Genomic DNA, 222,128 nt, shown 5'->3' on the forward strand with positions numbered 1-222,128 from the left:
ATTTCTTGCGCTTTCGGTTCTTCTTTAACTTTTACTTCTTCTTTAGGCTTTACTATTTCTTGTGCTTTCGTTGTTTCTTTCACTTTTGCTACTTTCTGCGTCTTTACTTCTTTCTTTTCTTTAACTGATTTTTGTACTTTCGTTACTTGCTTTGCTTTCTCTTCAGTTTTCTTTTCAGTTGGTGCTGTACTTGATAGGAAAGAAACGTTGGCATAAGCAGTTTTTCCTTTATACTCAAATTGCAGCCATCCGTCTTTTACTTGATGCGTTGATTCAATTACATCATCTTTTTTTAGTCTGCCAAGAATTTCTGAATCTGTGTTTGCTTCGGTACGTACATTTAACAAATTCGCAGTTACATGATACACATCTTTTGTAAACTCCGAACTTACAAACACTTCTTTACCGTTCAATTCAATTTTTGACCAGCCATCTTCGGTATTTATGACTTTTAACTCTTGCCCATTCTTTACTTTTTCGACCACTTTTGATTCTGTAGTCGGTTTTTCACGTACGTTAAGTACATCTGCTGTTACGATTGTTTCTGCGGTAGCGGTTGTGGTAAACGCCCCCAATCCAAAAATAGTTGCTGTTGCTGCGCCAATTACTTTTTTCATATTAGCCTCCATTATATTTTTTTGAATTTTATCAAATGTCTCTGTAAAATTGTATAATTTTACATAATATCAAAACATTTGCAACAGTATATTAATACGGCTTAATATACTGTTATTAAAACTCCTCACTTCAATACTAACAAATTCTTATTTCTAATTCTATATATTATAAATCTCCTTATCTTTTATAAAAGCCTCAGGCCCTTCTTCACACTAAATAGTTGTTGCAATTCCCGCCAAAAATAAACTTACGATTGCTAAAATTTGAGTAGCGACTATAGCCCCTCTTAAATGAAACTTATAATCTTTATATCCTTTCATACCTGCCGTACTAGGAATCACAACAAACCTTGGAGTAATCCAGCAAAAAATTAGCCAATCAATTATAAGTAAATCTACTAAATTGAAAATCATTAAAATACCAAAAGTGTGTAAATAAGCATCCATATACATTAATTTTTCATGCTTATGTAATATATATGTAGAAACGAAAGGACAACCGAAAAGAATAGCATTGTATACAATATTAAAGTAAATGGTTTGCTTTTTTTCATGAATCGATTTTGGAAAAACTACTTTTTGAATATCTTTCGGATAATCAGTTAATGAAAGTCGAGGATTATAATATAAGGACCCTAAAATCATTACGGATAGTACAATAGACATGATGACACCAACGTACATCATTTGCTCAAATTGATTCATATGCTTCATTCACCCTTTTCTGTAATTACTATGTTAATCATTCACTTAATTACACATTGTATGTACGTACATAATCAAAAATTAACATCTAGCTTTAATAGTGAAGCAAACAGATGCAAACGTACTAAAAGCAATGATCGATCCAAATAATATCCCTTCTCGCAAAATTTTACTAAGCGTAGGTTTTACATTGGAGAAAGTTTGTGAGATTGATGGATTACCTGGGGAAATTTTGAGCACATACATATAATTACAAAAAGGCAGTGCTACTTATGTAGCACTGCCTTTTTCTTTATTGGAATAATCCTTTTCCTTTATTCATTTACTTATAAAGTATTGTCAGTTCTTCTTTATGTTCTGTATTTCCACATTATAAATATTTCACGTCAAGGAGAGATGACTGAAATGAATAATCAAAAAATTGAACTTACTGGTCGTATCGTTACACCTAATGATCCTGATTATAATTCAGCGCGTGAAGAATTCAATACATTCTTCAACAAATTTCCGTTAATCATTATTTTTGCTCAAAATACGCAGGATGTAGTAAACGCTGTTCGCTGGTCAAGGCTACATAACGTTCCTATACGCATGCGCTCTGGACGTCATAATTATGAGGCATTATCCGTCAGTAATGCTGGTCTTGTAATTGATGTAAGTGAAATGAAGCAATTAGAAATAGATCACAATAATGGAACTGTAACTATCGGGACTGGATGGAGAAATATTTCTTTAATTGAAACACTTGCAGCTGAAGGATTAGTTGTGCCGAGTGGTGTTTGTCCTACTCCCGGGATTGCAGGTGTTACTTTAGGTGGCGGACATAGTATTCTCTCTCGTCCGTTTGGATTAACTCTCGATCATTTACTTGAATTAGAAATGGTAGACGCGAATGGTTGTATAATACGCGCTAACGCCAAGTGTAACTCCGATCTCTATTGGGCTTCGCGCGGTGCTGGTGGTGGTAACTTTGGAATATGTACTTCGTTTAAGTTTCGAACACATAAAATTAATACGGTAGGATTTGCAGAAATAAGCTGGGGGATATCAGATTTAAAACCTGTATTAACCTCTTGGCAAGAATATACGCTACCTTGCGCTAATAAACGACTTACAACTACTCTTTTTATGTCTGCAGGATTAGAACCATCATTATTAATGCAAGGTGTATTTCTCGGTTCTGTACAAGAATTGCAGTCGCTACTACAGCCATTACTAGAAGCCGGTTCACCACTGCAAGTAACTATCGAAGAAATACCATGGGCAGAAGCAGCAGCGAAAATAGCTGAGAAGCAACCTGCAACACCTTTACCATTTAAAAGTGTTGGTCCATATGTATATGAACTATTACCAGAAGAAGGACTATCCATTATCGATCACTTTATTAATAATGCACCTCCCTTTTCCACCACCTCCGTATTTTTCCACGGATTAGGCGGTGCTGTTGCTGAGGTGCCAAATGAGGCGACTGCTTACTTTTACCGAAAAGCACTATCAAACATGTCAATATTCGCTACTTGGGGGCAACCAGAAGGTGCTGGTGGAAGTATTCGATGGGTTGAAGATTTCCGTTTGGCAATGCTCCCCTTTACAAAAGGTGTCTACGTTAATACGCCTGACCTTTCCATTAAAAATTGGCCAGATGCATACTTCAGTTGCAACTTTGACCGATTAATGGAAGTAAAAGCGAAATATGATCCGAAAAATGTCTTTAACTTTCCGCAAAGTATTCCGCTTTTTTAAACTATATACTCCACCTAATCTATCTAAATGCAAAACATCCATTTAAAAAAATGGATGTTTTGTAAAAGTAAATTTACATAATATAATTATCGATCACTTATACCAAATAACTATTCAATCACCGAAAGTAAAACTTTCTCAAGCTCTTTTTTAGACAACATACTATCATTTATATACACTTGATATGCATTTCTTCCTTCCCTTGCTGGCACAACTATTTTCATAGCCCGTACATGCGATTCTTTATACTCACCGAATGTAACGTTATAGCCATTTAATTTATATTTCTTTATATCTCCAGTAAAATTAGGTCCTCTTTCAGATGGTTTATCAAATGGTCTATCAATAAAGTAATCTTTATATTCTTCTTCAACAATTTCTAATTGATGAATTGTAAAACCTAATTCTGCATCTGAAGTATGTGGCTGTTTTTTTACATTTTGATTTTCATATCTCATCGTAATAAGCGGCATAGGTTTTCCTAGTGTTGCTTCAGCTTTTACCTCTTCAAATACTAATTGATGTCCAACCGGAATATATGTTGGATGCTTGATTGGAAAACCAGTTATTTGTCCAGCTTGTTCAAATGTATAGGTAAAATGTTGATCTATTCTTTCTTCATATGTATGTAATTGTTCCATTACCGCTCTTTCTCTCATTTCTTCATCAGCATTTAGACGATTTGTAGCTGTATATTGTCTCTCACCATTCTCTACGACACTTACTTTTTTATAAAAATAGTACGATTCCTGTAATAAAGTTACATACTTATCAAAATCCTTTTCTGTAAATATACTTTTAGCAATTTCTATACGTTCCATTACACCATTATAACCATCCTCAGTCATTCCCATATCTTGTCTTGCTTTTTCTGGTGTCCCTACAATTTTATCCATTAATGTTGTACCTGCAAAAGTACCGGTCGGTATTAAAATTGCCGCAGCTACAAATCCAAGCAATAATTTTTTCTTCATAGAAATCTTCCTTTTTATTTTCGACAGTTGGTATTTATAAAAAGAGTTTTTCACTTGATTATCTAGATTTGGAGACGGGTCTAGACTCTCTGCTTTTCTTTTTAGTTCATTCGTTACATATCTCTCAAAATCCATTTACTTCTTCCTCCCTTTCGTTTGGCATTTGTTCCATTTCCATTCTTAATCGTTTTAGTGCTGTGTGTAGTCGAGATTTCACTGTACCAATAGGGATTTGAAGAAGTGTAGCAATTTCATCCAAGCTATATTCATGGAAGTAACGCATAATGACTACTTCACGATGTTTATAAGATAAATTTTGTACAACTTCTACTAATTCACTTCGTGTTTCTTTATGTAAAATAGCTTCATCCATTATGTAAGGCCGATCTTGTTCATACATTTTCTTCTTTTCAAAGATTCGAAATCGTCGCCACGATTTACGACGCCAATCCTGTACTTCCTTGACAACTAGTCCATGTAACCAAAAACGAAATGAACGATTTATATCATAGTTTGTTATGGACTTCCACATATTGATGTACACTTCATTAACTATATCGTCTACATCTTGGTTTTGACTTCCTACTAAAAATACTACTGTTCTATAAATATCTTTACATGTATATTCATAAATAATCTGAAAGGCTTCTTGGTCCCCAGACCCCATTTTATATAGCCATTCCTTTAATTGTACTTCATCCAAAGCTCCATTCCCCTCTCATGATCTTTCACACTATATTCGCTCGTTTTTCACAAAAGGTTCATTTTACATGAAAATTTATTTATTACAATAAAAATATAAGGTATATTTTTATGAAAAGGAGGAATTCAAGAATGAATACAGAGGATAAAATTTACGCTGAAAAAGTGTTAAAAAATCTCTTTATCGGATCACAAGTTGATGGATTACAATTTGGTATTTCTTCAGGCGCTATAAAGATTCAGTTTACAAACTTTCACGACTCCGTTGATTATGACGAGCAATTATATATCAATATCGAATCAAAATGGTGTTTATTTAATAAACCTCAAAAAAGATACCCATTAAATGAAGATGAATTTGAAGATTCTTCTGTGGAAGAAGAATATGAGAGAATATTTAAGATAAGAAGACAAAAAGTTACCGATATACAACTCGGCTTAGAAAGCCCTCATTTAATTATTAATTTGGAGAGCGGACAAATTATTTTTGTAAATGGTTTTCATGATTATTATGAATGTTGGCAAGCTGGTGTCCTATGTGAGCAATGGCTTGTAGTCGCTGCACCTGGGAATGAAATCGTCACTTGGACTCCTGATGAGTTTATCGATAAATAAACTGTTTTCACGAAGAAAAACCGAAAATATTTTATGAACTACATAACTATTTCTATTACACTTAAACGAATAGACATTTTACTTTAATAGAAATCATTTTATTAAATTTGAAAGGATAATAATGATGGCATGTGTCCATGATTTTGGAATAATTGACGAATTTAATTCTCAAAAAAGTTACAATGATTATACACCAGAGAAATATCATTGTATTTCTGTTAATGATGATATTATCAGTAGTTTAAATCAAAATTTATCAATTATGAAAACTTACTTTCATACAGTCAAAAATCAGGAATACGGTTTAGCTTATTGTGGTATTACAATTATCCCTCCTGAATCTTTAGCAATTTTCTATGAAACAGTTACATCTTCAAAGTTCCTCAGAAAATCTGATGAGCTGAATGAGTTAGCTTCAAAAATTGTACAAGCTGCAGCAGAACAGAAGTACATGATCCATTATGGGGTTTAAATGTAATTCAAAAAATGCTTAGGATTTCTCCGAAGCATTTTTTGTATGTTACTAATACATTTATTCCTTAACCATTTAGTCAATGCTTGAGCCTATGGTCCCTTCTTTTACAAGTGAGGGCGCCCCTATTAATCTAAATAAGCGTCTCATTTCCAATCTTCCAGCTAAACCATTTCCCGTGTCCTTCTGTTTCTCCAACCGTTTCACGATATTCGTTTCCGTTAATATAATAATCAATATGAAGGTCACGATCCCACATGTTGTTATACAGGTGGAATACATCACGTTTTGCGCCGATTTCTTGTATTTGTTTTTCTAATTTATGTTTAACTTGTTCTGGTATTTGATTTGCGACGTGTGTATGGAAAATACAAATAACAGCTTCTTCACTTATTTGTTCAATAATAGATGATAATAGCTCTACACCGTCTCCTTCTATTAATTGGACAGATTCATTTTTCACTAAAGATGCAGCTTGATCAAACATCTCAAGCCTTTCTTTATGTTCTGGCCAAATTAAAGCACGTAACCATAAATAATCTTCCTCATTATGTAAATCATTCACATGTAAGTCCAGTCCGATTCTTTCTACGACAGATGGGCTTTCTTTTAGAAAATGCGGTACATTCTCCCCTCTTATTTCAGAAGTTACATGCACATTTGAATTTATATTTCCGTACATTTCATCCGTCCCGTACGAATAACGATATTGGTCCCAGAACAGTTGCAACCCAGAACTTGTCCCAATTTCAATTAACGCTAACGGCTTCTTCACTTTGTTAAATATGTAGCAGAAACTTGGGTATAAGTATGCGCACCGTCTTACTTCATTTGTTTGAACGAGTTTCGTTTGTAACAAAGTAATGATTTCTTCTCGGTACTCTTTACAGAAATCTTTAAAATGATTAAAAGCTTTATCTAAATTTGTATCAGCATTTTCAACTAAACTACTATAATACGTTTTTAAATGATGTTCTTTCCCTGCTAGCAATAAATAATGTACTGCACCTAATAGTAAGTTTGGGACTGGTTGACCTACCTGAGCATAGGACGATAGTGTAAGTACTTCCTCATTTTCAGCAATTTTCATTGATAAATATTCATATAAATCACTTGACCCTTTACATTCCTTTATTGAAAAGTTTCGAAATAAGTTTGAAATTTGTTCTTTTGTACACATTAGAGTCCCTCCTTTTTATTTTTCAGAATAATCTTACCATTACAGAAAGAATAATCCCATAAAAAGGTACTCGATTTAGTCACTTAAGGATACGTAAGCTTTTTCGAGATAATTTCAAACTGTAATTTTTTTCTATTTACCACCTTAAAAGAGCTTGTTAAATAAGATTTTTAGCGAATAAAACGTTAAATAGTTTAAAATTATCAGATAACACTAGATATTTTAGTCTATTAATTATTATAATAGAGTATGAGATGGTTATATAATTGAGACAAAAAAGGTATACACCTAGGTGGGGCCTAGGCGGTGTTTCTCTTTTACGGCTTAGACATAGAAAACACCTACACTTTTTTGCCAATATAGGGGATGGAGAGATTATCATGAGCAACATGCAGCAAAAAACAGACGTTATCTTAATTGGTGCAGGAATTATGAGTGCAACGTTAGGCTCATTACTAAAAGAATTAGCACCAGAATGGGAAATTAAAGTTTTTGAAAAACTCGCAAGTGCCGGGGAAGAAAGCTCTAACGAATGGAATAATGCAGGTACAGGGCATTCTGCGCTATGCGAACTGAACTATACTTCCGAAAAAGCTGACGGATCTATAGATATTAGTAAGGCTGTAAAAGTGAATGAGCAATTCCAGCTTTCAAGACAATTTTGGGCATATCTTGTAAAGAGCAAATTAATTCGTAATCCACAAGATTTTATTATGCCACTACCTCATATGAGTTTAGTACAAGGGGAAAAAAATGTTGAGTTTCTAAAAAACCGTTTTGAAGCGCTTTCAAAAAATCCACTGTTTCAAGGAATGGAATTTTCTGATGCTCCTGAAACATTAAAAAAATGGCTTCCACTCATTATGGAAGGCCGCACATCTAATGAACCGATGGCGGCAACGAAGATTGACTCTGGAACAGATGTTAACTTCGGTGCATTAACACGTATGTTGTTTGATTACTTAAAAACAAAAAATGTCGAGCTAAACTACAAGCATAGTGTCGAAAATATTAAGCGCACGAAAAATGGTTTGTGGGAAGTAAAAGTACACGATATGAATAGTGGTAAAATTGAGCATCATACTGCTAAATTCGTCTTTATTGGCGGCGGTGGCGGTAGTCTACCTCTACTTCAAAAGACTGGTATCCCTGAATCAAAGCATATCGGAGGATTCCCGGTAAGTGGACTATTTATGGTATGTAAAAACCAAAAAGTTGTAGAGCAACATCATGCGAAAGTATACGGTAAAGCTAAAGTTGGCGCTCCGCCAATGTCTGTACCTCATCTAGATACGAGATATATAGACAATAAAAAAGCTTTACTGTTTGGACCATTCGCAGGCTTCTCACCTAAATTCTTAAAAACTGGTTCCAATCTTGACTTAATCGGTTCTGTAAAACCGAATAACGTCTTAACGATGTTAGCCGCTGGTGTAAAAGAAATGGGACTTACAAAATACTTAATTCAGCAAGTTATGTTATCACATGAAAAACGTATGGAAGAATTACGCGAATTCATTCCGAACGCGAAAAGTGAAGATTGGGATATTGTAGTTGCTGGGCAACGTGTACAAGTAATTAAAGATACTGATGCTGGCGGTAAAGGAACACTTCAATTTGGTACAGAAGTAGTAAGTGCAGCTGACGGCTCAATCGCCGCATTACTAGGTGCATCACCAGGTGCTTCTACTGCTGTTCACGTCATGCTTGAAGTATTAGAAAAATGTTTCCCAAGCCGCATGGTAGAATGGGAAGAAAAAATAAAAGAAATGATTCCTTCATATGGCATTTCACTAACTGAAAATCCAAGATTGTTCCAAGATCTTCACACTTCGACTGGTCGTACACTTGGATTAAACGAAAAAGAAACTGTTCATAATTAATGAAGAAATAAAAAAAACGTCCGATATATTCGGACGTTTTTTTTGTCTACTAAAAATTATACTTATCAATATTATCTTTCGTAAATACAACTCGTTCTGGCAATACGATAATTCCGTTTCCTTCTGCCTCATAATCATATCCTTGAATGGAGTTTGGCTCTACTTTCACTTTTCCGATTCCTTTTACTTCAAAGCTATCCCCTACTTTTAACTTCTTTCCTTTTACAACAATCTCATTTGCTACATAAGTTGCCAACGCACCTTGCTGTTTGACATCCCATAATCCGAATTGTTGTACTGTTCCTCGTTTTACATAATCACGCATAACGTTCGGTGTAGAAAATCCAGTTACCACTACTTTTTTATCCATTTTTAAGTTTTCAGCTGCTTGCGCCATGGCTGGGAGTGCTGTTGCATCTGGACAAATAACTGCGTTAATATCTGGATACGTTTTTAATATGTTCTCCCCTACGGATAAAGATTTTTGTGCATTATTTTCACCGTACTGCGTCGTTACAATTTCCCAGTTCGGATATTTCTTTTTAATAATTTCTTTCGCTTTCGTTACCCATTGGTTTTGATCCGTTACTGTTGGACTAGAATAAAAGAACGCTACTTTCCCTTTATCTCCAATTTGCTTGGAAGTCATTTCAATTAATAAGTTAGCAAGTTGGTCTGGTGTCCCTTGACTTATATAAAAAGAACGGTCTTTCGGATTCACATCAGAATCCCACGTTAAGACAGTCATTCCTTTTTTCTTAGCACGTTGCAATGATTGCGATAAACCATCAACTGATGTAGAGGAAACCATAAGTGCATCATAATTTTGGTTAATAAAATTATTTATATACTTTACTTGCCCTGATACACTCGCTTCAGACGGCCCATCATATTTCACTTGTACGCCTAGCTTATCTCCCATCTCCTTTGCTCCTTCACCGCCCGATGTAAAGAAGCCAACTCCAGTTAATTTCGGGATAAATGCAAATTTCACATCATCCGCTTTTTTCTTATCTGCCGTTTGACTGGAACAAGCGATTAAACCTATTAAACAAATACATACAATCAATACAATCCCTAGTTTTCTCTTCATGACATTTCCCCCTTATGCAAATTCTTTCTTTTCTCCGGTATGAATTGATGTAATTTGAAATGTCTCATAATAACTGAAAGAATTAGAATCATACCAATTACTACGTTGGATTGTTCATTTGTTAAACCCGTCATTTGCAAACCATACTGCATGAGCCCAATAAAAATACTCGCTAGTACAGTACCGAAAATACTTCCTTTTCCGCCTGTAATAAGTGTCCCGCCTAATACGACTGCTGTAATGATTGGTAAAATTGTTTCATTTCCCATATCAGCACGTGCGGAACCAAAATATGCGGTTAAGAAAGCACCTCCTAATCCACCTCCTAACCCAGAAAGTATGTAAGCGATAATGACTACTTTTTTCGTTTTAATCCCGGTGTATTTTGCTGTATTTTCGTTCGCACCTGTTAATTTTACATGGCGCCCGTATATAGTTCGGTGAAATAATACAGTATATAAAACTGTTAATACGATCAGTAGCCATAATAAATTCGGTATTCCTATAAAACTACCGTTTGCCAGTTGTACAAATGTGTCAGGTAAACCGCTTATTCCTTCATACCCAGAAGCACCTGCTCCTCCTGAAATGACGAGTGCAATTCCTCCATATAAAAACATCGTTCCGAGTGTAACGACGAGTGGTTCTACATCTGTCATTTTTATAATGAGTCCGTTTAAAGCGCCTGCTAAACAACTAATTATTAGGGCGATTATGACAGCAAACAAAATAGGTATTCCGTTCATCCAAAGTACACCAATCAAGATCGAAGTGAGCCCCATTATTGATCCGACCGATACATCAATTCCTCCTGTTACAATAACGAAAGTCATTGGTATCGCCGCAATTGCGATAAATAGGAAATCATTTGTACTAAAAAGGAGATTACTAATATTTAAGAAATCACTATTTATAAAACTAAAAAGGATGAATTCTATAAGAAGTAATACAATTAGAACCCCTTCCCATCTATATACATACTTCATAGATTCATCCTCCTTTCTGCCTTCCACTTTTTCATAACACTATCTAATATGATGATAAGTAATAATAAAAAACCTGAAATAGCATTATTCCAAAATGCTGGTATTTTTAAAAAGACGAGTGAGCTACTTATTGTTTCTAAAAATAACGCTCCTAATGCAGCTCCAAATAAAGATCCTGTTCCTCCTTTTAAATGAATTCCTCCTAGTACAGCGGCTGCGATTACTTGTAATTCTAATCCTGTACCTGTTTGATTTGGCACGAACCCGATATCCATAACAAATATGCAACCAGCGAGCGCAGCGCTTATGCCTGAAATCATAAACGCATATATCTTCACTTTATTAACAGGTATACCAATAAGCCTCGCGCCATCTTCATTATCACCTACCGCATAAAAGTATCTTCCCAATGGCACTTTTCTTAAAAAGAAGTATAGTAGTAGTAAAATAATAAGAACGAACCATACAGTTATAGGTAAACCAAGAATGATGATAGATGACAGCTGCTTAAAATCGTTTGGAATATCTTCAATCCACTTCCCGCCTGTGAAAATTAACATTGCACCTCTAATAATTCCTAACATGCCTAATGTCATAATAATGGCTGGTACCCGAAACTTCGCAACTCCAATACCATTTACGAAACCGATAATGGCCCCAAGTATAATAGCTACAAATATCGACAAGAATGCACTATACCCATTCGTTAACATCATTCCGCAAACTGCTGCACTTAACCCCATGCTTGAACCAACTGATACATCTATATTTTTCGTAAATAAGACGAACGATTGGCCAATTGCTAGCACGACTAAAATAACGCTAGATTTCATCATTAAAGATAATGAATTAAATTGAATAAAACTAGGGTTTATCATTCCTACAATAGCTATATGAATTAGTAGTAACAGTATGATAGACGTTTCATGCATTTTTAACATATGTTTCATTCCGCTACACCTCCGTATGCAAGGCGTGTAACTTCATTCACACTCAGTTGTTCTTTTTCCATATGAGAAACAAATCGCCCATTTCTCATTACATATACACGGTTTACTAATTGGACAATTTCTTCAACATCTGAAGAGATTAATAAAATTGCGAGTCCTTCCCTTTTCATTTTTTTTATCGTCTCATACACTTCAAGCCTTGCTTTCGCATCAATTCCGCGAGTCGGCTCATCAAGAATAATAATTTTAGGATTACATGCAAGATACTTCGCAAGCACGACCTTCTGCTGATTACCTCCTGATAAAGATGCCAGTTCTTTATTCATATTCTGTACAACAATTCGGAACTGTTCTATAAACGAATTAACTAAAGCGCTTTCTTTTTCTTGATTTATAAAAAAGCGATTATTTTGATATAAACTTGCTGCTGCAATATTTTCTTTAACAGAAGCAATTGAGAAAATTCCATTCCTCGCCCTATCCTCTGGCACATAAACTAGTCCTTCGTCTAGCCTTTTATGCAAAGAACACGTATCAATTGATTTTCCACCCAATAAGATAGACCCTGATTTTATAGTTTTCAATCCAAATATCGCTTCTGCTAATTCCGTTCTGCCAGATCCTATAATGCCAGCAACACCTACAACCTCACCCGCATGTACAGTGAATGATATATTTTCGAATGCGTGACCATTTATATCAACCACTTCTAATATTTTTTTCGTCTTTGCTGTCTCTTGAACTACTTCTATTTTCTCTTTCTGTTTATATCCTTTTGGCAATAGTCCTTCCATCAGCATGTCATATGTATAGTCACATACATCACCTTGGCTTACAACCATTCCATCACGTAGTATTGCTACTTTGTTTGCAATTTCAAAGATTTCTGGAAAACGATGCGTAATATAAATCATCCCAATTCCTTTTTCTTGCAAGCTTTTCATCAGCACAAAAAGACTCTTAATTTCATGAGTTGTTAATGTCGATGTTGGCTCATCTAAAATAAGAATCTCAGCGTCTCGTATTAATCCTCTAATGATTTCTACTAACTGTTGCTGCGCAATGGATAACGATCCTCCCTGTTCATTAAGATCAATATCCCAACTTAAACTGTTAATTAATTGCTGAACTTTTACTTTTAGTTTCTTTCTATTCCCCTCTAATCCAATACATATATTTTCTTCAATGGTCATATGAGGAAAAATGAGCGGTTCTTGTGGTATTAAATAAATCCCTTCTTGGTGTGCTTCTTTTGGATTTGCAAACTGCTGTCTCTTTCCTTTCACATACATTTCTCCACTATCATACGAATATAACCCCGTTAATATTTTCATTAATGTCGATTTCCCGGCGCCATTTCCACCAACTAAAGCGTATATATCACCATGCTCTACTTGTAAGTTCACTTCCTTTAGCACAAGTTGATTCGAAAACGCCTTACTCATTTTCTTCACTTGTAATAAGGGCACATTCTCCACATGATGTCACCTGCCTTTACCCAGAACATTTTTTGAGAAAATGATTATTTGTTCTACTTGTTTTGTAGCATTGTATATTCCTTTTTTCATATCTAGAACACTTTTTTCAATGTACTATTAATCGTTTCAACTGGAATAAACAAAATATGTGACACATATGTTTAAGCATTGGTCAATTGTTGAAAGGGATGAAGAGTATGTCACAGCTGAACTTTGAAGAAAATTTATTAACTAAAGTAGCCTGGTACTATTATAAAGATCAATTAACACAACAAGAGATTGCTTCACTTCTTCATATTTCAAGAAATAAAGTCGTCCGGTTATTAGATAAGGCACGCAGTGAAGGTATCGTTACATTTCACGTAAAAGGAACCGGTTTGCATTGCTTGAGCATTGAACGTGACTTAATGAAAAAGTTCCACTTAAAAGATGCTTTCATTATCCCTACTCCAATAAACAATTATGCTACTTCTCTCGGAAAAGCCGCTGCACAATATTTAGAGACTCATCTCCAACAAGGTGATTTACTCGGCATCGGCTGGGGTGAAACGATAAGTAAAATGCTAGAAAACATTCATTTTGAAAGTTCTATTAATCTTTCATTCGTAACGCTAACAGGCGGAGTAAACCACTATCTTTCAAGAAAACAAAACTATTTACACTACATGCAAGGTGATCTTCATATTATTCCTACTCCTTTTCTAGCATCTTCTACTGAAATGGCACGAAGTATTTTATCAGAACCAAGTGTGAAAGATATGCTTCATGTCGCTTCACTTGCACATACAGCAGTTGTCGGTATTGGCGGGTTATCTCAAGACGCTACAATTGTAAAAGAAGAAAAATTAACGCTACGTGAAATGACATATATTCGAAGTCAAAACGGGGCGGGCGATATTTTAGGACAGTTTTATAATACGAATGGTGAGTTATTAGAGCTCTCGCATCATAATCGTCTAATTGGCACACCACTTATGATTCTTCGCAACATGAAGCATGTCATTGGTGTGGCTGGAGGTACACAAAAGATAGATGCCATTTATGGGGCTTTAAAAGGGAAATTTATTCATACATTAATTACTGATGAAGAAACTGCGCTCTCCTTATTAAGAAAGGAAGGTGATTCTTAATGTCTACTTTATTAGCTTTCGATGCTGGTACAGGAAGCATTCGAGCTGTTCTTTTTGATTTACATGGCAATCAAATTGCAGTAAGCCAAAAGGAATGGGCTCATAAAACTGATCCTCGTTACCCCGGTTCTATGAATTTTGATGTAAAAGAAAACTGGCAACTTGTACAACAGTGTACGAAAGAAGTTCTGCAAAAAAGTAATATACTTCCCTCTTCTATTCAAGCTATTAGCGCTACAAGTATGCGAGAAGGTTTTGTTTTATATGATAAAAATGGGCAAGAAATATGGGCATGTGCAAATGTTGATGGCCGTGCATCCGCTGAAGTTAGTGAGCTAAAAGAAATCCGCTCACATCTTGAAGAAGATTTATACAGAAAATCTGGGCAAACTTTTTCATTGGGTGCTTTACCACGTCTACTTTGGATTAAAAAACATGAACCAGACGTCTACAACAATATTCACTCCTTTACGATGTTAAATGATTGGATTTTGTATAAATTAAGCGGCGTACTGCAAATCGATCCTTCCAACGGTTGTACGTCTGGAATCTTTGATTTACAAAATAGAAATTGGGATAACAATGTCGCTAAAGAGTGTGGTATATCTTTGCCATTTTCACCAAAAGTAAATGAAGCTGGCACTGTGATTGGTAATGTTACAAAAGAGTGTGCAGCACTAACTGGTTTACTTGAAGGAATTCCTGTCGTCGCTGGCGGCGGTGATGCTCAAATGGCAGCACTCGGGACTGGAGTCGTAAAACCAAATCAAACTTTAATATGCGGCGGCAGCTTTTGGCAACAGGAAGTGAATATTACAGAGTCAACAACGGATCCAAATGCGGCAATTCGAGTAAATTGTCACGTCGTTCCGAACCTTTGGCAATATGAAACGATTGCCTTTTTCCCTGGCCTCGTTATGCGTTGGTTTCGAGACGCTTTTTGCCAAGAAGAAAAAAAGCTCGCTGAAAAACTCGGTTTAGACGCTTATGAATTATTAGAAGAACAAGCGAAAGACGTACCTGTCGGTTCATATGGTATTATCCCTACTTTTTCAAACGTTATGAACTACATTTCTTGGCGTCATGCCGCACCTTCATTCTTAAATTTAAGTTTAGACGCTGACAAATGCGGAAAAAAGGAAATGTTCCGTGCTATTGAAGAAAATACGGCCTTCGTTACACTTGGAAACTTAAAACTAATTGAAAATCTTACTGGTACATTCCCTTCTGAAGTTGTTTTTGCTGGCGGTGCCGCTAAAGGGAAACTATGGCCACAAATTCTATCAGACGTACTCGGCATTCCTGTAAAAGTACCCGTTGTGAAAGAAGCAGCTGCTTTAGGAACTGCAATTGCTGCTGGAGTTGGCGCTGGCATATATTCATCTATGGAAGAGACTGCCGAACAATTTGTACAGTGGGAAAATACATTTGAACCAATCACTGAAAATCACGAACTATATAAAGAGTTCTATGAAACATGGAAAACTGTATATGACAGTCAGCTCGCTTTAGCTGATAAAGGGCTCACCTCACATATGTGGATTGCGCCTGGTGCACTGTAACACATTACATAAAGGAGTGAACTGTATGTTAAAAGCGAATGAAAATGACTTCTCCTATCGCTTCGGTGATAACGGGCCGAAATATTTAATACAAGGTCCAAATATTGATCTTGGCCTTGTTGTCATTCAACCGGGCCAGGAGTTTCAAAACCATTATCATACGACGTGCGAAGAGGTCTTTTATGCATTAGAAGGTGAAATAGATTTCTATGTGAATAATGAAAGAGTTCCAATTAAACAAGGTGATGTCCTGCAAGTTCGTCCTCATGAATCTCACTATCTTATTAACCATTCTGACAAACCTTTTAAAGCTGTTTTTATTAAGTCACCACATTTACCAAATAAAGATACTGTACAAACGGAAAATCCAACATTAACGAAGGAGTGATTTTGAATGACTTGGGGATTTAAAAATCGATTAAATACAATTTTACCTGATGGTAGAGCGGTTATGTTAGCAATAGATCACGGCTACTTTTTAGGGCCAATTCACGGGCTAGAACAACCACTTGAAACAGTTAAAAACTTACTTCCTTATACAGACTCCCTCTTTTTAACACGCGGTGTACTTAGCTCCTGTATTCCTGAAAACTGCAGCACACCGATGGTTATGCGTGTATCCGGTGGCGCTACTGTCGTCGGTAAAGATTTAGCGAATGAAACAATTGTTACACCTGTGAAGGAAGCAGTGAAGCAAAACGCAATTGGCGTTGGCGTTTCTGTTTTTGTCGGATCAGACTATGAAACACAAACTGTTACAAATCTCGCAAATGTAGTTTCTGAAGCTCATGATTACGGCCTACCAGTACTCGGCATTACCGCAGTCGCAAAGGAATTACAAAAACGTGAAGCTCGCTTTCTAGCACTTGCTTCCCGCGTATGTGTTGAAATGGGTGCTGATATTATTAAAACATATTACTGCGAAGGATTCGAAAAAATAACGAGCACATGCCCTGCCCCAGTCGTCATCGCGGGTGGCCCAAAACTAGATTCAATTGAAGACGCATTAAACATTACGTACAATGCATTGCAAGAAGGCGCTATCGGAGTAGACATGGGCCGAAACATATGGCAATCCGAGCACCCAGCTGCGATGATTCAAGCAATACATGGCATTGTGAAAAATGGATTAAATGTGAAAGAGGCACTTGAACTTTATGATGATGTGAAGAATTAATGTGAAAAGACAGACTATTTATTAGTCTGTCTTTTTTGTTAAAATAAAGTAAAGGAGGAATGATTATGCGAAGAATGACTTTCGAACGTCCTACCGATCATTACGATGAACGCTTATACTCTATTGATGAAAAAATTTGCGCCCTATTAAAAGAACGAAAAGAACTTTCAGGTGGTGACCCAGGTTTTCCACATGATGAAGCGATTTATAAATGGGCAAAGCAATACGAATTTTATCCAGACTATCTAAACTCATTATTCTCTTCCATGATGGATGAAGAAGAATTTAAACCTCGCGTTGAACCAACTGAGTTTAAAAAACATGTACCTGTTTTTAAAACTTATGAACATAATGGCGTCATGTATACTGTAACTTTTATTCGGCAATATGCAAATGCTAGTGTAGTTTATTTATATAGCGATTGGGATTCCACGGATGAAGATTTTATTGAAAATAAGCCTCATAGTTTCTTCCAATTATCAATAGATGATACATACGATTGCTGGTCAGAAGGTGGTGGCGGCACCGATGGACATATGAATCATCAATTCGTTGTATCTCCTGTCCTTCCTGATAATTTGTCTGGAATAAGCTTACGATTTAAAGAACTCAGTATGCCGTTTAGGAAAGATCAAGCTGTGCTTGAATTTGAAATTCAGATAGACAAATAAGGTGAGACTATAATCAATCCACAAATAGTAAGATAAATAAGGTAATAAAATAAACAAGCCCCTTTCCAAACTGGATAAGGGGCTAAATATACACCTTCAAATGATTACTCTTGGTGATTACTATTAAGCTTTGAAATTTTCTTACCTTCTCTATAATCAAGACAAGACACTTCAATTAATAAGCCATTAAATACTGTAAAATAAAAACCATAACTACTACCTCGCATCGAATAAGGTTCCTTATCTATTTCAATGCCGCCTGCTACTAAACGATTATACGCTTGATCCACTTCATTTGTAGTTTCCACTAAAAAACCAATATGAAAAGCTTCCGGATACGTAACTTCCTTATTCCCTTTAAATGCTTTTGGATCACTTAGCACAAGTATAAATCCACTCTCATCACTCATAACTACAAGTGCTTTCCCTTTTTGTTCCAAAAATTGAAAATCAAAAAATGTTTCAAAGAAATGTCTCACTTCTGATAAGTCATCAACACATAAATTTAAATGATTCAGCTTCATGTACTCATCTCCTTTTAAACAGAAGGGATATAGACTCATTTTCATAACCCTTAAATATGTAAGGCAAGATATTCAAGCGTTCCATCTAAGACTATGCTTTATAAGTCTAATATTTTTTTCTATATCCTAGAACATTTTTTTAATGAATGAAAGATTTCCTATCATTTACATCCCCCCAGTAATAAAAAAGAGGATACATGATTGCTTCTACAACATGTATCCTCTGCTTGTATATTACGACTGTTGATAAGCCGATTTCGATGATTTCACATAATAAACTGCATGATCCACATTAATAATATGATCTGGCTTTGGTTTACCACGGCCCGCTCTATGTCCAGCTAAGTGTTCTTCACTTGTTTCCCAGTTTTTCCATGCTTCTTCAGATTCCCAGCGAATCATTACGACAACTTCTTCGTCGCCGCGTCTTACTTTTTTCACGAGAACACTTAAATCGATGAAGCCTTCAAATTTTTCAATAATACCTTCTCCAGTGAAACGTTCTACAACTATATTTGATGTACCTTCTTTTACTGTAAATGTTTTCGTTTCGATAAACATATATCCCACTCCCTCTTTGTTATACGAATACTAGTATTCTTCTATTATAATTGATTATGATAATTATTTTCAATTGTAAAGTTTTAATTTTTTGAATTATGCTGATTTCTTTTCTATCGCCTCATCTAAAAATTTGAAATATGGAAGTAACATCCCTATTAAAGATGTAACACATATAATTGCACCGATGATTACAAATAGCACTCTTACTCCCCACATTTCACTCAATATTCCCCCTACTAACACCCCTAATGGCATAGCGGATCGTATAAAAAATAAACGCACTGAAAATACTTGTCCTATCATATTATTTGGGACGGTTTGTTGGCATATTGTCGTGTTATGAACATTGAAAAATGCAATACAAATCCCTGCTATTACTTCAATTAGTATTGCAATGATAATACTATGATTGAATCCTAATGAAATGTATGTGAGTCCCCCTATAAACAATCCTCCAAGCATAAGTATACGCCGGCTTTTATATGTTACTTTTCCGACTAATACTGAGCCAATTACGTAGCCAAGTGGAAAACCTGCCATAAAATAGCCGTACTCTGCATATCCCGCTAACAGCTCGTCTTTTATATAAGGAAGATTTGTGACCATCGTTACCCCTACTCCAAACTGCACGAAAGTAAGAAATATACCGAGCCAAACGATGATTGGTTTTGTAAAAAAATATGTAAAACCTTGAAGAAATTGTTCTAGCCACGTTTTTCGTATATCTGTTGTAGTTCTCTTTTCTTTTATATAAAGTAAGAAAGCACCACTAACAAATAGACAAATACATACGAAAGATAATGTAAGTTCTGTTCCAATGAAATGAATGACTACTCCGCCCAATACTGGCGCAAGAAACATCATGAGACGAGTCATTCCATCAATATACGCATTTGCGTCTTGAAGTTGTCCTTGACTTACAATGCTCGGTGTAATTGCTTGACTTGCAGGTGTATAAAGAGGTGTAATAAGTCCCACTACAATTTGAACAACATAAATGTGCCAAACTTCTATACTACCTGTAACTAGCATCACCAAAGGTAATAAGAATACGGACGCCCGTATCCATTGTGAAAAAATCATAATCCACTTCCGGCTCCATTTATCAATAAATGGGCCACTTATTAATTGCAGTATGAGTGATGGGATGAAATATAATAGCCACATACTACTTAAAGCCATTTCCGATCCTGTTAACTCATATACTAGAATTGAATTACATAACGTTCCGAAAGCCCCTCCTAATTCAGAGATTGCACTACCAATCCACATAAAAAAGAACGAACGATTTTTCAATATATTTTTCAATTTCACACACCAACTTTTCTTTTATATTCCTCCCTTTATGTACATTCTCGTTGTTAATTATCTATTCAAAAACATATCTAATTCTTTCGCTAAAGACTGTACTGCTTTCTTTCTTAATACATATTTTCCGTCATGTATATCAACTAACTTCGCTGCACGTAACAATTTCAAATGATGGTGTACAGTCGATTTACCAAGCTGTAATCTTTCCGTTATTTCCTGTAATGTACGTTCTTTTTCAAATAACATTTTTACAATTCGCAATCTCGCCTCATCCCCAAGAGCCTTATGTTTTTGAACTAAAAAATAATTCGGTTCATACGGATCTTCAGGATGAATGCTTTCATTCGCAACTGGATAATGAAATACTTTCGTATCATCAATATCCGCTTCAATATTCCACGGTCTGTACGTCATTTGCGGAATAAGAAGTACGTGATGAACACTTGGCTCTGGCATATAGTTCACTCCGCCAGTCGCCCACTCGACAAACTCTTCCGGCTTCATCTTTTTATTCATTTCATTTTTCGCTTCATAATCTCGTTTTAATATAGAAAGTATTTGTTCTTCCTCTCTTTTAATAACACTCTCATACCAACCTGTCATAACAGCGATTAAATGCGATTTCAGCACTTGTACATCTACATTACATATAAAGCTAATATAAGTAGAAAAAAACTGATGATTATCTGTTAGTTCCTTTAGTTCGTGTATTGCACATACAACTCCCGTTGCAGCTAAACGTCTTTTCTCTTCATACTTCTCTCCTAAAAACGGTAAACATATAAATTTCAAATCTTCTTCTGAAAATGAATCAATTTTAAAATTAAACTGCGATAAATCTTGAAAATCCTCTTCATACAATAACTGGAGTAATGCTTTCCACGTATTATGTTCTTCTACAAACTGTAAGTGTTCTCTCATTTCTTCTGTTAATGCTTTCTTAATTTCTTCCCATTCACTTTGAGTCTTTTCAAGAGTATCAATTAACCTTTTATGAGTAATCGCTGCAATGCCAAGTGCACATTCGAAAAGTATCGAATATTTCACCTGAACGTTGTATGTTTCCCTTTTTCTGCTCGTTATGTGATAGACCTCCATTTTTATCCCCTCCTTGTTTGCTATATAACATATTCTATTTTTATCGAATTTTACCTTCTATATTTTTAGAACCGTTTTGCAACTTTAAAAAAACTTTAATCAATGAGCAAACAGAAAAAGGTTTATACTCTTTTCATTCTGACTCAATGAAAGCCTTGATTATTAAATATCATATTAAAAATGAGATTTTTTAATGGCTCAATTATACGTTGTATTTCACTCTCTTGTTCAACTATAGAGAAGGTTTATTGAAGAGAAAAGCGAACGCTTCAAGTACATGATGCCTTACAATCTTCATTAACCGCCCTTCAAGAAGCAGAACTAGATCAACTAAGTCCTTCTCTACCAGTTTGGCAACAATATATGAATATCCTTTTGCATGATGCTTATCATACAGGACAAATTATACAGCTTCGGAAACTTCAAGGTTCATGGCCAACTCACCGTTCTTATTTATAAAGTGAAATTTTAATCAGCTCTTACCAATCGGGATTTTGCGGGCAGCCCATCCCCACTTCACTTCTTTGCTTTCCCTGAATTTTGAGGTAAAAGTCTTACTGCCCGTTAATCCGGGATAAACGATGTTTAAAATCGCATACGTTTAATATCCAACAAAACAATTGAAAACAACTAATTGTTCGATAATTACTGCGATTGCTCAAAATAAAGCAAATTAAAATACATTGATTCCTAACATAACTTACATGCTTCATAACTTCTAATCATAATCCAAATTTGGAAGAATAGATGCTTTTTTATATACAAATAATAAGCCTCAAGGAGTTGTTGACATGCATTTCATATTGAATATGTTAGGGATTTTCGTTGTCATATTAATCGTTTTCTTATGTTCGCCTAATAAAAAACATATAAAATGGAGACCAATTGTAATTCTCATCCTATTGGAGCTTTTTATTACATGGTTTATGTTAGGCACAAAGCTCGGCAGTATTATCATTAATAAAATTGCGTCATTTTTCAGTTGGCTACTAGCATGTGCGAATGAAGGTATTCGATTTGCATTTCCTTCAGCTATGGAAAGTCAGCACATTGATTTCTTCTTTAGTGCGTTACTTCCTATCATTTTTGTTATTACTTTTTTCGATATTCTATCTTATTTCGGAATCTTAACTTGGATTATTGATAAAGTAGGTGCAGTTATTTCAAAGATTTCTCGTTTACCAAAGTTAGAAAGTTTCTTTTCGATTCAAATGATGTTTTTAGGAAACACCGAAGCACTTGCGGTTGTTCGTGATCAATTATCTGTGTTAAAAGAAAATCGATTATTAACTTTTGGAATTATGAGTATGAGTAGCGTTAGCGGATCCATTCTTGGCGCTTATTTATCAATGGTGCCAGCAACATATATTTTCAGCGCCATTCCATTAAATTGTATTAACGCATTAATTTTAGCCAATGTATTAAATCCTGTGGAAGTTTCGAAAGAAGAAGACGTTGTTTACACACCTTCAAAACATGAAAAAAAGGATTTCTTTTCTACTATTTCAAACAGTATGTTAGTTGGGATGAATATGGTTATCGTTATTTTAGCTATGGTAATTGGTTATGTAGCTTTAACAGCATGTTTAAATGGGATTTTAGGATTTTTTGTAACGGGGTTAACAATTCAAAAAATCTTCTCCATTATCTTTAGTCCTTTTGCATTTTTACTCGGTTTATCAGGCAGTGATGCTATGTATGTAGCTGAATTAATGGGGATCAAAATAACGACGAATGAATTTGTTGCAATGATGGATTTAAAATCAAACTTAAAGTCGCTACAACCGCATACGGTTGCGGTTGCAACGACATTTCTAGCTTCTTTTGCTAACTTTAGTACAGTAGGTATGATTTACGGAACTTACAATTCATTATTTGGCGGAGAAAAATCATCAGTCATCGGTAAAAATGTTTGGAAGCTTCTTGTTAGCGGGATGGCTGTTTCTTTATTAAGTGCTATGCTCGTTGGGCTATTTGTATGGTAAATAATTTTTATAATAAAAGACACCCAAGCCAATTGAGTGTCTTTTATTATTATTTTCGAATTTGCCCATTTCCACGAATCACATATTTTGTAGAAGTTAATGCTGGAAGCCCCATTGGTCCTCTTACGTGTAACTTTTGTGTACTGATACCAATTTCCGCTCCGAATCCAAATTCGGATCCATCTGTAAAACGAGTCGATGCATTATGATAAAGTGCCGCGGCATCTACAGAAGTAAAAAACTTGCTGACGTTTTCCTCGTTTTCAGTAATAATCGCTTCAGAATGCATAGATCCATACGTATTTATATGATGAATCGCTTCTTCAACAGTGGAAACCACTTTCACTGCTAGTGTGAGAGATAAAAACTCAGTTTCCCAGTCTTCTTCTGTCGCAAGTAAGATAGAAGGATCAATCGCCACTGCTTTATTATCACCACGTAGCTCCACACCTCTACCCTTCAAAGAAGAAAACAACTCGCTACCATATTTCTCTGCCCACTTCTCATGAAGAACAATCGTTTCAATCGCATTACATACAGATGGACGCTGCGTTTTTGCATTTATAATAATATCCAATGCCATTTGTTTATCCGCTGTTTCATCAATGAAAATATGACAATTTCCCGCACCTGTTTCAAGTACTGGAACAGACGCTTCTCTCACAACAGTATCGATTAATTGTTTGCCACCTCTTGGAATAAGAACGTCTAGATAATCCTTCATTGTAAACAACTGCTTTGCGCTATCTCGCGTTGTATCTTCTATAAGCTGGACGCTTTCTTGAGGTAAGCTTGTTTGTTTGAGCGCCCTGTGAATAACGGCAACGATCGCTTTATTAGAATGAATAGCAGAAGAACTACCACGTAATATGACTGCGTTTCCTGTTTTCAAACAAATTGTAGCAGCATCCACTGTTACATTCGGTCTTGCCTCATAAATCATCCCAACAACACCCAGTGGTACGCGCATTTCCTGAATAGATAGTCCATTTGGCCTTTCCCATGCACTTACACATTCTCCTACAGGATCACGTAATTCAATTAGCTGCTTAATCCCTTCTGTCATATCAACAATACGCTGTTCATTCAGCATAAGGCGATCAAGGAGAGAATCAGAAAACCCTTTTGCCTTACCTTCTTCTATATCCCGTTTGTTTTCCTCTAAAATATAAGCTGTTTCACTTATTAATTGATTTGCAATTGCAGCAAGTGCTTCGTTTTTTTGATTTGTAGATTTTAGTACAAGTTCCCTAACAACCTCTTTTGCTTTTATCCCCTTTGCCAACACTTCATTCATTTTTATTTCCTCCTTTTTAAAGTGAAACCCAATGATCCCTATGGATGACTTCATAACTATGTCTCTCGCCTCTTACTTGAATATCTTGGCTTTGCATACCTTTTACATCTCTTAGTTCCTCTGCACTATATGTGCATTGTCCTTTTCCTATTACGCGCCCTTGTTGCGTTACAACCTCTACAACTTCACCCACTTGGAAAAATCCTGATACATTCGTAACACCAGCTGGAAGTAAACTCTTACCATGCTGAATGATGGCAGTAGCTGCCCCAGCATCTACTTCAATTTGTCCGCTAACAAGCGAATGCAAGGCAATCCATTGCTTGTTCATCTTCATTTCTTTTTGAGGAGCATTACCGACATACGTTCCATCACCCTTACCCTTCAAAACATCTACAAACTTTTCCTGTCCACGTCCTGTTCCGATAAATACACTCACACCAAGAGAGAGTGCTGTCTTTGCAGCATCGATTTTTGATTTCATACCGCCAGTCCCAAGTTTTGAGCCAGCATCTCCTGCAAGAGAAGAAATTTCTTCCGTAACTTCAGGAAGAAAATAATATTTTTTTGCATCCGCATTTTTCTGAGGATTTTTGTCATATAACCCGTTCACATCTGTAAAGATCATAAGCATATCCGCCGAAACAAGCCCGCTTACTAAAGCTGACAGCATATCATTATCACCGAACGTCAGCTCCTCTAAAGAGATGGAATCATTTTCATTAATAATTGGAAGAGCGGAACGGTTTAATAATTCTCCTAACGTAGCGTAAGCATTACTATACTGTTCTTTTCTAGAAAAATCACTTCTCGTCAACAAAAGTTGCGCAGTAACGATGCCATATTTACGGAATTCCTCCGTGTACGCCTGCATTAACAAACTTTGTCCGACAGCTGCTGCAGCCTGTTTCCCTTTAATCGTTACAGGTCTGCTAGGATATCCTAGCGCTGAAAAACCTGCAGCGACGGCTCCAGATGTAATTAACACAACCTCGTGCCCATCAGCTTTCAACCGAGCCAATGCGGCAACGTGATCTGAAAGCTGTTCTGTAGAGATGCCTCCGTGACTATCTGCCAAGGAACTACTCCCAATCTTTACAACAACTCGTTGTTTTTTCACTTTTTTATCCCCCAAGTCTAAAATCAAAGTTTTTTATAAATTACACTTCATTCACTTTGTAACTATATCTATTCTCATCAATGCTGCACTGAAGTATTTAAGAGCAAAATAAAAATGACCGCTTCGCCCTTAATAAAATAAAAAGGACGAAACGGTCATTGTTCCGCGGTACCACCTTAATTGATATACATAGATATCCACTTGGTGCCTATAACGCAGGCGAACGCCTAAACTTTCATTTAAGACTCAGGGATAGGTTCGATATATTCTATACGAGGAATCTTTCAGCCGGTGAATTCCACTCTCTTTCGCAAGAAGACATATGTACTAATTCCCTTCAACGATTTTCAATCTAATTTTTTTATATTATGCGATATAGTTCGATTCGGTGTCAAGAGGTATTTTTAAAAATAAATAGAGCCACAAGTTATTTGTATGAAATTATCGCCCTACTGAATGAAAATACAAAATGATATAAGTTTAACTCATATTCATAAACATAAAATCTTAAATTATAGTGTATATATTTACATAATGTCGAATATAATTAATTTTTATCTTTTAGTGTTGCAAAAAGGAATATATTCTCTTAGAATGTTTCTTTATATTGCACAGGGATGTTATTCTTATTCTAAGAAAATAATATCAAACCGATATAATTGATTATAAAAGGAGCAAGATTGAGTTATTATGGATAAACAAATTGGATTCATCGGTTGCGGAAATATGGGAATGGCTATGATTGGCGGAATGATAAACAAAAATATAGTGTCTTCAAATCATATTATTTGTTCAGATTTAAACACTGCTAATTTAAAAAATGCTAGTGAAAAATATGGGCTAACTACAACTACCGACAACAATAAAGTAGCTAAAAATGCTGATATTTTAATTTTATCAATCAAACCAGACCTATACGCATCAATAATTAATGAAATAAAAGAAGTAATCAAAAACGATGCTATCATCATTACGATCGCTGCTGGGAAAAGTATTGAAAGTACTGAAAATGCCTTTAATAAAAAATTAAAGGTTGTAAGAGTAATGCCTAATACTCCTGCTCTTGTTGGAGAAGGAATGTCTGCATTATGCCCTAATGAAATGGTGACAGAAAAAGATTTAGAAGATGTACTAAACATTTTCAATAGTTTTGGTCAAACAGAGATCGTAAGTGAAAAATTAATGGATGTTGTAACATCTGTAAGTGGTTCTTCACCAGCTTATGTATATATGATTATAGAAGCGATGGCAGATGCTGCTGTACTAGATGGTATGCCAAGAAATCAAGCATATAAATTCGCTGCTCAAGCTGTGTTAGGCTCTGCAAAAATGGTACTAGAAACAGGAATACATCCAGGTGAATTGAAAGATATGGTTTGTTCTCCTGGTGGAACGACAATAGAAGCTGTAGCAACATTAGAGGAAAAAGGATTACGAACAGCGATTATTTCAGCTATGCAACGTTGTACGCAAAAGTCTGTTGAACTATCTGGTCAAACTAAAAAATAAAACTATAAAAGAGATTACGTTAGCTATGAATTCACATAATTTTAATTAAAAATTCACTACATGATAAACGGCCAAACTCATATAAAATTTAGCTTGGCCGTTCCGCTTTTTAATTATATTAAAATAATTTCATTCGAATCTTCTTTAAAGGTTCTGTTTTATCCCTTACCTATTCCCTACTATGATTGTGTAATTTTATTAGAAACTAATAATTTTTCAATGCATTTCGGTAACATATCTATTAGTGTTTCAAATGCGTAGTTTACATCTAGACGTTCTGTCCATTGATGTGCATCTTTTCCTACCGGCCCCATATTTAATACTGAAACATCAAACTCTTCTAATTCCTGAAGTGGAATTGAATAACCTTTATCCCATAATGGCATATTGTCTACAAGAGAACTCATTGAATCCAGTGGATACTGCAAGCCTACATAGCTTAAATCTGAAATCCCCCCAAAATAATTTTGGTTTTCAAATGTAATCTTATGATTGTAGTGTGCATACTTTTCCATTTCTACAACTACCTCTTTTATTAAAGGATTGTTGCGCGAACTCACAGCTGGATAGTACGGCGGAGCGAAGAAAAGTACAATCATCGGTGCCTTTTCTTTACATAAAATCGCTAATTTATCTACTAAATCAATCGTTACCGCACGATCATCTTTATCTTCTCTATTTTTTATAATATTAGATTGAATATGATTTATTTTTTCTTGTCCATGTTGCTCAATTGCATATGTGATAAGCTCTTCATAAGTTAATACATTTACTTTAAGATTAGGTGGTATAAATGGATTATATTTAGAAAAACGATATGCATGTTTTTCATACGACTCTTCTATTTTCTCTGCTACTTTCGTTACTTTTTGACGTAACAATGAAACTACATCTGTCATTGATTTTTCTAATAAAAACAAATTAAATAATGTAACTGCACGATGCGGAATTTGTACAGAATAATCCTCCTTTAAGTCCCTTTGAAGTAAGTTAGTTGGCGGAGGACTCGCTTCCCCTTCTACAATATCACAAAGGTCTGTGTTTAACTCTAATTCTGCTGTTATTAATGAAGCCATATAACTCCCATTTAAGCCTGCAAAAGGTTCACCTACATGTGTCTCTTTTCCATAGCAAAGAAAACCAGGTAACACTTTACCAATAGAGCCAGTGTAAATATACTTATTTTGGTCACCAGGATGTCTTGAAAACATAGGCTCTGAGTTTAAGACCGTTTTATAATCTAAGTTATGCTCTCTAGCTAAATCTAACAGTCTTGGAACAGCGGCCCTCATCCCTACAGAATTCACTTCTTCATCTGGTACAGCCAATAAAAGAACATTCCCATCGAATCTTCCTTCACATGCTTGTTCAATCATTGCCATTTGTAATGCTAGACCGCATTTCATATCCATTGTTCCTCTACCAAACAGCCATTCCCCATGTTCTATATCTTCACGTACATGGTCTGGAAGTTCATCTTTATGAGAATAAAACATAGATGTTAACTTTTTAGGATTAAATGCATCTTCTTTCCACACTCCGTAATCTTGTACATCTACAACATCAAAGTGACTTACTAGAATTACAGTATTTTTTATACTATCGCTTTTCTTTACTAGTGCTGTAACAAAATATCGTCCGTCCCCTGTCGGATTTTTTTGTAAATGATGCGGGTTTTCTTTGAAGTACTGTAAATCAGATAACTGTTCCACAACAAAGTCTGGCAATATTACTTCAGCTTCTGAACCGGTAATACTAGGAATTTCAACAAGACCGCTTAATAATTGAATCAATTGTTCTTTTGATTGCCACTTTGACATATAAATCCCCCTATTTTTCCACATTATGAAAACTAATTCCAGTATATGAATAAAAAATGACGACAGCTATCAAAATTATAGTTCTGATGTACTGCCGATTTTTATTGATATTTCATGAGCCGCTTGTTTTACCTTGCTAATAAGAAAAGATAGTCGATCATCATTAATACGATGACTAATTAACCCAACACTTAATGCTCCTACTACTTTATGATTAAATCCGATTATAGGTGCAGCTACTGAAGCTGTCCCTTCTGTTTTTTCACCATAACTGACAGCATATCCTTCATTTTTTATTTGCTTTATTTGATTAAGAAGAATTTGCTTTTGTTCTGGTAATGAAGAAAGTAAATTTTCTACAATATGTTCCATTTCATTCGTTTTCATATTGGCAAGCATCGTTTTATTTGCGGCACCAATTGAAAGTGGAATTTGTTCCCCTAGATTATCGATAACTCGAATTTTTAAAGGACTATCAATTCTTTCAATGATAATAGAATGTGTTCCGTTTGGAATATTTAAATAGACACTTTCCTCCACTTCAGCAGCTAAACGTTTCATCACTTCTCTTGCAACAGATCTGTAGTCTACCTTCTCCAATTGACGTAACCCTATTTCCATCCACATTGGTCCAATTTTGTACTGTTTTGTCTCTGAAATTTGTGTAACTAACCCATGCTCCATTAAAGAGTTAAGTAATCTATGTACTGTACTAACCGGGAGATGTGTTCCATCAGCTATATCAGAAATAGCCCAATACTCTTTTTCATTTGTAGAATTCAATAATTTAATAATACTTATCGCTCGATCAATGGACTGTACCATAACTCGCCTCAACTTTACTCGTAATATGTTAGTATGCTTAATTAACTATCAATTTAGCAAACATTCGAAATGAAATCAATCTATTTATTTAATTTTCTAACAATAAAAACATATCACTAACAAAGAATTGAAAACGCAAACAAAAAAATATTGACTTTTCTTTTTAATTATCTGAAAATTATAACAAGATTTCACATCACGGAATACATTCCATAATACGGAAAAACATCAAACTTTATTCTATCAACTATGAAAGTGAGGAAAACAATGGCGCAAGTAAGCAATACAAACAATGAATTAAAACGGACGATGAAAAGTAGACACTTATTCATGATTGCACTCGGTGGTGTGATTGGAACGGGGTTATTTAACGGATCTGGCTTTATTATAAGTCAAGCTGGACCTGGCGGATCCGTACTTGCCTTTATGGCCGGTGGATTATTAATGTATTTCGTTATGCTATGTCTTGGTGAACTTGCTGTAGCCATGCCTGTTTCAGGTTCTTTCCAAGAATATGCCACTAAGTTCATCAATCCTGCAACTGGCTTTACAATCGGATGGTTGTATTGGTTAAGCTGGGCGAATACGACCGGTCTTGAATTTACAACTGCCGGCATTACAATGCAGCGCTGGTTTCCTGATATTCCTGTTTGGGTTTGGTGTTTAATATTTGGCGTTACAATCTTCACTATTAACGCATTATCTGCTCGTAGTTATGCAGAAACAGAATTTTGGTTTTCAAGTATAAAAGTATCTGCCATTATCGCTTTCATTATTCTTGGCGGCGCCGCTATGTTCGGTTTTATTGATTTAAAAGGTGACGAACCCGCTCCGCTATTATCAAATTTCGTAAATCATGGTGGTTTATTCCCAAATGGACTTGCCGCTATTCTTTTAACAATGGTTACAGTCAACTATTCCTTCCAAGGTACAGAACTTGTTGGAATCGCAGCAGGTGAAAGTGAAGATCCAGCAAAAACTTTACCTCGTTCTATTAGAAATATTATATGGCGCACGATGTTTTTCTTCGTCTTAGCAATCTTTGTTCTTGTTGCTTTAATTCCTTGGGAAGAAGCTGGATTAACAAAGAGCCCATTCGTTGCTGTTTTTGATAATATCGGTATTCCATATGCAGCTGATATTATGAACTTTGTTATTCTTACTGCTGTTCTTTCTGTTGCAAACTCAGGACTATACGCTGCTACTCGAATGCTTTGGTCTTTATCAAAAAACGAAATGGCTCCAGCCTTTTTAAAGAAATTATCATCACGTGGGATTCCTCTCAACGCTTTAATCATGACGATAGCTATTTCTGCTTTTTCTCTTTTGACAAGCGTAGTAGCTGCTGAAACTGTTTACTTGTGGCTCATTTCAATTTCCGGAGTCATTACCATTATTGTTTGGATGTCAATTTGTGTTTCTCAATTCTTTTTCCGCAAACATTATTTAGCAGACGGCGGAAAATTAGAAGACTTAAAATTTAAAACGCCACTTTATCCACTCGTACCAATTCTTGGTTTTGGATTGTATGGCATTATATTAATCAGTCTTATTTTTATCCCAGAACAACGACTTGGAATCTATTGCACTGTCCCATTTATCATCTTTTGCTACACTTACTATCACTTTAAAGTTAAGAAAAGAAATTCTACTAACACTCATAGTGAAACTAAAATTAGCGAGACTTCGTAATATTTGACGATACATAAAAGACCACACATGGCGTTTCACTTCATGTGTGGTCTTTTATCGTTCCTTCTCTCATTTCCCCCTACTATTGAAAGAATTATTTATAACACTTTAAGTTCTGGATTGCTCAGGTGAACTTTGGGTTGAAAAATGAGCATTTCTATACCTTTCCCGAAATTTCAAGTTCTGCTAATGATGTTGTAGAAAGTGTTAATGTAGTAAATACTATAATACTAACAATTACTATTTTTACTATTCATAAGTTGATGATTCTGCTTACTATTACTGTTTTGTTTTGATATATTTAATATATATTTAAAGACAGACAGGAGTTAGATACGATGATAAAAGGTTTTGGAGGAATATTTTGGAGAACTAAGAATCTTGAAGTTATAAAAAAATGGTACAGTGAAGTGTTGAAACTTGATATAGAAGATTGGAATGGAACTGTGATTAAACCCCAGTTAGGAAATGAGACCATCTTTTCTTTCTTTACAGAGAATGACAATTATTTTCCAAAAGAACAACAAGTGATGTTAAATTTCGAAGTACATAATCTAAACGAGACTATAAAGCATCTTGAGAATATTGGTGTACCTCTTGAGAAGAAAGAAGAAATCAGTGAATTTGGACAGTTTATTTGGATTAAGGATCCTGAAGGTCGATTGATCGAACTTTGGGAGAAATAGTGGATTCTACTTATTTACTATTAAGTTAACAGCTGCGTTAATACATCAAGGTAAATAAAAAAGTCGATTCCTTTAACTCCACAGGAAATCGATTTTTTTTTGGAGTTAAACTTCTTAGCTTTGTAAATCCTCATTTTTCAAATTCTACCCTATGGCCACCAACTTAAAAACATAAAAAAACGCTATTCTTACGAAAAGAATAGCGTTTTTCATTATTTAAATATGATTTCATCTGAATTTAATAGATATATCCCCTCTCCTACAAAAGTAGTAGAGTGTTCATTTAAACACTTACTACCTCAGTGGGATTTATCACATTCCAATTTCAATATAATAGTAAATAGGTATATCGGATATAGATGTACATTACTAGGCTTATACATATTTCAACTTTAGAATTACATTCACTATTTAATTGGTAGTTACCAATAAAGAAAGGAATGATCATAATAATACAGAACATATACGAAACTCATTTACATGTAAGAAATTTAGAAAACGCAATAAATTTCTATCAAAACAAGCTAGGATTAACGTTAGCAAGAAAATTCTCCAAAAGAAGAGTGGCTTTCTTTTGGGTCGGAGAAAATAAACAACAAATGCTTGGACTATGGGAAGTACATAACATTGAAGACTTTGAACCGAGACATTTTGCTTTTGTTGTAAATTTAGAGTTTTTAATGACTTCTAAAGCGTGGTTAGAGGAACGTGGAATAGCAGTGATAGGAAGTCAAGGAAAAGGAAATCAAAAGCCAATTGTCCAAAGATGGATGCCTGCTGCAAGTGTATACTTTCTAGATTGTGATGGAAATAAATTAGAATTCATTTCTATGTTACATAAGAATCCAGATGAATTAGAATATGCGTCCTATTTAAGTGTATGGAATGAGGAACACCAAGAAAAATGAATGGAATTTCCGTTCAAGTTTTTTCTTATTTTTGGATATAATGTTGTACGATTCCCCATTTACTATAAATTTGTTAACATAATGCATTTACTGTCATCTTATATTTGTACTTACGTACGAGCTATTCCTAATCTGCTTCAATTACAATTTGAATTATGTAAATTTTCTTCTTATCTGGCATCTACTCTTTAAACACAAACTCCCCTTAAATCGAAAATGATTAAGGGGAGTATTATATACGATGCAATTATAGTTCAGATTTCACTCGAACAGAAACATTATTTTTAATTATATTTTTGACATCTTTAAAGCTAACAAAATTGTTACTTTTCTCATCCCAAAGGCGGAAACGTAGTGATTGTAAGCTTGTAGCAAGCGTAATCGTTGGTACATTTTTTAACGGAAGCGTATTATTGTGTGCCTCTTCTAGTTTATAGTTAGGTACTCTTGGGCTTAAATGGTGAACATGATGGAATCCAATATTACCCGTTAGAAATTGCAAAATTTTAGGAAGCTTATAAAAAGAACTTCCTTCCACTGCCGCTTTCACATATTCCCAATCTTTATCCTCTTCAAAATAAGAATCCTCAAATGTGTGCTGTACGTAAAACAACCAAATCCCTACTGAACCTGCTATTAAAAATATAGAACCATGTACTAAAAGAAACGATTGCCATCCAATTGCCCAGCAAAGCATTCCTATAATAGCAACGATTAAAATATTCGTTAAATAAGTGTTCATACGTTCTTTTTTTCTAGCACCTTTTCGGTTAAATCTATTTTTAAGCAGGAAAACATAAATCGGGCCTAACCCAAACATAACGAATGGATTGCGATATAAACGATATGCTAAACGGAGTCTAAATGGTGCAGCTACATATTCATCAACTGTAAGCGTCCAAATATCCCCTGTACCCCTCTTATCCAAATTACCACTTGTAGCGTGGTGAATAGAATGTTCATGCCCCCACTGATCAAATGGGAATAATGTTAAAACACCCATACACGTTCCAACTATTCTATTTGCACGTCGACTTTTAAAGAACGAATAATGGGTGCAATCATGAAAAATAATGAAAATCCTTGTCATAAATCCAGCGGCTAACAGTGCTGGAACTAATGTTAACCAATAAGAAACTGACAAACTTTTATAAGCAAGGTACCATAAAATAATAAATGGCACGATTGTGTTGATCAGTTGCCAAACACTTTTTTTAATCGTTGATTTTTCAAAAGGAGCAACTTGTTTTTTTAAATTTTTAGTATTTTCTAAGGTCATTGTTCTAATTCCTTTCCTTTTTGTTGCTAATTCATATTATAGCACACTATTAGTATCAGGTGTTAAAAGTAGCTATAATAAATATTTTATACTATGAAAATCTCTTTTTTCTTACTCATTACTTACAAATTTCTTACGTCCAAAATAGCTTCTATAATTGGACAGACGGAGCATTTTATGTATCAAAGAAACTTCGAATTTTTCCAATAAGTACATAAAAAAACAGAGAGTTTTTTCACAAGAAGAAAAGAGCTGTCATAAGTCAGTTTCACCGACTTGTGGCAGCTCCTCTTCGTTTTACCTTATTTTATCGATGAAGCCAAACCGCACCTGCAGACTTGTCTTCAGCTTGGCCTACTACTTCAAACTTCAGTCCTAGTTTCGGCAACTTACGTCCTGCATCAGGAATGATGCTGTTGATATATTGCTTAGAATCATCAAATTTTGCCACTCCTGGTAATCCTTTATAATCAAAGATACCGCGAGTTGGTGAATTTACTTTCCATGCTGGTGTTTGATCAAATGAGAATGCCGCATCGGCAATTTGATAACGCGTACTGCTCTTCACAGTAGGTTGTCCGTTTAATGTCCCTACAATTGCCTCTGGATGGGAATCTACTACTCCTAAGAACCCTTCACCTGGATGAACGCCTACCCAGTTATCTGTAAAGCTTTGATCCGCATACCATACAACCATTCCTGTATTAAATACTGGGCCACGTGCATGTTGTAACGCAGTGTCAGAACCAGCGTAATTTCTCCACTCTACATAGTAATTATGTTTTTTCTGTTCAAATCCGTTAGACACAGTAAAGCCTTTTAACGTCATTGCTGGCTGACCTTCTGCATCATCAGAGAAAACAACTTTTCCATCTACAGTTAATGCTGCATTATCTAACGCAAATCCTTTATAAGCTACTGCAATATCTGTTAAGTACTCAAATTGCAGTTTTACTTTTTTTCCTTTGAATTGGCTTAAATCGTATGATTTATCAACCCACTTACCATCAGTTGTATCCGCGCCGCCTTTTACATCTTTTTCGCCCATTCTATCAATGCGTGTCTTCGTTCCATCTTCTGCAATCGCATATACGTCAAGGAAATCATACTTCGCTTCAAGTTCGTAAAATGCCTTATAATCGAACTTAGCATCCTTTGCATTTGTTAAGTCAAATACTGGTGTCTCAAGTGTTGTATGAATGTCATTTCCTTTTGTACTATAATAGAACTTCTTACCAAACGCCGATTCGATATTTTTTATATCTTTGTCCGGCAAGTTAACACGAACGATTCCAGGTCGTTTAGATTTTGTAGTACTTTGATCTACATATGTCGCAACACCGATGCCTTTGCTAAGTTTGTCATAATCTACTTCAAGGATATTCGCCCAATTCCCCTTCATATTCTTTTGGAAAAACTCTTTATTTTGTGGTGAGAAACTCGTTGGCTCTGTTCCTGCAATTTTTCCAGCCCAGCTACCACCACTCATAATAGACCATGACTCAACAGGTTCACCTTGTCCTGAGTACTTTGTATCATATTCATCTGGTAAGCCTAAATCATGGCCATACTCATGTGCAAACACACCAACCGCTCCGTCTTCAGGCTCGATTGTATAATCGTATGCAGCCATCTTTCCGCCCCAGTTCGAAACAGAAGATTTCGTGCCATCAATTGCATATGGTTTTGAACCTAGTTTTGAACGATGTGACCAAATCGCATCATCTTTCAATTTACCGCCGCCAGCTTCTTGACCAACGCCAGCATGTACAACCATTAAATGATCAATAATTCCATCTGGCTCATTTTTATTTCCATCACCATCTTGATCGTATTGATCAAATTGGTCATAGTCTGCTAAATTGATTCCTTTTGCTACCGCTGCTTTTAATGCTTCTTTCACAAAATCTTTTGGTCCTAAAGGCCCCTTGTTATCATGCCCAGTACCCGCATCAGCACCATAATCTGATGCTTTTCCTGGAACAGTAAGCCATTCTGTTACAGTCCCATCAACTGTATAGCTACCACCAGATTGTTCTTCATAATATTGCTTAAATGTGTTAATCTTCGATCCATCAAATAAAGTGAATGGTTCATCACCAAATAACATTTTTTGATAATGTTCACGATTAAAGTCCTTAGAATACATGTATCCTGGCTCTTGATCAATATTGTTATGCTTAAAATCGCTAAATTCTACAAGTAAAACAAGTACTTTATCTTTTCGAACAGCTCCATTGTATTCTTCTTGCTTCGCTGATGTAGTAGGTACTTTTCCATTTAATTTCCCTGGATTTAATGCTGCACCTTGTCCAGCTACTGGACCTATTTCAGGCTGCTGTGCCTGTTCATTTTCCTTCATTTTTGCATCTTTTACTTTTTTCATAAAATCAGAAGCTTCTTGTGTAAGACTATCTCCTGTTAAGATTTCTTTCCCAGGGTTTTCCCCTTTCTTTTTCTCAACATATTTTTCGACAGCTTTTGACGTCTCAGCTTGTGATGCAGATTGATCAATTACCCCCCGTTGTTTTAGCGCTTCTGCCAAACGCTCCTCCGGTATTAAGTGCTCATCTATTGGTAGAGATGATGTTGGTGTCTCAGCATACGCTGCGTGACCTCCAAAAGCAAACGTACTACTTAGTACCGCTGCTGTTGTTAATACCGCTAATGGTTTTAATTTCTTTTTCTTTTTCAATGTATTTCCTCCCCAGTGTCTGCAAATTATCGTTTTTTGCCGATAACAACATAATATTCGTTATAATACGAATATTCAATCTTTTTCAACAAATAAAATGTTGAGAAATATTTTTTTATGCAGAGTGAAATACAAAAGATAGAAAAACAAACAGGCTCTCCTATAAATAACAGTGAACTTTTATATGTTCTTAGTTACAATCAAAATCCAGTAAATCTGAGATTTATATTTTTTTAATAAAAATAAGAATTAAATATTTTCTATACTATTTAATCTATGGATTACCACATTACTCACTATTCTCATTATTACAAGCTAATAGTGGTTCGTACATCATTATAGCGTGATTCTCCGTTACATATTGATCTTCTATTAACTGTTTCTGTTGATTATATACTTTACGTTGAATCACATTATGTCGTATATAACCGCCCCAGTATGCAGGTTGAATTGAGTGTTCTTTCTCATACACTTCATATTGATAAAGTTGCGGATAGACTGTTCTCCATTCACCAACTAAATATTCATCTGTCATATAAAGGTGAAGTTGATACGGTTGGTCCGTTTCATTTTTAATTTGTAAATCCAAATAGTTATAGGAACAAGTCGCTCCACTCCCAAACGGTTGAGTTCGCCTAGAATCAGGAAAGACATCAAAGCTATGACGATATCGTTCTGTTACTGTCAGTGGTGTATGTAAAGTCATCCAATATATTAAATTCGAAAGCTGACAAAGACCTCCTCCAATACCTGTTTGAAAAGATCCGTAGTGTAATACCATACCTTCTACATACCCTTTTTTCCTCGTAGGCTTACCTATTAAACGCCAGTAAGAAAATGTTTCTCCTGGTCTAATGACGATACCATTTAGTTTTTTAACAGCAATTTTCAAATTAACAACCTTATTCTGTTGATACCACATATCTACATCTTTGAGCTTACGAAGTAATATCGTTCGGTGCTGAATTGCTGTACAAGGTAGCTTTTCTTGTTGGAGCCTTTTTGCATATGTTTTTCCGTCTACTAACCACTGAATGTATCTCTTTGTAGAGTAATACCACGTCCCTAGCATAATGCGATACTTAGACCGCTGTTTAGGACGTAAGTGCACTATATTCATTTTATTCCCTCTCTCTTTCTTCAACTAAATTCTAATATACCTCTAATTCAATGAACTACAGTTTTCTTAGCTGCATAATAATTTTCGTAAATAAAGTGAAACTTTAATCAGCCCTCACCAATCGGGCTTTTACAGGCAGCCCGATCCCCACCTAACTTCTTTGCTTTCGCTGAATTTTGAGGTGGGGGTCTTACTGCCCAGCAAATAGCGGGATAAAAAAGACGCAAAAAAATAATAAATTTACTCTAGTGGAGATTTTATTTTGATGCTTGCTTTATAATTATATGAAACTGCGCTACAATACGATAAATTGAAATAAACATATTATAAATATAACGAATAATATTAAATAAGAAATAATGAAAATTAAAGAAACTCTAAAGTATTAATATATTTTTCATAAATATTAATTGATAATACATTAGACTTTACTATATGTATAAATTCTCTATTCTACAAAACGAAATTTTTTAATGTAAGAAAAAAATATAATTCCCCTTTAACATTTATACAAGTCTCATCTGGAAAACTTTCCAAAACAATCCGAACCCTTATATTTAGAATAAACGCAAAAAATTGCCACCAGTTAGCTTAACTGGTTAGCAATTTTTTAACGAGAATGCTTTACAAATAGTTGAATTGCTTCTTCTGGTACATAGCACTTTCCATTACTCTCTACAATAATACTTCCTAATTCATACCCTTTACCATTGATACGAATTATATTTTTGTTACCAAATAGTTGTGCTTCTACTTTATTATGTTTTACCACGAGTAACGAGTTTGCTCCTTCGGTTTTGTCAGCTGTTACAGTTGCACCGACTTTCTTAAAGGCTTGTTCACTCTCTAAAAATATTTTATTCGTTACTTCTTCTAAGTTAAAGCCCATCGCTTTCGCCATCGTCTTCGCAATGTCTGTATTTTGGATTAAGCCTTCTGGTTTTTGAGGTCCATAAGAATGTAAAAATACATCCTCACCTGTATGTCCTCCTGTCGTAAAGCCGATATTTGCACGATTAGCCAATAATATAGTAAGAATTCGTCCTACATCCATTTTCTTTTTTGCCGCTTTTAATTTTTCTTTTTCATCATGAGTTAGATTATCCAAACCGTATAGTTTAGCTACATCTTCTACATTTGATAAATCAGATTTCAGTTTATTTATAGTTCCTTCAAGTGTCATTTTCGCCTTTTTCAATGAATCAATGTATGCAGAAACCGGTGTAGTATTGTATCCTTTTGTCGTATTTCTATTCCCTATAGAGATACCGCTGTTACCATGATCAGTTAAAGCTATGAGCATCGTATCCCCATCTTTCTTCGCAAATTGTAATGCCTTTGCTACCGCTTCATCAAATGCCAATACATCACTAATCATCCCAATTGGATCATTAGCATGCGCTGCCCAATCAGGCTTACTACCTTCTACGAATAAAAAGAAACCATCTTTGTCTTTTGATAATGTTTGAATTGCTTTTTCTGTCATTTGAGAAAGTGTTGGTTGTTCTGGATTTGTTGCTATACGATCTATATCAAACGCAAGAGCATGATTTGAGAAAGAGCCCCAAATTTTATTAGATTTGGAGTTCAATAACGCATCTTTCGTTTCAACAAAATCGTATCCTTTGTCTTGAATCACCTTTACTAAATTTTCACCATCTTTTCGGATTCCATTACTTTTCATAGGTAGCAGCGCCGCTTTTCCCCCGCCTAATACGACATCTATATTTTGATATACTTGCTGCTTCGCAATTACGTCAAATTGCTTGCGATTGACATGGTGAGCCGAGAATCCCGCCGGAGTAGCATGCTGAATTTCAGATGTAGCAACAATTCCAGTTGCACGGCCAGTACGTTTTGCACCTTCCAATACGTTTGCGACCGGCCGTAACTTGTCCTCTTCTTTTATTGGCTTTAAGTTAGGTGAATTTACAATAGAAGGTAGTACGCCTACATATCCTGAATTCGATTTATTTCCAGTTGCTAATGCTGTTGCTGCTGGCGCTGAGTCTGTAATAGCTGATTCCGCCGAAAACGTACGAACACCTCCTGTTACAATTTGATCTAACGTAAGCGGTGCCCCTTTATACCAGCGAGCCAATGTTGTCGCCGTTGAACTCGTTCCGTCCATAACCATCATAATTATATTTTTAGGCTGGTGTTCTACTTTTTTCACCTTAGCTTTGGCCGCATGATAATTCATCATACTTTCCGTACTTAATACGCTTACTATTATAGCTCCCACTAATAGTAATTTTTTCATCTTCACACCATAATTAACCATGATTGTTCCTCCATAAACTTTGCATTCATTTCAATACACCTTATTTCCTTTTTCATTCCACAACCTACATATGTTTTATTAGTTCCCAATTCTTATAAAGCTAACAATAGTTACTTTCTCTTTCTTTCCTTAATTAAATACCGGTATGTGTCATCTATCTTATAAAAAAGATTTAGCATCCTTTTCATTAATTACTTGTTTAACAATAAATCCTCGATTAAAAGGAATAAAAATTTATTGTTAAACAATAAATTTCATGTTAAATTAATAAGATAATAAATAAATGAGGTGCTTTTTATGAAACAAGGATCCACACTCTTTTTAAAGACCGTTGTGATTCTGATCGGAATCCCCGTTCTTGCTATGTGCATTTTTTTAGTCCCTAAAATAGGAAATTTCGCCGCAGAATTATATCCAGATATTTCATATATTAAATATCTTGTATTTATCAATTTATACGCAACAGCAATACCTTATTACTTCGCACTGTACCAAACATTTAAGCTTTTAAACTATATTGATAAAAACAACGCATTCTCAGAGTTATCTGTTCAAGCTTTAAAAAATATTAAGTACAGCGCATTGGCAATTAGTGTATTATATGTATTAGGTATGCCACTTTTCTATCTCGTGGCAGAGAGAGATGATGCCCCTGGCATTATTATTATCGGAATGATTATGATTTTTGCTTCAATGGTAATCGCGGTCTTTGCTGCCGTTCTCCAAAGACTATTAAAAGATGCTATAGATATAAAATCAGAAAATGATTTAACGGTCTGAGGTGAATAATATGGCAATTATTATTAATATTGATGTAATGTTAGCAAAAAGAAAAATGAGTGTAACAGAACTTTCGGAGAAGGTTGGAATTACAATGGCTAACCTTTCTATCTTGAAAAATGGAAAAGCAAAAGCAGTCCGTTTTTCAACTTTAGAAGCAATATGTAAAGCATTAGAATGCCAACCGGGGGATATTTTAGAATATCAACCTAAAGATACCGAATAAAAAGAGTCCTTCATACGAGTAATGGGTTCAGTTTAGGAAGAGAAAAATGCTAATAAACATTAGAAATAACAAACTAAAACGCTCAGAAAATATTCTGAGCGTTTTTTATTTCCTTCTTCAACTAAAGCACCAGTTAGTGTAAAAAGCTATTTCACCATTTGTATGGCTAACTTATCTTTTAACATTGACCTATATGAGTCAATTTCATATTTTGTATTATTGATTGTTTCTTTTTTCATTTTTAACATATCGAATATTTCTAATTCTAAATTCCTTCTAGCTTCAAGAACTTTTATCGCTCCTTCTACACCTGAATGGTGATGTTCTTTCCCATAGCCTTGGTTAGTGTAATAGTCGATAATTCCTGTGGACCATTCTGGAGTTCTTTCTTTTAACGCCTTCCTAAATGAAAATTCAAGATTATCTTGTTCTACATACAATAACATTGGGTTTAAATTCTCTATGATTTTTGCAACTTTCATTACATAATTTATTATTTTTTCTTTTTGTTCACCATATTTAATCATCCCAATAGTTAATGGATTTTGTATGAAACAACATTCAAAGATATAAACCTTATTGTCTTCTAGAGCGATTTCAGTAAAGTCATTCCATTTGTCAGCAATTAATTCAACATTTTTATCGAATGGTAATTCGTATATATCATTTTTTAAAATAATGTTAAATAATTCGTCCGAAAACTGGTCACCAAACTCATTTTTCATCTTTCTGTATGGTAATAAATAATTGCTTCCTTTTTTTAGAACTTTCTTAAGGAGCACTTCTTTAAAATCTCCACTGTTAGATAATAATCTATTGAACTCAAATTTATTAAAACAAGATACACCATCATAGTCGGCTGGGTGGTTCAAATTTCCCTCTAAAAATAGTTCAACTTCAATTTTATTTTGGCTTAGAATTTCATTTATTAGCTTTGCAGTGGTTGATTTTCCAAATCCAGGTAACCCTTCTATTATTATTAGTTTTGTATTCATAGTTATAAACCCCTATCTTCAAAGTATTTAACCAAGATTAAAAAAATCACTTAATCCACTACAATCACCCCTTCAAAATATGATATTTACCATTTCCTTTGAAAAAACCTTCTTAAAGTAATCTGAACGCTAGTTTAAGAACATTTTTTCACAATCTCTATAATTATTTTAACATAAATTTTCCATTTATCTTATTATTTAGAACGCTATTTAACTATATAAAAGCGCTTAAACACTGAAATAACAATAAAAAAAGGGATGCTAAATCATAAGTGATTTACATCCCTAATTTGTATGTTATTTTATATTTTCACTCCCGTAACTATACCCGTTATCATACGAAAAGGACTCTTTTTATTTCACATTACGGCGCAAAACTAATTTGACCAGTAAACAATAGGATAATCGCTATGATCCAAAATATAAAAAATGATGAGGACAGTATTAATGAAAGGATAGCAATCACCTTCTTCTCTGTTTTTTTCGTCATTGTGATTATTGAAAGCATGATACCTACACCTGTCAGGGCAATTGTAATATAATCTCCAACTATATTACCTGCATTCGCTATCCTTGTTGGCGTTATAAAAACGAATAGAAAACACAAAATGCCGATGAGTAAAGATATATAGCTTATTATACTGTACTTCTTTTTAGGAACTATTTCTGTTTTCATACTAATCCCACCCCTTCTATATAGCTATGAGTTTATATTAGCATGAATAACCATAATTTGGTTATGATAAAAAGCAGATAAAACGGACACTATCACTTTATCTGTCAGTTTATTTCTATCTAACAACTAACCTGACTATTTCTTTACTAAAGATATACAATCATTCTTTAATCCACGGCAATTGGTATATAATAGCTCTAAAAAATAAAGACTGTACCTTTAAAATGAAAGATACAGTCTTTATTAATAACTTTTTTTATAAAGAAAACTCTCTATCACTCACTACCTTAAAAAACTCCGAGTAATGTGATAAAGAATAATCCGCTACATCACAATTACCTTGAAACATACATGTTGAAATACCTAATTCTTTTGCAGGTAATAAATCTAATTCTCTATCTCCAATAGCTAAATCAATATTGTATTTTTTATGCAGATGATTATAAGCTAAAGAGTTTGGCTTTCGAGGAAAGCCATCGTCAATTGTAACCATATCTACGAAGTATTTTTCCCAGCCGTAATAGTTTAAAATGCCCATAACCCCTTCCCTATGTTTATGGGTCATAATCACATTTTTATTTGCAAATTTCAAAACCTCTTCGACACCTACAAAAGGTTTCATATCTTTTGACGTGAATTTTCCCTTCAAAACTTTAATCTTTTCTTCCTGCTCGCATGAAATATTATAATACTGAATTGCATGAGAGTATGATATTTTTAAGTTTTTGTATATTTCTTGTTTTTCTACTGAATCACCTAATATTTCAGAAAGCATCATTGTATATGCAGGATACGTATCAAATAACGTCCCATCAAAATCCCATAAAATATTCATTCTATTCACCTTCTATGTTCAAATCATTTAATGACTAAATCCGCCCTATCCCTCGGTGATTCCATTTCTAAGTAATAATCCTCTGCTTTCCAATACCTATTTTCAAACTTTGAAAGGTTTTTCTGTGTCTCCTCACTCTCACGTAGAAACCTTGTCTCTCTTGGACAGTCCAAATAGACCATATAATGAAAGAAATCTCTCCATTCTTTTCGCTGCAGAAAAACTCCTTCAATAACAATTACGCCTACAATAGGAATCTGTACTTTTTTCATTTCACATGAGTCTGTTTCCTCTTGATAAAAAGGCAAAGTTAATTTTGTCTCATGTTGTAACTTCTGAAAAAACTTCTGCCTCAAGTATGTAATATCCCACTGTAAACAATAATACTCATACCATTCTTCATGGTTTGTATAATAGCGTCGATTACGCTCCACTATATGATCATCAATATGGAAAATATGAAACGGAATGCCTTCTTGTTTCATATTTTCTTTTAAATTTGCTACGAATGTTGTTTTTCCTGAACGACTTAAACCATCTATACCTAAAATGAATCTATTTTCCCTATGATTCTTCATAATCGTTATAAGTTCGTTTGTACTCATTACTTCTTCCACTCTTCTTTTAATAAAGAATATAAAATGGTATCATGAGCAACTCCATTTTGAATCATATGTTTTCGAAGTAATCCTTCTTCTTGAAATCCTGCTTTTATTAACAACTTTTGAGAAGCTTTATTTTCTACATATACAACCGCTGCGATTCTTATCAGTTGCAGCATTTCAAATCCGTAAGCTAAAATCGCTTGTAATGCTTCCGATGCATATCCTTGTCCCCAATATGTATCATCTAATTCATAACCAATTTCAGCTCGTTTATGATTATTATTAATTAAATGAAATCCGCACGTTCCGATTAATTGGCCCGTCCCTTTTTTCTCGATTCCCCAGCGAAATACACTGCCCTCTTCATAACGATTTTTAAACGTTTGAATCGTTGTTTTCGCTTGCTCAATATTTTCAAAAGAATCCATTCCGAAATAACGTATAACTGATTCTTTCGAAAAATATTGGAACATCGTTTCTGCATCTAATAGTGTAAGTTCTCTTAAGAGTAAACGTTCTGTTTCTAGTTTTGGAAATCCCATCTCTCTTTCTCCCTCTATTCTAATGAACTGCAAATTTCAATATAATTTCCATCTGGATCAGCAATGTAGGCAATTGTTTGTCCCCACGGTTTTACAATAGGTTCAACTAAAATCTTGATTCCTTGTTCTCTAAATTGCTCAATCGTTTCTTGTACATTCTCAACAACGAATCCTAATTCGAAATGAGAAGACTTTAATTCACCTTCTGTAAGCGGTAGTCCTGTTAATTCTTTCACATCTTGCCGCGTATTCATCGCTAAAATGGTAGTTCCAGTATTAAATTCAATATATGTACCATGCTCTGCTTTTATAGGTAACTGTAAAATATCTTTATAGAATTTTAAACATTCCTCAAACTTTTCTACATATAAAATGATGTACTTCATTTTCAAATCCATTTTACATCCCCCTTTATATCTATCCCTAAAATTTCGACAAAAGTCTCACAAAAACCTTGTTCCTTGTAGTAATGAGCAAAAAAAATGAGGCCGATTTCTCGGCCCCCCAGCTTATTGGCATAAAACAGGAGATTTGGTTTGGACATAACCAGTTCGTGCTTTTATTATATTTCATTTTTTCTGAATTTTAAATACATTAAACACCTATTTATATTGAGAAAGTTTTTTGCTTGCATAAAATTAAAGATTTTAAGAAATGATACAAATGGAGGTGTATACATATGGAACCAATGCTATGTCCAAGCTGTAAAACGAACCGTACTCGCTTTAATATTCTTGAACAACAAGTAAAACCAGTCAAATTAAATCCACAAACTGGTCAAGTAGAAGAAGAATACACAAATGAAACGATGAATGCTTTTCATATGGCCTATCAAGGACCTACATACCGTGTCCAGTGTGCTGTATGCGGACTTGTTGAAAACCCAGAACAATTTATTAAACCTGCGCAAAATCAGTCTTTCTAATAAAAACATTATTATCCCTTGTAGAAATAGATTTTTCTATAAGGGATTTTTCCATTTAATAAGTTAATTAAAGATGTATTTCTTCCTTATTATATATTAAAACCCATACCCTTTTGGTAATATTTACATAAGGGAGGTAAAACAAATGATTTTAAATAAAAAGATAATGCTTCCATCAACATTTATACTAGTAACTTGCCACATAGTCATCTTTTACTTTTGGATCTTCGATTTTGAAAAAATAACGACTCCTTACGGTCTAACAATATGGATTGTTTCTACTATTTGTGGTCTTTTACTTTATTACCATTTTAAAAATCAAAAATCTAATAAAGTGATATTTATTGCTAATTCTTTATTATTAATTATTTCTTCTTCATTTATGATTTTTTTAGGTATTGTTACTGGTATTATCTTTGTAACTGTTAATTCTATGAATTAAAAAGGTAGTCTTTTATTATGTAAAAAAGAATGAACAAAATAAATATATATAAAGATTAGAGAAGATGATTTCCCAATATATCTTCTCTAAGAATATCACTCTTTGTTAAAATATTTCCTTTTTCATTTTTTTAAGCTTTCTAAATAAATTAATAAACGCATATGAATATATACAAACTAAAAACCCTACCATACCTCTATATAATCCTGATTCTGATACTCCAAGAAAACATAAGTAAAGCACTGGAATTAACGTTACAAACATAATTGCAACGAACTGTATCAATTCAACAAGTTTTTGTATCTTCGTTTCTTTGTCTGAATAAATATCAGGTAACTCATTTTCCTCGTCTACTTCTTTACAGAAATAATTCCATTTCGCAAAACTCGTTACATGTTTCCAGCCACACATTTCATATATATCAATATATTCTAGTTGTTTTTCTTTCGAATCTATATAATCCAGTCTAAAATCCGCTTTATATATTACATCTTTCGGTTCAGTTTTCTTAAACGTATACATTACATTATACTTTTGTAAAGCCCATCCTTTTTGATGCATTTTTCTTAAAAAAGCTTCTTCTTTTTCCAAGCTCCCTATCGCGAAAGGTTTGAATAACTTCTTTGTCTCCATATTCCATTCACTCCCCTAATATACTATTCCCATTCCTTACAGATCTCTGTAACCTGTTATACTCGAGCTCTAACACTTCTCTCCCAAACGTTGTTAACTCATAGCATTTCTTTCTATCTGTAGAGGCAACTTCAACAATTAATTTTTCTTTTAGTAATTTCGTCGTATTCCCGTATAACGTACCAGGACCGAGTTTTACTTCTCCATTTGTCATCTCTTCTACCATTTGCATAATTCCATAACCATGCATTGGCTTTACAAGTGACAATAATATGTAGTATGTCGCCTCAGTTAACGGAATATATTTTTGCGCCTTCGCATTCATTATAACTACCTCCGATACATCGCCTTATGATATATCGACTAACGATACATCGTATACCGATATTGTATAATCATATTCCAAAATATGCAAGCTTAATTTAATAATTAAATATCTATTTCTTTGAATTAAAAAATCATACTAATTTTCTGAATAATTTGTTAAAATATAGAAATATTAGCTCTTTTATACTGAAAGGAATGGTACATATGATAAATAAATTGAAAGAAAACATAGGATCTGTGTTTGTTGGTAAAGAAAATGTTATTGATCTACTGCTTGTTTCACTGCTTGCTGATGGACATGTACTACTCGAAGACGTGCCTGGTACTGGGAAAACGTTACTGGCGAAAACCATGTCAAAAAGTATTGGCGGTAGTTTTTCTCGTGTTCAATTTACCCCTGATGTACTTCCAAGTGATGTAACAGGTATTGAATACTTTAACCCAAAAACAAGTGAATTTGAGTTAAGAATTGGACCCGTTATGACAAACATTTTGCTAGCAGATGAAATTAACCGTGCAATGCCGAGAACACAATCTAGTTTGTTAGAAGCGATGGAAGAGCGACAAGTGACGCTTGAAAAACTGTCTACTCCTCTCCCAAAACCGTTCTTTGTTATTGCAACGCAAAACCCAATTGAATCACAAGGGACTTTCTCTCTTCCAGATGCACAGCTTGATCGCTTTTTAATGACGATTTCAATCGGTTATCCAACTCCTGAAGATGAGTTACAAATGATGCGACGTTTTCGTAACGATATACCGCTAGAACGTGTCACACCTGTTATCTCTTTAGAAGATATATTAGAATCACAGAAACGAATAAAAGAAATTTTCATATCAGAACCGTTAGAACATTACATAATTAAACTTGCACAAGCTACTCGAAATCACGATTACATCGCTAACGGTGTAAGCCCACGTGCCACACTTTCTTTAGTGCGCGCAGTTCAAGCATTAGCCTTCTTACGCGGGAGAGAATATTGCACCCCTGAAGATATACAATTTTTAACTCCTTCTGTTTGGAATCACCGTATTGTCTTATCAATGGAAGGTGCCCTGCGCACGACTAAAAATGATATAATGCAAAGTATTTTAAAAGAAGTTGACGTACCTGTGGAGATTGAGCAAGCATGAATGGACAGCGTGTTGTAACTGTACCTTTATTTTTTCAACTCCATATTATTCAACTAACTGTGCCAGGCGCTATACTATTTACCTTTTTTATGCCGCAACGAATTATAATGTTTCTCTTTTTCTCCTATTATTTATTTGCGATTTTCATTTATAAATATGTCGCTTACATAGAGAAAAAATTTGAAGTTATAAACGAGAGACAAACAACTCGGCTTTTCCCTGATGAATCTGGAAAGTTTTTTATTCATTTGAAAAACGGTGCACATATCCCTCTCGTTAATGGTGTTTGTTATTTTCATTTAGATTCGTCTCTTATACAGCATAAAGATCAAGGAATTGAACGAATATCAAAAACGTTATTCTCTTTTCCATTTTCACAACCTGCACATTCGGCGCAAAAATGGGATTTAACATTAACCGCAACGAAACGTGGTGTGTTTCAAATTGAACAGTTCGAATGCGTTTTAAAAGATCCTTTTCATTTATTAAATGTACACTTACCTGTTTTCGATAAGTTAAAAACTGAAATTATTGTGTATCCTTCTCCTAAAGAAGTAGCAGGTTTGCAAGAACTTCAGCAACTTCTAACTGGTTCTTATCGAACTAATTTTTCTTTTTACAATGATGAAACATCTATTATCGGTGTAAAGCGATATGAGCGTGAGTCTTTCCGCTCTATTCATTGGAAGGCATCTGCTAAAATGCAAGAATTACAAGCGAAGCAATTTGAACCTGTAAAAAATTATAGTTGGACGATTTGTCTTTCTTTAGCTGCCGATCGTGGATTTGGTTGGAAAGATAATGTTGAAGATTTAATTTCATTCACAACATACATTTGCCAATATGCAACGAAGCATCACATACCGTTTGAATTATTTATTAGTGTATTAGCAGAAGGTGGTGCATTACATTTATCGTTACATGAAGGGCAAACACAATATGCAAAAGCTTTAGAAGAATTAGCACGTATTTCAGATGATAGTACGTTACTTCCGAAACAAGGATTCCTTCATTATGTAACGAGAAAGAGAGAACGTTCGTCTACAATGATATACATTGGTTTACAGAAAAATGAACTCCCTCTTCTCTCGCAGCCAACGTTCCTCATTAATAGCGAAGGGATGGTGGAATTGGTTGAAAACTTGGCTCTATCACGTTAATGACTTTATTTTGCTTCTCCTCCTTTCATTATTAACAGAAAGGGATGACCTTGTTGCTATTGCCATATTTTTAGCGACAGGCTATGTAGGCGTATTTCTTATTCATAAATTTATGAATAAAAAAACAACAGGATTTGTCATACTGTTCATTACTCAAATAATTGGTTGTTCTTTCCTTCTCCCATTCTCTCTATTCGGCACAATTATGTTACCGCTTTTCTTCTTTATCGTACATGTAGTCGGACCAGGATATCCAGTTCAAAAATCGTTAGGCGGTATTGTTTGGTTTAGTATTTCAGCCATATTTTATGCGCCCTTTCCACCTTTGTGGAAGCTGTTACTATTAGTTATACACATTATGATTACATTTTGGTTAACTGGGGCAAATCGGAATCAACAGTTATTACGTTTCATTTCTATCATTACGATTGGTGTAATGAGTATAGTACTTGTTTTAGTTTTTCCTTTTATTCGTCTTATTTTTAGCTTTATCACAGAAGTAGTCGCGTTAGGAGTCGGTTATGTTATAAATCCATTTCTCGTAGCAGCTGAATTGAAAGATACTGAAGGGGTTTGGGCAAGTAAAGGGCATCTCTTAAAACCTAAAATTGAAGACAATGGGGAAAAACTTCCTGATTTTGACCCCACACTCATAAATAGCATTACCATAATAGCATGTACAGCTATCGCTATTTACGTCGTTTGGAAAATAGTAAAAAAACGAAAACAATTCAGTTTACCAAATATGCCCGCCTTCGAATCTACTATTATTACTAATAAAGAAGGAACGAACCAAAATCGTTTTAAACGAAATAAACCGCCGCATAACGAAATTCGGAAGGAAATTTTCAAGCTAGAGAGTAAGTTAACCCCTCCTTTAAATAGAAAACGGGGAGAAACTGTTGAGGCTTGGCTAGAAAGAATAAATGATGAAGAAGATGTAAATATTCAAAGTGATATTATTATAGATGCTTATAATACGGTGCGTTATTCAAATGGTAAAAGCATTGTACTTCTGCATGAATTTAAGGAAGAGATTCATAAGCTTTATGCCTATCAGAAAAGTTTGAAGAAACGAAAGAAATAACGTAACAAAAAGACTCCTATATTCATAGGAGTCTTTTTATACTTCTACGTTGCTTTTTAAATGGAAGCATTCTTCCCTGCTTCAATTTCTAATGACTCTTCATGCCACCAAAGTGTTTCTTCAGGGTCTTCTTTAGCGATTAGGTGTGCTTCTTTTTTCGTTTCTACTGTAGGATATGAACCTTTTAGCGCACGCCCTGAAGTCGTAACAAATAATACACTAAATACAACTAATCCAATAATACTTACACCCGTCAAATAAAATGCTGGCGCAAGCGGGTTACCAGTTGCATGAACTAAGTATGAACATACAAGCGGTGTCGTTCCACCGAATATCGATACAGAAATATTAAATGAGATCGAAAGTGCTCGATAACGTACATCAGTGAAAAAGAGTGATGGTAATAATGAAGGTAATGTTCCTTCATATACACTTAAGAAGAAACCTAGTACGAAAATACCTGCAAATATAGCTGCAATATGTCCGTTACCTATTAGTAAAAATGCTGGAATTGCAAATACAGTTAAACCAAGTAAACCAATTTGCACGACGCGTTTATTACCAATTTTATCACTTAATTTACCAAAATATAGTGCTAGTGGAATCATAAGTGCCATCGTAATAGAAATAATTAATAAGCCCGTTGTTTCTTTGACTTTAAGTACTTGAGTTAGATAAGAAGGAATATACGAAAGAATCATATAATTCGTAATATTAAAGAAGGCGACAATTACTGTGCTTAATAAGAAGTCTTTTTTGTGATATTTAATAATATCCATAAATGAAAATTGTTCATTGTCTTCAGATTCCTCTTGTGCTTTTTCCATCTCTTCAAAGATTGGAGATTCATCTAGATGACGGCGTAAGTATAAACCGACCAAACCAATTGGTGCAGCTACTAAGAACGGAATACGCCATCCCCAGCTGAGCATTTGCTCATCTGTTAACAATAACGTCAAAATGGTAACAATTACCGATGCAGCAATGTAACCTGAGAGTGTTCCAATTTCAAGACCACTACCGAGTATACCACGCTTTTTATCTGGAGAAGATTCTGCGATATAAACCATTGCTCCTGAATATTCGCCGCCTGTAGAGAAGCCTTGAATCATTCGGGCAACTAAAAGTAGTATTGGTGCCCATACACCAATTTGTTCATAGGTTGGTAGTAATGCGATGAATAATGTAGAAAGTGCCATTAAAATAATAGTAGTACTTAACACGATTTTTCGGCCGTACTTATCTCCTATTCTACCAAAGAATACACCTCCGATTGGTCGAACGAGAAAGGCTGCTGCAAATGTACCGAATGTAAGTACAAGTTGCAATCCACTATTATCAACACCTGAGAAGAATAATTGACTTAAGATAACCGCTAAATACGCGTATAATCCGAAGTCAAACCACTCCATTGCGTTCCCTATACCAGTAGCAATTACTGCTTTCCTGGCTTGTTTAGGATTGACAATATTAACGTCTTGAGGTTCAAAATTTAAATCATTATTTTGTTGCATATAATAAAACAGCTCCTTATTTAATTTAACTTCTTTAAGCACACCTTCTCTTATTGAATAAAATTAATTCGAAGCACTTAAGGAAAATTAACGTCTCCTTATCTGTTATTATTGTTTCACATAATTAATTATTTGTCCAATGAGATGCTCTCTATGTTAAGTAATTTACTATTTTAAAAAGCTGAAGAAGCCGCTAAAATAGCGGCTTCTTCAGCTTTTTATATTTTTTTATATTTTTTTAAATACTTGCTGTAGCAGCTATGTTATGAACACAGGAAATAAACTCATAAGTGAATGCGTCAATTTCCTCTTTCGTAATAATATACGGCGGAAGTAATCGAATAATATTCCCTTGTGTTACATCGACTAACATCCCTTTATTCATTAACTCAATCTGTAATTTCTTTACATTTTCATTCGTGTCATTCACACTTATCCCAAACATCATCCCCGCATGACGTACTTCCTGAATATAATAAGCATTTTCTTTCTGAATATCTTGCAGTTTGTCATTCAAATATAGTGACGTTTCATAAGCTTCTTGCATTAACCCATCATCAAGTAATGTATTTAATACAGTTAAACCTAAAGCTGTTCCCATTGATGAATGAGCAAATGTTGTCCCGTGATCTCCTGGTGAAAATACATCACATAACCTTTCACCTACAATAATTCCTCCTAGCGGTATCCCGCCTCCTGCTCCTTTACCAATTTGAATAATATCTGGTGTAATATTAAAATTTTGATAAGCAAATAATTTTCCCGTTCGCCCCATACCACTTTGAACTTCATCAACGACAAGAAGTACATTATATTTTTCACATAAATTTTGAACACCATGTAAATATTCACTTGATAAAGGATAAATCCCCCCGCTACCTAAAACAGGCTCTAGCATAATCGCAATTGGATTTTCTTTAATAATGGTTTCTTCTAATTGGTCTATATTCTCGCGCTCTACTTCATATACAGGAATAGATGTTTTAGGGAAATTTTGATATACCTTTTCTTGTCTCGTAAAATGCAGTGCCCCTAACGTCCTCCCGTGAAAACTATCTTTTAACACAACTACTCCATCACGCTCTTCATTCGCAATAAATCTATATTTATCAATTAATTTTAATGTTGTTTCTGTCGCTTCCGTACCAGAGTTTGTAAAAAAGACTTTTCCGCTTTTTAAAGTACAATCTACTAATTTCTTTGCATACTCAATTGCAACTGGGTTTAAAAAATGAAACGGTAAATGCAACGATTTCGCAACTTGCTCCATTGTCATTTGTACAATTTTAGGATGATTGTATCCTAATACATTTACTCCTACGCCAGAAAATAAATCTAAATACTCTTTACCATCTACATCATACAGTTTACACCCTTCTCCTCTTTCCATTGCAACCTCTGTACGACAATATGTTGACATCATATATTCTTTATCTAATTGAAACCAATCCGACATGTTAAATTCCTCCTAGTTATTTTTCCTTTTTTAACGTTCATTCTCTATATAATCGTTTATAAATTAAGTTTTAAGATTGAAATTTTAATAGTGGTTTTCTTCCACATTTTTAGTAAAACGCGTGCTTTCTCTTCCCGATATTCATTTTTCCATAATTTCTTCTATTTCAACAGGTCCACTACATATGTGTTTTTTTCATCTAGCGGTATGTTACTGCTTTGAACTGTGCGTGTCATACATAATTAAGGCTATAGAATCATATTTAGTAACATTGGACAAAAAAGATTTGGAGGCTATATCGATGGATGAAAACTATGATAAACAGGGGCAATCTATACTAGGGAAAGACTTTAATGAAAATGACGAACGTAATGAACAAGCTAAACTTCACTCTCAAACAGTTGGTTCACGTGGACCCGTACTAGAGCAAGATAGTGTACTGCATGAGTCATTACAAGAATTTATTCATGAAAAAATTTTAGAAAGACCTGTTCATGTAAAAGGATTTGGTGCGTTCGGTTATTTTCAAACGATATATTCGATGTCTGAACATACTAAATTAAGTTTTTTACAAAATTCTAATGAGAAAGTTCCTGTTATGGTGCGATTTTCGTTAGCTGTTAGTACGAAAGGAACACCGGATACTGCTAGAAATGTACGCGGTTTTTCTACAAAATTTTATACAAAAGAAGGCATTTTTGACCTTTTATGTAATCATATTCCTGTTTTTTCTGTTCGTGACCCAATGCGTTTCCCTGAAACGATTCAAGCATTATTGCCTTCACCTAAAAATAACTTAATAGATCCTAATAGATTTTGGAGTTTTGTCGCTAAAGCACCTGAATCTATTCATTTTGTTGTCCGTTTATACTCTAATAATGGTACGGCCAAAAGTCTTCGCCACATTCCAGGACATAGTGTTAATACATATGTATGGAGAAATGCGGAAGGTAATCGAAAGTATGTAAAGTATCATTGGTACCCATTTGAAGGTGTACAGTACATTACTAGTAAAGAAGCAATTAAACTAGCTGCTGAAAACCCTGATTATAGCGGGAAAGATTTATATGATGCTATTGAAAATGGTAAACCAGTGGAGTATGGTTTATACGTCCAGCTCATGGATCCGAAAGATGAAGCTTACCTATCTTATGATCCTTTAGATGACACAAAAGTATGGGATGAACAGACGTATCCTCTCATACCAGTCGGGAAAATGGTATTAAATAAAAATCCTGAAAATTTTATGGAACAAGTAGAGAAAGTCGCATTCTCCCCTTCTAATTTACTGGATGGTGCAGAACTATCAGATGATAAAATGTTGCAAGGGCGCGCTAACATTTACAGTGATTCACAAAGAAGAAGAATTGGTCCCGAATTTCGCAAATTAACGATTAACCAACAGCAAGATTGGACACCCGCTAATCAAATTACAAGCGGTGACGGAAGGTACGTTGAAGGTAAACTTGAAAGAACTTCTATAACAAAACAGAATGACTTTACGCAGGCTGGTGAATTTTATACGAAGTTAAAACCGATAGAAAAAGAACATCTCGCTGAGAACTTAGCTAGTGATTTGAAAGTTATATCCGATGATATTAGGGAGATCGTTTTGGGGTATTTCAATCAAGTATCAACTGATTTGAAAACAAGCATTGAGACAAAAATGAAAGAGCATTAAGAAGATTAAAGTATTCTTTACGAATGAGAATTCAAATCTATATTAATTATTTTCTTGTCAAAATCCAATGAGATTATTTAATTTAAAAATATAAAGCCAATATATCCCTGTTCTATAATTAGAACAGGGATATATTGATATAGTTTAATTTTTAACATTACATACTTTATTTTGCTAAAAAATGCAATAAGTTTCCTTTCAAAATAAATTATAGTAAACTATTTTACTTGTACCGTATAATTCCCTGTTTCACCACCATACTTATATACACTTAAGTAATATTTCCCTGGCTTTGCATTATAATTTCCAAGCAATTTGTTTCCATCACGTTTTGTTGCATAAGCTACATAATTATTTAGATCTGATTCAGAATATAATACCCAGTTCAGTCCAAGATTTTGTTCGTTCGTAACAGAAATTTGTAAATCTTTTTGATCCTTTACATCAATAACAAATTTATCCCCCTGATCTTGATCGCTCAAGGTTCCTCTTAACAAAATATTCAAAGATAGTGGGTTTGCTGTTTCAAATGAATTATTTGGTTCTTTTTCTACAGCCGTACCTTCTTCCGTATTCACTCCGCTAAACACAACATCATATTCATATTGCCCAGCATTATTTACACGGTAATTTACAAAATAAGCAGTCAATGTTTTATATCCAGTCCACTCTTTTCCTGAAAGACGTTTCAACATATCATTTGTTGCTTCATTCATCACTTTCCAGTCCTCAACTTCTCCTTTAGCCGCACTTCCTGTATATGTTCCCTGTAGTGTAAATGTATTAAAGAATTGTGATTTATTCTTTGTTACTTTCACATCTTTTAATTTCGCTTCATTCGTAATATCTGAAGTAATGTCCGAAAGCGATTTTGGATCATGCTGAGTTAAATACTCATCTGATACTTGTGGAATTGTATACTTATCGCGATTATCAATAAGCATTTGCATATAAGATTGATATTCTTCATTTAACTTATTATCTTTGCTTAATGTAGCACGGTATGCATCGTAACTTGAAACATCATTTGCGCGAATCAAATCATGCACTTTATCGAACATTTCAGGGCGCTTATTATACATATATGATTGCAGCGCAAACGAATAATTATAAAAATCCCACGTTCCATATTTCGCATTTAATGTTTGTGATGCTGTATAACGTTTTGCAGGATCATTAGATAACCCACCAATTATACTTTTTCGCGGTACTACACTATCTAATCGCGTTGCACCTGCAAAGAACTCTGCGTTTCCTTCTTCAAACCATGTTAAACGTTCATTTTGATACATTTCTCCTTGTCCCCATAATCCCTGAACTTCGTACCTTCCCTGTAAGTAGTGCGTAAATTCATGGCGGAATAATTCTTCCAAACTATAAATACTTTGCTCTGGTGTACGTTCATATGTAAAGAAAGTCCCTGTCCCTTCAATATAAATCCCACCATTATTCGTTTCATATCCGTACAGTTGACGATTAAATTGATACTCATCTGGGCTATTATAAATAACCATCGTTAACACATCATCAGCATGTCCACTTTCAAGTGGTTTATCGCTACCAACTGTACGATAAAATTGAGAACGCACTTCTTTTGCCGCCCAGTATAGACGTTTAATTTTCTCTTCGCTAACTTTATCCCCAGCTTTAAAGACAATTGCTCCATCATCAAACGTATACGTTTTCGGTAAATATTTCTTTTTACCCTCTTCTCGAATTTGATCTAAATTTACAGTTTTTCCGTTCGCATCTATTCCTCCATAATTTGTAGTAATTTGTTCTGCCGCAACAAAGTATTGCTCTCCTAAATATGGATAAATTCGCATTGCATCTGTAACAACTTGTTGTCCTTTTGTCGGCGTGCTATGAAGCTTGCCCAATCGTCCAGCATAGTAAATTCCATTATTAATTAACCATCCGTTTTTATTTGTTACTGTACCAAGTAGTGCAAAACGATTTACTTCATTAATAAAGTTATCAATATTTCGAAACCACATCGTATCTTTTGGCTCTTTTCCAGTCGTGTACATATCCGTCTGAATATCAAAGTCAATTCCCTTCATCAACTCATATATAGCGTCTCCTTTTGTTCGGTCTTCAATGAAAGTTGCAAGATTATCATTATATTGTTTAAAAATTTCACCTGCATATAAAACCGTTTCAACATCTGCTGATGCATTTCCAATTAATTTTCCATATGATGCAATTACTTTATTTTGTTCTGATGTACCAAGTTTGAAATTTGGATTTTTTGCAATTGTTTTTAAAGCTGGTAAACATTTATCATGGTAGCTACGCTCATTTAGTTTGCTTAATTCATCATGGTAAAAACCTAAATAAAATGCTGCACGTAGAGCTTCTACTAATGTTTCAATCCCTTTTGAATCATCTTTCGTATAAGCTTGTCCTTGTTCTGCTAGTTTATTAATAATTGCTTGCATTCGACTATCATCTTGATAGAATTTAAGACTATCACTATTAAACTGAAATAAATCTGGAATTTGATACCATTTAATTGTCACAAGAAGATCAGTTAATTGTTTATTATTTAATTGATTTAACTCAGCCATTGAATACTTTTTTTCTTCAGCTAACGGTTTAATATTATCGTTTGGTGCTAGTGGACGCTGCGATAAATCCGCTAATTTTAACCGTTTTGTAAAAGATGCATTTTCTTGTACTTTTGAAGGGTGCGCCAATTCATCAACAGATTTCTGTATTCCTACCGGCTCCATTTGTAATACGTTCTTCACATTTTTCTCTTTTGTCTCTGCTTGAATTTGCAAACCATTACATGTTATTGTCACTAGTCCAACACCAAGAATCCACTTAGAAATTTTCGAATATTTAACCATACCATTGCCCCCTAATAATTTAAAAGAAAATTCAGAATTTTTAAACCGAAAACCTACTTATTTGTATGTATTTACAGTTCCGCTATAAATACAACTATGATTAATAATGCAATAGTAGCTTGTTTTATACTATTACGAGTACAGATTCCTTACATACAATCTCCCTTCCTTACATTTAATACAAGCAAAAACTGTGCCAATCATATTTCTTATGCATGGCCAATATTCTTTTATAAATACTGTAGAATAAAATATACATAGGTGGTTCGGCAATGTATAAATCATTTGACACAAAATCTAATGTTTATGAAGAACAAATTCATTGAATGTTATAAGTTCATTAGCCAGTACATAATTTCCAACTAAAAACATCCCCAATTTTTAAATCTCTCAAAAAAAGGTAAACAAACATATTCCATAAAGCTAATATGTTCGTTTACCTTTTTCTATTTCAAATCAACAGCAAAATATCATTGAATAAAAACAGCATGAATACGTATTTTGTTATTCATTTCTCTTTTTCATATAATCTTTTTCACATTGCAAAGGCTTGAATTTCACTTTTTTCCCTTTCTTCTTTTTCGTTTTTATAACGAGCCATTCCCCTTTTTCAACGTCTAGTTTTAGGCGTTTCATTACATTGATATTATCTTTTTCTTTATAAAGTAAAAATGCTTCTTGCGCCCTCCCAAATAAGCTGGGCTGTTCGCTAAATCCACCACTATCATAAATTTTAGTTAGCGAATTATAATAAGAATCATTTTCCTTTCCACCATACATCAAATGGGCAGCCTCCAGATCTCTTTTACTTACTTCCCAAAAACTATGTTCATCAATATTTAAATTAAATGTGGATTTAATGTCCTGTATTATATTCTTCACATACTTTTCATCTCGAACTTTTCTTTCTTCGAGACAATCCGAAGATAACCTTGGTGCATCTGATTGGGAATGTACAACGTGTTGTATCGATACACACAGAATAAATATGCTTAAAATGTAAAATATTTTTTTCATATTTACATATCACCTCAAATGATTTAGATACTATATCATTTGAGGCTTACAATATTCTTATACTAATAATGTAAAAGGCCCTATAATTTAGACTATTATAGGGCCTTTCCTTTTAATATTGCTTTATTAAATTTACCGGTGAGTCCAGTACCTTACTATTTTTCACATCATATAGTCCTATAGGTGTTATCCGTATAAAAGGCAAGTGCGTCGCAGAAAAGAACAAAATGGTAAATGCCGGATCGTCATACGCGTAACCACGCTCTTGTAGTAATTTCACCATCTGTTTCTCTTCCTGTATTAATTCATTCATTTTCAAATTAGACATAATCCCAAGCAATGGTAATGCGATTTCGTGTAATACTTCATTCTTTTCAGCTATTACCATTCCCCCGCCAAGCTCTTTTACTCTATGAAAAGCTGTAAGCATCTCTTCTTTATTCTTCCCAATAAGAATGATGTCGCCGGTACCAGAATAAGAGCTAGCAAGCCCACCAAGTTCTTTTGCAAAACCTTTCACAACTGTATTCACTCGCCACGCACCGTCACGAGCAATCATCATTAGAAAACACTCATCATGATCTAGTGAAAGTTCATCACGGTTTAAATCAATTTCAGTCGTGTATGTTTTTGTTATAACATTATTCAATAATTGTATACCCATTTTATGCGGGAAAATCATATCTTCTTTTTCTATGGACCAGTCTAATAATAATGGAGTTACTTTGAATTTACTCCAGTCTATTTGTACTGATTCATTTTTATTTACTCCGTCGCGCTTCACCCATTTCCCCTTTGCAATTACACTTATTGGAACCGGGTTTTCTTTACTTTCTAAAATATTTATATTAGCAATTCTACCTGTCGCAATTGAACCATGTAGATGCTCCATATTATAATAACGGGCGATATTATAGCTTGCCATATGATAAGCATCTATAACTGGCACTCCTTGTTTTATCGCGGTAGATATCATTACGTTTGTCATTCCATTTTCATAAAATGAAGGATGTGAGCCGTCTGTAGTAAGAATGAATCTATCAAACTGTTTTACTCCTAGTTCCAACAATTCTTTCAATAACACTTCTAAATCTGGGCGGATTGAAGAATTTCTTAAGGAAACCGTGTAACCTTGCATAAGACGAGCGAAAGCTTCCTGCCCTGTCATCGCCTCATGATCACAATCTGTACCTAACAGTTTTAACTTTGCTAAAGTCGTTTCAGATGCACCTGGAAAATGTCCTTCTACTTTTTTATGTAATCGTTTCGTTTCCTGCACCCAATGTAACATTTCATCATCGCCATGTAATAACTTTGGCCACGCTGTTAGCTCACCGCCTTGAAGAACTGCTTTATGCTTTAGCCACTCTATTATTTCTTCACGATTAAATAAAGATTCCCCGTTTTGCAATTCAGTCTGTCCATCAAAACGACACCACCAATACATACTTGCTGAAATCTTTTCAAATTCATCTAATAAACGAAATGCTTCTTCACGTTGTAATGTGAAAAATAAAGTTAAATTATCATTAATAAAAGTCGCCGTCCCAAACTGCATCGCATAATTTGCTAACGTTTCAGGATTATATAATTGATATGGATGTGCATGTGGTTCTATGTAGCCAGGAACTACATACTTTTCATCACAATCAATGACTTCGCATTCTTGTAGTTGCGCTGGTAGTTTTTCTCCTACATAAATAATGCGATCATCATAGATCCAAATATTTGCTTGTACCCACTCGCGCATATAGGAATTTAAATACGTTGCATTCTTCAATAAAATGTGCGGACTTCTTTTACCATCTATTACTTCAACATGTTCTCTTAATTGCTTGTTACTCCATCTAAACTGATTTTCTCCCAATGAATTTCACTCCACATCAATTTACTTTTATTTATTAAAATAAAAACAATTAACTAACTAAAGTATTCTCCATTCATAACTCCCCTGTATAACCCCTCTACCCTTCATTATATGGAACAATTGTAAAAATAACAATTTTCAAAATTCAAAACATACTTCTTTGATTCTCAATAAAAAAGGATGTCGTGTAACTGACATCCTTTTTTATTGTTGAATTACTCTTGATGTTCTACTATGAATGTTAATACTGTCCTTTAAAGCAGGATTCCATTCACATTCTTTCCATCTATTTCTGAAATTCAACTTGCATCATTTTATCAAACTGTGTAAGAATATCAACCGGACCTAAAGAATTAACATTGACAGCAAATGTATGCTTGCCTCCCATTACTCCGCCTGCAAAAGTCATAAACCCAGGAATTGATCCTCCGTGACCCCATACTGAGACACCATTTGGAAGTTTAGTCTCATAGATTCCAAGACCATATCCATCACCAACCCCTTTTCCTTCTACAGGAACTGTAGTAAGCATTTCTTTTAGCTCGCGTTCCTTCAATAACTTACCACCGAGTAAAGATGAAAAGAACTTATTTAAATCGTCTGCATCTGAAATCATATCTCCCGCTGAATTAGCTAAACTCGGATTATAATACGTCATGTCTTTCAATTCACTTGTTTCGTCAATTTTCATATACCCTCGAGCATGATTCTTACCTGGAATAACGGGTGAATTCCCTGGTAAAAACGTATTTGATAGATCCAAAGGTTCAATAATGCGCTTTTCGATTTCTTCTGCGTAACTATTACCCGTTATTTTTTCAATAAGCATTCCTAGTATTACGTATCCTGTGTTTGAATACGACCAACCTTTACCTGGCGAAAAATCTGGGGGTAGAGCAAGTCCTATCTTTACTATTTCTTCTGCTGTATACGTTTTTTTCGAATTCATAATATCAGCGTCTTTTGACTTTAAATAATTAGCTATACCACTCGTATGATTCAAAAGTTGACGTATCGTAATTTGATTGCCATCATAACCATTTCCTTGAATGAGGCCGGGCAGCCACTTTTCAATCGAATCGTCAAGCTGCACACGATTTTCTCCTACTAATTGAAGAACAGTCGTAGCAGTAAAAGTCTTCGTCACACTTCCAATCCGAAAACGATAATCCGATTTCATTGGTTTCTTACTATTTAAATCCGCCAAACCAGCATTATAACTACTAATTTTACCGTTATTATACGTCTTAGCTAATACCCCTGGCGCTCCAATTTGGATTGTTTCCTGCATGACTTGTTTCCAACCATTCCGATTCTTTTGGTCATGTGCTTCTGATGAATTAGAAATATTTTGAATAGACTCTGCTTTCACAGTAAAACCGGGTGTGAATAAAGTAGTACCCGCTAATAAAACTGCCAAACTCGCTAACTTAATGGAATAACATTTTTTCATAAGGCTTTCTCTCCTCTATTCATATCGTATTGATTCAAGCTATACTTTCATCCTAAATGATAAAACTCTCTTTTTTCTTATCCATTCCTTACGAAATACTTACTTTCAAAATTAGACGCCCAGATGAGAAAAAGTAATGTATGAAAATAAAAAAAGAACGTGTTTTCAATTTTTGAAAACTCGTTCTTTTACATATTTAAAACCCTATATCAACTTTTTAGTTCATTTACTTTTACCATCCTGCACTAGCGTTCATGCCATTCCCGATAATAGTAAGTATTAATGGCCACAGCACTGGTGCTAACGTAAGAAATAGATTAAGCAGTATAAGTATTCTATATCTCCCAGGAATATTATAATTTTTACGATTAACAAATAATACAAAAACTAATAATATTATGGTCGTTACAAATAAAAGTAACACTAACAACCAATACCAAACCATTAAACTGAGACTCCATGGCTGTAATAGCTCGTGTACAATACCAAAGGTGATTCCCAATACTGCAAAACTAAAGGTAGTAACTGTTGCTTTGATAAACAATTTACTCCATTTTTTATCGTATGTATACTTACAATATAAATCTATTAACGTGTATAAAGATAAAAAGGCCATGAATACACCTACCCAAGACAATAACCAGTCTCCGCCTCCTCTAACTAACATAAACAGAAACCAACACATCCCTGCTGCAGAAAAAATAAAGGAAAGGAGTATGTTTTTCAATACAGGTTTCATTCTATTTTCACACCCTTATAAAAATTTAAAAATAAATTATAATTTTTTATTTACATGCTACCCGTAATCAATTCATCTCTTTTTCATTCTATACTGATGAAGCGAAGATAAACTCATAAAAAATGTAACGAGCAATACTCTACTAAGGCAACTTTTTTCCATTGGTAGAGATATAAAAAAGTAAGTATACATTACCATGTAATTAAATATAAGTAAATGAAATTAATTTACAGTTAATTTCATTTACTTATATTAATGTCACGCTTTCCCGTCTCGCTCTATCCATCGTACAGTCTTCTCTACATCTAACTCCGTATACGTCTTTTCTCCATAACGGACAGACTCATATATCGGAATAATATCTCGCGTTCTACAAATTCTACTTAACCATTGTTGCATCGTTTCATATGACCTTCTCTGTTCGTGAAATGGTAAAGTTCTTTCCCATTCCACTAACGTTTGCCTTATCTTATCTTTAGGTAACGGCTGTTCAAACTGATGCTTCACTTTCTTGTTCTTTTCGGTTCTATCCGTATTTTCTTTTGTTATCGATTGTTTATCCTGTTCTATTTCTGAATTCATTACCTTTTTCCTCATTAATTTATAAAAAGCATATAGAATGACCACTGCAATAATTACATAAAAAACGACACTAATCCATGAATTTGAAAGAACAGAAAACACATCAGTCCATGAATTTTTTCGTACAAAAAGTGGAATTTTCCTATCTATTTTTGTTCTTGTATCTACAACTCCTGTTTCTTCATCTATAATTCTTTCAGGTTCATCAAACTGTTCGTCTAAACTAGTAAAATCATAATTTCTTTCCGATATTGTCTCCGTCTTACTAGAAAAAAGCCCTTTTACTATGTCTTGTACATGCACAACACCTTGTGATAACGTTATCGCACTAACCGTAAAGAAAAGTATCATGAAAACTCTAATACTCCAAATCTTCACCTTCATATGTCGCTCTTTATTAGCCATAACATAAACCCCTTCTTATTCTTTAATTACGACCCATTTATTCGTTCTACTGTATTTCTTTGGGGAAGTACCAAGAATTAAAGGAACTGCATCCAATTCTTTTCGCCGAAAGCCTGCTGTGTAAAAATAAGTAGACGATACAGGAGTATCTTGGTCCGATATTGAGGCAAGTACTTTTAATACATTTTGCAAATGTTTTCGGTTATGACCGTTCTTTATATGTAGCAAACCGTTATCTTTTACGCTATTGATCCATACTTCAAATGAACAGTTTTGCATAAGCAGTTGTTTACATATGCCTGCCGTTAATTCAATGAGTTCCTCTGTATCATTTCGCAAAGAAATACCGCTTTTATTTTGCAAGTTGAGATATATCGCATATTTATCTGATTGTGTTCGCTCGTACTTTTTCGCAGTTATCGTCCCTGTTTTCGCTGTTGCACTCCAGTGGATAGAACGAAAATCTTCATTTTCATACGACTTCACTCCCATTACTTTCGTTTCATCATATAAGGGGGATGACATCGCTTTTCGAAACCCTCGTGACCATTCTTGCAATTCAGGAACTTGGATTTTCGGAACAGCTGGTAAAACTAAATAAGACGGCGTTTCAACTTGTTTATACGTTATATGGTTCGTTATGAATCCAAAGGGATCCGTAATGACAATTTCAACTTCTTCCCATTTCGCAATTCCTCTTTTTACAGCTACAGCTTGCAAATCAAATGAAACTGATTCTCTTCCTTTTATATTAAAATTTATATAATAATTTGAACCTGTACTATGATTTTTATTTATTTCATCATGATTCCAAGTTAACTTATTTTCACATTTAAATCGAAATACGATATTGAAAATAGGGAATAACGACTTGTTTGAAATTTTCATTTTGCACACATTCGCTTCACCTATAAAAACGTTTGAATTCCCTTGACTGTATTCCCATTCAACACGAGATACTTTACGTATGTATACATGCATCGCACCTATTAAAATTACATACAAAAATACGAGAGATAAAAACAATAGATTACTTGAAAATACACATAAAATAACGGCTACACCTGACATAACTCCCATTACTAAAGGCTCCGCTAAAGGTGTATACACAAGTTGTTGATTCATTGTACATTCTCCACTGGCACATTAATCGTATGAAGAATTTCTTTCATGATTTGTTCTCTCGTTGTTTTCATCTCCCCCTCAATCGTTAACGTTAAACGATGAGCGCAAACAGATGCTGCGAGCGTCTTAATATCATCTGGCGTACAATAATCTCTTTCATTTAATATTGCCCTTGCTTGAATCGCTCTCATAAATGCCAACGTCCCCCGCGGGCTTACTCCAATTTCAATTAACTCATGTTTACGCGTTGCCTCAATAATCTCAAGTAGATAATCTTGCACATCATTCCCTACTAACACTTCTCTTGCTCGTTTTTGCACTGTAATAATTTCTTCAGTTGAAATAATTGAATGTAACGTTTCTAACGGATCATTCATTTGAAAACGATTCATCATCTCCTTTTCTGCTTCTCTCGTAGGATAGCCTTGACGTATAGTTAGTAAAAAACGGTCTAGTTGTGCATCAGGTAAAGGAAATGTACCGGCCGATTCAAGAGGATTTTGCGTTGCAATAACTAAAAAAGGTTCTGGTAATGAATGTGTCTGTTTCGCAATCGTAACAGTACGTTCTTCCATCACTTCCAATAACGAAGATTGCGTTCTTGGTACAGCTCGATTAATTTCATCCACTACTACTATATTTGCAAAAATAGGACCTAACCTCGTTTTAAATTCCGATTCCTTCACATCAAAATATTCGAGACCAATAACATCTCCAGGCAAAGTATCCGCTGTGAATTGAATTCTTTGAAATTTAGCATCTATACTTTTAGCCAAACTTTTCGCTAATGTTGTTTTCCCCGTCCCAGGTACATCCTCCAATAAAATATGCCCTCTTGCTATAAGTGCTATAGCTGCAAGTTCAATCGCTTCATCTTTTCCTATAATAACCTTCGAAATATTGTCCGTAATTTTCTTTAATGTACTCATGTATATATCTCCTAACTTTATTTATTCTGAAAATTAAGAATTATTCATTTCCAAATTATAACACATCACAGTAGAAGTAAATATATTCCTATCAAAATAAAAAAAGATACCCATAGCAAACGCTAAGGATATCCTTTTCACCATATTATTTTACTAACGCTCCATTATAAGCTTTTATATCAAGAGGAGCAGTTAAAAACGATTTTACTTTGCTAACGAAAGATGTGAAGTGTTCACTCTTATTATGACTTGCAACTGCTGCTTCATCTTTCCATACTTCTACCATCGTATACACATTTTCTTTTTCCGTATCTTTATAAAGATCATAAGATACATTTCCACTTTCTTCTCTTGAACTATGAATTAGCGGACGAATTTCTTCTAAAAATGATTGTTGTTTTGCTGGATCTACTTGAAATATTGCGTGAATTATAATCATGATGTTTCCCCTCTCATATCTCACTTATTTCTGTATTTATAAAATTACTTCCATTCAGCAACTTTTTCAACTGGAAGGCGTACTGATTGGTAACCACTGTCAGCAGCTTTTCCGATTGAAATTAACATAACTGGTACGTGACGTTCTTTATCTAATCCGAATGCTTCTGCGATTTGGTCTTTTTCAAATCCACCAATTGGACAAGTATCATAACCGTGAGCACGAGCCGCTAACATAAATTGCATTGCTACAAGACCACCGTCAATTAGTACTGTATCTTTCATAACTTGTGGTGTAACCATTGAGAAGTAAGCTGAAAGTTTTTTCATTTGATCTTCTTTTACTTCTGCTGGCATTAAACCGCGCTCTACAGCTGTACCGTAAATTTCTTCCGCGTTATCAAAGTTGTTTAAATCACCAAATACAGCAATCATTGCTGAAGATGTTTCTACTTGAGATTGATTGAATTTCGCAAGTGGTGCAAGTGTCGCTTTCGCTTCGTCACTTTCAATCACTAAAAATCTCCATGGTTGCATGTTTACAGAAGATGGTGCAAGTGTTGCTTCTGTAAGAATTTCTGTCATTTCTTCTTTACTAATTTTCACTGAAGAATCGTATTTACGAATTGAACGGCGTCCTGTTAAAATTTCGTTAAAATTATTTGTTTTTACTGAGTTAGTCATAGTTGAATTCTCCCTTTTTATAGTTCTTTTATATTTTCTTGAATGTGATTTAACATAGTTAAAAGATTATCGCGCTGTTCTTCACTTAACCCTTTAAATGCTGAAGCTGCAAAACGTTCTTTTTCCTCTTGAAACGCCTGAATTTTATTTCGTCCCTCTTCAGTAAGAGAAACTAACGTAATTCTATTATCATCTGGATTTTTACGTCTTGTAATCATTTCATTTGCCTCAAGCTGCTTTAAATGCCTCGTTATCGCAGCATTATCAATATTCACTTCTTGTTGAAGTGCTTTTTGACTAATTTCACCTACTTCATATAACTGAAGTATAAGCTCTAATCGGGACTGGCTCATACCCGTACAACCTTCAAACTTCGAACTTACTTCTTTATTTAGAAAGTGTAATTTATATAAAATAATCGCTTCTTTTGAGCATGAACTTGTCAAACTATCCCTCCTTTATACACAAAATAAAAACGTTTGATGTATCAATAGTTGATATGTCAATTAATATAATCTATATCTATTTAGAATGCAAGCATTTTGTTTTCATTTATATTTTTCCAAATTAAGGCGCTTTGTCGCGTTACAAATAATGTTAATTGCACTATAATAGTACTAATTTAAATGACTGGAGAGTGATTGTAATGCGGCAATACACAAATAGAAATGAGGAATTAAAAATGGAAAATGAAATGAGGATATTCACATATGACAACAATAAATATAGGGATTGTCGCGCACGTAGACGCTGGCAAGACGAGTTTGACTGAGCGTATTCTTTATGAAACAAATGTGATTAAAGAAATTGGCCGAGTAGATAGTGGTAATACGCAAACTGACTCAATGGAATTAGAAAGACAACGCGGAATTACGATTAAAGCATCTGTCGTCTCTTTCTGTATCAATGACATAAAAGTAAATGTCATTGATACACCTGGACACGCTGATTTTATCGCTGAAGTGGAGCGATCATTTCGTGTTCTAGACGGTGCAATTTTAGTTATTTCTGCTGCTGAAGGTGTGCAAGCGCAAACAAAAATTTTAATGCGAACATTACAGAAACTAAACATACCGACTATTTTATTCGTTAATAAAATTGATCGTAGCGGTGCAAATACTGAAAAAGTTATGAAACAAATAAAAGAGGTTCTTTCAAATGAAGCATTCCCTTTCTACTCTGTAGAAAACGAAGGAACGAAAGAAGCCCGAATCATTGAATACAAATCATATGAAAATTGTATGGAACTGTTAGCACCATATAATGAATCATTACTTGAGTCATATGTAAATAATGAAATCGTACCGGGCGCACTATTAAGAGAGGAACTCATTAAACAGATAGCGCAAGCAAATGTGTTCCCTATCTTTTTCGGTTCAGCCATGACAGGTACAGGTGTAACTGAACTGCTCGAAAATATTTCAGACTTAATTCCCGCTAATAAGTCGGCAGAAAATGAAGTATTATCCGGTGTTGTTTTTAAAATTGAACGTGAACCTTCTGGGGAAAAGATTGCATATGTAAGAGTTTTTTCTGGTCGTTTACACGTTAGAAAATATGTTCATATACTGCGTGATGATGCTCTAGCTCATAAAGAAAAGATTAAGAAAATATGTATGTTTCATAACGGAAATGCAGTTCAAGCTTCAATCGTTCCTAGCGGAGAATTTTGCAAAGTGTGGGGACTTAGTGATATTAAAATTGGTGATATTATCGGTGAACGGACTGATTATATAAAAGATATTCACTTTGCCGAACCACAAATGGAAGCTGCTATTGAAGCATTACCAAAAGAACGTATTCATGATCTATACGCTGCACTTATGGAGCTATGTGAAGAAGATCCGCTTATTAAAGTGTGGAAAGATGATATTCATAATGAACTATATATTCGCCTTTTCGGTGAAGTTCAAAAAGAAGTAATTGAAACAACTCTTTATGAGAAATATAATTTGCAAGTTACTTTCTCAAATACGCGTGTCGTATGTATTGAAAAACCCATTGGCATAGGGAAAAGTGTTGAAGTAATGGGCGAAAAAGCGAATCCATTTTACGCAACAATTGGTTTTAAAATCGAACGTGATGAACTTAATTCTGGCGTAACATATAAGTTAGGTGTTGAACTGGGATCACTTCCATTAGCATTTCATAAAGCAATTGAAGATACTGTATTTCAAACGTTAAAACAAGGTTTATACGGATGGGAAGTTACGGACATTATCGTCACGTTAACACATACAGGTTATGCTAGTCCTGTTACAACAGCGAGTGACTTTAGGAACTTAACACCACTCGTTTTAATGGATGCTTTAATTCAAGCTGAAACATATGTATATGAACCAGTAAACGAGTTTGAATTGAATGTACCGGAGTACGCAATTAGTACCGCGATGTATAAATTAGCTGCTATTCCAGCAACTTTTAGCGAGCCTAAATTATACAATGATTCTTACCAGTTAACAGGCTCATTACCTGTTGCGAAAACAGAGAATTTTAAGCGAATACTCCATTCATTCACTGAAGGAGAAGGAATATTTACAATGAAGCCATCTGGTTACAAAGAACTGAAGGCTCCCTTCCCTACTCGAAAACGTGTTGATTATAATCCGCTGAAACGTAAGGATTATTTACTTCATGTTTTGAGGGCTTATTAAGTAAAAAAGAGGTGCAAATTGCACCTCTTTTTGCATGTATTGATAGGTTAGTTTGTCCTAATAACTTCTTTAAGTTTTTCTATTATATTTGCTATCGCCTCAATTGAATTCTCTGTTTCATATTCCCCAACATTTACAGAATGATTTGCATTTTTAACAACATCGATCGTTAGATTCGTTTTATTCAACTGATCAATTTGATCTGCATTATATTGGTGATCTTTATCTCCAATTACTAATATCCCTTCATGATGACTATGTAAAATCGCCTCAAAAATAGAATCAAAAGTTAGTAAAGGTGTAAGTAGTATCATTTTTGACTGTAAAAACTCTTCTCTCTTCATTAAATCATTTGCAATCGGAATTGTTCCAAGTGACTTCCCTAAAAACATAGTATCGTTATATTGCTTACCCTTTAATACTTCCTTCATTATAGGATTAATATCATCCATCATTACTTTCGTTATTTCTTCCATTGATTTATTCATTACTTGTTCGTCATAAGAATAATGAATATGTACTACATCTATTTTATGTTCAAGCATTAACATCGTCGCATAATAAAATAACGGTTTATCGTAATTATATCCTGAACCTGAGAACATAAAGCATATCTTATTTGAACCTTTTTCAATATGTGTATATGGAATTACTTTTCCTTCTATATGAATCTCTTTTTTTGTCCCCTTCACCCTTATCCCCTCCTAATACATTTACTTTTGTAAAACGATATGTGCTGTATGAACTGATACATCCTTTACTTTCTCTTTTATAAACGCTGGCTGTAAGTTATATGTATCTAACTCTTCTACCGGCACCCACTTAAAGAAATATGTTCTACCTTCTTCTTCCAAAATATATTCCTCTGCCCCATTTGCAGGTAACTCATGAAGCTCTACTTCATAATAAAAACTAATTTCATGAAATTTCCTCTCAGAAAGTGTAAAGAAATTTTCTACTGACCATATTAATCTATTTATCTCGATAGGAACTGCTAACTCTTCAGCAAGCTCTCGTTTTAACGCATCTTCACTATTTTCTAGCATTTTCACTCTTCCGCCTGGTACGTACCAAAAATCTTCACCGTCACCTTGTAGAATAAGAATTTTATTATCATGTTTACAAATTGCTCCGACTCGGTAATTAAAACATGTTTCCTCTACTTTAAATGTAAGATCCATCCCTCATTCCCCCTATACTTTATTTAAAAATCACTATAAAACTATTATGTATGTGATGTACAAATAAGATTACTCAATTTTTCTATTCCATTCAATAATTTTTTAACTTTCCAAAAACAATACGCATCATTTGTCATCACAAGTATAAATACATATGTCACGATCATTGCACACACTAGAGCAGCATTATGGGGGACGAATGGAAACATTGTCAATGCACAAAACTGAAAAATCAAATAATTTATAAGAAATCATTATAAAAGATAAAGTAAAACTTCAATAAATGGAGTTTTTATCTTTACCCTGTTGTTTTTAAATATTGTTAAGACATTATAAAAAAACGCAAGGTCAACTTATGTGCTAATTAATTCTTTTTCTAGAAAAAGCGTCTTTTATTGCACTTGTTAATACATTTAGGAATAATAAAATAGCCATAACTAGCGTTAATACGTTAAATTGCTTTGTTTTATAAGGAGCGAACCATTCCGTAAAGAACTCTGAATTAACGAGACGCTCCCCAACTCCTCCTTCCTTGAAATTCGGTATCCACGAAGTCATATCAAGGATGATAAAAATTAGTTGCATAACGAAAAATGCTCCAAGAGTTTTCAGCCAATTTCGTATTCGAATAGGACGCCCTTTTTTTGATGTCATTTAAATGATCCTCCTTTTAGAACTTGCTATTAAAGAGCCTTGTTCTGATAGATACGAATAGATAATATCCATGAAACCCCATAGCACCCCACTGCTATGACAGCAAATATAAGAAATAATTTCAAATTTGAAATCTCTTTTAAAAAGGTCAGTACGCCATTAGCATATTTATTTAATAAATATGGGGTATTTCGCATTAAATATATAACTCCAATAGATAAAAATATAAAAACTGGTACAAGTGTTTTCACTTTAAATGCAACAAAAAATGGGATGTAAAATGCAGTAATCAGCATGACTGCCAAGAAGCCTAGGATGTAACTTTCTAAGGAAAGTTGAAATTCCATGCTGTCTAAAATAAAATATTTTCCAACTAAACAAAATGGGATGATTACTATTGTAAAAAATAAGGTTCCAACATATTTTGAACTTATAATTTCCTTCCTAGTATACGGTAATGAGTTTACTAAAATATTAGCATTATCTTTATCATCAGATTGATATGTGTTAATTACAAAAACGGCACTACAAATGATTATGACATATGCTACATCCATGCCGGCCCACAAATAGGTAACTAGAAATAAGAGATAAGCAGGTAAAAAGGTTTTTTGTAAAATCAAATCCTTTTTAATTAAATTAAGCATCTTGACTCCCCCTTTTTCATGAAATACATAATATCCTCTAAACTTGGTTTTTCAATCACCACTTCTTTATTAAATAAAGTTTCGATAGAATTTACATTTTCAATCAATCCCTCGAAACCTGTATTTGCCTTACATACAGATATAAATTCACGCTCAGTATCAAAATCTAACATATCTAGTGGTCCTTTGACCAAAATATAATCTTCTGCAATGGCATAAATATCTTTTGTAAAAATATGCTTCCCATTTTGAATAAATGTAATATAATCGGCAATGCGGTCTAAATCCGTTGTAATATGAGATGAGAAAAAGATAGTTTTCTCACCATCCTGCATAATATTTTGTAAAACATCCAATAATTCTCTTCTAAATACCGGATCGAGTCCGGAAGTAGGCTCATCCATAATAATTAGTTCAGCATGATGTGAAAGGGCAATTGCAAGAGAGGCTTTCATTTTCATTCCTTTGGAGAATGTTTTCATTTTTTTATTTAATGGTAATTCGAACAGATCTTTATAATATGTAAATTGGTTAAAATCCCATTTTTTATAAGCAGGCGCAATAATTTTAGTAATTTCCTTTAATGTGAGTTCATCATAAAACACATTATCGTCATAAACGAAACCAATTCTTTCTTTAATTCCCTTCGCATCAGTCGAATAGTTCATGCCAAATAAAGAGACATTTCCACTATCCGGGTTCATTAGATTCATAATCATTTTAATCGTTGTAGATTTACCTGATCCATTTCCGCCAATAAAACCCGTAACAAATCCTTTTTTTACTTCCATCGAAAAATTTTTAATTTGAAATCCTTGAAAAGATTTACTGACATTTTGAAGTTCTATTACGTTTTCCAAGAGTTTTCCTCCTCGTATAAAATTGTAAGCATTTCTTTTAGATCATTTAAAGAAACATCCATTTGTTTAGCATTTTGAATCGCTTCACACAACTTTTCTTCAACTGTCTTTAATTTTTTTTCTTTCATAGTTTCAATGTTTTGTTCTGCTACAAAGGACCCCCTTCCGACAATTGAATAAATAAAACCGTCTTTTTCCAGTTCTTCATATGCTCTTTTCGTTGTAATAATACTTACTCTTAAATCTTTTGCTAACTGACGCATTGAAGGAAGAGCATCTCCTTGCTTTAAATCACCTAGTAAAATAAGTTTTTTTATTTGGACACCAATTTGTTCATAAATAGGTTCCTTTGAAGTGTTCGTAATAACGATTTGCATGCAAATACCTCTTTTTAAAAATATTGTATATATACTTTATATACAATATATACTATCGTACATTGTAAATCAACAGAAAATTCCCAAAATATAGTCACGAACACAATCTAATAATAAATGTAATTCATACAATTTATTTATACGGGTCTTCCTCGTATTTGCTCGATTTTGAGGTGGAGGTCTTACTGCTATCTAATGCGGTATAAAGACTACGTTGTGTTTTACGGAGAAATTGGCATAGCTGGTAGTGTGAAAGCAAAAGAGTTTGAAACAGAAGAACAATCTGAGGAAGTTGCTATCAAGTTAGACTGGAATGAAGATGAAGAAGAAGGTTTGAAAAAGATGTTTCCTAAGCTATGGGACATGTATGGGGAAGAACCGATTGAGTGGTAGATTTATTCATTGCCAAAAACGCCTTGTTTCTTTCGTAACAAAGCGTTTTTTCTTGATACTATATTTAAATTGTTATCTTCCCACTTTCCCACCACTCCATAAAAGTTTTTAAAGAAGGAGCAACCCACGTTCTACTATCATTTTCATGGTTCCATACATATATATCATCTCTTTGCACTATCCCATTCAAAATGGAATAACCAAACAAATTACCATTTCCACCATCATCGAAAAACAATAAACAGTCAAAAGGCATATATAAATCTTTAAAATCAACTATATATCTCATATTCATATTTTCTCTTTTTATTTTCGAGGCAGACCAAACAAAGTCCCCGTATTGACCTGCTATACCGTTTGTTTCTTGTAATAGCTGTGATAAGTCATTCGGTAATTCCACAAGTAAACACTTTTGTATTTCAATAAGCTCTTCCTTCATAGCGGGATTTTTTAAGCTTAAGTTTGATGAAATACTATGAATGGTTTCTTTCCACATAACCTTTTCTCCTCCTTATGTGCAATCAACTATATTCAAAGAGCTCCTCTAAATTTATTGATACCATTTTTCTAACAATTCCTTCTCCCTTTCGCCTGAAATCCCTGCTTTTAATTCCCATTCCTCCATACTCTTCATCCACTCATACACATCCGTCACAGTATCTTCTAATCTGCTAAAAGTAAGTCCCGCTTTAACAGCATTCTCGACACTAATAGAAAACCCACCTTTCCATGGCTTCGTTTCGCCTTCTAATGAAAAAGTTTCCGGAAGCCATAAAGGCATCTCCGTCCAAGGCTGCACTTTATGTTCCTTCATAAATGATTCATCTACCCAAACGAATGCAGCATCACTATTCGTAACCTTTTTACACGTATTTAATAGCTCTTCTATCGTCAATTCATCTTTCGGACCTGTTATATTGAATGTACCTGCTTTATTGTTTTCTGCCATGTTTAGTCCCCAGTTTGCGACGTCTTTTATATCAACTATCTGCACTGGACGGCCTTTTCTTCCTGGAACTAACACTTTTCCTCCCTTTGCTACACGTCCAATCCAGTATGGAAGCCGATCTGTATAATCAAACATCCCTGAAAGAAGTCCTGCTCTTACGTGTAAAACACGCCCTGGCCAATACTTCTCTGCTTCTTTTTCACACAATACTTTCAGCGCACCGTAATACTCATAAGGAGAAACTTCACCATTCTCCACAGCCTTTATTTGATCACCCGTAGGTTCGGATTGTAATATATAATCTTCTTTTATATGAGGAGGAATCCAATCTTTATAAACGGACAGACTTGAAATGAATATATAATGCTTTATATTATCGTGTAAGGCTTCTCCAACATTTCTAATGTGATGTGGAGAAAATCCACACGTATCTACGACAACGTCCCATTTTCGATTTTCTAAACTTGAAACATTATTATTTCTGTCACCAATTAACTGCTCTACTTCAGGAAAAATTTCTTTATTCGTTCCGCGATTAAATAATGTAACTTCATGCCCTCTTTTTAATGCCTCTTCTACAAAAGCTCTTCCTAAAAATCGTGTACCACCTAAAATTAGAATCTTCATAGTTCTCCCCCATTCGTGATTGAAAATCCTTACTTGTGTTAAACGATTTTTTGCTGTGAAAAGTTACGGGGTTAGTCTAACTTTTTCTACAAGTTCAACATATGTAATTTCCATTTCATATATAATTAAAATATCGGATATTTGATTAATCACTTATACATGTAAGTAGGTGAACAATATGAATAGAAACATAGTTTATCATTCAACATTATGTATGTATTGCCTCACATCGCTTGTATATATCATCTTACTGAACATAGAAAATGGTCGTAATTATTTAGGGTTTACGATGGTCATTCCGCTTTTAGCTGCTATTTTATATCAGAAATTATATACGAAACAAAAAATAGTTCATACATTTGGAATTTCACGTCCAAAAATAAAAACATTAATTTTCTCCATTTTATCCCCAATACTTCTAGGACTATGTCTCCATTTTTATTTTTATATTTATAATATAAATTTCTTATTTCATCATTGGAATGAATTGGGAGTTCTCTTGCTCATTGGTCTTACAATTGCTGCTTTTTCTGCATTTTTAGAAGAAATCATATGGCGTGGAAATTTTCATTACCATTTACGAAAAAATTTTTCATTAAAACAAACAGCAATCATTACTGCATCACTTTGGTCTTTATGGCATTTACCAGTATCAATCTTTTATAAAAATTATGAGTTTCAGCTTATAGGAATATTAAGCTATCTCTCATTATTATTTATATTATCTATAATTTTGACATATACGAGAGAGTATAGCCGCTCTGTGATAACACCTGCAATTTTACATGGTATGTTTAATGTATTTTATTTAACAGATGGAGTAGAAACAAAATGGGATATTAGCCTAATGGAATTAATTAAATTTATCTTGCTCGTAATTGTGTTTGGCATTATGTATCTAATACATCGAAAAGTTAAAAGTACCTAAACAAATTATAAAGTACTTCAACACCTATTCAATAATCGTATAGGTGTTGAAGTTTTCTAATCTTAGGTGCTCAACTTAGTTAATACATCACTTTTTTCTATCATGAAGAAAAAAACAAGTTTAACTAAACCTTTTATTCTTGTTTTTATAAAAATAACCATATTAATCTTTTAAATAAGGAAGTATGCACTCTTTAATTAACTTCCATCTATCCTCTGCATTCGGTATGACTTCAGAAGCAATCGCCACCACCAGTTCCTTCTCTGGTACGCAGCCAATTACATTCCCACCATCGCCCATTGCACAGTATGAAAAGATTCCATCCTCTTCTCGTAACCACCATAAGTAACCATATTGATTTTGGTTCATTTCTGTCGATTCTTTTATCCATGATTTTGATAGTATTTGCTTTCCATTATGAATACCTTCATTCAAATATAACTGTCCAAACTTAGCCATATCTCTAGCTGTTAACGTAAGTCCCCAGCCGCCTGTTGAAATACCATTTGGATCGTGAACCCATCCTTTCACACTTTTTCCGAATAGGTCATCGAATCCAAATGCCTTCATATTATAGTTTGGAATTTCTCTCATACCGAGTGGTTGAAATAAGTATTCATTCGCAAATTCACGTGCATTTTTTTCTGCTACGCTCATTATGATTGCTGATAATAAATGAGCTCCTGCAGATGAATATTTAAAAATTCCAACTTCTCCGCCTGCTCCTATCCTATTTAACGTATACTGTACCCAATCTCGTTGCGTACATAGCTCTTCTAACGGTTCCTGCCAGTCTACGAAAGGATGTGGAGCTGTCATTGTCAACAGATGTCGTACTGTTATTTCAGGTGAATGAACGTTATATTCCGGGAAAAATTCTATTACTTTTTGATCAACACTTTTTATATACCCTTTATCTACACATAGTCCAATCAACGCAGAAATTATCGTTTTTGTGACTGACGCTATATGAAATGCATCATCTGGACCGTGATCATTATAATAATTTTCAAAAACAACATTACCTCTCTGCACTACTAACATACCATTAATATTTTTGTATTCTTCTTTTATAATCAGATCTAACTTTTCAGCAGTTTTCATTAATCATTCCCCTTTAACCCATGATTAAAAAGGTTCGATAGGTACATATATATCAACTATATGTTTATTTTCCGGGTGCTGCCTTGGGTCATTTTTATACATTTCGAAAGGATACGAATCTCTCGGCTTATATCCGCTATTGGGAAGCCACTCACCGTATAAGAAATCCCATGCTCCTTTATATTCATCTTGGAATATTTCAAAATGACCTACCGCATATCTTCCAGAAGGTATTATCATTATTCCAATGTCGCTCGTTTCTACTGCGGACTCATTCGGAATTGTTATACATAAACTAGTTCTTAAATGATTGTCCTCAGTAAATTCATGATGATCGTGGTAAATGGTTAATACTTTCGTATCCTCAAATACATGATAGTTTTCCTCCACTGCGTAATGAAATAATTTCTCTATCATTTTTGGAAAAGCTACCGTTAACTCTTCATATGTACCGATATGCCTTATGTATGCGACGTGTATATCGTCCGCTGATACAATTTCAACATTTCCTCGAACCTTCTTACACTCATTGTATTGAGAAGTTCCGCTTACGTCTTTGCAATTCTTGCTATTGTCGTTTCGATATTGAGATGGACTTATTCCGTAATAATTTTTAAATGTTCGGGAGAAAACTGCTGAATCTGTGAATCCGAAGTGATACGCAATATGTGTAATCGTCATATCTGTGCGATATGTAAGTAAATGTGTTGCCCTTTCTAATTTCAATCGGTTTACATACCGTGATAATGGCTCGTCTACTATCCCCTTAAAAATCCGATGAAAATGAAACTTTGAAAATCCTGCTACTTCCGCTAGCTCTTCAATTGAAAGTGGATCATCTATGTGTGATTCTATATAATCTTGCACTTTATAAATGCGTCGTAAGTACTCATTTCTACTTTGTTTACTCTCCATACTTTTATCTCCTCACAACAAAAAGGCTAACGTTAAGCTAGCCTACTTTTACACATTTTTCAAAAACAAAACTCTACTACCGCCGTTCCCATCATAATTTGTATGTACCGATACACCCTCTATCTCATCATCCCCGGCATCAATTCGAAAACCGATTTCTTGATGAAACTGTATCGATTTTTTGTTAATTGGTGACGTAATTGCTTTTACAACTTTACGATTATTTGCACGCGCGGCATCAAAGAAATAAGAATACAATGTCGATGCGATTCCTCTTCTTCTATACTTCGGATTTACACCGATAAAATGAACGTATGCTTCATCTTTATATGTTTGTGAAAAAAATCCACATAAGAAACCTAACGTTTCGCCATCTTCTTCAATGATAAAACTCGTTTCTTGAAAGTGGACGAAAAACAATTTTGGCAGCATAGCAGCCATATCTCTCCCGCCCCACCAATCATTTAAAACAGAATGAATCTTTACATAATCTTCCCCTTGGATGTTTCTTACTCGCATATATTTCTCCCTCTCACTCACTTCATTTTTTCATATATTTTAATTACGGTTTCTACTAATAGAATGAATACCCAAATCCCGCAAAATACAAGAACAGACTGGAATAAAGAACCTAGCATAACAATACTTATTAAACCTAATTCTGGGCCTGAAATGGACATTTCGTCAAATCCCATATTATGTATAAATGGACCGGTTGAAAAAGCCATTAAAATTGATCCTATTAAATAAAACACACTCATTATTTTTAATATTTTTATAGAAAGATACGAAGTTTCTTTTTCTTCCACTTGTGATAATTCGATTTCTCCGCTCGCAATTCCTTTTTGTAAACAGTCTTCACATAGAAATTCTTCCTTAATTTTTTTACCCCCGTGCAATGTACCTGTAATTTCTTTACAGCGCGAACACTTTCGATTTATCATTTTGTTATCACTCCAATCTCGTAAGATTATACTTATACAATTCTATTTTTACCTTATTATTCCTTTTGTGTATTTTATAGAGAGGTGACGTGTTTTATGATATCTAAACTTATTTTTGGTTATAAAAAGCCTACTGAGCAATATGTATTACGGCCTAGTTGTTATGCAATTATTTTTAACTCAACTTCTTCAAACATTGCTATTATCCAAAAAGGAGACCGTTATTTTTTACCTGGTGGCGGTATGGAAGGTACCGAAACAAAAGATGAATGCTTACATCGTGAACTACTAGAGGAATTAGGATGGGTAATTGAAATTAATCAATATTTCGGTAATGCAATGCGATATTTTTATGCGGAAAAAGAAGATACTTATTATTTAAACGATGGGTTCTTTTATATTGCGAACATGGTGCAGACACAAACTGAAAACTGTGAGGAAGATCATGTTTTGCGGTGGATGTCTCCTTTACTTGCTGTAGAGCTTCTCATTCATGATCATCAAAAATGGGCTGTTGAACAAGCGCTTTTATTACAAAAACCAAAAGGATCTCCTTCTATATGAAAGAGATCCTTTTTATTGTTAACTTACTTTTTTCAAATTGAGAGCGGGCTTTTGAATTCCACCCTTTTTTACAACATATAAGCCGATAAAGATTATAAGTCCGCCAACGAGTTGCATCATGTTGATTTGCTCTCCGATAGTTACTGCCGCGAAGATAACTGCGAACAATGGTACAAGATACATATAAACCATTACTTTCGTTGAGCCTATTTTACTAATACCGACATACCACATTGCAAGTCCGAAGATTGTCGCGAAGACGATTGAATATGCTAGAGACCCCCAGCTTGGCATGTCTACTGGCCACGTTAATGTATTTACGTTGAATAAACAATATACAACGAGAGGTACAATTCCAATTAAAGTTGACCAAGATGTGACTCTCATTGCGGAATATTTTGTTATAAGAGGTTGCGCTAATATTGGATACCATCCCCACGCAATCGCTGCGACTAATCCAATTATGTTTCCGAGCCACGCATATTCGTAAGTAGCTCCTCCTGTATGTCCTGTTAATAAAACGAATGCTGCACCAATAAATGCTACTATTGAACCAATTTGTACTTTCATCGAAAAACGTTCTTGTTTGTGTAATACTGCTAATATCCCTGTAAATATAGGTGACATCGCAATTAATAATGAGGCGTTCGTTGCTGAAGTATATTTCACAGATAGCATAAACATCGTTTGATACATCGCCGTACCAACGATACCGACTGCTACTAATCGTAACCAATCTTTTCTTTCAATACGTAATGAGCGTTCCATCATAAATGTAATAAGTAATAATACCGGTGATGCTACTAAAAATCGTAAACTATTAAATTGAATGGATGACATATATACCACGCCATACTTTCCTATTGTATAATTTGCTCCCCATACTAATGCAACTGATACTAGGAGCCATTCCATTTGCCATCGTTTCATCCGAATCTCCCCTTCCCTATTTAGCATAGTAAAATTGGCTGGATAAAACACCGTCCAATTGGCTGTTTTTTTACCCAGCCAATTTGCTATACTTGATGTAGTAAAAAGATACGGAGGCGTTTTTTTATGGAATGGAAGCTAGATAGTGACAGTAAAATCCCTATTTATCAGCAAGTGGTTGACTTTATTGAAAAACGTATTACATATGGAGAACTTCCTCCAGGAAGCTTCCTCCCTTCAGAACGGAAATTAGCTACGCAGTTAAATGTAAACAGAAGTACAGTAACGACTGCTTATAATGAACTTCGTGCTATGGGAATTGTAGAAAGTACGACTGGTAAAGGTACACGTGTAAGTACACATATGTGGGGTGTTTCTCCAACATTAACGCCGAACTGGAGAAATTTCGTAGAAGGTGGTACTTTTTTACCAAACTTACCGTTACTTCGTCATATTCGGGCAGAAGTACAACAAAATGAAAATATTATAGATTTCGCTAATGGAGAACTCGGTTGTAATCTTTATCCTCACGATCAACTACAAACGATTTTACGTGAACAACCGTTAACACATTCATTAAGTTACGATCATCCGCAAGGCTATCTCCCGCTAAGACAAGCGGTCGTAAAATATATGAAAGAATATTTAAAAGTTGAGGCGACCGAACAATCCATTATGATTACATCCGGCGCTCAACAAGCACTGCACCTTATCGTGCAATGTTTATTAAATCCCGGTGACGCCGTCGCTTTTGAAAGTCCATCGCACTGTTATTCCCTGCCGCTATTCCAATCAGCAGGTATTCGTATTTTCCCGTTACCTGTCGATGAACACGGCATTAATCCAGACGATGTACAAGAGCTATACAGAAAGCACCGCATTAAAATGATTTTTTTAAATCCAAATTTCCAAAACCCTACGGGAACGATGCTTCATCCAAATCGCCGAAAAAAACTATTATCACTTTGCGCAGACTTACGCATTGCGATTGTTGAAGATGATCCGTCTAGTCTACTTACGCTAGAAAAGAAACAACCTTGCCCTACTTTAAAATCGATTGATGAAAACGGAACAGTCATTTATGTACATTCCTTATCAAAAATGATCGCACCAGGTTTACGAGTCGGCTGGCTTGTCGCCCCGCAGTCTGTCGTAGAGCGATTGTCCGATGCCCGGCACCAAATGGAATTAGGAATGAGCATTTTCCCGCAGTGGCTTATACAACAATTTTTCGAAACTGTACCATTTCAGTCTCATATCGTTCCGTTACGAAAACAATTAGCAGAAAAAAGAGACGTTATCGTCCGTGCCCTAAACGAGCAACTTCACGATAAAATCTCTTTTTCAAACCCGACCGGCGGTATATACATTTGGGGGAAATTAAAAGAACCTATAAACGAAAAACAACTCATTATGCAAAGTTTAAAACAAGAAATTGCTTTTATGCCAGGTAGTATTTTCGGTGCGAAAGATGGTTATATACGTTTATCTTATGGAAAAGTGGATATTAATCAAATTGCGGAAGGTATTTCTCGTTTACGCGAGGCTATTTTGGTATGTGAAAATAACTTTAAATAAAGCTTTCTCGTTTGACAAAACCTAAATCTACCATTATTATCAACTCGAACCTATTTATAGGAGTGATAAAATGAAGATTTACGTTGATGCAGATGCTTGTCCTGTAAAAGATGTGATTATTTTTGAGGCTACGAATGTGGAAATTCCTGTTACCCTCGTTACTAGTTTTTCACATTATTCTAATGCAGAGCAGCCAAAAGGTGTCGAAACAATTTATGTTGATTCTGGAGCAGATGCTGCAGATTACCGAATTATGCAGTTAGCAAAAAAAGAAGATTTAATCGTAACACAAGATTACGGTCTTGCTTCGCTCGCTTTAGCAAAAGGCTGTATCGTTCTTCATCATAAAGGTTACAAGTATACGAATGATAACATTGAACAATTGTTACAAACACGATATTTAAGTGCAATGGTTCGAAAAAGTGGTAAACGTACAAAGGGACCGAAACCATTTACAGCAGAAGATAAAGAGAAATTTAGAGTGCTCTTTAAAAGTATGATTGCACTTCAGAAATAAACCTTCTATTTGTAGAGAAAGAAAAGAAGAGAATATCCAAATGAACATTCTCTTCTTGAGGTTTACCCTTTTAAAATGAAGGTAAATTATCTAAGTTATTTTCCTTTATACCATCCGGTTCACTACGTATAATATCTCTACCATACTTATGAAATACGTCCACATGAGCTAACTTCCCTGATTTTGCTTCATTAAGAGCAGTCATATAATCTAACTCTCTCCCGCTGCTTGTTTTAAAAGCAATTAAATCACCTTCATCATTTTTACGAACGGCAACAATTTGTTCTGCTCCTGAATTGACTTCATGGCCTATTTCAAATTGAGCTCGTTCATCTCCTTGATGTAAGTAATCATTATAAACTTTTTCAAAGTCTTTTTTATCCATAAAACTCACCTCCAACACATTTTATTAGTATGGTTGGGATGTAGTGGTTTTATGTACTTTTCTCTTAGAAAAACGTATTTTTAATACCTACGCAACCCTTTCAAAGTCTCCAATACATCATCTGTAAAGGCTGTACTTCCTTCTGTCTCTAAAACTCTGAAATAAAAACTTCTTAGGAAAGTTCTAATATTTTGTACTAAAATAGCATGCTGCGGATGTCGGATATCTTCAACAGTTGCTATACTATGTAGCCAATTGCTCCACTCTTCTCCAGTTAATAGATTTTGATCGCGTAATGACATAATTGGCTTTACTAATCTCTCATCCTCAAAGTGTATGTACACGTAGTCATTTAAACGAACCTTCTGACGAACAGCAGCTAATATTGCATATGAAAACTCACGATTTTGTATTGTACGTGCTAACGCATCGAGCGCATCCGCTGCGTGTGCTGTAGAATGTGCCCATCCTTTCCCTTCTACGTAACCCCTTACATCTTCTTCTAAATATACATATTCCAGCACTTGTTCTGCTACACTGTACAATTGTTCTTCCGATAACAACGGTTCTCTTTCATGAACAGATAAAATAAGTGGCGGAATTAATACGGAGAACGCACGTTTAAATACAGAGTCTGTTCCCTTTTCACTAATTTTATAAAATAAATAATCAGGACTAATCGCTTGTAACATTAATCCTCGTAACTCTTTTTGTCTAAATACATCATTTGTAATCCATGTGTGAAGCGTACTATAAATTAAATCATCACGTAATTCAGCATCAGGTGATCCGATATAATCTAACATCCACTGCGCATATGGATATGCATCCACATCTTCTGGTACAGCATAATTATTATTTTTAATTTGTAGTAGTTCTTCTTTTAATTCTAGTACTTCATTCATTAAATTTCCTGTCCCCTTTTTGCGTTTTTTATTGTCTTATCCCCTTTTATTTGCTTCATAAAATTAATTTAATTATAACAATAAATAAAAGGCTATACATATATTTCTGATTATGTATTACGCTCTTTCATGAAATATAACTTCTGGATTTTCTAAATCACTATTCTGAAATACAACATCCGCACACTCTATCGGATTATGCTCATCTATATACATCTTACAGGCCGCATGATATCTGTTTAAAAACATCTTCTCTGCTTCTTCATAACTTCCAAAAGCTTCAGTTTCCCGCTTAGCACCACGTTTTATCGCAATCTCAAAATCTGTATCTACAAAGATTTTGTAATCAAATAAATGTGCAACGTCTTTTTTCAATAGAAACGTTCCATCTACTATTAATATCATATTTTGTGTGGCCAATAGCGGCTCATTATGTACAGGCATATCCGTTATTAAGTTATGAGAAATCGTTTCATACTGTAAATTCCCGTTAGGTCCTAAAGGCATTAATAATCTTTCTTTGAAAGCTGTATAATCGTGTGCATCTTCATAATACCCTCTTGCAGATTCTTTACCTTGTGCATAGCGAATCACTCTTGAATTATGAAAATCGTCGATGCTAGCGCGTGTTACTGGTAACCCTCGTTTTTTTATTTCTTCCGCTAGTTCGTTTGTAAATGTTGTTTTTCCTGATGCTGTAATACCACTTACTCCAACTCTTGTTGGATGAGTTAAGTTTAATTTTAAAATATGATCTACAATTTCTTTCATGCGTTGTATTCGGTTCATGATATTTCCTCCTACAATCAGTTTACATAACATAATTACAAGTAACATTTCATATCACTATTTGTCGGTAAATCGATATCCTTTGTCGAATCGTTGATATATTTTAAGTTATGATAGATATATTTGAAAAATCGTTGATATATTATTAGCTTACTTCCCTTTAAATCCTCGATACAGTGCAGTCCGTAACTCTTGTTTGTATTCTGCAATCTCTGGCATTTCGAGTTCTTCTGCTAGTCTGATAGCTAATTCAATATCATACGGTACTCGTACAAGTTGAATAGAAAAGCTCGCTGCTTCTTTTTCATTGTAAGTTCCTTCAAATATTAAATAGGAAGCTTGTGTTATTTCAAGTGGGTTTCCTACGCTACCGGCGTTACATAACGTTTTCCCTCTGAAATTTTGAACGAACGCTTGGTGAACGTCACCGTAACAAACGACATCTGGTTTTCTTTCCCCTTCTATATTTTCCGTCAGATCACTATTTTCGAACATACTAATACGTTCTTCTCTTGAAGCGTGTGGTTGAATTCTTTCATATAAACTTCTCGGTGAGGCGTGGAACATACGAATGAGTTTGCCGCTCATAAAAAATTCGATTGAAAATGGTAAACTTCTTAAATAGTCGTTTTGTTCTTCTGATAATTGTTTTTGATGCCATTTTAATGCTTCAAATTCAGTCGGTTTTGTAATAAAATCATCCCAGTTTCCCATTACGACTACTTCACATTCTTTACGAATGATTTCAATTGCTTCACTGGAATGAGGTCCTTTTCCTACTAAATCTCCAAGACAAATAATGCGCTCGATTCCTCTTAATTTAATATCATTTAACACGGATTCTAATGCTTGAATATTACCGTGAATATCTGAAATTACTGCTATTTTATCCATATAAATTACTCCTTTATTTATTAAATTCACTTGATTGATACCATTTTGGAATATAAGATGAAAAATGATTATGATCTTCTAAAATTCCATTTAATCTTTCCTTCATCTCATCTACTAAATGCGGCGTACTTCGATTCGTCCAAACGATATCCGCTGGGAATGTCATCGCGGCGTACAATGTATACAGTTTCCAAAAATGAAGCGATGGTTCGCCTCCGCAATAACCGTGAAATTGTCCAACCGCAAATGATTTACTTATTCTTGTAGTAAAAATCGCTACGTTATAAAAATCGTGTATTGGATCGCCAAAATCATATCCACCAAAATCAATAACGATAAACTCCTTATTATGAATCATACTATTTGCTGGATGGAAGTCATCATGTAAAAATCTTATTGGACGATTTTTCAATAAATCTTTATGATTTTCTACAAAGGTTAATACTGGCTTCAAATCCAGAAAATTCACCTCGTAATCTGCTAGTGCCTCTATGTATCTTTCGTATTTATTCCATCTAGATGTTTCCCATTTATTACTTGCACTTTCTCTTTCAATTGAGTGAATTCTCTTTAATACTTCCCCTGCTTTTCTTCCTGCATTATACTGTTCTTCCACCGTTAGCTTCGTTAAACCTTCTTCACCATTTATACCTCGGGTCCATTCAAATACTTGAACACATTTATTTAATTTCTCAAGTATTATGAAATGAATTAACTTGGGCGTTGGAATATGTAATGACTCTAATTGTTGCATATACGTATATTCTTCTTGTTTACGTTCAAAATGAACAGCATCACATATTTTTACAAAATAAGTTTCTTGATTCTTTAATTCAATTTTATACTTCTCTTCATGTGAAAACCCTTTTGAAATAGCTGTACACTTTGCAATACGAGGCCATTCTAGTTTTCTCTCTATCTCTCTAAGGATTTCTTCCACAACATTCACCTCTATTAATATATGTACAAACTACCTAGCACTTCATGCTCTCGTTTATTTCCACCTGTAAACTCTACTGCAAATGGATTTTCGCCATTCTTATTCAAATGTTCTAGCACTAGCCCTTCTTCAATCGGTTCACAAAACTGTACATGAATATCTCCAAACACTACACTTTGACACTCAGCATTCCATTTTTCATTTTTCACAACTGAGCTTGTAGATAGTCCCATTACTTCTTTCCATTTCCGCACCGTTTCTCGAACGTTTTTCACTGCATAATGGATCGTTTCAATTTGTTGTACTTTGTTTTTATGTTCCGTAATCGTTCCAATGTTACGTAAATCATTTCTTCTTTCTTCGTCCGTTTCATTCCACTGTATAAAGAAAGGTAATTTCAGTCCGTTCTCTTCTTGCTTAACAAATAACATTTTCCATTCTAAAAGCCGGCCATCTTTTCTCATGCGTTTCCCTTCAAATGGCCCTATCGTATGTAAGCCGTGCTTCTTAAAGTTAACTACTAGCTCCTCAATTGCATCTGTTCGGATTGCGATTTGTAGCATTCCTTCTCCATTTTGTAGTTTCATCACTGTTTCTTGTACTAATGGATTTTCTGCTTCTTTCGCTTTTTCTTCATGTTGAACTGCTAAAAATTCTATATATGATAAATCAAAATAACTTAAACTATTCCAAGTACCCCAATTCGTATGCTCTCCGCCTAGTGCGGTATGAAATCCAAGTTCCTGCATTTGTTTTGCCGCTTCCTCCGGTGTACCATGAACTGCATGAACGAGATGATCAAATCGTAACATGTCTTTCTCCCCTTTCTCTTCATCCTTTTATTCTATATTTTATTTTTCTTTCATTCAATTCAAAAACTTTAAAACCTAGTTGATTTATACGATTAATATGTATTATAATGAAACAAATTTAATTATTGCTGATTGGAAAAACCAAAGGCACTTTTCTCATACGGGAAAAGTGTCTTTTTCATTTATTATTACAGGGGGATTATTTATGCAGAAATTAATTGTCTTTGCTATTATCGGGTTTTTCGCTCAATTGATCGATGGAGCACTTGGAATGGCGTATGGGGTAACGTCTACTTCACTATTATTAATGTTTGGTATTGCACCGGCTGTAGCTTCCGCGTCCGTTCATTTAGCTGAAGTGGTTACAACTGCAGCTTCTGGCGCATCTCATATCAAATTTGGAAACGTTGATAAATATACCGTTTCTAGACTTACATTACCTGGGGCAATCGGCGCATTTGTTGGGGCATGTTTTTTAAGTAATTTGCCTGGCGATGTAATCAAACCGTACATTTCCGTATTTTTATTTACTTTAGGGGTTTATATTTTATTACGATTCATCATTCAAAAACAAATTGTCACTTCAAATAAGCGTATGTCTGCAAAACAACTTGTGCCGCTTGGTTTATTCGCTGGATTCGTTGATTCAACTGGTGGTGGTGGTTGGGGGCCGATTACGACGCCTGTTCTTCTAGCAAGAGGAAATGAAGCTAGAAAAGTTATTGGATCTGTAGATACGAGTGAATTTCCTGTTTCACTCGCTGCAACAATTGGCTTCTTCATCTCACTTGGCTGGGAACAAGTAAGCTGGGTTTGGGTATTTGCCTTAATGCTTGGCGGTATTGTCGCAGCTCCAATTGCTGCATGGTTAGTTCGTATCGTTCCAGCACATTTACTTGGGGTATTAGTTGGCGGTCTTATTATCTTTACGAATATACGTACACTGCTTACTACATTTAAAGTGGATCCAACTATTATTTCACTTTCTTACGTTGCAGTTGGTCTTGTCGTTATTATTTCTATTTTCATTGCTGTTCGAAATCATTCCAATCGTCCTAACGCATCAACGGCTGAGTATCCAAATGATCAGAAGCAAATGCTACCATAACTATAAGAAATACCGCCCAATTTAGAGCGGTATTTTTTATTTTTCTATTTTCCAATTAATCATCGTTTCTGTAGCATTTACTCTCTTCATATGTAACTTTTCTAAAACACGAATCGAACTATAATTATCTAGAAGTGTCTCTGCAATTATTGTTTCTACCTCTCCTGTTTTGAAAGCCCAATCGATTAGTTCTCTTACAGCTTCTGTTGCATAGCCCTTATTCCAATATTTCTCAATAAATCCATAGCCAATTTCCACTGTTTGATTCTCGTTTGGTTTCCCTTTAAACCCAATATCACCTATAACGCTATCATCTTCTTTCCGAAGAACATACCACGCGCCCCATGGTAATATAGCTGCATCTTGTTTTACATTCTTTACATGCCCTACAATATGCGGACCGCTATTGTATCCTTGCTCGTTAGCAATTTGAATTCTCTCTTCTGTACACGGCACTATATAGAGCCTTTCTGTTTCTAATTTCATATTGATTTCCCCTTTTCAATTAAACAATACCCCAATTTTACTAAAAATAAAAAGAATATTCATCCTATTCGTTAAATTTATACTTATTCTTTGAAACGAATTTAAGGAATAATCCTCTTTTGATAGTTATGTCGAATTATATTTTTCTGAATTTTCTTTTAATTTAGAGGGTTTTTCAATATTTTTTGCGAAACATTTGTATAACAATTTTTTCTTTGCTTATTGCTACATAATAGTAGGTTCGGGTGGAGTTTTGCAAGCGTTTCCTATACAATAACCGATATTTTTTGACTTTTCCTAACAAAATATCTTGCAATATATTCAGAAAGTCATTACAATTGCCATATATTAAAAATCTTAGCAATATATAAATCCTCATCAATCCGATGAGGTAGAGGTTGCGACTTTTAATAGTAAAACGGACGAGACACAGAGAATGTCAGCTGACTCCGTTTGAAAGGAAAAGTTGCCGAAGTTTATATTTCTTCTCTGGAAATATGAGCTGGGGCTGTCTCCGAAAGGAACAGAACTGTCACGTTTACAAAATTACCGTGTAAACGTGGGGTGCTATCTTAACGGAAGGGTATGATGGGGTGGTTATTTGTGAAACGTTCCGCCAAATTCCTTTGGCGGTTTTTTGTATTTTTCTCCCCCGCTCCTTCCTAACCTACAAGAAAAGGAGTGTTGAACATGAATAGCGCAACAAATCAATCTACCTCTAAAACGCAAACTACACAAGGACAAGGTGAATTAAAACGCGGATTAAAATCTCGTCACCTTACGATGATTTCTCTCGGTGGTACAATTGGTACCGGACTATTTCTTGCTAGCGGTGGTGTCATCCATACAGCTGGACCTGGTGGCGCATTAATTGCATACGCCGCAATTGGAATTATGGTTTATTTTTTAATGACAAGCTTAGCTGAACTTGCAGCTTACATGCCTGTTACTGGATCTTTTAGCACGTATGCAACAAAATTTGTTGATCCATCACTTGGCTTTGCACTTGGATGGAACTATTGGTATAACTGGGCAATTACGATTGCTGCTGAACTTGCAGCCGTAACATTAATTATGAAATTTTGGTTCCCAGATACCCCTTCTCTTATTTGGAGCGGATTATGTTTAGCTATTATTTTCCTTTTAAACTATTTATCTGTTAAAGGGTTTGGTGAATCTGAATATTGGTTCGCACTTATTAAAGTAGTTACGATTATTATCTTTTTAATTGTTGGTTTCATGATGATTTTTGGAATTATGGGCGGTGAAACGGTTGGATTTAAAAACTTCACTGTTGCAGATGCACCATTTAACGGCGGTATCATGGCAATTATCGGTGTGTTTATGGCAGCTGGTTTCTCATTCCAAGGAACTGAACTATTAGGAGTAGCTGCTGGTGAAACGTCTGATCCAGAACGTAATATCCCAAAAGCAATTCGTTCAATCTTTTGGCGTATTCTTTTATTCTATATCCTTGCGATTCTCGTTATCGGTTTATTAATTCCTTATACAACTGAAAGCCTTGCTGCAAGTGATGTTACAGTAAGTCCGTTTACACTTATTTTTGAAAAAGCGGGCGTTGCCTTTGCTGCTTCTGTTATGAACGCTGTTATTTTAACTGCTGTACTATCTGCTGGTAACTCTGGTATGTATGCATCAACTCGTATGCTTTGGGATTTAGCTCGCCAAGGAAAAGCACCAAAGTTTCTTGGTAAATTAGATAGCCGCGGTGTACCTGTTAACGCGTTAATCGTAACGTCAATTGTTGGGAGTATTGCTTTCATTGCTTCTTTATTCGGTGATGGTGTTGTATACATTTGGTTATTAAACGCATCCGGAATGTCTGGTTTTATCGCATGGGTTGGAATTGCAATTAGTCATTACCGTTTCCGTAAAGCATATATCGCACAAGGAAAAGATTTAAATGACTTACCATATAGAGCAAAATGGTTCCCATTCGGTCCAATCTTCGCATTTACACTTTGTATCATCGTAATTTTGGGACAAAACTACGGCGCATTTATGGGTGAAGCAATTGATTGGAACGGTGTACTCGTTTCTTACATCGGTTTACCACTCTTCTTAGTACTATGGTTAGGTTATAAATTTACGAAAAAAACAAAAGTGATTCCACTTGATAAATGTGAACTAAAATAAAGTGAAACGAGCAAACAAATTTGTTTGCTCGTTTTTTGTTGCAAACCTCTTTACTTCCCTATTGCTCCTGTTTTTGCAATAATAAAGGAAATATAAATAAAGGTTGGGATACAATGAACATTCGCATTACTGATGAAGCGAAAGCAGCTATACATAGATTAGAACTTGAAGATAAAAAGATCGTTCGCATTAGAGGAACAATGACGAACTCTTGTAGTATTTTCGTTGATGTCGATTTAATTTGGGATACATATAACGCAGATGATGTTGTATATGAAGATGCAGAGCTTATCGTACAAATGGATTCATTCACGAAAGACTACACTGGTGATACGGTGAAACTTGATTATAAGACGACAGGTTTTAGTATTACGACTCCGAGTGAGACTTTGGTTTATGGATTGTCGATTAAAAAATAAAAATTGTTTTCATTTGACCACCGAGGTGAAAAAATGGGTAAATATATTCCGTTAAAATTTTTATTTAATGAAGAATTAGCAGAAAAAATAGCTGATTCTATTTGTAAACACGATCCTTGTTTCTCTAAAAGCATCTTTGTAGATTCTGTAGCTTGTAAAGTTGAAAATTTAGAGTTAAAACAGCGTATTGAAGTAATTGCAGATGAATTACACAATGCTTTACAAAAAGATTTTAATGCCGCAATACATATATTACTGAAAACATTAGGACCAGAAAATACAACAGAAGTAGGCACATTTACAAATGGATATATGTACATGCCTGTTGCAAAATACGTTGAAAAATATGGGCTTAACGATTTTAAAATCTCGTTTAATGCAATGTATGAAATAACGAAAAGGAATACTGCTGAATATGCCATTCGGCCCTTTCTTGAAACATACCATCAAGATACACTAAACATATTACAACAGTGGATTCATGATGAAAACAGCCACATTAGGAGATTAGTTTCTGAAGGTACAAGACCAAGGCTTCCTTGGGCTAAAAAAATAGGAGCTCTAAAAGGTGATTTTAAGTACAATTTACAACTTCTTGAACCATTAATGAATGACCCTTCTAAATATGTTCAAAAATCTGTAGCCAATCATATTAACGATATTACGAAAGAAGATAAAGAACTCGTTTTTCAGTGGTTACAGCAATTACGTGATAAACAGCATCCTATTAATCCTTGGATTATAAAACATGGGTTAAGAACAGTTATTAAAAATGGTACTTTACCAAAAGATTTTTGTTTTTGAGTATATTAAACAAAAACGCTATCTTTTCCTATGATTCTAGAAAAAGAATAGCGTTTTTTTACTCGTCCAGTATTTAGTAGGTATAACTTTTTATATTTCAAAAGACTTTTCTCTCTAAAAATATTTTTCATACAAATTTTCACATTCTAAAAAATCTATAAATTTCTTATAATGTGTCACTGTTCTTTCTAAAGCAATCATTAAAACAAAAATAAAATAAATTGCTTGGATTCCATTCATATAATTAAAGAGTGATTCAAATATATATACAATACTTGCAATCATAGAACAAAACCATAAATAAAACTTCATTTTCAGCTTTTTAATTTTTTGCTTAGTTGTCTTACAATACTGGCCATGAACTCTTATAAACAAATAAATTGCTGTATGTAAAATAATAATTGAAAATTGAAAACTTCGATTGTCCTCCGAACTAAATTCAGAAAAATCTATTTCTAATGAATGTAATACTATCCAAATAGAAAATAAAGATAGCAGAAATACATATAAAAAACCAATTAATAATTCAAAAATAAAGAGCCAAGGTTTATTTATGATTGAGTAAAATGGATTTAGATATTTTATGGTTAATAAAAATTTTCTCACTAAATCAGTAATAATAATTGATGTATTAGTTATATTCATATAGAAAAGTAATGTTATTGGAACTAATAACATTATAGTGATGCCCCAAACAGTAATCTTAATGCCTGATAAAAAGAAAACAGCTCCATAAATTATAACTGAAAAAATAAAAGTTGATACTGGAACAAACATTAAAAATGTAAAAGTTCTTATTAAGATTAAATCCCCTAAAAAATCTTTTATTATGGAAACGTGTATTTTTTCCTCCTTGTATTTTTTCACAGTATCAACTATTTCTTTCTCAGATAAAAGAAAACACTTCAATCTATTAAACATAAAAAAACCCCTTTATATTAAAAAGATTAAAATATATACCAAACTGTTATTAAAATTTCATAAAAATAATTGTAAATTTTGTATAAGCATTTTTTTCACTTTCAACTGTAATTAAGGCGTGATGTGCCTCTATAATAGCTTTGACAAGTGCCAATCCAATTCCGGTCGATCCGTGCTTTTTAGAACTACTTGATTTATAGAATCGTTCAAAAATATGAGGTAATTCTTCAGCTGAAATTCCCTCTCCAAAGTCTTGGATTACTAGTTCTGTATAGATTGGAGAATTTTTGGCCTGAATCATTATTTTACCACCGGGTTTAGAATGTTCTATTGCATTCTTCAACAGGTTTAACAAAGCTTCCTGCATCCATAATTTGTCATGAATAACGACTATTTCTCTTGGGGCATTCCAATCAATCAAAATATTTTTATCACTTATCATGCTTTGCAAGCGATTTAGTACTTCCTCAGTCGTATCTACTAAATTCCCTGGCTCTTTATCAAACGAAATCGCTTTTGCATCAATTTTTGCTACTTTTAACAAATTCTGAATTAAGACATTCATTCTAGAAATCTGAATATCATTATTTTGTAGTAATTGAGCTTGTTGCTCTCGGGATAGTTTCTCATTTAACAACATTTCATTATAGATAGAAATAGTTGAAAGCGGCGTTTTTAACTGATGAGATATATCCTGCAACATTTCTCCTAAAAACCGTTTCTCTTCAAGCAAATCATGCATATTTTTTCTAATGATATCCCTCATTGAACGAAATGAAATCGCCAGTTTCGCGAAATCCCCCTCTTTATTTTCATTGATGACAACCGAGTAATCTCCCTCGATTATCTTTTTTGCAGCTCTAGTAAGCTGGCTAATCTTATTGAAAATAATTTTTTGTTGCATGTAGTTTGCAACAAAAAGTAAAAATCCAAAAGCAATCAATCCCCACATCATAAATTGATTGTGATTAATAATTAGATTATTTAAGTGAGGAAAAAATTTTGAATCCAAGTCTTCATATAATCCATATTGCTTTAGGATCTCTGTCCCTTTTTCCTGATATTTACTTGAGTGAGACGAATGACTTGATAAGACTTTCATAATTTCCGCTTCATTTTCTGGATTCTGCTCTACCAACCTAGCTGTAATTTCCCCCCATATTGCAATAGAGTCTCTTTTCAAATGATCATAAAATAATTGTTGAATAATAAATTGGTAAATCACAAATATAGATAAAAGGACGGCTAGTATCGTCATATAGCTTTTTAACTCGGTATTTTTCATTATCTTGCTCACCCAATCACGTCCTTGCTCCAACGATAACCATATCCTCTTTCGGTAACGATAAACTGTGGTTTTTGAGGATTGTCTTCAACTTTAGCTCTTAAACGCTTTATGTATACAGATAACGTGTTTTCATCAAAAAAAACATTTTCTCCTTCTGTTATTTGTTGTAGGAGTTCATCTCTTTTTAATGCTTTGTGAGAATTCTTCATGAAATTCAATAGCAGCTTGTATTCTAAATTCGTCAATGTAATACTTTCACAATTTTTATAAACCTTGACTAGGTTCGTATCGATTCTTATATTCTCAGATCTTAAAATTTGAGATGGCGTTTCTAGCGACGCTTGTTTACGCAATTGTACTTTCACTCTGGCCATGAGTTCCCTAACCCGAAAAGGTTTGGTTATATAATCATCACCGCCTATATCCAGCCCCATTACCACATTTGCTTCTTCATCTAGTGCAGTTAAGAAAATAATAATCGAATTCTCGTTTTTCTTTTTAAAATACAAACATAAGTCATAACCATTACCATCTGGTAGGCCGATATCAAGGATGGACAAATCAAATGTATTGTGAACAAACTGGTGTTTAGCTTCTTTTACACTGGACGCTCTAATCACCTCATAACCTTCATTTCTCAATGAAAATTCGATGGCTATGCCAAGAGCTTCATCATCTTCAACTAGTAATATTTTTTTATTCAAGTATGCCCTCTCCTTTTTTCCCCTAGCTTATACTCCAATTACAATAGCCTGGCTATAATCTAGCCAGGCTTATAATATTATTGTTCTCTGATATTATCAATAATATTATCTTGTTGAATTTTTTTCAATGGATTTAAGACTGATAAATAACTAATTATTAAAGCTGAAACAAACGTAATGATACAAGCCTCATAGGGAATCGTCCATGTCATTTTCAACATATCAGATATAGCTAAATATATAATATAAGACAATATACAGCCAAAAAAGATTCCTTGTAAACTTCCAGAAAAACCGTAAATCAAAGCTTCATAGGTAATCATTTTTTTCAAATCCTTTTGTGACATACCAATGGATTTCAAAGCGGCCAATTCTTTTCGTCTAGTCATGATACTTATAGTTATAGTATTGAGGATATTAACGCTACTAATTAAAGAAATGACTGTGATGAAACCATATGCAAGCACTTGTAAAGTAAGTTTTTCTTCTTTTTTTGTTTTATTTTCTTGATAATTATTTACGATTGTAATGGTATAACTTTTTCCAATCGTGTTTTCTATTTCCTTTACTGTCGCGGAAGATTGAGTTACATCCTTTAATTTAGTTTCAAAGCTATTCTCCTTTTTTTCGTATACTTTAGATATATTTTCAAGTGATTTCAATTGATGCAAAACTTGTTCACTTTCAGCTAAATGATCTGGATTATTACCCACTATCTTAATTGTAATATCCGATTTAACAGATAACTTATCAAAAGATTTAGATGCAAATGCAACACTCATTAAATACGAGAAAGTAATAAATAACACACTACTTATAATAATTGATAAGATTGTAATGGTATAGCGATTTTTATTTCGCTTAACATTTTTCATAGCCATGCTCAAAGGAATAGATAAAGGTTTTTTCACCATGGAATTCTTTTGTTTTTTGATTTGTTCCTTTTTAATTGACAACCTGCTACTAATTGCCAACAAAGGGGAGATTTTCCCTGCAAAATAGGCTGGGTACAAACTTGACGCTATTACAGAAAGCAAGGTAATAATCGAACTGATTAGTAAAATATTCCAATCAACATGAAATATCGAGACCGCTTTACTATTTTCCATTAAAAGTGAAAAAGTGAACTGCAGAGAGGCAAGTGCTATTAGGCTACATATAATTCCAATTGGTATAGCGATAACAGCCAGAAAAGTAGCTTCTCTCAGAACGATTTGTCTAATTTGCTTTCGTGTTGCACCAATGCTTCTCAACAAGCCAAACTGCCTCGTTCGTTCTACGACACTGATTTGAAAAGCGTTGTAAATCACAACAATTGTCGCTATCACAACAATGCTGATTGTAATAATTAGCGTAGCCATAATCGAATTATTGTAACCTGGTTTCTCTAATTGAATTAATTCATTACTTATATTAATATTATTTTCTCCGGAAATGGTCTTGAGTCCCTCTAAAACCTCATTAAAGTTTGCTTTTGAGCTAATTCCAACTAATATTTTTCCTTCACCAGCGCTAAACTTACTCTTATAGGTTAGTAACCGTCCCACCTTATTTTCCTGTGTATATGTACTATCACTTAGAAAACCAACCAATTTGTATTTTTTTTCATTTAATTCGAATGAATCACCTATTTGAATATTTTCTTTTATATAAGGTAATACCCAGGGATCAACAGCAACTTCTTGATCATTAGATGGCAATCTGCCCTTAATAATACTGTATTTTAAAAATTCCAAGGCGTTATCATCAGCAAAATTCATTTGTACAGCAGCCTCTCCAACTTGGACTGTTTCTCCCTGTGACATTAAACCAAATGATTCAATTTGCGGGTTATATTTAATTTTTTTCAATATCGATTCATCGTAATTTAATACAACGGCATGAAAAGAATACCCTTGCCTCTTTTTCGTATTCTCGATTTGAGAAATCTGAGTACCGTTCATAAATAGGCCGATTGTAGAAATTAACGATACAGAGAGTACGATTCCAATCAAAGTTAAAATTGTTCGTTTCTTATTTCCCTTTAAGTATCTCCTGCTTAATTGTTTATAATTACCAATCAAGATTAGTTTCCTCCCGTCTTAGGCTTATTCGTGGATAGCCACTGATCGGAAATGATTTGGCCATCTTCAATTGTAATAATACGGTCAGAAGTTGATGCAATTTTTAAATCGTGAGTAATCAATACAATAGTTTGATTATATTTTTTTGCTGTCAATCTTAATAAATCCATGACTTCTTTTGTATTTTGAGTATCAAGATTTCCTGTAGGTTCATCAGCTAAGATTAAATGTGGGCGATTTATAAGTGCCCTCCCAATCGAAACCCGTTGTTGCTGACCTCCTGATAATTCAGATGGTAAATGATTTCGTCTTTCATGAAGTCCCAGAATTTCAATAATTTCGTCCATATAAGGATTATCTACAGGTTCATTATCTAGTAAAGTGGGCAAAGCTATATTCTCTTGCACATTCAATACAGGAATTAAATTAAAGAACTGAAATATAAAACCAACTTTTCTTCTTCTAAATATCGAAAGTTCATTATCTAAATAATTATAAATATTGTTCTCTCCAATAAATACTTGTCCTGAACTCGGACGGTCCAACCCTCCCAAAATATGTAACAATGTACTTTTACCTGAGTCAGAAGCTCCTACGATTGATACAAATTCCCCTTGCTGTATAGAAAGATTTATGCCCTTCAAAGCATCTACCCTACTATTTCCTTCACCATAACTTTTGACTACATTTTCTATTCTTACGATTTCCATTTATATCACCTTATTTTCATTTTAATTTAGTCTTGTACCTCTACAAAGTTTATTTTATTCTGATTATTCGAAGAGAGCTTATCAATCTGTTGTAAAACTTTGTCTACTTCTTGTTTGTTTTTATAATCAAAATTACGTTTTTGAAATTGAATCAATTTCATTATTGACTCTGATTCAGAAATTGTATTATATTCTTGGTCGTTTAGAATAACAAGGTTCATTGGAACATACCCAATCCAAATTTGCTGTTTAACATACTGAGCAGGTACTATCTTACCGTTCAAATTCAACTGGTTATTTTCAAAATTATCACCCGCATAAGAAAATAATAGATTCTGATCACTAGATACTTTATTTTTATCTTTCACCCTCTCAGAAATAATAGATGCTGAATTTGGATCTTTTCTAGCTCTTAGAAGTCCCTTATTAAATAATTTTACCGCGGTAGAACTATTAATAACTGCATATTCTGTAGTGTTGATTTCAAATTCTTCATTTGTATCATTTTGTTTCTTATCTTCTTCTGATAATGGAATCCTTTTTGTTATTGTGACGTACTTTACCTTATAGTCTATTGATTGTTTAGTGTCATCTTTAAACTCTTGTTTAACTTTTTCTACGTCAGTTGCAGTACCACTAACTAGAATCCCATCGACTGGTTGTCCTGGACCTTGCACATAACGTTTTACTCCTAATCCTATTCCTATAAAAATAGCAATAACAACCGTATAACTTATAATTTTTTTCATTAGAATACTCCTTTAGTAAATGATTTATATCTGGATTATAGATGAGTTTTTTTCATAAGTTAATGACTTCTATCTAACTATGTGACTTCTAATCTTACAATTTTGTAAGATTAGTATTCCCCATGCTCAACAAGCTAAATTTATATAATAATAATCTTATACGTTATTATTCTCTTTTTTATTGAAACGGGTCGAATCACAGGCAATAACCCGACCTATAATGATTAATGTTACAGATAATAACTTAAGGCCCGTCTTATATATAATCTAAATCTTTAAAATAAACATCTTATTCCTCTTTTCGTACAAATAACTTATTCCATATATAACAATACTAAATTATGGAATGTTTCCAAAGAATTAAAACGTTTTTATATTCAGTTTATATGTCTACTTATTTACTTATCCCATAGATAAGTAAATCCAAAGGGATACAAAAACGTCACTTCTTTTATAAACAGTACGACTTTATTGTTACATAATAGTAGTGAGAAATATCACATATCTCATAAAAGGGCTGGGCGGAAATTTAAGTTTACTAAATACCTTTTCTAAAGTTTGAGTGCAACCTTTTTCTGTACACTCCATCCAATCTTTCATCAAACAACTACCTTCTCCCATAATTTTAAAGGATTCCCACTCGATTATCCCGAATATATAAATTACTATTCTCACAAGGAGCGAATTTATATGAATCTATTCGAACACGAAACGTAAAACCGTTCCCCTTTCATAAGAGGTCCTCCTTTTTTCTTTTCTCACCATATCATTTACTTACAAAATAGGAGGATACAATTATGAAACGTGATCCATTATTTTTAACTTTATTAGAAAGTGCTAATACAAATTTTAGCGGTTGGGATTTTTCTTTTATTTCAGAAACGGGTCGAATGAAGAGCGAGCCTTTATCGTGGTCATATGGCAGTACAGCTTTCCAGCTTATGCAGCATGCAGAATCAATGCTCGATATGGGGACTGGCGGCGGAGAGTTTTTATCTATGTTACAACCGTTCCCGTCAACTATTTATGCTACTGAGGGCTACGCTCCAAACGTGCCAATTGCTCGAAAGAAATTAGAGCCTTTAGGGGTTACTGTTGTAGAGGTGAACGATGATACTGCATTGCCATTTCAAGATGGTCAGTTTAATCTAATCCTAAACCAACATGAATCATATGCTGCTTCTGAAGTAAAAAGAATCCTTTCTCCAAATGGAACATTTCTTACACAACAAGTTGGCGGTCTCGATTGCGCGGAACTTAATGACCAATTTGACACACCACTAAATAGTGAATTTGCAAGTTGGTCGCTTGAAGCGGCATGTAATGAACTACAGGAAAACGGATTTACTATCTTAGAAGCAAAAGAAGAATTCCCTTTCCAACGCTTTTATGATATTGGCGCTATCGTCTATTATTTAAAAGCAATTCCGTGGCAAATTCCTGATTTCACTGTCGAAAGGTATTATGAGGAGTTATATCGTATACATGAGATTATCTTGCAAAAAGGATATTTTGATGTGAAGCAACATCGATTTATGATTAAGGCGATTCGTGACTAACGGAAAAGAGGTGGCAAAGCCACCTCCTTTTTTGTTCCTTTTACGTATGTTCTCTATTCTTTCACCATAAGAAAAGTTATATCATACATATTACAATTATGACCAATGAATTGTATTTCTGAAACTTATAATCACCTCGCATATATAACGAGAGCAAAAACGTGATTTTTCACTTTCCTCTTCTATTGAGAAACAAGTTGTTTTTCATATCGCTTGTTCGCATCATCTTCTTTCAAACATGCAGTTGTGTAATTAATAATATTCCGGTTATCGTACGTGAATATATGTTTTAACTTATTTTCTTCTGTTAATACTGTCGGTAAGTATTTTGGTAAATTGCTAACTACTCCTCTATTATCACCATCTAATATCCAATCAATTTCTTTCCATTCTAATAAGCCTTCAGCCGTACGTAATGGTGTATTCATTTGCATTCCATCTGGCAAATCAGCAACGAACACATACATTCCTTCACTAGCCTGGGGCTCACCTTTACCTTTAAAACCAACAGTCCCTTTATACGTTACACTTGAAAGTTCTATGCCCGTTTCCTCAAACGTTTCTCTAATTATTCCTTCGTATGGCGTTTCATTCTCTTCTATTTTTCCTCCAACACCATTCCACATCCCCATATTCGGCTTTTTATTTCTATTTAATAGCAGTATTTTATCGCTTTTTCTAATAAAGCAAATTGTGTATTTGTACATACGATCATTTCCTTTCATTTTCCACATGAGTTATTTGGCTTATTTTCAAGTAAAAACACTCGCCTTACAATTCGTTACTACATAATATATAGTACAACTTTCATGCGTAAACACTTTACGTCAAACGAAAGAATCCTTTTTAGAAAGGAGAATTTAAAATCGATACTATAAGCAATGAATTTCTAAAACAATATTACGACAGCCTTGTGTGGTTAAAAGATACACATTGGTTTGGAGTTCCAATCTGTAAACTTCCCTCTGATCTCTTTTTGTATCAAGAAATCATTTATGAATTAAAGCCCGATTTAATTATTGAATGCGGGACTTTTCACGGTGGTAGTGCACTGTATTTAGCTTCTATGTTAGATTTAATTGGAAAAGGTCACGTACTTACTATCGATATAACTCCGCAGCCAAATCGGCCATCACATAATCGGATTACGTATTTAACAGCATCTTCTGTTTCTGTGCAGGCCATCCAAACAATAGTAAGTATGCGCAAACCTGATGATGTGATTTTAGTTATTTTAGATTCTGATCATAGTAAAGAGCATGTTTCCAAAGAACTCTTGCTATATAAATCTATCGTCACTACTGGCAGTTATATAATTGTAGAAGATACCTCCATTAACGGAAATCCGCTTCTTCCCGATTGGGGTCCTGGCCCGATGGAAGCTGTGGAAGAGTTTTTAACTAAAAACAATAACTTCATAATCGACGAGTCTAAACATAAATTTTTCATATCATTTAATCCAAAAGGTTTTTTAAAGAAAATAAAGTGAAACTTTAATAAGTGGGGTTTTGCTCATCCCCCACTTATTCTATCATTTTCATTTTTGAGAACGGATAATATACAAATTCCACCTTGCCAATTATGTTATCTTCTTTAATATATCCTAAGCCATTGCGACTATCTCTACTTACTTCGCGGTTATCTCCCATTACAAATAACTTATTTGGCGGAATTTTTATCTTTTGAAAGTTATAAAACACTTGTGTGTTGTTAAATAAATCTTTGTTCGTATATGGTTCTTCTTGCTTTTTATCGTTCACATATACCTTTCCGTTCGTTATGTTAATTACATCACCAGGAAGCCCTATTACACGTTTCACATAATATTTCGATTCATCCTCTTCTTTTATAATGACAATTTCTCCGTGTTGTAAATTAGAAAGACGTACTACCGCTTTATTTACAAATACGTAGTCTTCTTCATATAAAGTCGGCTGCATCGATTCCCCTTCCACCTTACATAAAGTAAAAGAATGGTAGCCTATGACTATCACCAATATAAATAGTATGTACTTTCCCCAGCCTCTCTCAATCTCCTTTTTCATATCCATTCCCACCTTATAAAGCGCTTTTTAACTCAAAAAATATATCACTGCACAATATGTTTCCATGCAGTGATACTATTTTTACTGTGCCTTGTTCGGTTGTTCTACTGGAATTGAATTTGTATTTGATCTATTTGTTTTTAATTCAAAATACGCATCCAAAATCTCTTTACCAATCGCAGAATTAATTCCTGATTTATCATCATTCACCCATGGTACAACAACTGAAAAAGCTACTTCCGGATCCGCATCATATGGTGCATAACCGGCAAGAGTTAAATTATAACATTTTTTTCGGTTGTTGTTCTCATCTCTTCCAATATCACTTTCTCCACCATATACTGTCTCAGCTGTTCCTGTTTTTCCCGCTGGTTTATATGGTAGACCTTTAAATGTTCCGGTTCCGGTTCCGTCAGCTTCTTGAAAAACTCTTCTAAATCCTTCTTTTACATGATTAATGTACGAAGTTTCCATATCCACTCTATTTAATACAACTGGTTCAATCGACCGAACGACTTTTCCTGCATCCTCTGGTCTATTCGGTTGCTCTCTAACTTCTTGTACAATTTGTGGTTTCATTCGGTAACCGCCATTTGCAATGGTTGAAATATATTGCGCAAGCTGAAGCGGCGTATATGTATCATACTGTCCAATCGCGTAATCAAGTAAAAATCCGGGTATGTTATCAGTTCTACCTATTTGACCGATCGATTCATTTGGCAGGTCAATACCAGTCGACACACCTAGGCCAAATTGTCTAAAATAGTAGCGCATTTTATTAAATGTTTCTTGTTTAATATCTAATGGATTGTTTGGAACATAATTAATGCCTGCCATTTTTAAAGCTGTATTAAACATATAAACGTTCGATGACACTTGCAAAGCTCTTAAATCATCAATATCCCCAAATTCTTTCCACGATTTCTTCGGCTTAGAACTTCCTTTAAAATACATTGGCGCATCAAAGAAGTGTGTATACGGCTTAATCGCTTCTGTTTGATATCCAGTTAATAAAGTAGCCCCTTTTACAGTTGACCCTAACTCATAAGAACTTGTCATCGTTCCTAATGCATAATCTTCTATTTGCATACCGCCATCTTTATTTACAATTTTCTTTCCTGCCATTGATAAAATTTGACCGTTTTTCGGATTCATCATTACTACGAACGCACGATCCATCATCGGCTCTGCAGCATGAAAGGCTCGTAAATTCTTTTCAAGGCTTCCCTCTACTCTTTTCTGTAAATCCATATCGACTGTTAACATCAAGTTATTTCCACTTTTTCCTTCAGTCACTTTTTCTGTCCGAACAATCTTCCCTGCTTTATCCATAATATTTTTAGACTGTTCTTTCGTTCCATGTAGTGCATCTTCGTATTGTTTTTCGATGTAACTTTTACCAATACGGTCGTTTCGATTATAATCACGAACTAAATAATAATCTAATTGTTCTCTTGGCAACCCTTCATTTTCATTAGAAACGCTACCTAGTATAGAGCGCAGTATTTTATCATTTGGGTATTCACGTTCCCAATCTACTGTTGTATCCACTCCCGGTAAACTTGCCAACCTTTCACTAACGACAGCATATTCATTTTCACTTACATCTTTTTTAACGATTTGCGGCGTCATTTTATATCCCGCATTCATTTTGCTTTTAATTACTAATACTTCTATATCTTCCTTTGAAAGCTCATTTAATTCTTCTTGTGTAATTCTTTCCCGGCGCAGTTCTTCTACTTTTTTATCTAACTCTTTTCCTTCTATTTCTTGCTTTCTAAATTTACTCTCATCTTCTTTCGTTACTTTCGCTGCTGCCCGCTTTTCATTTAACTGCATCCAAAAATCTTTTTTATCTGTCTCTGTTAACTTATCCATGTCCTCTTGCGACATTTCAATTAGCTTAGCTAAATCTCTTGCTACTTGTAAAACTTCTTTCGAGTCCACTCCTCTCATTTTCGTATATGTAACGGTTCGTAATGGTTTATTATTTACAATAACGTGACCTTGTCGATCAAACATTTTCCCTCTAGGAACGGGAGTACTTACCGTTACATCTTCCTTTTTGTTTACTTCATTTCTATACGTTTCTCCATCAATGATTTGTACTTTACCTAATTGAATTATAATAGCTGAAAATAAAAGAAAGACAATAAAAAATAGTACATTTAACCGAAATGGAATATGAGTCTTTTTCTTTTTCGATTGTTTTTTCTGCTCCTTTTTCTGTCTCATTTCGCTCCCTCGCTTCATTCTATTAACATTTCTACGCAAAATCATTATGTATCAAATTTATTTATATGATATATATAGAATTTTATATTAATTACTAAAGAAATAAAAGATTTAATTTTCAGTTTTTTAATTTATTATCCTATTTATTACCATTCCCTTAATGCACAATAACATGAATATTATTCTAAAAGAAAAATGGGCAAATTGATTTTTATACCATTCGTTTACATTTATTTGTATACTAAAGAAATAAATTCATAAAAGACATTACTTAAGGAGAGAACGAAAATGACAGATTCGTTTATCATACATACTAATACGCCACATTGTTTAAACTTTATGATCTATATTCAAAATATTTATCTCAATCAAAAAGGAAAAAAAGAAAATTTTCGTTTTCCTTACATAACAAAAACATTACATTTCTCCACTGACTTTAAAACAAATTTCAAAGAATTATGGCTGACTCTTCGTAAGCAAACTGCTAACGACAGATATGATTTACAGATTTTTCACGAGGAGAATCATATATTTTATGAGAAGCTTTTTGACGCTAATTTATGTGATGAGGAATCATTTATAGAATTGATATGTAGTTTTAAAGTATGGTGGACTAGCATAGCAGGTCAGCTTTCAATAGAATATTCCGTAAGTCATTATAGTGAACAACTCTATAATGACTTAGTTTTATACTTAAAACAAAACGGAATAAAACCTTCACAACAGCTACAAATTAGCTTACTTTATGACGACTGTGTATTCACTAAAGATAATATTACTTCTTACTCTGCCATTTTACCTACGAAACACTTTTTTATAAATTATAGAGATGTGGTTACTACACTATCGACATGTTTTCATGTTGTTTAATATAGCAATTACTCAAATAAAAAACTGAGGTATCCACCTCAGTTTTTTTAATAGTTTATTTCATTGAAGATAATCCCTCAACAAACTCACCAATTTTATTTTGAAAAACATAATCAAAGTTATATTCCTGTCCTGTTAACTCTTCATTTACTAAGATGGTTGTTGCTCCTACTTCCCTCTTTGCAATTTGCGGGAATGAAGCGACAGGCTGTACTTTTAGTGACGTTCCCATAACGATAAGCACATCTGTTTCATATAAACGTTTGATTGCATTTTGATATTGCGGCAATGTATCTCCGTATAAAACAACGTCTGGATTTAAAATGAAATTACACTTCTGACAGCGCGGCACTTCATGATTAATCATATGCTGTAAATCATAGCCTGATTTACATTTTGGACAATGTGCTGTTTGAAGTGTTCCATGTAAATCGATGACATGCTTACTGCCACCTAATTGATGTAAACCGTCAATATTTTGCGTTAAAATCGTAATATCTTTCCCTTGTTCTTCTAGCTCAGCTAAAAAGCGATGGCCACGATTTGGTTTATATTGATGGAACGTATTAATTTGAAAGATTTCTTTATAATGCTTCCAAAATTCTTTCGGACTTCGGTTATAGTACCCTCTTGATAAGTACATCTCCACATTCGCATCAGCATACAATCCATTTGCTGAACGAAAATCTGGAATACCACTTTCCGTACTTGCACCAGCGCCTGTTAATACTGTAATTTTCTTCGCTTTTTCTAAAATTGAACGTACTTCTTCAAATTGTTGCACAAAAATCACCTCTATGTATTTTCCTATTCTTATTATACCAGTTGTTTACAGGAGGTGTTGTACAATTCATTTTACTTAATGCGTTGCGCCCCCAATCTCTACAATATCTACTTCAACTGTCGTCGTTACTTCGATTGCCAATTCTATCCCCTTACGAATAGTAGAAAGTGACATACTCGGTTGCCCTGGATAATTACTCGCTTGTTCTGGTAAGAACGGAATGTGAATGAATCCGCCTTTTATTTTCTTATCATGTTTCTCTAGTTCATGCATAAGTCCATAGAATAAGTGATTACAAACGAATGTACCTGCCGTTTGTGAAATAGATGACGGTATGCCTTCTTCGCGAATTTTTTTTACAATTGCTTTCATCGGGAGTGTGGACCAATACGCAATCGCTCCTTCTTCTACAACCGGTACATCTACCGGCTGATTCCCTTCATTATCAGCAATTCTTGCATCATCAATATTAATTGCGACACGTTCTATCGTAATATCTGTTCTGCCCCCAGCTTGTCCAATGCATATAATAATTTTCGGCGCTAGTTCTTCTATATACTCTTTTAATACGCTTATTGATTTATGAAATACTGTTGGGACTTGTTTGCTTATTATCTTGTATTCTCCAATTGTTTTTTCATGCAAACCTTTTGCTACTTCCCAAGCTGGATTGATATTTTCTCCGCCAAACGGATCAAACCCTGTTAATAATACTGTTTTCATAGTTTTATCCTCCTAATTAGAAACGATATACAAGGCCGTACATAATAAACATATTTATGATAAAAATTGAAAGAGCAATTGGTACTTGCGCTTTAATAACCGCATTTTTATCCTTTAGCTCTAAAAGCATCGCAGGTACGATATTAAAGTTTGCTGCCATTGGAGTAAGTAGCGTTCCGCAATATCCAGCAAACATACCGAGTGCTGCCATAATTGCCGGGTTTCCTCCGTACATTTGAACAATTAAAGGTAAGCCAATTCCGCCAGTAATAACAGCAAACGCTGCGAATGCATTTCCCATTACGACTGTAAATAGCATCATGCCTAAACAGTACGCCATAACAGCAACGAACGGATACTCTGTCGGCAGCACTTGTCCGACTAAATCTGAAACAACTTCCCCAACGCCAGACTTCGCGAATATACCGCCAAGTGCTGCTAACATTTGTGGTAAAATTACAGCCCAGCCGACAGCTTGTAATAGTCTGCTTCCTTCTTGTACAGGCGTTGTTATTTTTGATTTTGTAATACGCATCGCCGCAACAAATGCAAGTAATGCACCAAGCGCTAATGCAACTAACGTTACTTTATCTGGATCAACAAGAGAGACATTTCCCCATTTGATTTTCCCTAACGTCAACGTACCGATAATTGTAAAAATAGGAATTAAAAGTGCAGGCATAAAAATTTTATTTTTTAATTTCTCAGCATGTTTCACACGTTCTTGCACAGGTACTTCTTTCTCCTCTGATTTTGTTACTTTATTCATTGAAGCTAAAACGACCATAGCGAGCACTATACAGCCAACGTAAAACGAAGGAATTACATTTCCGAATAAAAATGTAACTGCAAACAATGCCCAAAATAAACTAGAACCGAATCTGTTTGGATGTTCACGATCGAATGCGATACGAACAGCGATAAAAGCAACGATTATCCCTAATACATAATAGATTGTATCCATTGTTATGATGTTCATATTAGATTGCCTCCTTCTCTTCTTTTCCTTCTGCCTTCATTGTTTTCTCTATATATTTATCAAACCTTCTAAATCTAATCCAGCTTACAATAAGTGCAGATATTGCTGTCGGAATGCCCCAAAGTGCCATATCCCATACTCCGACATGCATACCTACTGAATCGAAGAATCCTTTCATTAATAAAATAGCTCCAGTTGCGATGAAAATATCTTCTCCGAAAAACCAAGCTGTATTTTCAGCAGCTGCTGCGTTTGCTTTAATCTTTTCTCTTAATTTTTCAGGAAGTTTACCGTATTTACCTTGCGCGGCCCCTTCTGCCATCGGTGCAACGAGCGGCCTTACTGTTTGCGCATGCCCACCAATATTAAGCCCTAGTGCTGCTGACGATTCTCTTATCGTAAAATATGACATTAATACTCTTCCAGTTGTTGCTCCTTTTGATTTCGTTATAAGTGCTTCTGCTCTTTCTTTTAAACCGTAACGCTCTAAAATTCCGATTACTGGTAAAGTTAATATAATTGGCATAGACATATATCTATTTTCTATGAAAAATTTACCGAACATGCTGATCACATCATAAAAACTTAACCCTGAAACCATACCAGTAACAATACCTGCAACCATAACTACTAAAAGTGTATTTAATCTAAATAAAAAGCCCACTGCAACAAGTAGTATTCCGATTAATTTAATCATCCCAGCACTTCCCCCTATTTTTTATTTCGGTGCACAAATAGAAACACCGTTAAGTTTGAATGTTCTGTATATTCTTTCTGCAAATTGCACTGCTTTTTCCCCATCACCGTGTAAACAAATCGTTTGCGCCTGAACTGCTACTTTCTTTCCATTGACCGCATATACTTGGCCTTCTTTCACCATTTGAAGTACTTGCTTTATCGCTTCGTCTTCATCTTTTATAAGCGCATTTTCTTCTGTACGGCTCGTTAATGTACCATCTTGCTTATATGTACGATCCGCAAAAGCCTCTTGTACGAGAGTTACTTTGTATTTTTCTGCAGCCTGTATAAACGCCTCGCTATTTGCTAATCCATAAAGTAATAGACTTGGATTTATATGATAAATTGCCTTTGCAATTGCATCTGCAATTTCCGGATTAGACGCCGCCATATTATATAAGGCACCGTGCGGCTTTACATGCTGCATTTTCCCGCCTGCCGCTTTCACAAATGCGTCTAATGCGCCTGTTTGATATAAAACATAATCGTATACTTCACTTGCTGAAACATTCATGTTTCTCCTACCAAATCCAATTAAATCAGGAAATCCAGGATGCGCCCCTATTGCTACGTTATGCTCCAAAGCTTTTTCAACAGTTTGACGCATAATAGACGGATCACCCGCATGAAAACCGCAAGCAACGTTTATAGAGGAAACGAACGGAAGAATCTCATCATCATTCCCCATTTTATAAGCGCCAAAACTTTCTCCTAAATCACAGTTTAAATCGATTGTAGTCATAATGTATTCCTCCTAATTTCAGCTTCGTAAAGCGATGAATTTCTTTAATAGATTCATATTTACTTCTTGTTCTATGTACAATTGTTCCGCTTCTTCAAGCGTAATTTTCTCAAAAGAAACATAGTCCCCCGGCTTTAGCTGGGCAATAAGAGGTAAATCTACTGAAATGATATTTCCCATTCTCGGATAGCCACCTGTCGTTTGCCTATCTGCCATTAATATAATCGGCTGTCCACCATTAGGAACTTGAATGGTTCCAAATGTAACAGGACTCGATAAAATCTCTTTTTCTTCATTCCTATTTAAAACTTCTCCCTCAACCCTATAGCCCATACGGTCAGCATAATTAGATACCTTATACTCTTTCGTAAAAAATGCCTTTCTACTTTCTTCTGTAAATTGATCATATTCAAATTCAGTTATGACACGAAGCTTTGGATGTTTCTTATACTTTGGTAGTACGCTGTTGCTAATTGCCCATTTCGTTTTTATTCTCGCATCTTTTTGTAAGCCTTGAATGAAACGACTCGCCATTTCTGGTTGTGCACCAATTTGGAAGTAGTTACCCTTGTTGAGCATTCTTCCTTCTATACCACCAATCGCAGCACGTATGTACGTACTTTTACTTCCCATTGTACGCTCAATATGTATACCACCCGCAAAAGTTACATACGCTCTGCAACCACTTTTCACTTTCCCAAAACAAAGCATACTACCTTCTTCCGCTAAAATGGGACGCCATAACGGGATACGTTCTCCATTCAATAACGGTTCCATATCTGCTCCGCCAATCGCAAGTAAAGTCGTTTTCTTTATTAACAATTTAGGTCCCATAATCGTCATTTCGAGTCCCGCTTCATTCTCCTCATTACCAACTAACATATTGATCATCCGAAGTGCACTTTGATCCATAGTCCCGCCAACTGGTACACCGTATTGTTGATAATGAGATCGCCCTAAATCTTGGACTGTTGTAAACATTCCCGCATGCAAAACTTCTACATCCATTCTTTAGCCCCCTCAAGTGATACGTACTCTTCCTTCGTTATTGGGATAAATCGTAAATACATACCACTTTGAATATATGTTGGTATTTCTTCTTCCGGATTAAATAATGAAATAGGAGTTCGGCCGATAATATTCCATCCTCCTGGTGTTTCAAGCGGATATATACCTGTTTGATTTCCGCCAATACCTACTGAACCAGGAGAGATTTGTAACCGTGGTGTTTCTTTTCTAGGTGTTTCTAATTCTTTTGATAGTCCTCCTAAATACGGGAACCCTGGTGTAAAACCTAACATATATACAAAATATGTAGTTTCACTATGTATTCGAATCACATCTTCTACTTGTAAACCTTTATAATGTGCAACCTCTTCTAAATCAGGTCCATATTCTCCCCCGTAGCACACTGGTATAGAAATATGTTTCACATCCTGTTTTACTTCTTCTTTATAAGAATCACACAGCTCCTTTATATACTGGCGAACGTAATCATATGACCTTTCACTTCTCTCATTTCTCTTCCATACTTCGTATACATTGTAGTAAACAGCTAATGAAGTAAACGACGGAACGCACTCAATCATTCCTGCAAACGGATGTTGCTGCAGTGCTTGAAATAACCGCTGTACTTTCTCATATATATCCATCTTAATTTCTTCACCAAATGTAACAATAATTGCTTGATCCCCTAACGCAGAAAATTTCATCCTACTCCCTCTTTCTATGCCAAAAAGCCGAGTTCTTTCGAAATGCGATGTGCTGTTTCTTTCACCTTAGCGATAAAATATGAAATGTTACTTTCGCTGTACTCAATTGCTAATCCCGAAATACTCATACCTGCTACAACCGTTCCATCACTTGCGAAAATGGGCGCTGCTATTGCGGCTGTATAATTTTCTAACTCAGAATAACTAATTGTGTAGCCTTCCTTTTTTGCCATTTGCAACACTTCTAGCAATTGTTCCTTATCCACAATTGTTCCATCTGCAAACTGTTTTAAATTCACTTCCTCTATGTATCTCCGTTTCTCTTCCTCAGAAAAATACGATAGTAAAATTCTTGGACATGCACCAGCATAAAGCGGTGCTCTTCTTCCAACCGCCGTATACACGCGTACTGGCTGAACACCTTCCATCTTTTCAACATAAATTGCGTCATTACCATCTTGAATTATTAAATTAACTGCCTGTCCTAAACTATCTCTAAGTTCTTTCATATAAGGAATTGCTATATTTCTTACTGATAATCGGTGTGAAACAAGTTGACCGAACCGTAAAAATACGACCCCTAAACGATATTTCCCCTTTTCGTTTTTTTGTAAAAACTCCATCTCTTCCAACGAACCAATTAAACGATAAACAGATGTTTTCGGCATATTTGTAACCTGAACCATCTCAGTTAAACTTAGCTCTTCATGCTCATAAAACAACTCTAAAATATCCATTGTCTTAACTGCCGTTTTATTTATACTCATTCTATCTCCCTTTCGTTCCGAAAAACGGAACTTAAATTCCGTTTTTCGATACAAACATATAATTTAAAATTATAAAATATTCTTTCAATTCTATCAATATTTTTTTCACGTACATAATCCGATATATTTTGTCCGCTATTAAAAAACAAAAATAATATGTGATTTATATAAAATGAAAGGCTCTTGGATGATTGAAAAAACTTTAACACGTGAAGAATGAACTATTAGTGAATGTAATTTATATTGGAGTGATTCGCTTCCTGACAGTGAATATAAAATTAACCCTAGAAATCACGACGGTTCAATTTCTAACGTTCACATTGCTACAAACCTATTAGAATAAAAGCTGCAATAAAAAAGTAAATATAAAGAGCATGTATTGATCAATACATGCTCTTCTCATAGTTATTCAAATTATTCTTTTTTAACATGATTGAATGTTCCTTCGTACAACTACTGAGTCTATTAGTTATATATTACTTATTTTTCAAAATCGTTCTTTTAGCTTTTTTAATAATTCTACTAGTTGATTTTATGTCAGCATCCTTTTCCCATTCTTTACACAGGTTCATTACCCAATCCGGTTTAGTTTTACTTGCATCATTTAACCAGTTTCCAACCGAATCTTGTACATATTTTGATGGATCTGATTTAAGTAAATTAAGAATAGGAAGTGCTTTTTCAGGTTCTTGTTTTAATATTTCAATATGTTTACTCCATACACCTCGAGGACGAATAGATTCTACAGAGAACCTGCGAATATTCTCATCTTCACTTTTTGCCCATTCTACTAACAATTCCACACTTTCTTCTATATTTTGTGAAAGTTCTTCTCTAATAGACATCCAAGCAATTTCTCGAACACCAAAATGATGATCCGCCGCAAAAGGTCGAATGTATGTTAATGTATCTTTTAATGTGTCATTTGATTTTTTATTCATAAACGCTGCCCAACATCGTACACTATCTGAAATATGATTAGATAATTTTAACAGTACGTCTTCCTTATTTCTATCATTCTCTTTGAGTATAATTTCATCCAATAAAGTCCCTGTTATTCGTATGACTTTCATTCCTGTTTCAACGTTCTGTTTTTCTAATTCAGCTACTATACATTCCAAACTATTCTTGAGTCCTATTGAAGGTAAGACATTTTTAAGTAGTTCAATATGATTTATAGCTAGCCATTCTGTTAGATTAACACTTTCTACTTTCCCTTGCTGTAGTAATTGTAAGACCTCTTTAGGAATTTCGTTTACTTTCCTGGCTCCTTTCCTGTTTAAGATAATTTCTGATTCTTTCTTTATCATTTAAATTCCCTCCTTGCAATACTATCTTCAAATAAACAGAGGCCATTTTGAAAAGTAATAATCAAAATGACCTCTGTCTTTCTTAATTGAACATTCGGTTTTACAAAAAAATGTAATTTAAATCCACCGGAAGAATATTTCTCCCATACTTTTTCTTTATAACGCTCTTACTTGTTCCAACGGCCAGAAAACAGCTTGTCCTTTTCCGACAATTTCATCTTCTGAAATAAAGCCAAACATGCGACCATCCTTAGAAACTTCACGATTATCCCCTAAAACAAATACTTGGCCTTCTGGCACTTTCGTTTTCCCAGTGATTTGTTCTAACGTAAAGTCTGGAGTTAATACACGGCCTACTGCTTTTTCTTTAAACTTTTTTAAATATGGTTCTTCCATCGCTTTTCCGTTTACATATAAAACATCATTTTTATACTCAACTGTGTCGCCTGGCAAACCAATTACTCGTTTTACTAAATCGTATCCTTCTTTTCCGTGGAAGACGATAATATCAAAGCGATCTAATCCACTTATACTATAACCAATCTTATTCACGAGAACTCGTTCGTTATTTTTTAAAGTGGGCATCATTGATTCACCTTGCACTAAAGAAGGTGTAAATAAAACACCGCGAATAATAGCAATTAATACAAGGGTAAAACCTATCGTTTTAGCCCAAGAGAATAATTCTTTCTTCGTATTTTCCTTCATCGTTTCTCCTCTTTCTTAAGCACTTATTTTATGATTTCAACTAATTCTTGTACTAAATTAGGGTCTATTTCAGAAAAACATGATTTTCCTTCTCTTACCGCTGTACCGACATGAGCTTGCGAAATTCCAGTTCCATCTAGCAATCGCTTTATATTTTCTTTCGTCACCCCAGCTCCAGCTACAAGCTGAATTTGACCATCGCTTACCTTTTGCATTTCTGTAAGCACCGGAATATTCTCTACTATATTTCCCTGTCCACCTGAAGTTAAAACGTGAGTCACTTTATGAAACTTCTTTAAAGTGTTCATTGCTTCTACTGGATTTTCTATATCATCTATCGCACGGTGGTACGTTACATTTATTCCATCTACAACAGATAGTAAGTTCGCTAATTTCCCTTCATCCACTTCATTTCGTTCATTTAATACACCTAATACAACACCAGCTACTCCTAATTTCTGAGCAACTACAATATCTTCTTTCATCATTTCAATTTCTTCTTCCGTATATGTAAAAGACTTCGCATGCGGACGAATCATAACATGAATTGGTATACTTACCGCTTCTACCGCTTTCTTTATAAAAGCATAACTCGGTGTTAAACCACCTTCTGTATAAGATGAAATTAATTCAATCCGCTTCCCGCCAGCACTTTCAATTCGTTTTACATCTTCTAAACATGTTGCAATAACCTCTAGCATGAGATGACCTCTTTTCGTGCTTTTTTCTTATTATAACATTAGTAAAAATAAGAAGCCTAGCTTTCTCCTTTAAAACTTAAAAAAGAAGAATGAAAAGAAAGATTTTTTATTAGCAACGATTATTGATAACATCCTATTATTCATGTACACTCCTACCATAATGAAAAAGCCCGTCATTTTGACGGACTTTTCTAATTTCAAGCTTTTCTTTCCTCAGTTTTCATATCAATGCCTAATTGATCTTCTAATAACTTTACACCTTTCTTTGTAAGATGGACAGCTCGGTTCTTATCCGTTTTCGTAATCCATCCCTGTTCAAAAAGCAGTTTTGCAATTGCAGACCCTAACCAACCAGAAATATGGTAGCGTCGTTCACTCCAATCAAGACAAGGTTTTGCAAATACCCTCCTTTTTATATCTGCCTTATCAATATTTATTCCAAAATTCAGAAACCATTTCTTACCTTGTTCCGTTACAATGTATTCTCCATCCTCTAAAATTATAAATTTCCTATCTAGTAATTTTTCAGTTATCTCTACACCGAGTTTGCCTGCAAGATGATCATAACAAGTTCGAGCATAACGAATTTGTTTTAGTTGGCTTGATTGTTTTAAAGAGCGAACTTGAACTGTTGGTGCAATTGTCCCTAACTTTTCAAGCACTTCTGCAACTTCTTGATTAGCAAGTCGATAGTAACGATGTCTACCATGTTGTTCAACTGTAAGTAAATTCCCTTCTACTAATTTAGAAAGATGCGAACTAATTGTTGGATGTGACACTTTTGCCATATAAGCCAATTCACTAGCAGGTAGTGCCTGATTATTCATTAGACACTCTAAGATGATTGCTCTTGTAGGTTCAGCAATTAGTTTAGCTATATATGAGATATTCGGATATACATTCATATTTCGATGATACCCTAACTATTAAATTGATACAATTATTTTAAGTTTAATAGTAAAGGAGAATGTATTATGAATGCAATTGATCTTAGTATATTAAATTTAAAAGAAACGAGAAGGCGCTCAGAAAAATTATGGAATTCTCTTCCCGATAATTTTCTTAATTGGAAGCCTGATCCTGAGGCTATGTCCTTTGGTGAAATGATTCGTCACGTATGGAGCTCAACTTTTTACTATCATATGATTATAAAAAACAACGGTTCAATAAACGACATACGTACCCCGTATGATGACGAGCCAATTACTTGTGTAAAAAAAGAAATTGAATTGGCACAATCATACTTTACTGACTTCATAGAATATGTTCAATCAATAAGCACAGCCGAGCTAGATTCAAGACTTATTGATAGAAGTGATGTTGGCTATCAACGATATTTAGGTGATATGCTATTAAGAATTGCCTATCATGATGCGGTCCATGCAGGTCAATTTTTACAATATTTACGAATGGTAAACTTAGAAAGACCATTAATTTGGGATTAAATACGAAAAATGTTTATACAGCCTCCAAACTGGCATTACAATAAGAATTTTCAACAAGAAACAATCAAAAAACCATGATAATCATTTATATTAAAAACCTACATCTCAACCAAGTACTTCATACACATAAAAAGCACGGGTTTGATTACTAATCAAACCCGTGCTTTCAAAACAACTATAATATCCATAAACAATAAAATGTAAGCTTTAAATACTACGACCGAAACGCCGCATCCGCCAGCATAGACAATGTTGCATCATCCATCGGTGGATTGTGTAATCCTGCTCTGACGTTTAAATAGTAACGATGGAGCGGATTTTTTTCTGATAAACTTTTTGCTCCTACGATGCGCATTGATTTATCCACTATGGATATCGCCGCATTAGTTACGGCGTATTTCACTGCCGCTAATTCTGCTTGCAGTGACAGTTTATCTTCTGCCTCATCGTATTTTTTCGCAATTTGATATAAAAAGACGCGAGCTTGCATAAGCTCGAGTTCTAATTCTCCAACTAATTTTCTAACATTCGGTAATAAACTAATAGAATGGTTTAAACTATTTGGCTTGTATGATCCCGCAAATTGAACTGCATAATTTCTTGCTGATTGTGCAATTCCTAAATAACATGCTGGTATATGTAGCAACCAGCCAATACCCTTTTGTTTCACTTTCCCGCTTTTTACATCCGTAAAAAAGCGGCTTTCTATCTCTACATTTTGTAAGACAAGGTCGTGGCTAGCAGTCCCTCTCATTGCAACGCTATCCCACGTTTCTTCAATAGATACACCGAGTGTATTTCTTGGAATGACAAACTCACCAACTTCTTCTTGGCCTTCCATACTTGCTGAAATAATAAAATAATCAAGTACTGGCGCCATCGTTGTAAAAGTTTTTCTTCCATTTATAACCCACTTCTCGCCTTGTTGAACCGCTATTGTTTCTGGTTTGCCGCCACGCGTCGGACTCCCTGTTTTCGGTTCTGTTGCTGCCCTGTTAAAGAGCGCACCATTACGTACTTCTTCGCAAAACCATTTGAACATCTCATCATTCCAAGAGCGATTTTCCGCTAGCTCCTTCACAATGCCAAGATGCCAGCCAATCGATAATGCAGTAGCTCCACAGCCTTCCGCGATTTTCTCTTGAAATAAAACGAAGTCATATAAAGAAATCGCACTATCACCAAATTCCTTCGGTAACGTTAATTTCGTATATCCAATATCTTTCAAATCATTTATATTTTCATACGGAAATGATCCTAATTCACTTAGCTGATGCTCCCTTTCCATGAACTTCGGAATCAATTTATTTATTTTCTCAATAATTAAAGACTGTTCTTCTGTTTCAACAAATGAGAGTGCCATACTATAATCTCCTTTATGCTCGATTCATAAACCGTTCATTTTGTCATTATGATTATATGAAGCTACCTCTCTATTGTTTCACTATTCCGATAAAAATACAATGTTTTTGACTAATAAGAAAAGTTCCTATTTAAGGATAGATTCTTTTCTTATATTAGTCCCCCTTCAATGCTTTTAACGGCAAAGAGGTTACATATCCAATATACGAGAATAATTCTTTAAAGAAGAATGGTATTTCTGTATCTAACGTTTTATATGCTGATGTCGGCGTTGGTGAAGCATACGCTTCAATATTAATATGTTTTGCGATTCTCATTGCGCGTTTCATATGAAGTGGGTCACTTACAATCGTGTATGTTTGTATACCGTTCTCTATTCCAACTTGCTTCGCATTTTTTAAATTTTCTTCAGTGAAAAGGGATTTAGTTTCAATTAAAATATCTTCCTCTTTTACACCTTGTTTCATTGCATATACTCTTGCAGTACGTGCTTCCTCAAGTTCTGCCTCGAACTTTGTACCACCTGTAAAAATAATCTTTTTAATATTTCCGTTCCTATATAAAGAAATCGCATGATTAATTCTTTCTTTAAATACAGGAGATGGTTTTCCATTCCATGAAGCTGCGCCTAGTACGATACCAGCATCCGTTTTCACGTCATCATTTGCTTTAAAACGATAACTCCAAATATCGTAAGCTGCATAACTTACATATAAAATAGCAGAACAAATCATTAGTAAAAATACTTGAAAGATTCGTCTTTTCTTACTTTTCTTATTTTCTTTCATTTGTAATTGCCTCCGTACATCATCCATACTTCTATAAAAAACATTTATATCAAATCGTTTTGTTTGAGTTTATTTAAAAGAAGGAACTTTACTTGTTATTTATGTATAAAAGGGTTTTCATTTAAAATTGAGGATTATCAATTCATTTTCATTTGCGGTTTTCATTACATTTTTTAAATTCATAAGTTTATTACCATACAACTACATTGTAACGAATTTTTTCTCAGAAGGGAACGATGAAACAAAAGGAATTAAAATAAAGTAGCATTTTGTAAGAAAAAAGGTATATTTTTCATATCTCACGAACAATATACCTTTCAAAACACGAATTATAACTTTTCTTTATACAACTCTAATTTTTCTAACAATTGTTCTTTTACGCCTGGCCATTCACTCGAGATAATACTGTACACCACCGCATCTCTCACATAACCATTCGGTAATTTTCTTTCATTTCTAAGCACACCTTCTTTTACTGCGCCTAATCTTTCAATTGCTCGTTGTGCTTTTTCATTTCTTGTATCCGTCTTAATTTGCACTCTCAGCATATGTAATTTTTCAAAAGCATACTGAAGAAGCATATACTTACACTCTGTATTTATACTCGTACGTTGCACACTCGGATGATACCACGTTTGCCCTAACTCAACTGTCTTATCTTCTACTGAAATATTATATAAACGTGTACTTCCTACAATCTTATTCGACTGTTGATCTACGACTATGAAAGGTATTTGAGTACCTCTTCCGTAACCCTTTATCGCTTTTTGAACGTATTGTTGCATATCTTGCACACTATCCATTTTAGAAATTAAATACGCCCAAATATCCCGATTTCCTTCTACAATCGAAAACAAAGTTTCGACATCAGTATTATCCATTAACCGCAACTTTGCTCTTTCGTGAATAATTTCCATTTTTAAGCCCCCTTTGTTGTTACTATATCATAAGAATCAAAAACGTATTATAAGAATAAAGAAATATAAAGAAAAGAATTCTTTTCAAATATATTCTTCTCGTATAAGGTAGGAAGACTCATCAGTAACCCTTAAAAAAGAATTTTTTTGATAATTTCCAATAAATTCTATATAATGATAAACGGGAGGGGATAATAAATGCTAGATCAAATTACTTGGGGAACGCCAGGCAGCTTATTATGCTTAGGATTCTTTTTTGCGGGACTAGGAATCTTCTTAAGAAGCGTTACCTCATATACGAAAAATAAATAAGAATATCCCGCTTTTAAACAAAAGAAGCCCTCTTTTTTACAGACGGCTTCTTTTGTTTAACTTTATCTTATTAAAACTTCAAAGCAACAAATAAGCAATCGGCGTAATGATAAGCAACGTTAAAATCGTTCTCTGCACATACAGAATAATAAGTTCAGATACTTTTAACGGAATATCTGTTGATAATATACAAGGAATGGAAGCGGAGAAAAACAGTATAGATGATACGGAAACAACTGCAATGACAAACTTTGTCACAAGTGGTGCACTTACTACTAATAATGACGGTAAAAACATTTCTGCAATACCAACTGATGCAGCTTTAGCAGCTAAGTCTGCTTCCGGTAATTGTAATAGCCATGTAAACGGATAGAAAATATAACTGATCCAATCAAATATTGGCGTGAACTTCGCTAAGACGATACCAATTAATCCTACTGACATAATAGATGGTAAAATTCCCATTGTCATAATAAATCCGTCTTTTAAATTCACTGTAATATTTTTCATAATGCTCGGTGCAGACTTTGATACTTCTAACGCATCCTCCCAAGCACGTTCTAGCATTTTTTCTTTATAAACAGGCTCTGGAAATCCTTCTTCTGTTACATATGTATCTGGTTTTCTACTAAGGGGCGGGATTCTTACGGTGATAGCAGTCACGATGAATGTTACAACAAGCGTAGTCCAAAAATAAACATTCCATAAATGCATAATATCTAATGTTTTTGCGATGATGATCATAAATGTAGCGGATACTGTAGAAAATCCTGTAGCGATAATTGCTGCTTCTTTTGTCGTATACTTTCCTTCTTTATACACACGATTCGTAATAAGAAGGGCAAGCGAATAACTTCCAACGAAGGAAGCAACTGCATCAATCGCCGATCTCCCTGGCGTATTCCATAATGGCCTCATAATTGGACGGCAAAATGTACCGATAAATTCAAGCAATCCATATCCAACTAATAACGCTAAAAATGCCGAACCAATTGGAACGAGCAAACTTACTGATATGACTAGCTTCTCATACAAAAACGGCCCAACATCTGGTGCAAAGAACCAAGCTGGCCCTATTTTCAAACAATATAATACTCCAAAAACGACACCAACTACTTTTAAAATAGAAAAACAAACGTCTACGATAGATGCATTCCATTTCTTCGTATAAAATGGATAAATCGCACCAATTGCCATAACAAATAATGCATAATAAGGTACTACACCTGGAACGGAAGCCCTGATCCACGATACGATATGATCAATCATAATAGACGATGCACCGTTTATCGTAACAGGAACGAAAAACATAAACACTCCAACGAGACTAGTAAGTATAAACCGAAGAATAATCCCCTTCTCTCGCCCTGTCTTAATTACATTACTCTTTAATTCAATTTCACTCAAAATTCGACACCTCCTATTATCTAAATATTCTGTATAATTATGTTATATTCCTTCTTTCTATTTCTACTATTTAATCATATGAAAAAGCCTATTTTAAAATAGGCTTTTCTATTACCTCTCATAATCATCCACAATCACTTGCATGATACGATACGATTCTTCTGCTACTTTTTCATTACTACCCCTATTCGCATCATATGTAATTAACGCCTTCCAAAGTGCCCATCCTCTCGCTCTATTCCACGTTTCTTCATCCATGCGTAATACTTCTTTAAATACATTTCTACTATTTTCATCAAAAAACGTCCACGCCATCGCTGCATCACAAGCAGGATCTCCTACTCCTAAAATACCAAAATCAATTACAGCACAAAGCTTTCCACCTTTAACGAGTAAATTACCCGGCGCTACATCTCCATGCACCCAAACTGGTTTACGATCCCACGTTGAGCTAAGTGCTAAATTCCAAAGATGCTTTAATAATGCATCTTCAAAAATATCCTTATTATTTTCGATAGCAACTCTCGCCTCTTCATCATATACCGATATAAGTCCGCCCCGGTAAAAATTATGCGGTCCAGCTAAAGGGCCGTTACTCGCATTAATAGATTGCAATTCTACTAAAAAAGATCCTAAGTCCGCTGCAAATTCATTTAAATCACGAACGTTTTGTTTCGTAACTGTTTCTCCCTCTATCCACTTATTAATAGACCAAGGCAATGGATACGCTTCAGACGGATTTCCTTTCGCAATTGGTGTAGAAATTGGTAAAGAAAGTCCCTTACTTAATATAGGAAGCCAACTATTTTCTTTCTCTACTTGCGGTGCATATGCCACATCACTTGGCAATCTTACACTCATCTCATCCCCTAAGTGAAACGTCCTATTATCATGCCCACTAAACTTTACAGGTTTCACTTCTAAAGGGGCCCATTCGGGAAACTGTTCCTGTATTAACTTTTCAACTAAACTTACGTTAATTGGATGCATTCACATTCTCCTTTTCTTTTGAAACTTACTAAGCCCATCCGTACTTCCAACATATTCAAAACCATTTTTCTTATAAAAATCATTCAACGTACGATTATGCCCCACGCAATCTAACTTCAAATACTCTTTATCACATTGTACATTCTCGTCTATCCACTGTAAAACCCTCTCTCCTATTCCATTCCCCTTATATTTTCGTTTCACCGCAAATCTATGAATATATAATGAATTAGAAACTTCCTCTTTACCAAAAATATGTTCATCCCATTCATTTTGTTTAGGAGAAACTGTAATCGTACCAACTATTTCATCTTCTTTCAGAACAACATACGTATATTTCTCTCTTATACGTTCTAGTATTTCAGCCGTAGCTTCCTCTCCTAAAAGATACTGCCACTGATCCACTTCTTTATGTTGTAGCCATTGTGCTACTTCTTTTAATAGAGTTTTAATACTATCACTCTCATTTTCGGTAGCAATTCGAATTGCATATTCTTTACTTATATTTCTCTCCATATTGCCTTTCCCCTTTCAAATTGCTACCATACTGACAAACGAGTCCTTCCATCATTTTCATCTGTAATATATTCTACATACAATCCTTGATTCCGTGCGTTTTCATACATCATTTCAATCTCTTCTTGGTTTTTCACATAAATTTGTATGTAATCACCATCCGCTACTAATACGACTACTTCACACTTACTCTCCTTAAATTCTTCATATGTTTCAATTTCTCCTAGTACTTCCCCTTTTGGATATGCTTTTAAGTCTACAAATAAAAGATAATATATGTTGTCTTTTATTAGCTTTTTTAAAGCTGAACCTACCATGATCTCGTTATCTTCTGAAAATAATTCTGGACCTAATTCATCCTCTATTATTATATAAGCTTCCTCCCTTCCCATGGCTTGCCAATCAAATGCAGTAATATCAATTGGCTTTAACACTTTCCAAAGTAAATTATCATATCCATCTAGAATATCTACTGTAATCCCTCTTTTCATATGTCTGCTCCTAGCTTATTTATTTTTGTTCCATACATTATATATCAAATTTAATTACTATATTTTGTCGATACCTATGTGCATCATAAAAAACCGCTCCACTACTAGCGAAACGGTTTCCTTCTACTTACATTTACATATCTTATTCAATCGTTGCACTGCGTTTTAAAATAACTTCTAATATATTCACCACATCAGTCATTCTTAATGCTCACTTCGACTTCACAAAATAATATAAAAACCATACCGCATGATTTTGTTCATCCGCAGCTATTCTCCGTAACAAATCTTTCAGATGTGCATCCGATGTCTCATCTGAAATTTCCAAATAAAAATCTACTGTCTTTTGCTCATCCTGTATAGCGAACTCTAATCCTTGTAAGTAGGTATTCGGACAGTCTTCGGTAATCTGTGGTTTCGGCTGCCTGCCAGTTAAATTCGTATAAATTTGTACAAAGTGATGAAAATGTTTTATTTCATCATTACGAATTTCAAGAATTTGTTTTTTCTCTGCTTGACTTGGAGCCATATTCGCTAATTTTGCATAGCAGCTTATAGCGCTATACTCTCCATTTATAGCTTTCTCAATATCACTTATCAACTTATCATTCTGCCTATACCAATCATAATAATTCGAATTATACATTGTATCCCCTCCATACTTTCGCATAACATTTTATGCATTTTGAAATAGTAGGAGCATGTGTATATAACGGGACAGCTTTAGATTGAAAGTAAAGTTTGAGAAAATGGTCTATTTTGCAAAAGAATTGCTTATGCATAAAAATAACACTATTGTATACTGTTGCTATAAACTCTCGCGGGAGTGGGAAAATACATTCGCGAATCAACGAGAAGTTCAACATGATGCGGTGCGAAGCTATTATGAATTCAGTGACATAACTAGGAGGTTCCGCTATGCCATCTTTATTTAAAACTATGGAGTTCCAGCTAAAAACCGAACGACTTGACCTGAGTATGTGGGAGGAATCCGATTCAGTTTGGATGAGAAAATTAATTGGCGAACGTGGTGTGGACATGCCAGCCCTTGATTCCGTTCGTAGCCGGCTTATTGAGATGCGCAAGAAAGCAGACGAAAATGGCATTTCCCTTCTCACTATTCGTAGGCGAGACGAAGGCGATTTTATTGGATACTGTGGCTTGATTATCGGTCGTTCCACACTTGAAGAGCCGGAGATTGCATACGAATTGTTCCGTAGCGCTCATGGAAAAGGTTATGCGACTGAGGCAGCAGCCGTTGTACTGGACGCTGCAATTGCTACTGGGCGCCACAGGCTTTGGTCGACTGTAGGCGCTTGGAATATCGCTTCCCTCCGGGTGCTAGAAAAGATAGGGTTTAAGAGGCATCACAGTACGTGGGATGACGAGCGCGGTGAGATTGTTTGGAACGTACGCGATCTTTAGAAATTCCGGCTTAATTACATACAACACTTTTTAACAATCAGGCATTTACGTTAAGAAAAAGTCATCAAAACTTATTCCAAGGCGACAACAGCAAATACTAATTTTTCAACTTATAGATTTCATCAAAAAAAGCCGTTTCACTAATTTAGTGAAACGGCTTTTTTTAAGCGTTCAATTCTGTTTTATGCCCTTTTACTGCACTACGTTTGAATGCAGTTGCTAATATAATAACCGCACTTACTATACCAATCCAAACGAGTACAGTAACAGGTGTATTCCAGCTTACCCCTTTTCCGAAGAAGAAGATTTCTCTTAAGCCTTCGATCATAAATTTCATTGGTAACCATGGGTAAACCCAGTCTTGATAAAACGGAGACAACATCTCAGGTGCTAATGATAATAACGGCGCCCCGAAAAATAGTAATAAAGCGAATAAACCGATTCCTTTTAGCCCAACTAATGAAAGTACCACAGATATCATTAAGAAGAAACTAAAAGAAGTAATGGATAAGAATAGAGCTGTATCCGTGAAGTTCGAAATATTTAATCCTACCATCCCATCTGCAATCCATGTAAGACCAAATCCAATTACAAGTGCCGCAATAGCTCCTGTTACGATTTGTTTTACTTTCAATATAAAGTTTTCTTTTCGTGAACTTACCGGTATTTTACTAATCGCAATAAAAATAATCGCTGCGCTCGCTAAACTTGCAATCCATAACGGCTGGAACAATGATATTGGTGAGTTACCGTTCGCACTATTTTTGCCGACCTCATTCATATTTTTCACGTTCTTTACAATAGGTGTTACTAATTTCACAGCTTGATCTGTTGTTACAGTATCTCCTTTTGCTTTTAACCCTTCTAATATTTGCGTACGAACATTATTGTTCATATTATCAACGGTCGCCTGTAATATTTGTCCTGCCATAGTTGATGCAGCCGTATTCATTCCTTGATTAATATATATTTCTATCTCAGGTGAAGATGGCTGTGGTGTTCGTAACGACGCTTGTTTTGCGCTAAATTCTTTCGGGATGACTAATGCCGCGTAATACTCTTTATTGTTTAATCCCTTTTGAACGGCTTCTTTATTTTTTACTTCTACCCACTTCACTGCGGGTTCTTCCTCTGATTTCGATGATTTTTTCACCGTATCAACAATTGTTTGCCCCATATTCATTTTCGGTTGATTTGGAATTTCTACACCTTGATCCTCATTTACAATTGCAATTGGCAAGTTTTTCGGCTGCGGTTGAACAGTTGGAAATAACGTTAATGAAAAAATAAAAACAACAAGTAGTGCAATAACTGGTGATAACAATAAAAGTTTATTTTTAAACATCTTCTTTTCTCCTCCTTTAATTTGATTTATAATAATCAACAACGTGTTGTTTATTTATATTTTGAATTATATGTTCGAGTTGAACCTTATACAATAATCAAAAATCGTGAATGTGTCGGTTATAAGACACATTTTCTAAATGTGTTCAGTAAAATTAAGGAGGGACATGCTTTGCGCGATAGTAATTTAGATTTGCGTGTTGTTCGTACGAAAACTGCCATACGGAACGCATTGGTGGAGCTAATTGAAGAAAAGGGTTTTGACGCCATTACAGTGAAAGATATTACAACGAAAGCAAACATAAATCGCGGTACTTTCTATGCGCACTATCAAGATAAATTTGATTTAATGACAAAATGCCAAGAAGACATTATGTACGAGTTTTCTAACATTGCTAAACAGAAATTCCCGGAAGTTATTGCTGACCTTGGAACAAATCCTTCTCCAACAATGCCATTTATACTTATCACTTCTATTCTTGAATTTCTAAATGAAAATAGTGATTTTATGAGAGCTGTACTAAGTCCGAAAGGAGATTTATCTTTCCAAACAAAACTGAAAGACTTTATGTGGAAAACATTATTTGAAGATACGAATGGTCCTCTCATTAATAAGGAGAATTTACTTGTTCCAAGCGAATACTTAACTTCTTATATGGCATCTGCACATATAGGTGTCATCCAGCAATGGTTAAATAATGGACAAAAAGAAACACCTGAGGAGATTGCTCGCTTTTTATCAACTATTGCAGTTCATGGACCTTTTTATGCAGCTGGTTTAAAGAAATAAGTCCGCTATATAATAAAAGATCATCCACTTTAATAGCGGATGATCTTTTATTTCATTACAACACTTCAATATATCCTTCTGTTCCATGTACCCGAATTCGTTGTCCGTCTTTTATTATTTTCGTAGCATTCTCCACACCGACAACTGCCGGTAATCCATATTCACGTGCAATCACTGCTCCATGTGTCATAAGTCCACCAACCTCAGTGACTAACCCTTTTATAGACACAAATAACGGTGTCCAGCCCGGATCAGTAAAAGCAGTAACTAATATATCGCCCTCTTCTAAATTCGCTTCTTCCATGTTTAAAATAACGCGTGCCCTTCCCTCTATAACTCCTGATGAAACAGGCAAACCTACAATCGCATCAGCTGGGAGGTTCTCTCGTTTATATTTACCTGTAATGATTTCTCCATCAGACGTCATTATACGAGGAGGCGTTAGTTTTTCATATAATTTGTAATCATTTTTTTGTTTTTGTATCAGCTCGTAATCTAGTTTATTCGTGCGAACAACTTCGTGAAGCTCTTCAAAAGTTAAATAGTATATATCATCAACTTCATGAATGACACCGCTCTGCACAAGTTGCTCAGCTTCTTTCAGTAACGCCTGCTTATATATGAAATAACGATTAACCATGCCGTATTTTGGATATTCACGATACCCGATACAATTACGGATGTTGCGAATCATACGCTTCGTTTCTTCTACTTTTTGTTTACTATCCGGTAAGTGTTGTAATCGATTTACTAACTCTTCTTCTTTTTTCACAGCTTCCTGCAGCCCTTCTTCAAACTTCCGTTTACTAGCACCATATTCAAAGTCCCTTATATGATTTAAAATCATCGGTATAATTGTAGCTGGCTGTTCACTCCAGCGCGTTTTCGTAATGTCGATTTCTCCGCTGCATCTCATTCCATATTTATTTAGAAAGGCATCGATTGCATCCCGAACTTTTTCCCCGCCTTTAAACTGAATTAATTCATCTAAAAAGCTGTCATCTTCTACATGTTGTAAATACGCAATGACTTCTGGATACGGCCGAATCACATCTGCAACATCTAATAATGCTAAACCCATTTCTGAAGTAATATTATTTTGTACAGATTGTGAAAGTACATCTGCTGCATTCTTTTCCCCTAGCCATTGTTCCATCTTTTCATTAATCCATGATGAAGCATTCATACCTGCCATAATAATAGCTATACTTTGCGAGTTAAATAATACTTTCTTTAATTGCTGAATGTCTTCTAAAATAAAATCAAGTACATCCACCCCTGATTTCGTTTGCATGTTTCGTTTTAACTCTTCTATTGATGTTTGACTATTCTTTATTAAATTCGTAACGATTTCCGGATCATTCTCAGGTTGTTGTTGCGAACTTGCAGATGGCACATTTTTACTAAGATCCTTTTCTTTTTCATCATCCGGTAACAATTGAATAAAATCATCTCGCTCGATTATAGTCGTTAATGCATCTCTTACAAGTGGATCCGATTTTCCTAAAGTGTTTATTAAGTAATCTCTGCTAGCAGGTAAAGCTAATTGTTGCGTAGCATCAACAAATAACCTGCCTCCCGCTTTACGCATAGGGGCACTAGTCGTTAACAGGAAAAAAGATAAACCTAATGGTTTCATCGCATCGGTCATCATTTGTTGGTGACCAACTGATATATACACGTGATTTTCCCCATCATTTACTTCTGGAATTGGATATAAAGTCGTAATCGGTCTGCTTTGGACTATATAAATTGTATCATGGGCTAAGCACCATTCAATATCTTGCGGACAACCAAAATAAGCTTCGATTTGTCTTCCGATCTGTGCTAGTTGTAAAATTTGTTGTTCAGACAATGTTTGAAGTTTTTGCTGAACCGGATCAATCTGTTTCGTCTCTGTTCCGCCCTCTTTTAAAGCATAAATAGCTATTTTTTTAGTCGCTATCATCGTTTCTGAAATTTCGCCTTCTTTTACTTTATAATTATCGGCAGAGACCAGTCCCGATACTAATGCCTCACCAAGTCCAAAACTGGCATCAATTGATAACACCTTTCGGTTAGAAGTAATCGGATCAGCCGTAAATAAAATGCCCGAAGCCTCAGGGAAAACCATTTTTTGAACGACAACACATATAGAAACTTGATTATGTTTAAAACCATTTTGTATGCGGTACGTAACTGCTCGCTCTGTAAATAAAGACGCCCAGCACTTTCTTACATGCTGTAAAATCGCTTCTTCTCCGATAATATTTAAATACGTATCTTGTTGACCTGCAAATGAAGCATACGGTAAATCTTCAGCCGTCGCACTAGAACGCACGGCATACGCATGTTCATTTCCAAAACGTGAGAGATAATGAGCTACTGCTTCCACTACATCAGTAGGGATTTCTACTGCCATAATGACTTCTCTAATCTTCTTACTCATTTCACCAATTTGAGCACGCTCTTCCATTTTCAACTTTGTTAGCTGCTGCAACAAAGTTTGAAGCTCTTCATTTTGCTCGATAGCCTTTTCATATCCTACCGTTGTAACACAAAAACCTTCGGGTACTTGTATACCTTGAATGTTTGTTAACTCCCCTAAATTCAAACCTTTTCCACCGACGAGCGAAAGCTGCGTGTTTTCTATTTCCTGAAAATCGAGAACAAAAGAACTCATGTAACATCTCTCCTTACTATGCATGTGTTCTTGATTGTAGCAGGAGTCAATACGAATAAATAGTCTATTTCGAACTTGATTTACATGATATAATTAACTTAGGAAGAGATATGCCTCCTCTAATTCACTTCAACTACATCACCAAACTTAAACATCCTTTGATTATGAAAAGCATCCTCCGTCCTCCGTACAAGTAATTGTCTTATTTACTGGATTTATACCAGCTTCTGTTATGTAATTTTTATATAGATAGCTATTTTTATAATATGTAAATAAAACCTCTTCTTCACCTAAATATGAAGTTAACAGCTTATTTTCAATCCTTTCTTTTGCATCTTGCGTTAAGATTGGGCGCGGAATCTTTGTTTGCTCCTGTATCATTTTTTTAATACAGACGAACTGCTCTGGCATACTAGCAAGCAGTTAAATATACTACAGTGTTTTTCCTATCATTTGGTTAGCTGTTATTGAAGTATATACGTTCGTATTTTAATGATGATATGTAATGATTGGTTGAATGTTTCTTACACTGATAAAAAAGGCCAATTCCCTTAGCGTACAGGGAATCGGCCTTTTCTATGTTGAAAATTGCTTAGCGTACGAAATTCACGTTTTGTTGATGCTTTCCCTCCAAGTAAAAATGGACAGTTTTGTTTGAAGGCGTTATATAATTCTTAAATTGATGGACATATAAATTTAAACTAAATTATATACTCGACACTCTTCACTAAATAAATTTGTATCATATGTATGTTCTATATAAATTTGATGCCATACCATAAAGGTTAGTACTGTCCAAATTTTACGACTATGATCACCTTTATCTGTGCGATGTGCCTCCAGTAAGTTTAATACATATTTTTTATCAATTAAATGTTCGGTTTTACTTTCTTTAATAATATTCAGAGCCCAGTCATACATTTCATCTTTTAACCAATGACGGATTGGCACTGGAAAACCGAGTTTCTTACGATCTAGTACATGATCTGGAACAATACCACGTACGGCTTCACGTAAAATAGCCTTTGTAGTTCTATTGGCAATTTTTAATTCTGTTGGAATTTTAGAAGCGACATCAAAGACTTCTTTATCTAGAAATGGAACACGTAATTCTAGTGAGTGAGCTGTAGACATTTTATCCGCTTTTAATAAAATATCTCCACGTAACCATGTGTACATATCAATGTATTGCATTTTACTTACATCATCATAATCCTTAATTTCATTGTACAATGCTTTGGTAACATCCTTATAGTTAACACTTTCATTGTAAGACTTTATTAACTTAATCTTCTCTTCTTCACGAAAGATCTTTGCATTACCATAATAACGTTCTTCAATTGGTGTACATCCACGCTCTAGAAAACTTTTCCCTTTAAACCCTTCTTTAAGTGCTCCACTTAAAGCTTTTAAAACCGTTCTCCCGGAAGTGGGAATGTATGAGAACATTTTTAAAGAGTTTGGCTCACGATAAATATTATATCCGCCAAATAGCTCGTCTGAACCTTCACCAGACAGAACAACTGTTACATGTTTACGTGCTTCTTTTGCAACAAAGTACAATGGTACTGCTGCTGGATCTGCTAATGGGTCATCCATGTGCCACATGATTTTTGGGAATTCATTCATAAATTCTTGTGGTGTTACCAATACACTATAGTTTTTTACTCCTAATTTCTCAGCAGTTTCTTTCGCTACATCTATTTCACTAAATCCACGGTGCTCAAAACCAACAGAGAATGTTAGGAGATTTGGATTTATTTCTTTTGCAATAGAAGCAATAATAGATGAATCAATCCCGCCAGATAAGAATGCACCCACTGGAACATCGCTACGCATATGTACTTTTACTGAGTCATATAATACATCACGAATTGCTCGAATGTGTTCCTCTTTTTTGTTATCTGAAGCATTGAAATATGGTTTCCAGTAGCGATAAACCTCTATCTCTTTTCCAATTTCTTTTATGAAATAATGACCAGGTTCAATTTTATTAATATCATTTGTTAATGTTTCTGGTTCTGGTCCGTATTGGTATGTAAAATAATGTTGGAGAGCAGTTGGATTTACACCCTTATCTTGCATTACATGTAGGATACTTTTCTTTTCAGATGCGAAGAAAGTTATATCGTTCTGTTGTGCAATGTAAAGTGGTTTAATTCCAAAATGATCGCGAGCACCAAATAATTTTTTCTCTTGACGGTCCCAAATTACAAAAGTATACATTCCACGAAGATAATTTACACATTCTTCTTTTACTTGGGCATATAATGCAACAATAACTTCCGTATCTGACTGAGTTGAAAAACATGCTCCCTGTTTAATTAACATTTCACGTAATTCTATATAATTATAAATTTCACCATTGAACATAAGTATATAGCGTTCATTATCATATGCTAGCGGTTGATGTCCCGCATCCAAATCAATAATACTTAACCGTCTAAACCCAAATTGAACATGCTCGTCACGAAAATATCCCTGGTCATCTGGACCACGGTGGTATAACAGATTCGTCATATTTTCAAATTGTATTTTTTCTGTTTCTGAATATCTTTTTGCAGTATTATACAAACATCCTACATAGCCACACATTTTTTTACCTACTTTCAAATTATCTACTCTCTAAAATTTTTATAGTGTAATCCACTTTCAATAAAAGTCAAAAAAATACGCTCGTCAATTAAAGCTTCACAAATAAGTTCTAAGAAATTTAGATAAAAAGGACATTTTTTTGATGATCTAAACTAATTGAAACTTTAATTAAATTATATATCTATAACAAGATAGGGCAATGTTACTTTTTCTATTATAATGATAGATATGTTCTATCTCCCCTCTAATAGTTATTCGAAATTCAATCACTATTTAATTAATTTTCTAATCTGTTCTTTACTTTGTTCAGAAATAGGAAATCCTAATTTTATAATTTCATTTGTAAGCAATTCAATAAAATTTCTAGTGCCAAACCCAATAAATTTATCTCTACGTAAAATAAGGTTAACTTTCCTACTAATTCTAGGATTTACTATAGGAATTGCTAATACATCATTATCTACAGTAATATCAAGTAAAGTTTTAGAGACAATTGTCACGCCAAATCCATTTCTAACAAGATCAAATAACGATTCGATACTAGAGGTTTCAATAATTGGAGACAAGTTTATTTTTTGTGGTAAACATGTATAATTCAATAACTTTCTGCATTCATGACTGTCTGGGAACAAGATTAATGGTAATTTACTCAATTCTGAGAATTGTATTTCTTGTTCATTAACTAGTGAATGGTTATTTGATACCACTAAAAATAACTCTTCTGTGTATAATGGTATTTTTACAATTTTTTCATCTTCGAATACGTACTCGGAAGAATCAATTGTAACAGCAAAATTAACCTGATTCTGGTTTATTAATTCTAGTATTTCATCTGAACTTATAATTTTTACTGTTACCTCCGGATAATTTTTATGAAAATCTAATAATAAAGTGGAGACTAAGTCTGTTAGTTCGCCAGGCAAAGTGGCAATTGCAATGTTACCTCCTTTTATCTCCTTTAATTCACTGATTTGTTCTTTTACATTATCTAATGCATTAAAAATATTTTTACATTCGTTGGCTAAAATAGAACCAACGTCAGTGATGGCTATTTTCTTTCCCATGCGGTCAAATAACGGCATACCTATTTCGTCTTCAAGAGCTTTAATTTGATGGCTTAATGTAGGTTGCGTAATACCTAGCTTATCTGCTGCTTTTGTAAAATGAAGTTCTTTATAAAGTGTCATGAAATACTCTAACTGTCTTAATTCCATATAAAAATAATCTCCTTTTTAAAAAAATAATTATATTTTTTTGCATATCTTTATTCATATTATAAGAAATCCTTAATTTTTCAGCCTTATAAACGCTCCATACTCTCCCTTTACTGTATTATTGCCTAAATGTTCTATTCCTTCATTTATAAAAAAACGTAATTTTCTCTAATTAAATTTACTAGAGAAAATTACGCTTTTGTTATTTGAGATTCGATAATAATTTTGCTTAGTGGGTATATTTAATTTCCTATAGCCTTTCCCTTACAAAAATTTTGTTGGTTATATATGATTTATTTCACCTTTCAGCTTAAAGATTTCTATCTATTTAACAATGAGTACCCTTATTTTTCAATTTCTAAAGGGATGTTGTGACTATAAGTTTGACTAGAGCTTCTAATTTGAAATCCTTCAAAGAAATCAATAGTTAAATTATCATCAAGAAAAGCTAAAGAGGCTTTGTTTATATAAAATGATTTCCAGTTTGTTTGAATTTCTTCGAAACCTACATCTGATTTAATTAATTGTATTCTTACAACCCCATCCAATGGACGCCCGCAGCCTCCCATTTCATATTGTAGAAATCGAAAATGGTTAGGATATTTAGTCTCTAAACTTTCGAAATGTTTAATAGCTGCTTCTGTAACAGTGATATTAATTTGCATAATATTTTCCCGCCTTTTCTATTTTGGATTGAAAGTAGAATAATTCAAGAACTCCCAGTTATAAGATTCATAACAAGGTACTTCAAGTACTTCAATTATTTGAAATTGTACTAAACGTTGTGCACCAGGGAACTTTGAGAGAATATCTTGATCAATGTTCCAAATGATACTTGCTTCTCCTGTGATTTGTAATGTACCACCAGTATTAAAATCAAAAAACAGTAACCCAACATTGGGATTTTGAAAAATATTTCCTAAGGTATTGAACAACATGTTTCCTGAGTAATCCGGAAATATAATTGATTTTTCATTAATGACATGAACAAATCCTGGCATCCCACCCCTATGGGAAATGTCCATCTTTCCCTCAAAACTTGCACTTGCAATAATAAAAGTATCAGATTCACTAATCCAATTCTGTTGCTTTTTATTTAAAGTGTTAAGTGGATGAAGTTTCTTATTTACAATTTCTTCAACAGCTTTATATTCGAATCTTCTCGCCTGTATATATTTAGGACAATTACCGAATACTTGTTCAATTTTGATTTCAAAGTTTCCATCTGGATAAACTATCGAAACCTTACCATTTATTCGTATTCTTATTCTGGAAGCAAAATCAATTACTAAAATCCCTACTTCTTTATGTTGTAAAATATTTAGAAATAAAGGGTCACCTTCGTTTATTTTTGTATTGATTTTAACTATGTCGGCTTCAATAGCTTGTATGATACCAAGATTTCCTGCTAAAAATGAACTCCAAACTCTTCCTCTTTGATCCATAGAAGACATCACGAATGAATTCTGTCCATTGAGAAAATTCATGAACTTCTTTGGGAGTGTCTGTTGAATCATTGTACTTGCAGAGTTTGCAATCTTTTGTACACCTAGTAAATCGTGTACAGTACGCTCTCCAGAATGAAAAACCTCCATTTATTATTCCTCCAATCTACTTTGCAATAGCGAACTAGCTAAAACACATTCAAATACTTAAATGAAATAAAAAACATTGGCTTCCTAAAAAACATAAAGCAAACATTGATAATATAATCTTTGCCATCAACAAGCTTTCATTACTTTTATTAATATACATAGAAGAATGAAAGCCATTCACTACAAGAAAATAACTTCATTTCACACTAGTCCTCTTTTGCAAAAGCATAATGGATTCAAAGGATTACCTTTAAGTTCTAACCTAAACATATACAGATATCATTACGTTTAAAACCACGCTTTACAAGATACTTTATATACCCCTTATCGTGAAATTTTTATCTATTAAAGTTACTTATCATTTCGTATTGCTATCTTGTAAAGCAACTTCAGTTTAACTCTCAGTCAACTATTAATCAATTCTATAATTTCTATAGTTAACATAGATGACATCTATTATTTTGAGTACATAAAACATTTATATATTAAGGATAAATTTAATTCGTGAAATAGGAGGCGCCAAAATTTTTTAAGTTAAAAGTAGTTATTTGAGTTTGTTTCTTTATGATTTATTGAAACCTTAATCATAGATACTTTCTATGAAAACGATAGAAATGATTACATTGATAAATAATAGATGCTTTATATAATTAAGTTAAGCTCATGAGCTAGCAAGAAAATGGACAATATCAATTATTTATAGGAGGCAATTTATATGCAAAAAACAGTTGCAGGTATAGTAATTCCAGATAGTAAAATAGCAGTAGAGGCGCAAGAAATTCTTCGTGAATATGGTAACGATTTACTTTGGAATCATTCAAATCGTGTTTACTTATTCGGTGCTCTTCAAGGGAAAAAAGCTAATCTTAAGTATGACGAAGAGCTATTATATGTTAGCGCTCTATTCCATGATCTTGGACTTACAAAGAAATTTAGTAGTCCAGACAAACGTTTTGAAGTAGATGGTGCAAATGCTGCACGTAGTTTTCTGCAACAACATGGCATGGATAATGAGTCAATTAGACTGGTTTGGGATTCGATTGCACTTCACACAACGATTGGAATTGCTGAATATAAAGAACCCCAAGTTTCATTAATTTATTCTGGAGTAGGATACGATGTTATGGGGGATGGATATGACGAAATTTCAGAGGAAATTCGCGAGCAAGTTGTATCTGCTTTCCCTCGAGATAATTTCAAACAAAAAATCCTTCCTGCTTTCCTTGAAGGTTTCGCTCATAAACCTGAAACTACTTTTGGAAACATTAAAGCAGATGTTTGCTCGTTACTTCTTCCAGGCTTTAAACGCAAAAATTTCTGTGATTGCGTTTTACATTCACCTTGGAAAGAATAGTCATTACACTTATGACTATTAGAAAGAGGAAATATCTACAAAATACGTTAATTACGATTTTGCTTCCTTTTATATAAAAATTAGAACGAGCTAATTAATTTCTAATTTAATGTAGTTAAATATTGCTCATAGAGATAAAAAGCTTGCCATTTTCATTAATGGCAAGCTTTTTTCAGCAAATAATATCTAATAATAAAAGGATCAATTTTGGGGCACTCCATACATGCCCACCAACCTAAGGTTTTGAAGTATCCCCAAAACGAAAATTTTATCCTTTCATAGTTGTCCATAGAAATTCAGTTCATTTTTTTCGTGTTGAGAAAGAATGTATTTCTTAGCTTAATAGCGATGTAGTGCTACTCCATCTTAAACATATTATTAGGTAACACAATATAAAATCATATAGTTAAAGGAACAATAATCTATGTTAAAACTTGTGCATAACGAGACCCACCCTACATTCTTTGAGCAATTTTTCTTTGAAAATCCTGTTCAAAATGATGTTTTTATCATTGAAGTTAACAAAAAAACATTTCTTTTTCGAATACGATGCTGTGATTAATATGATCAAAAAATCAAACTCAAAACAACAAGAATATGTTAAAAGACAACTGCAAATGTATCACTAGAACTTGTTTACAGTCAATCGCAACAGATTACATAAGAAGAATTTTCGAAGAGAATAAAAAAATGGAATGCAAGATCGGAGCCTCACACTCCCTCCAACACATGAACTATAGAAGAAACTTATCCAAAGTGGAAAAATGGAGAATTAACGGGAATTAAGTTCGGGGCTATTGAAACTAAAGAAAAATACTTTTTATAAAATAGTGAAAGAATATGGAGAAAACGAAGTGGCAACTAACTTATAACGAATTGAAGCCGAAAGTTTCTTAAAGTAGAAAATTTGGCTTCTTTTATATCGAAATTTGCTTAGCGTATATTTTCGTTAAAATGCGGGTAGTACCCCAGCTATCGAGCTAAGCTCATACAACATCAATTATAGTTGAGATCGTTTCTTTTTTCTAAAGGCTACGTGTAAGGAATTTAAAGACCCCTTAGGGATCAATGGATTCCTAAGGGGTTGCCTACGTGATATAACATATTTACAATTATGTTACGTTTAAAATACGTATCTTTTTCATTTACATTATAACCACCCTATTTAAGTTTATAAGAACTATGCTTTTGAGATAAAAGTCATTACTTGTTTTATAAACTCGTACCCAAAATAACCACTAAATCCGAATAGGACTATTGCGGCAAATATAGATACCCTTTTAATAAAGGTTGGATTTAGAAAACGTCTAGTAAAATGAACAAAGCTTAATAAGATCATATCATGCATTAAGATACCTAATAAAATACCTACAGCTATTAATATAAATGTAGATGTGCTTGCATTACCTAATGAAGAAACGAGAACCGGGCCAAAGACCCCTATCCAAAATACAATATTAGCCGGTGATATAGCAATCATAAAACCAGATAAATAAGCTGATAATAAAGATTTATTAGGATCTTCTCCCTCCATGTTAACTTCTGACTTTGCCTCTTTAATACTTTCTATTCCAATAAACATTAAAAATACAAAACCTAGTAGCCACATAACTGTTTCTACCCATGGGTTGGTTAATACACTAGAGAACCCTAGATAAATCAGAACTATTAAAGATAAATCTACAGTCATTCCTCCTATACCTACAAACCAACCATGTACGAAACCATTTCTCATTCCTTGTTTCGTCATTTGGACTGTCATAGCACCTGCAGGTATCGCTAAAGATAAACCTAACAATATATATGTGAAAAGTGTTATAATCATAAAAATTCTCCTATTATAAGTATTGTAATAATCAAACCCTTTTTCTTTTTCCTCGGGTTCAGCAAATAGAGCTAGAGCACGGCGACTTTTCACATTACTTCTAGCAAGCACAAAAAACTCACAAAAAGAATAAATGCCTAAAATCCCATAAGGTCCTTTACATGTTCAGCATTCTTTTTAGATGTTAATTTTTCAAGTAATAAAAACGCAACATCAAAAGCTGTGCCTGGATTTGATGATGTAATAATATTTCCATCTTGTACTATTAAATCATTTTGTACTATTGCACCAAAATTCTTTAACTGCTCTTTTCGTTTACTCGTTGGATGACTGTATGTGGTAGCTTTTTTACCTACAAGAATTCCACTTTTGCCAAGCGTTAATGATGCAACACAAATACTGGCAATAGGCTTCTGCTTGGCATAAAAATGTTGAATAACATGTAAGAATTCTCTACTGTATGCATCCCGATAAAAACCAGCCTCTTCAAATCCTCCTGGAATAGCTAGTGCATCAAATTCATCTAATTGAATATCATCAACCGTTTTTTCCGGTATGACAGTAAAATTCCAAGTACAAGTTAATTTATTCCGAAGACCAACTGTTACGACCTCGGTTGATCCATCTCCCTCCCATTTATTCCAGCCTAGTACATCTGTAAATACACTAGCTTCTACTGCTTCAAACCCGTCAGCTAATAATAATAAAATCTTTTTCATATCGTAAACCGCCTCCTTCTACCCTTATTTTATACAAGTATAGAAGGCTGATAAATAAGTTCAATAAGGATATTTGATTGTTCTGCTTTATTTTATAAAGAATTTAGGTTATTCTATTTTATAAAAAAAGGTTGGGTAATTTATGGATCAAATTGATAAAAAAATCGTGGGACTATTACAGTCAAATGCAAAAATTTCAATGAAGGATTTAGCGGAAGCGGTTCACTTATCTTCCCCGTCAGTAACTGAGCGAGTACGAAAGTTAGAGGAACAACAAATTATTGAAGGTTACCATGCACATGTTTCTCTAAAAAAAATAAATCGTCCAATTTCTGCACTTATACTGTTTAAATCAACAAATTGTAAATCATTATCTAACTTTTGCTATAATCATCCAGATGTACTCGAGTGTTATAGAGTAGCAGGAGAAATTAGCTATATTGTCAAAATAGCAACACATTCTGTAGAAAGTTTAGAACAATTTATTGATGATTCAATGCAATATGGTACTCCATCAACGAATATTGTGTTATCTTCTTATGAAAAAAAGATAATTACTCCTTTTATTAGTGAAGAGTAAAAATACTAGCATAATTAATTAACTATTGGTTATGCAGAAGGATAATTTTTGTATGTTATATAAAAAAATAAAGACGTTATATTTTTTTAAAAGGAGTGTAATTACAATGAATTTTTCTAATAAATCAGTGATCATAACAGGGGCTGGAAATGGAATCGGGAGAGAAATTGCTTTACATTATGCAGAAAAAGGGGCCAATGTTATTTTAGCAGATATAGACGAAAAAGCAGGTGCAAAAACAGTTACTAAGATGAAAGAACAGGGTAAAGAAGCACTTTTCGTACAAACAGATGTAAGGCTGGAAACAGATATTATTCGATTAATGGAAGTAGCTAATCAAACATACGGTCAGATAGATATTTTAATTAATAATGCAGGAAAAGAGTTATTCAAGTCCCCTTACGATATTTCGTTAGAAGAATGGGACGATGTGATCAATACAAACTTAAGAAGTGTTTTCTTGGGTTCGCGTGAAGCAGCAAAGTATATGCGTCATAACAAAGAAGGTGGATCTATTGTGAATATCGCCTCTACAAGGGCGATTATGTCTGAGCCAAATTCAGAATCTTATGCTGCCACAAAAGGTGGGATCGTTGCTATTACACATGCGCTCGCAGCCTCATTTAGCGAAGATAGGATTACAGTGAATGCTATTTCCCCAGGTTGGATTGAAACCGGAGATTATTCAAAATTAAGTAAAATTGATCATGAACAGCATCTATCAAAGCGTGTAGGAAAACCAGATGATATTGCACGAGCCTGTCTGTATTTAACAGCCAGTGAAAATGATTTTGTTACAGGTATAAACCTTGTCGTAGACGGTGGAATGACGAGGAAAATGATGTATGAGGAATAGGCAGTAATTAATCAAGAAATACAGATTCGCTATCAATAAAGCCTACTTTATCCAAGGTGATTTACCGAATCATCATGTGAATTTGAAATACAATTGAACTGTTTATAAAAAAGATGAACCGGAATTTCCTATCTCTAATAAAGAAGGGATTTCCGTTTTTCTTTCGGATGAAACATGTGAAAATGAATAAAAACCATGAAGTACTCAATGCAAGGACACCAACTACACTAAGAGCGTTAGTTAGATAAAAAATAGAATATATCATATAGCTAGTAAGAGATATTAGTATCACTGAAAGGGCTGTTAATAGCTATTGAAAAGCATAATTTACTCAATCTCAATTACATCACAAAACTTAAATATCCTTCGATTATAAAAAGCATCGGTACAAGTAATCGCCTCATTTAATGGATTTCTATTAGCTACTGTTCTGTATTCTTTATAAACCTACATTAAAATATTCAGATGAACCTTTTATTAACTCATAACCCCTCCTCAAAAAATAGTAAAAACTACACTTGTAAAATCAATATTTTCTGTTTGCACTTTATATAAATTGATATGTCTCCACCTTAATTTTTATTTTTTGTAATCCCCACTAATTCTTTTCTCAAATCCCCCAAAATGGATTTGAGAAATTAGGGAACTATAATGTCGTATTGAAACATATTAAGGGGGATAAAAGGTGGACAAGGAAATGAATTATGGAAGTGATTACAAGTTTATTCCAGCAACTTCAATTGAAAGTGGTCATGGCCTCGAAGTATTACCTGATTTATTTTGTTACACGATTCAAATCGTCAATATATGCTTTGTTGGAAATCCTAAGACCTATGATTTTGTTTTAGTTGATGCTGGAATGCCTAAATGTGCAAATGAAATTATCTCTGTTACCGAGGAGCGATTTGGTACAAATAGCCGTCCAAAAGCAATTATTTTAACTCATGGGCATTTTGATCATGTTGGAGGAATAATTGAACTCATTAAATATTGGGATGTTCCAGTCTATGCCCATCAAATGGAGATACCGTTTTTGACTGGACAACAAAGCTACCCTGAACCAGATCCAACAGTTGAAGGTGGTATGGTAGCGAAAATGTCTCCCCTGTTCCCTAATGAACCGATTGATTTAGGAAATAGCGTAAAAGCACTACCTATCGATGGAACTGTTCCCCATATGCCAGAGTTTAGATGGATTCATACACCAGGGCATACTCCTGGACATATTTCATTATTCCGAGAGAAAGACCGAACTTTAATTGCTGGGGACGCTTTTGTTACAGTGAAACAGGAGTATCTGTATAAAGTAATAACTCAAGAACAGGAAATAAGCGGTCCGCCTCGTTATTTAACAACAGACTGGAAAGCCGCTAAAGAATCAGTCATTAAATTAGAAGAATTAAAGCCTCTAGTCGCTATTACTGGACATGGGATACCAATGTCAGGTGAATTGCTATCAACGAGCCTCAAAACACTGGTTCAAGAATTTGATAAAATTGCTGTACCTGATTACGGAAAATATGTAGACAAAAAGATACATTAAGTATAAAAATCAAAACGGAAAAAATTATTAAGTTTAATAAAGAAACACTGTACTTAGGCAACGTCTGTATTATAAGAATGGAAATACACCTTGTGAATAAAACTCGTTATTCCGAAAATACTATCTGTAGTATAAGCCTGCTTCTTAACCAGGTTGTACTTCTTACCATTAAAGGGTGATTAAAACGGGTTACGCTATATAAAAGCATAATCCGTTTTTAATGAAATATTGTATTCCATATACGTTTAAACAATGGAGGAAAATGATGAAACATATTGTTGCCTTATTAATTAAATACACAGCGATAACTGCAGTATTGCTAATCATGCTCAGTATCTTTCAAGGCATTTCAATTCCTAGAGTATTACTAATTTCTCTTTTTCTTACGGGAGCTGCCTATTTAATCGGAGACCTCTTCATTTTACCTAAATACGGAAATATGATTGCTACAATGGCAGATTTCGGCTTAAGCTTTTTCGGAACTTGGTTACTAACATCCTTGTTTACTAATTTAGATGCTACTCGTAACATTGGACTTTCTTCATTCTTAGCCGCATTAATTATTGGCGGAATAGAGGTTTTCTTCCACATTTATATGAAGAGACTAGTACTGCGTAACGATGATGAATTAAGAAATCACAACCATATTCATCATGATAAATATGCTATGGAAATGTCAGATGAATATATGGATTCTTCTACAATAAATAAATCTAAAGTTGAGGATACATCTAAAAAATAAAAAAGTGGCCAATACCACTTTTTTATTTTTGTTTATTAAGCTTGATCAGAATTTCTTACATGTAATGGAGGTGGAACTACCCACCCTTTTTTCTTACTTAAACGCAGCAACGTTACACCTGCTTGCGCTTTTTTCATATGAAATTGTCCAAATAGCATCCCTACATCCTCTCGAAGACATTTCCCCATCACTTGACTACATGTCACAAGTCCAGCTGCTAGCCCTGCAGATACAGCAGCAGCAATTTCAACATCATTAATACGTGCCCCTGGGGGAATGTCTTCGATAGATGCAACTGGTCGTTCTGGAGGAGCAGGCGGTAAAGCTACCCCATTAATCTTTAAAAGAGTTTTTAACTCTTCTACTTCTGAATTCATATCATTTTCAATTAAGCTTTCTAAAAACTTCTTCAAATCTTCGTCACCTGTGTGGTTCATAAATACTTGATGGCTTGCAATTGCACCTTGTGCTGCTAAAAGATAACTCCAAATATCAAATACTTCTCCGTAATGTAACGGTTCATTTTGAGGATTTCCACTTAAAATACCCATTTTTAAATTCCTCCCTTTCGAAAATATCATAATAAATATTGATTTCAATATTGAAATCAAATTTTTAAGTATGCTTTTTCCTGCAAAAGATTTTCTACTATGCATGGAAAACACCTTTCCAACACTGCGTGTTTATTGTTTAGGAAAGTCGTTTACAAATAAAATACTCAAAGATTATGAAAGAAGATTATCAATAATCTTTGAGTGAGAATCTGTTTAATATAAGGTTTTTTATTTTTATGAATACACAAAAGAAATTGATTTACATATTTGCTATATTTTATGCCAATTTACTTAGCGGTTAGCTCTACCACCAAGTTGTTGTTCTGCCATTGCTACTAAACGCTTTGTAATTTCACCACCAACAGATCCGTTTGAACGAGCTGTTGTATCTGCACCAAGTTGTACACCAAACTCTTGTGCAATTTCATATTTCATTTGATCAAGAGCTTGTTCAGCGCCTCGAACTAATAATTCATTACGACTTCCACTATTATTATTTGCCATATCGTTTCACCTCCAATGTTTTTAATATGCTACAAATTATGAAATAATAATTATCCTTTTTATGGGAATTAAATTATGTATAAATATTGAGTTTCTTCTTAAAATAGGGCACAGACATAAGAAAGAAGAGCTACTATAACGTACTTTCATAACAACAATATGTATAAATTTCTCTTTACTAAAGATTTCTGTTTTGCCAAGAGATACATATAAATTATGAAAAATAATTTATAAGGAGATATGAGATGAAAGCTGTAACCTATCAAGGACCAAACCAAGTACAAGTTAAACAAGTTGATGATGCGAAGTTAGAGAAAAAAGACGATATTATTGTAAAAATTACTTCAACCGCTATTTGCGGTTCTGATTTACATTTATATCAAGGGAACATGCCTTTACCGCAAGGGTACATTATTGGTCATGAACCAATGGGCATTGTTGAAGAAGTTGGTCCAGATGTTACTAAAGTGAAAAAAGGAGATCGTGTTGTCATCCCCTTCAACGTTTCTTGTGGACATTGTTTCTATTGCCAACATGAAATGGAAAGCCAATGTGATAACTCCAATCCTCATTATGATTCTGGTGGATACTTTGGTTATACAGAGAAATTTGGTAACCATCCAGGCGGACAAGCAGAATATTTAAAAGTTCCTTTTTGAAATTTCACTCCATTTGTTATACCGGAATCATGCGAACTTGAAGATGAATCTTTACTGTTTTTATCCGATGTTTTGCCAACAGCCTATTGGAGTGTAATAAACGCAGGTGTTAAGCCAGGTGATACTGTTATCGTCCTAGGTTGTGGACCTGTTGGATTAATGACACAAAAATTTGCTTGGATGCAAGGTGCTAAGCGCGTAATCGCAGTCGATTACTTAGATTATCGTATAAATTATGCAAAAAAGATTAACAATGTTGAGGTATTTGAGTTTACAAAATTCCCCGATATGGGAGAACATTTAAAGGAAATCACACATGGCGGTGCCGATGTAGTCATTGATTGCGTGGGCATGGATGGAAAAAAATCGCCACTAGAATTTCTAGAACAAAAGTTAAAATTACAAGGCGGAACTCTCGGTCCTATTCAAATCGCTACGAAAGCCGTAAGAAAATATGGAACGGTTCAAATGACTGGCGTTTATGGTGGCAATTATAATGCATTTCCACTCGGAGCATTTTGGGTTAGAAATATTAATCTTAAAATGGGACAAGCACCTGTTATTCATTTTATGCCGGAACTATTTGAAAAAATAACAAATAAAGAATTTGATCCAAAAGAGATTATTACACACAAAATCCCCCTTGAAGAAGCAAGCTACGGTTATCAAATTTTTAATAATCGTGAAGATGATTGTATTAAAGTTATTTTAAAACCTTGAAAATTGTTATGTGACTGAACCTTTTATTTTTCTATGCAGTAGACTGCTAAAAATAAACCTACTGCATAGAAAATTATTCTAATCAACCTCAATTACATCACAAAACTTAAACATTCTTTGATTATGAAAAGCATCCGTACAAGTAATCGTCTCTATTAATGGATTAATATCCACTACTGTTATGTAATTTTTATATAAATAACCATCTTTATAATATGTAAGTAAAACCTCTTCCTCACCTAAAAATGAAGTTAATAGCTTATTTTCAATCATTTCTTTTTCATCTTGCGTTACAATTGGACGCGAGGCTTTCGTTTGCTCCTTTATCATTTCTTTAATAACTACGAACTGCTCCGGCATACTGGCAAACGGTTGCCACTTTACCATACCTCTTCCTTTTGGCATATTAGCATTCTTCACGATTTGTGCCCTCCTAATAATGTGTTTCTATATCTTGCTGTTGCGACGCTTGTGTAGGAAATACCTCGTAAAATACTGTTCTTACCAAATCGTGTTCGAATTTCGTCCATAACTTTCGTTAATCTCATTTCTTTTTCTCTTTGTACAATGTTATCGAAAAGCGAAATTTGCTCTTCCCCTTCATTAATAAGGTTTGTTAATGAAACACTTACTGATCGAATCGTCTCTCCTGTATGGCGCTCATATAAAAAATATGTACAAACATTATAAATATCCATCGTTAAATTTGTTGCTCTATTTAACGTATGTGCCTTTTTTATTCCCCCACCGTATTCCCTGCTATATCCAACTGAAAAATGAATTGTTTGCGCGCATTTCTTTTCTCGTCTCAATCTATAACAAACCTCTTCTATATGCTCTAATAAAATAACTATGAACTCTTCTACCGAATAATCACGCAATAATATTTGGCTTTTCGCTATAGATGTTGTCACTGGAACGTATTTTTCTGCTATTCTACTAAAATCAATTCCGTTACTATGTAGATGTAATTCTTCTCCTATTACACCAAATGATTGCTTTAAATATTTCAAAGGATACTGAGCTAACTCTCCAATGGTATGTATACCTTTTCGATTCAATTTCATTTCTGTTTTATACGATATACCCCAAAATTTACTGAGTGGTCTAATACTCCATAACTTCTCGGGTATATCGTCATACGTCCACTGCGCTATTCCATCCCTATTCTTTTTCGCTTCCACATCCATCGCTACTTTACTTAATAATAAATTAGGCCCAATACCAATCGTACTTTCAATCCTTGTACGTTCATATATTTCTCGCTTGAACTTTAATGCAAAATCGTGCGGATCACTGGCAAACAAATGAATACTTGCGGTCATATCCATAAAAAATTCATCGATACTATATTGATGAAAATCTTCCGGTGCGACATACTGCAAAGCCAAACCCGTTATGAAAGTTGAACACTTCATATACGTATGCATAATTGGATTCACAATAATAATATCTGGTCGCTTCGGTATTTCGTACAAACGAGCCATCTTCTTTATTCCTAACGCTTTTAATGGCGGTGTTGCTGCTAATACAATTGATCCGCTCTGATTCACATCCCCTACGACAGCCAATTTTGTATATCTTGGATCAAGTCCTTTTTTAATACATGATACGCTTGCATAAAAGCTACGAAGGTCTACACAAAGAATAATACGATTCGGTAAAAGAGAATAATCATACAAGGTTATCACTCCTAACAAAAAGAACATTCGTTCTTATTATATACGAACTCATGTTCTTTTTAAAGGTATTTCTATGAAAATTTTGGTTAAAATGACCGGGCTTTAAAAATCTAAAAACACTTAAGATCCCTACAATATTCAAATACTGTTTTCACCATTAGGAGATGACACTGTATTTAGTTCTAAAAAATCTCACTCAATGCACACTACATATAATTAAGAATGATATTTACGCGCTATCAATCACGGTGGGAAAAACTCTGTATACAAAACAGCTAGAATTTTAAGTAACTGATGAACATAAAAACTACTAAAATTCATTTCAGCTTTCATGTCTCTAATTCATATATTCTTCTAAATTTATTTTCAGCAAAATCTCCTACATAGCACCTGTGCCAAGATTCATCTGCATAACTAGTTACATTCTCCTTTTTGCTATTATTAATAGCTTAGTAATAAAAGCTGTTAAACAGCAAAGGTGCGAAGTCCTAAATTAGACTTCGCACCTTATACAAATTTATAATCAGTGACGATACAAACACAACTACAATAATATATACATAATAATCACTCATTATATCTGTTACTTCTTTAATCGGCTGGAGAGAATACAATATATAAACCAATCCTTTTACTTAGCCATCTCTCATGATTAGTTTGATTATTCCTAGATACTTAACGCCTTCTATACTCATTTCAAGCGTTAATCCATTCCGATTGAAATTACAAATGACAAAATTTTTCTGTTTTTCCTTTTTGCCTACTTGCTAAATTCAGCAATTAAAACGTTTTTAAAAGACTCTGGATTATTAATCTTAAAACTGTTCGAATTGACGGCCAATGTATGTTTGCCTCCAAGTGTTCCACCAGCAAAAGTGGAAAACCCTAGAACGCCACCTCTGTGTCCCCATACCGAGACACCATTCGGAAGCTTAATTTCAAGGATTCCAAGACCATATCCGGTTCCCTCTCTATTTGTAGGAACTGTAGTAAGCATTTGTTTTAACTGCTGTTCCTTCAGTAATTTACCACTGAGTAAGTAAGAGAAGAATTTGTTTAAATCGTCAGCAGTAGAAATCATATCTCCATCCGAGCTACCTGGGTTAATATAAGTAACGTCTTTTAGCTCACTCGCTCCGTCTAGTTGCAAATAGCCACGGGCATGCTTGGTGCCTGGAATCACGCTTGAATTACCAGGTAGAAATGTATTTGACAAATCAAGCGGTTCAATAATTCGGTTTTCAACCTCTTCCGCATAACTGTTGCCAGTTACTTTTTCAATAAGGATCCCCAGTAATACGTAACCTGTGTTTGAATAAGACCAACCCTTTCCTGGTGCAAAATCTGGGGGAAGAGAAATCCCCATTTTGACGAATTCTTCAGCCGTATACGATTTTTTTGTATCCATAATATCGAAGTCTTTTGAATTTATATAATCAGCAATACCACTTGTATGATTCAATATTTGCCGGATAGTAATCTGGTTACCATCATATCCGTTTCCTTGAATAACACCAGGTAACCATTTTTCAATGGAGTCGTCTAGATTCAAACGGTTCTCTCCAGATAATTGAAGTAGAACTGTTGCAATGAACGTTTTCGTCACACTACCAATGCGAAAGCGAAAATCTGCTTTCATTGGTTTCTTAGTTCTCAGATCCGCTATCCCAGCGGTATAACTCCAAGTTTTACCACCCTTAGAAATTTGAGCGAGTATTCCCGGGTATCCAAGTTGCAGTTCATCTCGTATTGCTTTCTTAACGGAATTACGATCGCTTTGCGTACTTGTTTGTAACGAACTAGATACATTTTGCGTAGGTTCTGCTTTTACAACTGATGTTGGTGTTATGTATAACAGGGAACTTCCACCTATTAAAAGTGCTAGACTTGCACATGTAATTTTACTGCGTGTTTTCATAAAAAATTCCTCTCTTCTATTAAAATTGTATAGATAGTTGATAGAAGTGTCATATACGAACCACACAGCTATCCATTCTCCAAATGATGAAAAGGCAACAATGCATTTGCAATCATTGTACTCATTATTTTCACAAAACACTCTTGTTACTGATTGTTTGTTTTATATGTAGGCCGTAATTGTTCCCCCCTTCACGCCTCCTTATATTTTTATCCTACACAATGAAAATCTCTTTTTTCTTACCTATTCCTTACAAATTCCTTACATACAAAATCACTTGTACAATAGGGTTGAAGTAGCATCTGTGCCCGAAAGCGCAAAAAACACCGATGCTTTTCGCTTCAGTGTTTTTTGCGCTTTACATATTGAAGATTCGTTTTACTCTTAACAGCTTAAATTGCTGATTTTTTCTAATGCGATTATTCTTCTTGCTATATAAAACAAATTTCATAGTGTTATATGAAACACTATGAAATTTGTCATTAAGGCACATTATTCTAAATTTATTGATGTAGTTGAGATGGACTCACTTTTTGAATTTGAACAAGTATATCAAACGCTTTACCTAATGATATATCAACAGTTTTTGGTATATCAGGCCCTTCGGTAGTTATTCCAGCGAAAATTGGATGTTGTTCGTTTAACCAAGTTTTTGTCACGCCGTTCGCCTTACGTAAATCAATAAAAAATTGATCTTTTTTCACCTGTCCAAAAATGTAGTTATAACTGTTTAGATCATCTAATTTTAATGTTCCATATGGGCCGAATTCACCATTGCTATTCTTGACATTGTATTGTCCTTCATAAACTGACGTTCCAATAGATACGTACCGTTTTCCGTAATATTCTGCTAAATGCTGCCCAGCTACTTTAGGATATATAAAAGGAAGCATATTTGTTTTCGAAATGTGTCCATTATGTCCCCATACAATGGTTTTTCCTAAATGTTCTTCAGTCCACTTCGCATTTTCATACATTGCAATATCATGTTTCAAATAAAAATCCGCTGGTTTATCAGGAGGTGTCGCTAACATTGTAGTAAACTGTTCAATAATACGAGCATTTTGCTTTATCCATGCAAACTCTTTAGATTTTCCATTTAAATAGCTTTTATTTTCCTCTAATAAAGCACTAATTTGTTTAGCATCTAAAACATACTTTTCTTTTTCTTCTTTCGTAAGACTTCCAAAAGTATTCATATCCTTTGTTACAGGAATAAGACCTTTTATCTGCTCTTCTACTCTAGGCAATAGTTTTGAATTGTTCGCTTTAATATATTCTGTTATATTATTATAAACATTCTCGTTTACTGATTGAATGTCCATCCCGATGATACGTACTTTAGATTTATGTTTTGGATTAGCATTATATTGCCGAATCCAATCAAGTAAATCTAGCATTTCTTTCGTCTTAAATACAGGTGTTAGATGTTGGCTTGGGTTTCCCTTACCAGTAAGAACATATCGATCAAGTTCCAAGGCCCTGTCCCATCCCTCTTCTAAAACTAGATTGGTAAAGCCCTTTTCAGATACTAAATACTTAACAATGCGGTGTTTCATCGTAAAAACTTCATGAGCCCCATGCGTAGCTTCACCTAAACCTACAATTGAAGCTGAACCTACCATATCCTTAAGTGGTTTCAAATCATTAAGAGATGCAGTTGGATTAGTTGTTTTTAAAGGCTTTGCATGTGCTTCTAACCATTTCGCTATTTGATTTGTATTATAGGGAGCTGTAACAGAAACCTCTGTTTTCGAATCTGCATAAGTATTTCCTACAAAATGAGTCATTGTTATAGCAGAAGCAACAATTGCAATAATTATTTTCTTTTTCATAAAAAACCTCCTGAAATATTTACTTATAGCTTTTTGACATACTCTGCCAACTTCCGTTTAAAACATTCATTTTCTTATTACTGTTAAGATACATTTATTCTAGTTCCTAAAACTCACTTATTTCTTAATAGGTTCTTAAGAAATTCTTAATTCACTTATACGAATATAAAACTAAATAAGCTTCAATTCATTGTATTGTAAATTCCTCATTGCATAACATTATAATGTACAGATATTTGTTATAAATGATGTTATCTAAAGTATTCAATTTCAGTATGTATTATTAACGTAGTTAATATATGGTTAATATGAAGTTCCAAATTTTGATTGTTTGTAGCCTCTTTATCATAGAGTTAATTTAGGGGTTATTTTTTGTTCACTTCATTTTTTTCGGCACTCTGCATCTAGACAGTATACCCATTGGCCACAGTTAGACTATTTCAAATCAAAAAAATAGATTACCTGCACACTAAAAAGTATAGTGCACAGGTAATCTAGTTGTTTTTGAGATTAATAAAAAACTAATTTATTTTTTGAATTCTTCCATCAATAATAGACTGAATTGGTTCTTTTGATTTTTTTATATAATCTACTAATGCTTCAAAATCAGTTGGTCCTGTTTCAGCATCTTTACCGTTTTTAAAGGATACAAATCCATCTCCACCTGAAGCTAGAAATGCGTTCGCAACGACGCTGTAAGTTTTAGAAGGAATGATTTCTTCTCCATTTGTTAAGCGAATACTTGTTACTTTTTCTCCATTAGGCTTGTTCGCATCCCAAGTGTATTGGATTCCTGAAATTTGAAGCATTCTTGTTATGTCTTTTTGCCATTGTTGATTTAAAATATCACGAATGTCTTGACCTGTTAAATTTACTTTTATTAATTGATTTCCGAATGGTTGAATACCATATATCTCTCCCCATGTAATATCACCAGCATCTAAGTCATTACGAATACCACCAGGATTCATAAGTGCAATTTGAGATTGCATTGTTGTACGCTGGGCATCAGCAACTAAATTTCCAAGAGTAGATTCACCAGCCGTATTGAGTTTGCGATCTAGTGGCGCAATAGACTTACCTACAACTTCATTAACAAGAGGTGCGATTTTTGCTTGATATTTCTCCATCTTCTTCTTGATTTTTTTATCAGGCTCTATGCCTTCATGGTAAGTTGTAACAATTTCTGCTTTTTTCTCAACAATATCTTGTGTTTTACGATCAATCTTTACATCAACATCAGCAAAAGCCATACCATATGAATTTGCTTGTACGACAAGTTTATTATTAACAGTTCCATTTACATAGGTGTGGCTATGCCCACCAAAAATAACATCGACTTCTGGATCAGTCTCATTTGCTAATCGGACGATATCACCATTTGTTACGCCGTTCCCATCTGTTATACCTCCGTTATGTGCAAGAACAACGATAGATTTAACGCCTAGTTTTTTTAATTGCTTTACGGATTTGTTAATAGCTTCAACTTCATCTGTAATTTCTACATTCTTTAGCATAGTAGGCATAACAAGATTAGGAACATCCGTTGTTACGACTCCGATAAATCCAACAGGAACTCCTTGTACCTTTTTTATAGTGAATGGTGGTAAAAATAAACGACCGGTGGATTTATTATAGAAATTTGCAGCAACATATGGGAATTTTGCTCCTTTAAAATTCCCTGTTTTCTCATGGTATCCACCATAAATAAGGCGGTTCATTTCTTCAACACCTTCATCAAATTCATGATTTCCTATCGTTCCAACATCGAATTTCAAATCATTTAGAAATTCAATTGTAGGTTCGTCTTGTAATAATGCTGAAACAGGAGTACTTGCTCCAACAACATCGCCGGCATGTACCTTTAATGTATTTGGATTTTGTTTTTCACGATCACGTAAATAAGCCCCTAAGTACTCAATTCCCCCTGCATCTTTATTGTTAATTTTTTTTACAGTGTCTAGTTGCCCATGAAAATCGTTAATACCGAGCATTTGTACATCTATGTAGCGGTTTTGTTCTGTACTTGCTTGGATTGAAGGCGCAGCAAATACACTAGTAAAAGTAACTGTACTTAATGCTAAAGCAACTGGAATGATTTTTTTCAACATAAAATTTCTCTCCCCTAATTAAAATCTGACATAATACGATGTTATTTTAATATATTAAGAGAATTATTTCTACAAAAATTCTACTAATTATAAAAATTAATAAGATTTTATTTTTTTCTGACAAATAACTCCTTCCTCAAAAATGTGAAGGTGTAAAACGTCAATTTTAAGTGGAGGATGAATATTTGTAAGCTTAAGCCTACACTTTTTTATTAGGATGTAAAGGGCCCCACTCAACTTAAGAAACTTCACTACCCAAAACAAGAAAATGTGCGTTTCTTTGTTTGGAGGATTATTCAAAATATTATCTTGATCGTAATATAGCAATACATCTAAAAGACCTAAAAAAACTCTAATCAATAAATTTTTGCTGTTAAGAAGAATATTCAATTCGAAACTAATGAATATTTATCAACCTAACATATCATTACCACCATTAAAAAAAGAATAGAAATTTCGTTATGAAAGATTTCTATCCTTTGAATTGATTACGGTGGTGCACTACTCCGCATTAAAAAAAGATGCTCCTGGCTTTATCCAAGAGCATCTTTTTTTAGATTTATTTTTACTTGTTTATAATTTATCAATTAACAATTATATAGTTGTAATCAGTCCTTTAAAAATAATAGGAGTGCTTCATTAAATTCTTTAGCATGCGTTGCATTTAGCCCATGTGGACCACCCTTTATTAAGGCTACTTTAGAATTAGGAATTGCTTCATGTGTTAATTTCCCACTATATTCATATGGTACAGTTGCATCAGAATCACCGTGAATAATAAGAGTAGGTATATTAAACTTCTCCAAGTCTTTTCTAAAATCTGTCTTACTAAAGGCGGTAATACAATCAAGTGTTCCTTTAGGTGATGCACTGGCTGCAATATCCCAATTATATAAACGGAATGGCTCACTAACTAAATCTGTTCGATTACCAGCCGCGAAAAATCCCTTAGTAAATTCATCAAGAAATGCAAGGCGGTCATTTATCACACCACTTTTGAATGCTTCAATTGTTGCATCATCTAAGGCCCCTTCAGGATGATCCTCTGATTTGTATAAATATGGAGGAACTGCCCCAGCAAAAACAGCCTTTTCAATACGATCTGTTCCATACGTACTAATATACCGGGCTACTTCGCCTCCCCCCATAGAAAAACCAACAAGTGTGACATTTTGAAGCTCTAAATGTTCTAATAGTTGATGTAAATCAGAAGTAAAGGTATCATATTCATACCCTTCCCACGGCTGAGATGATTGTCCAAATCCTCGACGATCATATGTTATAACTCTGTATCCAGCCTCAACAAGAGCGGGAACTTGGTATTCCCAAGATCGACCACTTAACGGCCAACCATGAATGAGTACAACTGGTTTTCCTGTGCCATGATCCTCATAATATATCTCAATTGGTTCTTGATTTTCGGTTCCTACAGTAATTTTAGCCATGCTTCTACCTCCCAAAAATATTCTAATATGTATCCTTTTTTTCAATAATCCGGATGAATGTCATAACCTATTCATGCACGTTTATATTGTGAACTCTAAGTATGAAACTCTATTGTTCCAATGCATTCATTTTCTCCTTTTGGAACAATCCCCCCTCTAATACCTTTTTCATCATAAAATAATTACTGAACATTACTCCTATTCAATTGTAATAACAAAAATAGGTGACTATCAATATCATTCTATCTATAGGATGTATAGGTAAAACCAATCTATTTTATAGTGAAAACAACTATAGTTACAACCTATACAAATTATAGATAATTTAGAATTGATTAACGAATCAGTTTTCAAATACTATAAATTTGTATAGCACTTCATGTTCTGTGAATGCTGCTATAACCAATATTATTGGTCAGCTTAGTTATAAACGACGAAACTTATGATAGTATTCGACTATTTAAACTTTCTTCGATTACTTAATTTTTAGGAGGAATACATAATGACTGATCTCTATTCTCGTATTAACAAAGATGATGCTGTCGTGCTTTTAGTAGATCATCAAACTGGTCTTATGTCCGGACTAGTACGTGACTATGGTGTTGATGAATTCAAGAACAATGTTTTAGCTCTTGCTCATACTGCTAAGTTTTTTGATTTACCAGTTATTTTAACAACAAGTTTCGAAAACGGGCCTAATGGACCTTTAATGCAAGAATTGGTTGATCTCTTTCCTCATGCACCAAAAATAGCTCGACCTGGACAAATTAACGCATGGGATAATGATGATTTTGTAAAAGCAATCGAAGAAACTGGAAAAAAACAACTTATCATCGCAGGCGTAGTTACGGACGTTTGTGTTGCTTTCCCGGCACTTTCCGCTATAAAAGCTGGCTATGAAGTATTTGCTGTTACGGATGCTTCAGGAACTTTCAGTAAACAAGTTGCAGATGCTGCCAATACTCGTATGGCACATAGTGGTGTACAACTTATGAACTGGTTTAGCGTAGCTTGCGAATTACAACGCGATTGGCGCAACGATGTCGAAGGTTTTGGCAATTTGCTTGCTAGCAATCTTCCAGGCTATCAAAATATAATTGGAAGCTATAGGGGAGCTCAGCGAGATCTTAGTAAACAAAATGCATAAATGTATTTCAAAGAAATAGCTTTAAATCACTTTCAAAAAAATGGATAGTATACATTTAGTGCTGATTAAATCAGCACTCTCTTTTAATTTAAAAGGTATAGCAAAAATTTTATTTTTACGATTACAATTTTAAATTAACAGAAAATATATTATTTTCAATAATATCTATTTTAAACAATTAAAAAAGGAGCGTTTTATTATGAGTAATTTAGAATTGTTAAATCCGGAGAACAGTGCATTAATTTTGATTGATTTTCAACCTCAAATGACTTTTGGAGTTGCAAGTATTGATAGACAAACATTGATTAATAACGTTATGCTACTTGCTAAATCAGCAAAAACTTTTAACGTACCTACTATTCTTACTACAGTTGAGACACGCAGCTTTTCTGGTTATTTTTGGCCACAAATTCTTGACATATTCCCAAACCATGAAATTATAGAACGCAGTTCAATGAACTCTTGGGAAGATCCAAAATTTGTTGAAGCAGTTAAAGCAACAGGTAGAAAGAAATTAATATTTGCAGCACTTTGGACTGAAGTTTGCCTTGCATTCCCTGTGCTTGAAGCAATTAAAGCTGGCTATGAAGTGTATGCAGTTGATGATGCTTCAGGTGGTACTAGTCTGACAGCACATAACGCTGCTATGCGTCGTGTAGAACAAGCTGGTGCAATTCCAGTGACAGCAATTCAAGTTTTACTTGAATACCAACGTGACTGGGCACACAAAGACACTTATGATGCTGTAATGGAAATTGTAAAGGAGCACACTGGCGCTTATGGTCAAGGAGTAGAATACGCATATACTATGGTGCACGGCGCGCTTCCAAGCAGGAAAATATGAAACAAGAAGGAGTAGCTGTCGAAGAGACTTATACAGGGAACACGATGGATGCTGCTGATCCAGTAACAACGATTGTTACATGGGAAATTCAACAAGGTAAAGAAAAACAGTTTGAAACATGGAGACATGAAATCGAAGCTGCCGCTACTAAATTCCCAGGGCATTTAGGTGTAAATCTAATAGTTCCAAGTAACGAATCGAGAGAGTATACTGTTATTTTTCGATTTGATACGTATGAGCATCTACGTGCTTGGCAAGAATCAGACATTCGCCGGGATTTGTTAAAAACGGCAGAACAATTTCAAGCTACTAATCCAAGTTACAAAACTGAAAGTAGTTTGGCTTATTGGTTTGTTACTCCGAAAACGCCAGTTCCACCGCCAAAATGGAAAATGTCTATCGTTACCCTTCTGGGTGTATGGCCTCTTAGCATGTTAGTTCCTAAAGTGATAGGACCTATTATAAAACATATGAATCCTATTATGTCCGCTTTTTTCGTTTCTGTATGTATAGTGTCCTTGCTATCATGGGTAGTCATGCCGATTTTCGGTAAATTATTTCATCCATGGTTACAAAATAATAGAAAGTAGACGAGGTGTGAACATGAATTTACCGGATATGATCTTATATAACGGAAAAATTACTACCCTTGATCCATCTCAGCCTGAGGTATCTGCTATCGCCATAACTGATGGTTTAGTCACTGCAGTAGGTGGAGATGAGCTTCTTAATAGTGCCACGGAAAAAACAAAAAAAATAGACCTTAAAAGAAAGAGAGCTATTCCAGGCCTGAATGACTCCCATATACACGTTATTCGTGGTGGTCTGCATTATAATATGGAATTACGTTGGGAAGGCGTGCCATCACTTTTTATTGCTCTAGAAATGCTCAAAGAACAGGCAAGGCGTACACCTGCTCCTCAGTGGGTAAGAGTAGTTGGAGGTTGGTCTGAATTTCAATTTAAAGAGAGACGGTTGCCAACTTTGGAAGAAATTAATGCCGTTTCTGAAGACACTCCTGTCTTTGTGCTACATCTTTACGATAGAGCACTTGTAAATCGTGCAGGGCTACGTGCACTGGGATACACGAAAGATACCCCAGACCCTCCAGGCTGTTTAATTCAGCGGGATAAAAGAGGTAATCCAACGGGCCTTTTAATTGCTAACCCTAACGCTTCTATTCTTTATTCAAGTTTGGGTAAAGCTCCAGTACTTAATCTTGACGACCAGATTAACTCAACTCGCCATTTTATGCGTGAATTAAATAGATTAGGTATTACAAGTGCCATCGACGCAGGTGGTGGATTCCAAAATTATCCGGATGATTATAAAGTTGTTGAACATTTAGCTGAGAAAGATCAATTAACTTTGCGTATTGCGTATAATCTATTTACGCAAAATCCAAATCATGAATATGAAGACTTTGCTTCATGGGCAAAAATTGTTTCTCCAGGTCAAGGAACTGATAAGTATAAAATGAATGGTGCCGGAGAGATGTTAGTATTCTCAGCAGCCGATTTTGAAAAATTTCAAATGCCACGGCCTGAACTAGCTACGATGATGGAAGCTGACTTAAAGAAAGTAATTTCTCTATTGGTGGAAAACCGTTGGCCCTTCCGTTTACATGCAACTTATGATGAGTCAATCACACGTTTCTTAAATGTATTTGAGGAAGTTAACAGAGAAATTCCTTTTAATGGTCTACGCTGGTGGTTTGATCATGCAGAAACAATCTCAGATCGTAGTATGGAACGTGTTAAGGCTTTAAATGGCGGTATTGCCATCCAAGACCGCATGGCTTTTCAAGGTGAATACTTTGTTGATTTATACGGAAAGGAAGCTGCAAAGCATACACCTCCGATTTATCGTATGTTAGAACTTGGTATACCTGTTGGCGCCGGTAGTGATGCAACTAGGGTTTCCAGCTATAACCCTTGGGTTGCTCTTTACTGGATGGTTGCTGGAAAAACCATTGGTGGTCTTTCGATATACGATGAAAAAAATAAACTTGATAGAAAAGTAGCCCTGGAATTATATTCAAAAGGAAGTGCGTGGTTCTCTGGTGATGAAGGTAAAAAAGGAACCCTGGCAGTAGGTCAGTTTGCTGATATTGCTGTATTGTCTGCTGACTACTTTACTGTGCCAGAAGAAGAAATCAAAAACCTTGAATCATTACTCACCATTATGGGTGGACAGGTTGTTTATGGAAATGATGAATTTAAAAATTTATCACCTGAATTGCCGCCAGCATCACCTGATTGGTCACCGACGGGCATTTACGGTTATGGTGGTGCTAACCTAGCCAACACTATACTTTCCCACGATTCCCATGATAACAAGTTACATAGTTGTAGTAACCCTCTCCATCAACACACTCATACCGTAATAGGAAAAGATGGAACTAAATGGGGGATTGGTTGTACTTGCTTTGCTTTCTAAGTCAAAACCACCGGTATAATGCCGGTGGTTTTCTTTCTACAATAAGGGTATGTAGATTCGAAATAACATTGTATATCCCTACATGGAACCTGTTACTATGCGATAAGACCGAAGAATTGATTGATTGATTGATTGATTAACTTAACTTGTTTTTGATAGCCTTCTCTCCTTGCAAAGTCTGTCCTTTTTTCCTTAATTAAAAGTCAATGGTATCCCCCTCTTGATCGACTACACCACACATATAAATCCACTGCCCTTTGACTTTAATATAGATCTTAATTTTTCAATTGTTACACTAGAATCATTATTATTTCTATTACACTGATACTTTTTGCGAATCATTTAACTTCTGCATAAAGATACGTGCTGCAAAACTTAAAAATTTATCATCAAAGTGAATAAGATTAATATCTTGGCTTGGTGTTGGGTCAGTAATACGAACTATGCTCAAAGTATCATTATTAACAAAGTTAACCAGTGAAAGAGGTATTATGGCAACCCCATGTCCATTGTATACAAGGCTCAATAGAGAAATAGAAGATTTTGTTTCTATATTTGCTTCAGATAAAGATAACCCTAAACTCTCACAATATATCTTAATAGATTCACGACAACTACATGAAACCATTATTCTACTCAGCCCTACTAATTCTCTAAAAGAAACAAATGATTTTTCATTCAAAGGATGATTTTTTGGAATTACAAGGACGAGCTCTTCACTATACAAAAGGGTGCTTGTTAATGTGTCTGGAATTTGAGCACTACGTGTAATCCCGAAATCAATATTTTTGTCAACGATTTGATTTACAGCAACTTCGGATTCTATAATTTTTACTACGATGTTGGGATAATGTTGTTGAAACTTCATAATATAAGGTGTTAAATAAGTGAGATCCTCTAATAGACCTCCTATAGTAATCACACCTCTTTTTACACCCTTTAATTCAAAAATTTCATTATAAACGTCATCAAATTGTTGCATAATAAATTTTCCTTTATCAAATAGCAGCTTACCCGCTTCTGTCATTTTGATACCTCTTCCAACTCGATGAAACAAGGGTGTATCAAGTTCACCTTCTAAAACACGTATTTGTTGACTTAAAGTCGGCTGTGAAATACCTAGAACTTCCGCAGCTTTAGTGAAACTATTATTATTACAAACTTGAATAAAATACTCTAAATGACGTAATTCCATTCTTGATACCCACTCTCCGCTTTATGAAAGATTTATAATTTAAAGGACGATATGTATACGTTAACATAACAACCATCTTTCCTACTATACCAATTGAAATTACATGTTTTATTCATTTTTCATTATAATAAAATTACTACCATTTATTAATTTTTCCTCCTATTTATTTAATTTATATTTAATTAGGACATTACTAATTCGAGATATATTTCTAAACTTTTATAGTTCTAGTGCATAATACCCTAATTTTTTCAACTTTTCGATTATCATTTTTTTCTCAATATAGTCCAAACCACCAAATATTTGCCGAATCGCCTCTTTATGCTGAGGAAAAATAATATCCATTAATTCAATACCTTCTGAAGTAATTGACGCATACGTGACACGGCGGTCTTTAGGATATGGTTTTCGTATTAAGAACCTCTTCTTTTCCAACTTATCCACTACATACGTGATACTACTACTTGCAAGTAATATTTTATCTCCAATTTTTTGTATAGGCTGATCGCCTTTACTATATAGTAGCTCAAGCACTGCAAATTCAGTTGGATTAAGTCCATAACTTTTTATATCCTCTTCAATACGCTTAGTAATTGCCTGTGCTGCCCTTGATAATGTAACAAATAACTTTAAAGATAAGCTCTCATCATTAATCACACTCATAATTACCAATCCTTTACAAGTTATCTTGAATTCGAGATTTATTATATTATCGTCTAAATATTATGTCAATCATTCATTTTAGCTTTATCAATCCATTTATAATTTATTTCTCAACATATGACATATGGAATTAGAAGAAAACAATTGTTAATATATAAGTATCTCAATTACGTTATTTCTTTTAAAGAGAGCTTGTATTCTAACGCAAGTTCTCCTTTTTTATATTCTAAATTGAATCCGGACAAAGTTCACATATTGAGTCTGCCCATGTATATGATATAGTTTTTAAACAAAGATTAGAGCCCTCCTACAAGAAGGAGAGCTCTAATCTTTCATATAAATATTCACCATTTTTATCATTACGGGGACATCAAAACTTTAACTTGATGGGGATATGGGACTACCCCATCGCCATCAAGCTAAGATTTTGAGACACCCCCATAACGAAATTTTTCCCTTTACAGTTATTTGTGAGAATTTAGCCTCTATATAAAAAAACCACTCCTTACAATAAAAGAAGTGATATTCCTAAATTATATATTTCATTAAAATCAAACTATTATAATATAGTTCCATTCAGCCATCCGTTTATGGCAATAAGGTCCATCAATACATGTAATTCTGTACCTATTAAAGCAGAAATAAAAATAATTTTTAATGAAGAGCTCTGTTTATAAGTAAACAGTTTCATTAATCTAGGTATTGTTTTAAGACCTATCATAATTAGTAAAGTCAAAACTAAAGCGCAAGCTAGTCCACCTATAAAACTCTCATCTACCGCTCCTCCTGGTATAAGCGGTACCTTTCCAATGAACATGCTTATAGCATCTGGAATCGCCATACCGAAAAATAAAGTTGTGATATTTAAATGTTTTTTATATACTAATCCTACAGTTGCTGTAACTACTGTATGTCCTATAACGCCAGCCATATGAATCCTCCGTAATATTTATATTATTTTTTAGTTAGTTTTCACCTTTTTTTAGGCTTATTATTTTATAATTGATAACGCTTCTAAAAACTGTGAATTATCTTTTCTACTCTCAATAATCTTTTGAAATTCTTTCTCCACTTGTACTGATTTTTTATCCTCGGTATCAACAACTCCATGATTATTTCCATAAACTTTGTTAAGTTCAAAAATTCCCATATAGGTTTCTTGTATAGGAATTTGAGTAAACATAGAATTATTGACAATTAAAATACACTGTTCATAATTCGAGTTACGATAATGCCCAAACCAAGTATTACTATCATATTTTACCGGTATTTCCTTGTCAGCAATTACTAATTTTTTTATATTTTCACTTTTTTCACCCGCGAATAACACAGCAGTATCATTTGTTATTGTAGGCATAGACTTTATTGGATCTGAAATCGGTGTAAAATGATCTTCTCCCTCTCGTAATATCCCTTTTTTTATTACGGCTTCACCTGTTTTTTGATCCATAATAAATACTGATTCTCCATTATATTGTGCTGTTTTAACTTTATATAAATCGATAGACTTAATTTCACTTTTATTTTCACTTCGTATATCTTGTAAAGCTTGTTTATCTCCTAACATCAAAATTCCATTTCTTGGTTCTTTAGGCGTGAACGCCAAGTATAAACCAAATAAGAGGGCTCCAATCATACATAGGTTAATGATTTTTCTCATTTCTAATCTCCTTAGAATTATTGTTTAAAGGTGGTTTAACTAGTTAAGATAATTGCTGCAAATCATCTATACGTATACCGTTTCTTTAATTCGTATTTGCTCCTTATATAGAATAATTGTTTTATGGAATTTTACATATTCATTTACCTTTCATTTGTATTACATTTATGTAAGGTAAAATTATTAGCAAACTACAATTATCGGAATAGCATCCTACTATTTCTATGGGCAACTGATCGCGATCCTACTCTGTTCGGCTACTATGGTTCAAATGCATCAATTACTTCTTATGAAAAGAAACAAGAACTGAGTGAATATAAGGTCATATATAGATTAAAGATTATTTTCTTCTTATTTATCAAGCCATACAGAAAAACACCTAATAGCTATCAAAGGTGTTAATTCGCCTGTTCAATCTCCCATAACAAAACGGACGAAAATCTCATTGGTATGAGAGGAAAACAGTCTTTGATATATTAGGTGTCGTTTACAATTGTACCAAGTCTAATAATTAAGCGGATTAATTAGATTTAAAAAAAGATTTCTTTTTCTTTACTCGTAATAAGTCACCTGTCCATCCTTTGAATCGCATATACATATACATCCCCCCTGTTGTGAAAATAATAAATAAGAGAGCGATTAAATAGCTATATTTCCATTCCAGTTCAGGCATGTATTTAAAATTCATACCCCATAATGCTCCTAAGGCTGTCAAAGGCGTACTCACAGCAGTTAATACAGTAAGAGCTTTCATAATTTCATTCCCACGATGAGAAGAAACAACTTCTTGCAAATGAATCATCGTGTCTAATTCTTCTTGGTACTCTTTAACAAGTTGTAATCCACGCTCTAATTTTACGTGTGTTTGTTTATAACAAAGGGTGTTTGTTAGTTTTTCTAACCAAGCTTCTTTTAGGCCTTGTAACACTTCTTGTATTAAGCGAAACACATGTGTGTTCATAAATAATTCATGACGAATATGATAAATCCTTTCTAAAACTGCTATGTTATTATGATGATAAAAATCCCATAATACATTTCTGAAATTGTTTTCAAAGTAGTCAACCTTTCGCAAATAATGAGATATAAACATTGATAAGATAGCACATAATCCTTCAGCAGAACTATTACAATTTTTTGTACCCATAGGGATATTATGTATTAATTTTTGGAAATCCTCTTCCTCCTTTTCCTGAACTGTTATCAGTATTCCATGAGCTACGAAATAATGAAGAAATTTTTGAATTTTGGCGTCCTTTTTATCTTGATCATATAAAAACGAACCATATACACAAGTTTGACTTGGTGATAACGTATAAACATATAATCCATTTTCACAAGGAGAACTTATTTTCTTTACAAATTGAGAGAAATAAGATGTTACATCACGAGGGATTATAGAAGAAAGTTTTTCAAGCTCACTAGTTTTCACATGATACCAACTCCATTTCGTCATTTTTATGCATTCCATATTATTCTTCCTTTCTAAATAGTTTTATGTTTGATCGAATCATATCCGTAATACGAAATTTGTATGTAGGTATTCATGTCTTGAAGGAAAAGTTTTTAGATCATCTAAATTACAAAATAAATGACATAGGAGGTCTTATTCTTTTAAAAGGAAGACCCCCTATATATTAGTTATTTTTATTTTCAATTTTAAACATTTCCTCTATACAAGCACTTTTTATCTTTTCTTATAAAGAATTTATTATATGTGGAAAAGAAGCTACATAATTTGGCACGTCTATTCAACGAACTCCATTTCAGTCGTTATTATAATTTGGATTCATATGCAGATTGATTGGTGATGTCGTCAAATACTTGACTCCCAATAATGTAGTATCCATGAAGTGCAGCCTCTTTCGAAGCGTCTACCATACGGAAAGAAGAAATTTCACTTTGCATTTTTTCAATTCGTTTTTTGTGGAGATCTACTATTCCTCCTGTCCAAATGATAGTATCATACTGTTCTAACGTAAATTGTTCTTGTAATACACGTATGACGTCTTGGAAGTGTGCATCCAACTCTTTTTGAATCAAAGTATGAACCTGACTTGTCTCATGATTTTCTTCTCGACATTCATATCCTTTTTCTAATATGTTTGGCATGTCGTTAATATGCAATTGATTACTTTCACCCTCATAATTCTGCACGATATTCTTAATATTTTTCAAAGGCTTGCTACATCCTAGTTCCGTCTCATAATGATTTAAAATGAGATTCTGTTTCATATCTGTCATTTCTAATGTACGAAATCCACCATCAATAATTAAGATGCGATCTCGTTCCTGAATGATTCCCTCTTTTAAGAGATAGGCATGTAAAGCGACCGGTTGCTGAAGAATCAAAGCATTTTCCACCGTAATATTAATAAATTTCCCATCAATTTGCACGGAAGTTTCTTTTTTTAGTGCACGTTGTAATTGCTCATGCTGACTACCAAAACAAGTGATGGGAAGCCCGGTAACAACTAGAGGTAACACGACATTTTCTTTATAATCCTTTGCAATGCAACCAAATATTTGTTGTTTAAACTCTTCGCTTTCATAATAATTTTCTATTTCATCGTCAAATGGAGGAAGAAATGAAGCGTCAGATTGATGTGCTTCATTTCCCATGTAGTATGCAAAGTCTAAGTCTATAAAACTTACCTTTGTTAAATCTTCACTTTCAGCATGATTAGGTACAGGGGCTAGTGTGGAAGCTTCACTCTTGACCGTCATCTCAGAATCTACATCCTGTCGATATGCCCTTTTGGTAAAGCCAATTCCTACATCAATTGCATACAGAGATTTCATACTTTTTTCCTCACTTTCTATTTTTAGAGTTAAATCTAGGCACTCTCTTCTTTCCCTTCTTTCACATATTTCTTTTCATTTTTCGTTTTTTCCCCGTCTAAGTTCTTACTATTTTCATTTATTTCGTAATCCTTTTCACCTGTTTTCTTTTTATTATTTTCGTTTTCTGTTAAGTCTTTAATGGTAGAAATGACAACTGGTGTGGCTGTAAGCAGTTGTGGTAATGTTTGTTTTGCAACATTAGCTGCAGTTACAGAAAATTGTTTACTTGTCTCAGTTACCTTCTCCAATGTTTCCTTTATGTTTCCTTCTTGTAGTTTTTCTTTTACGCTTTTTCCTTTTGTTTGTATAGCTTTCCGATTTTCTTTTTTTAATAGGGAGACTATGACTCCGGTCGTAATTCCAATCACAGCATATTTAAATATTGTATGTTTCATTTTTCTCATCCTTTTCTATTTTTATTTTCTTCAATGCTACAACCTAAAATAATTACCTTACCTATTTATCAGATGTTGCAATCTATTAGAGAGAATGATAGTTTTGCGGCTGCCTATCACTCGCCGTTAGTGTTTCATCTGTTACTAGGAGTAAAATTCTCCCTTGATCTAGTTTTTCTTCATATAAGTTAGCTTCCTCCTTCGACAACCCCATTTCCTCCATTTGATTTCGGAGCTCGTCCCCTTTTTTGGAGAAAAAGTTGATAATACTTGTGCCCAATCCTTGTTCTTTTACTCCAATCGTATTTGTGTTTGTATCATCCGCAATCCTTTTTGTTATATGTTTTTCATGTGCTAAAACATAAATGTCATCGTGGCGAACCCCTTGCAATTCTAGCTCTTTTACTTTCATAACTACTTCCTGTTCATTTTGATATTCATAAACTACCGTTTTTCTTTCATTCGTATGCATGGTATCTTTCCTCCTTTAGATTTTTTATTTTTTTATTTAGTTGTTATGTAATATGTAATACACCTATTTTAAAGATGTTAAACCTAAATTTTTGAAAAATTTTACACAATAGGTTATTCATGTTTTTAATATCAAAGAAATGTCACAAGAACTTTGCTTTGATAAAAGCGCTCCAAATAACGATTTGTTTGGAAGGTAAGCACATTGTTTTATAGAAATCATAGAAAAATAAAAAAGCACTCCTTTTCAAAGAGTGCTAAAAAAAACATATAACCTAATAAAAATATTTCTATTTTGATTACAGAAAGAAAGTCTTTATTAAAACATATGGTTGCTAATTTAATTGCGATCTGCCTTGCACCCAAGCAGCAATATCATTTATAACATACTCAGGTATATTAGCAGGACTATAATATTCATCCGGCTTACTTATTTCCCCATCGCCCTCTGTAAAGAAATGATTTAACTTTGGATATAGTCGATAATCAACGTTATTTCGTTCTTTTAATTGTTCTTTCCAAAGAGGAATTTCGATTTTTGATTGAACTTGATAGTCTCTTTCTCCTTGAATAATAAGAAGTGGTGTCTTTTGTTCTTTTGACATTTCTGCTGCTTTAATTTTCCGAATAGAATCCCAAAATACTGCTGATCCTAAGTAAAAATCTTTTGGAGGATTCTGACCAGAGAAATTTGGATCATTTAATAATTCAAATTGCGATTTGTAGAATTTATATTGCTCCTGGTTCATTGCTCCAATAGAGAAAAGGTACTCAAATTGATCTAAAACAACGTCTTGGATCGTACGAGCTGGCCCTCCCATTACAATTGCTCCAGCAATATTTTTATTTTGGTCTTTTTCAATCATTTTCGGAAGCATCATTCCACCTTGACTATGACCCAAAATATAAATTTGATTTTTATTTATTAGAGGCTCATTTTTAAGAAATTGAGTTACAAGAAGAGCATCATCTGTTGTCTCTTTATCAACTGTATAAAAGGGACTAAATTGTGTTTTCAACCCATGTTCATAAGTTCTTTTATTATAGCGAAGGACAGCAATTCCCTTCGATGCAAGACCTTCAGCTAAATCGCGAAACGGTTTTAAAGCAAACGCTGTTTCATCCTGATCAGTTGCTCCTGATCCTTGAACAAGAATAACCGCTGGAAAAGGACCATTTCCTTTTGGAACCGACAATGTTCCTGGTAATGGAAATGCACCACTTCCAACTACTACTTCTTTATCAACAAATGATTCAGGCTTACTATATGACGGACGCTCAGCAACAGGACTAAACGACATGCTGAGTTGAAAATCGTCTATTTTTCCAGATGGATCTAGTTTAATTAGTAAAGGTACAGTCATTTTTTCAAAAACTAATTGAATCTCCACATTTGTATGAACAGGATTTGTCTCTTTTTGTGTAACCTCTCCAATTTCTATAAAAGAACCTGCTTGTAATTGAACTGGGAGTCCCTCCCAATAGCTCTTCAGCCATTCTTCGGATATTATTTTCTGTAATGACCTTGAGGTTAAATCAAATGCAGATTTATAATCTTCACTATTCATATGGCGAATAAATGAAAGAGTAGTAGATATAATAGGATTTTCATCATCACTATTGTCTATTTTTTTTATATTTGTGTTTACTTCCTTTAATTTTGAAATAAATTGGTGGTTAAATGGATTATTATATGTATTAGGATATAAATTTGTTTTCAAAATTTCCGTATTCCGTCCCTCATACAAACTTGAAGAACTCGTAAACTTTTCAGGTGAAATTACTTCCTCCGCATATGAGACTGAGGGAATTGCTATTGTAAAAATTGCACTGATAAGTAATAACTTATTACTTATTCTTCTTTTCTTACCCATACTTATTGATTCTCCCTTCAAAATTTAAAATTTCTAATACAATATGCCAACTATAAGGAAAATAAAAATTACCAAAGAGATTAATAATCTATTTTACGATCCCCCTCTCAAGTTAAAAATCTATCATTAACAAACTTCAATAAAAAACGCCTTCCCCCTCTTTTTTTATTGTTGGATTTTCCAATGACCTAGAAGCACAGCACGAAATTACATGTAACCTACCCATGAGATTCTCTGTTTCAAAAGAAAAAAGCACCCCACTAGATGCTTTCTTTAATTGTTCTCACTATCATTTATTTAGGTAATTCTCTTATTACTGTAAGATAAATTCATTCTATTTCCTAAATCTCACTTATTTCTTAATTCACTCATACCAATATAAAGCCTAATAACCTACCATCAAAAAATAAAGAAAACAGGTTATTTGGCTATTCATTTCGTAAACTTAATGCTCAAATTAGTTTTTTTCACAAAGTTAAACTTTATTAAGAAAAACTTAAAGAATTTCCCTCTATATTCATAAGAACTTTTTTCTATACTCAAAAATGTAAATAGACAAAAGGAGAAACAATCATGAAGAAATTTGTAATTTGCATACTAGGAATAGGCCTCCCTATATACTTACTACCTTTCATATTACGTGGAGATTTAGACAGATTTAATCCGATTGCTGAAGAAAAAAATGTATATGCCGTTGCGAAAGGATATGGTGTTCCAGATTATCATCATAAAGGAAAAGCTATGTACTCACTAAAAGCTGTTGACGAATTAAGTAATGAAAAAGAATATACAGTTGGAACGAACACGCCTAATGATTTTATAAGAAAAACTTACTTAAAAATTCATGTGAAAGGAAAATATGTGTATTCTTACGATATTATTTCTAAAGAGGATATTCCGGAGAAAATAAGGGGACAATTGGAGATAGAAAATAAATAAAAGAGCCAATTCATACGATTTGGCTCTTTATTCTCTCTCCCATCTACCGTTTGGATAATTCTTTCGGTAGATTTATTAAATTCGTTATCATTGTTCCAATAACCATTGTTCAATTACTTTTACTGTTTCATCTCGTTGTGCTTTTGCCGTAATTAAACTCGCATTATCACCTTTTTGCTCACCATACATGCCAAAATGAGCATGATTTCCCCCTTTTATCATGTGCATAGTTGTATTCTTTGACATGAACTTTTTATTGTTCTCTATTTTTTCTACAGTTGCTAAAGCATCTACTTCCCCATAAATTGATAACATCGGAATCGATTTTGTAGAAAAGTCATCTGCAGGATACGAACCTAAGAAAATAATCCCGTCTACCTTGTCTTCATGTTGGAAGGCATACTTAGAAATCATAGCTCCTCCCATTGAATGCCCTGCAACATACCATTTTTGAACTTCCGGATACTTTTCAATTACACTGTCTACCTCATTTATTCCAAGTATCGCTAAATTTAATGGTAACTTAGGCATTACTACAAAGTGCCCATCTTTTGCAAGCGCTTCTCCTAAGTAACTATAAGCCTCAGCTTCTACTTTAGCTCCTTGATAAAAAATAACCCCTACTTTCGCATCTTTCGCTCCAAAAACGATATTATCTTCATCTTTTTTATCATCTACTAACGACAAAGCCTCTTTCGTCGGTTTATAAGTAAACTGAGACCAAGTCAAAAAAGTAAAACTTCCTATAATTAAAATAGCTAGTAAAGAGTACAGCGTAATTTTTATCCATTTCTTCACAAAGATGACCTCCATAAGATGTATATATTCCATATTTCGGATTATCATTAACACACATAAAAACTCGAGCATTTTTATTGTGCTCAAGTTTTTAGTTCCGTCTTTAATTTATACTATAAATTGTCCAAGATAAATATGTAGCAAATGCAGACCATAAAAAATATGGTATTAGCAACCATGTCGATACTTTAGATAATTTGGAAGAAACCGCTATGAGAAGTAACGTAGTAATAGCGACAAGTAAACAATCTACTGTTGCTAAAAACAAATTCTTTTGGCTAAATTGAAAATAGCTGAACGCTTGATTGAATATATAATTTAAAAGGAATAAAAACCAAAATGTTTTTGGCTTGAATCCATAGTTGTTGTAAATAATTGCAACTGATAATGCAATAAGTCCAAATAATACAGCCCATATCATTCCGATTGTCATACCAGGAGGTGTCCAAGACGGCTTTTCTAACGCATCATACCAAGTACGATCAATAGGGAATAAAACACTAGAAACATAAAACAAACCATATGTTAGTAAAAATACTATAATACTAGATTTTTTCATAAACATTCTCCTTTTTACTAGAAGATTATAGAAACTTTATATGATTAGTATGCCCTTGTAATGGATAAAATTCTAATATTTAAATTCCAAATACATATTGTTTAACCTATTTTATACAAATTCTTTCATACTTTTATATGCACAAAGGGCTCTCTCTCGTGCTGCCTTATGATCAACAATCGGATAAGGATATGTATCCCCAAGCTTTATATTGGCCTTTTGTAAAATATGCGCAGGCGCTTCCCATGGTTTATGTATATATTTATTCGGTATATCGCTTAATTCTGGTACCCATCTTCTTATATACTCTCCATTTTTATCAAACTTTTCTCCTTGTGTGATGGGGTTAAAAATACGAAAGTACGGTGATGCATCTGCCCCACTTCCAGCAACCCATTGCCATCCCATTGTATTATTTGCAATATCAGCATCTAGTAGTGTATCCATAAACCATTTTGCTCCTTCTTGCCATGGAATTAACAAATGCTTTACAAGAAAAGAGGCTACAGCCATTCTTGCCCGATTATGCATAAAACCTGTTTGCCAAAGCTCCCGCATTCCCGCATCAATAAACGGATAACCAGTTTCACCCTTCTGCCATACGCTTAATAACTCCTCTTCCTTATCCCACGGGAAATTTTCAAAGCTCTTATTAAGAGGTTTAGATACTGTAAATGGATAATGATATAGTAAATAATAAGAAAACTCTCGCCAAATTAATTGACGTATAAAGCTATTAACTTGTTTTTCAAAAAGACTACATTGTCTTTCGGTACTTTTATTTATTAAGTAATGAAACATTAGCTTTACTGATATTTGACCAAATGAAAGCTACGGTGCCAACATCGAATGGACATTTTGATCTGGAAAATCTCTTCCTTCACTATAAGAGGCTAATTTGCTAGAGAAAAATTTCTTGAATGTTTTATATGCCCCTTCTTCTGTCGGATCCCATATTGCTTCCATATGAGATGTCCACGGTATAGTCGGCAACAAGTGTAATTCTGAAACAGATAAGCTTGCTGGTAAAGAGTTTCCCCACTTTATACTCTGCACTCTGCTAATAGGTTTAGGTATTACCTGCTTTTGAAATGCATTGTAAAAAGGCGTAAACACCTTATATTCAGTGTTATCCTTCTTTTTTATAATCCACGGTTCTAATAATAAATGCGAATTAAATTCCTTACAGATAATACCTTTATCCTCTAACATCATTTTCATTTTTTGATTAGATTGTAATCTGTCAGGATCATAACAAATATTCCAATATACAGCCGTTATATCTAATTGTTCTATGAGAGAAAGTATTTCTTCCTCCGTACGTCCTTTACGAATTATTAAAGTAGAGCCCAATGCCTCAAGTTGCTTCTTTACATCTTTTACAGCATGGTGTAACCACCACTTTGCCGCACTTCCTATTGAAAAAGTTTCATCTTGTATATATACCGGAAGAACCTCACCAGACTGAACAGCTTCAAATAGCGCTGGGTTATCATATAAACGAAAATCTTTTTGAAACATAACAATAATTTTATTTTGCATGGCTATCCCTTCTAATTCTTAAAGCACAATTCATTCTTTATGAGAACAAGTACTTCTGTTATTTTTAAAATACTATAAGAATCATCCTTTTTATTTTATAATCTTCTTCACTATAAACATTGATTTTCTATCTCTCTAAGTACATCATTTCCTATATTATCTATCTTTTCATTTTTTATGGTGTTATATAAACTCTGTAAAACTTTTAACTCTGTTCTTAAATGTAAAATGACACTAGATAATATATATAACTTAGCTACACTCTCTTTTCCACACTTTTCTTCATATACTTTTTGAAGGGTAGTAAGATATAACGTCAGTTGAGAAATTTTAGTTTTTAGCTGTTCTAGAATTAATTCTTCCTCCCCATATTGTGCAAAAAGTAGCGCTTCATATATAGGACGATGCATATCCTCTTTCTTTATCATTTGCTCTAATAATAAATGCTCAAATTCTTGTTTACCACTTTTAGTAATACCGTAAATAGTCCTTTCAGGGCGTTGTTCATTACGAATAATATCAACAACCTCTATAAAGCCCTTCTTTTCAAGTTGCTCAAATGTATAATATAAAGAGCCTTTAGTAATTTTTATATAATATTTCATTTCACTATTTTTTAAAAGTTGCTGGACTTCATACGGATGCCTATTTTTCTCCATAAGAAGACCCAGCATAAAAAGCTTTGTATTCATAACTCTCCACTCCTTAATAACCTATACCAATAGTATAAGCTAAAAATAAGTAAAGAATCTTTTTGTTTTATAAAATTTATGACTTCAAATTCACTTTATTATCCTTTGTACCAGCTTTGGAATTTCCCATAAATAATATTGCTATAAACGAAACGATAATTGGAATTAAAGCTAATAGAAAAACAGTAGTAATTGAAGATGACATAGCAGCTATAATTTTTTCAAGAATAAACGTAGGGATACTGGATCTTACATCTGAGCGAAATATTGCACTTGGATCACCTAGATTATTTAACATGCTGGAACCATGTTCTATTCCCTTAAAAGCATCCTTTAAGTTAGCTGTAAAGGTACTATTTTGAATGGAGCCAAAAATCGTTACTCCAATTGTCATACCTAGTGAACGAAAGAATGAATTTGTCGAAGTAGCTGAACCACGGAATCTCGGTTCCATATTATGAATAGAAACTGTGGGAAGCAAAGAGAACGAAAATCCAACTCCAAATCCCGTTATAATCATGTATATCGTTAAAAGTACACGGCTTGTTTGCGGATCCATCGTTCCTAACAAATACATACCTATCCCAAAGGATATTATAGATAATAACATCAAGTTGCGGTAACTAATTTTCGTTTGAAATATTCCACCAATTGCACTACCTACTACAGAACCTAACATCATTGGGGTTAAAATTAATCCAGCATTAGTTGCTGTTCCACCATATACAGCCTGAACAAAAATAGGAATAAATACTGTTAAAATAACAAATGTTGCTCCATAGAAAAACGTAATAATTTGTGATATTGCAAACTCCTTACGCTTAAACATCCAAAATGATATTATCGGATCTTTCACTTTTCTTTCTACCAATAAGAAGCCAACAAAAAATACAATAAACGATGCAAATAACCCAATGATTTGTATCGAATCCCACTTAAATTCTTTTCCTCCCAATTCTAAAGCGAACATTAAGCTAATTACTGCTATGACGAGTGTTATCGCCCCCCACCAATCAATATTTTGCTTAGTAGGTGGATTATTTTCTTTATAAGCTTTTAAAATAAAAATTAATGACATTAGACCAATTGGAATATTGACGTAAAAAATCCAATGCCAACTAATATTTTCTGTTATATACGCACCTAATAAAGGTCCTAATACACTTGAAGAACCAAATACGGCCCCTAATAATCCAGTCATTTTCCCTCTTTTTTCAATAGGAAAAATATCAAATACAATGGTAAAGGCGATTGGCATCAGTGCCCCCCACCTATACCTTGAATTGCACGATAAATACTTAGCTGAACAATACTTTGCGCAGTACCACATAATGCAGAACCAATTAAGAAGATTAATAAACCAAAAATATAAAACCTCTTTCTACCATACATATCAGATAATTTCCCGAAAATAGGCATACCCGCCATAACTGCAACCATATAAGCAGAAGTAACCCATATGAATTTATCCAATCCACCCAAATCTGAGACAATTGTACCAATTGAAGTGGCAACAATTGTATTATCCATTGCAGCCATTAAAATGCCTAGCATTAACCCAGCTATCACTAAGCGTAAGTTGCTCTCTTTTGCAACCATGCCTCTTTCCTCCTTTTTTCACACTCAATAAAATATATAGTCTAATTAAACTATATATTCATTATAGTCTAATTAGACTATTTTTCAATAAATCATAAAAAAAAAATAAATCCCCCCAAATATATTGGAGAGATTATAATTGTAGAATTGCTTCCTATATAAAGTAATTAAAACCGTAAAAACTATTACTTTTTTAAACTACCTTGATTTTGCATACATGCAACTTACTCATTTAGTTTTGGTCTAGTTTGTAAATATAAATTCAAATCCGGACTTGAACCTTTAATAATTATATCTCGAACAATTTTAGAAAGTACCATACTATATACTAATCCATTATCTCCATACGCATAGATAAAGTGACAATTTGGAAACTCTTCATACATTCCAATTATAGGTAAACCATCATGAGTACCACCATAAAAAGCACTTAAATAAAATTCAGGTTCAACTGTTATATTGGGAAAGAGCTTATTAAATTCATTTACTAATTTCTCTTTTTTATGGATTAATTTTGAATCTCTTTCTTGAGCAATGTTTGTATCTTCATCTAGCCCACCTATAATAATCCTGTTATCTGCAGTAGTTCTCATATAAATATATGGTCTCGCAGTTTCCCAAATGAGAGTACGTTTATACCAAGAAGATAAATCTTCTACAGGATTAGTAACAACTGCATATGAGCTAATCAGTGTAGCGTTCTTTTCCTTTTTAAATTCCAATCCTTCATATCCTGCAGCCACAATTACTTTATTGGCAGTAATAGAATTGCCCCCCTTTGTATAAAAGATAGCACATTCTTTCTCTAACTTTTTGCCAACAATCTCTGTATCTTCATAAATTTGAACTCCTTTATTAGAAGCTTGTTCTAATAAACTATGTGTAAATTTATAAGGATTTATTTCACCATCATTATACGTATAAATAGCTGCACGTTTTTTAAATGGATATCTCTGTCCAATTTGTTCCTCTGATAGCCAAGTCGCTTTAAAATCATGCTTATGTAAATAATACAGTTCTTTTTCTAATTTCTTTATATCCTCTTCATAGCTTGCATAATATAAACTGTCACGTCGTTTAAAGTCAGAGCAATAAGGCAAGTTTTGATCAGCATATTCAATATCATTAATAGCTTGTTCACATAATTTCATATGCTTAACTGCATACTCTTCTCCAAATGTATTTACAAGTTCAAAAAACATCTTATCTCCTAAATATTGAATAAGTGCTGTATTTGTAAGGTTACTTCCATGTCCTACCTTTCTTTTATCAACGACAACAATATTTAAATCTGATTCACTCAAATAATATGCTGATTGAGCACCTGAACTTCCTGCTCCTATTATTAGTACGTCACATTTTATATCTTCTTCCAACCGAGGATAAGAAGGTGTATTAGAAAAAGTTGTGTTCCAATATAATTTCCCTTTCTGTAAATCCATTTAAAGTGCACCGTCCTAAATAAAATAGTTATATCCCCATCTGTATTTCCAAATCATTCTTACTATATACTTCTTATCAAATTTATTTTTGCTACCATTAGATTATTAATGCAATATTTTGTTCACCCATATATGGTATTAAACTAGGCTTATAAAAAGTTAATAGTATATATATTATTTATTTTCATTTAGAAATTTAAGAACTTGGTTAAAAGCTTCTTCACCTGCTGGAGTGTTCATTTTAAATTGAAATTCATGTGCTAACTCGCCAGAGATATTTTTATCAAAGAAAAGTGTATCTACAGATACTCCTTTATTTTGTAAAGTAGAAGCTAATGCTTTACCTTGATCTTCGAATGATGCAGTATTTCCATCTGTGATGAACGTTGGTGGGTAATCTTTTGTAACGTGTTTATAAATAGAGGCGATTTCCATTTCAGGTAATGTTTCAAACTTCTTTTTCCCAAAGTAAGCCCAGCCAGTAGTACGCATAAAGTCTTGCACTTCTTTGGATGTTTCCATTTTAGCTAATGCAGGCATATTATACGGGCCGCAAAATAGCAGTATACCTTTAATTGTAGAAGGAGTAACAATAGCGTCAATTCCGGTTAATTTCGCATAATCTGGAGATGTTTGAATAGTAACAAATTGTCCAGATATTTGCGCTCCCGCAGAATCTCCTGCAAAATATAGGTCATCTAGTTTTACATTATATTTCTTTGCATTTGCTTTTATATATTCATAAGCCTCACCAAGTTGTAGTACTGGTGTAGGATACTTTCTTTTAGGAGCAAGAGCGTAATTTATATTTATCACTGTATAACCACGAGCAGCTAATTCTACTGCATAACCAGTAATGTCTGATTTATCTCCACCTACAAATCCACCCCCGTGCACCCAAAAAATAACAGGTGTTTTCCCTATAAAATTTTTGGGATAAATAATGTCTAATGTACCATCAGGAAATTTAGAATTATAATTGATATCTTTAACAATTCGTGTCTCTTTTAGAGCGTTTTTATAATTATTAGATTGAACAAACATTCCACCTTCAAATGCTTTTTTTATGAGAAACGCTTTCGGAATAGGTGAAACATTCCAGAAAATCCCCCCCGCAATAATCAATCCGAAAACAATAAAAAGAGTTAGCAACATTCTTTTTTTCCATATCATTTTAGGTTTTAACTGTTTTATTCTCATAATTAAAGAATCTCCATTCTGTTTAGCAATAATCTTAAAATAAAGTAAAAATTTAATCAGCCCTCACCAATAGGGCTACCCGTTAATGCGGGATAAATCACAATATACACTTCTATTTTACGATTAACTTTATTATCACCTGCTAATCCGTCCTTAAAATTTCATGCAAAAGGTTATATATTTTTATTATGTACATATTAGATATCTCCTATAAAACACATTAAAAATTCAAACAAAAAGAGCAAAAGATCCCCATTTATAGAAGATTTCTTTTGCTCTTTGTAAAGGACACAAGTCCAAATAAAAGTTGCTTATCTATCGATAACTTACACATAAAAATGCATTTGTTTCAGTACTTTATTAGCAGAAATTTTAACAACCGTTTCTTTTTCACCCGTTCTATCAATTATGAAACCATGAACTTTAACATCAGAAGGCACTAATGGATGATGACAAATCATATCTATACTCTTCTCAATATTTTCACTAACATTTTCTTTTCCACTTAGCCATTCATCAAGGCTACCACTTAAAAATTCAGGCATGCAATTTTTAAAGAGATAGTCTAATTCTATATTATCTTTTATGAAATCACGTTGAGTTTGTAGATTAACTGAAGAAGTTTCTTTATCCTCTATTCCGACAACAAAAATTTCTTTAACATTTTCTTGATAAATAGCAATAATAATAGATCTCATTATATCTCCATAAGGATGTACAATTACAGAATCATAGCTGTGTATAGTCAACATGTTTTCTTGTTGAATGTTAGTTACTTGTTGGATACTAGGCTCTATTCCGTGTTCAATGTCTGTTAATAATAAAACTTTTTTATTCTTTGAATTCATATGGAGCACTCCTTCTTCATTATTGTATTTATGAAACTTTTAAGCTAGTAACAATAATAATTGTTACCAGTTTTTCCAGCGTCCCTCGGGATCAACACTTGCAAGTCTAACCCATCCATTTTGAACTTTTTCTCGAAATGTGAAATCATTATTTAGTAAACGTTCTATATATTGAATAGGTGCTTGAATTACAATTAGTAAACGAAGTGGTGAATGATACGTCTCACTATCTGACTGCATAACGGATTGCCAAGGTAAGCCTGGCAACAAATCACTTGCATTTCCCTGCATAACACCAAGACCCGCCGTTACGGTTTGGGTTGTTTTATTTCCACTACCATAATAATGAGGAGCTACAGTTGAAGCGTAATATTGTAGATTTATCCACTGAGCTACTGTTCCTGGTCCTGCAATAATGTTAGCTAATATATCGCCACTTTCATCCTGTTTCCAATCATAATTATGGAGGAAAGCCCTACCTTCTAAGTCACAATCCTGAGTTAATTCCCGTTGCCCGATAATAAAAGATGCATTACGAGCTAATCCCCATTCTGGACGTATTTCACTCCAATCTTCTGCAAATCGATGTGCCTCTTTACTCGCATTTTTTATTTTCGTTTTTAAATTTGGTAATTGCGTTAAACGCTCTCTATTTGCATGTTGGCTCACATTTGGCATAATCGACTTGATACAATCAAATGCTTCTTGCGCAGTTTCCGAAAGTTCTGGGACGTAAATCCATTCCAATTCATCCACTGTTGTTTTATGTTCAGCTGCTGCAAAAATGGTATCCTCAGGAATTTTAATACCTTCAGCAAACAACGCCTCTCTCACTTCTGGAAGATTACATAAAGTAGCAAAAACTCTTGCATTGAATCCTCCTGCTGCTCCGCCACAAGCACCACACTCAAGTGCTGCAGCATAAGGATTGTTCGTACTTTGACTACTATGTCCACACATTACAACTAAAGGAGCAAATTTCCCTGTCAGTCCCACCATTTTCAAAGCTTGACGCACATAGTTCACTTTTTCTTCTTTCGTAAAACCGATAGGTATCTCACCCTTTGTGTCATGAACATGATTAAGCGAGAATGTTGTATCAGGTTTTTGTAACATAGTTTTACGAAGTTTACGAATGAAACCACCAACTCCTCTTGGGACAAAGCTTCTTGTCACCATCTGTAGACCAAGTAAAGGACCACTTAACTCAGGTAGCGCCATACTTGTCATTACGTTCTGTTTCATCGTTTTAAATGTATAACGTACCGAACTGCCTACCCTCTTACGCTGCTCATAAGATTTAAGTTCATTTTCATTTGTGAGCTCTTTTATTTGATGTTTCGGTTTGAGTATAACTGGCAAAGAAGGATGGTTGTTATTACTACCTAGTTCACTAGTTGCAATTGGTAATCCAAAGAAACCAGCTATTCCAAATGTTTCAAACGGACCTAATTTTTCAAGGTGGCGACGAAACGGTTCTGAACGTACATCAATACAAAATGCTAATTGAGCTAATACACGCTTTTTATCATTGGTTACACGTTGTTTAGAAGCAATTTTCTCTCTTAATTGCTCTGCATGCGTTTGTTCCCAAGCTTCCAGCCAAAGTTTCCTGCGAATATTTTCATCAAAACGATAAGCGAATGCTAATAATTCACTTTGTTCAGCAGCAGGCATTTGTAACCATTCCCGTGTTGAAATATTCCCCCAATAGATCCAAGAAGCTATAAGTGGGACGATCGGAACTTTTTTCTCAACCTTTTGATTTTTTAAAGGTAAATAAGGTTTTGCAATAGCCAGCTCCATAGAAATTCGAACTGCTAAATATTCTATGAGAAGTTGCTGTTCCTGAATTGATTGTTGTGAGCGCCATCGTATCATTCCTGCCCACCCAGGTAAAGAAAGTAAGTGCCCTTCAAGATAAGCTTGTATGTTAGATTCAGAAATTCCTAGTTCAAATAACGCTCTCGCTAAAGCTACTTCGGCATCTTGTGGCCAATCTTTTAAAACTTTACGCTCATTTTTACTGAGCGCTGGATCAAATTTAATAAGGTGGTGCCATGCACGATAAAAACCTTTCTCTCGATTTGGCATCGTCCAACTTGATCCGGAGTCATCAAGATATAATTTACACCATTTAATAATATGATAATTAAGAATATCAGATAGGTTTTCACCATTTTGATTCTCTATAAGCGAACTTATTGGCTGCATAACAGAGGCTTTCATACTTGCTGTATTTATATAACTCATTTCTTCTGCCAATTTATTTACTTCTGGCGATAATAATAGACTAGAAGGTAATTTTTCTAACTTTAAAGCTGCTTGGCAAAATCGCTCTACTTTGTCTCGCGGAATATGAAAAGATTGTGAATCCAGCCAACGAGACAAACTACTTTGTAAAAATGATTCCTCAATCTCACCTTTCGCTTTTGCCGAATGAATCATGGAGGCACTAGGATAAATATCCACATTACGAGCTTCTTTTAACCAATTTGCGACTTGTTCAAATGATTGCTTTTCAAGTCCCATCCAAGGGTGATGAGCTGCAAACGTAGAGATAGGCCAAAGTGGTGCAATAACTCGGCTAGCAGATGCAACTAAATCATTTATATTATTTTCTTGCATATCAATGTTTGTATCTTTCTTTAATATTGACGATATGCTCATCACGCATTACCTCCCTTTGATACATAATGTTTCAGATAGCCTGGGTGACTTTCTACTGACTTTCGTCTCGCCTCACCTACTCGAACTAACCAAAGATAAAGTACAGCGAATAAAGTAGAAGATTGATGACGAGTAACGAAAGTACTAATAACACTACTAAATAGTAAAATACATATAACAAAGATAACGGCTGGAGCTGAAGGTTGAACACTTTGATAAATATCAGTATGCAACCATTTATAAAGAGAATTATGAACAGTAAAGTAAATGAGAGAACATCCAATCAAAACAATTACGCCAGCAATTCGTCCCATTCTTCCCTCTCCAAAAACAACAAGCTGTTTCCATGAAAAGTATAGTGACCAGCCTAAGATTAACGCACTAACTAGTTGATACCCCTCTCCAGAAGTCATAAACCAGAAAGTAATTGCTATAAATAATCCTAAAACACGCCCGACTATAATCCATAAATTGGCCATCTTTTCATTAGACTGATTCACTACCCCAAAACGTTGCACTGAAGAACCAGCTTGTAAAAATAGTGTAGCTTTAAACAAACCATGTAAAATTAAATGAATAACAGCTGCTAAATAAGCGCCTAATGCACATTGAATAAGCATAAATCCCATTTGTGCAATAGTTGAACCTACTAGCTGACGTTTATAATCAACTTGGACTAAACTAATTCCTGTACCTATTAAGACAGAAATACTAGAGAAAATTAGTAAAATTATTTGTGCAATATCATCATGAAAAAGAGGTGAAAATCTAGTTAACATGATACCGCCAGCATTTACTAAACCCGCATGCATAATAGCAGAAACAGGAGTTGGAGCAACAGCAGACTCAATTAACCATCTTTGAAAAGGCCATTGTGCTGCTGGAATCATCACAGCTAATATAATTAATAAGTTAATTCCTGTTCTCTCCAATGTTCCATGTAGCGCTACATCTTCATTCGTTAAAACTGACGTTAACTGCCACTGTCCAGTTACTTGAAAAAGCCAAATGATAGCTGATAGCAACGCAATCCAACTTATTGTAAATAAATAGCCAGAGATTTTAGTTGCTTCACTAACTACTTTCCACCCTTTATTTAGTCCTATGAGTAGAACCAATCCTATAAGCGTTGCTCCCCAACAAATGATCATTAAGCGAAGATCATCACTTAACCATGCAACCGAAGATACACCTGTAGTAAATGTAAAAAGTGCAAAGTATTTTCGATATGAGCGATCTCCCATTAAATAACGTACAGAGAAACGCTGAATGATTAAACCAATTGTAAGAACAAAGAAAGCCATTAACCAAGCTAAAGTATCTAGATGCCAAGGCCCCACAACTCTATCTCCATTGTTATTAACAAGTGCGAGTAAAGAAACCAATGAAGGCAAAGCAGCGATACCAATATGGATATGAACAAAACGTAAAGGCATCCTTGCATTTAAAAACAATAATCCACTTAGCCAAGAAGCACTAAGCGCCATAAAAAATAAAGTTAACAGTGTTGATGAACTCAGCGAAATTAACATGTTAAATACTCCCTTCTAAGCGAAAATAGCCTATAAAAATTCCTTTTAATTACGATAGTTTTTTAAATTTCAATTTTCATTCACTCTTTTTAGTGCATCGTTTTTTCCCATAAAAAAAACCGACAACTTCCATAATTCAATGATTTTATATCATCATTGAATTATGGAGATTGTCGGTTTCACTTCAACTAACTTCAATAAAGTTTTTTGAAGAGCTCCCATTTTATAGAGGATAATAATGTATGTATTACTCCTGTTAAAAAGAAATGTATATTTCTGATCTCCTAGATTATGCAATCAATATATCAATTTATGTTATACGCTATCTTTTAATTAAGAAACTTTTTCATTTAGTCAATATTACATATTAAAAAAATGCTAAAGCCTTAATTATAGCAAGCTGTTAAAATGAGCATCTATCAATTTTTTAAAACAATTATAAGATAAACCATATTAAGCAGTTTGTCAATTTCTTTATCCGTTTTTTAAGAGTTATTAGAATTAAGATTTATTATACCTAAATAACTTCAAGTTTTTAATTATTAGCCTGTTAATAAAGTGCAAAACTTGTAGGTTTCTTAATCCTTCCACTAACCTTAAGGTATTTTTAAAATTTCTCCTCAAGATTATGAAGCAATTTAAAAATCATTACTCGTTCGCCTGTACGGGAGCTTATATCCGTATGAAAGCTTTTCACTTTCTCTCCAGTTAATTCTAGTATAATCTCTTTCAGATCATCAATTCCAGATTCAACTAGCTCCGAACGATTCTTCTTTATCGTTAGCATACCTTCTTTTGTTTCGCAAACACTATATTCAGCCGGCGTTAAAACACCTTGTAAATTTACGATAATCATATCCCGTAATATATCTGTCTTAACGGATATAGACCCGCGTCCTAGGTAGTCCTTTTCCCAGTGAGTAATTGCTTTGCTTATCTCTGATTCAATAGCGCCTTTTGAGCTTTTCATCTATGTATCCTCCTTCAATAAAATAAATTTACAATAACAATATAATAATCCGGATTGATTTTATTTTCAATTATTGAGAAGAATTTATTGGGATTGCAAAAAAGAACTCTTATAAAGTGAAACTTTAATCAGTGGAGGTTTTCTTCATCCCCCACTGATTATCAGCCCTCACCAATCGGACTTTTATGGGCAGTTGATCCTCCCCTACCTAACTTCTTTGCTTTCGCTGAATTTTGAGGTAGGGGTCTTACTGCCCATTAAAGTGGGATAAATTTACGAGTCCTTTTTATATTGTTTCGGTCAATCAATCTTTTAATTGTTGTAGGTGGATTTTTTCATGTCTCCTTTAATATCTTTACAAAATACAGTTAAGTTCATAAACAAAAAGAAAAGCAAATGACCTTAATTATTAGATCCCTTGCTTTTCTTCCATCATATACTTTCTAAACTACTCTATAAACGATTCTAATTACTTGCCTTACTTTCAAGTTTTTGAGTTGCCACTTTTTTAGGCATGAAACATGCAAAGATTAATGCTACGAAAGATAAAAATAACATGAATAGATACGCATCACTTGAGCCGAAAATAGAGGATAATTTAGCTAGTTGAATAGCTGTAATGTTTCCATTTTCTAAAGATAACTCTGAAGCGTGTGAAGTTGCTTGAGTTGTATATATAGTAATAACAACAGCTGTTCCAATAGCACCGGCTAATTGACGAACCGTATTATTTACGGCTGAACCATGTGAACCTAATTCTCTAGGTAAAGCATTTAGTCCTGCTGTATTTAAAGGCATTGAAATGAAACTTAACCCAATCCGTAAAAGAATAGTACGCACCATTACATACATATACGTTGTGGATTCAGTTAAATCAATTACCCCCCACATCGAAATAATGATAAATACTAACCCTGTAATAAAGAGTGGTTTTGCTCCGTATTTATCATACATTTTACCTGTAATTGGTGATAAGAATGCATTAATGACCGCTCCAGGTAATAGAAGTAAACCTGATTCAAATGCGGTAAAGCCTCTTCCGTTTTGTAAGTAAATCGGTAAAAGAATTAAATCAGCATACATAATCATCGTGATAAGTACATTGATCACTGATGTAAGAGTAAAAATTTTATACTTAAATACGGATAAATTTAATAATGGATCGTTAGACTTTATTTGACGTAAGCAAAATAGCGTTGTAACAAGTACCCCGGTAATAATTGTCGTAATAACAATCGGGTGATCCCATCCCTTACTTCCTGCACTACTGAATCCAAATAAAACACAACCAAAGCCAATCGTTGATAAAATGACACTTACAATATCCAATCTTGCTTTTGTCGTATCTGCAACGTTCATTAAATATTTTAGCGCAAGAATAATGACGATGAATACAAATGGAGCTAATCCAATAAATAACCATCTCCATGATACATATTCAATGATAAAACCAGATAACGTTGGAGCAATGGCTGGCGCAAAAATCATAGCAAAGCCGATAGTTCCCATAACACTCCCGCGCTTTTCACTAGGATATAAATATAAAATAACTGTCATCATGAGCGGCATAATAATTCCTGCCCCAATTGCTTGAATCATTCTTCCTGTTAATAACATGCCAAAATTGATGGCACCGGCACATAGTAATGTTCCGATTAATAAAAAAATCATTGAGCTAATAAATAATTGCCTCGTTGTAAAACGTTTCATTAAAAATGCCGTAATTGGCACTAAAACACCGTTTACGAGCATAAAACCTGTTGCTAACCATTGTACAGTTGTAGCTGTAACATCAAATACTTCCATTAAGTTACTCATTGCCACATTAAGTAACGTCTGGTTTAATGTTGATAAAAAACATCCAGCAATTAGTACAAGTAATAAAATTTTCTTATTTTTTTCTGTTATTCCCTTCTCCATTTGTAAACTCCCTTTTTCTATAGTTGCATTATCGACACAGTGTCGATAAAATTCATAGTAACAAAGATACATATTCCTGACCATGAACAATTTTGTTAAAAATGTTCATTAATCGACATTGAAAATATGCTATGTCGAGAAAGTCAAAGAAAAATCTATAAAGGAGTTTCAAAATGTCTACATCTAAAAAAGAGGATCCTCGTACACTTCGTTCAAGAGAAATGTTTAAAAATGCCGTCTATTCCCTTTTACAAGAGGAATCCACTATTTCAAATTTAACAGTCCAGAAAATTGCAAACGAAGCTGGATTAAATCGGACAACATTTTACTTACACTATCAAGATATTCAGGATTTACTCATGCAACTCACTGATGAAATTTCAAACGAACTTTCTAATAAAATTACCGCTTTAATACACGTAAGCAATTTATCAGAAAAACAACAGCTAACACAATTGCTTGATTATTTATATATTCATCGAAATTATTTATCTGTTTTATTTAATATGAATCATTTTGAGGAACAATTATTTCTATTAATAAAGAAATTAGTAGAAACGCGCAGAAATAATAGTGAGACAGAGCTACCCGAAGATTATGTTGCCATTGAGATTAAAACCGCTTCATTGGTAGGAATCATTATGTGGTGGATAAAAAACGGACTTCATTTTAGTTCAGATTATATTACAAACCAAATTTATTTCATGTACAGAGGACAATGATTGCAGGCTATTTACTAATAGAATGAGGTTAGAGCATATGAGCCCTATTTCGCTACGGAGAAAAACGCGAATTTCGTACGCTAAGAGAATTTGACTAAAAAAAGTGCCCCTCGATTGTTAGACTTTGTTTAGCAATCAGGGTGCACTTCACATGTAATATAAGCTTTTTATCTGTTGGCAGTTTGTTTGATCAATTCACTTTTACTATCTCTTTGCAGCATAATTCTCCCCACCGCTATAAGAATGGTAATAATTGAAGTGCAAAGAAGAATATTCATATCGTGTGATAGATTTCCCCCACCAAAAATTATTGTTTGATATCCGTCAGCTACATAAGTTCCAGGGAAAAGAGAACCGACAATTTGGTAAAAATTGGATAGTAACACTTTTGGAACAATTACTCCACAAGTAACTAATTGTACTGACAGCGATATGATATTAAACATCATACCAGCAGGACCAAATAGAACGATAAACATTTGCGTTACGCTTAAAAAAGAGAAAAAGACAAGAGTTTGGAATATCCATGTTTCAAACAAGCTTGTATTCAATTTAACATTAAATAAGGTCATTAATAATAACGTGATAATAGCTAAAATAACAGATACGACAATGTTAATAACTTGTCTTGATAAAAATATAGACCATTTTCCGTGCGTGTTTTTTAATATTGTTGCAACAATATTAAGATTTAAACTCATAAGCATCGCTCCAACCCATGAAGCAAGAACAATTAAAAATGGAATCATGGTTGCTGCAAAGCCATCTGTATTGTTTGTTTTTTCGACAGATGATTGCACAGAATCAATGTTTAATGAACTCATAGCTTTCGTAATGTTTTCTGATAACTTTTGGACCAATTCTTCTGACGGCATCACTGTACTTAATTCGTTAGATAGGTTAGATGAAATAAGCTTTTGTTTATACGCATATACATTTTTATTAACTGTTTGCGTAATATCCTTTGCCGCGCCTTCCATAATCTGTTTTGCCAAAGATGAGTTTGCTTGATTGATGAAATAGTTAATCTCTGTAGTATTATTTTCTTTCAATAGGCTTGAGAAATTTGCAGGAATTTGAATAACCATATCTAAGTTCCTGTTATCCATATCTTTTTGGGCGTGCGTTACCGAGATATAGCTTTTAACTTTAAAGGGTAGATTTTCCTTCAAGCTTTTTTCAATATCGGTTCCCATTTGATTATCTTCATTAACTAATCCGACTTTTAATTGGTTTACCCGATCCGTAACACCATCGTATGCAGTCATCCACACACAAAAGAAAATTAACAGAAAGGCAAATGCTGTTGCAATTCCAATGAATGTTGGAGGGAATTTAAAGAAATTTTTTAAAGTTTTCATTGTCGTACTCCTTGTTGTTTTATTATAGCAAGTACTTACTTGCATTAGGTACAAAAAAAGACCTAGGGAGTTAGCCCCCTAGAAAATAGTTGGACACTATGTTTTAAAAAAATCTCTTTTGAATTGGAAAATAAATTGTCACCAAAGCGTGAGTTAGAAAGAAAGTAACCGAAATTCATCCAAATAAAGTTCATCGCCTGAGCTTCCATATCAGTTTCAATAAGCTTTCCCTTTTCTCTCATCTCAATGAAATATGAAACCAAATTATCTTTTAATTGTTTAGGAATTAATGCAATTTTTTCTTTGAGCTCTGGGAACATTTCAGCTTCCTGAAAACTAATCAAAATTAAATCCTTTAACTTTTCTATATATGCAAGATATCCTTCTGCAATAGATAGCAAGTCATCTTCAAGATTCCAAGTCATCTCTCCAGGCATTAATTTATTCAATTCCATATCACGCGATAAAGATTCGACAGCTTTTTCCATAATATTCTTTTTGCTTCCAAAATTCCGAAAGATCGTTACTTCGTTTACGCCCGCTAGTTCCGAAATCGAGCGTGTCGTCGTTCCCTTATAGCCATGAGTGCGGAATAATTCTAAAAAAGCCTCAATAATACGTTCTGATGTATTTGTCATTTCATTCACGTTTCATCCAACTTTCACATAATCTTTATCCAAACCCGAATGTAAGTATTCACTTGCACAAGTAGAATAAACCTTTTTGATCCAAAAGTCAACTTTATAAAAAAAGACGATTTCTTTATTGTATAGGAAATCGTCTTTTGGCTTAATTATTGATTTAGTAATAAAAACACCTTTTTAAAATAACTATGTTTATACTATAGACGTTGATCTTTTTGGAAGTTTAGACGAAAATGATCCTCGTCATTATATACCCCAAATTCATACCCTTGCTCTTTATAAAATTTAATAATTTCAGGAAGAGCTTGTAATGTTTGCGCCTTTTCATGCATTAATACAACTTCAACTTCTTCTGTTGTCTGTTTCTTTACATTTTCGATAATCTGAATGGGATTATCTTTTAATTTCCAATCATTTGAATCTATCGTCCAATCCCAAACTTTTATTCCTGCTTCTACAATTTTGTTACGAATGTCCTCGCCCTTTAATCCTGGTGCAGATCCATATGGGGGACGGACTAGTTTAGGAATTGTACCCGTAATATTATGAATAAGAGCTAACGTTTCTTTCATCTCCGTTACAAATTGTCCTTTTTTGTATAGCTTATCACTATTATGTGTCATACTATGAGCACCAATATAATGTCCTTCTTTTACCGCTCGTTTTACGTTTTCCTGAAAACCTGTATTTTGTAAATTGCTACCTTGCATAAAAAATGTCGACGCAACATTTTGCTCTTTTAGTACATCTAAAAACTTCCCAGTTAATTCGCTAGGACCGTCATCGAATGTTAAATAAACAACCTTTCCTACCGGTTTTCCATCAGGTCTTTTCTGTTTTGCCGGTGGTGTTTCTTTTTTCTTTTCTTGTTGTTGCGTGTTAACTTGATTACTACTTTCGTTAGCTATTCCCTTCGCTGGGATAGAGTTCCATTTTCCAATTAAAAAGAAGGTGAAAAAGGTCGTTGCTAAAACAACTCCTAGAGATATTATTACCTTAGTTAGTCGACTTGTTTTTTTCTTACTTTGTGATTCTTTCATTATTTTTCGATCCTTTCCCTATTAATTTTTATATTCATTATTTATACAGCTGAGCATTAACTCCAGCTGATGTTTACAATAAATAGATTAATAGAGGAAGGTGAAGATAAAATGCAGATAATGTCGAATTTAGTTAAAGAATAACGTATGGCATCCACTCTTTAAAAAAATATTTGTTTCTCTACTACAGTTAAATTTGAAAACTGGATATACACCCAAAATAAAAGATACTACTCTTTCTAAACAATATTTTTATATCAAGATAACAACATACTGGTATAAAGATAAAATACAAAGATAGCCGTACTATTGAAATTCTATTATAATTTTGTAATTGGAATTCATTTGAACCAAATGAAGAACTAGAAGAAATATTATTATGTGGAGGTGCCCCGATGAACCTTGTAATTAGAGAGTTAGAAACAAATGATTTAGATAATCTCCCGGAGATTGATGACAGTTTTATAGTGAATGCTCGGTTAATTCTTTCTCTTTCCAAAGGAAATAAACGTATAGAATATACAGTAGAAGACGTTCCAAGTTATGAAAAAAGTTATTTACAAAATCAAGATGATAATGAAGAACTGGCTTACAATGAATATATAAATAAACCTAATCAAGTCATTTACATAGCACTGTTACATAACCAAATCATTGGATTAATGGTATTGAAAAAGAATTGGAACCACTATGCTTACATAGAAGATATAACGGTAGATAAAAAATATCGTACACTCGGAGTTGGTAAAAGATTAGTTGATCAAGCAAAGCAGTGGGCAAAAAAAGGAAATATGCCAGGTATCATGCTTGAAACGCAAAATAATAATGTCGCAGCATGTAAATTTTATGAAAAATGTGGATTTGTAATTGGTGGGTTTGATTTTCTTGTTTATAAAGGTTTGGATAAGACAAGTGATGAAGTTGCAATTTATTGGTATATACATTTCAAATGATAATAGTTTATAACGTAAAAAACTCAAAATAAAACCCCAATTTCTCTATACTAAAATCGAGAAATTGGGGTTAAGTTATTTAAAACAAATAACTAATTAATAATCCTGCTGACAACAAGAAGCCGAAAATCGTATTTGTCATCGCTGTTGATTTCATTGCGATGCGCATATATCCAGGATCCTTTGCCCCTTTTTGGAAACTTTGAATCGCAGAAATTGGCTTTCTCAAACCTAGGAACATAACTAATGCCCAAGGGCTTATATAACCCATTAATACAATTACGGCAATCCATAAATACGCAATGAAAAAGGCTACCGCTAGTGTTACCACAGCTTTTTCTCTCCCAAGGAGGATTACTAATGTCTTTCTTCCACCTTTAATATCTTCTTCGATATCTCGGATGTTATTTGACATATTGATTGCACCTACTAAAATTCCAATTGGAATGGAAATCAATACACTTTCAATCGTTACAGTATTCGTTTGAATAAAGAAAGCAATGATTACAAAACATGTCCCCATTAACAACCCAGAAACTAATTCTCCAAACGGAGTGTACGCAATTGGTAATGGACCGCCTGTATATAAATAGCCAACTGCCATCCCAATTAAACCAATGACAACTAACCACCAGCTGCTATTCATACAAATATAAATGCCAATAAATGCTGCTACGACATACAATAAAAGCGCAACTGTTAACACATTTTTTGGCTTCAATCCATGACGGACAATTCCGCCACCGATGCCAACGGATTCAGCGGTATCTAATCCACGTTTGAAATCATAGTACTCATTAAATAAGTTCGTTGCTATTTGCAGCGCTAAACATGCAAGCATCATCGCAATAAATAAAAGCCAATCAATTTTGGCAACATAAAGTGATGCCACTGTCCCTAAAATTACAGGAGAAAACGTCGCCGTTAATGTATGCGGGCGCGTCATCTTCCATATTAATTTAGCGGAACTAATTTCTTTTTCTGTCCCCATAACTCTGTCCAATCTCCCAACATTTGAAGTATAAATTACTAGCAGTATCTTTCTATCTATTCCCTGCCACGCATCCATTCATTATATCAATAAATGATTATCCTTTCTAACAAATCAACTTTTAATAAAGTAAAAATTATAAAATGAAACTTTACCATCTTCACATAATATTCTGTATTATTTCTAAGAGTGGTTTTAAAGCGATGCGATAAGTAAATGAAATACATAATAAAAAAGAGTCACTCCCCTATAAGATAGAAGATTGACTCTTTCCTTTATTTACTCCCCTGTTTCAGAAAATCGCTTTATACGTTCACCAATTTCATCACGAACACGTTGAAATTCGGACCACTCTTTTCCTGCTGGATCATCAAATCCCCAATGAACACGATTTACATGCGGCGGAGTAGATGGACAAACAGAATCCGCATGACTACACAGCGTAACGACTAAATCAGCACTATTTAAAATGTTTGCATCAATTATATCTGATGTTTGATTTGTTATGTCGATATTTACTTCGTTCATTGCTTTAAATGCATTTGGATTTACTCCATGTGCTTCGATTCCTGCAGAATATACATTCCACTTATCTCCTAAATATTGTTTGCCCCACGCTTCTGCCATTTGGCTTCTGCATGAATTTCCTGTACATAAGAAATAGATTGTCTTTTTATTTTCCATGTTGTTTTCCGCCTTTGTTTTTAAATTATACTGGTTGATCTTTAAAATATTTACGCTTAAACCAAAAAGCGACGTTTACAAGTGCAATCATGACAGGGACTTCAACTAACGGTCCGATAACAGCTGCGAATGCTGCGCCTGAATGAATACCAAACACACCAACTGCTACAGCAATCGCTAATTCAAAGTTATTACTACCTGCTGTAAATGCTAGCGTTGTTGTTACCGGATAGTTTGCACCAATTTTTCTTCCCATAAAGAAAGAAACAAAAAACATTACAATAAAATAGATTAATAACGGAATCGCTATTCTTACTACATCTAGTGGCACGCTAACAATCATCTCCCCTTTTAAAGAGAACATAATGATGATCGTAAATAGCAATGCAAGTAATGTAAGTGGACTAATTTTCGGTATAAACACCTTTTCATACCACTGTCTTCCTTTTAACTTAACGAGTACAAAGCGTGTTAACATACCTGCTATAAAAGGAATTCCTAAATAGATAAATACTGATTTTGCTACTTCTATCATTGTAATATCGACAATAGCACCTTCAATCCCTAACCATTCTGGAATTACAGTTACAAATACGTATGCATAAACTGAGAAAAAGAGCATTTGGAATACCGAATTAAAAGCAACTAAACCTGCCGCATACTCTTTATCTCCATCGGCAAGATCGTTCCAAACAATGACCATTGCAATACAACGTGCTAACCCAATTATAATGAGACCAACCATGTATTCTGGTTTATCAGGAAGAAAAATAATTGCTAAAACAAACATAAGTACCGGACCAATAATCCAATTTTGTACTAAAGATAGAACTAACACTTTTACATCTTTAAATACTCGGCCCATTTCCTCATAGCGAACTTTCGCTAACGGTGGATACATCATTATAATTAAACCAACAGCCAGCGGAATAGACGTCGTTCCAACCTGTAATGTATTTAGTCCATCTACTACACTAGGAAACACAAACCCTAAACCAATCCCAACAGCCATCGCTAGAAAGATCCATAGTGTTAAATATCGGTCTAGAAAAGATAAACGTTTCATTTTATTTTCCATCTCCTATTAACAACAAGAATTTTTAGCTACCTCATTTGAAGTGGTGCAACAAGATGAATCTTCTATTTTGTGAACATCACTATCTGCTTTTGTATAAAAGAACTCCCACTCATTACCATCGGGATCCGTTACCCAAAACTTATCTTGTACTGCATAGCAACAAGTCGTATCCATCTCATCACGCGCAAAGAAACCTTCTTTTTCTAATCGTTCTTTATGTAATGTAATTTCTTCAGTTGTATCCACTTGGAAACCAAAGTGATTTACCTGATTTCCATTCACTTCATCTCGTACGTTCAGCGTGAAATTAAGACCTGGATTTTCTAATAAAAATTTTGCATAATCCGTTTTCACCTTAACTGGTGATACACCAAATACCTTTTCATAAAATTCAATAGACTTTTCTAAATTCGTAACGTTTATACCGACGTGAACATATCTCATACATTATTCCTCCTCTTTATATATCATTAATCAATTTTTTTTGATTAATAACGCAAAATTTTAACAGCAGCTACCTTTGCCTGTTTTTCTAAAGATACAGCACAATTCTTCTGATAATAAATTATTCACTTCCGCATCATTTAAATCATAATAACTCCACGTACCCTTTGTTTCTTTTACAATTAAACCTGCATCTAATAAAATCTTTAAATGATAGGACAACTTAGATTGTGTCATTTCAAAAACTTCTGTTAAATCACATACACACGTCTGACCCCGCTGGCAAAGCTCATACATGATTTCTAAACGTTTCTGATCCGCCAACGCTTTAAACTTTTTCTCATAGAGCTGGAAATCTTGTGCCACTGTAGTTCACTTCCCTTCATCAACTTTTTTTGATGTTTATAGTATATATGCTGTTTAGTTCTTTATGCAACTAATTCATCAATTTTTTTTGATTTAGAAAAAACTTCCTCGCATTATATCTTTGCTACAACTAAAAAGGACCATCTCCTTTTCAAAAATGAAAAACTACGGTTCTTTTTACAACTTAATAGTTACAATATTTCCTAGTAATGGAGTCTCTATAACTATTTAACTTTTAATTTGATTATTATAAAGTAGTGCCCCATTACCATCAATCTAAGAAAAACAAATACCCCCAAATGAGAAAAATCGATATAACTCTTCGGCAAATAAAGATAACTCTTGTTTTTGGTGCATATTCATAAAAAGCACGTCACCCTTTCTCATTAACATAAGAGAATAGTAACGTGCTTTTAATCTCAAAAATAGTCTAAATCCTTAAGTTGATGGTTGTGGGGCGGGACCCCAATAAGAACGGTATCTAAGATTGTATGAGAGGTGTTTGTTCCATTTCAAAGATCTCAGCCGACGATTAACTCAAGTACCGGTTTCGGATGATTCCCATGTGATGAAGTTCGTGTCCTGCGATGCCGTACGCGAGGGCGCGTGCCGTAATGCTTAGGTTGTTGGCTGTGCCCTTACGATTCCATGCCTCAGCCGGTAGCCCGCGCAGCAATGTGATCGTTGATTGCCTTACGGCCCGGTAGTCTTCGGCCAATTGCGCGGTTGTCCAGCTTCCGAAAGGAGGTAGGAACAATTCCTGATCGAAACCGGTCAGAGGCGTCTGGTCCCCTCTTGCGAACCGGAGCAGGCGGTAGGTCATGACGCGTTCCGCGTCTGCAATGTGGCCCACGACTTCTTTCAGCGTCCATTTTCCTTCCGCATACCGATATGCGGCCTGGCTTTCGGTCAACGATGCCAGGAGCTCAGTCATTTGCTTTTCCTGGGCGAGCAGAATGTTGATGATGTTACCGTCCGGCACCAAACGGATATATTCACCGGAGTTCCCGGCGTATTCTTCTTCTGACGGTCTTTGATTCATGCGTAGTCACCTCTTTATGTAAATATAGAAAATTATAGCACTCATCTATGTCTAATAAATTCGCGAAATGATAGAACTTCCCTTCTAATAATTGAGGAGAAGCAACTATTTAGTTGGTCGGTCGCCACACTATCCTGATTCGTTAGCACAATAAAAATTATCTGTTATACAATATTTCGAAGTTATTAATATATATAGGTAACCCCTTCTTTTTTTAATTTAAAGATGAATTTCCAATTATATTTTGAAATGAATTGGAGTAAAACACACTAGTCTAACTACTTTTTTATACAAGATTTTATGCGAAAAAGAATAGCGAAGATCCCTAGAATCTCCGCTATATCAATGATGTATAAAATCTTGTATAAGTGATAGATAGACATAGAGACAAAAAATTTAGTAAAAACAAGGATTCTATGAAAAACTTGCTACCGACAATGAGACGTTATGTTAACTTCAAGTGTATAAGGTATTCATACGAAGAGTAGATAGCTTCTCCCCTTTAAAAAGGTTTATTACATGGTGAAAGAGAATATTATCCATAAAAAAAGGAGTTAATTTATGAATAAAAATATATCATTTCTGACCTTATCATTATTCCTATATTTATCCGCTTGTTCGACTGAGACAAACACTGGTAGTACATCTACTACTGAACAACCAAAAGTAAAAACTGCCTCAATACAACAAGAGGAAAATCGCAAACAAATTTTCTTTCAAGGAAAGGAAATAAAGAAAATTGAGCTTATATCAACTAAGGTAAAAAATAAAAAAACAGCTATAAATCTAGAGTTTGATCAAATTATTAAATCTATGGAACATGCAGGAATAGATAAGGATCGAGAAAGAGTTATTCCTCTTTTGCTAGATGATGAGGCCAAAGCAAATATTGATTATCAAATGAATGTAAATTACCAAGATAGTTCCAGTGAAACATATTTAATTTGGCTAGAGAATAAAAAAGTTGTAATTGCTCGTCAAGACAATGAAGAACAAAAAAATCTCGAACATTATATAATAAGGGATACAGATGCTCAACAAATATTAAGTTTATTTAAGAACAATATAGAATAACTTCCAATAACGAGAATTATGTATATAAGCTGCCCATATGGACAGCTTATTGTATTTTTGCTTAGCGTGCAAAATTCTTATCTTGTTGGCGGGACCCCATTGCCATCAAGATAAGAAAAGCAAATACCCCCAAGATGAAAAATTAGTTGTTTTCTGTAAAAAATACACAAAATTTTCATCTTGAGGGTTTAAATTCTTAAGTGATGGGCACATATGGCGACCCCTAATATGAAAAATAATATAAAGATTTTAATTTGATCCTATATATTATTTACAATTCCAAAAGTAGATTCCCTATTTTTGGTATAATACACAGAGACTATATAATTTCTTATGGATATTCTTGAAAAGGGAGTAACGCTATATGAAATCAATAAATGTAAATAGCACTATATATTATATTGAATCTGTTCCTTTTGAAGATAAGAGTGAGCAGGATGAAGAGGGATATTACGAATATTTTTACAAAGGAGTCAATTTATCGTTTCACTCGGACAAAGAAATAATTACAGCCCGAATCTATGACAAGGAAAAAATAATATATTTCTTAAAAAATCCATCTCTCGCTTTTGGTAAGGATTTTGAAGCGATAAAGATATATATAATTAAAGAATTTGATGTAAATACATTCAAGATTCCAGGTGGAGAAAAAGCCTATATAGAATTATAGCCATAACCGATTTCTGTCTTTACTATAATATATAAAAAGCAAACAGTAGGTAAGTATATGCTTGATAAAGCTGAACTAAATACTCATAAGTAATTGTAAAGGGATATTCTTTGTTCAGGAGGATTTTATAACCGTAGCTTACAAGTGATGTAGTGCTACACCTATTCCATCTAACTTGCAACACGTTTGCGGTATTCTTGCCCTATCCCATCTAACTTGCAACACGTTTGCGGTATCCTTATCCAAATCACAATAACCAGTAGCTTAAGACTTTTAATATAATATTAAAAAGTGGATATGCTTAAACACATATCCACTTTCAACTACGAATATTTTTCACCTTAAACATACTTTTTTCCTATTTATATACTTACCTTCGCTTCTCCAATATCCTGCTTTTTAACTAAATCTAAGTAAAAATGTGAGACAGTTGTGTTGTAATAAGGAGAAATAAAAATAAATGATAGATTAAATGTAAACATTCCGATAAATGCTGCTAATAAAAACCAACCTATAAATGATAACCAAAGAACAAATAACTTTAGCTTTTGTCCTTTCATTATTCTTTTACTTTCTCTCAATGCTTCACTTGCTGTATAATCAGGATTCTCAACTAATATGTAATACGACATGGAATAAGAAAAATATTTAATAATACCTGGAACAATAAATAATAGGCTCCATAAAAAAATAAAGATAGCTTGCATTAAACCTAACTTCATTGATTTAAACAAATTCTTCTTTTTAAATCCTGAAAATACATCGTCTACCTTAACTTCTTCTTGTTTCCCTAAGTGTAAAGTAAAAACAGAATATCCATAATTAAAGATACCTTGAATGACACTGTAAATTAGGAAACATACCCCCCATAAACCAATATAACTTAGAATAAGTGCAGCAAGTGCTACCGGATCTACTTGTGGTTGCCCACCTATTGAATAAATAAATAAATAATGCATCAGGACCAATTATCCCGATAAACAGTACAAATATTAAATACATAAAAAAGGCGATTGCTGATGCACTTAAGGTTGGTACAAAATAGAATAAAGCTGATACTCCTATACCTACCCCCCATTTCCCATCTAACGAATTCAATGCTGCTTTCTTTAAGTTTCCGATCATACTCGTGTCCCCTTCTTTTTTCTTATTTTCCTTTACTGAAAAAATAAAAGAACTTGTAGCAAGGCCCCGCTACAAGTTCTTTTAGCCAAATACTTTAGCTCATCGAAAAATTATTTATTCTACACAATCGGGGGTAATGCCTAAAATATAGTTTGTTAACATCATTATATAACATATTTATGAATTTTTGTTAAAAATTCTATATTTTTAGACAAATCATCCTCCACTTTTTTACTTATTTTTTATTTTCATGTAGCTATCCTATTGTAAACGTAGATGACATGAGGTTCGAAAACGGAAGACAACGTAAACTAACCAAAGTTTACATACGTAAAAAGGGTTGTTTTTGTTAAACAAGCGACCTGATTAATTACCATAATCCTTCTTATAAGAAGGACACTTTAAATGTTTTTCTTATTTTTTAGTAACATATTTAATTCTTTAGCATCTTTTTTTGTATTTAAAAATGATATTAACCAAGAAAATACATATATTAAAACTATACTTTCAAGAAAATCAGCAGTTGGGAATATTTCTATCCAATGGTTATATGTAGATATAAGAAAGACAACTATAATCATCATGAAAAAATGGATTACCAAGGCGAACAAATAGCTGATTTTTTCAATATCAAAAATGAATGTAAAAATGCCTGCACAAGCTGAGATTATAAGAACACTTATTATCTCAGCTCGTGTAATAGATATGTTATAGTTTCTTGATAGTAAAACTATCATGTATATAAATGAACCAGTTCCTAAACCTGTATACAGTCGTTTTTTTAGTTTCAATAAAGTCTTTCCCTTCTTTTTTTATGATTTTAAGATAAGGTTATTTAATTTTGATTGTATATAAAATGTGTAGAATATTCCGCCAAAAAATAAACCTACAGATAGTCCACTTATGGCAGAATAAATTATATTAAACGAAATATCATCATAAAATGATGCATACATTCCTAAAGTTACATTTAAGAGATATTTTACAAAGAAATTAATCAATATAATTATTAATGGAAGGTAACATTTCTTCCTGAAAGTAACCGTCTCTTGTTTGAAGAAAATTTGATATTTTACATATAACAAATATCCAATCATAATACCTGGAAGAATGAAAATCGTATAGCTTATTAAACAATATCCTAAGTAAGAAAATTTAGTGATAATTTTATCTAACCCCCATATCATAAAAATCATGGGAACAAGGAACATTTTAGATAAATTAATTGGTCTTTCTTGAGAAATAGCAATACCCCTTTTTATTAAAATGAATAATAATATCCATACCCATAATGGAGTTCTTATAAATACTTCTTTAATCATAGTATACATTGTATATCCTCCTTTGTTTTTATTAATATTTACATCAAAGGAGATATAAAGAAATGCTTTTAAACATAAGTGGTAAAAATCAATACATAAGTGGTTATCGGGAATGGTTTTTTAGCTGTTTTTTTAATGAAGAAACATATTTTCTTGATACAATTACTTTTTCTCTGTTTGAAAGCAGTGCTTCCAAATTTCCGTTTGCTTTAGCGGAGAATTTGTTTAAAAAATGAATATTGATAATTATAGTTTTTGAAATTCTAGTGAAATTATCTGGAAGTTCAGATTGTAATTTATATAAAGGACTTTTTATCTCAAATATATTTTCTTTTGTATAAACAAAAATTTTCCTTTCAAGATATTCCAAATAAATAACAGTTGAGCAAGAAATTTTTTCTTGTTCACCTTTGTGAGTTGAATTAACTATTAAATAGTTATCAGAACTATTCTCTAGTGTTGATACCATATCTAGAATAAAAGATGTTACTTTGTGAATGTAGAAGGTACAAGATTCTTCTTTAAGCTTTTCGATAATTTTAATGTTTGCTTTCATTTTCTACCAGATTTCCCTTTCTTTAAAATAGATTTTAATGTTTGTTTGAAACAAAGTTTAATCAAAGTCAAAATAGTATCTTATATGAATATTATAAAAAAATCTATCAGCATATTTCATCTCATCTTTTTTATAAACATCTTAACATTATTTCCCCCCCATATTACCATCAATTTGTGAAATGTATTCTTCTCAAAAATGAAAATCAACCTAAGATTCTATGGACAATTATGAAAGGATGAAATTTTCGTTTTGGAGATATTTCAGAAATTTAGCTTGATAGGCATGTGGCCGAACCCTGTACTAATTCAATCAAAAGATTATTTAATAGACATGAAAAGACCACCTATAAAATTTAACAGGTGATCTTTTTTGTGATTTTGCACTTGTGCACTACTTTAAAAATATATCACAAATTCGTTTAGTCTCCTAAACATTTGAATCTATAGATTGAATACCTTCCCACATTCTAGACTGATGTCAATTAGATCTTTCTAATAAAAATTTGTTCTGTAAAAAAGTTTCAAGCTTACTAAAATCTGTAGAAGAGTATAATAAACTCATTCCATTAATGAATTCATGTTCAACTCGTTTCTCTCCCTCATTAGGGAGACAATGAGGTGAATCCTTATATAACTGAAACATATTCCACGGTACTGCATCGGAAACATCAAATTTACTTTGTAATTTTGAACAAAGACCTTTAGTTGCTCCATCCTGAACAGGAAAAGCGAAGTTTTTATAAAGTACAGCTGTTTCAGCAGAATAGTTATCCACTTTGGTTGAGAAGTAACTTACGCCATCAAAAAACCCATCATATCTTATAAACTGCAATAATAGTTGTGGGATAATATATTCTGGTTTGAATGTGTTAGTCGTATTTTTTACACGTACAGAACATGCTGCCATTAAAGGCCAAATAATTAGATAAGAAATTACTTCATTTGGTTCATTTAACCTATCCGCCAAAAAGCGTTTTTGCATAATTGTACCGTGGTCGTAGAATTTCTTAATTATCTTCTCTATAAAAACAACAGGTGGTGTAGATAAATCTATATAACTTATATCATCTGATTTAAATACTGAAGTCTGAACCGTATTTAAATCAGGTTTATTAAGTTCTTCCCAGCAGGTTAAAGGTGAGCTTCCTAAATAGATACAAGGCAACCCAGGAATACTGTATCTATTTGTGCTGACTATTCCCCGAAGTTCTAACGGAATATGAAACATTTCTTTACTTGTAAATACATGATCGGTACCGACTCGCATTTTATAGAGGAATTCATTGTCAAAGTTTTGGAGTGTTTTTATATCATTAAAATGATTTGGCTTAGATACATTATTTTTTAAAACCCTATAAAATCCATTAGAAGCCTTTGAAGGAAAACCTTTATAATATTCTTGTAAGGAATAAATAATTCCTTCACACAAATTCTTTGCATGTCTTAAATCCTTTTTGGTAATGACTGTTTCTAATGTTGCACTGCAAATATTCTCTAACCCAGAGATATAAGTATTAAAGCAATCTTTAAGATACTCTATAAAGTCTTCATTCTCCCTTGTTAGAGGTAATTTTCCAACCTGATTATACAAATCAATAATAGGTAGTACTTCTAAAACCCAGTTTCTTAAACTAATAATTTTTTTAGGGTCTTCCGAGAAATCAGCTAGTGAGAATTCACTGGCTTCCTTTTCATTAAAAGGATAAAATTTAAATTTCTTAGGTTCGTTTATTTTTTGTAATTCTTCATATAAATTAAATGCAATATTAACTTCCTGTTTACTAACATTGGTGTCTTCTTTTATATGATTTAGTTTAACGGCTTTTTCTATTAAATCTGTTCTTAACTTTAAAATAGTAATCACATCACTTTTCAAACGAAAATAATTAATTAAGGTTTTACACTTTCTCAATATTACGGTATCAATTTTCTTATATAATTAAATTATTCTCTTTATTTATTTTATGTATCTGTTCCCTTTGAACCCTACTATTATAGGGTTCCTTTTTTATAATCATATATTTATTAATTAATTTATCGATTTCCTGACTTAAATGGAGGACTTTCGTATGACTAAAACCATGTTTTTTTACCAGTTCAACTAATTGTAATTTTTTATTCTCTATTAGATCATTTAACTTCGCCATTAACATAAACTTTTTTCTTTCACACTCCCCCTGAGCAAAATAAAAAGAGCTGCTCCCAGCTCTTGTATAATAAAACCTTTATTATTGCAGTGTAAAATTTTCCATATTCTATTATAAATGAATATACATAAACCCAACAACAATAATTTTAGTATATTTAGAAATAAAAAAGCAGCAATAATTCATTACTGCTACAGCTTCTTTTTAAATTCATTATTTATAAAAAAGTATTCTTCCGGTCCATCAGCCTCACCATATCAAACTTCCAGCCTTATAATATGTGCTGCTACTTCCTTTAAAACCACATTCATAAATAATATGATAGGTGCCACGTTATGTTCTGGATCTCTATAGTTCCTTAGATTGGCTATAAATGACCATTCATTATCTTTTAAATTTGTATAATAATCATTCTCTTCTTCCCAGATTCCTATGTGCCACCTCATATATAGAAAATCACCTTCTGCAAATGCTTCATTTATCTGTTTCTTTGTAAATGGAATATCTTTACTATGATTAACTTTTATATATTCTTTAACGAATGGAAACTTTAAAGCAGCTTCTTCCCAACTTCCTGTATTTATTAATTCCACCAATCCTTTATATTCATCTTTTATAATTACTTTATCTTGAAAGGCTGTATACATTTCAAAAGAAATTTACTTCACCCTCTTAAATTCATTATGAATTTAATTAACATATATACTTAACTACACAATAGAAGGTTTTAGAAATCGTATTACGTTTCCCTTTTCATTAGATTCACTCTCATTGTTACAATTCTTTGAGGTAAGATTCACTATATAACTCTCTGAAATTTTAAAAGTTCTTTCCTCATTAAACATTGTCAGAGGAACTGACACTCCAACATTATTATCTAAATGACTTAGTACCATTACAGGGATAGTTTCTCCTTTTAATAAATCAACATATGAGGTCTTAACTTTATAATAATGCCCTTCTAAAAAATGCATTTTTCCGTTTATTAAATCCACTGCAACTCCATTATTACAATACGCTAAGTTTTGATTTAAAAAATGAATATCGTCTGATACTTTAATAAATTCCATCGTTTTATTATCAAATATATAGTAACCATCTCTTACTACAAAAAGATTATGTGGATTGATAAACTCTAGCAGATAATGTGTAATTTCAAAACTAGTATCTCCCTCAATCATTTCTCTGTATTCTACATAAAGTTTTTCTAACTTTTTAAATGTACTTAGTTTGATCCCCTGATTTGGTCTTGACGCAAGTGTTAAGTCATCTAATACCCATTTAGCCACATATGTTGACTTTGGAATCATTTACAATTTCCCCCTTCAAAATTCTATATATGAACATATAAACTATTTAAATTTAATAAATTGGGCTCTACATAAAGTATAGGCAGAATCTATTTAATAACTAAGATAATTCTCTAACTTTTTCATATTTACTTCTTATAAATTATAATTATCAAACTCCTACTATGAAATTTTCAAGAATCAAAAAACTAATACAATTTGATGTAGCTATTTGACTGTATAAAAATAAATCAACTACCAATTAACTGGATTTACACTTTAAAAAATGTACAAATCGTTCCTATTATTTCGAGACAATTGAAATATTTGAAAAGAAAATCCTACACAGAAAATCATATATGGATATTATGATTATATTTTATGTAATTACGTGTGAGATTCTAAACGATATTTACGTCCTTTCAGAGACAGTATCCCCTTGATTATTTGGTGTATAAAAATATATTAAACATATAGTACGTGAAATTTTTAGAGAACACTTTAGGAGGTTTTAAGTACATGGCAAATGTTGTTTTAATTATACGGAATTCAGATTTATTAAAATCTATGGATAAGATATTAGCTAATTCTAAATCTGCAGAAAAAGTACATGAATTACTAAATTAGTCAAAAACCGGAATTTATTGTTTTGTCTAATTCAATAAGCACGAATATCATCACATTCAGTATCTATATAGTTTAACTCTACAAATTGCACATCTTTTTGGTGATTTAACAATTCTATTTTATTCATATTGATCCAATCAAATACTTCTGCATGAGAAACTAAGCATTTTGCTTTCACAGTAGTTGTAATTCTCAGAAGTTGTTCTCTATCCTGCCATGTTGATATAAGACATGGCATCTCTAGCTCAATTAAAAATTTTTCTCCTACGGCAAAAAAATTCATTACACTGAGTGCATCTGATTCAAAAATCTCACATTCTGTTGTTTTTGAATCAGATGCCCAACCATCTAAATAGTCAATACCTTTTAGCATAATGGGAAGCTGCTCTATCATTTCAACTTTTTGTGTTATAACCTCCAATAATAAGGTTTCAGCTAAAATATCAATCTTTTCTTGTTCTAATATTAAATTCCCTCCTTAATCGACGAAACAAAGAAATATTTTCTATATTATATTATGAATTGATCTATGAAAGAAAAATAAATGAATGCTCTATACAATTCGATTTAACATAAAGCATTATAATCGATAGCAAGAAAAAAACGGATCCCTCCTCTAAAAAGGAATCCACCCTTTCATTATGTACTTCTATACTTGATTTATTTTCTTTGCTCTTGCAACCTTCCACAAAGCCACAATTAGTATGAGGAGTGGTATTCCCTGAATGAAGAGAAATCCTCCCGAAAAATAAAGCACACGACTAACTAGAGGAGGCGCTGTTGCCGACTCACCCGCAAAATAAGCCCCATAATTAGCCGCCACACCTGCATAATCAGCTATCCCACCTATAAGAAAAGCCGCTGGACTTGTGATTAGATTTATCCCTAAACAGATCATTATCGATGATAGGTTTTTAGCCTTAATTTTTGGTGAAACAGACAATAAAAATAAGAATAACGCAGTGCCGTTTATAAGAAGTAGTGGTATTACATAATAAATTCCCATAATTCCCCTCCATGGCTTTAATTGTACCATCAGCAAGGATTGATTTGAACAAATAGGATATTTATGTAAGTCAGATATAGTGTCTCATTATCAGTAACAAGAAAAAAAGCCCTGATCAGGGCTTTTTTTTAAGATTACTATCATGAAATTTTTAATTGAAGAAAGACATGATTAGATTGATGCATCTTTTTTTGATGTCTGTTTTGTGAAATCATACAAAGCGATTGCACCTAAAAGAACCAGTATACCTCGAGGAGCATCTATCAAAATAGTTTCCCACATTTCTGGCATTGTCCATTTAATATCTGTTGCTGATGCAAGATATGATTGAAAATAACCGATTGAAAAATCAATTATACATAAAAATACAAATATTGTTAGACCAATTCGAATTAATTTTTTATTTGTAAACATATAACACCTCTCAAAACCCATTGGATATTCTTGATTTAAGGTTTTTTACATATAAAAATCTTTATATGTAATTTTAACATACAAAAAACCCAAATAAATACAATATACATATTTACATATTGTATAAACAGTATTCCATGATGGTTAAGAAATTCCTGCAAGTAAAAAAAGGAGCCCACTAGGACTCCTTTTTGTTTTAAATCTTAATAGTTAATTATAGCTTGTCCAGCTGGATACCAGGTTCCGTTATTTGCTAGGGCGAAACCATAGACAGTCTGACCAGAGCCAATTTTTTGTTTAACATTATTTAATGATTCATATCCATATGCCTGATAACCATTCCCACTTTGTGGATATGCTACTGCTAATGTATTATAATTATTTGGATTCGAATAGCTATTTGTCCAAGCTATTTTTTGATAATACGTTGAAGTGAATGGATTTTCTAAGCCTTTTACAGCAAACTCAACAGTGCTCCCATAGACATTAACAGTAGTATACGCCGTACTTAAAGTATTTAAGTCTGCAACCTTTTCCTTACTTAAAGTTGGTGTGTTTTCTGCCGCCATCACACCGCCAGCTCCAGATAACATGACCCCAGTCGCTAATGCTCCAATTGCTAGTTTCTTTAACATAAAAAATCCCCCTTTAATAGTTTTATAGCTTGCACCTTCATCATACTTTCGATTTTCATTTATGTAAATATATTACAAATTTAGAAACATAAAACTATTTATTGCGAATGTTGAGTTAAGATATGTTGTCTGATAATAACGATAGATGGTTATTATCATATGAAAAAGTCCTACATTAAGTAGGACTAAATAGCCTTAGCAATCCATAAATAACGGAATCATTTGCACCACTATATAACCGATACCTACCCTTGAAATTAGACTGAATCCTCGCTCCTGACTACCAACCATAATGAACAAACTACCGCATAACGCTACAACGGATGCTATTGGGTATGACACCACTTTAATTAAGAATATAACCGGTTCAAACACATTTACAATACGATTGTAGAATTGGCCCTCTATATAATTCTTTATCTTTCCGTCGTTTGATTGCACATCTTTAAATACCTCATTCACATCCGGATTTTAACCATCAGCAAATACATGAGGAATATCTATAATATTGCTGAATATAATTACACTGCCAAGCATAATTCTCATTCGCGCCGCCACGGGTGCGTATTTTTTGCATCCTTTTTGAACAAGCTCCACTTTTTCTTCGTGCCATAGTTACCATATGGATCATCTCCTTATTTTTAAATGTCCATTTTGTTCAATAAAAAAAGAACACTATAAAGTGCCCTAAGCTTCTGAGTATAAAATATACGACAATGCCTTGCCCGTTCTAATGGCGCAACCTAAAAGAGCTTTATAGCGGAATATATATAGCTCTCGGAAAAGAAATAAGTTGGTTGGCATTGACTCGATATTGTATGTTTGGGAATTCCTTATGTGCAATAAAAAAGCTCTATACCTATTTATAGAGCTCTTTAAGTGAGTAACGGTGTATTTATATTGACCTGATATTATATGATGAAAGCCTCCTTATGTACAAACGAAAGAGAGCACTCCCCCAATAAGTGCTCTCCCTTGAAAAAATATAGGGGAACATGTTGGAAACCGTTCAGTGTCATTATATGATATGATATTCTCATTCCCAACTATGCCTAAGTCATGTATTAAAGGGGGTTAATGTGTAATTTCTATACAACAAAGAAAAAAGCACCCGAATGGATGCTTAAATTAAACTTATTCATTATCAATATCTCTACTTTCATCATTAACTGATTTAGGGTCTAACATGATTCCTATATCCGGCGGCAAAATTAACTCTATACCAGCTACTGGTTGATTGTCCTCATTAAAATAATACTTCTTTATCTTATTCAATTCTTCATTTTTCTTATTTTCACTCATATTATCCCGCCTTTTATGTATGATATTAAAAACTTTTCTTAATATGTACATTGAGAAAGATAATATACTATTTTTCAACTCTCACACAACTTATAAAATTTTCACATAATAAAAGAACACCCATAATTGATAGGTGCTCTGATATATAAAGTGGTTTCCATCCACACATTCCAATATATGCTCGTCCATCTCGAAAGATGCAAACAAAAAAGCACCTAAATAGGTGCCTTTTCGAAACGTATAACGCGAGTAGCCCCCACCACTCTGTATGGTTCCGTTATCCACTAGGCCTTTAATAATTTGTGTTTCTTATTAGCCATCTTCTCTTTTGCTGCTTCAATGCTATTTACTAATTTCTTATGGTCCTGATCAAATTGAATCATTCCATCAAACATAGCTGGTGCTACTGCTTCTTCAACATAAGGAAGAAACAAATTGCTCCCATCTTCTCCGCTTTCTCCAGGTAATCCAATTGATGCTGTGCAATGTTCTTCAAATCAAAACGTGTATCTTTCTCTGTAGACTTCGCTTCAAATGCGATAGCTCGCTTATACACACCGTCATAGTCTACTGTACTTTTAGCTTCATAAAATTCATTTAGTACACGGCCACCTTTATTTAATACCTTCACAGGAGCCGGGCGCTTGCTTATAAGCACCACTCCCCCTCTTTGATACATTTTTTTCATTCGCTAGATTGATAAGCATTCCAAATGCAATCCCACGGTTTCCTAGTCCCGTTGTTACTCCTCACTTTCTATTAAAAGGAGTATTTTGTTCAGTTGTCTCCATTACATACAATAAACGTGCTTCATGATATAATATTTTCATTTACATAAATTTACTATTTCATAAAAGGAGGTAACTATTATGAAAAAATGGATTATTGCTATCATATATTGTTCTCTTTTAACAACATTTTCTTATTTATCTATTAAAACTGTACTTTTATCCGCTACTACCTCTACTTCATTCCCAAATCTTCATTTCTTTGTTGGAATGTTCGGATTAACCTTTGGCATTTGGCTATTCGTATTTGGAATACGAAAATATATTTTGTTTGCCACGGAGGATGAAAAAGAACGCCGAAAACTTAAAACCATGTTTTCTATTATTTCAGTTTTATCTTGCTACATTGCAACTCTGTTATTTTTTATTTAATTCAGCCTACAGTTTGTACATATACTATTTCTGCCCCTGAATAAAACTCAATATTCCGTCAATACTGTAAACAACCCATTTCGAACCATATTCCATTACCTGAGCAGTTAGCTTTTGCTAGCTGCTCTTTATTTGTACAAGGTACTCAATTGACTGGCGCACATATAATATTCTGAGTTCCTTTCTTTATAAAATAGTCGTTATAAAATGAGACTCGTCACGAGAGCACTTTACTAAGTGCTCTTTTTATATTCCAACTTAATACAAAATAAAATTTTTATTCTAATCTTCTCTAACATCTTCCTTAATGAAAAACGACTCACAGTTTGTATAAGCCAAGCATATATTTACTTAGACAAGACATAGTTTTTTACTGTACATGTACAATTTTTGTGCATGTTTTTTTGTTCAATACAATAACTATTTTATTAAAAATCCTTAATGAGCTACTCCTTAAAGTTTTGTAATATTAATGTCACTAAAATCAATTTTTCCACTATAAACTCTTTACTATAATTTTCTATATACACAAACAAGGAGAGTGTTATATGAAAAAATCATTAGTTATATCTGTATTACTCGCACTATTTTCTAGTTTTGCTATTGGATGCGAAAGATCACCTACTATAAATAGAATGGGAACCGAACAATATTATGTACAGATAACAAACAACGGTGAGATAAAAGGGAACCAACGATTCTATACTTTATCTACTTATAATAAGGATGGGATAGAAAAAACAGTTACATTTGGAAGTGTAAAACCTGGAAATAAACCTCTTAAAGAAAATGCCTTCATCCGCCTTTATGTCAACCAAAAATATGACAACAATACTGAGATAAATCATAGAGAGTTGAACTACCCCCACTTTCACTTTGTTTAGAAGTGAGGGATTCCTAAGTAAAGAGTTCTATCGAACTCTAATTGATTAGGCTAACCCCGCAGTCCTTGCGGTTAGAAGCCTTATCGCTTCATTCTTTATATTGATACTTGCGTTAATATCCCTATCATGGTGTGTACGACAAGAAGGGCAGTCCCATTCACGTAGGTTTAGATTTTTAACGTCTTTATTTTGATATCCACAACAAGAACATAATTGGCTGGAAGGAAATGTTTTCGATACGACAATGACTTGTTTTCCATACCATTTTGCTTTATATTCCAACATTGTTCGAAATTGTGACCATGATACCTCACTAATTGCTTTTGCTAACTTATGATTCTTTAACATATTCGATACTTGCAAATCCTCTATACCGATAACATCGTGATTTTTGATGATTTCAGTTGAGATTTTGTGCAAGTAATCTTTCCTAGCATTTGATATGTATTCATGAATTCTAGCTACCTTTACTCGTTGTTTATTCCAGCGAGAAGATCCTTTCATTCTTCTAGAAAGAACACGCTGCGCTTTCGCCACCTTATCTTCTAATAATCGAAAAAACTTCGGATTTTTATAGGGTTTACCATCTGACAAAATAGCGAAATCTTTTAGTCCTACATCTATTCCAATGTAAGAATGTGTTTTCGGAAGTTCTTGTACTTCTGTTTCAACTAATAGTGACACAAAATATCTGCCAGAAGGGTTTCGTCTAACAGTCGCATTTACAATACGTCCCTTTACTTCGCGGCTTTTGGCAAATCGAACAAGGCCTAGTTTCGGCAACTTTATTTTGTTCCCTATAACGGCAATGTTTTCATTTGTTTGTTTTGTGGTGTAAGATTGTACGTTATTCTTCTTGGATTTGAAACGCGGGGCACTATTTTGTTTTTTGAAAAATCGTGTATATGCATCCGCAAGGTTGCGAACAGACGACTGAATCGCAATACTATCCACTTCTTTGAGCCAAACAAACTCTTTCTTCATGGCAGGAAGTTTGGCAGAGCATGTACCATATGTTAAACCTCTTCCAGTCTCTTTGTATACGTGATCCCATAGGGATAGGAAATGATTGAATACAAAGCGAGAACAACCTATCGTTTTGTTAATTAGAATTGCTTGTGCTTGATTTGGATAGATACGAAACTTAAAGGCTTTATTAATTATCATTTAATTCACCTCCATTTCAGTATATGACTATTATATACCAAACGTACATTCGATAGGTAGTGGAGTAAAACTTTCTGTAAGTCGAACAATTAAGATGGCTTCCTGCCATCCCTTGTTCGAAGCCAATTCATCTCCCACCTACTCACTCGGCTGTGACCCTTCACGCTCCTTGAGGAAGGAGTCTTCTTGGCTAAAATGATAAAAACATAATAAAAAAGAGTGCGATTAAGATATGCACTCCTTCAAAAGAATTTACCACTCTCGATGGTCACCGTGATCATGATTACGATCGCGTTCATGATCACGTCTACGACGACACTCATCACAATCGCAGTCACGTCTACAATGACAGTTGTTAAAATCGTTTCTTCTGCGTCTACGACCACATCCGCAAAATACTAAATCATCCCAAAATCTATTACAATCTCGAGAATGTCCAAAATTATTATTCCATCCCATAGATATGATTCCCTCCTCTAAAAATTGAATTCATCATATTCTATGATTAAAAGTTAGAAATGGTTTGTTTACTAGTCTATGTTTCAGACTAATAATATTTCAATTTGCAAGTCTATCTGACCCCTTATCTTTCCTTAACAACAAACAAGACGCCACCCAGATTACGGCAGCGCCTACGATAATTGCTATAAACTTAATCAAACTTATTTATCCTCACTTTATTTATTCCTTTGTTTCCATACCCCATTCTCTTTACGATAAGTATTCTTGCCATCCATGAAGTCAGCTGTATTACCCGGAATGCTATATTTCTTATTCTTTTTCTTAGCCTTCTTCTTCAGTCTCTTCTCTTTTTGAATAACTTGCAAATCTGCCTTCCATTGTTTCAACAAATCCTTTTCACGTCGCATCGAATTTGTACCCCTTGGATTAAAATGTGAACTAAATAATTAGATTCTACCTATTTATATAGAATCCTTTAATCCAAATGTCCATTTTATTCTACCCCTCGTTTAATATGTACCAATTTATGTTTTTCCTTCTATATAGGCCAACGATATATTATAATACTTTATATCCCCAAGGAGGTTTACCATGCTTAATTTCCATAAAATATTTCCCGTCTTAGGATTCTTTTGGTTTTTATACAGTTTTATTGGTCTCATATTTTTATTACTATTCCTTAGCGTATCGTAACAATGCGTATACATGTATGCTTAATGTGTAATTTCTATATAACAAAGAAAAAAGCACCCGTTATGGATGCTTTTGATTACTTATGCGCTTAATTTTCCAGTAATCTCTTCTGCTGTTAAATCGTATTGTTATTCCTCACTGTCTATAAAAATAATTAGTTCGTTAAGTTTCAATATGTAATATTGTATACTCTTTACTTTCAATTTCCATACATGCAATAATTTATTTATAAAAATACAAAATATTAGTTAGGATGATTTATATAAACAAATTTCGGAAGAAGATAATTAAATCCTTACAAACTTCTTGGGGATGCTTAGCATTTGGTGTATTAATGTTTACTATCTTCTTAATTATAGATCTAACAGATACACCTTTAAATACATTAAGTTGGAGAGATTGGCTAGGTTCTTCAGTAGGTGCAGCCATTGTATCTGTAGGAATGTTTACTTTAAGTAACTTGAATTTAAAATGATTTTTCCGTCAATACTATATGTAGGCTGTATGTCAAATCTCATTTGAAGTAATTTTCTTTGTATCTCCTTGTATAGAGCAGTTAACTTTTGCTAACTGCTCTTTTACTCGTGACCATTATTGACAAGCTATCATATAATGTAGTCATGCCTCTCTTAAAATTAAATTCGTCACTTGAATTATAAAAATGGGATTAAACCCTATAACCTTTTCAAGAATCATCCATATTTTATTCCTGAAAAAGTGCTTTATTTTACTGAAAGGTGGTTGCGGAAACAACTGCCTTTTTGTTTATGACAAAAGGATTATTTTTTTCAAATGTTTACTACTAATAACTAATAAATATCTTATAATTGTTATATACGAAACAATTTGTTTAGGAGCAGATAAAATGCCAGTTACACTAGAACTTATTCTTTTTATTCTTATAGCAATTAGTGCTGTTGGCTATTTGATAAAAGAATCTCAAAAAACTAAGAAAAGAACACTTGGAATTTCACTAGAACTTTTAGTTCTTTTCTGGTCAATATGGAGAATATCGACTATTATAATCCAAATTTCGGAATATAATCTCTCGTGAATAAAACTCAATATTCCGTCAATACTTTATATGACATTAGATTTTCTCCTTGTTCCCCCTTGGAGAACCGAGCAGTTAGCTTTTGCTGGCTGCTCTTTGTCTGTAAAAATACACTCAATTAACAAGAAACGCATATAATATTCTGTGTTCCTTTCTTTATAAAATAAAGTAGTCTTCACAAAATGGATCTCGTCACGAGAGCACTTAATAAAGTGCTCTTTTTTGGTTTTAAAATAAACAAAATGAAATTTTTATTTATTTTTCTTTCATATATAATATTTTAATATTTGTTTATGATATAGTTGTAACTTTTGTACAACATATATCTATATCCAGTGAAACTTCTAAAATTGTACAACCGAGCAATTAGCTACTTTAGCTAGCTACCTTGTTATGTAAAATAAAGCATTTATAAAAAGCTTTCTCAACACCCAATTAATGGAATTTAATTGCCTTTTATGGTAATATGTTGGTAATCCCATAAAAATCTATCGTTCCATTAACAGGACCCGTTCCCCCTAATCGGGTCCTGTTAAATGTTCTCTATTAAAATGGTGTTTTGGTTCGACTATCGTCTTTACTTCCCCACGTCCTACAATTCAATATGCAATATTACATATTTAGTATATCAAATTTATAAACATGTAATAATTGCTTTATACAATGTTTATAATTATTATCGAAAGGAGAATACTACATGTCTTTCTTTTCGTGGTCTCCTCTTATTTTCTTAACAGTTGTTGCAATCATCATTTCTATTAAAAAGAATAAGAAACAATAGCTTTAAATAGTTACAATAAGTTATTTTTAGGAGGTGTAGTTATGTCATTTGCAGCATGGAGTGCAATTTTTATGACTTTAATCGGAGCAATGTCAGGATTAATATTTGGTACAATTTCTTCTAAAAGAAGTAAAAATATCAACTAAAAACCTACTAATAAAAATAAATTTTTATTTTAGTGACAGCTGATACAATCTTAATATTCCAGCTGTCATTTTCTATTCAAATAACTATTTTTTCACTTTTTTGATACATTTATGAAACATTTATATGTTATCTTCAGTAGATTCTTTTCTTTTCATAAATTGTGTGAATTATACCCACACAAGAAGCTCTAGATCCCTAAATCTAGGGCTCCTTCGTTTAAATAAATATTTTTTTAATTCGATGTATAGACAACTATATATTTAAATGTTAAAATGTTATTGTGATTCCCGCATGGTTTCACATACGACTTTTTTTCTTCGGTTATGGGGTTCTTACGTAATAGTAAGAGCCATTTTTTTATTCCAATAAGTTTTTTGTTAAAAATTTACACACACGTACTTTTCGATATATAATTAAATTATAAATATATTAGGATTGTTAAGTATGTTAGGAACAATAATGATTTTGTTATATATTTGTTTCGGAATGAGTGTCGTTTTTAGCTTAATAAGGGAATTTCGAAAACCACAGAAAAACCAGTTCTTAATTTTAGTTGATTCTTTAATTTTGCTAGGAGCTCTATTCCTAGTAGGTAGTATCTTCATCTAAATTAATAGCTACGTAACTTGGCACCATTAAGATTTCTTTACCGCATACACTACATTTAGGATTTCCATATGCAGAAATCCCTTTAATAATTTCAATTTCTAATAAATCCATGTCTGTGTTATCAAATACTTCAATCACATGTAAAAGTTACGTAAAGATTGCTATGATTTAATCCTTCCACCCCAGAAACGTTATATAATGAAATTGCAAACATTAGGTTTTTACCTTTCTGTACGACATAATTCTATGCTAAGAGCAAATCCTAGCTTTTTTATTTCACCCTCCGTTGATCCGAAGACCAGATTCCCTCTTTCAATTACATTAGCTTGCATGCTAGTCTCTTTAGGGAATTCAATGTAATCAACAAGTACACTATCCTCCCCTCTAAGACCACTATCCTCAGTTCCAAGAATTACGAGTCATACCACTACGCGGGCGTAGCTGCAATTCATATCCTGGTGGAATCTCCAAAGCTAATCCCATTTGTACAACCTTTGTTTGGCCTGGCCATATAATCGTGTCCTCTGCTGCTACAAAATCAAAACCAGCACCACCAGACTTTGCATATCTTGGTAACTCCACATCTTTTATAGATTTTCCGAACGGGAAAGCCCACTACGGTGCGATAGTACCCACTTTAGGAATGGGATGAGAGTGAGGTCAAATGCGATGTACAAATAAAACACCGAAGGTACGTTCTCTACATCAAGAATTTGAAATGGTATCATTTTCATAATAGACAAGTAAAAGTCTCTAAAACAATCTTGTTCTCTGAAAACAGAATACATATGAGGCTGGAGTAACAAATTCTTCTACTCCGTAAAAGGTATTGAGTCGTCAAGCATAAGAAGCTAAAACACATTTGAGAACTCACAATCTGACTCGTTTGGTAATAGAATGAGTGCCGTATCTGCTATATGCACTGGATACGGATTGGTGATGGCACACCGCAATCTTGCACGTCAGCGATAGTAGAAATAGACTTCGCCTTTGGTAGTAAGAATCCCACTGACATTAGTCAGCTTGTGGCTTTAGCCGTGGGAGTGTCAATTACCTCCCTTTGCTTTGATTAATAATTGAGTCACTTCGTAAACACCATGTTGTATTTCCATCATTCTTGATACACTCCTTTAATTAGATTCCACAATTCTTGTTCAGTCATCTCATAAAGTTGTCGACCTGTCTTTTCTTCTTTATAAATTCCTTTTTGTAGTAAAACATCGATATAGATTTGTTTCCTGTCCATGTTGCCTCCTAGCTGCTTTTCTTCTTAGGTCTCCTTATAGGTGTAGTTGCTGCCCTTTGTGGACTCCATCCTCCTTTTAATACTCTTTTACTAAATGTGCTATATGAAATACCGTTCTCTTCAGCTAAATTGACCATATCTTCCATTGTTGCTCTTAATTTCTTTACAGGCTTTTTTGCTGCTTCCTCTGGTGACATCCCTTTATAAACACGAGTTAAAAATGTCTTCTTTTTAACCCCATTTTCTAATGCTATCCTTAACCACTTTTGTTCCCTAAATTGATATTTCCGAGGCGGTGTATTAATTGCCTTACTAACATCCCATCCCATTTGATACACCCTACGATATAACATGTTATAGCCAATGCCGTTCTTCTCGGCTGCTTGATAATCTTCCTTTTCTAGCCATCTATTTATCATCATGGCGCTATGCCTCCTAATCCAAATTCATAATCTCCTCTAAAGTTCTATCTGAAATATGGGTGGTAATGATTTGTATATTCCCGTATTTCTTTTTAGCCATTTCTATAGCTGCGCCCCCGGACTTCGCGTCAAACCAACGAAGCTTCCATTTCTCGTCTTTATCGTAAAACTCTACTGAATACGTCATAATGCTATTACGTTTCAAAAACTTATCCGCTGTACTTGTTGCAGTATAATCAAAACTTCCGACTACATCCTCTAGTGTTAGTTGTTTCATGCTCCTAACCCCATTGGGCGAGATTTGATTTTGTTCTTATCTGCCTGATCCATGATTAATGCGGCGATTTCTAGTTGATACCTTCCTAGCTCTTTTGCTATTTCGAGAATACCTTTATCCTCATCCCACATTTTTCTTAATTGAATCACTTCACTTTCATCAAACACTAAGTCTAATTCTTCTAAAGCGATATATAAGTTACGACGCAATTTCTTCATGTACCTTTCCTGTTGCAACGCCATTATGTAATTCTCCTTTTCCAAATCCGTTCCAAGTCGTGACATCCCATTTCCCCTCCAGTTGTAATTGGTGAATTTCCCTTAGCTCCGCCATAACGGCATGACGTCTTCTATCCACTTCTTCAGGACTGCGATTCCCTGCTTCGCAAATACAAGGTGCAAATTGAAAGCATCCATTACCCATATCGTTCTTAATTACTCCCGTTCCGTTACATGCACACATTTTAATTCCCCCTTTAAAAATGATAATGTCTTTCTTCTGTAATACTTTGTTTCTTTGAAAGTAATCGTTCTGAAGTTATTGAGAATCCGCGATACAATCCGTTCATAATACGCACCCTCTAAACACACTCCTGTAAGGCTTGTTGTAAATATAGTAGATTGAACCTTACTATTTTGTTTGATCTATTTTTAACTTGTTGTAATTCCTTTTTATAAGTAACCCTTGCTTCTCAAGTTTGTTTATTATCCTTCGTAATGTAGCAGAAGACCATAAAGGAAATTACTTAAGCCATTCATCGTAACTGTTATAGCCTTCATTGAAATACTTTAATATATTTACCAATAATGAACTTGTTGTAAAAATATCGCTTCATTTAATCCAATCGTTTTATTAATCCTAATAAAACGATTGACGGTTGTTAATGTATAAGTAATTTACTCATTTAGTTCACTTTCTTCATCCAACACTCATAACTCACATTGTCCTCCATGCCAGTAAACCGAACCTTTTCTCTCCCTCTGAACTTACCTTCATGATAAAAGGTTCTTTCTGCCCTATATATTCGTTTAATTGGCGTTACATAGTCATAACCTCGTTTTTCTAAATCACGAACTGCTATTAACATCTCCTTCATAGACCCACGCCTTACAGGTATCTTAAACATCACGCATTCGCCCTTTCGCATACTGCTATGTTGCCTTTAACCCACTTTGTTGATTTCTTAAGTGCTTCTTCTGCTTGTTTTAATGTCAATTCGCCAATTTCTTTAATACTTAATTGTCCTTTAATCCTGTCTTCATCTACTTTTCGACGAGTAGCTAATTTTTTATGTTTAATTTAATTGCACTAACTTGTTGAGCATTAATTATTTCCTCTTGGATTTCTAGTAAATCTTCACCCGCATAAATTTATAAACCTAATCCGTGAATTGCAATTGCTTTTACTAAGCACCGCTGGATACTCGTGTTAATGTCAAAGCTGTTACGCTCTGCAATTGGCTTGTTTTGATTGTTTAGTAGTGGGTGACTTTGACTTAGTGATTTTCTTGTACAGTTAATTCCCCCCCTACAAAGTAACCACAATCTGTTTTGAGGTAAGGCCCTCCATTAAATCGTTTTACTTCCCATATTGCTGTTGGATCTACTTTTTAACTGCCCATGATAAGTAGTTAAAACGCCCTTTCTTTTCAACATGTTCCGCGCAATCTATTTAAGCTAATTTATAAAAGTAGTTTTCAGTTGTCATATGAATTTCCCCTTTTTAAAATGGTGCTATTTCCGTTTGTTTACTAGTTTCATAGACTTGCATAAGTGCTTGTAATCCATATTCGTAAGCTACAACCATTGATGCAGCGTTAGGCTCTTTGCTTTGCTTATATCGTTCAACCAAATTCATTAAAATTTGAATTTCAGCTTCAATTTTGGTTTGTAGTCCCACCTTATTCACCTGCCACTTTCTCTGTAGAATGAGACATTACATATTGCGTAATGCACTCTGTTTCTGCGTGTAAGTAATCACCACCAAAATCTAAGTAACTTTCACCGAAGTATATTTCTCCATTGCAACCTTCACATTCTTCAATAAAGTCTCTTGCTGATGAGTCATGATAATTACCGTAAGTAATTGGATTTTCAATCATATTTCATTCCTCCTTATTTACTGAGAGAAAACGTATGTTATAATACATGTAGCTAATTTTAGGGAATATTTTCTCTACAACGCTCGTTGCCATCGAGCGTTTTTTCATTTTTAACGAACTCCCCGAAAGAATTCTCCTTCCTCAAGCGTGTGAAGGGCGTATCCCAACGGTAGGTAGGAGATGAATTTCGGTTTGGCATAGCCAAAAACTTTTGATAAACTTGCTATATAAAGCTCTTCGATAACTTGATATATGAGGTTGCAGGAAGAAAATAGAGTGCGAAAACCAAGCCATTCGGTTCCCGCGTAAAATATCAACCGTACCAAAAGAGCGTCCAAGCGTTGGACATCTAGGGGTGGAACACCCCGAAGTAACGCTCAGGGAGACGAAAGGTTACTTTCGTCGTGGAACTGAGAAGCTCCCACTTCAAGCTTTGCTAAGTGGCGAGTAGTTCACTAGATAACTACCTAACAATCTGTTAAAATTTAGTTACCGATATGTGTAACAACTGGTCTGTGCTTCTGTACGGGCTTTTTTGATGCTTTCAGGCATCATAATACTCAGGAACCAGTCTATTAGGTAGGGCACCCTATTAGATTACCGAATATTACGAAAAGCAAGAGCTTGTCGTATTCACTCTATAAAAACGCTATTACAAACATAATCCCTTTTGGCTCCTATGGATTATCAACTTTTTTCATAATTTTTATCTTTGTTTTTTTATATTCATAATTTCGTAACATCTTTATATAATGTTTTAATAGATTTTATGTTAAACTTATAACATTCCAAGAAGTCCTTTACTTTTAGAATCGACAATTCTTCAATACCCTTAGTCTTGCCCTACATCCCCTGTAGGGCTTTTATCATTAGCTAGGGTGGTTATACCTCAACCTTATCTGTTCTGTTATGCACAACTCTAGTTCTTAAATTCCTTATGATCCACAAGATTTTCTTTTGTTCATATTCATCACGCTGCTGCTTATTCGTCATCTTGTTACTATCCCATTTTTTGTCCCAGACATCTATTCATTCGGTGTACCAGGTATTCCAATAAACATATTACTGACGATACTATTACCAGTGATAATGTGCTTTCCTCCATCATTTACATCGCTGCCCTATCGATTTCTGGAATAATTCCGCGTTTCGTTAGTATTTCATGAATAAATCTGTACTCATTGTAAACACTCCTCATAATTTTTTTAATAACAAAGCAAATCAATCATCTTCTCTGTTTTCTTAGAAATTTTTTTATAATAAAGAAAAGCTGATGGATAAAACCTCCATCAGCTTTTCTATTTCTTGCTATTCAATTAGAAGCTAACTGTCGCTGCTTCCTCTCCTGAATTAATCATTCGTTGTTCAATCTTTCCTAGCAGTTCCTTTATCTTACTTGAATAAAGTTTAACTGCTTTCGTAGATTGAGCATTCTTAAGCTCTTCTGTCCATTCTGCTAAATCTTCCTTTTCTTGATCATCTAGATAATCAAAAACTTCCTTTCGAGACATGGGGCTCACCTCAACTTAACTCTTTGTATTTGGCCGTTACATAACCAAATCTCCTCATCTCTCTATTTCTATTTATAACAGATTACTCCTCCTTTATTCCTTATTCTTTTTTTCGAGTTCGGTCAATTTCTTTGAAATAGACTGAAGCTCGTCAGTTTTTACTTGTTCCGTCGCCAAACGATTGTGCAGCAGGAAAGCTTGCCCTGAAATCCCAGCAAGAATACTCACCTTAAGAATATCCATCATTGTTTCAGGGTTAAACATTGCAACACCAACGAGTGAAGCAATACTGCCTACAAACATCTCTCCCAAGAAACCCGGGTGAAATGCAAGCTTGCTCTTACGAGGCAACAAAAACTTTTTGTTTGTGATGTAATGACTAGCCAATCCTGAGACCATACCAGCCACAACTGACACAATTACTGTAACCAACATAATATGCACCCCTTTTCGAAAAACTTTTGACATTGCAGCAGCAGTTTCTATTTAATAATTAGTTCCTATGACATAGCATCACCCCTTTCAGGCAAAAACAAATAACCTTCCAGGAAAATGAATTGTTTACACAATGAAATAAAGTAACATAAAGTTCCTTTTTGTGTAATTTCATTAACCCGAAAGGCTATAAGTAGTTAGTGATATAAAAAAGAAAAATAAAAAAATGCAACTAAATTATATCACAATGAAGTTTTTTATCTTTAAATTCAGATAATTTATTCTGTTATTTAACTTTCTCAAGTTAACAAATCAGATTCTTTGATACCTTTACACTAATAATTCGAAAGCCTGATTATTATTTATTTTTTCAATCTGCCATCAATTATGCTGTAGATTACACTACAACTTTGATGAATACAGAATTCCAGTATCTCAAATGCTACCTTTTTATCCTCTACATTTTCAAAGTTACATAAATTTATTATTCTAGTTCCTGTGATTTCGCCTAAATTAGTATGATTTTCAAACAATTCAGGTCTCATATAATCCTCAGCTGCGACTATTGATTCAAGTTGAAAGTTCTGATTCAATAATTCTTTAACTGAGAATGACTCTTTACGTATAAACTTTAGAACTTCCGCTAAATCAATAGGTACCATTATAACGGCCACTTTTTTATAATTTTCATAGCCGATATATCCACCCTTCATAGAAAATAAAAAAGACAAGGAATTAATCCTCGTCTTTTTCATAACCGCAGTCATTTTTTTCTTCATATTCTATTACCATAACCAAAAGCGATTGGCCTTGTTCACGTTCCATGAACCCGTTTGGTGTTATTTTTTTAACCATTTTCCCGTAATTTGCACAATACTTCAAAAAGCTATTCACTTCTTCATCAATTCTTAATGCATCAGCAATAACAGTTCTAATTTGCAACATAATAAATCCCTCCAAGTAATTTTTTATTTTAAATATGTAATTTCAGAAATTCGAAATCCATCTATTTCTGGTACATATTTAAATTCCAGAATTAAGTCGTTTTGTTTTACCAAAAACAATCCTTTTTTTACTTTTGTAACAGTTCTTGGTTCTTCATAATTAAATAGACTTGGTTTACTTTTATAAGTAACTTTGTAATTCTTATTTGTACTAAAATAGTCTGATGTAAATTCATCAGCTAATTCTGCAGTTGTTACATGATTTCCTAAAAACATTTCTATTTCTTTTTTGTTTTGATAAATAGTTAAGTGACCGTTCTTATCAATATCATCAAATATTAATTTGAATTGCCCACCTAAGTCATTAATCACATTTTGTGATAATTCATCTTCAAACAAATAATCGTATTGAATCTTTTGTTTCAAATCTTCTACTTTGATTGGAGTTAAAGCATCAGTTTGAGGTTCATCCTTTATAAAGGTGTTATAAAAAACAAACATCATAGCTAAAACGCCTAACACTAAAAATAATCTTTTGATCTTCATAAAATCTTCATCCTTTCACAATGTGATGTTCTCCAAAAAAACGCAAAAAAGCCCTTTTCGGAGTTATATTTAAAAAGAAAGTAAAAGTAAAAAACTTAAACTATCTTTGAAAATCGAAACCCCGAAAGGGCTATAGTAGTTATGGATATAAAAAATTGAAATTAAAAAAAGGTATACTTAATTTTAACAAATTACACCTTTAAAAACAACAATCTTCAGAATATTTAATCCATTGAATTTATGTTATGATGAATATTATAAACCCTCAGAATGGAGTTTGATTTACAATTGAAAAAACGTCTAATTTCTGTTTTTCCAATATTAATATTTATAATTGGCGTTACCTTACTTTTACTAAGACAGTTCGTTTTTTTTCCATATAAGGTTTCTGGAGTCTCTATGGAAAATACCTTATTTAATAATGACAAGGTTTTAATTAATCATCTCACCCATTCAATAGACGATCTGCAAAGATTTGATATAGTTGTTGTTAATTCCCCCCTAGAAAACACTTCTAATAAAAAAACAATTATAAAAAGAGTAGTTGGTTTACCTGGAGATAGAATAGAATATAAATCACAGATGCTTTATATAAATGGACTTCAGGTAAAAGATGCATACTCAAAAGGTAAAACAGCTGATTTTTCATTGAAAAATATTTATGGTTTCGAAAGGGTTCCAAATAATACAATTTTTGTATTAGGGGATAATCGTGAAGAAAGCTTAGACAGTAGATTTAAAGAAATAGGATTTATATCTTTGAATGATATTGAAGGTAAGGTAATTTTACGCTATAAACCATTAAATAAATTTATGAAATTTTAATACAATTAATTAAACATATAAAAAAGGTCCAACTGTAGGAAAGTCGGACCTTTTTAAAATATGATTTTGATTAGTTAAGTTCGACTGATAAAAAACTTATAGATGAACCTTCTAAAATCTTCGCTATTATAGATTTCTGCTAAAATCTTATTTAGCTACACCATTAAAATTTGATGCAAGTAATCCATTATCCTGCTCTTTAGAAGTTGTTCCTGCAGTTTTCTGTTCTGGTTTTTGTTCGGGTTTCTGCTCTGGCTTTTCTTTCTCAAGAACTATAACATTTACTGTTTCAGTTGAGCTATTTCCTACCTTATCGGTTGCCGTTACTTGAACTGATATTGTACCCGGCTTACTTGTATCATACACTCCCACTGTTACTACTGGGTTTGGATCTTTATTATCTTTTACACTCACTAAACTTTCTGGACTTAATTTATCTCCAACATGTACGGTTACACCTTGTTTCACTGTTATTACTGGTGCTTCCGTATCCTTCTCCTCTTCCTTTTCTACTACTTTTACTGTTACCGTTACAGTTGAGCTGTTACCCGTATTATCAGTTGCCGTTACTTGAACTGATATTGTACCCGGTTTACTTGTATCGTACACTCCCACTGTTACTACTGGGTTT

General features: G+C 33.9%; 220 protein-coding genes, 16 pseudogenes, 1 riboswitch and 1 other annotated feature. Of the genes and pseudogenes, 62 read left to right on the forward strand and 174 right to left on the reverse strand.

The features are described from left to right. A partial coding sequence (locus tag BUA87_RS06340) for an SH3 domain-containing protein (RefSeq protein WP_256678918.1) occupies positions 1 to 617 on the reverse strand: 617 nt, incomplete at its 3' end. Positions 618 to 830: 213 nt separating this feature from the next. Next, the gene (locus BUA87_RS06345) at positions 831 to 1,322 is read right to left on the reverse strand and encodes a hypothetical protein (RefSeq protein ID WP_001071236.1); all 492 of its coding nucleotides are present in this window, start codon (positions 1,320 to 1,322) and stop codon (positions 831 to 833) included. Between the two features lie 97 nt (positions 1,323 to 1,419). On the opposite strand from BUA87_RS06345, the pseudogene BUA87_RS06350 reads away from it, so the two are divergent. Beyond that, positions 1,420 to 1,572, forward strand: a pseudogene (locus BUA87_RS06350) (N-acetyltransferase); the annotation flags it as partial. A 155-nt stretch (positions 1,573 to 1,727) separates the two neighbouring features. After that, positions 1,728 to 3,065 (forward strand): FAD-binding oxidoreductase, encoded by a 1,338-nt coding sequence (locus tag BUA87_RS06355; protein ID WP_025117868.1) that lies wholly within the window; start codon positions 1,728 to 1,730, stop codon positions 3,063 to 3,065. Positions 3,066 to 3,175: 110 nt separating this feature from the next. Here BUA87_RS06355 and BUA87_RS06360 read toward each other — a convergent pair whose 3' ends face one another. Together BUA87_RS06360 and BUA87_RS06365 are read right to left on the reverse strand one after the other, a co-directional pair. Beyond that, positions 3,176 to 4,174, reverse strand: a complete 999-nt coding sequence (locus tag BUA87_RS06360; RefSeq protein WP_072938779.1) for a hypothetical protein — start codon at positions 4,172 to 4,174, stop codon at positions 3,176 to 3,178. After that, positions 4,164 to 4,742, reverse strand: coding sequence for a sigma-70 family RNA polymerase sigma factor (locus tag BUA87_RS06365; RefSeq protein WP_000344752.1), 579 nt, complete (start codon positions 4,740 to 4,742; stop codon positions 4,164 to 4,166). The genes BUA87_RS06360 and BUA87_RS06365 overlap by 11 nt, the downstream gene beginning before the upstream one ends. A 131-nt stretch (positions 4,743 to 4,873) precedes the next feature. Here BUA87_RS06365 and BUA87_RS06370 point away from each other — a divergent pair, with 131 nt between their 5' ends. Both BUA87_RS06370 and BUA87_RS06375 read left to right on the forward strand, forming a co-directional pair. Further along, positions 4,874 to 5,356, forward strand: a complete 483-nt coding sequence (locus BUA87_RS06370) for a hypothetical protein (RefSeq protein WP_072938782.1) — start codon at positions 4,874 to 4,876, stop codon at positions 5,354 to 5,356. 121 nt (positions 5,357 to 5,477) lie between these two features. Further along, positions 5,478 to 5,828: a hypothetical protein gene (locus BUA87_RS06375; RefSeq protein WP_002094063.1), complete on the forward strand. Its 351-nt coding sequence runs from the start codon at positions 5,478 to 5,480 to the stop codon at positions 5,826 to 5,828. Positions 5,829 to 5,961: 133 nt separating this feature from the next. On the opposite strand, the gene BUA87_RS06380 is transcribed toward BUA87_RS06375, so the two are convergent. Beyond that, positions 5,962 to 7,008, reverse strand: coding sequence for a DUF2332 domain-containing protein (locus tag BUA87_RS06380; protein WP_072938785.1), 1,047 nt, complete (start codon positions 7,006 to 7,008; stop codon positions 5,962 to 5,964). Positions 7,009 to 7,388: 380 nt separating this feature from the next. Here BUA87_RS06380 and BUA87_RS06385 point away from each other — a divergent pair, with 380 nt between their 5' ends. Next, positions 7,389 to 8,891 carry a malate:quinone oxidoreductase gene (locus tag BUA87_RS06385; RefSeq protein ID WP_000069138.1) on the forward strand — a complete coding sequence of 501 codons (1,503 nt, stop codon included), beginning with the start codon at positions 7,389 to 7,391 and terminating at the stop codon, positions 8,889 to 8,891. A 49-nt stretch (positions 8,892 to 8,940) separates the two neighbouring features. On the opposite strand, the gene lsrB is transcribed toward BUA87_RS06385, so the two are convergent. From lsrB to BUA87_RS06405, 4 genes are read right to left on the reverse strand one after another with little or no spacing between them, the layout of a single operon-like run. Further along, positions 8,941 to 9,984, reverse strand: a complete 1,044-nt coding sequence (lsrB, locus tag BUA87_RS06390; RefSeq protein WP_000823652.1) for an autoinducer 2 ABC transporter substrate-binding protein LsrB — start codon at positions 9,982 to 9,984, stop codon at positions 8,941 to 8,943. Beyond that, the gene (locus BUA87_RS06395) at positions 9,981 to 10,970 is read right to left on the reverse strand and encodes an ABC transporter permease (RefSeq protein ID WP_000878499.1); all 990 of its coding nucleotides are present in this window, start codon (positions 10,968 to 10,970) and stop codon (positions 9,981 to 9,983) included. Before BUA87_RS06395 ends, lsrB begins: the two co-directional genes overlap by 4 nt. After that, positions 10,967 to 11,920, reverse strand: coding sequence for an ABC transporter permease subunit (locus BUA87_RS06400; protein ID WP_072938788.1), 954 nt, complete (start codon positions 11,918 to 11,920; stop codon positions 10,967 to 10,969). The genes BUA87_RS06395 and BUA87_RS06400 overlap by 4 nt, the downstream gene beginning before the upstream one ends. Further along, a complete protein-coding gene (locus BUA87_RS06405) occupies positions 11,917 to 13,398 on the reverse strand; it encodes a sugar ABC transporter ATP-binding protein (RefSeq protein WP_061660025.1) in 1,482 nt (493 codons plus the stop codon). The genes BUA87_RS06400 and BUA87_RS06405 overlap by 4 nt, the downstream gene beginning before the upstream one ends. Positions 13,399 to 13,577: 179 nt before the next feature. Here BUA87_RS06405 and BUA87_RS06410 point away from each other — a divergent pair, with 179 nt between their 5' ends. From BUA87_RS06410 to BUA87_RS06430, 5 genes are all read left to right on the forward strand, one after another. Then, positions 13,578 to 14,528, forward strand: a complete 951-nt coding sequence (locus BUA87_RS06410) for a sugar-binding transcriptional regulator (RefSeq protein ID WP_002005323.1) — start codon at positions 13,578 to 13,580, stop codon at positions 14,526 to 14,528. Next, a complete protein-coding gene (lsrK, locus tag BUA87_RS06415; RefSeq protein ID WP_072938791.1) occupies positions 14,528 to 16,090 on the forward strand; it encodes an autoinducer-2 kinase in 1,563 nt (520 codons plus the stop codon). The genes BUA87_RS06410 and lsrK overlap by 1 nt, the downstream gene beginning before the upstream one ends. Positions 16,091 to 16,115: 25 nt before the next feature. Further along, entirely contained in the window at positions 16,116 to 16,478 is a 363-nt protein-coding gene (locus BUA87_RS06420; RefSeq protein ID WP_000909986.1) for a cupin domain-containing protein, read from the forward strand. 6 nt (positions 16,479 to 16,484) lie between these two features. Beyond that, positions 16,485 to 17,267, forward strand: coding sequence for a 3-hydroxy-5-phosphonooxypentane-2,4-dione thiolase (gene lsrF / locus BUA87_RS06425; RefSeq protein WP_000219782.1), 783 nt, complete (start codon positions 16,485 to 16,487; stop codon positions 17,265 to 17,267). Positions 17,268 to 17,332: 65 nt separating this feature from the next. Then, entirely contained in the window at positions 17,333 to 17,938 is a 606-nt protein-coding gene (locus BUA87_RS06430; protein ID WP_072938794.1) for a hypothetical protein, read from the forward strand. Between the two features lie 104 nt (positions 17,939 to 18,042). Here the strand turns inward: BUA87_RS06430 and BUA87_RS06435 are convergent, their stop codons facing one another. The 4 genes from BUA87_RS06435 to BUA87_RS06450 all read right to left on the reverse strand — a co-directional run bounded on the left by BUA87_RS06435 (position 18,043) and on the right by BUA87_RS06450 (position 21,435). Further along, on the reverse strand, positions 18,043 to 18,462 hold the full coding sequence (locus BUA87_RS06435) for a VOC family protein (RefSeq protein WP_072938796.1): 420 nt from the start codon (positions 18,460 to 18,462) through the stop codon (positions 18,043 to 18,045). 234 nt (positions 18,463 to 18,696) lie between these two features. Next, positions 18,697 to 19,023 carry a heme-degrading monooxygenase HmoA gene (gene hmoA, locus BUA87_RS06440; RefSeq protein ID WP_000469498.1) on the reverse strand — a complete coding sequence of 109 codons (327 nt, stop codon included), beginning with the start codon at positions 19,021 to 19,023 and terminating at the stop codon, positions 18,697 to 18,699. A 96-nt stretch (positions 19,024 to 19,119) separates the two neighbouring features. Beyond that, a complete protein-coding gene (locus BUA87_RS06445; protein WP_072938799.1) occupies positions 19,120 to 20,340 on the reverse strand; it encodes an MFS transporter in 1,221 nt (406 codons plus the stop codon). A gap of 51 nt (positions 20,341 to 20,391) precedes the next feature. Next, positions 20,392 to 21,435: an ArsR/SmtB family transcription factor gene (locus tag BUA87_RS06450; protein WP_000454579.1), complete on the reverse strand. Its 1,044-nt coding sequence runs from the start codon at positions 21,433 to 21,435 to the stop codon at positions 20,392 to 20,394. Between the two features lie 258 nt (positions 21,436 to 21,693). Here BUA87_RS06450 and BUA87_RS06455 point away from each other — a divergent pair. Then, positions 21,694 to 21,894, forward strand: a pseudogene (locus BUA87_RS06455) (DinB family protein); the annotation flags it as partial. A gap of 332 nt (positions 21,895 to 22,226) precedes the next feature. Next, positions 22,227 to 23,420, forward strand: coding sequence for a NupC/NupG family nucleoside CNT transporter (locus BUA87_RS06460; protein ID WP_000545484.1), 1,194 nt, complete (start codon positions 22,227 to 22,229; stop codon positions 23,418 to 23,420). Between the two features lie 49 nt (positions 23,421 to 23,469). On the opposite strand, the gene BUA87_RS06465 is transcribed toward BUA87_RS06460, so the two are convergent. After that, positions 23,470 to 24,717, reverse strand: coding sequence for a glutamate-5-semialdehyde dehydrogenase (locus BUA87_RS06465; RefSeq protein WP_072938802.1), 1,248 nt, complete (start codon positions 24,715 to 24,717; stop codon positions 23,470 to 23,472). Between the two features lie 16 nt (positions 24,718 to 24,733). Then, entirely contained in the window at positions 24,734 to 25,837 is a 1,104-nt protein-coding gene (proB, locus tag BUA87_RS06470; RefSeq protein WP_000744798.1) for a glutamate 5-kinase, read from the reverse strand. A gap of 139 nt (positions 25,838 to 25,976) precedes the next feature. Continuing rightward, positions 25,977 to 26,187: a binding site (T-box leader), on the reverse strand. A gap of 340 nt (positions 26,188 to 26,527) precedes the next feature. On the opposite strand from proB, the gene proC reads away from it, so the two are divergent. Next, entirely contained in the window at positions 26,528 to 27,346 is an 819-nt protein-coding gene (gene proC / locus BUA87_RS06475) for a pyrroline-5-carboxylate reductase (protein ID WP_000360722.1), read from the forward strand. 179 nt (positions 27,347 to 27,525) lie between these two features. Here the strand turns inward: proC and BUA87_RS06480 are convergent, their stop codons facing one another. Together BUA87_RS06480 and BUA87_RS06485 are read right to left on the reverse strand one after the other, a co-directional pair. After that, complete coding sequence (locus BUA87_RS06480; protein WP_072938805.1) at positions 27,526 to 29,190, reverse strand: M20/M25/M40 family metallo-hydrolase; 1,665 nt, start codon at positions 29,188 to 29,190, stop codon at positions 27,526 to 27,528. 51 nt (positions 29,191 to 29,241) lie between these two features. Next, the gene (locus BUA87_RS06485) at positions 29,242 to 29,991 is read right to left on the reverse strand and encodes an IclR family transcriptional regulator (protein ID WP_000250751.1); all 750 of its coding nucleotides are present in this window, start codon (positions 29,989 to 29,991) and stop codon (positions 29,242 to 29,244) included. Positions 29,992 to 30,258: 267 nt separating this feature from the next. Between BUA87_RS06485 and BUA87_RS06495 the strand changes: the two genes are divergently transcribed. The 3 genes from BUA87_RS06495 (at position 30,259) to BUA87_RS06505 (ending at position 33,277) form a co-directional block, all read left to right on the forward strand. Beyond that, the gene (locus BUA87_RS06495; protein ID WP_000079995.1) at positions 30,259 to 31,683 is read left to right on the forward strand and encodes an amino acid permease; all 1,425 of its coding nucleotides are present in this window, start codon (positions 30,259 to 30,261) and stop codon (positions 31,681 to 31,683) included. 338 nt (positions 31,684 to 32,021) lie between these two features. Then, on the forward strand, positions 32,022 to 32,369 hold the full coding sequence (locus tag BUA87_RS06500) for a VOC family protein (RefSeq protein ID WP_000589591.1): 348 nt from the start codon (positions 32,022 to 32,024) through the stop codon (positions 32,367 to 32,369). A gap of 449 nt (positions 32,370 to 32,818) precedes the next feature. After that, the gene (locus BUA87_RS06505; protein WP_072939501.1) at positions 32,819 to 33,277 is read left to right on the forward strand and encodes a VOC family protein; all 459 of its coding nucleotides are present in this window, start codon (positions 32,819 to 32,821) and stop codon (positions 33,275 to 33,277) included. Positions 33,278 to 33,524: 247 nt separating this feature from the next. On the opposite strand, the gene BUA87_RS06510 is transcribed toward BUA87_RS06505, so the two are convergent. From BUA87_RS06510 to BUA87_RS06525, 4 genes are all read right to left on the reverse strand, one after another. Next, entirely contained in the window at positions 33,525 to 34,556 is a 1,032-nt protein-coding gene (locus BUA87_RS06510; RefSeq protein ID WP_000171498.1) for a Delta(5) desaturase DesA, read from the reverse strand. 307 nt (positions 34,557 to 34,863) lie between these two features. Beyond that, on the reverse strand, positions 34,864 to 37,251 hold the full coding sequence (locus tag BUA87_RS06515; RefSeq protein WP_000727445.1) for an immune inhibitor A domain-containing protein: 2,388 nt from the start codon (positions 37,249 to 37,251) through the stop codon (positions 34,864 to 34,866). 289 nt (positions 37,252 to 37,540) lie between these two features. Then, positions 37,541 to 38,371: a VanW family protein gene (locus BUA87_RS06520; protein ID WP_016081140.1), complete on the reverse strand. Its 831-nt coding sequence runs from the start codon at positions 38,369 to 38,371 to the stop codon at positions 37,541 to 37,543. Positions 38,372 to 38,981: 610 nt separating this feature from the next. Next, positions 38,982 to 40,655, reverse strand: coding sequence for an alkaline phosphatase (locus tag BUA87_RS06525; protein WP_000248720.1), 1,674 nt, complete (start codon positions 40,653 to 40,655; stop codon positions 38,982 to 38,984). 297 nt (positions 40,656 to 40,952) lie between these two features. Here BUA87_RS06525 and BUA87_RS06530 point away from each other — a divergent pair, with 297 nt between their 5' ends. Both BUA87_RS06530 and BUA87_RS06535 read left to right on the forward strand, forming a co-directional pair. Continuing rightward, the gene (locus BUA87_RS06530; RefSeq protein WP_000809125.1) at positions 40,953 to 41,435 is read left to right on the forward strand and encodes a DUF2975 domain-containing protein; all 483 of its coding nucleotides are present in this window, start codon (positions 40,953 to 40,955) and stop codon (positions 41,433 to 41,435) included. A 10-nt stretch (positions 41,436 to 41,445) separates the two neighbouring features. Next, positions 41,446 to 41,661, forward strand: a complete 216-nt coding sequence (locus BUA87_RS06535; protein WP_000974623.1) for a helix-turn-helix domain-containing protein — start codon at positions 41,446 to 41,448, stop codon at positions 41,659 to 41,661. Positions 41,662 to 41,807: 146 nt separating this feature from the next. Here BUA87_RS06535 and BUA87_RS06540 read toward each other — a convergent pair whose 3' ends face one another. The 6 genes from BUA87_RS06540 to BUA87_RS06565 all read right to left on the reverse strand — a co-directional run bounded on the left by BUA87_RS06540 (position 41,808) and on the right by BUA87_RS06565 (position 45,712). Next, positions 41,808 to 42,656 carry a P-loop NTPase family protein gene (locus BUA87_RS06540; RefSeq protein ID WP_071714185.1) on the reverse strand — a complete coding sequence of 283 codons (849 nt, stop codon included), beginning with the start codon at positions 42,654 to 42,656 and terminating at the stop codon, positions 41,808 to 41,810. 364 nt (positions 42,657 to 43,020) lie between these two features. After that, complete coding sequence (locus BUA87_RS06545) at positions 43,021 to 43,332, reverse strand: hypothetical protein (RefSeq protein ID WP_071714184.1); 312 nt, start codon at positions 43,330 to 43,332, stop codon at positions 43,021 to 43,023. A gap of 256 nt (positions 43,333 to 43,588) precedes the next feature. Beyond that, positions 43,589 to 44,167 carry an HAD-IA family hydrolase gene (locus tag BUA87_RS06550; protein ID WP_071714183.1) on the reverse strand — a complete coding sequence of 193 codons (579 nt, stop codon included), beginning with the start codon at positions 44,165 to 44,167 and terminating at the stop codon, positions 43,589 to 43,591. Positions 44,168 to 44,190: 23 nt separating this feature from the next. Continuing rightward, the gene (locus BUA87_RS06555) at positions 44,191 to 44,772 is read right to left on the reverse strand and encodes a kinase (protein ID WP_000106123.1); all 582 of its coding nucleotides are present in this window, start codon (positions 44,770 to 44,772) and stop codon (positions 44,191 to 44,193) included. Continuing rightward, positions 44,772 to 45,314: a GNAT family N-acetyltransferase gene (locus BUA87_RS06560; protein WP_000506652.1), complete on the reverse strand. Its 543-nt coding sequence runs from the start codon at positions 45,312 to 45,314 to the stop codon at positions 44,772 to 44,774. Before BUA87_RS06560 ends, BUA87_RS06555 begins: the two co-directional genes overlap by 1 nt. A 14-nt stretch (positions 45,315 to 45,328) precedes the next feature. Then, positions 45,329 to 45,712 (reverse strand): VOC family protein, encoded by a 384-nt coding sequence (locus BUA87_RS06565; protein WP_000364497.1) that lies wholly within the window; start codon positions 45,710 to 45,712, stop codon positions 45,329 to 45,331. Positions 45,713 to 45,993: 281 nt separating this feature from the next. On the opposite strand from BUA87_RS06565, the gene BUA87_RS06570 reads away from it, so the two are divergent. Together BUA87_RS06570 and BUA87_RS06575 are read left to right on the forward strand one after the other, a co-directional pair. Beyond that, positions 45,994 to 46,239 carry a hypothetical protein gene (locus tag BUA87_RS06570; protein WP_000433609.1) on the forward strand — a complete coding sequence of 82 codons (246 nt, stop codon included), beginning with the start codon at positions 45,994 to 45,996 and terminating at the stop codon, positions 46,237 to 46,239. A gap of 145 nt (positions 46,240 to 46,384) precedes the next feature. Continuing rightward, complete coding sequence (locus BUA87_RS06575) at positions 46,385 to 46,681, forward strand: hypothetical protein (protein WP_000602670.1); 297 nt, start codon at positions 46,385 to 46,387, stop codon at positions 46,679 to 46,681. 105 nt (positions 46,682 to 46,786) lie between these two features. Here BUA87_RS06575 and BUA87_RS06580 read toward each other — a convergent pair whose 3' ends face one another. Both BUA87_RS06580 and BUA87_RS06585 read right to left on the reverse strand, forming a co-directional pair. Then, positions 46,787 to 47,242: a DUF2812 domain-containing protein gene (locus BUA87_RS06580; protein ID WP_307839223.1), complete on the reverse strand. Its 456-nt coding sequence runs from the start codon at positions 47,240 to 47,242 to the stop codon at positions 46,787 to 46,789. A gap of 79 nt (positions 47,243 to 47,321) precedes the next feature. Then, positions 47,322 to 47,639, reverse strand: a complete 318-nt coding sequence (locus BUA87_RS06585; protein ID WP_000991893.1) for a PadR family transcriptional regulator — start codon at positions 47,637 to 47,639, stop codon at positions 47,322 to 47,324. A 206-nt stretch (positions 47,640 to 47,845) separates the two neighbouring features. Here BUA87_RS06585 and BUA87_RS06590 point away from each other — a divergent pair, with 206 nt between their 5' ends. The 3 genes from BUA87_RS06590 to BUA87_RS06600 are packed head-to-tail and all read left to right on the forward strand — an operon-like array spanning position 47,846 to position 51,022. Next, entirely contained in the window at positions 47,846 to 48,775 is a 930-nt protein-coding gene (locus BUA87_RS06590; protein WP_000608795.1) for an AAA family ATPase, read from the forward strand. Continuing rightward, the gene (locus tag BUA87_RS06595; protein WP_001014381.1) at positions 48,772 to 49,935 is read left to right on the forward strand and encodes a DUF58 domain-containing protein; all 1,164 of its coding nucleotides are present in this window, start codon (positions 48,772 to 48,774) and stop codon (positions 49,933 to 49,935) included. Before BUA87_RS06590 ends, BUA87_RS06595 begins: the two co-directional genes overlap by 4 nt. Then, positions 49,910 to 51,022 (forward strand): DUF4018 domain-containing protein, encoded by a 1,113-nt coding sequence (locus BUA87_RS06600; RefSeq protein ID WP_000860511.1) that lies wholly within the window; start codon positions 49,910 to 49,912, stop codon positions 51,020 to 51,022. Before BUA87_RS06595 ends, BUA87_RS06600 begins: the two co-directional genes overlap by 26 nt. Positions 51,023 to 51,078: 56 nt before the next feature. Here BUA87_RS06600 and BUA87_RS06605 read toward each other — a convergent pair whose 3' ends face one another. After that, positions 51,079 to 52,536 carry an MFS transporter gene (locus tag BUA87_RS06605; protein ID WP_001186932.1) on the reverse strand — a complete coding sequence of 486 codons (1,458 nt, stop codon included), beginning with the start codon at positions 52,534 to 52,536 and terminating at the stop codon, positions 51,079 to 51,081. Positions 52,537 to 52,774: 238 nt separating this feature from the next. After that, on the reverse strand, positions 52,775 to 53,992 hold the full coding sequence (locus BUA87_RS06610) for an aspartate aminotransferase family protein (RefSeq protein ID WP_001286460.1): 1,218 nt from the start codon (positions 53,990 to 53,992) through the stop codon (positions 52,775 to 52,777). 301 nt (positions 53,993 to 54,293) lie between these two features. Here BUA87_RS06610 and BUA87_RS06615 point away from each other — a divergent pair, with 301 nt between their 5' ends. Next, the gene (locus BUA87_RS06615) at positions 54,294 to 55,673 is read left to right on the forward strand and encodes a catalase (RefSeq protein WP_016512645.1); all 1,380 of its coding nucleotides are present in this window, start codon (positions 54,294 to 54,296) and stop codon (positions 55,671 to 55,673) included. 218 nt (positions 55,674 to 55,891) lie between these two features. On the opposite strand, the gene colA is transcribed toward BUA87_RS06615, so the two are convergent. From colA to BUA87_RS06670, 11 genes are all read right to left on the reverse strand, one after another. Further along, entirely contained in the window at positions 55,892 to 58,528 is a 2,637-nt protein-coding gene (gene colA, locus BUA87_RS06620) for a collagenase ColA (protein WP_071714180.1), read from the reverse strand. A 504-nt stretch (positions 58,529 to 59,032) separates the two neighbouring features. Next, on the reverse strand, positions 59,033 to 59,545 hold the full coding sequence (locus BUA87_RS06625; protein WP_072938808.1) for a hypothetical protein: 513 nt from the start codon (positions 59,543 to 59,545) through the stop codon (positions 59,033 to 59,035). Positions 59,546 to 59,657: 112 nt separating this feature from the next. Then, entirely contained in the window at positions 59,658 to 61,412 is a 1,755-nt protein-coding gene (locus BUA87_RS06630; protein WP_025117852.1) for an adenine deaminase C-terminal domain-containing protein, read from the reverse strand. Between the two features lie 286 nt (positions 61,413 to 61,698). After that, positions 61,699 to 62,865, reverse strand: coding sequence for a serine hydrolase domain-containing protein (locus BUA87_RS06635; protein ID WP_000710680.1), 1,167 nt, complete (start codon positions 62,863 to 62,865; stop codon positions 61,699 to 61,701). A 232-nt stretch (positions 62,866 to 63,097) separates the two neighbouring features. Beyond that, entirely contained in the window at positions 63,098 to 63,604 is a 507-nt protein-coding gene (locus BUA87_RS06640; RefSeq protein WP_000805743.1) for a DUF3902 family protein, read from the reverse strand. A 258-nt stretch (positions 63,605 to 63,862) separates the two neighbouring features. Further along, positions 63,863 to 64,591, reverse strand: a complete 729-nt coding sequence (locus BUA87_RS06645; protein WP_001284442.1) for a hypothetical protein — start codon at positions 64,589 to 64,591, stop codon at positions 63,863 to 63,865. Between the two features lie 15 nt (positions 64,592 to 64,606). Continuing rightward, complete coding sequence (locus BUA87_RS06650; RefSeq protein WP_001075956.1) at positions 64,607 to 65,716, reverse strand: DUF58 domain-containing protein; 1,110 nt, start codon at positions 65,714 to 65,716, stop codon at positions 64,607 to 64,609. Then, positions 65,713 to 66,645 (reverse strand): AAA family ATPase, encoded by a 933-nt coding sequence (locus BUA87_RS06655; protein ID WP_000105647.1) that lies wholly within the window; start codon positions 66,643 to 66,645, stop codon positions 65,713 to 65,715. The genes BUA87_RS06650 and BUA87_RS06655 overlap by 4 nt, the downstream gene beginning before the upstream one ends. 145 nt (positions 66,646 to 66,790) lie before the next feature. Next, on the reverse strand, positions 66,791 to 67,084 hold the full coding sequence (locus BUA87_RS06660) for a putative quinol monooxygenase (RefSeq protein ID WP_000583827.1): 294 nt from the start codon (positions 67,082 to 67,084) through the stop codon (positions 66,791 to 66,793). Positions 67,085 to 67,128: 44 nt separating this feature from the next. Beyond that, positions 67,129 to 67,767 carry a nitroreductase family protein gene (locus tag BUA87_RS06665; protein ID WP_072938811.1) on the reverse strand — a complete coding sequence of 213 codons (639 nt, stop codon included), beginning with the start codon at positions 67,765 to 67,767 and terminating at the stop codon, positions 67,129 to 67,131. Between the two features lie 17 nt (positions 67,768 to 67,784). Continuing rightward, a complete protein-coding gene (locus BUA87_RS06670; RefSeq protein ID WP_000204169.1) occupies positions 67,785 to 68,213 on the reverse strand; it encodes a MarR family winged helix-turn-helix transcriptional regulator in 429 nt (142 codons plus the stop codon). Between the two features lie 264 nt (positions 68,214 to 68,477). On the opposite strand from BUA87_RS06670, the gene BUA87_RS06680 reads away from it, so the two are divergent. Further along, complete coding sequence (locus tag BUA87_RS06680) at positions 68,478 to 70,421, forward strand: elongation factor G (RefSeq protein WP_072938814.1); 1,944 nt, start codon at positions 68,478 to 68,480, stop codon at positions 70,419 to 70,421. 47 nt (positions 70,422 to 70,468) lie between these two features. Here BUA87_RS06680 and BUA87_RS06685 read toward each other — a convergent pair whose 3' ends face one another. The 6 genes from BUA87_RS06685 to BUA87_RS06710 form a co-directional block, all read right to left on the reverse strand. Next, complete coding sequence (locus BUA87_RS06685; RefSeq protein WP_000679131.1) at positions 70,469 to 71,113, reverse strand: hypothetical protein; 645 nt, start codon at positions 71,111 to 71,113, stop codon at positions 70,469 to 70,471. Between the two features lie 21 nt (positions 71,114 to 71,134). Then, a complete protein-coding gene (locus tag BUA87_RS06690; protein ID WP_000366233.1) occupies positions 71,135 to 71,602 on the reverse strand; it encodes an NUDIX hydrolase in 468 nt (155 codons plus the stop codon). A gap of 360 nt (positions 71,603 to 71,962) precedes the next feature. Beyond that, positions 71,963 to 72,256 (reverse strand): YfzA family protein, encoded by a 294-nt coding sequence (locus BUA87_RS06695; RefSeq protein ID WP_000202090.1) that lies wholly within the window; start codon positions 72,254 to 72,256, stop codon positions 71,963 to 71,965. A gap of 29 nt (positions 72,257 to 72,285) precedes the next feature. Further along, positions 72,286 to 72,903, reverse strand: a complete 618-nt coding sequence (locus BUA87_RS06700) for an ABC-2 transporter permease (RefSeq protein WP_000933343.1) — start codon at positions 72,901 to 72,903, stop codon at positions 72,286 to 72,288. Then, the gene (locus BUA87_RS06705; RefSeq protein WP_000432463.1) at positions 72,891 to 73,763 is read right to left on the reverse strand and encodes an ABC transporter ATP-binding protein; all 873 of its coding nucleotides are present in this window, start codon (positions 73,761 to 73,763) and stop codon (positions 72,891 to 72,893) included. The genes BUA87_RS06700 and BUA87_RS06705 overlap by 13 nt, the downstream gene beginning before the upstream one ends. Next, positions 73,751 to 74,140 carry a GntR family transcriptional regulator gene (locus BUA87_RS06710; protein ID WP_001167593.1) on the reverse strand — a complete coding sequence of 130 codons (390 nt, stop codon included), beginning with the start codon at positions 74,138 to 74,140 and terminating at the stop codon, positions 73,751 to 73,753. The genes BUA87_RS06705 and BUA87_RS06710 overlap by 13 nt, the downstream gene beginning before the upstream one ends. 195 nt (positions 74,141 to 74,335) lie before the next feature. On the opposite strand from BUA87_RS06710, the gene BUA87_RS06715 reads away from it, so the two are divergent. Further along, positions 74,336 to 74,533 (forward strand): hypothetical protein, encoded by a 198-nt coding sequence (locus BUA87_RS06715; RefSeq protein ID WP_001269542.1) that lies wholly within the window; start codon positions 74,336 to 74,338, stop codon positions 74,531 to 74,533. 64 nt (positions 74,534 to 74,597) lie between these two features. Here BUA87_RS06715 and BUA87_RS06720 read toward each other — a convergent pair whose 3' ends face one another. After that, the gene (locus BUA87_RS06720; RefSeq protein ID WP_072938817.1) at positions 74,598 to 75,029 is read right to left on the reverse strand and encodes an SMI1/KNR4 family protein; all 432 of its coding nucleotides are present in this window, start codon (positions 75,027 to 75,029) and stop codon (positions 74,598 to 74,600) included. Positions 75,030 to 75,083: 54 nt separating this feature from the next. Beyond that, positions 75,084 to 76,109, reverse strand: a complete 1,026-nt coding sequence (locus BUA87_RS06725) for an SDR family oxidoreductase (protein ID WP_000697712.1) — start codon at positions 76,107 to 76,109, stop codon at positions 75,084 to 75,086. A 169-nt stretch (positions 76,110 to 76,278) separates the two neighbouring features. On the opposite strand from BUA87_RS06725, the gene BUA87_RS06730 reads away from it, so the two are divergent. Next, on the forward strand, positions 76,279 to 77,037 hold the full coding sequence (locus BUA87_RS06730) for a CPBP family intramembrane glutamic endopeptidase (protein WP_025117846.1): 759 nt from the start codon (positions 76,279 to 76,281) through the stop codon (positions 77,035 to 77,037). Positions 77,038 to 77,199: 162 nt separating this feature from the next. On the opposite strand, the gene BUA87_RS06735 is transcribed toward BUA87_RS06730, so the two are convergent. Genes BUA87_RS06735 through BUA87_RS06750 form a run of 4 tightly spaced genes read right to left on the reverse strand, consistent with a single transcriptional unit; the run spans position 77,200 to position 80,000 of the window. Beyond that, complete coding sequence (locus BUA87_RS06735) at positions 77,200 to 78,141, reverse strand: serine hydrolase domain-containing protein (RefSeq protein ID WP_000844644.1); 942 nt, start codon at positions 78,139 to 78,141, stop codon at positions 77,200 to 77,202. A 24-nt stretch (positions 78,142 to 78,165) separates the two neighbouring features. Further along, positions 78,166 to 79,056 carry an AraC family transcriptional regulator gene (locus BUA87_RS06740; protein ID WP_072938820.1) on the reverse strand — a complete coding sequence of 297 codons (891 nt, stop codon included), beginning with the start codon at positions 79,054 to 79,056 and terminating at the stop codon, positions 78,166 to 78,168. Between the two features lie 48 nt (positions 79,057 to 79,104). Next, on the reverse strand, positions 79,105 to 79,575 hold the full coding sequence (locus tag BUA87_RS06745; protein ID WP_001266053.1) for a GNAT family N-acetyltransferase: 471 nt from the start codon (positions 79,573 to 79,575) through the stop codon (positions 79,105 to 79,107). Positions 79,576 to 79,592: 17 nt separating this feature from the next. After that, positions 79,593 to 80,000 carry a DUF3980 domain-containing protein gene (locus BUA87_RS06750; RefSeq protein ID WP_000610486.1) on the reverse strand — a complete coding sequence of 136 codons (408 nt, stop codon included), beginning with the start codon at positions 79,998 to 80,000 and terminating at the stop codon, positions 79,593 to 79,595. Positions 80,001 to 80,096: 96 nt separating this feature from the next. Between BUA87_RS06750 and BUA87_RS06755 the strand changes: the two genes are divergently transcribed. Then, positions 80,097 to 80,564 carry an NUDIX hydrolase gene (locus tag BUA87_RS06755; RefSeq protein WP_072938823.1) on the forward strand — a complete coding sequence of 156 codons (468 nt, stop codon included), beginning with the start codon at positions 80,097 to 80,099 and terminating at the stop codon, positions 80,562 to 80,564. Between the two features lie 18 nt (positions 80,565 to 80,582). Here the strand turns inward: BUA87_RS06755 and BUA87_RS06760 are convergent, their stop codons facing one another. Continuing rightward, positions 80,583 to 81,494, reverse strand: coding sequence for a DMT family transporter (locus BUA87_RS06760; protein ID WP_071714173.1), 912 nt, complete (start codon positions 81,492 to 81,494; stop codon positions 80,583 to 80,585). 126 nt (positions 81,495 to 81,620) lie between these two features. Here BUA87_RS06760 and BUA87_RS06765 point away from each other — a divergent pair, with 126 nt between their 5' ends. Both BUA87_RS06765 and BUA87_RS06770 read left to right on the forward strand, forming a co-directional pair. Beyond that, the gene (locus tag BUA87_RS06765) at positions 81,621 to 83,072 is read left to right on the forward strand and encodes a MocR-like pyridoxine biosynthesis transcription factor PdxR (protein WP_000454932.1); all 1,452 of its coding nucleotides are present in this window, start codon (positions 81,621 to 81,623) and stop codon (positions 83,070 to 83,072) included. A 70-nt stretch (positions 83,073 to 83,142) separates the two neighbouring features. Further along, a complete protein-coding gene (locus tag BUA87_RS06770; protein WP_000708773.1) occupies positions 83,143 to 83,589 on the forward strand; it encodes a YaiI/YqxD family protein in 447 nt (148 codons plus the stop codon). A 70-nt stretch (positions 83,590 to 83,659) separates the two neighbouring features. On the opposite strand, the gene BUA87_RS06775 is transcribed toward BUA87_RS06770, so the two are convergent. The 6 genes from BUA87_RS06775 to BUA87_RS06800 all read right to left on the reverse strand — a co-directional run bounded on the left by BUA87_RS06775 (position 83,660) and on the right by BUA87_RS06800 (position 88,314). Continuing rightward, the gene (locus BUA87_RS06775; protein WP_016081097.1) at positions 83,660 to 83,974 is read right to left on the reverse strand and encodes a DUF3892 domain-containing protein; all 315 of its coding nucleotides are present in this window, start codon (positions 83,972 to 83,974) and stop codon (positions 83,660 to 83,662) included. Positions 83,975 to 84,054: 80 nt separating this feature from the next. Continuing rightward, entirely contained in the window at positions 84,055 to 84,879 is an 825-nt protein-coding gene (locus BUA87_RS06780) for a DUF2785 domain-containing protein (RefSeq protein ID WP_001006690.1), read from the reverse strand. 117 nt (positions 84,880 to 84,996) lie between these two features. After that, complete coding sequence (locus BUA87_RS06785; RefSeq protein WP_001079968.1) at positions 84,997 to 85,668, reverse strand: nucleoside/nucleotide kinase family protein; 672 nt, start codon at positions 85,666 to 85,668, stop codon at positions 84,997 to 84,999. A 150-nt stretch (positions 85,669 to 85,818) separates the two neighbouring features. After that, positions 85,819 to 86,562: a metallophosphoesterase family protein gene (locus BUA87_RS06790; protein ID WP_000357655.1), complete on the reverse strand. Its 744-nt coding sequence runs from the start codon at positions 86,560 to 86,562 to the stop codon at positions 85,819 to 85,821. A 13-nt stretch (positions 86,563 to 86,575) separates the two neighbouring features. Beyond that, positions 86,576 to 87,502, reverse strand: coding sequence for an aminoglycoside phosphotransferase family protein (locus tag BUA87_RS06795; protein ID WP_025117842.1), 927 nt, complete (start codon positions 87,500 to 87,502; stop codon positions 86,576 to 86,578). 14 nt (positions 87,503 to 87,516) lie between these two features. Next, complete coding sequence (locus BUA87_RS06800) at positions 87,517 to 88,314, reverse strand: VOC family protein (protein ID WP_071714171.1); 798 nt, start codon at positions 88,312 to 88,314, stop codon at positions 87,517 to 87,519. Between the two features lie 205 nt (positions 88,315 to 88,519). Between BUA87_RS06800 and BUA87_RS06805 the strand changes: the two genes are divergently transcribed. Then, entirely contained in the window at positions 88,520 to 89,422 is a 903-nt protein-coding gene (locus tag BUA87_RS06805) for a sulfite exporter TauE/SafE family protein (RefSeq protein ID WP_001170743.1), read from the forward strand. Positions 89,423 to 89,458: 36 nt separating this feature from the next. On the opposite strand, the gene BUA87_RS06810 is transcribed toward BUA87_RS06805, so the two are convergent. Further along, the gene (locus BUA87_RS06810) at positions 89,459 to 89,908 is read right to left on the reverse strand and encodes a GNAT family N-acetyltransferase (RefSeq protein ID WP_025117841.1); all 450 of its coding nucleotides are present in this window, start codon (positions 89,906 to 89,908) and stop codon (positions 89,459 to 89,461) included. Between the two features lie 384 nt (positions 89,909 to 90,292). Beyond that, positions 90,293 to 90,486: riboswitch (Lysine riboswitch) on the forward strand. 112 nt (positions 90,487 to 90,598) lie between these two features. Here BUA87_RS06810 and BUA87_RS06815 point away from each other — a divergent pair. From BUA87_RS06815 to BUA87_RS06825, 3 genes are all read left to right on the forward strand, one after another. Continuing rightward, the gene (locus BUA87_RS06815) at positions 90,599 to 92,065 is read left to right on the forward strand and encodes an amino acid permease (RefSeq protein WP_001083396.1); all 1,467 of its coding nucleotides are present in this window, start codon (positions 90,599 to 90,601) and stop codon (positions 92,063 to 92,065) included. A 113-nt stretch (positions 92,066 to 92,178) separates the two neighbouring features. Continuing rightward, entirely contained in the window at positions 92,179 to 92,484 is a 306-nt protein-coding gene (locus tag BUA87_RS06820) for an iron-sulfur cluster biosynthesis family protein (protein WP_001026167.1), read from the forward strand. Between the two features lie 33 nt (positions 92,485 to 92,517). Further along, entirely contained in the window at positions 92,518 to 93,288 is a 771-nt protein-coding gene (locus BUA87_RS06825; RefSeq protein WP_072938826.1) for a DNA alkylation repair protein, read from the forward strand. Between the two features lie 114 nt (positions 93,289 to 93,402). Here BUA87_RS06825 and BUA87_RS06830 read toward each other — a convergent pair whose 3' ends face one another. The 6 genes from BUA87_RS06830 to BUA87_RS06855 all read right to left on the reverse strand — a co-directional run bounded on the left by BUA87_RS06830 (position 93,403) and on the right by BUA87_RS06855 (position 99,723). Continuing rightward, the gene (locus tag BUA87_RS06830) at positions 93,403 to 94,209 is read right to left on the reverse strand and encodes a hypothetical protein (RefSeq protein WP_000483294.1); all 807 of its coding nucleotides are present in this window, start codon (positions 94,207 to 94,209) and stop codon (positions 93,403 to 93,405) included. A gap of 49 nt (positions 94,210 to 94,258) precedes the next feature. Next, positions 94,259 to 95,494 (reverse strand): HAMP domain-containing sensor histidine kinase, encoded by a 1,236-nt coding sequence (locus BUA87_RS06835; RefSeq protein ID WP_072938830.1) that lies wholly within the window; start codon positions 95,492 to 95,494, stop codon positions 94,259 to 94,261. Between the two features lie 8 nt (positions 95,495 to 95,502). Next, a complete protein-coding gene (locus tag BUA87_RS06840) occupies positions 95,503 to 96,201 on the reverse strand; it encodes a response regulator transcription factor (protein WP_001035094.1) in 699 nt (232 codons plus the stop codon). Positions 96,202 to 96,278: 77 nt separating this feature from the next. Next, positions 96,279 to 98,264 (reverse strand): ABC transporter permease, encoded by a 1,986-nt coding sequence (locus BUA87_RS06845; RefSeq protein WP_061659996.1) that lies wholly within the window; start codon positions 98,262 to 98,264, stop codon positions 96,279 to 96,281. 2 nt (positions 98,265 to 98,266) lie between these two features. Then, entirely contained in the window at positions 98,267 to 98,974 is a 708-nt protein-coding gene (locus tag BUA87_RS06850) for an ABC transporter ATP-binding protein (RefSeq protein WP_072938833.1), read from the reverse strand. A 26-nt stretch (positions 98,975 to 99,000) separates the two neighbouring features. After that, positions 99,001 to 99,723, reverse strand: coding sequence for a lipoprotein BA_5634 family protein (locus BUA87_RS06855; RefSeq protein ID WP_072938836.1), 723 nt, complete (start codon positions 99,721 to 99,723; stop codon positions 99,001 to 99,003). 797 nt (positions 99,724 to 100,520) lie between these two features. Here BUA87_RS06855 and BUA87_RS06860 point away from each other — a divergent pair. Then, complete coding sequence (locus tag BUA87_RS06860) at positions 100,521 to 101,282, forward strand: class I SAM-dependent methyltransferase (protein WP_000817586.1); 762 nt, start codon at positions 100,521 to 100,523, stop codon at positions 101,280 to 101,282. Between the two features lie 182 nt (positions 101,283 to 101,464). Here BUA87_RS06860 and BUA87_RS06865 read toward each other — a convergent pair whose 3' ends face one another. Then, on the reverse strand, positions 101,465 to 101,989 hold the full coding sequence (locus BUA87_RS06865; RefSeq protein ID WP_025117837.1) for an NUDIX hydrolase: 525 nt from the start codon (positions 101,987 to 101,989) through the stop codon (positions 101,465 to 101,467). 158 nt (positions 101,990 to 102,147) lie between these two features. On the opposite strand from BUA87_RS06865, the gene BUA87_RS06875 reads away from it, so the two are divergent. Continuing rightward, positions 102,148 to 102,771 carry a cephalosporin hydroxylase family protein gene (locus tag BUA87_RS06875; protein WP_265736938.1) on the forward strand — a complete coding sequence of 208 codons (624 nt, stop codon included), beginning with the start codon at positions 102,148 to 102,150 and terminating at the stop codon, positions 102,769 to 102,771. A 34-nt stretch (positions 102,772 to 102,805) separates the two neighbouring features. Here BUA87_RS06875 and lepB (BUA87_RS06880) read toward each other — a convergent pair whose 3' ends face one another. Beyond that, a complete protein-coding gene (gene lepB, locus BUA87_RS06880) occupies positions 102,806 to 103,327 on the reverse strand; it encodes a signal peptidase I (protein ID WP_072938839.1) in 522 nt (173 codons plus the stop codon). A gap of 81 nt (positions 103,328 to 103,408) precedes the next feature. After that, positions 103,409 to 105,562, reverse strand: coding sequence for a peptidoglycan D,D-transpeptidase FtsI family protein (locus BUA87_RS06885; protein ID WP_023522349.1), 2,154 nt, complete (start codon positions 105,560 to 105,562; stop codon positions 103,409 to 103,411). A 288-nt stretch (positions 105,563 to 105,850) separates the two neighbouring features. Here BUA87_RS06885 and BUA87_RS06890 point away from each other — a divergent pair, with 288 nt between their 5' ends. Continuing rightward, positions 105,851 to 106,432: a hypothetical protein gene (locus BUA87_RS06890; RefSeq protein WP_000132266.1), complete on the forward strand. Its 582-nt coding sequence runs from the start codon at positions 105,851 to 105,853 to the stop codon at positions 106,430 to 106,432. Between the two features lie 55 nt (positions 106,433 to 106,487). Here BUA87_RS06890 and BUA87_RS06895 read toward each other — a convergent pair whose 3' ends face one another. From BUA87_RS06895 to BUA87_RS06950, 12 genes are all read right to left on the reverse strand, one after another. Further along, positions 106,488 to 107,216, reverse strand: coding sequence for an NAD-dependent protein deacylase (locus tag BUA87_RS06895; protein ID WP_072938842.1), 729 nt, complete (start codon positions 107,214 to 107,216; stop codon positions 106,488 to 106,490). A gap of 75 nt (positions 107,217 to 107,291) precedes the next feature. Beyond that, the gene (pcp, locus tag BUA87_RS06900; RefSeq protein WP_072938845.1) at positions 107,292 to 107,939 is read right to left on the reverse strand and encodes a pyroglutamyl-peptidase I; all 648 of its coding nucleotides are present in this window, start codon (positions 107,937 to 107,939) and stop codon (positions 107,292 to 107,294) included. 16 nt (positions 107,940 to 107,955) lie between these two features. Then, positions 107,956 to 108,918 (reverse strand): DUF979 domain-containing protein, encoded by a 963-nt coding sequence (locus BUA87_RS06905; protein WP_072938848.1) that lies wholly within the window; start codon positions 108,916 to 108,918, stop codon positions 107,956 to 107,958. 1 nt (position 108,919) lies between these two features. Continuing rightward, positions 108,920 to 109,615, reverse strand: a complete 696-nt coding sequence (locus BUA87_RS06910; RefSeq protein WP_000593392.1) for a DUF969 domain-containing protein — start codon at positions 109,613 to 109,615, stop codon at positions 108,920 to 108,922. Positions 109,616 to 109,636: 21 nt separating this feature from the next. Beyond that, positions 109,637 to 110,398 (reverse strand): 5-oxoprolinase subunit PxpA, encoded by a 762-nt coding sequence (pxpA, locus tag BUA87_RS06915; RefSeq protein WP_025117835.1) that lies wholly within the window; start codon positions 110,396 to 110,398, stop codon positions 109,637 to 109,639. An 18-nt stretch (positions 110,399 to 110,416) separates the two neighbouring features. Further along, entirely contained in the window at positions 110,417 to 111,406 is a 990-nt protein-coding gene (locus BUA87_RS06920) for a 5-oxoprolinase subunit C family protein (protein ID WP_072938851.1), read from the reverse strand. Beyond that, entirely contained in the window at positions 111,397 to 112,110 is a 714-nt protein-coding gene (gene pxpB / locus BUA87_RS06925; RefSeq protein WP_072938855.1) for a 5-oxoprolinase subunit PxpB, read from the reverse strand. The genes BUA87_RS06920 and pxpB overlap by 10 nt, the downstream gene beginning before the upstream one ends. A gap of 14 nt (positions 112,111 to 112,124) precedes the next feature. After that, positions 112,125 to 112,877: an IclR family transcriptional regulator gene (locus BUA87_RS06930; protein ID WP_072938858.1), complete on the reverse strand. Its 753-nt coding sequence runs from the start codon at positions 112,875 to 112,877 to the stop codon at positions 112,125 to 112,127. A gap of 476 nt (positions 112,878 to 113,353) precedes the next feature. Beyond that, on the reverse strand, positions 113,354 to 114,187 hold the full coding sequence (locus BUA87_RS06935) for a DNA alkylation repair protein (protein WP_069355860.1): 834 nt from the start codon (positions 114,185 to 114,187) through the stop codon (positions 113,354 to 113,356). Positions 114,188 to 114,343: 156 nt separating this feature from the next. After that, positions 114,344 to 114,895, reverse strand: coding sequence for a signal peptidase I (gene lepB, locus BUA87_RS06940; protein ID WP_000662498.1), 552 nt, complete (start codon positions 114,893 to 114,895; stop codon positions 114,344 to 114,346). A 23-nt stretch (positions 114,896 to 114,918) separates the two neighbouring features. Further along, complete coding sequence (locus BUA87_RS06945) at positions 114,919 to 115,596, reverse strand: copper homeostasis protein CutC (RefSeq protein ID WP_065229019.1); 678 nt, start codon at positions 115,594 to 115,596, stop codon at positions 114,919 to 114,921. Positions 115,597 to 115,793: 197 nt separating this feature from the next. Continuing rightward, complete coding sequence (locus tag BUA87_RS06950; RefSeq protein ID WP_001103831.1) at positions 115,794 to 116,501, reverse strand: ArsR/SmtB family transcription factor; 708 nt, start codon at positions 116,499 to 116,501, stop codon at positions 115,794 to 115,796. A gap of 69 nt (positions 116,502 to 116,570) precedes the next feature. Between BUA87_RS06950 and BUA87_RS06955 the strand changes: the two genes are divergently transcribed. Further along, positions 116,571 to 117,041, forward strand: coding sequence for a DinB family protein (locus BUA87_RS06955; protein ID WP_072938861.1), 471 nt, complete (start codon positions 116,571 to 116,573; stop codon positions 117,039 to 117,041). A 214-nt stretch (positions 117,042 to 117,255) separates the two neighbouring features. On the opposite strand, the gene BUA87_RS06960 is transcribed toward BUA87_RS06955, so the two are convergent. The 8 genes from BUA87_RS06960 to BUA87_RS06995 all read right to left on the reverse strand — a co-directional run bounded on the left by BUA87_RS06960 (position 117,256) and on the right by BUA87_RS06995 (position 124,470). Next, positions 117,256 to 118,404, reverse strand: a complete 1,149-nt coding sequence (locus BUA87_RS06960) for an acyl-CoA dehydrogenase family protein (RefSeq protein WP_072938864.1) — start codon at positions 118,402 to 118,404, stop codon at positions 117,256 to 117,258. 154 nt (positions 118,405 to 118,558) lie between these two features. After that, entirely contained in the window at positions 118,559 to 119,191 is a 633-nt protein-coding gene (locus tag BUA87_RS06965; RefSeq protein WP_000662218.1) for a YdcF family protein, read from the reverse strand. 329 nt (positions 119,192 to 119,520) lie between these two features. Continuing rightward, positions 119,521 to 120,108, reverse strand: a complete 588-nt coding sequence (locus BUA87_RS06970; RefSeq protein WP_000402588.1) for a GNAT family N-acetyltransferase — start codon at positions 120,106 to 120,108, stop codon at positions 119,521 to 119,523. A 390-nt stretch (positions 120,109 to 120,498) separates the two neighbouring features. Beyond that, on the reverse strand, positions 120,499 to 121,827 hold the full coding sequence (locus BUA87_RS06975) for a YjiH family protein (RefSeq protein ID WP_001289425.1): 1,329 nt from the start codon (positions 121,825 to 121,827) through the stop codon (positions 120,499 to 120,501). Between the two features lie 111 nt (positions 121,828 to 121,938). Beyond that, complete coding sequence (locus tag BUA87_RS06980; protein ID WP_072938867.1) at positions 121,939 to 122,817, reverse strand: aminoglycoside phosphotransferase family protein; 879 nt, start codon at positions 122,815 to 122,817, stop codon at positions 121,939 to 121,941. Beyond that, positions 122,818 to 123,333 (reverse strand): GNAT family N-acetyltransferase, encoded by a 516-nt coding sequence (locus BUA87_RS06985; protein ID WP_000440752.1) that lies wholly within the window; start codon positions 123,331 to 123,333, stop codon positions 122,818 to 122,820. 23 nt (positions 123,334 to 123,356) lie between these two features. Next, on the reverse strand, positions 123,357 to 123,824 hold the full coding sequence (locus BUA87_RS06990) for a DUF2691 family protein (protein WP_072938870.1): 468 nt from the start codon (positions 123,822 to 123,824) through the stop codon (positions 123,357 to 123,359). A gap of 211 nt (positions 123,825 to 124,035) precedes the next feature. Next, positions 124,036 to 124,470: a ferritin-like domain-containing protein gene (locus BUA87_RS06995; RefSeq protein ID WP_000282836.1), complete on the reverse strand. Its 435-nt coding sequence runs from the start codon at positions 124,468 to 124,470 to the stop codon at positions 124,036 to 124,038. Positions 124,471 to 124,742: 272 nt separating this feature from the next. On the opposite strand from BUA87_RS06995, the gene BUA87_RS07000 reads away from it, so the two are divergent. Further along, on the forward strand, positions 124,743 to 125,249 hold the full coding sequence (locus tag BUA87_RS07000; protein ID WP_001139527.1) for a GNAT family N-acetyltransferase: 507 nt from the start codon (positions 124,743 to 124,745) through the stop codon (positions 125,247 to 125,249). 163 nt (positions 125,250 to 125,412) lie between these two features. On the opposite strand, the gene BUA87_RS07005 is transcribed toward BUA87_RS07000, so the two are convergent. Then, complete coding sequence (locus tag BUA87_RS07005; protein WP_072938873.1) at positions 125,413 to 126,594, reverse strand: YhgE/Pip domain-containing protein; 1,182 nt, start codon at positions 126,592 to 126,594, stop codon at positions 125,413 to 125,415. 171 nt (positions 126,595 to 126,765) lie between these two features. Between BUA87_RS07005 and BUA87_RS07010 the strand changes: the two genes are divergently transcribed. Continuing rightward, complete coding sequence (locus BUA87_RS07010) at positions 126,766 to 127,383, forward strand: TetR/AcrR family transcriptional regulator (protein WP_043315287.1); 618 nt, start codon at positions 126,766 to 126,768, stop codon at positions 127,381 to 127,383. A gap of 55 nt (positions 127,384 to 127,438) precedes the next feature. Here BUA87_RS07010 and ppsA read toward each other — a convergent pair whose 3' ends face one another. The 6 genes and pseudogenes from ppsA to BUA87_RS07040 form a co-directional block, all read right to left on the reverse strand. Continuing rightward, entirely contained in the window at positions 127,439 to 130,045 is a 2,607-nt protein-coding gene (gene ppsA / locus BUA87_RS07015; RefSeq protein WP_072938875.1) for a phosphoenolpyruvate synthase, read from the reverse strand. Between the two features lie 119 nt (positions 130,046 to 130,164). Next, positions 130,165 to 130,456 (reverse strand): annotated as a pseudogene (locus BUA87_RS07020) (YolD-like family protein). Positions 130,457 to 130,741: 285 nt separating this feature from the next. Next, complete coding sequence (gene asnB / locus BUA87_RS07025; RefSeq protein ID WP_002094073.1) at positions 130,742 to 132,640, reverse strand: asparagine synthase (glutamine-hydrolyzing); 1,899 nt, start codon at positions 132,638 to 132,640, stop codon at positions 130,742 to 130,744. 269 nt (positions 132,641 to 132,909) lie between these two features. After that, positions 132,910 to 133,854, reverse strand: a complete 945-nt coding sequence (locus BUA87_RS07030) for a LysR family transcriptional regulator (protein ID WP_072938878.1) — start codon at positions 133,852 to 133,854, stop codon at positions 132,910 to 132,912. A gap of 344 nt (positions 133,855 to 134,198) precedes the next feature. After that, complete coding sequence (locus BUA87_RS07035; protein WP_001166648.1) at positions 134,199 to 134,519, reverse strand: iron-sulfur cluster biosynthesis family protein; 321 nt, start codon at positions 134,517 to 134,519, stop codon at positions 134,199 to 134,201. An 18-nt stretch (positions 134,520 to 134,537) separates the two neighbouring features. Beyond that, entirely contained in the window at positions 134,538 to 135,449 is a 912-nt protein-coding gene (locus BUA87_RS07040; protein WP_072938881.1) for a pyridoxamine 5'-phosphate oxidase family protein, read from the reverse strand. 715 nt (positions 135,450 to 136,164) lie between these two features. Here BUA87_RS07040 and BUA87_RS07045 point away from each other — a divergent pair. After that, entirely contained in the window at positions 136,165 to 136,803 is a 639-nt protein-coding gene (locus BUA87_RS07045; protein ID WP_001174225.1) for an HD domain-containing protein, read from the forward strand. A 424-nt stretch (positions 136,804 to 137,227) separates the two neighbouring features. Beyond that, a pseudogene (locus BUA87_RS31675) lies at positions 137,228 to 137,589 on the forward strand (hypothetical protein). Positions 137,590 to 137,983: 394 nt separating this feature from the next. On the opposite strand, the gene BUA87_RS07060 reads toward BUA87_RS31675, so the two are convergent. Then, on the reverse strand, positions 137,984 to 138,628 hold the full coding sequence (locus BUA87_RS07060; RefSeq protein ID WP_000587495.1) for a LysE family translocator: 645 nt from the start codon (positions 138,626 to 138,628) through the stop codon (positions 137,984 to 137,986). A 137-nt stretch (positions 138,629 to 138,765) separates the two neighbouring features. After that, positions 138,766 to 139,347: a DJ-1/PfpI family protein gene (locus BUA87_RS07065; protein WP_000722336.1), complete on the reverse strand. Its 582-nt coding sequence runs from the start codon at positions 139,345 to 139,347 to the stop codon at positions 138,766 to 138,768. Between the two features lie 142 nt (positions 139,348 to 139,489). Here BUA87_RS07065 and BUA87_RS07070 point away from each other — a divergent pair, with 142 nt between their 5' ends. From BUA87_RS07070 to BUA87_RS07085, 4 genes are all read left to right on the forward strand, one after another. After that, on the forward strand, positions 139,490 to 139,927 hold the full coding sequence (locus tag BUA87_RS07070) for an Lrp/AsnC family transcriptional regulator (RefSeq protein ID WP_000372089.1): 438 nt from the start codon (positions 139,490 to 139,492) through the stop codon (positions 139,925 to 139,927). Positions 139,928 to 140,033: 106 nt separating this feature from the next. Next, positions 140,034 to 140,783, forward strand: a complete 750-nt coding sequence (locus BUA87_RS07075; protein ID WP_001011723.1) for a glucose 1-dehydrogenase — start codon at positions 140,034 to 140,036, stop codon at positions 140,781 to 140,783. Between the two features lie 685 nt (positions 140,784 to 141,468). Next, the gene (locus BUA87_RS07080) at positions 141,469 to 142,326 is read left to right on the forward strand and encodes an MBL fold metallo-hydrolase (protein ID WP_072938884.1); all 858 of its coding nucleotides are present in this window, start codon (positions 141,469 to 141,471) and stop codon (positions 142,324 to 142,326) included. Positions 142,327 to 142,591: 265 nt separating this feature from the next. Further along, positions 142,592 to 143,068, forward strand: a complete 477-nt coding sequence (locus BUA87_RS07085) for a YndM family protein (RefSeq protein WP_000680673.1) — start codon at positions 142,592 to 142,594, stop codon at positions 143,066 to 143,068. 35 nt (positions 143,069 to 143,103) lie between these two features. On the opposite strand, the gene BUA87_RS07090 is transcribed toward BUA87_RS07085, so the two are convergent. Both BUA87_RS07090 and sasP read right to left on the reverse strand, forming a co-directional pair. Further along, complete coding sequence (locus BUA87_RS07090) at positions 143,104 to 143,619, reverse strand: DUF3231 family protein (RefSeq protein WP_000512135.1); 516 nt, start codon at positions 143,617 to 143,619, stop codon at positions 143,104 to 143,106. 294 nt (positions 143,620 to 143,913) lie between these two features. Further along, positions 143,914 to 144,126, reverse strand: coding sequence for a small acid-soluble spore protein, SasP family (sasP, locus tag BUA87_RS07095; RefSeq protein WP_000002841.1), 213 nt, complete (start codon positions 144,124 to 144,126; stop codon positions 143,914 to 143,916). 245 nt (positions 144,127 to 144,371) lie between these two features. On the opposite strand from sasP, the pseudogene BUA87_RS07100 reads away from it, so the two are divergent. Continuing rightward, positions 144,372 to 145,505: pseudogene (locus BUA87_RS07100) on the forward strand (zinc-dependent alcohol dehydrogenase). A 78-nt stretch (positions 145,506 to 145,583) separates the two neighbouring features. On the opposite strand, the gene BUA87_RS07105 reads toward BUA87_RS07100, so the two are convergent. The 6 genes from BUA87_RS07105 to BUA87_RS07130 all read right to left on the reverse strand — a co-directional run bounded on the left by BUA87_RS07105 (position 145,584) and on the right by BUA87_RS07130 (position 154,496). Beyond that, positions 145,584 to 145,925, reverse strand: coding sequence for a YolD-like family protein (locus BUA87_RS07105; RefSeq protein WP_072938887.1), 342 nt, complete (start codon positions 145,923 to 145,925; stop codon positions 145,584 to 145,586). Then, complete coding sequence (locus BUA87_RS07110; protein ID WP_072938891.1) at positions 145,922 to 147,187, reverse strand: Y-family DNA polymerase; 1,266 nt, start codon at positions 147,185 to 147,187, stop codon at positions 145,922 to 145,924. The genes BUA87_RS07105 and BUA87_RS07110 overlap by 4 nt, the downstream gene beginning before the upstream one ends. A gap of 760 nt (positions 147,188 to 147,947) precedes the next feature. Next, positions 147,948 to 149,105, reverse strand: coding sequence for a serine hydrolase domain-containing protein (locus BUA87_RS07115; protein WP_000857802.1), 1,158 nt, complete (start codon positions 149,103 to 149,105; stop codon positions 147,948 to 147,950). Positions 149,106 to 149,608: 503 nt separating this feature from the next. After that, positions 149,609 to 150,940 (reverse strand): erythromycin esterase family protein, encoded by a 1,332-nt coding sequence (locus tag BUA87_RS07120; protein WP_072938895.1) that lies wholly within the window; start codon positions 150,938 to 150,940, stop codon positions 149,609 to 149,611. A gap of 521 nt (positions 150,941 to 151,461) precedes the next feature. Then, entirely contained in the window at positions 151,462 to 153,051 is a 1,590-nt protein-coding gene (locus tag BUA87_RS07125; RefSeq protein ID WP_016512618.1) for a bifunctional metallophosphatase/5'-nucleotidase, read from the reverse strand. 608 nt (positions 153,052 to 153,659) lie between these two features. Further along, positions 153,660 to 154,496, reverse strand: a complete 837-nt coding sequence (locus BUA87_RS07130; RefSeq protein WP_001074328.1) for a bromoperoxidase — start codon at positions 154,494 to 154,496, stop codon at positions 153,660 to 153,662. A gap of 502 nt (positions 154,497 to 154,998) precedes the next feature. On the opposite strand from BUA87_RS07130, the gene ycaC reads away from it, so the two are divergent. From ycaC to BUA87_RS07150, 4 genes are all read left to right on the forward strand, one after another. After that, on the forward strand, positions 154,999 to 155,643 hold the full coding sequence (ycaC, locus tag BUA87_RS07135) for an isochorismate family cysteine hydrolase YcaC (protein ID WP_000131214.1): 645 nt from the start codon (positions 154,999 to 155,001) through the stop codon (positions 155,641 to 155,643). 199 nt (positions 155,644 to 155,842) lie between these two features. Beyond that, positions 155,843 to 156,487 carry a hydrolase gene (locus BUA87_RS07140; RefSeq protein WP_000067162.1) on the forward strand — a complete coding sequence of 215 codons (645 nt, stop codon included), beginning with the start codon at positions 155,843 to 155,845 and terminating at the stop codon, positions 156,485 to 156,487. Then, positions 156,484 to 157,077, forward strand: coding sequence for an antibiotic biosynthesis monooxygenase (locus BUA87_RS07145; protein WP_000806852.1), 594 nt, complete (start codon positions 156,484 to 156,486; stop codon positions 157,075 to 157,077). The genes BUA87_RS07140 and BUA87_RS07145 overlap by 4 nt, the downstream gene beginning before the upstream one ends. Positions 157,078 to 157,090: 13 nt before the next feature. After that, a complete protein-coding gene (locus BUA87_RS07150; protein ID WP_001052853.1) occupies positions 157,091 to 158,926 on the forward strand; it encodes an amidohydrolase in 1,836 nt (611 codons plus the stop codon). Between the two features lie 316 nt (positions 158,927 to 159,242). Here the strand turns inward: BUA87_RS07150 and BUA87_RS07155 are convergent, their stop codons facing one another. The 4 genes from BUA87_RS07155 to BUA87_RS07170 all read right to left on the reverse strand — a co-directional run bounded on the left by BUA87_RS07155 (position 159,243) and on the right by BUA87_RS07170 (position 162,444). Then, complete coding sequence (locus BUA87_RS07155) at positions 159,243 to 160,121, reverse strand: LysR family transcriptional regulator (protein ID WP_061660758.1); 879 nt, start codon at positions 160,119 to 160,121, stop codon at positions 159,243 to 159,245. A gap of 219 nt (positions 160,122 to 160,340) precedes the next feature. Next, entirely contained in the window at positions 160,341 to 160,784 is a 444-nt protein-coding gene (locus tag BUA87_RS07160) for a MarR family winged helix-turn-helix transcriptional regulator (RefSeq protein WP_061660759.1), read from the reverse strand. Between the two features lie 559 nt (positions 160,785 to 161,343). Further along, positions 161,344 to 161,715 (reverse strand): hypothetical protein, encoded by a 372-nt coding sequence (locus tag BUA87_RS07165; RefSeq protein WP_000929330.1) that lies wholly within the window; start codon positions 161,713 to 161,715, stop codon positions 161,344 to 161,346. A 60-nt stretch (positions 161,716 to 161,775) separates the two neighbouring features. Beyond that, complete coding sequence (locus BUA87_RS07170) at positions 161,776 to 162,444, reverse strand: lipoprotein BA_5634 family protein (RefSeq protein WP_072938898.1); 669 nt, start codon at positions 162,442 to 162,444, stop codon at positions 161,776 to 161,778. Between the two features lie 217 nt (positions 162,445 to 162,661). On the opposite strand from BUA87_RS07170, the pseudogene BUA87_RS07175 reads away from it, so the two are divergent. Continuing rightward, positions 162,662 to 162,959 (forward strand): annotated as a pseudogene (locus BUA87_RS07175) (IS4 family transposase); the annotation flags it as partial. Positions 162,960 to 162,964: 5 nt separating this feature from the next. Here BUA87_RS07175 and BUA87_RS07180 read toward each other — a convergent pair. The 5 genes from BUA87_RS07180 to BUA87_RS07200 all read right to left on the reverse strand — a co-directional run bounded on the left by BUA87_RS07180 (position 162,965) and on the right by BUA87_RS07200 (position 168,028). Then, positions 162,965 to 163,915 carry a magnesium transporter CorA family protein gene (locus BUA87_RS07180; RefSeq protein ID WP_000388935.1) on the reverse strand — a complete coding sequence of 317 codons (951 nt, stop codon included), beginning with the start codon at positions 163,913 to 163,915 and terminating at the stop codon, positions 162,965 to 162,967. Between the two features lie 305 nt (positions 163,916 to 164,220). Then, positions 164,221 to 165,246: a ParM/StbA family protein gene (locus tag BUA87_RS07185; protein ID WP_072938901.1), complete on the reverse strand. Its 1,026-nt coding sequence runs from the start codon at positions 165,244 to 165,246 to the stop codon at positions 164,221 to 164,223. A gap of 35 nt (positions 165,247 to 165,281) precedes the next feature. Continuing rightward, a complete protein-coding gene (locus BUA87_RS07190) occupies positions 165,282 to 165,683 on the reverse strand; it encodes a hypothetical protein (RefSeq protein ID WP_000683216.1) in 402 nt (133 codons plus the stop codon). 85 nt (positions 165,684 to 165,768) lie between these two features. Continuing rightward, positions 165,769 to 166,155, reverse strand: a complete 387-nt coding sequence (locus BUA87_RS07195) for a YflT domain-containing protein (protein WP_000557322.1) — start codon at positions 166,153 to 166,155, stop codon at positions 165,769 to 165,771. Positions 166,156 to 166,489: 334 nt separating this feature from the next. Next, positions 166,490 to 168,028 carry an alpha/beta hydrolase gene (locus tag BUA87_RS07200; protein WP_000516847.1) on the reverse strand — a complete coding sequence of 513 codons (1,539 nt, stop codon included), beginning with the start codon at positions 168,026 to 168,028 and terminating at the stop codon, positions 166,490 to 166,492. 573 nt (positions 168,029 to 168,601) lie between these two features. Here BUA87_RS07200 and BUA87_RS07205 point away from each other — a divergent pair. Continuing rightward, positions 168,602 to 168,967, forward strand: coding sequence for a YxeA family protein (locus BUA87_RS07205; RefSeq protein ID WP_072938904.1), 366 nt, complete (start codon positions 168,602 to 168,604; stop codon positions 168,965 to 168,967). Between the two features lie 87 nt (positions 168,968 to 169,054). On the opposite strand, the gene BUA87_RS07210 is transcribed toward BUA87_RS07205, so the two are convergent. From BUA87_RS07210 to BUA87_RS07265, 12 genes and pseudogenes are all read right to left on the reverse strand, one after another. Next, positions 169,055 to 169,765 (reverse strand): alpha/beta hydrolase, encoded by a 711-nt coding sequence (locus tag BUA87_RS07210; protein ID WP_000758821.1) that lies wholly within the window; start codon positions 169,763 to 169,765, stop codon positions 169,055 to 169,057. Positions 169,766 to 169,868: 103 nt separating this feature from the next. Beyond that, positions 169,869 to 170,324: a TspO/MBR family protein gene (locus tag BUA87_RS07215; RefSeq protein ID WP_000749743.1), complete on the reverse strand. Its 456-nt coding sequence runs from the start codon at positions 170,322 to 170,324 to the stop codon at positions 169,869 to 169,871. A 111-nt stretch (positions 170,325 to 170,435) separates the two neighbouring features. Then, positions 170,436 to 171,866: pseudogene (locus BUA87_RS07220) on the reverse strand (deoxyribodipyrimidine photo-lyase). Positions 171,867 to 171,976: 110 nt separating this feature from the next. Then, the gene (locus BUA87_RS07225; protein WP_001093176.1) at positions 171,977 to 172,558 is read right to left on the reverse strand and encodes a PadR family transcriptional regulator; all 582 of its coding nucleotides are present in this window, start codon (positions 172,556 to 172,558) and stop codon (positions 171,977 to 171,979) included. A gap of 76 nt (positions 172,559 to 172,634) precedes the next feature. Continuing rightward, positions 172,635 to 174,157, reverse strand: a pseudogene (locus BUA87_RS07230) (MDR family MFS transporter). Positions 174,158 to 174,381: 224 nt separating this feature from the next. Next, positions 174,382 to 175,599 carry an NAD(P)/FAD-dependent oxidoreductase gene (locus BUA87_RS07235; RefSeq protein ID WP_061660766.1) on the reverse strand — a complete coding sequence of 406 codons (1,218 nt, stop codon included), beginning with the start codon at positions 175,597 to 175,599 and terminating at the stop codon, positions 174,382 to 174,384. A gap of 174 nt (positions 175,600 to 175,773) precedes the next feature. Continuing rightward, positions 175,774 to 176,799 (reverse strand): alpha/beta hydrolase, encoded by a 1,026-nt coding sequence (locus BUA87_RS07240; protein WP_072938907.1) that lies wholly within the window; start codon positions 176,797 to 176,799, stop codon positions 175,774 to 175,776. Positions 176,800 to 177,125: 326 nt separating this feature from the next. Continuing rightward, positions 177,126 to 177,647, reverse strand: a complete 522-nt coding sequence (locus BUA87_RS07245; protein ID WP_001086247.1) for a carbonic anhydrase — start codon at positions 177,645 to 177,647, stop codon at positions 177,126 to 177,128. A 63-nt stretch (positions 177,648 to 177,710) separates the two neighbouring features. Continuing rightward, positions 177,711 to 180,317 carry a DUF2309 domain-containing protein gene (locus BUA87_RS07250; RefSeq protein WP_072938911.1) on the reverse strand — a complete coding sequence of 869 codons (2,607 nt, stop codon included), beginning with the start codon at positions 180,315 to 180,317 and terminating at the stop codon, positions 177,711 to 177,713. Further along, a complete protein-coding gene (locus BUA87_RS07255) occupies positions 180,317 to 181,849 on the reverse strand; it encodes an NADH dehydrogenase subunit 5 (RefSeq protein WP_072938916.1) in 1,533 nt (510 codons plus the stop codon). The genes BUA87_RS07250 and BUA87_RS07255 overlap by 1 nt, the downstream gene beginning before the upstream one ends. A gap of 607 nt (positions 181,850 to 182,456) precedes the next feature. Further along, positions 182,457 to 182,819 carry a Na-translocating system protein MpsC family protein gene (locus BUA87_RS07260; RefSeq protein WP_072938919.1) on the reverse strand — a complete coding sequence of 121 codons (363 nt, stop codon included), beginning with the start codon at positions 182,817 to 182,819 and terminating at the stop codon, positions 182,457 to 182,459. 465 nt (positions 182,820 to 183,284) lie between these two features. Then, positions 183,285 to 184,739 (reverse strand): DHA2 family efflux MFS transporter permease subunit, encoded by a 1,455-nt coding sequence (locus BUA87_RS07265; protein WP_000410730.1) that lies wholly within the window; start codon positions 184,737 to 184,739, stop codon positions 183,285 to 183,287. Positions 184,740 to 184,912: 173 nt separating this feature from the next. On the opposite strand from BUA87_RS07265, the gene BUA87_RS07270 reads away from it, so the two are divergent. Then, positions 184,913 to 185,461, forward strand: coding sequence for a TetR/AcrR family transcriptional regulator (locus BUA87_RS07270; RefSeq protein WP_072938923.1), 549 nt, complete (start codon positions 184,913 to 184,915; stop codon positions 185,459 to 185,461). Positions 185,462 to 185,628: 167 nt separating this feature from the next. Here BUA87_RS07270 and BUA87_RS07275 read toward each other — a convergent pair whose 3' ends face one another. The 3 genes from BUA87_RS07275 to BUA87_RS07285 form a co-directional block, all read right to left on the reverse strand. Then, the gene (locus BUA87_RS07275) at positions 185,629 to 186,822 is read right to left on the reverse strand and encodes a YhgE/Pip domain-containing protein (protein WP_072938926.1); all 1,194 of its coding nucleotides are present in this window, start codon (positions 186,820 to 186,822) and stop codon (positions 185,629 to 185,631) included. A 62-nt stretch (positions 186,823 to 186,884) separates the two neighbouring features. Beyond that, positions 186,885 to 187,469, reverse strand: coding sequence for a TetR/AcrR family transcriptional regulator (locus BUA87_RS07280; RefSeq protein WP_001004645.1), 585 nt, complete (start codon positions 187,467 to 187,469; stop codon positions 186,885 to 186,887). A gap of 194 nt (positions 187,470 to 187,663) precedes the next feature. Next, the gene (locus BUA87_RS07285; protein WP_061660773.1) at positions 187,664 to 188,506 is read right to left on the reverse strand and encodes a polysaccharide deacetylase family protein; all 843 of its coding nucleotides are present in this window, start codon (positions 188,504 to 188,506) and stop codon (positions 187,664 to 187,666) included. A 395-nt stretch (positions 188,507 to 188,901) separates the two neighbouring features. On the opposite strand from BUA87_RS07285, the gene satA reads away from it, so the two are divergent. Further along, positions 188,902 to 189,459, forward strand: a complete 558-nt coding sequence (gene satA / locus BUA87_RS07290) for a streptothricin N-acetyltransferase SatA (RefSeq protein WP_001054993.1) — start codon at positions 188,902 to 188,904, stop codon at positions 189,457 to 189,459. Between the two features lie 79 nt (positions 189,460 to 189,538). Here satA and menA read toward each other — a convergent pair whose 3' ends face one another. From menA to BUA87_RS07320, 6 genes are all read right to left on the reverse strand, one after another. Then, on the reverse strand, positions 189,539 to 190,450 hold the full coding sequence (gene menA / locus BUA87_RS07295; protein WP_000536367.1) for a 1,4-dihydroxy-2-naphthoate polyprenyltransferase: 912 nt from the start codon (positions 190,448 to 190,450) through the stop codon (positions 189,539 to 189,541). 279 nt (positions 190,451 to 190,729) lie between these two features. After that, the gene (arsC, locus tag BUA87_RS07300; RefSeq protein ID WP_016512602.1) at positions 190,730 to 191,134 is read right to left on the reverse strand and encodes an arsenate reductase (thioredoxin); all 405 of its coding nucleotides are present in this window, start codon (positions 191,132 to 191,134) and stop codon (positions 190,730 to 190,732) included. A 25-nt stretch (positions 191,135 to 191,159) separates the two neighbouring features. After that, a complete protein-coding gene (gene arsB / locus BUA87_RS07305; RefSeq protein WP_000826546.1) occupies positions 191,160 to 192,200 on the reverse strand; it encodes an ACR3 family arsenite efflux transporter in 1,041 nt (346 codons plus the stop codon). An 18-nt stretch (positions 192,201 to 192,218) separates the two neighbouring features. Then, positions 192,219 to 192,656, reverse strand: a complete 438-nt coding sequence (locus tag BUA87_RS07310) for an ArsI/CadI family heavy metal resistance metalloenzyme (RefSeq protein ID WP_001271008.1) — start codon at positions 192,654 to 192,656, stop codon at positions 192,219 to 192,221. Between the two features lie 60 nt (positions 192,657 to 192,716). After that, complete coding sequence (gene arsR, locus BUA87_RS07315) at positions 192,717 to 193,022, reverse strand: arsenical resistance operon transcriptional regulator ArsR (protein WP_000046018.1); 306 nt, start codon at positions 193,020 to 193,022, stop codon at positions 192,717 to 192,719. Between the two features lie 532 nt (positions 193,023 to 193,554). Further along, positions 193,555 to 194,064, reverse strand: a complete 510-nt coding sequence (locus tag BUA87_RS07320; RefSeq protein ID WP_001076303.1) for a DinB family protein — start codon at positions 194,062 to 194,064, stop codon at positions 193,555 to 193,557. Positions 194,065 to 194,625: 561 nt separating this feature from the next. On the opposite strand from BUA87_RS07320, the gene BUA87_RS07325 reads away from it, so the two are divergent. Next, entirely contained in the window at positions 194,626 to 195,138 is a 513-nt protein-coding gene (locus BUA87_RS07325) for a hypothetical protein (RefSeq protein WP_061660777.1), read from the forward strand. Positions 195,139 to 195,502: 364 nt separating this feature from the next. Further along, a complete protein-coding gene (locus BUA87_RS07330) occupies positions 195,503 to 195,808 on the forward strand; it encodes a hypothetical protein (protein WP_072938929.1) in 306 nt (101 codons plus the stop codon). 362 nt (positions 195,809 to 196,170) lie between these two features. On the opposite strand, the pseudogene BUA87_RS07335 reads toward BUA87_RS07330, so the two are convergent. From BUA87_RS07335 to BUA87_RS07405, 15 genes and pseudogenes are all read right to left on the reverse strand, one after another. Further along, a pseudogene (locus BUA87_RS07335) lies at positions 196,171 to 196,933 on the reverse strand (DUF975 family protein). Between the two features lie 401 nt (positions 196,934 to 197,334). After that, positions 197,335 to 197,724 carry a DUF3021 domain-containing protein gene (locus BUA87_RS07340; protein ID WP_061660780.1) on the reverse strand — a complete coding sequence of 130 codons (390 nt, stop codon included), beginning with the start codon at positions 197,722 to 197,724 and terminating at the stop codon, positions 197,335 to 197,337. A gap of 21 nt (positions 197,725 to 197,745) precedes the next feature. Beyond that, complete coding sequence (locus BUA87_RS07345) at positions 197,746 to 198,264, reverse strand: hypothetical protein (RefSeq protein ID WP_061660781.1); 519 nt, start codon at positions 198,262 to 198,264, stop codon at positions 197,746 to 197,748. A gap of 94 nt (positions 198,265 to 198,358) precedes the next feature. Beyond that, positions 198,359 to 198,811 carry a LytTR family DNA-binding domain-containing protein gene (locus BUA87_RS07350; protein ID WP_061660782.1) on the reverse strand — a complete coding sequence of 151 codons (453 nt, stop codon included), beginning with the start codon at positions 198,809 to 198,811 and terminating at the stop codon, positions 198,359 to 198,361. Between the two features lie 480 nt (positions 198,812 to 199,291). Beyond that, entirely contained in the window at positions 199,292 to 200,725 is a 1,434-nt protein-coding gene (locus tag BUA87_RS07355) for a hypothetical protein (RefSeq protein ID WP_072938932.1), read from the reverse strand. Positions 200,726 to 200,744: 19 nt separating this feature from the next. Next, the gene (locus BUA87_RS07360; RefSeq protein ID WP_072938934.1) at positions 200,745 to 200,966 is read right to left on the reverse strand and encodes a Spo0E family sporulation regulatory protein-aspartic acid phosphatase; all 222 of its coding nucleotides are present in this window, start codon (positions 200,964 to 200,966) and stop codon (positions 200,745 to 200,747) included. A gap of 185 nt (positions 200,967 to 201,151) precedes the next feature. Continuing rightward, a pseudogene (locus BUA87_RS07365) lies at positions 201,152 to 201,607 on the reverse strand (hypothetical protein). A 63-nt stretch (positions 201,608 to 201,670) separates the two neighbouring features. Beyond that, on the reverse strand, positions 201,671 to 202,270 hold the full coding sequence (locus BUA87_RS07370; protein ID WP_072938941.1) for a hypothetical protein: 600 nt from the start codon (positions 202,268 to 202,270) through the stop codon (positions 201,671 to 201,673). Positions 202,271 to 202,907: 637 nt separating this feature from the next. Beyond that, on the reverse strand, positions 202,908 to 203,249 hold the full coding sequence (locus BUA87_RS07380; RefSeq protein WP_002094305.1) for a hypothetical protein: 342 nt from the start codon (positions 203,247 to 203,249) through the stop codon (positions 202,908 to 202,910). A gap of 276 nt (positions 203,250 to 203,525) precedes the next feature. Further along, positions 203,526 to 203,882, reverse strand: a complete 357-nt coding sequence (locus tag BUA87_RS07385) for a hypothetical protein (protein WP_000513528.1) — start codon at positions 203,880 to 203,882, stop codon at positions 203,526 to 203,528. Between the two features lie 171 nt (positions 203,883 to 204,053). Then, positions 204,054 to 204,317, reverse strand: a complete 264-nt coding sequence (locus tag BUA87_RS07390; protein ID WP_072938944.1) for a DUF3937 family protein — start codon at positions 204,315 to 204,317, stop codon at positions 204,054 to 204,056. 182 nt (positions 204,318 to 204,499) lie between these two features. After that, entirely contained in the window at positions 204,500 to 204,931 is a 432-nt protein-coding gene (locus BUA87_RS07395; RefSeq protein WP_000914195.1) for a hypothetical protein, read from the reverse strand. A gap of 195 nt (positions 204,932 to 205,126) precedes the next feature. Further along, a pseudogene (locus BUA87_RS32110) lies at positions 205,127 to 205,551 on the reverse strand (hypothetical protein); the annotation flags it as partial. 514 nt (positions 205,552 to 206,065) lie between these two features. Continuing rightward, positions 206,066 to 206,233: a hypothetical protein gene (locus tag BUA87_RS31230; protein WP_001293569.1), complete on the reverse strand. Its 168-nt coding sequence runs from the start codon at positions 206,231 to 206,233 to the stop codon at positions 206,066 to 206,068. A 284-nt stretch (positions 206,234 to 206,517) separates the two neighbouring features. After that, positions 206,518 to 206,940, reverse strand: a pseudogene (locus BUA87_RS07405) (Holliday junction resolvase RecU). Positions 206,941 to 207,102: 162 nt separating this feature from the next. Between BUA87_RS07405 and BUA87_RS07410 the strand changes: the two are divergent. After that, the gene (locus BUA87_RS07410) at positions 207,103 to 207,393 is read left to right on the forward strand and encodes a hypothetical protein (RefSeq protein WP_071715080.1); all 291 of its coding nucleotides are present in this window, start codon (positions 207,103 to 207,105) and stop codon (positions 207,391 to 207,393) included. Between the two features lie 548 nt (positions 207,394 to 207,941). Next, entirely contained in the window at positions 207,942 to 208,277 is a 336-nt protein-coding gene (locus tag BUA87_RS07415) for a DUF1093 domain-containing protein (RefSeq protein WP_071715081.1), read from the forward strand. A gap of 45 nt (positions 208,278 to 208,322) precedes the next feature. Here BUA87_RS07415 and tnpB read toward each other — a convergent pair whose 3' ends face one another. The 3 genes from tnpB to BUA87_RS07430 form a co-directional block, all read right to left on the reverse strand. Beyond that, positions 208,323 to 209,444, reverse strand: coding sequence for an IS200/IS605 family element RNA-guided endonuclease TnpB (gene tnpB, locus BUA87_RS07420; protein ID WP_071715082.1), 1,122 nt, complete (start codon positions 209,442 to 209,444; stop codon positions 208,323 to 208,325). 252 nt (positions 209,445 to 209,696) lie between these two features. Continuing rightward, on the reverse strand, positions 209,697 to 209,903 hold the full coding sequence (locus tag BUA87_RS07425) for a hypothetical protein (RefSeq protein WP_002094308.1): 207 nt from the start codon (positions 209,901 to 209,903) through the stop codon (positions 209,697 to 209,699). Between the two features lie 218 nt (positions 209,904 to 210,121). Next, positions 210,122 to 210,313, reverse strand: a complete 192-nt coding sequence (locus BUA87_RS07430; protein WP_001250605.1) for a hypothetical protein — start codon at positions 210,311 to 210,313, stop codon at positions 210,122 to 210,124. Between the two features lie 539 nt (positions 210,314 to 210,852). Between BUA87_RS07430 and BUA87_RS07440 the strand changes: the two genes are divergently transcribed. Together BUA87_RS07440 and BUA87_RS07450 are read left to right on the forward strand one after the other, a co-directional pair. Next, a complete protein-coding gene (locus tag BUA87_RS07440; protein ID WP_170925800.1) occupies positions 210,853 to 211,074 on the forward strand; it encodes a hypothetical protein in 222 nt (73 codons plus the stop codon). A 390-nt stretch (positions 211,075 to 211,464) separates the two neighbouring features. Continuing rightward, positions 211,465 to 211,653: a hypothetical protein gene (locus BUA87_RS07450; protein ID WP_001145518.1), complete on the forward strand. Its 189-nt coding sequence runs from the start codon at positions 211,465 to 211,467 to the stop codon at positions 211,651 to 211,653. A 1,842-nt stretch (positions 211,654 to 213,495) separates the two neighbouring features. On the opposite strand, the pseudogene BUA87_RS07455 reads toward BUA87_RS07450, so the two are convergent. The 17 genes and pseudogenes from BUA87_RS07455 to BUA87_RS07535 form a co-directional block, all read right to left on the reverse strand. Then, positions 213,496 to 213,781: pseudogene (locus BUA87_RS07455) on the reverse strand (deoxyuridine 5'-triphosphate nucleotidohydrolase); the annotation flags it as partial. 520 nt (positions 213,782 to 214,301) lie between these two features. Further along, positions 214,302 to 214,436: a Fur-regulated basic protein FbpA gene (locus tag BUA87_RS07465; protein WP_000375383.1), complete on the reverse strand. Its 135-nt coding sequence runs from the start codon at positions 214,434 to 214,436 to the stop codon at positions 214,302 to 214,304. 8 nt (positions 214,437 to 214,444) lie between these two features. Beyond that, positions 214,445 to 214,858 carry a hypothetical protein gene (locus tag BUA87_RS07470; protein WP_072938953.1) on the reverse strand — a complete coding sequence of 138 codons (414 nt, stop codon included), beginning with the start codon at positions 214,856 to 214,858 and terminating at the stop codon, positions 214,445 to 214,447. 13 nt (positions 214,859 to 214,871) lie between these two features. Next, positions 214,872 to 215,135, reverse strand: a complete 264-nt coding sequence (locus BUA87_RS07475; RefSeq protein ID WP_000811969.1) for a hypothetical protein — start codon at positions 215,133 to 215,135, stop codon at positions 214,872 to 214,874. Continuing rightward, positions 215,132 to 215,419 carry a helix-turn-helix domain containing protein gene (locus tag BUA87_RS07480; RefSeq protein ID WP_072938957.1) on the reverse strand — a complete coding sequence of 96 codons (288 nt, stop codon included), beginning with the start codon at positions 215,417 to 215,419 and terminating at the stop codon, positions 215,132 to 215,134. Before BUA87_RS07480 ends, BUA87_RS07475 begins: the two co-directional genes overlap by 4 nt. Next, positions 215,334 to 215,597 (reverse strand): hypothetical protein, encoded by a 264-nt coding sequence (locus BUA87_RS07485; RefSeq protein WP_000332349.1) that lies wholly within the window; start codon positions 215,595 to 215,597, stop codon positions 215,334 to 215,336. The genes BUA87_RS07480 and BUA87_RS07485 overlap by 86 nt, the downstream gene beginning before the upstream one ends. Further along, a pseudogene (locus tag BUA87_RS31680) lies at positions 215,570 to 215,764 on the reverse strand (hypothetical protein); the annotation flags it as partial. The pseudogene BUA87_RS31680 and the gene BUA87_RS07485, both read right to left, overlap by 28 nt. A 1-nt stretch (position 215,765) precedes the next feature. Then, positions 215,766 to 215,843 (reverse strand): hypothetical protein, encoded by a 78-nt coding sequence (locus BUA87_RS31685; RefSeq protein ID WP_109102930.1) that lies wholly within the window; start codon positions 215,841 to 215,843, stop codon positions 215,766 to 215,768. Between the two features lie 196 nt (positions 215,844 to 216,039). Then, the gene (locus BUA87_RS07495; RefSeq protein WP_000472844.1) at positions 216,040 to 216,261 is read right to left on the reverse strand and encodes a hypothetical protein; all 222 of its coding nucleotides are present in this window, start codon (positions 216,259 to 216,261) and stop codon (positions 216,040 to 216,042) included. Further along, positions 216,261 to 216,806 (reverse strand): annotated as a pseudogene (locus tag BUA87_RS07500) (DUF1071 domain-containing protein). Before BUA87_RS07500 ends, BUA87_RS07495 begins: the two are co-directional and overlap by 1 nt. 51 nt (positions 216,807 to 216,857) lie before the next feature. Beyond that, complete coding sequence (locus tag BUA87_RS31235) at positions 216,858 to 217,034, reverse strand: hypothetical protein (RefSeq protein ID WP_176548802.1); 177 nt, start codon at positions 217,032 to 217,034, stop codon at positions 216,858 to 216,860. 1 nt (position 217,035) lies between these two features. Next, positions 217,036 to 217,236, reverse strand: coding sequence for a hypothetical protein (locus BUA87_RS07505; protein ID WP_000572102.1), 201 nt, complete (start codon positions 217,234 to 217,236; stop codon positions 217,036 to 217,038). Between the two features lie 1,316 nt (positions 217,237 to 218,552). Next, positions 218,553 to 218,747, reverse strand: a complete 195-nt coding sequence (locus BUA87_RS07515; protein ID WP_000087400.1) for a hypothetical protein — start codon at positions 218,745 to 218,747, stop codon at positions 218,553 to 218,555. A gap of 93 nt (positions 218,748 to 218,840) precedes the next feature. Beyond that, on the reverse strand, positions 218,841 to 219,182 hold the full coding sequence (locus BUA87_RS07520; protein WP_025118342.1) for a DUF4257 domain-containing protein: 342 nt from the start codon (positions 219,180 to 219,182) through the stop codon (positions 218,841 to 218,843). A gap of 362 nt (positions 219,183 to 219,544) precedes the next feature. After that, positions 219,545 to 219,913, reverse strand: a complete 369-nt coding sequence (locus tag BUA87_RS07525) for a hypothetical protein (protein WP_072938963.1) — start codon at positions 219,911 to 219,913, stop codon at positions 219,545 to 219,547. A gap of 4 nt (positions 219,914 to 219,917) precedes the next feature. Next, positions 219,918 to 220,127, reverse strand: coding sequence for a hypothetical protein (locus tag BUA87_RS07530; RefSeq protein ID WP_071715084.1), 210 nt, complete (start codon positions 220,125 to 220,127; stop codon positions 219,918 to 219,920). Between the two features lie 23 nt (positions 220,128 to 220,150). Then, positions 220,151 to 220,672, reverse strand: a complete 522-nt coding sequence (locus tag BUA87_RS07535) for a hypothetical protein (RefSeq protein ID WP_050845170.1) — start codon at positions 220,670 to 220,672, stop codon at positions 220,151 to 220,153. Positions 220,673 to 220,960: 288 nt separating this feature from the next. On the opposite strand from BUA87_RS07535, the gene lepB (BUA87_RS07540) reads away from it, so the two are divergent. Further along, positions 220,961 to 221,497, forward strand: coding sequence for a signal peptidase I (gene lepB, locus BUA87_RS07540; RefSeq protein WP_033657584.1), 537 nt, complete (start codon positions 220,961 to 220,963; stop codon positions 221,495 to 221,497). Between the two features lie 147 nt (positions 221,498 to 221,644). Here the strand turns inward: lepB (BUA87_RS07540) and BUA87_RS07545 are convergent. Beyond that, positions 221,645 to 222,128: pseudogene (locus BUA87_RS07545) on the reverse strand (adhesin); the annotation flags it as partial.

The sequence above is a fragment of the Bacillus sp. bc15 genome, assembly GCF_900142585.1.
Taxonomy (GTDB): Bacteria; Bacillota; Bacilli; order Bacillales; family Bacillaceae_G; genus Bacillus_A; species Bacillus_A cereus.

Coding starts and splice junctions, on each gene's coding strand:
- BUA87_RS06345 (WP_001071236.1), bottom strand. CDS start 1,322: ATGAATCAATTTGAGCAAATGATGTACGTTGGTGTCATCATGTCTATT.
- BUA87_RS06355 (WP_025117868.1), top strand. CDS start 1,728: ATGAATAATCAAAAAATTGAACTTACTGGTCGTATCGTTACACCTAAT.
- BUA87_RS06360 (WP_072938779.1), bottom strand. CDS start 4,174: ATGGATTTTGAGAGATATGTAACGAATGAACTAAAAAGAAAAGCAGAG.
- BUA87_RS06370 (WP_072938782.1), top strand. CDS start 4,874: ATGAATACAGAGGATAAAATTTACGCTGAAAAAGTGTTAAAAAATCTC.
- BUA87_RS06375 (WP_002094063.1), top strand. CDS start 5,478: ATGATGGCATGTGTCCATGATTTTGGAATAATTGACGAATTTAATTCT.
- BUA87_RS06380 (WP_072938785.1), bottom strand. CDS start 7,008: ATGTGTACAAAAGAACAAATTTCAAACTTATTTCGAAACTTTTCAATA.
- BUA87_RS06385 (WP_000069138.1), top strand. CDS start 7,389: ATGAGCAACATGCAGCAAAAAACAGACGTTATCTTAATTGGTGCAGGA.
- lsrB (WP_000823652.1), bottom strand. CDS start 9,984: ATGAAGAGAAAACTAGGGATTGTATTGATTGTATGTATTTGTTTAATA.
- BUA87_RS06395 (WP_000878499.1), bottom strand. CDS start 10,970: ATGAAGTATGTATATAGATGGGAAGGGGTTCTAATTGTATTACTTCTT.
- BUA87_RS06400 (WP_072938788.1), bottom strand. CDS start 11,920: ATGAAACATATGTTAAAAATGCATGAAACGTCTATCATACTGTTACTA.
- lsrK (WP_072938791.1), top strand. CDS start 14,528: ATGTCTACTTTATTAGCTTTCGATGCTGGTACAGGAAGCATTCGAGCT.
- BUA87_RS06420 (WP_000909986.1), top strand. CDS start 16,116: ATGTTAAAAGCGAATGAAAATGACTTCTCCTATCGCTTCGGTGATAAC.
- lsrF (WP_000219782.1), top strand. CDS start 16,485: ATGACTTGGGGATTTAAAAATCGATTAAATACAATTTTACCTGATGGT.
- BUA87_RS06430 (WP_072938794.1), top strand. CDS start 17,333: ATGCGAAGAATGACTTTCGAACGTCCTACCGATCATTACGATGAACGC.
- BUA87_RS06435 (WP_072938796.1), bottom strand. CDS start 18,462: ATGAAGCTGAATCATTTAAATTTATGTGTTGATGACTTATCAGAAGTG.
- hmoA (WP_000469498.1), bottom strand. CDS start 19,023: ATGTTTATCGAAACGAAAACATTTACAGTAAAAGAAGGTACATCAAAT.
- BUA87_RS06450 (WP_000454579.1), bottom strand. CDS start 21,435: ATGGAGGTCTATCACATAACGAGCAGAAAAAGGGAAACATACAACGTT.
- BUA87_RS06460 (WP_000545484.1), top strand. CDS start 22,227: ATGCATTTCATATTGAATATGTTAGGGATTTTCGTTGTCATATTAATC.
- BUA87_RS06465 (WP_072938802.1), bottom strand. CDS start 24,717: ATGAATGAAGTGTTGGCAAAGGGGATAAAAGCAAAAGAGGTTGTTAGG.
- proC (WP_000360722.1), top strand. CDS start 26,528: ATGGATAAACAAATTGGATTCATCGGTTGCGGAAATATGGGAATGGCT.
- BUA87_RS06480 (WP_072938805.1), bottom strand. CDS start 29,190: ATGTGGAAAAATAGGGGGATTTATATGTCAAAGTGGCAATCAAAAGAA.
- BUA87_RS06485 (WP_000250751.1), bottom strand. CDS start 29,991: ATGGTACAGTCCATTGATCGAGCGATAAGTATTATTAAATTATTGAAT.
- BUA87_RS06495 (WP_000079995.1), top strand. CDS start 30,259: ATGGCGCAAGTAAGCAATACAAACAATGAATTAAAACGGACGATGAAA.
- BUA87_RS06500 (WP_000589591.1), top strand. CDS start 32,022: ATGATAAAAGGTTTTGGAGGAATATTTTGGAGAACTAAGAATCTTGAA.
- BUA87_RS06510 (WP_000171498.1), bottom strand. CDS start 34,556: ATGACCTTAGAAAATACTAAAAATTTAAAAAAACAAGTTGCTCCTTTT.
- BUA87_RS06520 (WP_016081140.1), bottom strand. CDS start 38,371: ATGAATATAGTGCACTTACGTCCTAAACAGCGGTCTAAGTATCGCATT.
- BUA87_RS06525 (WP_000248720.1), bottom strand. CDS start 40,655: ATGGTTAATTATGGTGTGAAGATGAAAAAATTACTATTAGTGGGAGCT.
- BUA87_RS06530 (WP_000809125.1), top strand. CDS start 40,953: ATGAAACAAGGATCCACACTCTTTTTAAAGACCGTTGTGATTCTGATC.
- BUA87_RS06535 (WP_000974623.1), top strand. CDS start 41,446: ATGGCAATTATTATTAATATTGATGTAATGTTAGCAAAAAGAAAAATG.
- BUA87_RS06540 (WP_071714185.1), bottom strand. CDS start 42,656: ATGAATACAAAACTAATAATAATAGAAGGGTTACCTGGATTTGGAAAA.
- BUA87_RS06545 (WP_071714184.1), bottom strand. CDS start 43,332: ATGAAAACAGAAATAGTTCCTAAAAAGAAGTACAGTATAATAAGCTAT.
- BUA87_RS06550 (WP_071714183.1), bottom strand. CDS start 44,167: ATGAATATTTTATGGGATTTTGATGGGACGTTATTTGATACGTATCCT.
- BUA87_RS06555 (WP_000106123.1), bottom strand. CDS start 44,772: ATGAGTACAAACGAACTTATAACGATTATGAAGAATCATAGGGAAAAT.
- BUA87_RS06560 (WP_000506652.1), bottom strand. CDS start 45,314: ATGGGATTTCCAAAACTAGAAACAGAACGTTTACTCTTAAGAGAACTT.
- BUA87_RS06565 (WP_000364497.1), bottom strand. CDS start 45,712: ATGGATTTGAAAATGAAGTACATCATTTTATATGTAGAAAAGTTTGAG.
- BUA87_RS06570 (WP_000433609.1), top strand. CDS start 45,994: ATGGAACCAATGCTATGTCCAAGCTGTAAAACGAACCGTACTCGCTTT.
- BUA87_RS06575 (WP_000602670.1), top strand. CDS start 46,385: ATGATTTTAAATAAAAAGATAATGCTTCCATCAACATTTATACTAGTA.
- BUA87_RS06580 (WP_307839223.1), bottom strand. CDS start 47,242: ATGCATCAAAAAGGATGGGCTTTACAAAAGTATAATGTAATGTATACG.
- BUA87_RS06585 (WP_000991893.1), bottom strand. CDS start 47,639: ATGAATGCGAAGGCGCAAAAATATATTCCGTTAACTGAGGCGACATAC.
- BUA87_RS06590 (WP_000608795.1), top strand. CDS start 47,846: ATGATAAATAAATTGAAAGAAAACATAGGATCTGTGTTTGTTGGTAAA.
- BUA87_RS06595 (WP_001014381.1), top strand. CDS start 48,772: ATGAATGGACAGCGTGTTGTAACTGTACCTTTATTTTTTCAACTCCAT.
- BUA87_RS06605 (WP_001186932.1), bottom strand. CDS start 52,536: ATGCAACAAAATAATGATTTAAATTTTGAACCTCAAGACGTTAATATT.
- BUA87_RS06610 (WP_001286460.1), bottom strand. CDS start 53,992: ATGTCGGATTGGTTTCAATTAGATAAAGAATATATGATGTCAACATAT.
- BUA87_RS06615 (WP_016512645.1), top strand. CDS start 54,294: ATGGATGAAAACTATGATAAACAGGGGCAATCTATACTAGGGAAAGAC.
- colA (WP_071714180.1), bottom strand. CDS start 58,528: ATGGTTAAATATTCGAAAATTTCTAAGTGGATTCTTGGTGTTGGACTA.
- BUA87_RS06625 (WP_072938808.1), bottom strand. CDS start 59,545: ATGAAAAAAATATTTTACATTTTAAGCATATTTATTCTGTGTGTATCG.
- BUA87_RS06635 (WP_000710680.1), bottom strand. CDS start 62,865: ATGAAAAAATGTTATTCCATTAAGTTAGCGAGTTTGGCAGTTTTATTA.
- BUA87_RS06640 (WP_000805743.1), bottom strand. CDS start 63,604: ATGAAACCTGTATTGAAAAACATACTCCTTTCCTTTATTTTTTCTGCA.
- BUA87_RS06645 (WP_001284442.1), bottom strand. CDS start 64,591: ATGGCTAATAAAGAGCGACATATGAAGGTGAAGATTTGGAGTATTAGA.
- BUA87_RS06650 (WP_001075956.1), bottom strand. CDS start 65,716: ATGAATCAACAACTTGTGTATACACCTTTAGCGGAGCCTTTAGTAATG.
- BUA87_RS06655 (WP_000105647.1), bottom strand. CDS start 66,645: ATGAGTACATTAAAGAAAATTACGGACAATATTTCGAAGGTTATTATA.
- BUA87_RS06660 (WP_000583827.1), bottom strand. CDS start 67,084: ATGATTATAATTCACGCAATATTTCAAGTAGATCCAGCAAAACAACAA.
- BUA87_RS06665 (WP_072938811.1), bottom strand. CDS start 67,767: ATGACTAACTCAGTAAAAACAAATAATTTTAACGAAATTTTAACAGGA.
- BUA87_RS06680 (WP_072938814.1), top strand. CDS start 68,478: ATGACAACAATAAATATAGGGATTGTCGCGCACGTAGACGCTGGCAAG.
- BUA87_RS06690 (WP_000366233.1), bottom strand. CDS start 71,602: ATGGATCTTACATTTAAAGTAGAGGAAACATGTTTTAATTACCGAGTC.
- BUA87_RS06695 (WP_000202090.1), bottom strand. CDS start 72,256: ATGACATCAAAAAAAGGGCGTCCTATTCGAATACGAAATTGGCTGAAA.
- BUA87_RS06700 (WP_000933343.1), bottom strand. CDS start 72,903: ATGCTTAATTTAATTAAAAAGGATTTGATTTTACAAAAAACCTTTTTA.
- BUA87_RS06710 (WP_001167593.1), bottom strand. CDS start 74,140: ATGCAAATCGTTATTACGAACACTTCAAAGGAACCTATTTATGAACAA.
- BUA87_RS06715 (WP_001269542.1), top strand. CDS start 74,336: ATGCGGTATAAAGACTACGTTGTGTTTTACGGAGAAATTGGCATAGCT.
- BUA87_RS06720 (WP_072938817.1), bottom strand. CDS start 75,029: ATGTGGAAAGAAACCATTCATAGTATTTCATCAAACTTAAGCTTAAAA.
- BUA87_RS06725 (WP_000697712.1), bottom strand. CDS start 76,109: ATGAAGATTCTAATTTTAGGTGGTACACGATTTTTAGGAAGAGCTTTT.
- BUA87_RS06735 (WP_000844644.1), bottom strand. CDS start 78,141: ATGAAAACTGCTGAAAAGTTAGATCTGATTATAAAAGAAGAATACAAA.
- BUA87_RS06740 (WP_072938820.1), bottom strand. CDS start 79,056: ATGGAGAGTAAACAAAGTAGAAATGAGTACTTACGACGCATTTATAAA.
- BUA87_RS06745 (WP_001266053.1), bottom strand. CDS start 79,575: ATGCGAGTAAGAAACATCCAAGGGGAAGATTATGTAAAGATTCATTCT.
- BUA87_RS06750 (WP_000610486.1), bottom strand. CDS start 80,000: ATGATAAATCGAAAGTGTTCGCGCTGTAAAGAAATTACAGGTACATTG.
- BUA87_RS06755 (WP_072938823.1), top strand. CDS start 80,097: ATGATATCTAAACTTATTTTTGGTTATAAAAAGCCTACTGAGCAATAT.
- BUA87_RS06760 (WP_071714173.1), bottom strand. CDS start 81,494: ATGAAACGATGGCAAATGGAATGGCTCCTAGTATCAGTTGCATTAGTA.
- BUA87_RS06765 (WP_000454932.1), top strand. CDS start 81,621: ATGGAATGGAAGCTAGATAGTGACAGTAAAATCCCTATTTATCAGCAA.
- BUA87_RS06770 (WP_000708773.1), top strand. CDS start 83,143: ATGAAGATTTACGTTGATGCAGATGCTTGTCCTGTAAAAGATGTGATT.
- BUA87_RS06775 (WP_016081097.1), bottom strand. CDS start 83,974: ATGGATAAAAAAGACTTTGAAAAAGTTTATAATGATTACTTACATCAA.
- BUA87_RS06780 (WP_001006690.1), bottom strand. CDS start 84,879: ATGAATGAAGTACTAGAATTAAAAGAAGAACTACTACAAATTAAAAAT.
- BUA87_RS06785 (WP_001079968.1), bottom strand. CDS start 85,668: ATGAACCGAATACAACGCATGAAAGAAATTGTAGATCATATTTTAAAA.
- BUA87_RS06790 (WP_000357655.1), bottom strand. CDS start 86,562: ATGGATAAAATAGCAGTAATTTCAGATATTCACGGTAATATTCAAGCA.
- BUA87_RS06800 (WP_071714171.1), bottom strand. CDS start 88,314: ATGTTACGATTTGATCATCTCGTTCATGCAGTTCATGGTACACCGGAG.
- BUA87_RS06805 (WP_001170743.1), top strand. CDS start 88,520: ATGCAGAAATTAATTGTCTTTGCTATTATCGGGTTTTTCGCTCAATTG.
- BUA87_RS06810 (WP_025117841.1), bottom strand. CDS start 89,908: ATGAAATTAGAAACAGAAAGGCTCTATATAGTGCCGTGTACAGAAGAG.
- BUA87_RS06815 (WP_001083396.1), top strand. CDS start 90,599: ATGAATAGCGCAACAAATCAATCTACCTCTAAAACGCAAACTACACAA.
- BUA87_RS06820 (WP_001026167.1), top strand. CDS start 92,179: ATGAACATTCGCATTACTGATGAAGCGAAAGCAGCTATACATAGATTA.
- BUA87_RS06825 (WP_072938826.1), top strand. CDS start 92,518: ATGGGTAAATATATTCCGTTAAAATTTTTATTTAATGAAGAATTAGCA.
- BUA87_RS06830 (WP_000483294.1), bottom strand. CDS start 94,209: ATGTTTAATAGATTGAAGTGTTTTCTTTTATCTGAGAAAGAAATAGTT.
- BUA87_RS06835 (WP_072938830.1), bottom strand. CDS start 95,494: ATGAAAAATACCGAGTTAAAAAGCTATATGACGATACTAGCCGTCCTT.
- BUA87_RS06850 (WP_072938833.1), bottom strand. CDS start 98,974: ATGGAAATCGTAAGAATAGAAAATGTAGTCAAAAGTTATGGTGAAGGA.
- BUA87_RS06855 (WP_072938836.1), bottom strand. CDS start 99,723: ATGAAAAAAATTATAAGTTATACGGTTGTTATTGCTATTTTTATAGGA.
- BUA87_RS06860 (WP_000817586.1), top strand. CDS start 100,521: ATGAAACGTGATCCATTATTTTTAACTTTATTAGAAAGTGCTAATACA.
- BUA87_RS06865 (WP_025117837.1), bottom strand. CDS start 101,989: ATGTACAAATACACAATTTGCTTTATTAGAAAAAGCGATAAAATACTG.
- lepB (WP_072938839.1), bottom strand. CDS start 103,327: ATGAAAAAGGAGATTGAGAGAGGCTGGGGAAAGTACATACTATTTATA.
- BUA87_RS06885 (WP_023522349.1), bottom strand. CDS start 105,562: ATGAGACAGAAAAAGGAGCAGAAAAAACAATCGAAAAAGAAAAAGACT.
- BUA87_RS06890 (WP_000132266.1), top strand. CDS start 105,851: ATGACAGATTCGTTTATCATACATACTAATACGCCACATTGTTTAAAC.
- pcp (WP_072938845.1), bottom strand. CDS start 107,939: ATGAAAACAGTATTATTAACAGGGTTTGATCCGTTTGGCGGAGAAAAT.
- BUA87_RS06905 (WP_072938848.1), bottom strand. CDS start 108,918: ATGAACATCATAACAATGGATACAATCTATTATGTATTAGGGATAATC.
- BUA87_RS06910 (WP_000593392.1), bottom strand. CDS start 109,615: ATGATTAAATTAATCGGAATACTACTTGTTGCAGTGGGCTTTTTATTT.
- pxpA (WP_025117835.1), bottom strand. CDS start 110,398: ATGACTACAATCGATTTAAACTGTGATTTAGGAGAAAGTTTTGGCGCT.
- BUA87_RS06920 (WP_072938851.1), bottom strand. CDS start 111,406: ATGGATGTAGAAGTTTTGCATGCGGGAATGTTTACAACAGTCCAAGAT.
- pxpB (WP_072938855.1), bottom strand. CDS start 112,110: ATGAAATTTTCTGCGTTAGGGGATCAAGCAATTATTGTTACATTTGGT.
- BUA87_RS06930 (WP_072938858.1), bottom strand. CDS start 112,877: ATGAGTATAAATAAAACGGCAGTTAAGACAATGGATATTTTAGAGTTG.
- BUA87_RS06935 (WP_069355860.1), bottom strand. CDS start 114,187: ATGATAAAGAAAGAATCAGAAATTATCTTAAACAGGAAAGGAGCCAGG.
- lepB (WP_000662498.1), bottom strand. CDS start 114,895: ATGAAGGAAAATACGAAGAAAGAATTATTCTCTTGGGCTAAAACGATA.
- BUA87_RS06945 (WP_065229019.1), bottom strand. CDS start 115,596: ATGCTAGAGGTTATTGCAACATGTTTAGAAGATGTAAAACGAATTGAA.
- BUA87_RS06950 (WP_001103831.1), bottom strand. CDS start 116,501: ATGAATGTATATCCGAATATCTCATATATAGCTAAACTAATTGCTGAA.
- BUA87_RS06955 (WP_072938861.1), top strand. CDS start 116,571: ATGAATGCAATTGATCTTAGTATATTAAATTTAAAAGAAACGAGAAGG.
- BUA87_RS06960 (WP_072938864.1), bottom strand. CDS start 118,404: ATGGCACTCTCATTTGTTGAAACAGAAGAACAGTCTTTAATTATTGAG.
- BUA87_RS06965 (WP_000662218.1), bottom strand. CDS start 119,191: ATGAAAGAAAATAAGAAAAGTAAGAAAAGACGAATCTTTCAAGTATTT.
- BUA87_RS06970 (WP_000402588.1), bottom strand. CDS start 120,108: ATGGAAATTATTCACGAAAGAGCAAAGTTGCGGTTAATGGATAATACT.
- BUA87_RS06980 (WP_072938867.1), bottom strand. CDS start 122,817: ATGCATCCAATTAACGTAAGTTTAGTTGAAAAGTTAATACAGGAACAG.
- BUA87_RS06985 (WP_000440752.1), bottom strand. CDS start 123,333: ATGGAGAGAAATATAAGTAAAGAATATGCAATTCGAATTGCTACCGAA.
- BUA87_RS06990 (WP_072938870.1), bottom strand. CDS start 123,824: ATGAAAAGAGGGATTACAGTAGATATTCTAGATGGATATGATAATTTA.
- BUA87_RS06995 (WP_000282836.1), bottom strand. CDS start 124,470: ATGTATAATTCGAATTATTATGATTGGTATAGGCAGAATGATAAGTTG.
- BUA87_RS07000 (WP_001139527.1), top strand. CDS start 124,743: ATGCCATCTTTATTTAAAACTATGGAGTTCCAGCTAAAAACCGAACGA.
- BUA87_RS07005 (WP_072938873.1), bottom strand. CDS start 126,594: ATGTTTAAAAATAAACTTTTATTGTTATCACCAGTTATTGCACTACTT.
- ppsA (WP_072938875.1), bottom strand. CDS start 130,045: ATGAGTTCTTTTGTTCTCGATTTTCAGGAAATAGAAAACACGCAGCTT.
- asnB (WP_002094073.1), bottom strand. CDS start 132,640: ATGTGTGGCTATGTAGGATGTTTGTATAATACTGCAAAAAGATATTCA.
- BUA87_RS07030 (WP_072938878.1), bottom strand. CDS start 133,854: ATGGAATTAAGACAGTTAGAGTATTTCATGACACTTTATAAAGAACTT.
- BUA87_RS07035 (WP_001166648.1), bottom strand. CDS start 134,519: ATGCAAATTAATATCACTGTTACAGAAGCAGCTATTAAACATTTCGAA.
- BUA87_RS07040 (WP_072938881.1), bottom strand. CDS start 135,449: ATGGAGGTTTTTCATTCTGGAGAGCGTACTGTACACGATTTACTAGGT.
- BUA87_RS07045 (WP_001174225.1), top strand. CDS start 136,165: ATGCAAAAAACAGTTGCAGGTATAGTAATTCCAGATAGTAAAATAGCA.
- BUA87_RS07060 (WP_000587495.1), bottom strand. CDS start 138,628: ATGATTATAACACTTTTCACATATATATTGTTAGGTTTATCTTTAGCG.
- BUA87_RS07065 (WP_000722336.1), bottom strand. CDS start 139,347: ATGAAAAAGATTTTATTATTATTAGCTGACGGGTTTGAAGCAGTAGAA.
- BUA87_RS07070 (WP_000372089.1), top strand. CDS start 139,490: ATGGATCAAATTGATAAAAAAATCGTGGGACTATTACAGTCAAATGCA.
- BUA87_RS07075 (WP_001011723.1), top strand. CDS start 140,034: ATGAATTTTTCTAATAAATCAGTGATCATAACAGGGGCTGGAAATGGA.
- BUA87_RS07085 (WP_000680673.1), top strand. CDS start 142,592: ATGAAACATATTGTTGCCTTATTAATTAAATACACAGCGATAACTGCA.
- BUA87_RS07090 (WP_000512135.1), bottom strand. CDS start 143,619: ATGGGTATTTTAAGTGGAAATCCTCAAAATGAACCGTTACATTACGGA.
- sasP (WP_000002841.1), bottom strand. CDS start 144,126: ATGGCAAATAATAATAGTGGAAGTCGTAATGAATTATTAGTTCGAGGC.
- BUA87_RS07115 (WP_000857802.1), bottom strand. CDS start 149,105: ATGAAAACACGCAGTAAAATTACATGTGCAAGTCTAGCACTTTTAATA.
- BUA87_RS07120 (WP_072938895.1), bottom strand. CDS start 150,940: ATGAAAAAGAAAATAATTATTGCAATTGTTGCTTCTGCTATAACAATG.
- BUA87_RS07125 (WP_016512618.1), bottom strand. CDS start 153,051: ATGTTGAAAAAAATCATTCCAGTTGCTTTAGCATTAAGTACAGTTACT.
- BUA87_RS07130 (WP_001074328.1), bottom strand. CDS start 154,496: ATGGCTAAAATTACTGTAGGAACCGAAAATCAAGAACCAATTGAGATA.
- ycaC (WP_000131214.1), top strand. CDS start 154,999: ATGACTGATCTCTATTCTCGTATTAACAAAGATGATGCTGTCGTGCTT.
- BUA87_RS07140 (WP_000067162.1), top strand. CDS start 155,843: ATGAGTAATTTAGAATTGTTAAATCCGGAGAACAGTGCATTAATTTTG.
- BUA87_RS07145 (WP_000806852.1), top strand. CDS start 156,484: ATGAAACAAGAAGGAGTAGCTGTCGAAGAGACTTATACAGGGAACACG.
- BUA87_RS07150 (WP_001052853.1), top strand. CDS start 157,091: ATGAATTTACCGGATATGATCTTATATAACGGAAAAATTACTACCCTT.
- BUA87_RS07155 (WP_061660758.1), bottom strand. CDS start 160,121: ATGGAATTACGTCATTTAGAGTATTTTATTCAAGTTTGTAATAATAAT.
- BUA87_RS07160 (WP_061660759.1), bottom strand. CDS start 160,784: ATGAGTGTGATTAATGATGAGAGCTTATCTTTAAAGTTATTTGTTACA.
- BUA87_RS07165 (WP_000929330.1), bottom strand. CDS start 161,715: ATGGCTGGCGTTATAGGACATACAGTAGTTACAGCAACTGTAGGATTA.
- BUA87_RS07170 (WP_072938898.1), bottom strand. CDS start 162,444: ATGAGAAAAATCATTAACCTATGTATGATTGGAGCCCTCTTATTTGGT.
- BUA87_RS07180 (WP_000388935.1), bottom strand. CDS start 163,915: ATGGAATGCATAAAAATGACGAAATGGAGTTGGTATCATGTGAAAACT.
- BUA87_RS07185 (WP_072938901.1), bottom strand. CDS start 165,246: ATGAAATCTCTGTATGCAATTGATGTAGGAATTGGCTTTACCAAAAGG.
- BUA87_RS07190 (WP_000683216.1), bottom strand. CDS start 165,683: ATGAAACATACAATATTTAAATATGCTGTGATTGGAATTACGACCGGA.
- BUA87_RS07195 (WP_000557322.1), bottom strand. CDS start 166,155: ATGCATACGAATGAAAGAAAAACGGTAGTTTATGAATATCAAAATGAA.
- BUA87_RS07200 (WP_000516847.1), bottom strand. CDS start 168,028: ATGGGTAAGAAAAGAAGAATAAGTAATAAGTTATTACTTATCAGTGCA.
- BUA87_RS07205 (WP_072938904.1), top strand. CDS start 168,602: ATGAAGAAATTTGTAATTTGCATACTAGGAATAGGCCTCCCTATATAC.
- BUA87_RS07215 (WP_000749743.1), bottom strand. CDS start 170,324: ATGAAAAAATCTAGTATTATAGTATTTTTACTAACATATGGTTTGTTT.
- BUA87_RS07225 (WP_001093176.1), bottom strand. CDS start 172,558: ATGAATACAAAGCTTTTTATGCTGGGTCTTCTTATGGAGAAAAATAGG.
- BUA87_RS07235 (WP_061660766.1), bottom strand. CDS start 175,599: ATGGATTTACAGAAAGGGAAATTATATTGGAACACAACTTTTTCTAAT.
- BUA87_RS07240 (WP_072938907.1), bottom strand. CDS start 176,799: ATGAGAATAAAACAGTTAAAACCTAAAATGATATGGAAAAAAAGAATG.
- BUA87_RS07245 (WP_001086247.1), bottom strand. CDS start 177,647: ATGAATTCAAAGAATAAAAAAGTTTTATTATTAACAGACATTGAACAC.
- BUA87_RS07250 (WP_072938911.1), bottom strand. CDS start 180,317: ATGAGCATATCGTCAATATTAAAGAAAGATACAAACATTGATATGCAA.
- BUA87_RS07255 (WP_072938916.1), bottom strand. CDS start 181,849: ATGTTAATTTCGCTGAGTTCATCAACACTGTTAACTTTATTTTTTATG.
- BUA87_RS07260 (WP_072938919.1), bottom strand. CDS start 182,819: ATGAAAAGCTCAAAAGGCGCTATTGAATCAGAGATAAGCAAAGCAATT.
- BUA87_RS07265 (WP_000410730.1), bottom strand. CDS start 184,739: ATGGAGAAGGGAATAACAGAAAAAAATAAGAAAATTTTATTACTTGTA.
- BUA87_RS07270 (WP_072938923.1), top strand. CDS start 184,913: ATGTCTACATCTAAAAAAGAGGATCCTCGTACACTTCGTTCAAGAGAA.
- BUA87_RS07275 (WP_072938926.1), bottom strand. CDS start 186,822: ATGAAAACTTTAAAAAATTTCTTTAAATTCCCTCCAACATTCATTGGA.
- BUA87_RS07285 (WP_061660773.1), bottom strand. CDS start 188,506: ATGAAAGAATCACAAAGTAAGAAAAAAACAAGTCGACTAACTAAGGTA.
- satA (WP_001054993.1), top strand. CDS start 188,902: ATGAACCTTGTAATTAGAGAGTTAGAAACAAATGATTTAGATAATCTC.
- menA (WP_000536367.1), bottom strand. CDS start 190,450: ATGGGGACAGAAAAAGAAATTAGTTCCGCTAAATTAATATGGAAGATG.
- arsC (WP_016512602.1), bottom strand. CDS start 191,134: ATGGAAAATAAAAAGACAATCTATTTCTTATGTACAGGAAATTCATGC.
- arsB (WP_000826546.1), bottom strand. CDS start 192,200: ATGAAACGTTTATCTTTTCTAGACCGATATTTAACACTATGGATCTTT.
- BUA87_RS07310 (WP_001271008.1), bottom strand. CDS start 192,656: ATGAGATATGTTCACGTCGGTATAAACGTTACGAATTTAGAAAAGTCT.
- BUA87_RS07320 (WP_001076303.1), bottom strand. CDS start 194,064: ATGAATCAAAGACCGTCAGAAGAAGAATACGCCGGGAACTCCGGTGAA.
- BUA87_RS07325 (WP_061660777.1), top strand. CDS start 194,626: ATGAATAAAAATATATCATTTCTGACCTTATCATTATTCCTATATTTA.
- BUA87_RS07330 (WP_072938929.1), top strand. CDS start 195,503: ATGAAATCAATAAATGTAAATAGCACTATATATTATATTGAATCTGTT.
- BUA87_RS07345 (WP_061660781.1), bottom strand. CDS start 198,264: ATGTATACTATGATTAAAGAAGTATTTATAAGAACTCCATTATGGGTA.
- BUA87_RS07350 (WP_061660782.1), bottom strand. CDS start 198,811: ATGAAAGCAAACATTAAAATTATCGAAAAGCTTAAAGAAGAATCTTGT.
- BUA87_RS07360 (WP_072938934.1), bottom strand. CDS start 200,966: ATGTTAATGGCGAAGTTAAATGATCTAATAGAGAATAAAAAATTACAA.
- BUA87_RS07370 (WP_072938941.1), bottom strand. CDS start 202,270: ATGATTCCAAAGTCAACATATGTGGCTAAATGGGTATTAGATGACTTA.
- BUA87_RS07380 (WP_002094305.1), bottom strand. CDS start 203,249: ATGCTAAAAGGTATTGACTATTTAGATGGTTGGGCATCTGATTCAAAA.
- BUA87_RS07385 (WP_000513528.1), bottom strand. CDS start 203,882: ATGGGAATTTATTATGTAATACCACTACTTCTTATAAACGGCACTGCG.
- BUA87_RS07390 (WP_072938944.1), bottom strand. CDS start 204,317: ATGGGTTTTGAGAGGTGTTATATGTTTACAAATAAAAAATTAATTCGA.
- BUA87_RS07395 (WP_000914195.1), bottom strand. CDS start 204,931: ATGTTAAAGAAACTAGCAATTGGAGCATTAGCGACTGGGGTCATGTTA.
- BUA87_RS31230 (WP_001293569.1), bottom strand. CDS start 206,233: ATGAGTGAAAATAAGAAAAATGAAGAATTGAATAAGATAAAGAAGTAT.
- BUA87_RS07410 (WP_071715080.1), top strand. CDS start 207,103: ATGAAAAAATGGATTATTGCTATCATATATTGTTCTCTTTTAACAACA.
- BUA87_RS07415 (WP_071715081.1), top strand. CDS start 207,942: ATGAAAAAATCATTAGTTATATCTGTATTACTCGCACTATTTTCTAGT.
- tnpB (WP_071715082.1), bottom strand. CDS start 209,444: ATGATAATTAATAAAGCCTTTAAGTTTCGTATCTATCCAAATCAAGCA.
- BUA87_RS07425 (WP_002094308.1), bottom strand. CDS start 209,903: ATGGGATGGAATAATAATTTTGGACATTCTCGAGATTGTAATAGATTT.
- BUA87_RS07430 (WP_001250605.1), bottom strand. CDS start 210,313: ATGCGACGTGAAAAGGATTTGTTGAAACAATGGAAGGCAGATTTGCAA.
- BUA87_RS07440 (WP_170925800.1), top strand. CDS start 210,853: ATGATTTATATAAACAAATTTCGGAAGAAGATAATTAAATCCTTACAA.
- BUA87_RS07450 (WP_001145518.1), top strand. CDS start 211,465: ATGCCAGTTACACTAGAACTTATTCTTTTTATTCTTATAGCAATTAGT.
- BUA87_RS07465 (WP_000375383.1), bottom strand. CDS start 214,436: ATGGACAGGAAACAAATCTATATCGATGTTTTACTACAAAAAGGAATT.
- BUA87_RS07470 (WP_072938953.1), bottom strand. CDS start 214,858: ATGATGATAAATAGATGGCTAGAAAAGGAAGATTATCAAGCAGCCGAG.
- BUA87_RS07475 (WP_000811969.1), bottom strand. CDS start 215,135: ATGAAACAACTAACACTAGAGGATGTAGTCGGAAGTTTTGATTATACT.
- BUA87_RS07480 (WP_072938957.1), bottom strand. CDS start 215,419: ATGTCACGACTTGGAACGGATTTGGAAAAGGAGAATTACATAATGGCG.
- BUA87_RS07485 (WP_000332349.1), bottom strand. CDS start 215,597: ATGTGTGCATGTAACGGAACGGGAGTAATTAAGAACGATATGGGTAAT.
- BUA87_RS07495 (WP_000472844.1), bottom strand. CDS start 216,261: ATGTTTAAGATACCTGTAAGGCGTGGGTCTATGAAGGAGATGTTAATA.
- BUA87_RS07505 (WP_000572102.1), bottom strand. CDS start 217,236: ATGATTGAAAATCCAATTACTTACGGTAATTATCATGACTCATCAGCA.
- BUA87_RS07515 (WP_000087400.1), bottom strand. CDS start 218,747: ATGTCTCGAAAGGAAGTTTTTGATTATCTAGATGATCAAGAAAAGGAA.
- BUA87_RS07520 (WP_025118342.1), bottom strand. CDS start 219,182: ATGTTGGTTACAGTAATTGTGTCAGTTGTGGCTGGTATGGTCTCAGGA.
- BUA87_RS07530 (WP_071715084.1), bottom strand. CDS start 220,127: ATGTTGCAAATTAGAACTGTTATTGCTGATGCATTAAGAATTGATGAA.
- BUA87_RS07535 (WP_050845170.1), bottom strand. CDS start 220,672: ATGAAGATCAAAAGATTATTTTTAGTGTTAGGCGTTTTAGCTATGATG.